Raw genomic sequence first — 230,686 nt, 5'->3', positions numbered from 1 at the left:
AGCGGCTACAACAGCGCCACGCGCGTGGTGGCGGGCAATCCCAACCCGAAATTCGTGGGCGGTATCACCAACACATTTTCCTATAAGGGCATCGACCTGAGCGTGTTCTTCAACGGCGTTTCGGGCAACAAGATCAATTTCTACGGCGTGGGCCAGTATTCTTCGGCAAACGGTATTTATGAAGACAACCAGACGGCGGACCAGCTCAATGCCTGGACGCCCGAAAACCCCGATACCGACGTTCCGGAAGCACGTTTCTACCGTGGTAATGGTAATCAGGCGTCGTCACGCTACATTTTCGACGGCTCCTACCTGCGCCTGCGCTCGCTTTCGCTCGGTTACACGCTGCCTTCGGAACTGGTGCGCCGGATGAAAATGGACCGGATACGCCTCTACGTGTCGGCGCTGAACCTGGCCACATTCACCAATTACAAAGGCTGGGACCCGGAGGTGAATACCGACGATATGAGCGACAAAGACCTGAAATTCGCCTTGGGTAACGACTTCTATACCGCCCCTCAGCCGCGCACATTGCTGGTAGGCATCAACATTGGATTTTAATTTTTGGAAAAATCATGAAAAAGAACAGATATACATTACCGGCAACGCTCCTGGCCGCTATGCTGGCCGTCACCGGCTGCAACAGCAAGCTGGACGTGGCGCCGACCCAGAGTATCGACGAAAATGTGGCGCTGGGTACTTCCCGCGACGTGGAGGTGACGCTTATCGGATGCTATGACGGCTTGCAGGACATCGACGTGTACGGCGGCGCATTCCAGTATGCCTCCGAGCTCCTGGGCAACAGCGACGAGCTCGGTTTCGGCGGGACCTTCCAGAACCTGCTCGAAATGTACAACCACGAAATGACCACCAACAATGCGACCGCCACCACCACCTGGCGCGATTCGTATGTGGCGATCAACCGGTGCAACAATGTGCTTTCTGCACTGGCGATCGTCGACGAGGACAAGCGCGCACGGATCGAAGGGGAAGCCCGGTTTATCCGCGGATCGATCTATTTTGATCTGGTGAGGTTATATGCCAAAACCTGGGGCGACGGCGACAATGGCGCGAACCCCGGCGTGCCGCTCGTGCTGAAACCGACGAGGGGCGTGACGGAGGCCGATAAAATCGCGAGAAATTCCGTTGCGGAAGTGTATGCGCAGGTTTTGGAGGACCTTACCACAGCGAAATCGCTGCTGCCGGAGAGCAACACTTTCTACGCGACGAAATATGCGGCTTCGGCCCAGCTTTCGCGGGTGTATTTAATGCAGGGTAACTATGCGGCAGCTCGCGACGAGGCCAATGAAGTGATCACTTCCGGCGACTTTTCGCTTAACACGGCGTTTGAATCGCTGTTTTTCACATTCCTCGACAATGGCGGCGCCAACCCGGACGAGTACATTTTTTCGATGATCGTGACGCAGCAGGACGGCGTGAACGATATGAATACCTTCTTCGGCACGACCATTTCGTCGATTCCCGGCACGGCCGGCCGGGGTGATATCCGCGTGCTGGCGAAGCACAGAAGCCTTTACGAGGCGGGCGACAAGCGCGGGGCATTTTTTGTGAGCACCAACAACACGTTTACCCAGAAACACCTCGACAAATTTGGTAATGTGCTGCAATTCCGCCTGGCCGAAATGTACCTCACGCGCGCGGAGGCGAACCTACGCCTGAACACGCAGACAGGCGCCGCGCCCCTGGCCGACCTGAATGCCATCCGCACCCGCGCCGGCCTGAAAGCGGCTGCTACGGCGACCATCGAGTCGGTATTGAAAGAGCGGCACCTGGAACTGGCATTTGAAGGGCATACGCTCCACGATGCCAAGCGCACGCGCCAGAATGTGGGCGCACTACCTTACAATTCGCCGAAACTCATCATGCCGATCCCGCAACGCGAAATGGATGTCAACAAGCAGCTCGTCCAGAATGCAGGTTATAATTAAGATTTGTATTAAAACACAAAAAAGCACTCCTGGGCGGGAGTGCTTTTTTGTTGAACGGCTATTTGGAATGCCTTCTATTCCCAGGTAATCCACGATTTCGCATCCTTGGCACTTACCATGTCGTAGGTGGTTTCGGATGTCTGGATCAGGTAAAAACCGGCCGGATCATAAAGCAGCTTCGCAGATTCTGCCGCTGCTCCCGTTGCCGGAATGGTGCCATAGGTGCCCGCCGAGGTGAATACCGCTCTTCCGTCGGAAGTAAATGTCGGCGGCGCCGGTGCGTGGCCGTAATCAAGAAATATGTTTTCGCCGTCGAAGAAAATCGGCGCAAACAGGTCGTTTCGGGAGCTTACGCCGGGCTGATAAACATAAAATGCGAATATCGATTCGTCGGATTTCAAATCGGCTACTTTGAATGCATCGTCGACGCCATTCACGTGGAAGCCGGTCGAGGAGCGCCAGTCGCCACCCGACTCGATGGGCGTCTGCCACCATCTTTTCGAAGCGGCCAGGTCCGTCGACAAAGGCTTGATCGCACTCACGACGGTCCCGTTGGCACCGCCGCCTGTGAGTCCGAGCTGCGTCGTGTTGGCATTCCAGGTAATGTTGCCAAAGCCCGTGATCGTTTGCGAGCCGTTCACGAGCGGCGATACGAACACCACACCCAACTGGTTAAAGTAGTAGCTGGTGGTAAATGTCCTCGGCGAGCTGCCATTGAGCCACGTCATTTTGATTGTCCGGGTTGCCTGGTTGACAACGAGCTCGTACGTATTGGCGCCCAATGTAATGCGCTTGAAATAGGGCTGGTACTTGGCAATGTTATTGAACAAAAGTCCTTTTGCGAGATCCCCATTGGTGTAGGCGGTCGCCTGAGCCTGCGTGGCCTTGGTGAGCACGAGGCGGCTCTGGTTTTTACGGCCTACAAGCGTAATCACGTCGGTTTTCACCGAATCGGGGAAAATGCTGAATTCAAAATCGGATTTCAACCCTTCGCCGCGCGTGCCGTTGTTGACGCTCTCGTCGGGATCGGCCAGCACGTGCAGGTAGGAGTAGGTATCGAAAATGAGGGAAGGCGTTTGCATTGCTTTCAGGCGGTAGCTGCTTTCCTTGGACTTTGCCGCCGAAGCATCCGCAAAGTCGGAATACATCGTCACCCGGTTTTTATCGTCGAATTTGAAATAGAAACCATAACTGCCTCCGCCACCGGGGTAAATGACCGCATTCCAGCCGTAGGGAGCCTCCACGAGCTGCTTTTCGTAAGATGCCAATGCCGCATTCAAACGCACATCCGCCGATTCCTCAAACACCGTGTCGTCGCTGTTTTCGCAGGAGAAGAAAACAGTGGTCAGAAAGAGCAGGTATAATAATGATCTATTCATCTGGCATTAAAAAAGTTTATTCATCGAAGTCCGCACCCGTTTTTGCAGACTGTAAAAATCAATTTTCCAGGTATTCTTGTAATAAGCCACAATAATAGCCTCTTTTTGCCGCAATGCTGCCTGCGCCTGTGCCTTTGTTACACCGTGCGGGCTGGTACCTTCTGGAATGGAATTCACCAGTTTTTCGAACCCAACCTTGCCTTCCGTAAGCATCATCGCGATCATTTCCACAAAATCCTCGTCAAATGCCGACGAACTGTAAGCTGTGATAAAGCCATCGCGGCGTGCATCCGCATCACTCCAGTTGATCCAGTTTCCGCCCTGGTAATAGGCTTTGGAAATGTTTTTGTACTCCACCGGGTAGAGCACGGTCTGATGCAGGATATGCCCGAATTCGTGGTGGATCGTGTGCAGGAACCAGTCTTTCACAAACGACGAATCCTTGCCCGGATCGTAACCCGCCATTCCTTTGATTTTAAATAAATTCACCCCATACAAAATCACCTTCCGGCCGCCTTCCGCCGTTCCGAGCGTTACCGAGCCTTCGGAATTGTATTCGTTACTACCCGAGAGAATGAAGAATTTGGGCGAATATTTATTATAAAACACCTTTCCGGCCTCTTCCACGTACGGGTTCGTCCATGCTTTGCGGATCGTGCTCAGCAACGGCACCACCTGCGCTTCGTCGGGCGGGACGAGGTTCTTGGTCAGGTTACCGAACTCGAACTGGTCCCATTTGTACTTGGCCGAAATATTATAAGGCGCCACGAGGCTGTCCTCGATCCATTTATCGATCGGCCCTTTCGCGTACTGGTCCCCTCCCAGGCCTGGGATATCGTCCACATTCCCGATGTCTTCTTCTTTACAAGAGGTTAACGTCGTGCTGAAAAGCAGCGCGGCTACCATGCAGGAAGTGATATGTTTAAATAGCATTTTCATAATTCAATGGCTTCTTATCTTGGATTCTGTTGAATACCTGAAATGGCGGCAGTCTGTGGGATCTGCAAAACGCGGCGGGGATCTCCGGCCGGCACGGAAATCACCGAGCCCGCGCGGGTGGTATGCGTCACCGCACGTTTGTAACGCTGGATATCGAACCAGCGCATACCTTCCTGCACAAACTCCACGCGCTTGAATGCGAGCACCGCCTCGATGATGTTGTTGCGGGCGTTTCCCGTCCTGAAATAACTGTTCAGACTGGTAGCGGTAACCCTGTGCGTGGCCGCGTCGTAATTGGACACGCGCTTGCTCACATAGGTGTTGAGGTCGGCCAGAGATGCGGTGGTATTATTCAGGTACGCATTCGCCTCGATGCGGTTGAAGAGCACTTCCTCCACGGTAAATGCCGGCAGCATCACATAAGGAAGACCGATCTCCGCATTCACCGACTCGCGAACGAAATATTCGGTTAGTTTGGGGATAAAATAGTTGTTATCTCCCCGGTAATACAGCGGAAATGCCCAGCTTGCATTACCGGCAATTGCCTGCTCGCTGGCCGAAATCTCCTGCCATTTGGCGTAAGTCATGCCGTAACGGTAGCTGGCCACGTAACGTCCGTAAGTCGAAGAGGTTTCAACGAGCAGCAGATTGGCATTCTCCGTTGCACGGGAATAAATGTTGAACAATTCTGCCGGCGACATGCTGGAATAAGTGGTATTCCAGGGGCGCATGTTTTCGGCAAAACTCCCCGGAATGGCCGCATTGGCGTATTGCAATACTTTTTGGTAATCCTTTTTAACCAGGTAAAAACGGCTGGCAAAAGCATTGGCCGCCGCCAGGTTGAAATGGTACTTCGGTACCGTGTAAGTACCGTCGCTGATGAGCGGAAGCCCTTCGAGCAAATCCGCTTCGATGGCCTGGTACACGCCTGCTACCGTGCCGCGCTCGTATTGTTTGATCACCACATCCTCGGGCACCGTCACGTACGGAATGCCGGGGCTGTCGTTGGTTGCCTGCGGGTCGAAAAACTGGCAGTAGTAGTTTACAAGCATAAAATGCGCATAGGCACGGGCCAGCAGCGCCTCGCCTTTCTGGGCATTGTACTCGGCCGGGTTCGGCATTTTGCTGATAATGTCCAGGGCTTCGTTCGCCACGGAAATGGCGCGGTAGCATTCGGCCCAGTACTGGTCGGGCGAATCCTGCTCGTCTACCGTGGCCTCCACTATTTCAAAAAGGAAAGATCCGCGGTTGGTTTTGTCGTCCTGCCCCTGGCCTTTGTCGGCTACATTATCACTCATCCCTTCCGAAAACACAATGTACCCGGCCTGTGGATAAGCGGTAGTGAGTAGTTGCGACACCTGCTTCGGCGTGTTGATGATCGCCCGCGTGCTATCCGGCTCTTTGGAAAGGAAATCCTCGCATCCGGCCAGCGCCAGCAGCGGGAGGATCAGTATCAGTTTTTTATATCTTTTGATGGCTTTCATATCTGAAAAATGTATCATCCTCACCATTACCCTGTTACAACGTCAGTTTCAATGCAACCGTAAACTGCTTCTGGATCGGCTGCGCCACACCACCGGAGTTAAAAAACTCTGGGTCCTGCCCTTTCAGCTTCTTGTCCGAATAGATCAGCCAGGGGTTGATCGACGACACCTGAATGCTTGCCGCTTTGAAACCATACTTTGAAATCACCTGCAAAGGCAGCTTATACGCCAGCGACACCGACTTCAACCGCACAAAATCGCCCTTCGCCACGCGCTCCGTGGAGTAGTTATAAATGTTGTAGGGATAAGTGCCTTGCAAATAAAGCAGCTCCAACTGGTCCGAAATGGACGGCTTGGCCGGTACCTGCTCGTCGCCGGACATTACCCAGCGGTCGAGAAACTCTTTCGGCATTGCATCCAAATCGCTGAACGAGCCGCGGAACAATGGATTAAGGCGGATCTTGTTGCCGGCCTGGTAGGTAAAGAATACGTTCATTGTGAGCCCTTTGTAGGTCAGTGTATTGTTAAAACCACCTGTAAACGGCGGGTCTACCGGCCCTTCATATTTGAGATACTGCACGTTCTGGTCCTGCAAGTACACATCCGAGCTCACTTCGCCATTCTCGTTCAGGAATATCGGCACACCGGTTTTGGGGTTCAGAGCACGGTAATCGATCGAGAAAAGGCTGCGTACCGGCTTGCCCTGCACATTGGCGCCTTCCGCCTTCACGAGGTCGAAAATACCGGGGCTGTTGTCCACGCTGGTAATGAGCGTGTGCGAGTAGCCGAATGTAATGCGCGAGCGAAAATCCCAGTCGCGGTTTTTGAAAAGCACCCCATCCACCGAAAAGTCGGCGCCGTACGATTCCATATCGGCATAGTTGGCCACTTTGTAGATCTGCCCGCCTATACCCGACGTTTTGATCTGGTCGATCAGGTCGAAGCTGTTGCGGACGTACGCGTCCAGTGTGAAATTGATGCGGTTGGCAAACAAACCCACATCGAGGCCGACGTTACCGCTGTATAATTTCTCCCAGGTAAGCTCGGTATTCTGCAGCGAAGCCAGCTGAATGGCCGATTCCTTCTCGTCGGCATAAGGCCGACGCGTGATAATGCTTTGCAGCAACACCGCTGCGTTGGTAGCAGGGCCTGTATCCGCCGAAAGCCCGTAGCTGAGGCGCAGACGGCCCATGCTCAGCCATTTCAGGTTTTTGAAAAAATTCTCGCGATCGAAGTTCCAGGAACCGGCAACGGTGTAGGTAGGCAGCCAGCGCGCAATGGCGGATTTACCGAAGCGGTTGGAACCATCGTAACGGACATAGCCGGTAAGGTTATACTTGTCGTCCAGCGTGTAACCCAGGCTGCCGTAAAATGCCGCGAACCGCTCGTAATCCATTTGCATTCCATAATACTGGAAGTTGGTTTCGATGGTTTGTTTCAAAATGCGGTAATCTACGAAGGGTGTTCCTCCCTGATCGTACTGGAAGCCGTAACCGGTATTATTGGAATTCTGGCGGTTGGTAAATTTCACTTCCTGCCCCACGAGCGCATTTACCTCGTGCCGCTCCCGGAATTTCTGGTTAAAACGCAGGTTGTTCCGTACATTATAGAACAGCATCTGGTCCTCGTTCCGGTTGTAAAAACCGCCGCTCGGCAGCACCACCACGGGGTTTGCATTGGGCACGTCGGGGTCGGTATAGAGGTATTTGTTTGCTAATGCGATGGTGGAATTGTCCGCCGCACGGTAGGCATTGGCCATGTTGCTATGCTCGGTGATCATGTGTTCGCGGCCGGTTTGAATGTACCGCAATGCGCCGAGGAAGTCGTAGCTGAAATGGTCCGTTATTTTGTAGGACAAATTGCCCTGCAGCTTGATATCGGCCAGCGTGAGGTTGATCCTGTTGTTCGCGAGCTCGGAAATAATGTTGAATGGGGCGAAGTTGCGGCGGAAATATTCGAGGTTGCCGTTCTGGTCGTAAGCGGTGAGCGTACGGCTCGTGTTCAGCGCGTAGCTGAATGGGTTAATGTCGAAATCGCGGTCGTACTTGCCTTCCACCGGGTTGCTCCGGCGGCTCAGCGAGCCCGGTGCCTGCTGCCGACGAACTGATGCAAGTGTCGTCAGCCCGATGCTCAGGCGGTCGGAAAGCTGGTAATTGTTGTTAAAATTAAGGGTGTACCGCTTCACCTTGTCGGCGATCGTCCAGCCATTATCGTCGAGGTAACTCACCGACGCATACGAGCTGGATTTCTCGGTACCGAACGAAACGCTGAGCGAGTGTTCGTGAATGAAATTTTGTTTAAAAAGGACATCAAACCAATCGGTGTTGGACTTGGCGTAACCGAGCAGGAAATCGCGGCGTGCCTCCGGCAGGTTTTTCAGGTCGAAATTGCCTTGATCGTCGCCGACCTGGATCAGGTTATACATTTTACCATACACGCCATAATCCGGTTTGGACAAAATATCGGTATTCAGGTAGCCATTGCGTTCGAGGTTACCCAGCACGGACATTTGCTGGGCTGAGTTCATGATGTTGAAATTGCGGTAAGAAGGCACCAGCTGCGTACTGAAATTACCCGAATAAGTAATGACCGGCTTGCCGCTCTTCCCCTTTTTCGTCGTGATCACGATTACCCCGTTCATGGCCCGTGCGCCGTACAATGCAGCCGCGGCGGCGTCTTTCAGGATATCGAAAGTTTCAATATCGTTCGGGTTAAGGCCTGCTACGGCCGAGCCCAGCAAGGTTGTTGGGTCGCCGCTCGAAAGCTGGTCGTTTGAAATATTCACAATATCCTCCTGCACCACGCCGTCGATCACCCACAATGGCTTGTTGGCCCCGTTCAGTGACGTGGCGCCGCGGATACGGATTTTGGGAGCTGCCCCGAATGTACCCGACACGTTCTGGATCGACACACCGGCGGCGCGGCCTTCGAGCATCCGGCTGACGTCCGGTAAGCCGTCGATCTTCACGTCGTCGGTTTTGAGCGTAACGGCCGAGCCTGTGAACTTATCTTTATTAATCTGCTGGAAACCCGTGACTACGACATCCTGCAAGCCGACGGCGTCTTCCACGAGCTCGATGGACATGCTCCGGGCGGCTTTCACCTCTTTGGGCAAAAAGCCGATCATCGTGATCACGAGCGTGGCATTGTCGCTCACGTCCTGTAACACGAACTCGCCTTTTTCATTGGTGACCGTACCCTTTTGCAAACCCTTCACGCGCACGGTGGACCCGATCAGCGGCTCGCCGGTGCTGCTTTTCACCACGCCCCGGATGTCGATATCGGCGGCAAATGCAAAGGAGGAAAACGGAGAAGTGCAAACGGACAGAAAGAAAACACCCAGGAGCAACACAATAAGCCGACTCTGGCCACTGATCCGATAGAAAAGATTCATATAAATAAGTATAAGTCTAACCCCAAATAACTGTCCGTCCGCCTGAGGCGGTTTTAAAATTTAATCAATTCAATAATACGTATTATCGCCCGAAAAGCGAAAACATTCTACCACCACCGGTGACAAATTTAAGCGGCATTGGTTGTATAAAAACAAAAGAATATACTTAATACGTGCAAAATACCGAAACCGTGGAGCGGCACTTCACCATTTTAGCAAATTATCTTCCTAAAAACACCCTAAAATCCTTTTTTATTGTTCAAAAAAGCGATTTAAGCGGCGTCAGGGAGCATCTTTTTTCTTTCCTGTCAAAACGGCGGTAATGCGGTTCAGCTCGTCGACCTTGGATGCGAAATCACCTTTCAGCATTTCGCGCACCGCTTTGAGCTGTTCCATGGCTTGATCCAGGTTATCGGGGAGCGCTTCGCCGAGGACTTCTTTGAGGCGTTTAGCGAACGTCGGCGACATGCCGTTGGTAGAAATAGCCACTTTCAGGTTCCCTTTACGGACCACCGAAGAGAGGTAAAAATCGCAGATATCAGGCGTATCGGCCACATTGGCGAGCATATGGCGGGCGCGGGCCGTTTCCCAGATCCGCCGGTTTTCTTCCTTATCATTCGTCGCGACGATCACCAGGTCCTTTTCGGCGAGATCGCTGTCTTCAAACTTACGCGCAATTAGATTTATTCGGGAATTGGCTGCGGCAATGTCGCGGATTTCATCCCGGATTTCGGGTGCTACAAGCGTCACGCGGGCAAGCGGCGCATTGTCCAGCACTGCGGTTATTTTTTCCAAACCTACATAGCCGCCGCCCACAATGAGCGTGTGCAGGTTTTCGAGTTTCAGGAATATCGGGAAGAGATTGTTCATTGTATCAAATTTACATAAATAACCCATTAGTAGCCACGTTGCGGATCTCTTTATAACTATTCCAACATGCCGCTTTTTCTATCTCCTTCTTTCCCCGTACCTTTGCACCATGATCGCGATTACGAACCTCAGCTATTTCCTGGGCGACCGTGCATTGTATGACGGCGCTTCTCTGCATATTAAACCCAAACAAAAGATCGGGCTTATCGGACTGAACGGTACCGGGAAGTCGACCCTGCTGCGCATGATCAACGGAGAGTTCCAGCCCGACGCCGGTTCGATCTCCAAGGCAGGTGACTGCACGATCGGCTTCCTCAACCAGGATTTGCTTTCGTACCAGACCGAAGATTCCATTCTTTCGGTGGCGATGCAGGCATTTGAAAGACAAAACCTGCTCCAAGTGCAAATGGACAAGATTTTGCACGATATGGAGCACAACTATACCGATGACCTCGTGGACAAGCTTGCCCGCGTGCAGGACGAGTTCGAAGCACTGGATGGCTATTCGGTACAATCCAAGGCCGAAGCCATCCTGGAAGGCCTGGGCTTTTCCACCACCGATCTGAACCTGCCGTTGCGCCAGTTTTCGGGGGGATGGCGGATGCGCGTAATGCTCGCGAAGCTGCTCTTGCAAAAACCGTCGCTGCTCATGCTCGATGAGCCGACCAACCACCTGGACCTTCCGTCGATCCAGTGGGTGGAAAAATACACGCAGAACTACGAAGGCGCTGTGATCGTCGTTTCCCATGACCGCCAGTTCCTGGACAATACCATTGATACTACTGTGGAAGTTTCGGGCGGGAAGCTCAATTATTATGCCGGCAACTACTCTTACTACCTGGAAGAGAAGGCATTGCGCAACGATATTCAGCGTGGCGCCTATGAAAACCAGCAGGCTAAGATCCGTCAGACCGAGCGATTCATCGAGCGGTTCAAGGCTAAGGCCACGAAGTCGCGCCAGGTGCAGAGCCGCGTGAAGGCGTTGGACAGGATGGACATTGTGGACGAGGTAATGGACGAGAATGCGAAAGTGCATTTCCGCTTCCAGTTCACGACGCAGCCGGGACGCCATGTATTCCAGCTTGAAGACGCTTCGAAGGCGTATGGCGACAAAGTGATCCTCGACGCGACGAATATCAGCATGGAACGCGGCGACAAGATTGCGCTGATCGGGGCGAATGGCCGCGGCAAGTCGACTGTACTGCGCATTGTGGCCGGTACGGAGCCTATTGATGGTAAAAGACGGTTGGGGCACAACGTATCGTTCACATTTTACGCGCAGCACCAGCTGGAATCGCTCAACGTGGCGCACAATCTGATCGAGGAATTGAAGTACGCCAACCCGACCAAGACGGAAACCGAATTACGGACGGTATTGGGCTGTTTCCTCTTCACGGGGGATGATGTTTTCAAGAAGATCAAGGTGCTTTCCGGGGGCGAGAAATCTCGCGTCGCATTGGCGAAAGTGTTGCTTTCACAGGCGAACTTCCTGCTGCTCGATGAGCCAACGAACCACCTGGATATGCAATCGGTGAACATTCTGATCCAGGCGTTGCAGCAATACGAAGGCAGCTACATCGTCGTTTCCCACGACCGGTATTTTGTGGAGAACATTGCGAACAAGATCTGGTACATCGAGGATCATCAGATTAAGGAATATCCGGGCACATACGAGGAGTACGAAATTTGGGTGGAAGAGCGCGGGTTGCAATCCGCTGTCAGTGAAAAAGTACAGGTAAGCAGCGCACCGCCGCAAAAGGCGCAGCCGGCACCTCAAAACAAAAACAATGGCAAACCGCAGTCCAACGAAGATGCTCAGAAGCTGAAAAAGGCCCGGAAGCAGATCGAGGAATTGGAAGAGACGATCAACAACCTGGAAGTCAGAAAAACGGAGACCGAAGCCAAGCTATCCGATCCGAAGATTTACAATGATTCGGTAGCATTGGGCGAAATGAACCGGTTTTATGCGGATATCAAGCAAAAGCTGGAACAGAGCACGGAGGATTGGGAAAATCTGATGCTGGAAGTGGAAGAGCTTTCGGGGAAATAGAGGAAATGCAAAAGGGAGCGAGGGCTCCCTTTTTTGTTACTTCAAATCTTCGACATATTCATAAATATCTGCCATTTTCAGTGTGAGGCTAATGTGACCGATTTCAATGCTCCCATCTTTCTCGTAGGCTTCAGAAGATAAATACCAAATATCATCGCTTCCCTTACGATACACCCGCGCACCAACCTCCTGAGAATTGATCAAAACGTATTCTACCAGGGATTTCAAACTCTGATAAAGGTAAAATTTTTTCCCTTGATCATATCCTTCCCTGCTGGGAGAAAGGATTTCCACAATGACGGAAGGATTGAGCAAAGTATCGTTTCTTCCTTCGAGAAGTTCGGCTTTGCCGCACACAATCAAATAGTCGGGGTAGGTGTATAGCGTATTTTCAGGGATATGAACACGTATATCCCCGGATAAACCTCTGCACGGTTTGCCTTTAAGAAATGTACCTACGCCTACCGACAGGTTTTCCTTAATTTGCGTGTGATTGAGACTCGCTCCGGCCATCGCAAATATCTCCCCACGGTAGTACTCACTCTTGTACTCCGCGGTGCGTTCCAGTTCGAGATATTCCTCCTGTGTGTACATTTTGATAGCTACTGCTGTCATGGTTTCTAATCAAAAATAGTTAATAATGTTCAAATCACCTTTTCCAAACTATATGTACCTTACACTTAAAAGTTACGTTACCCATTTAAAAAAACGGAAATGCGTTTAGTATTGCTGACATGCCTTTTGCTCATTTACACACACATTTACGCGCAGCCTCAGGGGTTGCGCCTGGAAGACTATATTTACCAGGACAAGATCAAAACGGTACTCTTGTATCCCGCCCTGGATGATCCCGAAACGCCGACACGCCTGCTCACGCCACCCATTACACCCCTGAACAACCCCGCCCCGCTCGTGTTGGAATTTGACGACATGACCGGCCAGCCGGAGGGCTTCCGCGCCAAGATTGTCCACTGCAATGCCGACTGGACCAAATCCAACCTGAACGATATCGAGTTCACCTACGAGTTCAACGAATACCCGATCAATGCATACGACCAGTCGTTCAGCACCAAAGTGCCTTACGTGCATTACAGGTTCGAGCTGCCAAAATTGAAGTTGCCGGGGAATTACGTAATCTATGTTTTTTCAGACAGGGATCGTAAACTAATGTGCAGCCGGCGATTTATGCATTATCAAACGCGCGTGAACATCAATGCGCAGGCCCGCTTTTCACAGGGTATCCAGCAGCAATTCTCGGATCAGCAGATCGATTTTTCGGTGGATTACAAAGGCTATCAGCTCGTAGCGCCGCAAACGGACCTGAAAGTGGTGATGCGCAAGAACTTTCGCTGGGACCAGGCTAAAACAGGTTTCAAACCGAGCAACGTGCGGCCGTTCGACCAGCAATTGGAATACACTTTTTTTGACCTTGAAAACACCTTCCAGGGCGGCAACGAATTCCGGTATTTCGACAGCCGCTCGCTGACCGGCCGCGGATACGGGGTGAACGAGATCGAGCGGACGGATGATTACACTAAGTTGTTCCTTTTCCCGGACAAGCCTCGTGCGCATGTGCCTTATGTACAGATCGACGATTTCAACGGGCAATACATTGTAGACCAGCGCGAATCCGGACGGGGAAGTGTGGAGGCCGACTACACGCCGGTTGTATTCACATTGAAAATGGCCGAAGAGCCGGATGCGACATTCTATGTAAACGGCGCATTCACTATGTGGCAGCTTACCGACCAAAACAAAATGACCTATGACGCAACCGCGCAAGCCTACCAGGTCGAAATGATGGTGAAACAGGGCGTTATCAACTACGATTATACCGTGGTAAGGGGCAATCAGAAACCGGACGAATCTGTCATTGAAGGCAATTTCTCCCCTACCGAGAACGACTACGACATATTGATCTACCACCGCCCGCCAGCCAGCCGCGCCGATTTGCTGATCGGTTACCGCACTGTGGAGTGGAACCGGCGGCGTTAAACACCTGACGTTATGAAATCATCAGCGAACACCGTCTACCTCACGTCGAACCTCTCGATTACCAACGACGAGAATTACATTGTCGACTGCCTGGTGGACCACGATGAAATGCCGGCGAATTTCGAGGCAAGCCACGTTATCAGTTTCTACGCCCAAACGGACCTCTGCCTCGTCCTGTATTTCCCGCAACACGACGATCGCGGGTTTCAGATGTACGTTGTCGAAGATTTCACGCAGAACACCGACGACCTCGTTTTCCTGCGCGAGATGTTCATGCAGCTCATCAATGAAGGACATAACCCCGAATTAATGAAAAAAGCGCATTACAAGGTCGATTCGATATTGCATATGGCGAAGACGCTGCGGGCGGTCATCCACAAGGACGCTCCGGACTATTACGAGGACTGATATAAAGCAAAAAGAGCGGCGCAAATGGCCGCTCTTCGCATATTCCGGTATTTTCAGCAACTACACATTGAAACGGAAGTGCATTATGTCGCCGTCTGCCACGACATATTCTTTGCCTTCCACCGCCATTTTACCGGCTTCCTTCACGGCAGGTTCCGTTTTATATTGCTCGTAATCGGCGATTTTGATCACCTCGGCGCGGATAAAGCCCTTTTCGAAGTCGCTGTGGATTACGCCGGCTGCCTGAGGCGCTTTCCAGCCTTTTACGATCGTCCAGGCGCGCACCTCTTTTACACCCGCGGTGAAATAGGTAATAAGGTTCAAAAGCGCATAAGATGCTTTGATCAGTTTGCTTAGGCCGGATTCCGCCAAACCGTATTCGCTCAGGAACATTTCATGTTCTTCCGGATCTTCGATTTCCGAAATCTGCGATTCGATGGCCGCGCAAAGAACGATCACATCGGCGCCTTCATGTTTTACGGCTTCGCGCAGCTTTTCAGAATACTCGTTGCCTGTCAGCATCGAACCTTCATCCACATTGGCTACGTAAAGCACCGGCTTCGCCGTCAGCAATTGCAGGTCGCCGATAACCGATTCCTTCGTTTCCGCATCGATTTCAACGGCCCTGGCATTTTTGCCTTCTTCGAGTGTTGTTTTATATTTTTTCAACCATTCGAGCTCCGCTTTGGCTTTGGCATCGCCGGCGCGGGCGCCCTTTTCGGTTTTCTGGATTTTCTTCTCGATCGATTCGAGGTCTTTGAGCTGCAATTCGGCATCGATGATCTCTTTATCAAAAACCGGGTCGACACGCCCTTCCACGTGCACGACATTGTCGTCGGCGAAGCAGCGCACTACGTGTACGATGGCATCTACCTCACGGATATTGGCCAAAAATTTATTTCCCAAACCCGCTCCCTGGCTCGCGCCTTTCACGAGGCCGGCAATGTCGACAAACTCGATGATGGTAGGAATGACTTTCTGGGGGCTGACAAGCTTGGTAAGCGTGTCCAGACGTTCGTCCGGCACCGTCACAACGCCCACATTAGGCTCTATGGTACAGAAAGGATAATTGGCAGCTTCGGCTTTGCCGGTAGAAATGGCATTAAAAAGGGTGGATTTCCCAACGTTCGGCAATCCGACAATCCCGCATTGAAGACTCATATATTGATGGTAAGCAGTGAACGGCGGCCGCATGCCTGACTGGTGATGCAAAGCATGCCCGCCTGCTGAATAATAATTTTCGCAAAATTACTATTTAGCAGGTACAAAAACCAAAAGCCTTCGTAATCAATTGCGAAGGCTTCCTTACATTATCTTAATTTCTTAATCCCACTTAAGGTCAGACTCTCCTACTACGTCTACCTCGTCTCCTTTGGATTCAAATTGTGAGAAGTCAACCTCTGGCATCAATTCTGTCTTCACGTGATCCACCGCTTCTTTCAATGCCTCCACGAACTTGTCAAAGTCCTCCTTGTACAAAAACATCTTGTGCTTTTCGTACGTAAATCCGTCTCCCTGTGGGTGGCGACGGCTCTCTGTGATGGTAAGATAGTAATCGTTAGATCGCGTAGAGCGAACATCGAAGAAGTAAGTCCGTTTTCCCGCCCTGACCCTTTTGGAGTAGATTTGCTCTCTGTCTTCCACTATGTTTAGTTTTAAATAGGTTTCCAAACGCTAAAATATAAAGTTTATTGCTGCTTCCAAAAAAACCGGAACATATTAGCGATTTGTTGGTTACGGGTTACAACTCTGGCGTTGACGTCGTTTCAAATTAACCGCAATTTTTACTGGTTTGTTAAAATCTTTTTGCTAGTTTTGAAATTCGTGGGTTTTAAAATTGATCTGCAATACCAAAGAAAGATATGAAATAAGGGACATTTACCTTATTATGTTTCACCTAAATCCAGAAAAATGACTTATCGTCGGATTCTGATTCTCACCATGTTAGCGTTGGCCGCGCTGCTTCCTGATGCATTTGCACAAGTGAAGCTCGGCAAAACGGAAACCGGAAGCGCCTCCTACTACTCGGCGCGGTTCCACGGCCGGAAAACCTCATTCGGGGAAGTACACAAAAGCAGTGAGCTGCTGGCCGCCCATCCGAGCTATCCGCTCAATACCATGCTTGAAGTGACGAATCTGGATAATGACGAGAAAGTGATTGTGAGAGTCAACGACAGAGGTCCTTTTTCGCGGCACCGCGTGATTGACCTCAGCAAAGAAGCAGCCCGCCTGTTGGGCATTCTGGCAAAAGGCGTTGCCAATGTCTCCGTAAGGGTTGTGGGAATGGAAGGAATGGTGCTCTTATCACCCAACGAACAAATTGACCCCAAATCGGGCAAAGTCATTTCCATGAGAAAGTAAGCCTTGATGCCAATATGAGTGTCCGCCAACTGGATCTGGCCAAAGTCAGAGAATTCGGAAACCTGGAATTTCTTGCAAAACAGTTGGTAGAAGGTTTCATCACCGGTCTTCATAAATCTCCTTTTCACGGCTTTTCGGTCGAATTTGCCGAACATCAGCTGTACAATACCGGCGAATCCACCCGCAACATCGATTGGAAGGTGTTCGCCAAAACTGATCGTCTGTACGTCAAGCGCTACGAAGAGGAAACCAACCTCCGCTGCCACATCCTGCTCGATACTTCCTCTTCCATGTATTATCCCGAAGAAAATTTCGGGAAAATGACGTTCAGCGTGATGGCGGCGGCCAGCCTTACCTATTTGCTGCAGCGCCAGAAAGACGCTGTAAGCCTCTGCACATTTTCGGAGCAGATCGAAGTGCAAACGGCCGTGAAATCTACGCCTTCGCATGTGCACAAGATCATGCTAGAACTGGAACAGCAGCTGCAAACGAAGCGTCCGTTAATGAAAACTTCGGTAGCGGATGTGCTGCATCAGATCGCCGAAAAGATCCATAAGCGTTCACTGGTGGTTATTTTCAGCGATATGTTCGATAACCTGGAAGAGGCCGACAAGATCTTCTCTGCATTACAGCATTTGCGTCATAACCTGCATGAAGTGCTGCTGTTTCACGTCACCGACCGGAAAACGGAAGAGGCTTTTGCATTCGAAAACCGTCCCTACGAGTTTATCGACTTAGAAACCGGCGAACGCATTAAAGTGCAGCCCGAGCAGGTACGTGAATCCTACCAGCAGTTTGTAGGAGAATTTTATCAAAAACTCAAATTGAAATGCGGGCAATACAAGATCGACTTCATTGAAGCGGATATTGCCAAAGGTTTCGACCCTGTACTGCTCGCCTACCTGGTGAAGCATTCCAAAATGCGTTGATTTCTAACGCATTTATACATTAGTAGTAAATTATTGATTCAGGAAGAGCGACATAAACAGCTCGTCCAGATGCGCTACGGGGATCACTTCAATTTTCGCACGCTTCAAATCGAGCCCTTTGCTATTATATTTCGAAATGTAAATCTTCTTGAAACCCAGTTTCTCAGACTCGGAAATTCGGTTTTCGATCCGGTTAACGGCCCGCACCTCGCCTCCCAAACCCACTTCTGCCGCAAAACATACGGACGCGGGGATAAATTTATCCTCATAAGACGACACGAGCGACGCCACCACCGCCAAATCAATGGCCGGATCTTCTACTTTCAAACCACCCGCAACATTCAGAAACACATCCTGCACGCCAAGCCGGAACCCGCCGCGCTTTTCCAGAACGGCCAGCAGCATTTGCAAACGCTTCGCGTCGAAGCCCGTGCTGCTGCGCTGGGGCGTGCCGTAAGTGGCCACGCTCACAAGCGACTGGATTTCAACCAACAGAGGCCGGTTCCCTTCCATCATCGAACCGATCGCGATGCCGCTCACAGGCTCGTCGCGCTGCGAAATGAGTATCTCCGACGGGTTACTCACCTGCCGTAGGCCTGTCCCCTGCATTTCGTAAATACCCAGCTCGGAAGTACTTCCGAAACGGTTTTTCATCGTCCGGAGAATGCGGTAGGTGTTGTGCCGGTCGCCCTCGAACTGCAACACGGTGTCCACCATGTGTTCCAGCACTTTCGGTCCGGCAAGCGAGCCATCCTTGGTAATATGCCCGATCAGGAACACCGGAACGCCCATTTCCTTGGCATACTTCATGAACTCGGCCGTGCATTCACGTACCTGCGACACACTTCCCGCACCCGACTCGATGTAGGTCGATTGCATGGTCTGAATGGAGTCTACAACGAGTATTTCGGGTTGAAAATCTTCGATCTGCCTGAATATGTTTTGCGTCTGGGTGTCGGTCAGGATATAGCATTTGTCGCTTTTCGCGGCCATTCGCTCGGCCCGCATCTTGATCTGTGCCTCCGATTCCTCACCGGAGACGTACAGAACCTTCTTATTGGAAAGCGTCAATGCGATTTGCAGCATTAATGTCGATTTACCGATACCCGGTTCACCGCCGATGAGTACCAGCGAGCCCGGCACGATACCGCCTCCCAGCACGCGGTTCAGCTCCTCGTCGAAAGTGCGTATGCGTGGCTCATTTTCGTAGATAATCTCCGCAATGGCCCGCGGCTTGTTCGCCAGGTTCACCGACTTCCACGACACCGCTGTTTTCTTGTCGTCCTTTTCAATGACTTCCTGTACGAAAGTATTCCACTCGCCGCAGGACGGACACCTGCCGACCCATTTTGGCGAATTATACCCACATTCCTGACAAAAATATGCCGTCTTGGCTTTGGCCATAATAGAATAGTCTAATTTATAGTGTCCTGGTGACTAACGTATTTCCAGTGATATTAATCCAATATTTAGATGTTTTGGCCATAAAATCAAAAAAAATGTAGGATAGGTATAGTTTTTTGCAATTTGGCGTTATTAACCGGTTTTACTTAAAAAATTATATTCCATGAAACTCCTGACAAAAGTAGCCTGTGCCTGTCTGCTGTGCGTTTTTGCATTCTCGAATGTGCAGGCTCAGAAAAAAGGATTTGCGTTCGGTATCAAGGGAGGGGTAAACTTGTCGCGGCTTACCATGGGCGATGTGTTCACGACGCGTTACGATGAAAATGGCAATCCATACCTGGGATATGACGGCAAAGAAGTACGCGATAATCTGAAAGAAAGCTTCAATACGAGAACCGGGGCGGTCGGCGGGATCTGGATGCGTTTCGGAAGGACGCTTTTCGTTCAGCCGGAGGTTTTGGTCTCCACGAAAGGCGGCTCATTTAAAATCATCGAGCACGACCAGGAAACGCCGATAGAAAAAACGATCAACATCAAATACAGTAATATCGATGTGCCCTTCCTGATCGGTTTGAAAGGCGGGCCATTCCGCATTCTGGCCGGGCCGGTTGCGTCCTTCCGCATTGGCGACAATCAGCGTCTGCGCGATGCATTCAAATATTATACTTCCGATCTGAACAATGCGATGTCGGAAGCGACATTCGGGTACCAATTGGGAGCAGGTCTGGATTTGGGCAATTTCAGTCTCGATGTCCGGAAAGAAGGATCATTCACCAACCTGGCTTCCTTCCAGGTGAATGGCCAGCAGTCGGCGGGCGGCTCTGTGAAGCAAAAGGTGAGTTCCTGGCAGGTGACGCTGGGGTTGAAGTTGTTTTAATGGACGGCCGACGGCCGACCGCTGACTGCAGTTTGACGGCCGACGGCCGACCGCTGGCCGCTGGCCGCCGATTGTAGTTTTAACCGCCGGGAATTGACCGCTAACCACCGAATGTATAAATAGTATTCGACGTACAAACTAATCGGCGGTCAGCCGTCGGCGGTCAGCCGGTCAGCGGTCAGCGGTCAATCAGCATCGCCCAAAAACAAAACGAGCAGCCTTCGATCGTAGCGATGGCTGCTGTTTTTATGAATAACCCACTAATTTAATTCACCAAATATCTCTTATGCGCTGATGCGGAGAAGATTGCTGTGATCGAGCAAGCCCGATACTTCTTTGATTTTTCTGCGTGATACAACCACTTCTTTACCGCATGACAGTTTCAGCATGCGATCGTCTTCGAGGCGCTCAACCACGTAGTCGGAATTCACGAGATAAGATTTGTGAACTCTGAGAAACTTCCCGTTCAGCTGCTCGGCGAGCGATTTCAATGTTTTCGAAACCAGGTATTTCTTCCCGGTGTTGGTATATATGAATGTGTAGTTTCCTTCACCTTCGAGGAAGGTGATTACATCGGGAGTCAAAAAGATCGTTCTGCCCATGGACTGAACTGAAATATAAGAGCGGCTGTCATTATATGATCTCTCTGACAGGTTGGGGCGAGTAAAGCTTGGAAAATTTTTCATGGTAACTACGCTAATATTGTTGTGATTTCTTGTTCCAAAATTAGCACATAGCGTAACGACCAGAAAATACGTAAAAGTACGTACAGCCATCCAACTAACTGATTTTAAATACTTTAACAAATAGGTAATACATCAAATGACGTAACGAAACTTAGTAAAATGCGTAATTTTACGTAGTCTCAAAAACATGGATTATTTCAATAAACAGCCTCATTAGACGTTTCCTTGCCGTTTCGCTTCCTCCTGCGCGCTAACTTTCGCTATCTTTGCAGGAATTTCGGCCCCTTGAAAACAGGCTTGCAGCCGCAGCAAGGCCGTGTAAGTCACCAATAACTACAAGCTTTTTATGATTACCGACCGGGTAAAGGAGTTAGTTTCTGAAATCGAACAGGCGACAGTTACCAACAAAGAGCAGCTGGAAGCTTTCAGATTGAAATACATCAGTAAGAAAGGCGCGGTTACCGAGCTTTTCGACAACCTTAAAAATATCCCCCAGGAAGATCGCCGGGCAGTCGGCCAGGAACTGAATACACTTAAAAACCTGGCACAAACCCGCTTTCAGGATTTCCAAGCCGCATTGGAGAATGCCGCCGACAGCAACCCTGAAATGCTGATCGACCTTACTTTACCGGTTACGCCCAACTTGCAGGGAAGCTTACACCCGCTAACCATCGTGCGCCGGAGGATCATCGAAATTTTCGAACGCATGGGTTTCAATGTGTCGTACGGTCCGGAAATCGAGAAGGACTGGTACAATTTCAGCGCGTTGAACTTTGCGGACAACCACCCTGCACGTGAAATGCAGGACACTTTCTTTATTTCCAAAAGTACCGGCGAGGTAAAAGACGACGTGCTCCTGCGTACGCACACGTCTAACGTACAGGTGCGCCTGATGGAGCGCCAGAAGCCGCCTATCCGCAGCATTATGCCCGGCCGCGTGTTCCGTAACGAAGCTATCTCAGCCCGCGCACATTGCGTTTTCCACCAGGTAGAAGGCCTGTATGTGGATAAAAATGTCAGTTTCAAAGACCTGAAAGATACTTTATACCATTTCGCGAAGGAAATGTTCGGCAAGGATTCGAAGATCCGTCTGCGGCCGTCGTACTTCCCGTTCACGGAGCCCAGCGCGGAGATAGACGTTTCTTGCTTTATCTGCGGCGGTGTAGGATGCAATGTATGCAAGCACACGGGCTGGGTGGAAATAGCCGGTTCCGGAATGGTTGACCCGAACGTGCTCGAAAACTGCGGCATCGACAGCGAGGAATACACCGGTTTCGCATTCGGGATGGGTATCGAACGGATCACGATGCTGCGTTATGGCATTAATGACCTGCGTTTATTCACCGAAAACGATGTAAGGTTCCTGCGCCAGTTCGAAGGAGCGTGATGGGGAATACTTAAAAAGCAGAAGCCCTGGCATCATCACATGCCAGGGCTTCTGCTTTTGGTATCTATTATCGTGTTGTTAAAAACGTGTTTCCAGGTAATAGGGAAGCATTTTTTTCCAGGACCACCATTCGTGGGGAATATCGCTACCCCAGATATCCAGCTCGTGCGGGACGTTTTTAGAAGCCAGGATCGATGAAATGTGCCTCGAATAATCCGGCACCTCGTACGCGCCCGAGCCTGTGATGAAATGGATGTGACGGCTGTCGCGATACATGGATAAGTGCCATTCCGCTTTCAGATTCGGCAGGTAGTGCACCGGCGAATTGAAATAGACGTTGTCGTCGTAATAGCCATTGGTATACACGCTCAGGTCATAGCACCCGCTCATCGCGATCACGCCATTAATGTAGTCGGGATGCTTGAAAAACAGGTTGGCCGCGTGCAATGCCCCGAACGACGCACCGCCTGCGATGATCTCGTTGTTCGCGCTGGTATCTTCCTTGATAAACGGCACGACCTCCTTGATCACATAATCATTGAACGCCTGATGCCGCACCGCCTTATCATAACCGTGCATATGCGGGTTCAGCCAGCTCTCTGCATTGATACTGTTAATACAATATACTTTTACCTTTCCCGAATAAATATAAGGTTCGATGCTCTCGATCAATCCGTGCCTTTCGTATTCCAGGTAATCGGAAGCCGCGGTCGGAATGAGCAGGAGCGCAATTCCATAATGCCCGTAAACGGCAATCTCCATCTCCTTGTTAAGCGCCGGACTGAACCATCCGGTTATATGGCGTTGCATTGTTACATCATTTAAGTTACTGACTATTCATACTCTATTTCAGGCAGTTCAAACAAGGTTTATCAAAAGAAATCATAAACCGTTATCATGAACAGCCTGCCAGTAACTGTTAATGATAACTTAATACAATACCCACGTATCTTTTCCGCCACCACCCTGCGACGAGTTCACCACAAGCGAGCCCTTACGCAGCGCCACGCGCGTAAGCCCGCCCGGAATTACGCTGATGTCGTCGCCATACAAAATGTATGGTCGCAGGTCGACGTGGCGACCTTCTGCATGCCCTTCTACCATACAAGGCACTCTTGATAGTGAAATCGTAGGTTGAGCAATATAATTCCTCGGATTGGCCTTTATTTTTTCGCGAAAAAGTTCGTGTTCTTCCTCGGTCGCTTTTGGCCCGATGAGCATTCCGTAGCCGCCGGCTTCATTGGCTTCTTTTACAACCAATTGTGAAATATTCTCAAGAACGTAGTTCATATCATCCTCCTCGCCGCAGATGTACGTCTGCACGTTCGGGATAATGGCTTCTTCGCCGAGATAATACTTGATAATGCGCGGCACATAAGCATATACCACCTTATCGTCGGCCACGCCGGTTCCGGGCGCATTGGCCAATGCCACACGACCCTTTTTATACACTTCAAAAATGCCGGGAATACCGATGAGCGAATCCTCGCGGAATGATTCCGGGTCCATGAAGGTATCGTCGATACGCCGATAGATCACGTCCACGATCTGCAAGCCGTTGGTTGTCCGCATTTTCACATAACCATCCGAGACCACGAGGTCACGCGCATCCACCAGCTCCACACCCATTTGCTGCGCGAGGTACGAATGCTCGAAATAGGCGGAATTGTAGATTCCGGGTGTCAGCACCGCCACCGTCGGGTTAGGACGGTCGGCTAGATGTTGCAGCATTTGCAGCAGGCGTGTCGGATAGTCGGACACCGGCCTGACGCCCGTACGCGCAAGCACGTCCGGGAATATCTGCTTCGACAACTCTCTGTTTTCCAACATATAAGAAACTCCCGACGGGCAACGCAGGTTATCTTCCAGCACCATAAATGTGCCGTCGTCGCCCTTGATCAGATCGGTACCTGTAATGTGGCACCAGATGCCTTTCGGCGGTTTCAGACCGATGCATGGTTTAAGAAAGCACTTACTCGACTCGATGAGCTCGCGTGGGACGACGCCGTCATTCAATATGTTCTGCTCATTGTAAACATCGTCGATAAACATGTTCAACGCCTTGATCCGCTGTTTCAGACCTTTTTCCAGCCATTCCCATTCCGCGTTGGAAAGCACGCGCGGAATAATGTCAATCGGCATAATGCGCTCGGTACCCTCGCCTTCCGAATACACATTGAAAGTGATCCCCATCGACAGCAATGCCCGCTCCGTGGCCGACTGCCGGTTGGTGAGGTCTTCGTGTGTCAGGTTTTCAAATTTATTCTTCAAATGCTCGTAACCCGGACGGATTTCGCCCGTCGGAGTAAACATCTCATCGAAGAAATTTTCTATTTGGTAATTTGAAAATGAAAAATTCATACAATTCAAAATTTGAATAAGTCAATACCGATAGTTCACAGAACAATATATGGTCAATGTATGAATTACCAAAACAATTACCAAGTTACGCACAACCCTGCCACATCTTTCAGCAGTCACACCGGGCCAGTACCTAATGCTAACTATTTGACCGTGATGCTTTCCGGGGCCGCAACCTTTATCGCATATCGTCCGTATTAAAATCGTGCCGCTATTCGTTATGGAATATTCTTTACCCAATCAGTAAACCAGTCTTGGAAGTCAGTCCCGTACGCATTTTCTTTGTAAACTGATCTCAATGTCGGCACCCTACCGAATTACGTTCCTTATGCAAAAAAGCTGGTTATCCATATTAGGACTGGTCTGCGGAATAACCATCGATGCATTATCCCAGCATTTGCCAGGCACCGCCATGAGCAACTTCGCCGGAACGAACGCGCTATATCACAATCCCGCGTTTGTGGCCGACAGCCGTTACAGCGTATATGTGAACCTGGTCGGCACGCAGTTTTATACTGCCAACAACCACGTCAAATACGAAGCGCCTTACTCGTTCCTCAGCCTGATCACCAACACGGTGCCCGCCAAATACCACAATGAACGCGGTATGCTGCTGTTCCCCCGCTCTTACCTGGGCGAGAAACTGAATGGCAACAAAAAGTATATGAATGCAGGTGGCGACACCCGCCTGCCGTCTATCATGTTCAATATGTTCAAAGGACGTATCGGCGTGGGCATTTCCTCCCGGGCGCGCTACATTCTGAACATGACCCAGGTAACCGAACCTATGGCGCGGCTGATCAGCAAAACGACGCAGTTCAAGGATATTCAAGGGCAGGTTTATAACAACCAGTCGGGCCAGCTGCATGTGAATGGCCTGGGGGAAATTGCGCTCACGCTGGGCGGGACCGTGTTTGATAATGAGACGGACTATCTCAAAGTCGGCTTTACGGTCAAAAGGCTCATCGGCCTTTACAATGCCCACGCCATTATCGAAAATTCTTCCTACGACATTCAGCCCGACCCGACGTGGGAGAACAAGCGGCAGTATATTAATGTCAACGAAATCAACGTGCGCTATGCACTCACGCGCGACGAAGGATTCCAGAACGTCAAACCATCGCCAGCCTGGCTGCTCGGCAACGCACCTCCGGGAAGCGGCTGGGGTTTCGACATCGGCGCGGTGTACGAGTACCGCCCCGACGTGAACAAAGCCACCTACCGCGAACGCGGGGTCCGCAAGCGTGATGCGTCCAAAAACAAATACCTCTACCGCGTAGCCGTGTCGCTCACCGACATAGGGCGTGTGCATTTCAACAATCCGGCCTACATTCTCCAGCAGGAGACGCATACGACCAATAAGGAATTCCGTTACGACACATTCCAGAAGCTGAAAGGCTCCGAAGGCATTTTCAACGCTATTAACTCGTCGCTGGACGGCGGGCAGCCCATTGCGCCGAATTTTAAATCGGTATTGCCGACGGCATTCCAGGCAAGTGTGGATTACAATGTAAAACCCAATGTGTATGTCAATGGCCTTTGGGTACAAAACCTCATCCCGCAGGGTGCATTCGGCATGAAAGCGGAGTCGTACGTGGGCATTACCCCGCGCTACGAGCACAGATGGTACGAAATATCGGTGCCGCTCTCGCTCATGAACCGTTACCGTTCACCGGCTATCGGGCTGGCGGGACGTATCGGCCCGCTCTGGCTGGGTACCGATCACCTCACCGGCTTGCTCAACATCGGCAACCCGAGGTCTTTCAACCTCTACTTCGGGATCTCCGGCGGATTGTTCCGGCGGCCGCCCGAATCCCAGAACCAATGCTGGCCGCCCCAGGATTCGTGGATACGCCGCATTTTTTCCAAACGATAATTTACGCTTCAACGTTATCAGAGGATATGGTACGAATTTTTCCTGCCATTCCTAAAAAACAAACCCATGAGAGAAGTCCAGAAAACCAAGGAAGAATGGCAGCAGGAGCTCACCGACCAGCAGTGCTTCGTGCTGTTTGAAAAAGGTACAGAACGCCCTTTTTCACATCCTTATAACGACAATAAAGAAGAAGGCACCTACGTGTGCGCCGCCTGTGGAACGCCGCTTTTCAGTTCCGAAGCAAAATACGATTCAGGATCAGGCTGGCCGAGCTTTTTCACACCGATAGCCAAGGACAATGTAGAAGAAATTGTCGACCGCAGCCACGGTATGACCCGCACGGAAGTCGTTTGCAGAACCTGCGGAGGGCATTTAGGACACGTTTTTAACGACGGGCCCAAGCCCACTGGCCTCCGTTACTGTATGAACGGAGCTGCCCTCAAATTTCACAAAGCTGAATAGAAACCATTTCAGAAAAAGCCGGATTGAGTCATATCTATCCGGCTTTTCTTATCTTTGACCCATTACGAACCAAAACGTTTGATGGAAGTTCTCCGATCGTTTTTTACTAAAATCAGGATGCTGTTCCGGGCTTTCCGGTCGCGGCTCGCCACACTCATCAACAGGATTGCATATAGAATTACCTCGCTTGTGACGGGCAAGTCCAAGGCCGACGAGTTGTTCCATTCGTACCGGCAGAACAAGAGGTCGCTGCGTGGCTGGTGGGAAGATAAGGTGGATGTCAATGCACGGTATTACCGCACGATTGTAACGGTCTGGAAAACTTTGGTTTACGGCTTCGTGCTCTTCGCGGTGTACATATTCTCTGTGGAAACCAACTTCCTCTGGCTCATGGGCAGCATGCCGAGCGTGGAAGACCTCCAGAACCCGAAAGTGGCCCAATCTTCGGAAATCTACACGGCCGACGGCGTGATGATCGGCAAGTTCTACACCGAAAACCGGACGCCCGTTCCCTACAAGCAGATTTCACCTAACCTCGTCAAAGCATTGATCGCCACCGAGGATGCCCGTTTTTACCGGCATTCGGGTATTGACTACAAGGCGATGGCCAGCGTGGCCTGGGGGATCGTCACCGGCGCTACCGACCGCGGGGGTGGTAGCACCATTACCCAGCAGCTCGCCAAAAAGCTATTCAAAACCCGTAAATCCGGCGCAAGAGGGCTGCTAGGTTATGTTCCGGGCCTCAGCACGTTGATTTACAAAACCAAGGAATGGCTTACGGCCATCAAGCTGGAAAGGAATTTTACCAAGGAGGAAATCCTGACGATGTATTTCAATACCGTCGATTACGGTAACAATACTTATGGTATCAACACGGCGGCGAAGTCGTATTTCAGTAAATCGCCCGACAGCCTCAACGTGCAGGAATCGGCCGTGCTGGTAGGTTTGCAAAAGGCCACCACGACGTACAACCCGATCCGGAACATGAAGCGCTCGCTCGAACGCCGCAATGTGGTGATCGATCAGATGCGCAAATATGGTTACCTGAATGCCAAACAGGCCGATTCCATCAGCGCACTGCCCATCGAGCTGAAAACCAAATTCGAAACTCCGTATGATGGCAATGCCAATTATTTCAAAAATGCGGTGGTGGATTTTGTCAAAAAATGGGGCGACGAGAATGGTTACGACCTTTATACCGATGGCTTGAAAATCTACACCACCATCGACTCGCGGATGCAGGAGGACGCGGAAGAAGCCATGACGCAGAAAATGAAACAGCTGCAGCGCGTTTTCGAAGACCACTGGCGTAACCAGAACCCGTGGCGCGACGAGCAGGGCAATGAGATCACCGACTTCCTTCCGACCGTCGTGAAGCGCACTACCAAATACCGCGCATTAGCCGCCAAATTCCCGAACAGTCCCGACAGCGTGGCCTTTTATCTCAACAAAAAAGACACGATGACCGTCTACGACTGGAAAAACAGTGGCGAAATGACGAAATACTGGAGCTCGATGGACTCGCTCGACTATTACAAGCGCATTCTCCGTGCGGGCCTGATGGCGATGAACCCGCAGACGGGCCAAATCCGCGCCTGGGTGGGTGGTTTGGATTATAATTATTTCAAATACGACGCGGTAAAGCAAGGTAAGCGCCAGCCGGGATCTACCTTCAAGCCGTTCGTGTACACCGCCGCGATCGACGACTCGACATACAATATGAACCCCTGCAACGAGATCGTCGACAAGCCTTTTGAAAAAACCTACGAAGAAGACGGCGAGGAGAAAGTCTGGAAACCGCGCAATGCAACCGGTTCTTACACTTACGCCCCGATGACGCTTCGCCGCGCACTGGCGCAGTCGATCAACTCCGTTACCGCCGAGCTCACCGACCAGATTGGTGCCGCCAATGTGGTGCGTTATGCCAAGAAAATGGGCATCACCACGCCGCTGAAAGCCGTTCCGTCCATTGGTCTCGGGCCATTCGACGTGTCGCTGTATGATATGGTGGCGGCCTACGGCGTTTTCGCGAACAATGGCACCTACACGCAGCCTATTCTCGTGACGAAAATCGAGGATAGCAATGGCAAGGTGATCGAAGAATTCCAGCCGGAGCACCGCCAGGCGATTAGTGAAGAATCGGCATTCCTGATGCTGCAAATGCTGCGCGCGGGCGTGGAAGAGGCGGGTGGAACGTCCGGAAGCATTCGCTGGCGGTTCAACACGACGCTGAACGGCAATGAAATGGGCGGCAAAACGGGAACCACTTCCAACAACTCCGACGGCTGGTTCATGTGCGTCACGCGCGACCTCGTGGTAGGCGCCTGGGTAGGCGGCGACGATCGGAGCATCCACTTCCGGACCACGAACCTCGGCGAAGGCGCTAAAACGGCCCTGCCGATCGTAGGCGCATTCCTGGAAAAGATTTACAAGGACAAATCCGTAGAACCCGGTCCATTCCCGAAACCGAGTTTCAAAGTATCGAAAACCTACAATTGCCCTACGCAATGGGCGCCTGCCGAGAGCGATTCGCTGGGTATTGAAGGTGACAGTACACCTTCCAAGCGCAGCGACGAAGACGACTTCCTGATCGGGCCACCGCCTATTCCTTTGGATACAGGGCGGAGGAATTGAATTTAGGCTGTAAGCTGTAAGCATTAGGCCATAAGCTTAAGGCCTAATGCTTACAGCCCAAAAACTACAAAGTCCCAATCTTATGCACCTCTTTGTACTGCATCCGGTACAAATTTGCGTAAGCGCCATCCTTTTCGAGTAATTGCTCGTGATTACCTTCCTCCACGATCCGGCCTTTATCGACGACAATAATCTTATCCGCCTCCTGAATGGTCGATAGCCGGTGCGCGATCACGATTGCCGTACGGCCGTGCATGAGGTTTTCGATCGCGTGCTGGATGAGTTCTTCCGTTTCGCTGTCCACGGACGAGGTAGCTTCGTCGAGGACGATGATCTTCGGCTCGTGCACCATCGCGCGAACGAACGAAATGAGCTGCCGCTGCCCTACGGACAATGTCGCGCCGCGTTCCATGACATTATAGGTGTAGCCGCCGGGCAAGCGTTCGATGAAGTCGTGTACACCCACCAGTTTGGCCGCTTCGACGATTTTCTCCTGGGTAATGCTTTCGTCGCCAAGACGGATATTGTTTTCAATGGTATCCGAGAAAAGGAACACGTCCTGCAACACCACGCCGATATGCCGGCGCAACGCATTCAGCTCGTAGTCATGCACTTCCACGCCATCGACATAGATATTTCCTTTATTAATGTCGTAAAAACGCGTGAGCAGGTTAATGATCGAAGATTTTCCCGCCCCGGTAGCGCCGACGAAAGCAATGGTTTCCCCTTCTTTTACCTTGAAATTGATATCCCTCAGAACATATTCCTCGTCATTGTAAGCAAACCATACGTTTTTAAACTCTACATTTCCCTGAATGGATTCCGGCGCAAAAGTGCCGTCGTTGGAGGTGTATTCGTCACTATCCAGGAGTTTCAGGATGCGGTCGGTGCTCACGATCCCCATTTGCAGGGTATTGAAACGGTCGGCGAGCTGGCGGATCGGGCGGAAAAAGAGGTTAATAAACATCACGAAGGCCGTCACCGTACCGAACGTCACTTCCGAGTCCAGGATCTGTTTTGACCCATACCAGACGACGAGCCCCGTACCTGCCGCCGCAATCACGTCGGCCACCGGGTAATACACCGAATAGTAGAGAATGGACCGGATGTTCGCGTTACGGTGCACCTTGTTAATCTCCCTGAATTTCTTGTATTCGATATCTTCGCTGCTGAAAATCTGCACGATGCCCATTCCGGTAATATGCTCCTGCACAAATGCATTCAGATTGGAAACCGCCGCACGCACCTCGTTGAAGGAATCCTTGATCTTTTCCTTGAAAACATAGGTGCAGAAAAGCATCAGCGGGATCATCGAAAGACTGATGACCGACAGCTTCCAGTCGGTGTAGAACATGACGGCGATGATCAGTACCAGTTGCAGGATATCTCCCGCAATAGCTGCCATACCGTCGCTGAATACGTTGGAAAGCGTTTCCACGTCCGAAATGGTCCGCGTAACTAGCCGCCCGATGGGTGTGTTATCGAAGAATTTAAGCCGCAACCCGACGATCTTCTCATACAGCTGCACGCGGATATCGCGGATAATATACTGCCCGAGCCAGCCCGACATATAGGTATTCCAGAACTGCGCAATGCCCTGGAAAATGGTCACGACAATCATAATAACCAGCATGACCGTCAGCTGCGCGTAATCGCCGTTCGAAATGGGCGTATCGATGGTGTATTTGATCAGCAGGGGTGTAAGCGGCGCGAGGATCGCATTGAGCAATATAATGGCAACAAGCAGGTAAAACCGCTTCTGGTAAGGTCGAACGAATGTGTATAGACGCCTTAGGGTGGGAAGATCGAATATCTGGCCGCTTTTGGTTTCCTGGTTCACCGGGTAGCTTTTAAAATACAGTGGTTGTGAAGAATCAACACCGCAAAGGTATAAAATGTCACAAAGGGTATAAAAAATCTGGCAAACGGCCCCTATCTTTTGGTAGTTTTGCCGCCCTGCCGGCTTTTGAAACGATTAGCGAACTTGAAAAAGTCTGAATGCATGGTTTTCGTGTCTGATGCAATCCCGGTACATTCCCTTCCCAAAACCCCCAGCCAGGTACCTGCTTTAAAGATTTTCCGGTTCAAGAACAGCCTCAGCGCCAATCATGAGGGGGTTATCCAGCCCGGGCCCGTCGCATTGCCCATTACCCCGCTTCCTACTGATACGCCGCACCGGCACACGTACTACGAGATCCTGTTCATCGAAGAAGGCCAGGGATTCCACGAGATCGATTTCCATTCGTACAATATTCAGGGTGCAGGACTGCATTTCCTTACGCCGGGACAGGTGCATTTGCTTACTTTTTCGACCTCCTTCCAGGGCTATATCGTCGCATTTTCGGAAGATTACTATACCTTCTACAACCCGGTGAACCCGCCGCTTTCACAGCTGCCATTCTTCCAGCCAGCGCGCCGGCAGCCCATCATTACCCTCTCCGAAAGCGACAAACATTATTTCCACAATATCCTGGAAAACATGGTAACCGACCACCTTAATGCCGAGACCGACCAGACGCTCATTGGCCGGTACCTGGGTTTGCTGGTGCAAAAATGCGCTTTCCTGACCCAGCACGGCCGCCAGGCCGCGGAAACTCCGCCGTTGGGCGTGCCAGAACTCGCGGGGCGTTTTCAGGAATTGGTGGAAAAGAATTTCAGGCAAATGCACGAGGTGCAGCAATATGCCAATCAGCTGGCGGTGACGCCCGACTATCTGAGTAAAATCATCAAAAAATCTCTCGGCATTTCCTGCCAGGAATACATCCTCGACAAGCTCCTGCTAGAAGCCAAACGGCTGCTCGTTTTTACCAACCTGAGCAGTAAGGAAATCGCTTACCACATCCATATGGACGACCCGTCCTATTTCAGCCGTATCTTCAAAAAGAAAACCGGACTAACCCCGAACGAGTACCGCGAGCATGTTCGGAAAAGTACCATTTAATAGCAGATTTGTACCTTGCTATCGCTTTTTGCCGCAAATATCTTTGTATTATCCAAAATTAAAATGGCTAAATAATACTATTGATATAAGTTATGCAGATAAAAAACGAACTGACCGCGGCTTCACTCCAAACCAAACTCGACCGGTTTTGGGAAGTTTCAGGTGAGAAAATCAAGCTTATCAACAAAGAGTACGACAACTCCAAAGGAACGCCGGTTTTTACCGTGAATGGCAAATACACCCTTCGCGGCTGGACCGAGTGGACGCAGGGCTTCCAATACGGTGCCGAAGTATTGCAGTTTGACGCGACAGGCGACGAAAGTTATCTCGCCAGCGCCCGTAGGAACACCGTGCAATCGATGGCCTCGCATGTAGGCCATTTCGGCGTGCACGATCATGGGTTCAACAATGTGAGCACGTACGGTAACCTGCTCCGCCTGATGAACGAAGGCGTGCTGCCCGAAAACGAGTGGGAGCGCAACTTCTACGAGATCGCATTGAAAATCTCCGGGGCCGTGCAGGCGCGGCGCTGGACGCCCATCAGGAACGGACAGGGGTATATCCACTCGTTCAACGGGCCGCATTCGTTGTTTGTGGATACGATACGCTCGGTGCGTGCGCTGATGGTTTCGCATTTGCTGGGGCACAGTTATATGGGTGAAAATGACTTGAAAACCAGCCTTCTGGAACGCGGCACGCTGCATTCCATCGCTACGGCCAATTACTCGGTATACTACGGCGAAGGCCGCGACAGCTACGACCTTTGGGGCCGTACCGCCCACGAAAGCGTTTTCAATACCAACGACGGCAACTACCGCTGCCCCAACTCGCAGCAAGGTTTCTCCGGCTTCACCACCTGGACGCGCGGCCTCGCATGGGCGATGGTCGGCTTTGCGGAACAGCTCGAATCGCTTCCACGATTTACTGACGAGGAGCTGGCACCGTTGGGCGGCCGGGCCGAAATCGAGCGCATTTACCTCAAAGCGGCACAGGCTACCTGCGATTTTTACATAGCCAACACCGCTGCCGACGGCATTCCTTACTGGGACACAGGCGCGCCGCAACTCTACCAGCTGGGCGACTACACTACCCGAAAATCAGATCCCTACAATGCATTTGAACCGATCGACAGCTCGGCTGCCGCCATTGGCGCACAAGGTCTGCTGCGATTGGGTAAATACCTGAATGACAAAGGCCAGAGCGAATCCGGCAACCGCTACTGGCAGGCTGGGCTGACAGCCGTGGATACGCTTTTCGAAGAACCCTACCTGTCTACCGACCCAACGCACCAGGGATTGATCCTGCACTCGATCTACCATCGCCCGAATGGCTGGGACAATGTGCCGGCAGGCCAGAAAATCCCGTGCGGCGAATCGAGCATGTGGGGCGATTACCATGCGAGGGAAGTGGCGCTTTACCTGCACCGGATCAATAAGGGGTTGCCTTATTACTCGTATTTGGGCGCAGTGAAATAACGCTATTGTCAGCCTGGTGCTAGCGTTGTTTCATCCTGAGCGGAGTCGAAGGATAATTGCGACGTCGCCAAAACCCTTCGACTGCGCTCCGGGTGACATGTATAAATCGAACCAAGTCTATTTAAAACAAATTACCGCATTGGAAAACATAACACTCGACCGGTGCTGCATCCACACCATTACCACCAAGCCCTGGGGACTCTCGGAGGCAGTGGAAAACTACGCTGCCGCCGGGGTGAAAGGCATCAGCGTCTGGCAGAATGCGACGGAGGGAATCGGACCGCATCGTTCGGGCGAGATCATCCGCGCTGCCGGGCTGGAAATCGTTTCTTACGTCCGTGGCGGTTTTTTCCCCCATACCAGCAGCGCGGGTCGCGCGCAGGCGATCGACCATAACCGCAAGCTCCTCGAAGAAGCCGCAGCTTTGGGGGCACCCATGATCGTGCTCGTATGCGGGGCGTCTCCCGACCAGCCGCTGGAAACTTCCCGTGAGCAGATCAAGGAAGGTATCGCGGCCATACTACCCTTGGCCGAAAAGCTGGGCGTCAAGCTCGCGATCGAGCCGCTGCACCCGATGTATGCCGCCGACCGCTCGGCCATTAACACGCTCGGGCAGGCCAATGACATGGCCGAATATTTCAAATCGCCTTTCGTGGGCGTGGCGGTGGACGTGTACCATTTGTGGTGGGATAGCGATCTGGAAAAAGAGATCGCCCGGTGCGGTGCCCATGGCAATCTGCTCGCCTACCACGTCTGCGACTGGAAAGTGAACACGATCGACCTGCTCAACGACCGCGGGTTAATGGGCGAAGGCTGCATTGACCTGAAAAAGATCAGAGGCTGGGTGGAAGCGACGGGCTTTAACGGCTTTTGCGAGGTGGAGATCTTTTCGAATATCCATTGGGCGAAAGACCAGCATTTGTTTTTGAATGAAATAACTGAGGCTTTTCTTAAAACTGTATAAAAACAATGACAACACATACCATTGGCATTATCATGAACGGCGTTACGGGCCGTATGGGTACCAACCAGCATTTGCTCCGCTCGATCAAGGCGATCATCGAGCAAGGCGGCGTAAAAATCTCTTCCGACGAGGTGATTATGCCCGACCCGATCCTGGTAGGACGCAATGAAGCCAAGCTGCAAGCGCTGTGCAAGCAGTCGGGCGTTCAGAAATATACGACCGACCTCGACGCTGTAATGTCCGATCCCCATTACCAGATCTACTTCGATGCCCAGGTTACCGGCCGCCGTGCTGCGGCGGTGAAGAAGGCGATCCAGGCTGGAAAACATATTTATTGTGAAAAACCGACTGGTACGACGACGGAGGAGGCATTGGAACTCTATGAACTGGCTACGAAAGCAGGTTTGAAAAACGGCGTGGTACAGGACAAGCTGTGGCTGCCGGGTTTGGTGAAATTGAAAAGACTGATGGAAGCAGGCTTCTTCGGAAAAATCCTCTCGGTACGCGGCGAGTTCGGGTATTGGGTGTTTGAAGGAACCAGCATTCCGGCACAGCGGCCTTCATGGAACTACCGCAAGGAAGACGACGGCGGCATTATCGTGGATATGCTCTGCCACTGGCGCTACGTGCTCGATAATTTGTTTGGAAAGGTAAAGGCCGTTTCCTGCCTGGGCGCCACGCACATTCCCGAGCGCGTGGACGAAAATGGTAACACCTATCAATGTACCGCCGACGATGCCTGCTACGCCACATTCGAATTGGAAGGCGACGTCGTCGCGCACTTCAACTCATCGTGGACGGTTCGCGTACGCCGCGACGACCTGCTGACGCTGCAAGTGGACGGAACGCACGGCTCGGCCGTTGCCGGTTTGCGCGACTGCTACGTTCAGCATTACGGCAACACGCCGAAACCTGTCTGGAACCCGGATATCCCCCAGCCGATCCCGTTCTTTGATGGCTGGTCGAAAGTACCCGAGCAGGAGATTTACGACAATGCATTCAAGGCGCAATGGGAGCTTTTCCTGAAACATATTGTGAAAGACGAGTCTTTCCCGTGGGATCTGAAAGCGGGAGCCCGCGGGGTGCAGCTCGCCGAAAAAGGCCTCGAAAGCTGGGAAAAACGCCAATGGGTTGACGTACACGAGCTATGAAAAAAACCGCACTGATCACCGGCGGCAGTCGCGGCATCGGCTTCGGTATTGCCAAAGCCCTTGCCAAAGAAGGCTATAACCTGGCCATCAACGGCGTCCGCGACGAATCGGGGGCGGCCGAAGCATTGAACGAGCTCCGCGAGCTCGGCGCCGAAGTGGTGTATTGCCAGGGAAGCATTGCCGATGCCGCAGACCGCGAGGCGGTTATCGAGAAGGCCTATTCCGTATTCGGGCAAATCAATCTGCTCGTCAATAATGCCGGAATAGCCCCGCGCACCCGCCTGGACCTGCTCGAAACGACGGTCGAGAATTACCAGGAAGTCATGACGACCAATCTCGAGGGCCCGTTCTTTTTTACCCAGGCGATCGGCAAACGTATGGCCCACGCGAAACAGAACAACCACGCGTTCGAAGCGGCGATCATTTTCGTGACGTCCATTTCAGCGACGGTCGCGTCCATTAACCGGGGCGAATACTGCATTTCAAAGGCCGGCCTGGCGATGACCAACCTGCTCTTTGCCGTGCGAATGGCCGAATACAATATTCCGGTTTACGAAATCAGGCCGGGTATTATCGCCACCGACATGACTTCCAAAGTACAGGAGAAATACGATAACCTTTTCCAAAGCGGTATTGCATTGCAGCCGCGCTGGGGCACGCCCGAAGATGTAGGAAAAGCAGTAGCCTCGCTCACCCGCGGCGACTTCCCCTACTCCACCGGTCAGGTGATCGGCGTGGACGGCGGAATGCTGATCGACAGATTATAAAACATCCTAACCCTATGTCAACAACCAACCATACCAATCCTTCCCTGCTCTCGCAGCTTTTGCAAGTCCCCGTGATCGTGGCGGCATTGGGCTACCTGGTCGATATGTACGACCTGTTCCTGTTCAGCGTGGTGCGGGTTCCGAGCCTGAAAGCGTTGAATGTGCCCGACGACCAGCTACTGACCGAGGGTATTAGTTTATTGAATTATCAGATGGCAGGGATGCTGATCGGCGGTGTGTTGTGGGGGATAATTGCGGATAAAAAGGGGCGTCTCTCCGTACTTTTCGGTTCAATTATCATGTATTCGCTGGCTAATATCGGCAACGGATTTGTGAACACGCTTGATCAGTACGCGCTTCTTCGCTTTATTGCGGGCGTAGGGCTGGCGGGCGAGCTCGGAGCGGGCATTACGCTCGTGACGGAGGTACTACCGAAAGAAATCCGCGGCTATGGTACCACTTTGGTAGCGACGTTGGGGGTTTTGGGCGCAATTTTGGCTTATTTCGTAGCCGATTTGTTCGCATGGCGTGTTTCCTACTTCGTGGGAGGCGGCATGGGGCTGCTGCTGCTGGTGCTCCGGTTCAATGTTTTTGAGTCGGGTATGTTCAAGCATGCCAGGGAGCGTTCGGTGGATCGTGGTAACATTATGATGATCCTGTTGAACGGCAAGCGCCTCAGCAAATACCTGATGGCCATACTGGTAGGATTACCGATCTGGTTTGTGGTGGGCATTCTCATCACATTTTCGCCCGAATTCGGCGCCGCAAAGGGCATTGAAGGCATTAATGCGGGCAAAGCTGTGATGCTGGCCTTTTCAGGGCAGGTGGGCGGAGACATCGTCAGTGGGTTACTGAGTCAGTACATGCGGAGTAGAAAAAAGGTGATCCGGCTCTTTATTGTGCTATCGCTTGCGATGGTGATCGGATATCTGCTGATTCCGATGCAGGATTTGTTCTCGTTCTATCTGCTTTGTACCTTGCTCGGGTTCTGCAATGGTTACTGGACGTTATTCATTACCATTGCCGCGGAACTGTTCGGTACCAATCTGCGGGCCACCGTAGCGACGACCGTCCCCAATTTCGTCAGGGGAGCGACGATCCCGCTGGCGGCATTATTTGTGCATTTCAAATCCGACCTGGGCGTGATCCAGAGCGGACTGATGATAGGAGTAGCCACGGCCGTAGTGGCATTGCTGGCCTTGTATTTCCTCGAAGAGACATTTACAAAGGATATGGACTTTGTAGAAAAAGAATAGTTTCGGTTTTAGTTTTAGTTAAAAACGGCCCCCACAGATGGAGGGCCGTTTTTTTTAACAGTTATTAACACTTTTCCAAGCAACGCGCTCCCGCCCGCTTCCGTCTCTTGGTTAAATTTTTAAAAATAGCCATGAGATACCGTTTAATTGCTTATGCTGGGAATCAACCACTTGTCCCACCCGAAAATCCGCTCGTGTACTTTGCCCGCCAGGGTACCCGAGCCTGATCTTACCTTTGTCCTGTTCTTAAAATAGAACAAAATATATAGCCATAAAAATAAAATAGTCATGAAAACATCAGTTAAAACCTTCATTTGCGCATTTGCGCTTGCAGCCGCTTCTTTCACCGCCAACGCGGCAGACAAAGAAGCCAAAAAAGCTTCCACATTCGGGACCGGCATTTACGCCACCAAAACCGGCAAAATCAACGTCCTCGTCGACAAAGCCAACACGGATTCCAAGACAACTTTGTTGCTCAGAGACGCCGAAGGCACGATCGTATACCGCGAAACGATTTCAAAAGAGAACAAGAAATTCGGACGCACCTTGAACCTGGACGCGATGGACGCCGGCAAATACAAGCTGGACATCATCAGCGGAAACGAAATCCAGACCAAGACCTTCGAACTCGCCGACCAGAAAGTAGAACGTGTTCTGACAGTTAATTAAGGTTCAAATACAAAGTTTCCAGGCGGCACCTTCCCCATGCGGGAGGTGCCGCTTTTTGTTTATCAAATAGACCGTTAAAATGCTAGAAACAATCTCCGAATCATTGGAAATTGGAATAATTGGCCGCTTTCATTAAATTGTACGTACAATCACAACAACATCATACGTATCAATGGACTCGAAGCTCACATTGAAACTTGACAGCGACGTCATCGAAAAGGCCAAATCCTACGCCAAGGACCGGAACGTGAGTTTGTCCGAATTAGTGGAACGATACCTCGACTTCCTGACAACACCGCCGAAGGACGATTTCCAGGTTACCCCATTGGTCAAAAGCCTTTCCGGCATAATTGTACTTCCCGAATCTTATAATCCCAAAACGGAATACCGCCAGCATTTAAACAAAAAATACGCGAACGAAGGCTAAAATGGAGCGGATATTCGTAGACACTGACGTTTGCCTGGACTTGCTTTCCGGCCGAAAACCGTTCAGTTTGTTTGCCGAGCGGCTTTTCACACTCTCAGACCTGAACCTTTTGGAAATCTGCGTCTCTTCCCTTTCGTTCTCCAACATCGCCTACGTGCTGCAATCGACCTACCGCCAGGGCAACAGCCGCAAACCGCTGGCGGCATTCAAACAAATTGTGACGACGCTGTCGGTTGACAGCCGGATCATTGACCTGGCCCTCACTTCGGATATTGCCGATTTCGAGGATGCCATTCAATACTATACGGCTACTGAAAATCAGATCGGCATTTTGGTAACGAGAAACGTCAAGGATTACAAAAATGCACAAATACAAGTAGTTACTCCGGAAACATATTTGAGTTAACGGACAATCTTGCCATTGACCGAACTAACACTTTCAAATAAATGAGTTACAAAATTCCAAGGAGATCAGCAGCCTGGGTCACTTTTTGGCTTTTGAATATTCAACTGAAAATCACTCATTCGTATGGATACCCGTCGAGATTTCCTGCAAAAAATATCATTAGGCATCGGTGCCACGGCGCTGACCGACCTTCCTGCATCGGCGCGCGAGCTGTACGCGGGGCCTAAGGCCGACAAACAGCTGCGTGTGGCGTTAATGGGGCTCGGCGGCTACGCAGGCCGGGTGGCCGATGCAATGAAAGATTGCAAAATGGCTACGCTCGTGGGCGCCGTGTCGGGTACCCCGGCGAAGCTCGAAACCTGGAAACAGAAGTACAATATCCCTGAAAAAAACACCTATAACTACGAGACGGTCAGCAAGATCAAGGACAATCCCGACATCGATATTGTGTACGTCACTACACCTAATTCCCTGCACCACAAGCACGTGCTGCAAATCGCAGCGGCGGGAAAACACGTAATTTGTGAAAAACCCGTGGCCGACAATGCACAGCAGACCCGCGAGATGATCGCGGCGTGTAAAAAAGCTGGCGTGAAGTTCTACATCGGATACCGGATGCATTTCGAGCCGCACACGCGCGAGCTCATACGCATGCGGGAGGCGGGCGAGCTCGGCAAAATCATGCATGTGAACAACTACATGGGCTTCAAATCCGGCGACCCTAACCAATGGCGGCTCAAAAAAGCACTCGCGGGCGGTGGTGCCATGATGGACGTCGGCATTTACGCATTGAACGGCGCACGCTACGCAACGGGCGAAGAACCAGTCTGGGTCACGGCACAGGAAACCAAAACCGACCCCGTCAAATTCAAGGAGGTCGACGAAACCATCATGTTCCAGTTGGGCTTCCCGAGCGGCATCGTGGCCAGCTGCGGCACCACCTATGCATTCAACAACTACGAACGGCTCTACGTAATTGGTGAAAAAGGATTTGTAGAGATCAGCCCCGCATTCGGTTACGGCCCCATTAAAGGCCGCTCACACCTCGGCCCTATGAACCAACCCGTGGTTACCCACCAGACGCTTCAAATGGATGGCATTGCCGACATTATCCTCAACAACAAACCCGACCCGAACGTGACCGGCGAGGAAGGATTGAAGGATATGATCGTCGTGGATGCCGTGTACGAGTCGATCCGCAAGGGCGGGGCCAAGATTATGCTGGCCGGAAAATAGTTAACACAAACCGCAAATACATTCAGGCGTCTCATTCGGGACGCTTTTTTTATAAAAATTTCCTCGCCCTATTGCGCAACCGATTAATTGCACATATATTTGCAACCGATCGATTGCGCAACTAATCAGAGTAAAATGAGAAGAGATGTTTTTCAGGCCATTGCAGACCCGACGCGACGGGATATCATTGGCCTGATCGCGAAAAACCCGATGACGCCCAATGCTGTGGCCGATGCCTTCGATGTAAGCCGCCAGGCCATTTCGAAACACATGCAGATCCTGCTCGAATGCGGGCTGCTTGCCATTAATCCGCAGGGCCGCGAACGCTATTATACGGTGCAGCCGAAAAAGCTGGCAGAGGTGGCCGACTGGATCGAGCCATTCCGCAAAATGTGGGAAGACCGGTTTGACAAACTGGACAACATTATCAACACTTTAAAAAACGAAAATCATGGCAACCAAAAATGAAACCAAAATCATAGTCGAACAAGGAAAACAGGAGCTCTTCATCATCCGCGAATTCGACGCACCACGCGAAATCGTGTTCCGCGCATTCAGCGAAGAGGAGTTGCTTACGCAATGGGCCTCCGGACCCAACGAAATGACCGTCCGATACGAAAAATTCCAGCCCTATGCGGGTGGCTCCTACCGGTTTATCAATACCATTCCGGGCAACAATATGGAGTTCGCATTTCACGGCGTATGCCACGAGCACACGGCGCCGGAACGGATCATCCAGACTTTCGAATTTGAGGGCCTCCCCGAAAAAGGCCACGTCATACTAGAAACTTCCCGCTTCGAAGACCTCCCCGGCGGCCGCACGCGCCTCACCGTCCAATCCGTTTTCCAGTCAGTCGCCGATCGCGATGGCATGGTGCAATCGGGAATGGAACGTGGCGTGGTAGATTCTTACGCGCGGCTGGACGCGCTTTTGGAGAAGGAGGTGGTTTAGCGGAGAAAGCAGTAAAGCAAGGCTGATCAAAGACTTTTATGAGTATATTCCGGTCCTTAACCATTATCTGGCCGGCTTTTTTATATGCAAAAATCAATCTTGTTCAGAACAGCAATGGTCGGCCTTGCCGCACTGTTTTCTCCTGTTCTACTATCCGCACAAATTATGGATTCGAAATCAATCGTGGCGCCGGGCGCGCAGGTCGAGAAGCTGGGCGATGGCTATAAGTTTACCGAAGGCCCCGTTGCCGACAAGGACGGCAACGTGTTTTTTACCGACCAGCCTAATAACAAAATCATCCGCTGGGATGCCGGGACCGGCGCTTTCAGCACATTTTCCGATAAGGCAGGGCGTGCTAACGGCATGTATTTCGACAAGAAAGGCAACCTCGTAGCCTGTTCCGACGAAGAAAACCAGGTCTGGTCTTTTGATAAAAAAGGTAACCCGACCGTGCTAGTTAAGGACTACGACGGTAAGCTCCTGAACGGCCCTAATGACCTCTGGATCGATGCGAATGGCGGCATTTACCTCACCGATCCGCTCTACAAACGCGACTATTGGAAACGTGATCCCGAAATGCAACAGGACGGCCAGCATGTATACTACCTCAGTCCCGATCACAAAAAACTCACGCGCGTGGACGATAAGCTGAAAAAACCGAACGGCATTATCGGCAGCGCGGATGGCAAAAGATTGTTCGTAGCCGACATCGGCGACAACAAAACCTACGTGTACGATATTCAAAAAGACGGCTCTCTGGCTAACCGGCAGCTATTCGTTCCCAAAGGCTCCGACGGCATGATCCTCGACGAAGAAGGCAATCTCTACATTACCGGCGACGGCGTAACGGTTTTTGATAAAACGGGCGCCCAAATAGCGCATTTCCCCGTACACAAAGGCTGGACGGCCAATGTATGCTTCGGCGGCAAAAACCGCGACCTGCTCTTCATCACGGCGGAAACCGCAGTTTATGGACTAAAAATGAAGGTCAAAGGCATCAAATAGCTTTGCTTCCGATTATAATGGCGGGGTTTCCTGAATTGCCGGGAAATTCCGCCATTTCTTTTGTCCATGCTGCAACGGAACGTGGCGATATATCGTCTTGGTGAAATATCCATTTCCATACTAGATCACCCACAGGCACGTTACTGAAACTAACCCACACGTCCGTCTATGCGTCTCATTTTTACGGCTTTTCTTTTCCTCTGCCCTATCCTTTTATTCGCCCAGGACCGTGTTACGATCAGTGGTTTTGTGCGGGAAAAAGGCAGCCAGGAGCAGCTTCCGGGTGTGAATGTCTACATCGGTAACACGCCCTACGGCGCGGTCACCAATACCTACGGATTTTATTCGCTCACCGTGCCCCTGTCGGATTCCGCGACGGTTTCCTTCTCATTTGTGGGTTACGAAAAACAGGAGCTGCGGGTAACGCTCCGCACCAACACCGAACTGAATATTTTCCTACCCACCATTACCCAGCTCGAAGAAGTGACTGTATCGGCGCGGAAACAGGAGGATTATGTGAGCCGGACGGTGCAGATGAGTAAGGTGGAAATTCCGATACAGCAGTTGAAAAAAGTCCCTGCATTCTTCGGTGAAAAGGATGTGCTGCGCATACTCCAACTCATGCCCGGCGTACAAAAGGGCACCGAAGGCCAGACAGGCCTCTACGTGCGCGGCGGCGGGCCCGACCAGAACCTGATCATCCTCGACGACGCCGTCGTGTATAATGCCAACCACCTCTTCGGCTTCTTCTCCATTTTCAATTCGGATGCGCTCCGCAGCGTGGAGCTTACCAAGGGCGGCTTTCCGGCACGCTACGGCGGCCGGCTTTCGTCGGTGCTGGAAATGAATATGAAGGAAGGCAGTAAGGAAAAATTGCACGGCGAAGGCGGTATCGGGCTTATTTCATCGCGGCTGACGCTTGAAGGGCCTATTTCGAAAGGAAAATCGTCGTTCCTCATTTCGGGGAGGCGTACCTACATCGATTTCCTGGCGGCGCCGCTCATCGCCCGCCAGCAACGGGGCGAAGACAGCCAGGTGAAGCCCGGTTACTATTTTTACGATCTCAATGCAAAGATGAACTACGATCTGGGCAGCAAGGACAAGCTGTACGTAAGCGGCTATTTCGGCCGCGACAAGTTCCACGCCAACGAGGAGAGCAGTACCACCGAGACCCGCGCCGGCCTCGACTGGGGCAATGCCACGGCCACGATGCGCTGGAATCACGTCCTCAACCAGAAACTGTTCGTCAATACCTCTTTCATTTTCAGCAATTTCAAATTCGGGGTATCGAGTTATTCCAAAGAACTTAACCCGGATGGTACGCTGGACGACGAGTTCAGCCTCGAATACGACTCCCGCATCCGCGATCTCGGTGTCAAAACGGATTTTGACTTTTACCCTTCTTCCAGGCATTCCGTGCGCTTCGGGGCGCAAGCGACATTCCACAAGTTTGTACCTTCCGCTCTGGCCATTGCAGGCACATTTACCGACAATCCCATCGAAAGATCGGTGCGGCCCGTGCATTCGCTCGAAACCGGGGTTTACATCGAAGATACCTGGCAGGCGCTGGACGCCTTGAAGGTGAATGCCGGCATACGCCTCAGCACCTTTCAGACGGAGGTAAAAACCTACGTTCGCCCCGAACCCCGGCTTTCCGCCGCATTGCGCCTGGCGGAAAATCTCTCCTTCAAAGCCTCCTATGCACGCATGAACCAGTACGTGCACTTGCTCTCCAACACAGGCCTCGGCCTGCCGACCGACCTGTGGGTGCCCACCACCTCACGCGTGGCGCCGCAGCAATCCGAACAGGTGGCGGCGGGCTTTGCCAAAGACCTCGAACGCCCGGCACTCACCATTACATTGGAAGGGTATTATAAAAAAATGCGCAACATCCTCAACTACAAGGAAGGCTCGTCGTTCCTGAGCATTAATGGCGAAAATGCGAACGAACTCAGCTGGGAGGATAATGTAACGGCGGGCAAGGGCTGGTCGTACGGCGGGGAATTTCTCATCCAAAAGAAAACCGGCCGCTTTTCGGGGTGGATCGGCTATACATTGTCCTGGACCTACTGGAAATTCCCGGAACTCAATTTCGGAAAGACGTTCTTTCCCCGCTACGATCGCCGGCACGACCTCTCGGTGGTGGGCATTTACGAGCTCGGCAAAAGGGTAACCCTGTCGGCGACGTGGGTGTACGGCACCGGTAACGCGCTCACGCTCCCCGTATCGAACTACCGCGCGGCTACCGATAATTTCGTAACGCGCGTGACTTCGGACGGTAAGCCGGCCATCAACTGGTTCGGGCCGACGGTGAGCGAATACGGGGAGAAAAACAGCTATCGGGCCGAGCCGTTCCACCGGATGGATATTGCCGTGCAGTTCCGCAAGCAGAAAAAGCGGCACGAACGCACCTGGGAATTCGGCGTGTACAATGCCTACAACCGCCGCAATCCGTTTTTCTATAACATCCAGGAAGACGTTGTCATCATGCCGAACGTGACGCCCGCAACGCCGGTCACCAAATACTCGCTGAAACGCTATTCGCTGTTCCCGGTACTGCCCTATTTCAGTTATAATTTTAAATTCTAAATGCAGCTTCCCATGCTTTCGAGAAAGCTCATAGTACTCTTGCTCACCGCGGCGCTGGCAGCATGCGAGTCGCTGGTTACCGATATCGACCAGTCGAAGCTGCCGCAGGTCGATTCGAAACTGGTGGTGCAATGCTTCATTTCACCCCAGGCAGCGCGTACCAATGTGGTCGTGACCGAATCGATACCGCTTTTCGCCGAGCCCGATTACCTCAAAGGCGGCGTCATCCGCAATGCGGTCGTCAGGCTATCGGACGGGACGAAGGAGGTGGTATTGCCATTTGACACCACCAGCCAGCTGTTCTCCATCGATAAGTCACTTTTTATTATTTCCCCGGGCAAAACCTATTTCCTTTCCGTAACCGACGGTGCGCGCTCGGTAAATGCAAGCTGTAAAGTCCCGGCGAATGAAGTTAAACCCGCGACATACGACATCGACTCATCATTTTCAGGTTCGGGTGCAGGCAGAGATACCTCATTGACATTGAAAATGACCTGGAACGACATTGCGCAGGAAACGAATTACTACCGCGTGCGCGCCTCGCTCGACCTGGAATACAGCGTGGCCGACCGGCTTCCCGATAATACCGGCCAAATGACGGAAAAGAGGATCAGAAACCGCTTCAACTTCAATTGGGATGACACCATTGGCCGGAACGACTTCCGCAGCGACCAAAACCTGGACGGTACCGTGTTCAACTCGCCCATTGGCCGCGTGAACCTGCCCGATCCGCTGAGTTACGGCTTCAATGGCGTGGATTACATTGTGTATCCCAAAAGCAAAATCGTTTCGGTGACTATGGAAGTCTATAATACCGATGAAAATTACTTCAAGTACCACCGCTCGGTGCAGACACGCGGCGACTCCGATAACCCGTTCGTGGAGCCGTCATTGATCTACACCAACATCAACGGCGGCCTGGGATGCTTCGGGGCATACAACTCGGGACAAGTCGTCTATCGTCCAAAATAATCTGATTTTTATCCAGACTACTTTCTACAAAATCTGGCAAATTGAGGTCAAAGTACCTCAACATGTACATCCGCGGAAACCATTTCACCGCGTAACACGGCGAGGCTTCAAGGCATGCTTTTTTGTTCTGACCAGGGAAACCATTATCAGTCGTTCATTCATTCAGATCATCAATCTTAACAATAAATGCTATGGACTTGCAAGGAACAGGCGAGGATAAGGTTAAGAAACCGACTCCTGCCAACAAAAACATGAGTGAGCCCGATACGCTCATCGAGACGCTTGAAGATTTACAGGAGCAAGGCTATACCTACGACTTCAACCTGACGGCCCATGCCCTGGAAGTACATAAGGACGACGGCATTTGCCTGACATTGTCGCCCGAAGATTTCGACATTGTGCAGGTATACCGTTTCGAAGGCATGACCGACCCGTCGGATATGTCAATTTTGTATGCGATTGAATCCCGCGACGGACTGAAAGGAACGCTCGTGAGCAGCTACGGCGTGTATGCCGACGCGATGTCCAACGAGATGATCAGAAAACTCGATACGCGCAGTTCGCTGATCGTCCACCATCCCGAAGACGACGATATGGCACATTGATTCGCCTGACATTAACCTGTGAACCGTGTTGTCTTGCCCGCCGGCAGGGCAACATTTTTTTTTACCGGGCCGGATTGATAAATTACACAGAAACCGCCTTACAAGGCTGGCACGGGTATTTTAAGGCATTTTTATACGGACTATTAAAGTGAAATGACCATGGAAATGATCGAACTGACCGACGAACTCATTCATTCTGCCGAGCAACGGTCTGCCGGCCAGCCCTATCCGCATTTTGTCAAAAACCTGAAAGCGATCGGTGTCGACAATTATGAGGTGAAGGTAAAAAACCATAAACGTACCTATACGTCCGTTAACGGCGACAAACTAATCATACCCGGCGACCTGCCCGAATTCGAATGCGCCGAGGCATTCAAGCTCGACGAAGTGAAGGCGGCTATCAAACGCACGCAAGACGGCCTGACCGACTACCCGACCTTTCTTCGCGAAATCGGGGAAGCTGGCATTCACACATACGTCGCCGACCTGACCGGCATGAAAGTGATTTACCAGGGACCTAATTCGGAATATGAGTACGAAGAGGCGATTCCCGAGGTCTGATTACTTTTAATCGGGTATATTGCGGGCAAATTCAAGGCAAATGGAGTTCGAAGAATATCTGAAAGCAAAAAAAATAGACGCCGGGGCATTCCGGAAAGGAGATGTAATGCGGTACGAGGAATGGGACGGGCTTTTTCAAACCATGCATCCCGAAAGTTTCACGGCCCACAAAAAATTCCTGATCAACGAAATCCGCCGGCGCTACCTGCTTAAAGAAGAAGCGGGTGCTTAACCCCTCATTTCTTCCATCAGTTTCATGAGGATGCCTACCGTTTTCTCGGTTTGCTCCTTGCTAGGTGTGGTATCCCAATTGCCGACAATGCCGTTGCTACCGATATAAATGCCGTCTTTTCGTGCAATGAAATTTGCGCCCTGCGTATAAAGTTTGTAATTGATATCGCCCTGCGGAATGAGGCAGGAAAGCTGCCCTGAGATCGGCGTCAACTCCTCGTCATTGAATACCGGCTTCGCGCCTAAGCCCATGCAGTTCACGACCACCTTTTCGGGCAATGCGTCGATATCTTCCAGCTTTTTGATTTCCTGAATCTTCACTTTTCCGCCAAACATCGTGAAATCCTGCAACTGGTGCCGCAGGTAAGTCGGGATGTTGAACATGATATTGGTACGGCGGGTAACGTAATCCGCTTTGAACGGGTGCTCCTTTTTCGTCAGCCGCACACGCTCCGGCAAAAGCCCTTCTATTTCAAATTCCTCGCCTCCCCCACCGGGAACATACACGGGCTCCTGCTTGAAAACGCTGTATTCTTCCGCCCAGGTGGCAATGTCGTTCATACCGAGCAGGAACTGAAACCGGCGGAACGAAAAGCGCGTCGCGTCCTCCCAAATGGCCTGAAACTCCGGTTTGGCGATCTTCTTGTCGCACACCCGTGACGCCGGCGACCAGGTACCGGTCGCGAGATTGCTCGTAATATTAGGCGGAACGTCCTTCGTGTAAATGGTCACTTCGCAGCCGCTTTCCTGCAACAGCCGCGACGTGGCTATCCCCACCGTGCCGCAGCCCAGCACCGCCACTTTCTTCTCCCCCGTCGCCAGCACATTCTTCCGCGCGATGTTGCCCGTTCCCCACGACAGCGACCAGCCGCTTCCGCCGTGGCCGTAATTGTGCACGATGGTTTTGTTACCGAGCTTCTCCACATCCAGGCGCGGGCCCGATGCGCGGAACGGCCGCAAACCCACCGTTTCCTTCACGATGCGGTCCATCGAGAGGCGCAGTTTGGGGATCTGGTGATAACCTTTGCTGATGTGGTAATGCTTGTCGGGATACCTGAGCTCGCCTTTGGGCGCACAGGAAGAAGCCACTGCGCCTAATGCGAAGCTGGCCGGGACGGCTTTTTCAAAAAAGTCTCTGCGGTTCATTGGGTTGGAGTGAAAAGTAATGGAATTCTGGAATTTATAAACCAACCGCCATGAATGCAAATTTATCTGGAGAGCGAAAAAGGCAGATCCGCCGCCTGCGTACCCCATTGCTTGTTGGGCTTATCCCCCATTTGCAGCACCAGCGTGCCGCCTTTCAGCAACTCTCCGTGGGTAATATAGGTACGTGTAAACGGCTTCCCGTTCAAAGTCGCCGACTGAATGTACCGGGCGGTGTCGGAAACGCCGCGGGCCGCGACGGTAAATTTCTTGTTCTTGCCCGTTACTACCGACATTTCGCTGAATACCGGGCTGCCAAGCACATATTGGTCTGTTCCCGGTGCTACCGGGTAGAATCCCATCATGCTGAATGCCAGCCAGGCCGACATCTGGCCGCCGTCCTCGTTGCCGCTCAGCCCGCCGACGCTGGTATCGTACTCGCTGCGGATAATGGTGCGTGTCCACTGCTGCGTTTTCCACGGCTGGCCAGCAAATGCATAAAGATAGGCAATCTGGTGGTTCGGCTCGTTGCCATGCCAGTAATGCCCCTGGTTAAAAAGCGTATCGAGTTTATTGATAAACTGCTTCTCACCGCCCATGACCTTTTGCAGGCCCGCGATATCCTGCGGCACAAACCAAGTGTACTGCGCCGGGGAGCCTTCGGTAATGAAGCTGACGCGCTTCGCAAACGGGTCGAAATTGGCGATCCAACGGCCGTCGGCGTGGCGTCCGCGCGCGTAGCCGGTCGCCGGGTCGATAACGTTCCGGTAGTTGAGTGCGCGGTTGCGCAGCTGGTCGGCGTCCTCCTTTTTACCCAGGCTCGCAGCCAGGGTCGAGAGACAAAAATCGTCGTACGCATATTCGAGCGTGCGCGACACCTGCTCGCGCTTGTGAAATGCCTGCCAAACGCTGTCTTCGAGCGGCACATAACCATATTGCAAATAGGATTTCAATGCACGGCGGCCCTGGCCGGCTTCGTAGCTTTTCCAGTTGGTATTTACCTCAAATGCATTCTTGCGGAGCGAGGTGTATGCACTGTTTACATCAAAATTCCGGACATTCTTCGCATAGGCATCTGCGATCACGGACAGCGCGTGGTCGCCCACCATCGCCGCGGTGTAATGGTTCCAGCACGGGAAAATGGGCATCCAGCCACCTTGTTCGGCCTTTTTCACGAGCGATTGCACCATATCCCCTGCCCGCTTCGGTTCCAGCAGGATTTCCAGCGGCATCGCCGCCCTGAATGTATCCCACATGCTGAAATCGCAATAGTAGTCGAAGCCTTCCGCCTTTTGAACCGGCGTACCGCCAGCAAAGGAAGGGTAACTGCCGTCTACGTCCGAAAACAGCCTGGGTGAGAGCTTGGTACGGTATAATGCACTGTAAAAAAGCGCCTTGTCGTCCTCGCTGCCATTTACTTCTACCTTTCCCAATGCCTCGTTCCACGCTTCCTGCGACAGTTTACGCACGGCCTCGATCGTCCTGGTACCCAATTCTTTTTCAAGGTTGGCCCGGGCGCCCTCGATACTGGTAAATGATGTCCCGATGCGCACGGTAACGGTCTGTTTTTCATCCCCGAAACCTACATAAGCCCCCAGCCGCTCACGCTTTCCCTTGCCCGTCAGCACGCGGCCCATCGGCGTGATCGTATCGCCGAGCCAGGTGCCCGACTGCATGAATTTCTGGTCGAATTTGATGACAAAATACCCGCTGATACCCGCCGGCTGCCCCGCACCCTGGTAAATACGGTGCACGGGGTTATAGCCCACGATCTCGCCCCGCTCGCGCAGCACTTCCACGAAACCTTCCCCCTCGTCGCTATTGGGCTCAATGACCAGGAAAGATTCCTCTCCGCTTTCGAACTTGAACCGCATCATGGCCGTCCGCGCCAATGCGGCTACTTCGGCATTCACCTGGTGATCCTGCAACCATACGCCGTAATGGTCGGGCGTGCTTTGTTCCTTATCGCGGCTGAATGTGCTCGCGCGCAGTTCGGGATCGGTCACCAGCTCGCCGGAGAGCGGCATGATCGTGAGCGAGCCGTAATCCTGCACGCAGGAGCCATTGAGCCAGTGCGTACCGCGGAAGCCCTGGAATTTGTTGTCGTTATAATAAAACGGCGCAATGCATTTGGTTTCCGTCGCGCGCGTCTGGGGCGTCCATTGCGTCATGCCATTGGGTACACCTACCGCCGGGATCGTCTGCCCTTTCAGTTCGCTGCCCGCCTCGCTGTGCGCTTTGGCGCTTTCCGTCGCGGAAGGGGCGGTACCGATCATGGTAGCGACATAGTCGACGGGATTTTTCTGGGCATAGGACTGATTATCAATCAAAAGCATTGACAAACACAGCAAACTGGCTGAGAGGGAAGGTACGCGCATGGTAAGGCTTGTTAGTAATTCAGGTCGGAAGATCGAAAAAATAATGGTATGTTAGGTCGATGGAATGTTGATATTCCTTTGAACAAGACGATTTAAATCCTAAAAACCCTATGAAAATCCATATCATCGACACCGGCTTTTTTAAACTCGATGGGGGCGCGATGTTCGGCGTGGTGCCCAAAGTGCTTTGGAATAAACAGAACCCGGCCGATGACAAAAACCTCTGTACCTGGGCCATGCGTTGCCTGCTGATCGAAGACGGCAGCAAGCTGATACTCGTGGATACGGGCATGGGCAACAAGCAGGACGACAAGTTTTTCGGTCATTACGACCTTCACGGCGACGCCACCTTGCTTTCGTCCATCGAAGAAAAGGGTTTCAGCCCCGCAGACATTACCGACGTGTTCCTTAGCCACCTGCATTTCGACCACGTAGGCGGCGCCGTGCAGTTCAGCCGCGACGGCTCCCGCCTCGACCCCACTTTCCCGAATGCCACTTATTGGTCAAACGAAGCACACTGGCAATGGGCCACACATCCCAATCCGCGCGAAAAAGCCTCATTTTTGAAGGAAAATATCCTTCCATTGCAGGAATCGGGGCAATTGCGGTTTGTGGAAAACGGGCAATCGCCTTTCGCAGGCATTACCCTGGTAAACGTGGACGGCCATACCGAGCAAATGATGCTGCCCGTGATCGAATACAAAAACCGCAGGATCATTTACTGCGCGGACCTTATTCCGTCGTCTTACCATGTGCCCATCCCCTGGCTCATGGGCTACGACATGCGGCCGTTGCAAACGATGGAAGAAAAGCAGCGCATCCTCGACCAGGCCGTTTCCGAAGAATGTATCCTCCTTTTCGAGCACGATCCGGTGTATGAGGCTGCAATAGTAGAAAATACGGAAAAGGGCATTCGGGTAAAAGAGCGCGGGGCGTTGAAGGATTTCCTGGTTGAGTAAATGCCGATATTTCGTTACATTTGAATATGCACGCTCAAAAAGACATCCAATTCGACCAACTGATAAACCTCGTCAGAGGCTTGTCGGAAGTCCAGCGCAGGCAACTGAAAGCTGAGCTGGATCGGCTTGAACGAGCGTCTACCGGCAGCTCGCTCGAAGAATTCCTGCTGTCAGCCCCAACGTTCTCTGAAAATCAAATCAAAACGATTGAAGAAACCAGAAAGGCAATTGACCAATGGCGAAAGAACTAGTCCTAGCTGACACCTCCATTCTCATCGATTTTTTCCGCAAGTCCGATAAGACTAATTCCCGGCTGATCAAACTGGTCAGGGAAGATTTGAGATATTGCATTTCGGCGATCACCGAATTCGAAATCTACACGGGCACTACGCCGGAGCAGGTACCCTATTGGGAAGACTTCTTATTCCGGACACAGGTCCTGGCATTCGATAAGGAAACTGCTCGTACAGCTGTTGACATTAGTATGGCGCTCAAAAAGCAAAATAAGCTAATCGGCATGGCAGATATCTTCATCGCCGCCACAGCATTGCAATATGCGCTGCCGCTTGCAACATTGAATACCAGGCATTTCGAACGGATCGAAGAACTTCAAATTCTGTTATGAAAACAGCCCTCATCCTTTCCGGCGGTGGTGCGCGTGGGATTGCGCATTTGGGTGTGGTGCAGGCGCTGCGGGAGCGGGGCGTGCGGGTAGATGTGATGAGCGCGACGAGTTCGGGGGCATTTGTAGGTGCATTGCTCGCGTACGGGTACGAGCCGCGGGATGTTTTGAGGATTATTCGTGAAACGAGTTTTTACTCCTATTTACGGTTCGGTATCGGGGCGAGCGGGCTGCTGCACATGCGCAAAATGGAGGATGCATTCCGCAAGTTTATCCCGGAAAACAGTTTCGAGTCGCTGAAAATGCCTTTCGTAGTAACAGCTACTGATATCGTTTCGGGGGAAGAGGTACATTTCCGCAGCGGAGAGCTTGCATTGCCGGTACTGGCTTCGTGCTGCATTCCCGGCCTGTTCAGCCCGATGCATTACGATGGACACGAGCTCGTGGACGGCGGCGTACTGAACAACCTGCCTGTGGAGCCGGTTCTCGGAGACGCCGATTATTTCATCGGCAGCCATTGCAACCCCTTCAATCTCGACAAACCGCTGAAACGCACGACCGAAATCGTGTACCGGGCCCTGATCCTTGCGATGCACACCAAAACCAGGGCCCGTTTCGCGAAATGCAATTTGCTGATCGAACCACCCGCATTGAGCCGGTTCAGTATCTTCGATTTCAGAAAGGCCGACCAGCTTTTTGAAACGGGTTACACTTTTACCAAAGCACTCCTGAACGGGCAGGGCGTATTACTTCCCTGACGCCGCCACGGCTTTGTTGCCAAGCTTACTGATCACCCATTCGCCCACCTGCTGACCTTGCTTCTGGCCGTTTTCGATGGCGTCCATGAAGTGAATACCGCCATAAAACCGCGACATGCCCGATTCTTCCGATGCAGCGATGAAGGATTTGAACGGGCGTGCTTTGAGGTTAAAACGCTCTTCCACAGTATCGATATAAGAAAAATTGTCGCCGAAGTAATGCGTGAGGATCACCGCAGCGGCCGTGGAAATGACCGAGTGCCCGCTCAAATATTCGGGAAATGGCGGGGTCTGGAGAAATGGCTTCCAGGTCGGGTCGATGTACTTGCGGATAGCCGTTTCCGGGCGGATGCGGTTACTGCGGTATTTCTCGTCCCAGCAGGCCATGAAACCGTCCATCAGCCCGATCGCCACCGAGGTGTTGATGAGCAGTGTTTTACCAAAATCGGTCTTCGCTTTCAGGCACGCAATGTCGGTAATGCCCATCCAGTGTGCTCCCGGCGAGATTTTCTTCATTCCTACCAGTAAATGCCCCTTGTTTTCGAGCGCGAACGGGTTGCAGTCCCAGAATGCGGCGATCACGCGGTGCTCCTGCTCCTTGGTATCGTCGTAGTTGCGTTTCATTAATTTAAAAAACTCCGAATCCTTCGACTCCGAGAATGCGATCGGCGGCGCGGGCTTGAATTGCCCGGACGAATCCAGCGTAAATGGCCGTACCGTTTTGAAATACGGTTCCACCGGTGGGAAATAGCCCGGAGGTGTCGGATACCAGGTACCCGGACCGCCGTGCGGCTCGTAGCGTGGAAAGTTGCTGATCTTGTTGTAACGGTCGGCTTTGGCATATTTCAAAATCTGCTTGCTGATCGCTAATGCGTATTCCTGCGAACCGGCGATCACAGCCTCGTCGAAACCGATCTTTTTACAAGAGTCGATCAGGCTTTGCTGGTAGGTTTTGAGCAGCACGCCGCCGGAAGGCTGCATTTTCTTCGCCGTTTCGAGCATAGCCAATGCCGCTGCCAGCTGGTAGGAATATTCCTCGATTTTAGGCTTTTCTATTTCCGGAAAATCATTCAGCACGCCGTGCATGCCGGCATATTGCTTGTCGTTCAATGCCACCACTTCATAGCCGGCCAGGCAGGCATAGGCGTAGAAACGTGCCCCCAAAGGCGGGTTCGTGACGTCGTGGACCATGACATCGGTCATTTGCATCGTGATCTGCCCGATTACCGAAGGGCTGATCTCCTTTTTCGATTCATTTTTCTTGCAGGCCACGAAACTCACGGCCATCAGCATTCCCAGCAGAAGGTTACTGAACTTTACCAATTTGATATGCTTTTATTTCCTGTTGATTAATCCCGAATAATACTTTGTTACCCAGCGGCAGTACGCTCCGCACATCGCCCTTCAAGCCCAGTCCCGACTGATCCTGCTGCACATACTGAAACTGCCCGCGGCCGTCGCCTTTCAGCAAAATGCCGTAATTGGCATCATATTTCCCGAACCGGAGCCGCGCCTTGCTTACGTTCCCGCAAAGCAGCAGATCCTTTTTGCCGTCGCCATTATAATCCAGCGACGTAATCGTGTAAACGGGCGAAATCTGCACTTGCAGCGGCAATGCCTTTTCGGAGAATTTCGCCGTGCCATTCCTTTCAAAATAGGCCGTTTGCAGGTAATTCGCTCTCAGTTCCCGGGCGCCTTCGAGTTCTTCTTTGGTAAAGACTTCCTTCACGGTCGCGTCCGCGTAGCTTTTGTAATCCTGGAAACGGGTCCGCATGATGCTCATCTGGTCCAGCAGCTCGTCGCGCGTAACGTACGGGTAGCTCTTGCCCTGAATATAAAAACTCATGATCGGGTCCACATTTCCGTTGTCGTCGAAATCCTTGTAAACCATTTCCACGGGCTCGGCGTCGCTGGCCTTGCATTGGGTGTTGGTGCCCATATTACCGATCACCAGATCTGCCTTACCGTCACCATTCAGGTCTTCGACGAGGATTTTGTTCCACCAGCCATTGTAAGGCTTGTCGAAATATTCGGTCGTTCTGTTTTCAAGTTTTCCATTGTTATTGATGAAAACCGTCACCGGCATCCATTCGCCCACGAGGATCAGGTCGGGCTTTTTGTCGTCGTTTAAGTCCGTCCAGGCCGCGTCGGTTACAAGACCGATTCGTTCCAGTTCTTTTGCGAGGCTCGCCGTTTGATCGGTGAACTTACCCTTACCATCATTGATCAATATATAACTGCGTGGTGCCTCGGGGTACCGGCCGGGGACCACGCGGCCGCCTACGAAAAGGTCGGGCTTGCCGTCGCCGTTGATGTCGGCCGTACGCACGCAGCTGGTGCTGGTGAGCATTGCGGGCAATGCGCCTGCGCTTTTAGTCAAATTCCCTTTGCCGTCGTTCAGGTAGAGGCGGCTTTGGAGCAACGGATCTTCGGGCAGGAAGCTGCCATACCCGCCGCTTGCTACGAAAATATCCTGCGCACCGTCGCCGTTCGCATCGAAAAACAGGGCGTCGGTATCCTCACTGCGCTTGTCGGCCTCGAATCCGGGAACGGCTTTGGCTGTGAATGCGCCGCTTTTTCGCTGGATGTACAATTTCGCCGCCTCGCCGGAGGTACCGCCAATGAACACATCGTCCAGCCCGTCGCCGTTCACATCACCCTTGCGCATGCACGGGTTCGAGAAGGAGATCGGGTTAATGAGCAATGGCTGGCGTTTGAAATCATTCATTTTCACCGCCGGGCTTCTAAATGCGATCGGCGAAGCCACCGGCGCGAATACAGGCGCTGCGGGCCTTTCCAGCTTCTGGTAGCCCTTCGCATTTGCCTGCGAAAGCGCCAGTGTCGTGTTGGCTTTGGGATTAATCACCTTTTCCACCTTCCCATCCAGCCAGGTGACCACCAGCGAATCCACGCCGCCATCCTTACCGAGCCCGAAATGCAGCACCGGCGACACGCTCGACTGGTAGCCGCGCGTCGGCATTTGTTCCAGGTATTGCTGCTGGCCTTTCTGGTAAATGGCCACCTTCGCGCCGAGGCCCTGGGTATTCTGCCCGCTTCCGGTAAGTTTTACTTTTAAATAATTGTTTTTCAAATACTTATCACCATCGTTCTGGTAAATGAACGCCGGCTTGTTGATATTGTTCACGACCAGGTCCAGGTCGCCGTCGTTATCGAGGTCGGCATAGGCGGCACCGCCGGAATTGGAGATTTCACCCAGGCCCCAGGCGTCGGCTACATTACTGAACGTCAGGTCTTTTTTGTTGTGAAAAAGGTAATTTTTCATGTTCGAAGACGGCATCTGGTACACGAGTTGCAGCACGTCCTCGCGTTTTACCTGCCCTTCAATGCGCTTCAAATGGTCGCCCATGAACTTCACGAAATCCATATTCGTAAAGTCACGCAGGTTTCCGTTGGTGATGAAAAGGTCCTTCCAGCCGTCGTTGTCATAGTCTGCAAACAGGGAGGCCCAGCTCCAATCGGTGTTGGACACCCCCGAAAGCTGCCCTATTTCCGAGAATACCGGTTTTTTCGTTCCCTTGCCCAGCCCTTCGTTCAGTTGCAGCATATTGCGCATATACTGGTGGTGAAAGCCCATTTTGACATTGAAATCGAACAATTCGTAGTTATCCAGCCCCGTGAGCAGCTTCTGCCGGCGGTTATCCTCCGGCAGCATGTCGAGCGTGAAGATGTCGGGGAGGCCGTCGTTGTTGAAATCGGCAATGTCGTTACCCATCGACGAGTGCGACGTATGCCCGATGGCCGCGTCGAGCACGTCGGTGAATGTGCCGTTGCCGTTGTTAATGTACAGAAAATCCGGCACGGAATAGTCGTTGGAAATGTACATATCCTGCCAGCCGTCCTGGTTAATGTCGGCAATGCCGATGCCCAGGCCGTAGGTCAGCTGGGAGCTGTGAATGCCCGCTTTGGTGGTAATATCGGAGAAATGCGGTATGCCGTTTTGCGGGTCGTTGCGGAAAAGCCTGACGCCGGTAACGGGGTCTTCTTTTTTAAGAATGTCGGCCGTGCTGGCTTCGTCGAGGATCGGAAGCGCCTTGGGATTATGGTTGAGCAGGAACATATCGAGGTCCCCGTCTTTATCAAAATCGAAAAATGCGGCCTGTGTGCTGTTGCTCGGCGTACCGAGGCCATATTGCTCCGCTACTTCTTCAAACTGTGGAATGCCCTGTGCATTGTTGCCTTTGTTGATGAAAAGCTGGTCTTTGAGGCTTTCGGGCGACACGGCGCCGGAGTAGCACACGTAAATATCCAGTTTGCCATCTCCATTCACATCCGCCATCGTCACGCCGGTTTTCCACGGCCGCTCGCGACCGCCCACCTGCGCGATGGCCGTAATGTCTTCGAACACCATTTTACCCTTGTTCAGGTACAGCTTGTTGGGCACCATGTTGCCGGTGAAGTAAATGTCTTCCAGCCCGTCGCCATTCAGGTCGCCTACCGCCACGCCGCCGCCATTGTAAAAATATTCGTACATGAGCACATTCGTGTTCAGGCCTTCGGTCAATGTATTGGCGAAATCGATTTTGGTTTGTCCGGGGTCCAGGAGCGTGAAGAGCGGCGGTCCGTCGGAAGGCTTTTTATTTTCTTGGGAATCGGAGGATTTGTCACAACCGGAAAGAACCAGTCCAGCGATCAGGATCATGCTGCCTGCTTTCCAGGGCGATAATTGCTTCATAACAGGAATGAAGAGTTTTTGAAGGAATAAAAAAAGAAACTATGCCTTGTAAGCCAAGGCATAGTTTCTGTAAAATTAGTCAATAAAATATAACTATTTATCGTAACCGGGGTTTTGGACCAGTTTTGCGTTACGGTTCATTTCGTCGCGGCTGAACGGACGGAAATACATCTTGTCCACCCAGGTGCGGTTTTCGTGGGATTTCTCCTCTACCGGGGTGTAGGTGTAATCATAAACCGTTGGATCATAGTGATATGGTTCCTTCATCGACTTTCCAGCTTTGAACTTACCGATCACGTTGATGTACTGCAGCGAGCGGCCCAATGTAGCAGGCGCAACCATCCAGCGGCGTGCATCATGGTAACGTTGTTCTTCGTATGCCATTTCAATGCGTTTTTCATGACGGAAAGCTTCTTTCAAAGCGGCTCCCGACACTTTCAGCGCGGGCATACCGGCACGGAAGCGGATCTTGTTCAGCCATTCCAATGCAACTGCTTCTTCGCCTAGTTCGATGCTCGCCTCGATGTAGTTGAACACGTTTTCAGTCACCCGGATGAATGGCCACGGGATGTTCTGACGGTCGGTGTTGTCGTACAGAGAAGGGTTCGGATCGATGAACTTACGCATGTAGTAACCGGTACGGCTACCGTTCCAGTCTTCGATAGAGCTGCTGCGGGTATCCAATCCTTTACGGTTGAACAGCACACCTTTATCGTCGAGCAGGTCGTAAGCACCCGTCTGAACCTGGTTGGCAGGGTCTTTCGCATCGGAAGGACGTGGTTTCCAGTTAGCGCCGTCGTACATGACAGTTGCGTAGAAACGTGGGTCGCGGTTTACGTAAGGGCTTGCCTTGTGCGTCGGGTTAGTCCACGAGAATGGCGTGCCATCCATCATTTCGTAATCATCTACCAGCGTTCCGATCGGCGTGTTACCAGCCCAGTTGTGGTAGCCGTTAGGACCGTTGTTCAAACCGGTCTGACGTGCACCTTCGTTCTGGCTTGGGGTAAAGTAGCGTCCGAAAACGATATCGTTGGCCGAAGCATCCAGCGATTTGTCCGCGCTGGCGCCGGCCATTGCCAGTGAGATGTAATTGAGGCGGCCTTGTTCCGGGGTTACGGGAGCCGTCAGGTTCAATTTGTAACCATTACCGCTGGCATCCAGGGCAGCCTTCGCTGCGGCTTGCGCAGCGGTCCACCGCGCCTTACGGTCGCCGGAGGTATAACCGAGGAATTCCGGGTTCGTGAAAGCGGCAAGGGCCGCCGATTTCGCCTTCATTGTAGGAACATCGTGCAAATCACTCGCAGCGTAAAGCAACACACGTGCTTTCAGTGCCAGGGCGGCGGCTTTGCTAGCGCGACCTTTCGCCAGGTTTTTACCATCCAGCAACAATGCTGCGCTATCTGCGTCGCTCACGATCTGCTTCACGCATTCGTCCCAGGTATTGCGGGGAACGGAGTAGTCTTCGTTCAGCGCGTACACTTTTTTGATGATTGGCACCGCTCCGTAATAGCGAATCAGCTGCTGGTAATAGTAGGCACGCAGGAAGTAGGCTTCGCCTTTCAAACGTGCTTTCAGCGTCTCGTCCGAGAATGTAGCTGTTACCAGGTTCGTCAGCGCGATGTTGGTAGCACGAATGCGGGTGTACATCGGGCCCCAGCCGTAGGTATCATCCACCCAACCGAGGTTGGACGGGCTCAAACTCCCTTCGTTTACGGTGTTGATGTTACGGCCCGTGTGGGTAAACACGGCTTCGTCGGTCAGCGACGCGAGCATTTGCTCGCTGAAACCACCCTGCTGAAGACCCGCGTAGATACCGGTCACAAAACCTTCTGCCAAAGCACCGTCTTTCCATGCTTCTTCGCTCGGGATTTCCGTTGGCGGCGTCACATCCAGAAAATCAGTGTCGCACGACGCAAGCCCTCCGCCCAGCAAGGCAATTAGCAATAGACTTTTATATTTCAATTTCATGTTTCTTAATCGTTAAAATGCTACACGTACGCCTGCGCTGAGAACTCTTGCCTGCGGATAGTATTGGCCGCTCGTCGTTGTTGCTTCGGGGTCCCACACTTTGATCTTATCGAAAGTGATGAAGTTCAAACCGTTCACGTAAACCCGGAAATTGCTCAAACCGATTTTCGAACCGATTTCCGATGGCAGGTTATAGCCGATTTCGACGTTTTTCAAACGCAGGTAGTTGTTGCTTTTCAGGAAGTAGTCGTTGATACCACCACCGCTACCGCCGGTGAAACCGTTACCAGAGCCGACGTTGGTATAGTACCTGTTGTTACGGTTAGTCAAACGTGGATACTCGCTTGTTGGATTATCGATGGTCCAGCGGTGGTCATAATCGTATTTCAGATAATTACCAATGTCCCCGGATTCTGTCAAGCCTACAAGTTGCAAGCCACCCATTGCTCCCTGGAACAACATCGCCAGGTCGAACTGTTTGTAGCCCAAGTTGATGGACGCACCACCTGTAAACCAAGGACGTTGCGTTTTGTCGGAACGGACACGGTCATCGCCATTGATTTTACCATCACTGTTAATATCCTGGAATTTCATGTCTCCCGGACGAAGGTTACCTGTGATCGGGCTGTAATCAAGCTTGTTGCCGTCGATTTCCGCCTGATCCTTGAAAACACCGTCGAATTTGTACATGAGGAATGAGTTGTAAGGCATTCCTGTCGTGCGCTGATAGCTCGGAGCACCTGGTGTTTCGTCCCAGAAAGTGATCTTGTTTTTGGCATAACCGCCGTTTACGCTCACAGAGTAAGTGAAATCACCCGCATTGCCGTCGTAGCTCACTTTAAATTCCCATCCTTTGTTCACCAGTTTTCCAAGGTTTTGGGGCGGAAGACGGCCATCGATACCGACTGATGAAGGCGTAGAACCCGCTTTCGGGATCAGTGTTTTTGAACGGTTGTTCACGAAATAGTCAAACTCGAAAGAAAGTTTGTCATTCAGCAAAGTACCCTCGATACCAAAGTTGGTGTTGTTTGCGACCTCCCAGGTAAAGCTTGGGTTAGCAATACGTGTTTCCAGCAAAGTTCTTGCCACCTGATCGTTGATAATGTAGCTTCCGAAGCCCATTGTCGACAGGTATTGGTACTCTGCCAATGTTTCCGTTCCGAGGAAGTAAGGTTCTGCACCCATTTGTCCCCACGAAGCACGTAGTTTTACATTGTTTACGTACCGGGAAATGCTGTTTTTCCAGAAACCTTCTTCCGAAATACGCCATCCGGCCGATACCCCCGGGAAGAAACCGAAACGACCTTCTTTAGGAAATACATAGGAACCATCTACGCGCCACAGGAACTCGGCCAGATATTTTTCTTTGAAGTTGTAACCTGCACGGCCATAGTAGCTCAAACGTGCACGTCTGTACAGATCGCCACGGTTGGTACCTGAGTTATCAATGTTTTGCTCAGCAGTACCACCGGCAAAAAGCTGGTCGACAACCGGTGAAATGTAGTAGCGGCGGAATGCGAAGAAACCGTCAGCATCTACTTTCTCGCGTTGAACACCGGCCATTACATTAAAGTTATGTCCACCGATCGATTTTTCGTAAGACACCTGACCGGTCAGCTGAATAGAAAGTTCTTGCGCAGAAGTTTCTGTCAGACGCGGGTCTTTGAAAGTCGAACGAACGGTCCCCGTCAGCAACGGAGTGGTGCCATCTGCTTCGAAAGTCTTCTTGTCCCAGAAATAAAGCGTCCAGGGCGTTTCGAAGTTTTTCACGCGGCGCAGTTGCTTATCGAGCGCAGCCATCGTATTGATTTTCAATCCTGGTACGCCTGGCACCTGGATTTCAAGACCACCGTTGGTTTGGATATAATCGCGCTTGTCGTTGTTGTAACCCGTTGTGTTGGTAGTAATTACCGCAGGGTTTTGACCGTTTTCGATATCCGGGCCCGGACGTCCGTCCGGCCAGATCGCGATTTCGGTCGGTTTACCGCGCATCAGCATACGGAAGATCGCACCCGCACTGTTACCTCCCGACGGGAAGTGACGGAATTCTTCACGCAATGTAACACCCAGGTTCGCTGTAATGTACTTGTTAATTTTCGTATCCAGGTTGATACGCATATCATACTGCTTGTAACCTGTTGCAGAGTTGATATAGTAACCATCCTGATTGATGTGACCCAATGAAGCGAGGTATTTGATGTTTTCGCTACCACCTGTCAATTGCAGGTTGTGACGTTGCTGAGGCGCCCATTTGCGGAGCACAGATCCGTACCAGTCGGTATCAGGATAAAGCAGCGGAGACGATTGATCTCTGAATTTCTGCATATCCTCCGGTTTGTAAACCGCATTCAGTACGTTCCCGTTATCAGTCCTGGTATACGAGCCGTTTGTATTGAAGCCTTGCAATGCACCTTGCCACTGTCCTACGGGCAGGTTGTCGTAAATCTGCAATTCGTTGCGGATTGTCGCGTATTCGACTGCATTCGACATTTCGGGTGTACGCGTAGGCTGCGAAATACCCAGGTTCATATCGTATGAAATCTGTGGCTTGCCCGTTTTACCGCGTTTGGTGGTGATGAGGATAACCCCGTTACCGGCGCGTGAACCGTAGATCGCCGCCGCCGCATCTTTCAGTACCGAAATACTTTCGATATCGGCCGGGTTGATCCGGTCCAGACCGCCTGAACGGTTGGGGACACCGTCCACTACAATCAGCGCGTTGCTGTTACCCAGTGAGTTGGTACCGCGGATACGGATGGCCGAACCATCGTAACCCGGCTCACCGCTGGATTGTACCGCTGAAATACCCGGCAGACGTCCGCCTAATGTATTGGAAAGGTTGGCAGCAGGCGCTTTTTGGAGCTCGGCACCTTTCACCGCTGTTACCGAACCGGTCAGCGTTGCTTTTTTGGCGGTACCATAACCTACCACGACCACCTCTTCAAGTGCCTTGGTGTCCGCCGCGAGGGTCACGTCAACGATACTTTTACCGCCTACCGCGATTTCTTGTGTAAGGTATCCGATAAACGAGAATACCAGCGTGCCGTTTCTTTCGGCATTCACTGTGTAAAGGCCCTCGTTGTCGGTTACTGTACCTGCGGTGGTCCCCTTCACGACAACGCTTACGCCAGGCAGCGGTTGTCCCTGTTCATCTTTGATCTTACCCTTGATCGTGTTCTGGGCAAATGCGCCCACCACGGTCACCAGCGCGAGACAAAGAGAAAAAACACTTCGTGATACAGCACGAGGCGTCCATCCAGTAGAAAATCTCATAGATTAATAGTTAGATTAAAAAGTTGTAGTAAGAATGCTTGCTTAACCGTATAAGCACGGAACGTAGAGTCAGCCGGTGATTTCTTGTGAAATCCGGTCCGGGCGGCTTAAAAAAAAGAGTGGATTGGAGAATTCTTTACATAGGTACTTGGTAGGCGTTAGGGTGATTACTTCCATCGATCAGAGTTCAGGATCAAACAGTGTACATCATACACAATTGTATTCAGATACTCCATTTGATTGTAGAAGAAGTACCATTAGGTGTGATATACTCGTTTGATTGTACAAAAAGATATTAATTTTTTTACAAAAAAAAGGTTTCCCGGTTAATGAATATGCATTCTTAAAAAATAACAATAAATAATGGCACCCTTCGAACATTTTTTATCATTTGGTGATATATAAGTTACAAACGATCACTCTTTTGTACAGAATTATCACCGAATTCCTATTTCTTGCTATATTCGTAGAGCATTTCAGTTACAAATTCCCATCCATATCGAATGAAGTTCCGTTTACTCTCCCTTTTGTTTCTACCGCTTGTTTTCGGATGTAAAAAAGAGTCATCGCCGGACGAGTACAATGCCAGGGCGGCCGACCCGAAGCTTTTCCATGAAACGGCCACCTACCTGACCGACGTTATCATTCACGATATTTTCAAACCACCGGTGGCCAGCCGCATTTACGGCTATTCGTTTTTGGCTGCCTACGAGGCACTAGCGCCCGGCCATGCCGACTACCAATCACTTGGAGATCAGCTTGTTAAATTCAAATCACCTCCGCGGCCGGACACCTCCCTCGCCTACTGTTTTCCGCTGGCGAGCGTCAAGGCATTTACCGTGGTGGCCCGTACGCTCACTTTCTCCGGCAACATGTGGGACACCTACGAAAAGGACCTTTTTGCCAAATACCAGGACATGGGTATTCCGGAGGACGTATATGAACGCTCCATCGCATACGGCGACACCGTGGCGAAGCATATAATGGCTTATGCGGCCAAAGACCACTATAAAGAGATACGCGGTTATCGCTATACGGTGACCAATAAACCAGGTACCTGGGTGCCTACGCCCCCTGCGTACGCGGACGCCTGCGAACCTATGTGGAATACCGTTAGGACGTTTGCGCTCGACTCGGTGACGCAATTCCGCTGCCCGCCGCCGGCCAAATACGATCTCGCCAAAGACAGCAAGTTCATGGAGCTCGCGATGGAAGTCTATAACACGGGAAAAAACCTGACCGACGACCAGAAAGCCACGGCCTATTTCTGGGACGACAATGCCTTTGTGACGAATGTCGTTGGTCATGCAATGTTTGCCAATAAAAAAATGACACCCGCCGGTCACTGGATGGCGATCGTACGAACGGTATCAACGGACAAAAAACTCGACCTGATGCAGTCGGTAGAAGCCTATACGTTGGGCGCGCTGGCGATTTACGATTCGTTTATTGCCTGCTGGGACGAGAAATACCGCACCGTCCGCATCCGGCCTGAAACAGTGATCAATAATAACTGGGACCCTAACTGGCGCCCATTCCTGGAAACACCCGCATTTCCCGAATATGTAAGCGGGCACAGCTCCATTTCGGCCGCCTGCGGTGTGGTGCTCACGCATCTGATCGGAAGCAATGTAGCGTTCACCGATACCACGGAGAAGAAGTACGGGCACGGCATTAAATCCTTCAAATCGTTTGAAGAAGCATACTGGGACGCGTCCATCAGCCGGGTATACGGCGGTATCCACTACCGCGACGGCGTGGAGGAAGGCACGCATTTGGGCCAGAAAGTGGGTGAAAATGTATGGCGGAAGGCGGTTACCCGCCGAAGCAGGAATGTGCTCGCCCAAAGCCCGAAACCCTGAAATTACACGTGGTCGGCATTGTAATGCAGCCCGATGTTCTCACGTCGGGCCATCGCCATTTTGATGATCAGGTATGAAACCGAGATCATATTGCGCAGCTCGCATATCGCTACCGACACCTTCGATTCGCGGTACAGATCCTCGTGCTCCTGGTGCAGCAGTTCGAGGCGGTCATAGGCGCGTTTCAGACGGCGGTCGGTGCGGACGATGCCCACGTAGTTGGACATGATGCTGTTCAGTTCGCGGGTCATTTCGGTTACGAGTACCTGCTCTTCCGGGTGCGTGGTACCCGAGTCGTCCCATTCGGGGATATTCAGCGGCATTACCGCATTTTCGAAATGCTCGATGGTGCTTTCATAGGCGCGGTGCCCGAACACCACCGCTTCGAGCAGGGAGTTCGAGGCCAGGCGGTTGGAGCCGTGCAAGCCCGTGCAGGAGCATTCCCCTACCGCGTACAGAAATTCGATATTTGTCTTGCCCCATTCATTCACCCTTACGCCCCCGCACATATAATGCTGCGCGGGCACGACGGGGATCATGTCCTTTCGTACATCGATGCCTTGTTGGAGACAGTATTCGGTGATATTGGGGAAATGTTCCAAAAACTTTTCGTAGTCGAGATGCCGGACATCGAGGTACACGTGGTCCACCCCGTTTTTCTTCATTTCGGAGTCGATGGCCCGGGCCACGATATCACGGGGGGCCAGTGACAGGCGCGCGTCGTAATTCTCCATGAAGGTACTCCCGTCCGCTCTTTTTAATATACCCCCAAAACCGCGCACGGCTTCCGAAATCAGGAACGAAGGCTTCTGGCCCGGCTCGTAGAAGCTCGTCGGGTGGAACTGGATAAATTCCATATTATCGCAAATGCCTTTGGCGCGATAGGCCATGGCGATGCCGTCGCCGGTCGCGATGGTCGGGTTGGTGGTGCTTTGGTAGATGTTCCCGATACCGCCGGTGGCGAGCAGTGTGGTTTTGGCTAAAAACTTCTCCACCTCGCCAGTCTGCCGGTTGAGCACATAGGCCCCGAAGCATTTGATATCCTCGCGGTAGCGGTAAACGGTTTCGCCCAAATGGTGCTGCGTGATGAGCTCCACTGCGTAGTAATGCGTGAAAATCTGGATGCTCTTGTGCCGGTTGACCTCTTCAAGCAATGCCCGCTCGATCTCCGCCCCGGTAATGTCCTTGAAATGCAGAATGCGGTGATCGGAATGCCCGCCTTCTTTTGCGAGATCGTATTCCCCGCCCTTTTCCTTATCGAAACGTGTCCCGTAGTCGATCAGCTCCTGGATGCGCTCCGGCGCCTCCCGCACGACGATTTCGACGATATGCCGCTTATTGACCTCGTCCCCCGCGTCCATCGTGTCCTGAATATGCTTTTCAAACGAATCGGATTCGGCCCAGACGACCGCGATGCCGCCCTGGGCATATTTGGTATTGGTTTCATCGGCCTGGACCTTGGTGATCACGGCGATGGACACTTCCTGTTTCAGTTCATCGAAATGGCGGGCTAATTTGGCTGCGTAGCTAAGTCCGGCAATTCCCGAACCGATAATCAGAAAATCAAACTGGGGCATAATTTCAGGAATAGGGTTTTATATCGGGTGTCAGATGCCTTTGCTCAGTTCCAGCATACGTGCCACGGAATCATAAGCTTTCAGGCGGATGTCCTCGGGTACAAAAATCTCCGGCTGCTCGTAATACAGCGCATTATATACCTTTTCGAGCGTATTCATTTTCATATACGGGCATTCGGAGCACGCGCAGGTGTTGTTATCCGATCCCGGCGCGGGGATCAGCTTTTTGTCCGGCACCGATTGTTTCATTTTATGCAAAATACCCGCCTCGGTAGCTACGATAAATTTCTCGTGCGGCGAGTCTTTGACAAATTTCAACAGCCCGGTCGTGGAGCTCACGAAATCGGCCTGTTTCAGAATATCCTCCTTGCATTCCGGGTGGGCGATGAGCAATGCGTCGGGGTGCTCCTCGCGCAATTGTGCCAGTTTTTCCCTTGAAATGTCGATATGCACAATGCAGGCACCATCCCACAGCACCATGTCGCGGCCGGTTTTATGGGCTACGTAACGGCCCAGGTTCGCATCCGGCGCGAAGATGATCTTCTGATCCTTCGGCAGGCTTTCCACAATCTGCAATGCATTCGAAGAAGTACAAACGATGTCGGTCAATGCTTTGATCTCCGCCGAGCAGTTAATATAGCTGATCACGATATGGTCCGGATACTGCGCTTTGAAAGCCGCAAACTTATCGGCCGGGGCCGAGTCCGCCAGCGAGCAGCCTGCATTCAGATCGGGGATCACTACCTTTTTCTGCGGGCTCAGCACCTTGGCGGTCTCGCCCATGAAATGCACGCCGCAGAACACGATCATGTCCGCATCCGTCGCCGCGGCCTGCTGTGAAAGCCCGAGGCTGTCGCCGATATAGTCGGCCAGGTCCTGGATTTCCGCATCCACGTAGTAGTGCGCGAGGATCACCGCGTTCTTTTCTTTTTTCAAGCGGTTGATCTCCGCAACGAGATCGATATCTTCCGCAATTGCTTCCGTCACATATCCGTAGCGGTTTACCTGCGCTTCAATTGTAGTCATTATGGTGAATAATTGGCTTTTAAGTACTATCAAAAATCCATGCCGAATTTACGATATTAAACCAATGCAAAGCAAAGAAAGTGCGGCCCCACCACAAAAACGAAAGCCGCCGGGAACGGTCCCGACGGCTTTTTATCCATGTAAAATAAGGTCTTTTAGAATATCCAGCGGAAGAATGCGTATAGCGTACCCGATAGCAGCATGCTCACCGGGAGGGTCAGTACCCACGCAATCACGATGTTACGGATCGTACCGCCTTGCAGGTTCTTCACACCCTTGCTCGCTACCATCGACCCCGCGATACCCGAGGAAAGTACGTGCGTCGTACTCACCGGAAGTCCCATATAAGAGGACACCCCGATCGTACTCGCCGCTACCAATTCAGCGGAAGCACCTTGTGCGTAAGTCAAATGCTGCTTACCGATCTTCTCGCCGATCGTCACCACGATACGCTTCCAGCCTACCATTGTTCCAAGGCCGAGGGAGAGTGAGATCATAAGGATTACCCAGTCCGGCGCGTAATCGGTGTATCTTCTGATGCCGTGCTCGCTGCCGGATTGTTTTTTCAGGAACGCAAGATCAGTAGCATTCAGGTTAGCCTGGCCATTGTCGAGAATCGTTTTGATATTGCGGCTCACGAGCAAAAGCGAGCGGCGTGCTTCCATTCTTTCTTCTTTTGGAAGACGGTGCTCCGGCATCGGGTGGTTGATCTGCGCCTGCAAATGCGTCAGTTCTGTTTTGACGGTCGACAAATGGCTGCGGTCCGTAATCGAAAGGCGCGTCGTATCGATGCGGCCTACGGCTTGCTCGATGCCGATGAGGTCGGTCTTCATACCGATAGGATCTTTCGAATTATCCAATGCAAAATGCGCAGGGACGATACCGATCAGAATGAGCATTACCAGGCCGACGCCCTTCTGGCCGTCGTTGGAACCGTGGAAAAAGCTCACCAACGTACAAGTGGTGATCAGAATGGCGCGGATCCAGATCGGTGGCGCTTCATTCTTTTTAGGCTCGCTGAAAACCACTTCGCGAAGCGGCTTGGAAAGCGACCTTCTCAATATGAACATGATAATGATCGCCAATGCAAAACCGAAGATTGGCGAGCTGAGCAGCGACATGAAGAGTTCTTCCGCTTTGGACCAGTTCACGCCCGTTCCCTGGGTATTTTCAGGCATTAATGTAAAAGCAAGACCTACGCCGAGGATGGACCCGATGAGCGTATGCGAGCTGGAACTCGGCAAGCCGAAGTACCAGGTACCCAGGTTCCAGATAATGGCGCTGAAAAGCAGCGCAAACACCATCGCCGCACTGTGGTAGACGTTCTGGTCAATGAGCAGCTCCACGGGAAGCAGGTTCACAATCCCCATTGCAACGGCTATCCCTCCGAAGAATACGCCACAAAAGTTCATAAAACCCGACCATATGACCGCCACATTCGGTTTCAGTGAATTGGTGTAAATCACCGTTGCCACCGCATTGGCGGTATCGTGAAAACCGTTGACAAATTCGAATGCGCAGGCCGCTAAAATACTAAACGCGAGGAGGAGGAAAATGTCGGTTTCAAGACCAAACATAAAAGAAGTTGATAGGTTGAATTATTGACGCAAAACTAGTTATAAACGACCGACCCAATGTTAAGAAATTGTTAAGTCGGCCTTATCTCAGTTTGTTTCTTTGTTAGCCAGCTGCCCGCAAGCGGCGTCGATATCCTTGCCCCTGCTCCTTCTCACATGCACCGAAACCCCTCTGTCTTCCAGGAAAGCGGCAAATTTATCCAGCCGGTCGGCCTCGGTATTTTTGAAGTCAGCCTCCGCGATCGGGTTGTATTCAATAATGTTTACACGGGCCGGAACGCGCTTGCAAAATTCCCACAGCTCCCTGGCATCCTGCAAAGTATCATTGAAGTTGTTGAAGACAATGTACTCGAATGTAATGCGGTTGCCGGTTTTCTTATAAAAATAGTTCAATGCTTCGGCCAGGTTATCGAGCGAGTTCGACTCGTTGATCGGCATGATCTGGTTCCGCTTTTCGTCGTTCGCCGCGTGCAGCGACAATGCCAGCCTGAACCGTACTTCATCGTCCGCCAGCTTCTTGATCATCTTCGCAATGCCGGCAGTCGAAACGGTAATGCGTTTGGGCGACATATTGAGCCCTTCCGGCGAGGTGATGTATTCGATCGATTGAAGGACATTGGCATAATTCAGCAGCGGCTCGCCCATGCCCATGTACACGATATTGGTCAATGGGGCATTGAAAGTCGCCTCGGCCTGCCGCGCGATGGCTACTACCTGGTCGTAAATTTCGCCGGCTTCGAGGTTGCGCTTGCGGTCCATGTAGCCCGTCGCGCAGAACTTGCACGTGAGCGAGCACCCAACCTGGCTGCTCACGCAGGCGGTCATGCGGTCGGCGGCGGGTATGAGCACGCCTTCCACGAGGTTACCATCAAAAAGTTTGAATGCGGATTTGATCGTACCGTCGTTGCTATGCTGCTTTTTAGCGACTTCGAGTGAATGGATGACGAAATGCTCGTTCATCAGCTGGCGCGTGGCCAGAGAGAGGTTGGTCATTTCCTCGAAAGAATGGGCCGATTTTTTCCAGATCCATTCATATATCTGTTTTGCCCTGAAAGCCTTCTCCCCGCGTTCGGTCATCCAGGTTTTGATCTGGTCGACGTTGAGTTTACGGATGTCCTGCTTTTGCTGTATCGTGGTCATTTTCTGCTATAATCTGTCAAACACACAGGGCATTCAACTGTAATTTTCTGCAAAGGTACTGAATGTCAATGATGAAAGCTTAACCCGGAGGAAAATTCGAAAGTTCAATCTTCGAGGTAATCGCGTTTCCATTCGCGGATAATGTCGGTGCCTTTGGGCATGAGCGACAGTCCTTTGGTGATCACCGTAGGCGCTACGGGCACCACGAGCGGGTAGAGATAAGTGTCTTCGGTGCGGTGTGCGGGTATTTTCACGCCGATCGCATCGACCAGCCAGAAGAACACGCTGATCCCGAAAACCCAGGTAAAAACGCCCACCATCGCGCCGGCAAAACTGTCGAAAGTACCGAGTATGGAGTACCGCAGCGACCGCCGGATGGTGTAGCCGAATTGGTTCAACAAAAAAATAGTAGGAAAGAAGATCGCCGAAAAACCTACATAAGGCAGGATTTTCCGTGCGACGCCCTCGCTGAAATACGGCGTGAGGACCTCCATCCCCAACCCCAGAAATTTGAAACCCAAAACCATGGCTACCACCATGCCCAGAATCCCGATGATCTCGATCAGCAGGCCTTTGCGGTAACCATGTAATGCGCCCCAAAGCAAGGGAAGGAGGATGAGCACATCCAGTAATTTCATGCGAGCAATGCCTTCACCAATGTGGAAACAACCCTTCCTTCGGCCTGGCCGGCCAGTTCTTTGGTAGCGACGCCCATGACCTTGCCCATATCCGAAGGCCCGGATGCGCCCACGCGGGCGATGATTTCCTGCAATTTGGCTTTTACTTCGTCTTCGGTCAGCTGCTTAGGCAAAAACTGCTCAATCACGGCCAGTTCCGCTTCTTCTTTTTCGAGCAAGTCGGCGCGGCCTTGTGTTTTATAAATATCGGCAGACTCGCGGCGCTGCTTGGCGGCTTTGGTCAGAAGCTTCAACTCGTCCTCGGATGAAAGTTCTCCGCTCGCGCCGCCTTTGGTTTCTTCCAGCAAAATCAATGACTTGATCGCGCGCAATGCACGCAATGTATCCTGGTCCTTAGCACGCATCGCGTCCTTGATGCCGGATTCTACTTGGGTTTTTAGGGACATGTTACTTTAATGTTGAATGATTGAATCGATCAATTTTGAATGACTGAATGAGCGAATTGCATTGATTTTGGTCAAAAATTAGCTTCAAAAGTGTTTTTAAGTACTCAAATGCTAAATTTGTAACAGACCGGCAAAGTTAGTGATTCACTTGAAAAGTCATCTCAAAGAATCAAAACTCACGCTTCGCTCCGGCGACCGGGTCACACAACTATGCCTAATTGACAATACCCGACATTTACTTACAATGCCTGACTAACACCTGACTTTACTACTTACGCACACATTCACCGTTCCACGGCGGCACATTCACCGTTCCACGGCGGCACATTCACTCATTCACTCATTCAACATTAAAGTACCATGACCCGTCTAAGCGTAAACATCAACAAGATCGCCACCCTTCGCAACTCTCGTGGCGGTGACAATCCCAATGTATTGAAAGTTGCGCTTGACTGCGAGCGATTTGGCGCGCAGGGCATTACCGTCCACCCGCGCCCCGACGAGCGGCATATCCGCTACCAGGATGTGTACGACCTGCGCGAGCTCGTCACCACCGAGTTCAATATCGAGGGCAACCCGTCGGAAAAGAAATTTGTGGAACTGGTGCTCGCCAACAAACCCGACCAGGTGACGCTGGTACCCGATGCGCTCGGCGCCATTACTTCCAACGCAGGCTGGGATACCATCACCCACCGGAGTATCCTGACCGACCTTGTCGGCACATTCAAATCGGCCGGGATACGGGTTTCGGTATTCGTCGATCCCGATGAAGACATGGTGGAAGGCGCCAAAATCTGCGGCGCCGACCGTGTGGAGCTTTACACAGAGCCATTTGCGGCGGGCTATTTCGAGAACCGCCAGAAAGCGGTACTGCCGTTTGTCAAAGCCGCCGAAAAAGCGCGCGAAGTAGGCCTCGGACTCAATGCGGGCCACGACCTCAGCCTGGATAACCTGCATTTTTTGAAACAAAGCATCCCCTGGCTCGATGAAGTTTCCATTGGCCACGCATTGATCTGCGATGCATTATATATAGGACTGGAAAATACGATCCAGATGTATTTACGGGAGTTGGAGCTTTAAAAACTCCGGTACTCCCTTTTCACAAACTGGTTCGCTACATCGAAGTTGGTGATTTTCATATTCGCCCCATCCCACATCAGCCGCTGGCGCCCGGGGAAGGTAAAGCCCTTCCCGTCCGCCTTCGCCTCGCGGTGCAAGTACGAGCGCACGGCCAGGTTGCCCATGAGCACAATTTCCGTCAAGGGCCCGGACTGGTCGAAGGAGGAACTCGTATAAGCACCATGCCCCTTTTTACAAGCCTGTACAAACTGCTGCTGATGTCCTTCCCAGCTGCCCTGCACCAATGCGCGCGGCTTCGTGGCGACGCGGACGTTCTCGAATTTCTTCTCAGGCCATAGCCGCGGGTTCTCGCCGAACATGTGCGCGCTGATAATGCCTTTTGTTCCAATGAACATAATTCCGCCGTCCACACTGCCGAAAATACCCTGGTAATCGCAGCTGTCGGGGAGTTGCGGGCGCATGCCGCCGTCGTACCAGTTCAGGTTGACCTCTTTGCCTGGTGTTTTCGAAGGGAATTTTAAATGGATATTGGCCGAAGGCGGTGCCACGTCGTCGAAAAAAGCTTGTTGGAAAAAATCGGCGTACACCGAGCCGACGCTGCATTCCACCGAGGTGGGATAGCCCAGTTTCAATGCACGGAAAGGCACGTCGAGGAAGTGGCAGCCCATATCGCCCAATGCGCCCGTACCGAAATCCCAGTAACCGCGCCAGCGGAACGGCATATAAGCTTCGTGGTAGTCACGTTTCGGGGCGGTACCGAGCCACAGGTCCCAGTCGACGCCCGCCGGTACGGGCTGGGATTCGCCCCTGTCTTTCGGCGATTGCACGCCCTGCGGCCACACGGGCCTGTCGGTCCACACCTCGATCGTATGCACATCCCCGATCACGCCCGATTGAACGAGCGCTTCCGTATTGCGCGTCCCGTCGCTGCTGCTGCCCTGGTTGCCCATTTGGGTTACTACCTTGTATTTTTTGGCGGCTTCGGTCAGTTTCCGCGCCTCCCAGATGTCTTTGGTCAATGGTTTTTCCACATACACGTGCTTGCCGAGTTCCATAGCCGCGATCGCGATCGGGTAATGCATATGGTCGGGCGTGGTCACGAGCACGGCATCGAAGGTTTTGGCCTCCTTCTCGAACATTTTACGGAAGTCCTTATAATAAGGTGCCTTGGAGAATTGCTTGCGGTACTTTTCGGACTGGCGGTCATCGACGTCGCACAGCGCCACGATGTTTTCTGTACCATTATTGTAGGCCTGCCGGATATTCACATCCGCCTTGCCGCCGCAGCCGACGGCGGCGATGTTGAGCTTGTCGCTTGGCGGAATGAACCCGCGGCCGAGTACATGGCGCGGGACGATCATCAGCGTACCGGCAGCCAATGCGCCGGCTTTCATAAAATCCCTTCTGTTAGTGGTGTTTCCGGATGCCTTTTCGTGGTTGTCCATGCCTGTGTGATCGTTTGTTGAAAAACTGATGTATCACAAAAAAGGCATCCGGCACCAAAGCCTACTATCGGCGTCCGAAGGTTTCTGCGATCTTCATCGCCACGCCCATATCGCCATCTATTTTCAGTTTACCGGTCATCAGCGCCATCATCGCGTTCAGGTCCCCGTCGATGAGTTTCAATGCATTTTTCACTGATACTTCAAACGTGCAGTCCGCTTCCGCGTCGGTGTTGGAAACGCTGTTCGGTACCGATTTGCCATCCACGAACAGCACCCCCTCGTCGGTCACAAATTTGGCTGTGGCATCCAGTCCGCTATCGGTTCCCAGAATGTTTTGAATACGATCAGTCAGAATTTGAAGGCTCATAAGTACCGTTTGTTAGAAAGTTTGAGTTTTGATTGGATTAAAAAACGACAAATGTATACCCGTCGGAAGAATATTCAAATGCCTTTGGTGTTTTCACCGAAAACGGCAAATTTTACATCCATCATCAGAAAACCTGCTGATCCTTTACTAACTGAATGAGTGCTGCTGTGAACCGCCCCACGTTCCTTACGATTTTGTGTTTTCTTACCTTCATGAGCTCGGTTTCGGGGCTTTGGACCCAGTCCGAAAGACTTTGGAACCCGGGCATTACCGCCGACAAAACGCGCGAAACGTTCGAAGCCGTCCGCGAAAACCTCGACCGCCAGCAGCAAACCGCCGAAGCCAAAACGATGGACAGGATGTTTGAAGCGGTGATCGGGCAGACGACCGCCGAAAATATCAAGACAGGCGCCATTATCATGCTCATTTTCGAATCGCTCTCGCTGTACGCGGCGTACCTGATGTGGAATCTTCAAAAACGGGGATTTTACCTCTATCTGGGCGGATTAGCCGTCGCATTTGCGGCGCCTTTACTGATGATCGGCGGCTGGATGGGCGTCATCACCGCGATGGCCGGTGTGTTTTTCAGCATATTCATGGCGATCTGCTACGCTTTCAATCTGAAACACATGTATTAAAGCCCTGAAACCTACCTCTTGTACATTCCGGCGCGCCGCGCAACGTCCGGATGTTACCAATAATTGTAAATAGGGATGTAAGGTCTTGCATTCCATGAAGAAAACTTTTTATTTTGCGCACTAATTTGAATCGAGAAAATGGCTTTAATTAACAAGATCAGAGAAAAATCCGGGGTAGCCGTCACGGTTATCGCTATCAGTTTAATTCTTTTTATGGTTGGAGGCGATTTGCTGGGCCCTAATTCCCTTCTGGGCGGCAACAACAACCAGACAGTGGGAGAGATTGCCGGGAAAGAAATTAATATCAAAGATTTTCAAAGCCGGGTTGACGGTTTCCGTCAGAACTACGAGGCGCAATCGGGCCGCAGCCTGAACGAAGGCGAGCTGGCTTCTTTGAGAGACCAGGCCTGGAACCAGTTCGTGGTGGACATTGCCTACAAAAAGCAATACGACAAGCTGGGACTCGAAGTAACCGACGAGGAACTGTACGATATGGTACAGGGTAACCACATCAGCCCATCGATTCTGCAAGCATTTTCAGACCCGACCACCGGCCGTTTCGACAAGAACGCGGTGATCAACTACCTGAAAAACCTCAAAACCCTTCCATTGGAACAACAAAAATCATGGGAGAATTTTGAGAAAAGCCTTCGTGAAGAACGTACCCGTGCGAAATATGAGAACATGCTTCGCCTCTCGACGTACACACCGAAAGCACAGGCTGAAAAAGAGTACGTAGCGCAAAACACCAAAGCCAACCTGCGTTACCTGTACGTACCTTATTTCTCGGTTGTAGACACTACCATTAAAGTAACCGACGCACAGCTCGAAGAATACCTGAGCGCGCACAAAAAAGAATATAAGGGAACCGACACCCGCTCGATCGAGTACGTGACATTCCCCGTACAGCCAGCGAAAGACGACAGCGCGGCATTGTACACCGAAATCAAAGAACTCGCACGCGGCCTTGCCACCGCACAAAGCGACTCGGCTTTCGCAGCGATGAACAGCGATATTCCATTGCCGATCAACCAGTCGTACGCTACCATGAGCGACCAGTTGAAAGAAGCGGTGAAAACATTCGTTCCGGGCGGTGTATATGGCCCTTACCGCGAAGGCAACACTTATTACATCTACAAATACGGCGGTACACGTTCGGACACCGTATCGTCGGCGAAAGCGAGCCACATCCTGATCCGTGCGGAAAACCAGTCGGACTCGGCGAAAGCGGCGGCACGTACCAAAGCGGAAGGCATTCTGGCGCAGATCAAGGCAGGTGCTAACTTCGAAGCATTGGCAGCCACTTCCAGCGCAGATCCCGGTTCTGCGCAACGCGGTGGCGACCTGGGCTACTTCCAGAACAACGGCGCCATGGTGAAGCCATTCGAAGAAGCGGTATTCTCCGCAACGGCTCCGGGCCTGATCCCACGTTTGGTAGAAAGCCAGTTCGGTTTCCACATTATCAAGGTAACCGCTCCGAAATCCAACACCTTGTACCGCATTGCGACCATCGGCAAGACCATCGCACCTAGCCAGGCTACACGCGACGAAGCATACAGAAAAGCCGACGAGTTTGCCAACACGGTGAAAAGCCGCGAGCAATTCGAAGAAGCCGTTAAGAAAAACAAAGGACTGGTACTCGCCAATGCGAACCGCATTCCTGAATCAGCTACCAATATCAACGCCATCCAGAATGCACGCGAAATCGTAAGATGGGCATTCAAGGACGATACCAAAACTTCAAACGTTTCCCCTGTTTTCGAAACGGAAGAACAATATGTAGTGGCGGTACTGACCGGCAAATCGGATGCTAAAGACGTGAAAGTGGACGACTTCCGCGACGAGCTGACGACCAAAGTGCGTAACCAGATCAAAGCGGAACAGATTTCTGCCAAGCTGAAAGGCGCTACCGGCAGCCTCGACGACATCGCGAAGAAATACGGTGCAGGTGCATTGGTGGAATATGCCAACGAAATCTCCCTCGCAACGGGCTTCCTTACCAGCGCAGGTTTCGATCCTATCGCTCTGGGTAAAGCATTCGGCCTGAAAGCCGGTCAGAAATCAGGCGTGTTCACGGGCGAAAACGGTGTGTTCATCATGGAAGTGATCAACAAAACCGAGGCACCTAAGATCGCAGACTTCACCCAGTACAAAACGCAGCTTACCCAATCACTGGAAAGCCGTATGTCTTACCTGGTGAACGAAGCCATTCGTGAAAACGCGAAGATCGAAGACCACCGCGCGAAATTCTTCTGATCAAATACCGTTAAAATCTCGGCAAAAGAGGAGCAGAAATTAAATCTGCTCCTCTTTTTATTTGTACTGCAAAATTTTCCGAAAAAAGTGATAGTATTGCAGTATAAAATGTCAATCCTACACTTATTATCAAAAGTGACATTCTTGGTTGGCCTTCAAAACGATTAACAACATTACAATGAGCATTCTACTCGGAGAACAGGAGTATTTCAAGGGCATCGGCAAAATCGCTTACGAAGGGCCCGAAACCGACAACCCACTGGCTTACCGCTGGTATGATGAAAACCGCGTCATCGCTGGCAAAACGATGAAAGAGCATCTGCGTTTCGCAGTGGCTTACTGGCATACCTTCTGCGGGGCGGGCCTCGATCCGTTCGGCGGACCGACGCTTTTTTATCCCTGGGACCAAAAGGCGGATGCCGTTGACCGTGCCAAAGACAAGGCCGACGCCGCATTCGAATTCATTACAAAGCTGGGGCTCCCCTACTACTGCTTCCACGATGTGGACGTGGTGGACTACGCCGACGACGTTCGTACCAACGAAAAGCGCCTGCAAGCATTGACTGCCTACCTGGGCGAAAAGCAAAAGGCTTCCGGCGTGAAACTCCTTTGGGGAACTGCCAACCTGTTCGGTCACCACCGCTATATGAACGGCGCTTCTACCAACCCCGATTTCGACGTGGTAGCACACGCCGGTGCGCAGATCAAAATGGCACTGGACGCTACGATTGCATTGGGTGGTGAAAACTACGTGTTCTGGGGCGGGCGCGAAGGCTATATGAGCCTGCTCAACACCGACATGAAACGCGAGCAGGAGCACTTTGCACAAATCCTGAAAATCTCCGTGGCATATGCCCGCGCAAATGGTTTCAAAGGTAAATTCTTCATCGAACCAAAACCTTGCGAGCCTACCAAGCACCAGTACGACTATGACGCGGCGACCGTGATCGGCTTCCTCCGCCAGCACGACCTGCTCGGCGATTTCAGCCTGAACCTCGAAGTGAACCACGCCACATTGGCCGGCCACACTTTCGAACATGAATTGCAGGTAGCAGCCGACGCCGGCATCCTCGGCTCGATCGACGCTAACCGTGGTGACTACCAGAATGGCTGGGATACCGACCAGTTCCCGAACGACGTAGCAGAATGGACCCGCGCATTGCTCGTGATCCTGAATGCAGGCGGATTGCAGGGCGGCGGTATCAACTTCGATGCGAAACGCCGTCGTAACTCGACCGACGTCGACGACGTTTTCCACGCGCACATCGGCGGTATCGACACCGTAGCACGTGCATTGGTGATCGCCGACAAGATCATCCAGAACGGCGAGTACGACAAAATCCGCAAGAACCGCTACGCGAGCTTCGACAGCGGCAAAGGCGCCGATTACGAAAAAGGTGCATTGAAACTGGAAGACCTGTTCGACCACGCAGCCACCAAAGGCGAGCCCGCAACGATCTCCGGCAAGCAGGAATACCTCGAAAACCTGATCAACCGTTTCCTCTGAGACGCATTTCGGATATTACCTGAATATTAAATTTGCGAAAGCCATTGATGTATTTCAATGGCTTTTCGCATTCATGCAGGCGAGTACGCCGTACCTTGCGTGAAAATTAACCCAGCGCTTTTTGCCATGCATACCGGCCGCGCCCCCCGATATTCTACCCCTCCCGCATTAACGAGCATTGTCCTGATCATGATCTGGATAGCTTCGGCCATGCACTCATTTGCCCAGAACAGGCTGCAATCCGATACGGAACGCGAAATCCCGGCCAGCCCACAGAACCCGGATTCGCTTCTATTACAACTAAAAGGACACTACAATGCCGCGGTGGCACAGAACAATGAGCAGCAGGCTGCGGGCTATTTGCAGCAGATTGGGCAGTTGTTGTTCATTTCGGGGCATTACCCGCAGTCACTGGATTACCTTTTACAGGCCGAAAAAATTTTCCGCAACCGAAACCGGCAGCATTTACTCGCCGCAAACCTGGATATGCTCGGTGAACTCTATTACCGCACCCGCCGCCCGCAGCTGGCCCGGAAACAGTACGACGAGGCATTGGCCATTTACCAAAACCTGAAACAGGAATCGGGTAAGGCCGAAATTTACGGTCGGATCGGGCACCTGTACGAAAAGCGGGAAATGTACGACAGCGCATTCTACTTCCAGCGCAAAGCCCTCCAATCCTACCAGCTCGACCGCCATACCGACGGCGCCGCGAAGATTTACGAAAACATCGGCAGCATTTACGAGGACCTGGAACAATACGATTCGGCCTATTATTATTTCAACAGGGCCTACGCGCTTAATACGCAGACGCGCAATGTCCGCGCGCAGGTGGAGGTCGTGAACAACCTCGGCGACGTGCTCCGCAAAACCGGCCGGTTCCGCGAGGGGTTATCTTACAGTATTCAAAGTTTAAACCTGGCCCAAACCAACGGCGAGCGGTATCAGGTTTCGAGTGCCTACAATGATATTGCCAAAGCATACAACCTGCTCGCCCGCAACGACAGCGCGTTCCACTATCTCACGTTGAGCCGCACCCTGCTCAACGACATCTACTCCGAAGAGAGCAACAAGCAGCTCGCATTGCTGCAAACGCTGTATGAAATCGAGAAAAAGGACAATGAAATACAACAGCTGACGCAGGCGCGCCGCATTGACACGCTCATATCCATTGCCACGGGCGTGGTGATAATATTAGTTATTCTCGTGGCGGCATTGATTATTAGCCGGCAGCGACTCAAAATCCGGAACGAACAGAAACTCCGCGCGCAGCACAAGCAGGTGTACGAAACGCGCAACCAGTTGATGGAGGTTGAATTGAAGAACAAAAAGCTCGAAGAAGAGCACCTCAAACAACAACTCGAAACCAAAACACAGGAACTGAGCAGCTACACCCTGCACGTAATCCGTAAAAACCAGCTGCTGGAAGACCTTCGCACCCGCCTCGATGAAATGATCAAAGACGACAAGCGCGACCAGCGAAAGCAGATCAGGGCATTGTCCGGGCAGATCAGCGAGGGCTTGCAGGACGACCAGCATTGGGAGGAATTCCGGGGTATATTCGAGCAGGTACACCAGTCGTTTTTCGACCGGCTGCAACAGCAAACCGGCCCGCTTACCGCCAACGACCTCCGCCTCATCGCGCTCATTAAAATGAACCTTACATCCGCCGACATTGCCACGCTCCTGGGCATTTCGCAGGACAGCCTGCGCGTAATCCGCCACCGCCTGCGCAAGAAACTGAACCTCGCCGCGGGCGACAATCTTTCCGCCTACATCCAGTCGATCTAGCTGGTTAACAATTTCTTAACCGTGCCGTAACGCAAACATAATGCCATTAACCGAGGATTTAAATCCCTGGCTAACAAAACGTTACAGCCAAATCGCAACGTCTGTTGCCTTCATGTAACGGCCCGAAACGGCCAGTTGCCCTTTTGTTAACGGGGCCGATTTGGATCACTCGATCGCTTCTGCACACCTTCGCATCGCCAACCGGGAAGGGGCGGGCTGACCGCTGACGGCCGACCGCTGACAGCTGACAGCCGAATCCGGTACTTACCCAGAATTTAAATGTGATGATCCGACGTTTTTTACATACCCTCCTCCTGTTCATCACGGTCACCGGCCTGCATGCGGGGACGCTCAAAGGCAAGCTGCTCGAAGCGGCCACCGGCGAACCTGCATTAGGTGTTGTGATCTCGATCGAAGGGACCAACCTGCACGACATTTCCGGGCTCGACGGCTCGTTCAGCATTCCTAACCTGCAAAAAGGCGCCTACCGACTCACCGTCCGCCACATTTCCTATGCGCCGGTTCAGAGGGAGTTTGCCATTGCGGGGAATGAAGTAATTCAAATGGATCTCGCTTTGGAAGCAGCGGCCGGCCTGAAACTCGAAGAGGTGGCCGTCACCGGCAAGCGCGACGGCGCCAGCGATAACACCGCCCGTCTCATGGAGCGCAATGCGAGCCAGGTCATGAATATCGTATCGGGCAAAACGATCCAGATTTCGCCCGACCTCACCGTCGCGAACGTGATCCAGCGCATTTCAGGCATTTCCATCGAGCGTAACAGCAACGGCGACGGCCAGTATGCCATCCTGCGGGGGATGGATAAGCGGTATAATTACACATTGGTGAACGGCGTAAAAATCCCGAGCCCGGACAACAAGTACCGCTACGTGCCGCTGGATATTTTCCCATCCGACCTGCTCGATCGCCTCGAAGTGTACAAGGCATTGACGCCCGCCATGGAAGGCGACGCCATCGGTGGGGCCGTGAATATGGTGATGAAAGACGCGCCGGAACGGTTTACATTTTCTGCCAATGTCTCAACGGGCTATAACGAGCTCTTCATGGACCGGAAGTTTATGGGTTACGATTTTGGAAAAATCCAGTCGAAATCGCCCTATGAACGTAACGGGAACCAGTATAATGCCGCGCCGGCCGATTTCTCGACGGCGCCGGTTAACTATCAATACAAAACACCAACCCCTAACCTGCTCGGGAGCATCGCCGTAGGCAACCGCTTCCTGCACGACAAGCTGGGCATCCTCCTCGCCGGAAGCTACCAGAACACCCACCGCGGCAGCAACAGCCTATTTTTCGACTCCGAGGCCGTGGATACCTTACGAGGGGAAGCGCTCACCAAAATGAGCGAACGGCAGTATTCCGAACAGCAGATCCGCTACGGCCTGCATGCCAAAATGGATTTCCGCATCAATGACAAACATAAGATCCAGTTTTACAATGCATTCATGAACCTGACGAACGTGCAGGTGCGCGACGTCAAATCCACGCAGCTAACCATCGGCGGTTACGACCCCGGGGCGGGTAACGCGACGCTCGGCTTCACTACCCGCTCGCGGTTAACCAAACAGCAGATTTTCAACAGCACATTACAAGGCAAGCACCAGCTGCTCGATGCACTCGCATTGCAATGGTCGGCCGTGTATTCCAAAGCCACAAACGAGGTTCCCGACAATGTGACCGTGCCGCTCATCGGTGTACGCCAGAATTTCCAGGAAAGGAAAACGACTGTCGGCGATGCCTCACGCCGCTGGGAGCACAACTCCGACCGCGACCTTTCGGCCTATCTGAATTTGAGCTACAACATGACCGTGGGTGCTGCGCAGCTAGCATGGACCGCCGGCGGGCTGTTCCGCGACAAAGCGCGTTCGAATTTTTACAACAATTACCAGCTCCGCCCGGCCGACCCGTTTGCCGAATACGGAAAGGATTTCACCGATTACACCCAGATCCGCTGGACGATCCAGAACCCGCGCGGCTCGGTAGCCAGCGCATTGAACTACGATGCCACCGAACGCATTGCCGCCGGTTTTGTCCAGTTTAAAGCCGAAACCAATACCCTCGAAATCCTCGGCGGCGTGCGTGCGGAAAATACAGACCAGGGCTACTCGATGCTTTTCCCGATCGGCGAGGACCGGCCAAAAGGCAGCCAGCAATACACCGACATGCTGCCCAGCCTGCATTTCAAGTATAAGCCCGAAGCGCACATCAACCTCCGCGCCTCCTATTTCCGCTCGATCAACCGCCCCGGTTTTTTTGAAATAGTCCCCTACCGCATTGTGAATGAAGAGTATCAGGAGCGCGGTAACCCCGACCTGAAACGCGCCATCGCCGACAATATCGATTTGCGCTACGAGCTTTTCCCGCGTGCTTCCGAACAGTTTATGGCAGGTATTTTTTATAAAATGATCAAAAACCCGATCGAATACACCCTCCAACGCGACGCGATCCGTGGCCAGGACATTTACTACTCGCCGGGCAATTTCGGAAATGCGAAGAACTACGGCCTGGAAATCGATTACATCAAATATGTGAAGCAGTTCGGCATTAAGGCCAACTACACGTATACGCATTCGCGCATTACCACGCCCAAGTCGCGGCGCATACGCAACGAGAGCGGTGATCTGGAAACAGTCAATGTGCAGCAGTCGCGGCCGCTTTACGGACAATCCGCCCACGTAGCGAACCTTTCGGTACTTTATAAAAACCAGCAAAACGGCATCGATGCGCAGCTGGCGGGCGGCTACACCGGCGACCGGATCAACACCGTATCCCAGTTCCTCGACAACGACCTGTGGCAAAAGGGCTTCGTTCAAATGGACGCATCCATTGAAAAGACCTTCCGCAATGGCCTGGGCATTTTCCTGAAAGCCAATAACCTCCTGGACACGCCCATGGAAGTGTACATGAAAAATACCCATGCAGGCAATGCCAACATCCCAAACCAGGATTTGAAAGGCAAGACGCTCATCCGCCGCGACCGCTACCAGCGCTCCTACCTGCTCGGCTTACGATACAAGTTTTAATCAGTCATCAAAATTTTAAATCTCATGAACCAATCCAAAATGAAACAGCTATTCATGCTATCGGCCCTGGCCGCATTCCTCATCACCGGTTGCAGCGACGACAAAGACGAACCGACGCCCGTGAACCCGACGCCCACCGAGCAATCGGTAACCGGCGAAGTATCCGGCACCTGGACCAAAGGCAATACTTACAAAGTAACCGGCCACATTCAGATACCGGAAGGCAAATCACTGACCATCGAGGAAGGTGTAACGGTACTTTTCAGCGACTCGGTGATCAAGCCCGAGGTTGTGGTGAAAGGTAATCTGTACAGCCTCGGTACTGCCGCCGCGCCGGTGAAATTCACGGTGCCCGATGCATGGAAAACGGCTAACAACCAGTTTGGCAACCTCTGGGGAGGGCTCATTGCCGGTCCTAATGCAGCGGAATTCGTATTGAGCAACACCATTCTCGAATACGGCGGCGCGGTAACGACGGAAGAGTCGCCTTCGGTAAAGGCAGGCTTGTACAAAGCTGCCGCCGGTGAGCACGTGCCGGTGATTTATTATCCCAATGTGAATGGCAAGCTGATCGTGATGAACAGCATTATCCGCAATTTCAACGAGGACGGTTTCTACATCGAAGGCGGCAAAGTGATCATCGCCAACAATACCTTCAATACCACGGGCGTCTCGGGCGGCGATGCGATCAACATCAAGTCGGGTGTACAGGCGGATGTGGCATTCAACATCGTGTACAGCCCTAATACCAATGCATTGAAGCTTTCCAACTCGGGCGACCGCACGCCGCAGGCCTACATTGTGGGCTACAACAACACGATCATCAATGCCGGTTGGAGAAGGCCTACAACGAAAGGCGGTTCGATCTGGCTGGAAAAAGGCGTCCGTGCGGATCTCTATAACAACCTGCTTGCCAACGACCGCTTCGGTATCAAAAAGGAGAATGTGGATAAATCGGTGGACGACCGCTCGGCGATCAGCAACACCTTGTATTACGGTGCTACCGAAGAAGGCGTGAAGCAATTCCAGCCGTCGGTGGAAATCCTGAAAGGCGCCAACGACCTGATTTCCGCCAAAGTAGGTGATAACGATCCGAAATTCGTCAACTACCCATTGACAACCGATAACAAAAACGCTTCTTTCAATACAGCCTGGGACTTCCATTTGCAAGCCGGATCACCCGCATTGGGCAAGGGCAAAACTACTTTCACACGCCTGTACGCGGAAGGCATCGTCGTGAACGGCGTCACCTACAAATCCCCCGCCCCCGCCGACTACATCGGTGCATTGGGCACGAAGTAATATCATCATCCGCTCCCGGTTCGCATTCGCAGCCGGGAGCTTTTTATTCCAACACCAGTGAAATCATCCATTCTACCGGCCCTGATGGGCCTGGCGGGGGCATTTGTGGCCTGCCAGGTCAACCACAATGCGCCGATCCATTCCGCCCGGGCCGACACCGTCCAGGCCATTGTTCAGCCCGTTTTCATCACCGACACCGTCGCCCACGATACCGACGATCCGGCGATCTGGGTCAACCCGGCCGACCCGGCACAAAGCCTGATTATCGGCACCGACAAAGATCAGGAAGGCGGCTTGTACGTATTCGACCTGCAAGGCAAGTTACTGAAAGACAAAACAGTAAAGGGCTTGAAACGCCCCGACAATGTCGATATCGAGTACGGCCTGAACCTCGGCGGAAGGCCCACCGACATTGCCGTGACCACCGAGCGCTTTACCCATAAGCTCCGCATTTACAGCCTGCCCGACATGAGGCCCATCGATCATGGCGGTATTGAAGTGTTTGTAGGTGAAACGGGTGAAAATGTGCGGGATTTGATGGGCATTGCCCTCTACAAGAACAAATCAGGCAAAATTTACGCCATAGTAGGCCGAAAATCAGGCCCTACCGACGGCACGTACCTGTGGCAATATGCTTTGGAAGACGATGGGAAAGGCCAGGTAAAAGCCTCCCTCGTGCGCAAATTCGGAAAATACAGCGGTTTGAAAGAGATCGAAGCCATCGCCGTGGACGACCAGCTGGGTTATGTGTATTACTCCGATGAAGGAACAGGCGTCCGCAAATATTACGCCGATCCGGAGAAAGGCAACGACGAACTGGCGCTTTTCGGCACGACGGGTTTTACCGAAGACCACGAAGGTATTTCCATCTACCAGCTTACCGACAGCACGGGTTATATCCTCGTCTCGGACCAGGGCGCCAACAGCTTCCAGGTTTTCCCCCGCGAGGGTGAAGGCAAGAATCCCCACAATCACCCGCTGCTCCGGAAAGTGACCGTGAAAGCGAGCCATAGCGACGGTTCCGACGTCGTTTCCGTTCCCCTCAATGCGCAATTCCGTAGCGGACTGTTCGTCGCGATGAGCGATGATAAGACCTTCCATCTCTACCGCTGGGAGGATATTGCCGGAAATCACTTAAAATCAATTAAGTAACCGTTTCTGAGAAATAGTTTCGCTATAAACTATTTCTCAGATTCTTTCGTAATTTTTACAATAATTTTGATCGAACTGTAATATCGAATCAATGTTATTTCCTATTTTTAAGTCAACCTTCTATAACTAACCTAAAATTCTAACTCTATGTACCTCACTGTACTCTTTCCAACCTAGGGACCTCTGCGTTCGACCACCTTCACAGGTCCCTTTCCATGATTCAAACCGATAGTTTTACAAACTGAACCTGCGGTTTGGTCAGCTCTTCTTTAATAACCCGCTTTCCATACGTTAAGAAGTACGTTTATCCGTGACCGTCAGTTTTCCTGCCGGGTGATTGGCTGTGTCCGGGGATTTCCCTTCATTCTTCAACGTTATTCCATTCTTCCAACTTAGCCACGTCGCCATACGGGCGCACAGGCGTGTTTTTACTCAACGATTAACCAGGCCGCATCAGGTTCTGCCGGTATTACAGCGGTGTGCGCAACCGCAGGTATGACCAGCCGAACCCTGTTTTCTTTGCCTTTTCCACCCCGAAAAGAGCCCGGAAGAGGTATGCCCTGACTGTTCTGGAACGTGAACTCAAAACTGCTCTTTTAACTCAATGACTCAATTCTATGAAACGACTCGCTATTTGCATTGCGTTGCAGGCCGCCCTGCTGGCGCTTTGCCAGGTATCCTATGCCCAAAAAATCATCTATGTAAACGATAACTCTACCGCTAACGATAAGTTTACTGGCGCGACCGGGAACGATGCAAATTCGGGAACGGCCGCTTCGCCATATGCTACCCTCGCCAAAGCCATGGACGTGGCCGTATCGGGCGACCGTATTTTGCTGGACGCGGGTACGTACCTCGCCCCTTCCATTACCGTCAAGAGCGGTGTGAAGATCATCGGCACCGCGGGCGACAATTCGGTAGTTACCGTGCAAACCGGGCCGCTTTCACTGCAAGGCAATACCGAACTCTGGAATTTGAAAATCCAGCGGATTATCCCCGGCACCGCGGCCGGACCGCCTACTATTTCTGTGGCACTGGCCGCAGGCGCGAACGACGTTGTGATCGAGAACTGCTTTTTTGTACGCAACCGCACGGCGATTTACCTGGAACCCGGCTCGACGAACGTTACGATCAAACGTAACCGGTTCGACGACAACCGGACAGGCATCATCTTCCCCGGCAGCACGAACCCTACCAGCTTATCGAAGATTTACATCATTGATAACGAGCTGATCAACAACCGCAGTTACGGTTTTATCCTGACCGACAACAGCAACTCGCCCGTGGAAGCCTACCTGCTCGGCAACAACATTACCGGCAACCTCGCCGGTGGTCTGGAAATCGACAATACGCACAGCGGCACGAAAATCGTATTACGCAACAACTGGTTCGGTAGCGCAAACCCGACCATTTTTGCCGGTAATACCAACGGGGGTTTCAACGTACCCGACCACGATAACCCCGCCCCGCCGATCCTGGTGAACAACAACTCGCTTCCGGGCGTGAGTTATCCCAACCAGATTTCAGGGACCAATACGGGTGCGATCGACAATGCAACGCTCGTCTACGCCAATGGGGCCCAGCCCCGCCCTGGAACGGTCAATTTCGTTTCTTCAAACAATACAAACATCGCCGGTCACGGTACATTCGACTACTTCCCGTCCATCGCCGACGCGATTTCCGCTTCGAATACCGATGCAGTGATCACGCTGCCCGACGGTGTTTACAGCGACAATGTGTTCGTGACGAAGAAAGTGACGCTCACCGGTGCTAATCGGGCCAATGCGATCATCCGGGGTACTTATGATATTGGTATCCAGGGCAATGGCGATGCGGTCATCAAAGTAACCGCCGCGGACGCCAGGATCCAGAAGCTGACCGTCACGCGCGACTACGGAACTTCGCTGGCTGTGTGGCAAAAAGGCAACCGCGACGCGGGTATTAGTATCAATGCAGCCAATGTGACGATCGACGACGTGACCGTAAAAGACCAGCGCAGCGGTATTTACGCGCATACCCAGCAGGGCTTCAAGATCACCAACAGTTTGATCGAGCAGAACCGCACCGGTATTTCGCTGGGATCGGATATCAGTAATTCGACGATTACGAACAACGTGATCCGCAACAACTTTACGCACGGTATCATCTTCAACCACGGGTTCGGCACGGGTATCATTGCCAACAATGTCAAAGTACGCTACAACGCATTCAGCGGAAACTGGTTTACAGACATATACGCACACGGTACAGGCGCTACGAGCGTATACGCGACTGCCGACCTGAGCTGTAATACCTATAATACCAATGCCGCGAACACGGTAGCGAGCGGTGCAAGCGAGCCTTCCTATTTGTCGCAGACCCCCGGCCAGTTCGGTGGTAGTTCGCCCGGCTTCGTGGCTTCATTTGCAGGGGATAAAATCGCTGACGTGACCACCGCGCCTTGGCTGATCAACATCCCGGCACCGGGGGGCGGCGCGACGAACTTCGTCCTTACCAATGCCGCACTGAATGTGGACGCTGTTACCGGCTCGTTTACGCCCGCCAATAACAACTACCGCATCCTCGCGAACGCGATCGGCTGCGTGCAGGAAGGCCAGACCATTACTTTGAACGGTAACTTCGACTGGAACGAAACCAATGCTGCGGAAGAATGGGCGAAAGGTACCAATGCCAAAGCAGCGGACGGTATCGGAACGATGACGGGTAGCGGCGACAATTACAGCATTACACCGCCTGCGGCCGTCAATGGCGTGACCATTACCTCGGCATCCGGGGCTACCACCATTCAGACCGGCGGCGACCTCGCTGTTACTTCTCTCGAAACCTTCTTGTTCCTGAACAGCAAGGCCGGAAGCAGCTTCAAAAACTGGACGATCAGCAACCTGATCCTCAAAGGCTTCGACGTATCGATCATCGCCGACCACAATGGCGGCCCTGTCGACGCGCTCGACAATCTGAAAATTGCCGGTAATGAAATCCACATTCCTGCGGATTTGAACGCGACTGCGGCGGCAGCCGACAACTTCCAGAATATCGGTATCCATTATATTTATGGTAAAAATATCGAGATCAGCTCCAACAGGTTCTTCATCGACGGAACCGGTGTGAGCGACGATGCGAACTCGAAATACTCGGCTACGTACGCACTCCAGTCGGCCACGAGCGGTGGCACGGCATATGATGGTTTGAAAATCATCAACAACGAGTTTACCGTTACCGGCACGCCCAATGCAATTCCGTCGGTGATCAAGGGAGTTTGGGAAAACGGTCACAACGAAGGTGCGGAAATCACCGTTAGCGGCAACAAATTCACCAACGACACGCCGGGCAACACCGCCGACAAGAACCGCCAGACGGCATTCTGGGTGACTTCACGCTCGGGAGCAAAGAATGTGGTTTACCAAAATAATGAGGTAACCGGCTATTCCGAAGGTATCGCCTGGCTCGGCGGCCAATATACCGGCAACACCCCGCCCGACTATAATACGGGCGCTACGCCGGTTCAGGTATTGAACAACATTTTCAACGCCACCAATAAAGGGGTAGTCGTACGGAAATCGGCTGGAAGTACGAACACGGGCTCGCCTGCCAAGATCAGCTATAACAGCTTCCTGGGCTCGCTTGCTTTTGACATTGTGAACGAAGGTAGCGGCGCTACCGAGGCTTCCTGTAACTGGTTCGACGGCGGCGAAGTGCTCAGCAGCACTGGAGGCGGCAGCATTGTAGCGACGCCCAAGCTGACCAGCGGGACCGACGACCAGCCCGGAACAGTTGGATTCCAAACCAGCGCACCATGCGAGTTTAATGTGAAAAACAATCGCACGAACGAAACTTTCGCAACCATTCAGGCTGCTGTGGATGACAGCGATACGCAGGATGGCGACGAAATCGCGATTGCGAACGGCACCTACAACGAGCGCGTGACGCTTACGAAGGCCGTTAAGTTGCTGGGGCAGTCGAAAGCCGGGGTGATCCTCGATGGCACGGGGCTGGCGGGCACAGGCTCGGGTATCGTAATTAATACCGGTAAAACCGGCGTGCTCATTCAGGACCTGTCCATTAAAAACTACACCGGCGCGAACGGCAACAGCCATGCAGGCATTTACGCCATCGGCGGCAATAACAACCTCACCGTGCAGCGCGTGGTAAGCTCCAACAACCCGACGGCATCCGGTTTCTACGCCAATGGCCCGATCGACAACGTGCTGATCGACGACCTGACAGCCGAAAACAACGGAGCGAGTGCACGCGGTATCGTGATCTGGAATGGCCTTAAAACGCACATCACGATCAAAAACTCGACCATTAAGAACAACAACTGCTGCGGCATCGAGCTGCAAGACGGTAGTGCTTCGGGTGTATTGATCAAAGACAACGTAATAGAAGGTAACGACAGCTCCATCGGTCTCGTAGGCCTCACCGGCGGTTCGGGAGCGAACGTGATCGAGGGCAACACCATTTCGGTGAAAGGCCGCTTTGGTATTGAAATCAAAAACCCGAACGGAACCGGCAGTACCGATGCGTCACTGGATGGCTCGATCGTCGTCAGGGGCAATACCGTGACATTTACCAGCCTGCCTCCCGGTGAGCAACGCGATTTGGCGGGTATCTCGGTTTACCGCCGCGGCGTCATCGAATCCAATGGTAATGTGGATATCCCAACCGGCGTTGTGGTGACCAACAATACGGTAAGCGGCTTCGCACAGCCTAGCAGCAGCGAAGGTTTCGGTATCGTCGTGGAAGGAACCAACCATAAGGTGCTCAACAACACATTGTCGGGTAACGACGTGGATTTGCAGCGTCAGGCCGGCAATACGCCTTACGTGGCCTACTCGACGACCGACGGGGACCAAAGCGACAAGCCAGACCAGCTGTTCGGTCGCGGTAACGCGCCTTACTCGTGTGGAATCGAGGTGTCAGGCAATACAGGCAACGCCGTTCGTGACATTACTTATGATCCGGTAGCAGGCTTTGTAATCAACACCAACACCGGCGCTACTTTCTGCTCGATCAATGCAGCCGTAGCGAGCACCAAAACGCTCAATACGCACGTGATCAAAGTGGGTGCGGGGACATTCAACGAACAGGTAATCGTGAACAAATCCGTGACGATCCAGAGCGCTACGCCTACCCGTCCGGTTATCAATTTCACGGGAACACCTGCGGGCAAGCTTTCGATTTTCGACGTTTCTGCCGACAAAGTGGTGATCGACAACCTGAATTTCAAAGTCGATCTGGCCAAACTGAAAAGCGCGATCATCGCCAGCAGCGCCACGCTCAATGAGATCACGGTTACCAACAACCTCATCGAAGGCGACGGCGTACCGCTCGCCGGCAACTACGGCGACCGCAATGCGGTGAGCGTCAATTACGGCGGGCCTACCAACTACCGCATTGCGGGTGGATTGAACAAAATCACGTTCACCGGTAACACCGTGAAAGGCGTGGGTAACAACCAGTTCCGCGCGGGTATCGCGGCCGACGAAGCCTCGGGTACATTCAATAACAACGACCTCCAGGCGATCAGCCACGATGTCATCGTCCGTTTCGCGAGCAATGGTGCTGTTACCATCAATAACAACACGTTCAATGGCGGCGGTGTGGAAATCCCTGAAATGAACGGCTCGGCTACCGGCCTGACGATCAATGGCAACACATTCACAGGTGATTTCGCGAATGCTTCCGGCACGGCTACGCTCCGTTTGAAAAACAATTATAACAACAAGCCGATCACCGTAAGCGGTAATACTTTCGGCGGTTATGAATGGGGTATCAGCCTTGAAAACGTGCAGGGCCTGACGTTCGACAACAACACGCTGACGCCAAAATCGGCCTCGACTACATTCCGCCATGTGACAGTGAATACCAAGGAACTGAGCTCGTCGAGCGGCTTCTATGCACCCGTGCTGGGCGCCACTTTCACGAACAACAAGTTCATCGGCTCCGGTGCATCAGGCGGGACCGGCCTTGCATTCTACAACCAGGACAACGACAGCCCGGTATTCGGCACGTTCCAGATCGGTACGGCGGGTAATGAAAACGAGTTTGCCGGTTCATTGGCCAACTTCATTTTTATGGACGGCCAGTCGGGCGCTACCGCTGCCCCTGTGACCAATATTGCCCCTTGGAGCGGTAATGTAGATGCGAGCAACAATAAGTTCGATGTAGGAGCCGGCCTTGAATCCGCTTCCGGCATGACGCTGGAATCGCTTTACAAGGTGGAGGACAAAATCGTGCATAAGATCGACAACGGTACACTGGGTTTTGCATTGGTAAAACCCAGCAATGCCTATGTAACGCCGGCCAGCTTCAACACCCCATTTACTACTGAACCCAAAATCCAGCGGGGTGTGGATGCGGCTCAGAGCGGCTGGAATGTGAATGTAAAAGCAGGCACCTATGCCGAAGACCTGATCGTGAACAAGGCGGTGAAGCTGTACGGAGCAAACAAGGGCGTTAACCCGAACGCTGGCAGCCGTCCTGCGGAAACGATCGTGGTACCGGGCACGAACAACTCGAACGAAGGGATCATCGTGTCGGTAGACGGTGCGTTGACGGGCGTTGAAATCGACGGCTTCACGATCGACGGCGACAATGCGGCCCTTACCGGCGGCGTGGCCATGAACGGCTCCGATGTGAATGCGGCCGAAGGTATCGCGGCAACGGGCGGGGTGACGAATATGTTGGTTAAAAACAATATTGTCAAAAACCTCAACTACGCGGGTGTCGATATCTACAACGAAAACGGCACGGCAACGACCGGCAACGTGGTCAGCGAAAACAGGTTTATGAACCTGCTGCCCAATGTGTACGGTATCGGTGTGTTGCTCTATAATAATGGCTATGCGAACGTGACCAACAACGTGATGACTGCCGTGCGCATCGGTATCCAGACCGGCAACTTCTACCAGGCCGACCCGGGCAACAGCCATACCATCGAGCTGAACACGATCGAAGCGAGACGCAAGGGTATATGGCACAACCTGACCTACGCGGCCGCCTCGAACTTCGCGATCAAGAACAACACGATCACTGCATTGGCCGGCACCATCCTGAACGATGGTATCATGATCAGCTCGACGCAGGGAACCGTGGCACCGTTGGTTGAAAACAATACCATTACCGGTTTGCTGGGTGTTTCAAACGGTTACCACCTCTGGAACAACCCGTCGAATACCGTGACGATCAAAGGCGGAACGGTGTCGGGCGTTGCCAACGGGATATTTGCCAACAACTTCGATGGCTATCCGGACAACACCGGCTCCAATGCCGACCCCAGCGCGTACACGATCGACGGTGTGACGGTCAATAGCCCCGGAACCGGGCTGTTCGTCAAAGACAATAGCCTGAACACCAACAACGCAACGGTGAAAGTAACCCTGGTGAACAATGTCAACATCGATCAGCCGGAAAATTTTGCCGTGTTGGTAGATGGAAAGGACGCACAGGTAACCGTAGGTGCCTCGGTGCTGAAATTTTCGCCGAGCACTACCGCCGGTATTTCACTCGAAGGTACAGCAGGGGCAACGGCTTCCAACCTGATCATCAAAAACAGCTTGCTGATCAACCGCAACGGAAACGCCACCGCTTCGGTGATCAATACAGTACCCGATGCGATTGTAGAACTGGACGGCAACTTCACCATTCCGCCGGGCGGGCCTACATATCCGTTCATCGTCAATGGCAAGCTGCATTTCACGAGCGGCATCCTGAATGCCACCAACGCGCCGATCGCATTCGGAACGACAGCTTCCGACATAATCACCGGTGCAAAAGCGGAAACTGGCACAAGCTACATCCTCGGCCGGGCCATTATGCTCAGCCGGGCGGTGAATGCGGCGGCGATCAACTTCCTGGGCGCTACATTGCCTTCGGGAGGCGACCTCGGCACGCTTACCATCGAGCGCATCACGTCCAACGACCCGATCACGCCAAGCTTCGCCGCGGGCGCCATCAAGGTGCTTTGGAACATCACGCCGGGCAATCCGGGCGCTGTGGGGCGCAATGGCGTCAGACTCAGCTTCCTCGCCAACTTCCTCAATGGCCAGAACTCTGCCACACTGTACGGCTACCGCCACAACGGCACGATCTGGGAAAAGAAAACCGATGCTTTCAGTGCGTCGCTAACGGGCGATCTGTACACAACGTCACCGTTTAACGTAACGCAGTTCTCACCGTGGACATTGAGCAGCGCGTCCAACCCGCTGCCGGTAACCCTCATTTCGTTCAATGGTGTAAAAGAGGAAAACAGCGCATTGCTGACCTGGGCTACCTCCGAGGAAACCAACAGCGACCGTTTCGATATCCAGCACAGCACGGATGGCAAAACGTGGGCCGTGGTAGGCACGCAGGTGTCGGGCGGCGAAAGCATTGTGAAACGCAATTACTCTTTCCGCCACGACGAGCCGGTAGATGGCCAGAACTTCTATCGCCTTAAAATGATCGATAGGGACGAAACATTCGCGTACAGCCGCATTGTAAACCTCCGATTCGGCTCCGAAGTGCTGACGACCCTGTATCCTAACCCGGTGAGCGATCACATGAAGATCACCACCACCAACTGGAACCAGGTGAAACAAGTCCGTATCTACGACATGCTCGGCCGTACCATCTACGACTCCGGCAGCAAACCGACCGCCCTCGTGAGCCTGCGCAATGTACCTGCGGGCATGTACGTGGTCGAGATCAGCCGCCTGGACGGCAAGGTCGAGAACTCGAAGATTATGGTTAACAGGTAATCATCCAAGGATTAGTTAATAGCAAAAACGCCGCCGGAAATTTCCGGCGGCGTTTCTATTACTATCTACTATTAAACTGACTAAGTTTAATGATTAACCTGTTCTGCTAATATCCTTTGTTCTGGTTAAGGTTCGTATTGTTGCGGATTTCCGGAGTAGGGATCGGGAAAAGCAGCTCACGATCGGTCAATGTAGGTCCGTAAGAGAATTTATGTCCTACAAAATTCTCGAACTTTTTGGTAGTCACATTGTAAGCCTTGCGCAAACGTGCCATATCGAACCAGGTGATGTTTTCGAAGCACAGCTCGTGCCAGCGTTCGCTCAACACCGCGTCGCGGAACGTGTCTTTCGTAAGCCCCGCGAGTGCAGGCAACTGTGCCCGTGTGCGGATCGCGTTCACGGCCTCGTAAGCCTTGGCCGACGGCCCTCCTACCTCGTTGGATGCTTCCGCGTACATGAGCAATACATCTGCGTAGCGGATGACCGGCCAGTTAAGGTCGCTGTTAGCGCTGCTTGTCTGGGCTACATTATCAAAATGTTTGTAAATAAAATAGCCTCCCAGGTCCACTTCCTTGTTGCGATCGCTCTCGTTGGTAAATTTGGTAAAGAAGAATTGCTTCTCCTTCGCACGCAGGTCGTTCGCCTCGAATGACTTCACAAAATCGCCCGTAGCGTAAATACCGCCCGTTTCATCGGAATAAGCCGAGATGTTTTTATTGTAGGGAATAATGGACACCTGCCAGTTGGACGGGATCAGCTGGGTTTTGTATTGGATCATGAAGATATTCTCTTCGATGTTTTTCTTCGCCGGGTTATGCAAATCGTCGTAAGAAGTGAAGAGCTTGAATGCCTTCGAATCGATCACTTCCTCCGCTTTCTTCGCAGCCAGGTCATAGTAAGCGGCACCCTTTTGCAATGGATAACCCGCCATTGTCAGATATACCTTCGCCAGCAGCGATTTAACGGCGCCGAGCGTCACCTTGCCGCTGTTTTCCGTCATCGGAAGGCCCGCAGCCTCCGCTGTTTTCAGATCTTCCACAATGAGGTTATAAACTGCTTCGGTCGTTGCCGCCGACGGCCGTAACTGCTCCGATTGCAGGTTCACAGGCTGCGTCACGAGCGGGATATTGCCGAACATCTGCACCAGCTGGAAGTAGTAGAATGCCCGGAGGAAGTAAGCCTCGCCCAGCACCCGTTTCATTTCCGCAGCGTCCATCGTAATGCCCGGAATCCTGGCGATCGACAGGTTCGCGCCGGCAATACCTTTGTAATACTGCGTCCAGTAAGTCTGTCCGTAGCCATTATCGGAAGTATTGCGGAGATCTTTGATAAAATAGCTGTTCACAGCCTGCCCAAGGTCCGTACCGGCCAATCCGGTGCCGAATTCGGGCATCATCCACGCGCCGCCCCCGAAACCGCTGCTCATCGGCTCGCGCAAGGGTGCGTATATGGCATTCACGGAGCTGCGTGCGTGCGCAGGTTGCGTGAAATAGTTCTCTTCGGTGAAGTTACTGGGGTCGGACTCATCCAGGAAGTCGGAGCAGCCTGTCGCCCCAAATAAGCTCAGCAATGCGAGCAAGCCGATTTTCTTTGATATGATAGTCATTGTTAATTCGGGTAAGAGTCAATATTGTTACAAACCGATGTTCAGGCCGAGCATGAATACTCTTGGTTTCGGATAGTCATACAAACCAAATCCCTGGTCGAACGGCGAGCCGGAGTTGGACACTTCCGGATCATAACCTTTGTATTTGGTCGCTACGAAGAAGTTCTGAACCGATGCATAGGCTCTCAGACGATCCAGCTTCATTCTCGAAGCGATGCTCGCCGGGAAAACGTAGGCCAGCAAGAGGTTGCGTCCGCGGATAAACGATGCGTCGGTTACCTTGTGGCTGTCGTTGTTGGTCGTGTAATAGGCGTTGATCGGGCGTACCTGTGCGATCGGTGTATTCTGATTAGTTTCCGTCCACGCGTTCAGCACGGTTTTGTAGCTGTTGGCGATACCCTGGCGATCCTCAGCCGAGTGGATACTTCTGTCGAGCACGTCGTTGCCATACATGTATTGCAAATCCACCGTCAACGACCACTGCTTGTACGTGAATGTGTTCAGGAATGTACCGAAGCCATCGGGAATACCTTTACCGATGATCGTGCGGTCGTTGTCATTGATCGTACCGTCGTTGTTCAGGTCGGCATATTTCACGTCGCCGGGCAGCATATTGTATTTTTTGGCCTGTTCCGCTTCCGCTGTCGACCAGGTGCCCTGGTGTACACGCCCGAACATCGAACCCACCGGCTCGCCCACGCGGATCACCGTAGCGCCCGAGAAAATGTCGCTACCGCCGGACAGCGCCAGTACTTTATTTTTATTTACCGAAATATTGAATGTGGTGCTCCAAGAGAAGTCGCCGGTCTTGATATTGGTCGAATTCACGGCAAATTCGAAGCCTTTGTTCTCCATGCTGCCGATGTTGGTGAAGATGCTGGTGTACCCGCTGCTGAATGGAAGCGGCGCATCGAGCAGCATTTTATTCACTTTCCGGCGGTACAGGTCGAGCTCGAAGCTCACACGGTTCTGGAACAAGCCGAGCTCGATACCCAGATCCACCTGCTGCGTTTTCTCCCATTGCAGGTTCGAGTTCGACATCCGGCCTACACCGATACCAATGTTACGCGTTCCGCCGAAGATCACGTCGGTGCTCGCCAGACCTGCCAGTGCGCGGTAAGCCGGGATTTCAGAGTTACCCGTCGCGCCGTAGCTCGCACGGATTTTCAGGTTGGAGATCGAGTTCGAATTCTTCAAAAACTCTTCCTCGTTCACACGCCACGCCAGGGCTGCCGACGGGAAGAATGCATACCGGTTGGCATCCCCGAATTTCGACGAACCATCGATACGGCCCGTGAATGTCACGAGGTACTTGTTCATCAGGCTGTAATTGATCCGCGCAAAGTAGGAGTTCAGACCGTAGGCCGTAGCTGCCGAGCTCGGTGCGAGTGCCGTAGCGCCTGCGCCCAGGTTATTGTACAGAAAATAGGTGTCTGTAAAGTTCTGGCTGCGGGCTGCATTATCGAAACGGTCCACGTGCTGCCACGACAAACCGAGCATCGCATTGATCGAATGGATTTTACCGAAATCCTTGAAATAGGTCAGGTAGTTTTCAAACTGCCATGAATTGTACCGGCTGCTGCTTACCGATGCATCGCCATTGCTGGAAATGTATTGGAGCCCTGCCGCCGCAAAATAGTCGTTACGCTGGTTGATCACGTTCGCACCCACGGTCGAGCGGAGTTCGAGGCCGTCGGCGAGGCGGATACTCGCATACATATTACCCAGCATCGTCTGTGTTTTCAGGAAATAGAGGCGCTCGGCCACGACGCGGAGCGGGCTGTCGCCGCCTTCCATACCCGGGTAATCGCGGTTACTGGCCCAGCGGCCGTCAGGATATTTCACGGGGATGATCGGCAATGCTTCCAGCACCTGGCGCATGGCCGTGATACCGCCGCCGCCGAGCTGGTCGATCTGCTTCTCGTTCTGGTCGGTGTAGCCCAGCGTACCGCCTACTTTCAGCCAGCTTTTGATTTGTGAATCAAATACAAAACGGCCTGCGAAACGTTTCTGCCACGAATCTTTGATGATACCATCCTCGTTACGGTAGTTCAGAAACGCACCGAAGCTTCCCTTCTCGTTACCGCCGGTCAGGCCCAGCTGGTGGTTTTGGGTAAATGCTTTCTGGAAAGTCTCTTTCTGCCAATCGGTATCGTACAGCGGGTTACCATTGGAATCGAACAGCAGCGGATTGGTGCGCTTCTTTTTGGGATCGGTGTATTTGGTACCGGTCGCCCAGCCTACGGGGTCATATTTGGCCGCATTGGCATAGGCGGTTTCCTCCACCTGCAAAAATTCCCTCGAATTCAGTACCGGCAGTTTCTTGGGAGCCACGCCAATGCTGAAATCGGTATCGTAGGTCACCTTGCCGCCGCCCGACGTACCGCGTTTGGTGGTCACCAGGATGACCCCGTTGGCACCGCGCGCGCCATAAATCGCTGTCGAAGACGCATCTTTCAATACTTCGATCGACGCAATGTCGTTCGGGTTGAGGTAATCGATCGGTGTACTGCCGTTGGCGAGTTCCACCGCATTCAAGATCACCCCGTCGATCACATAAAGAGGGTTGTTGGAAACACTGATAGAGCTGGCTCCACGAATGCGTATGTTGGCGCGACCGCCCGGGCGGCCGGAGTTCGACGACACGTTCACCCCGGTAATGCGGCCCGAAAGCCCCTGGTTGAGCGAGGAAGCAGGACGCTCCTGCAATACTTCGGCCTTGATGGTACCCACGGCACCGGTCAGGTCGGACTTTTTAACAGTACCATATCCCACTACCACCACTTCTTCCAATGCATTCTCATCCGGCGCCAGCGTCACATTCAGCGCCGATTGGTTTCCCACCGTCACCTCCTGCGATTTATACCCCACGAAACTGAAAACCAGCACGGGCTGTCCGCCATCGGGAATATCGAGGCTGAACTCGCCCGACGCCCCCGTGGATGTACCGCGCTGCGTGCCTTTCAGCACGACGCTCACACCCGGAAGGCCGGCGCCGGCTTCGTCGGTCACATTACCTTTGATCGCGCGGTCCACGGCCGCCTGTGCGGCCGTGCCCGGCGTCGTGACGCTTTCCGGGATCATCTGCGTCTCGGGTAATGCCATCGCCTCCTCCTTTCCATCCTTCACGGGCATGGTGTCCTTGGCCTTGCCTTCGGTGATGACGAATGTGTTTTTGCGGGTTTTCTTGTATTTCAGGCCATTCTGGCGCAGCAGCACGTCGAGGTTCTTTTCAATCGGCTGGTTGAAATCGAGATTCCCGGAAGCGACGTTCACGGAGCCCACCAGGCGGTCTTCAAAGATGATTTCCACCCCGTAATGCCGTTGCAGGTCGAGCAGCACATTTTTGAGCTTCATTTCCTGCCCGATAGACGTGTGCTGCTTGGACGGCATCGATGCAAAGGCAATGACCTGGGAATGCACGATCCGGGACGATTGCGTCATCAACACGATCCCGATCGCCACCCATTGCTTGGCTGATAGCGTTAGATTCATAATCAAGTGGTTTGGAATAATTAATTGTTCGTTAAAAGGATGCTTGCGCCGTTTTGCTCGACCCTGAGGTCAAGTACTTCAGAGATCGTTTTCAAAAGTTCTTCTGCATTTTTCGTCTTGAAATTGCCGGTAATGGAACGCTGGGCGATGTTCGAGTCGGAGAGGGTTACCTTTTGCCCGAAATTCTCCTCGATCATGGCGAGTATTTCCTTCACGGGCGTTCCGTTAAACACATAGCGCTGCTCGGTCCAAGGCGCAAAAGTTTTCACGTCCTGTTTGCGTTCCAGCTGGACGGCGCCTTCGTGGTCGAGGAACGCGAGGTCGCCCGGTTCCATCATCACCTCCCGGCGTTGGTTGTTTTGCGAGTAATCGATGCGCACGCTGCCGGATTTCAATGCGACTTTGGTACCCCGCGGCCTGGCGAACACCGAGAAGGTGGTACCAAGCACTTCCACCTGGAACTCCTCCGAAGTTTTCACGACAAAGCGCTTGTGATCAATGGTATGGCTCACCGAAAACTCCGCTTCGCCTTCCAGCTTCACCTCGCGCACATCGCCCCAGAACCCCAGGCGCGGCACTTTCAGTTTCGAATTCGAGTTCAATGCTACCCGGCTTCCGTCTTCGAGGTACACGTCGGTAGTTTGTCCGTAGGCCGTTTGGTAAGATTTGTATTGGAGCGGTTCACGAAACCACCAGCCGCAACCGACCAGCAGGGTTACCGAGGCAGCCGCCATCCAGAACCGGCTGCTCCGCCTCCCAAACCAGGACGGCGAACGCTCCTCATCCCCTTCCTCCTTCCTCCCTTCTTCCACTTCCTCCGCTTCCTCCATCGTCGAATTCAAGCGGAGGAGCAGGTTTTCCAGCGCAGCGTCCTGATCCGGCGCAAACTGCGGGCATTTGGTTTCATATTCCAGGAGCCATTGATGAAATGTTTCGGCATTCTGTTTCCGGACGATCCAGTCCTCCACCAGCTGCCTTTCGAGCGGATTGGCGCGGCCCGCCAAATACTCGAAAAGGGTATATTTCGATATAGTTCTTTCCATTTTTGTTCGGTTTACAATGTTGACGGGCCGCGCCCGCGACAGTCCTTTCCGGACGGCAAAGCCGGGCGGCCTTCCAGCTTGATTTTCAGAGGATACTCAAAATGGTGAGGCACAGCGATATCATCCATTCGCCATGAAGGGCGGAGCGAAGGTGTTTCAGTGCTTTGGAGATATGTACTTCCACGGTCTTTGGCGAGATATGCAGCTCATCCGCGATCTCATGGTACTTTTTGTTCTCGAAGCGGCTCAGCAAGAACACTTTCTGGCACTGCATCGGCAGGCGCGCAATCACCTCGTTTACTTTCAGGAACAGGTTGTTATAATGGATTTCCGCATCCGGCTGCTGGTGATAGGTCGAAATCGGATGCTCCTCGTTCAGTTCGAGGCTGTCGGTTTTCCCGAACTCTCTACGCATATACGTATAGCATTCGTTACGCACTGAGCGGAACAGATAGCTGGTGTACGACGACGTGATGTTTTCGTAAGCTTTCGTGCGGTAAAACTGGAAGAACACTTCGCTCACCAGGTCTTCGGCGATCTGTTTGGAGTACACAAAACGCACGGCGTGGCTGCACAGCGGGTTGTAATACCTTTTAAACAGCAATTCCAGGCCCTTCCCCGGGTTCTGTTCAAAAGTCGCTTTCAGGAACGTCGCAGAATCGATTTCACTCACAGGCGCCTTGCCTTCGTGTACAGGAGACACAAATGGCCCAGGGCGCTTCGTTTCCGGGTTAAGCAAAGGATCGTGCATTGAATGTCTGTTCGTATGTAATAATTAAAAGACTTTGTTGCACTTAAAATCCCTTATCCTTGAATTAAAAAAATTTTAACTTTTTTAAATACCATCCTGACATTTTCGGACCGGAAACTAAAAAGGCTGCCATTCTCGCGAATAGCAGCCTTTTATTACAAGTAGTTAATTTGAGTTACAAATTCTTCGCCTTCATTTGTTTTACGGCATAGTCTACCGCGCGTGCCGATAGCGCCATATACGTCAGCGATGGGTTTTGAGTAGCGGTGGAAGTCATGCAGGCTCCGTCCGTCACGAAAACGTTTTTGCAATGGTGCAGCTGGTTCCATTTGTTGAGCAGCGATGTTTTCGGGTCCTTACCCATGCGTACACCACCCATTTCGTGAATGTCGTTGCCGGGATTGCGGTGATTATCGTGCGTTTTCACATTGGTAAAACCTGCTTTGGTAAACATTTCGCTCACCTGCTCCATATAATCCTTGATCATCTTCTCGTCGTTATCATCGTAACCGACGTTGATCCTCAGCTTCGGCATGCCGAACGGGTCTTTCTCGTTCTTATCGAGCATTACATAATTGCTCTCTTTCGGAATGGTTTCGCCCATCATGTGCGAGCCTACGCTCCAATTGCCGTATTTGGTTTCGTGCAAACCTGCTTTCAGCGATTCACCGAGGCCATTGCGGTCGTTGTAAGTATTGCGGTTGGCACCGAAGCCGGCCGCATATCCTCTCAAAAAGTCGGTTTCCTGCTTGTACACGTTACGGAAACGGGGAATGTAGCCGCTGTTGGGACGCTTTCCGTCGGTGGTCGAATCGAGGAAGCCTTCATATTCGCCTGAAACGGTTGCGCGGTAATTGTGGAATGCCACGTATTTGCCCAGCAGGCCGCTGTCGTTGCCCAGTCCGTTCGGGAAACGGCTCGATGTCGAGTTCAGCAGCACGAGGTTGGAGTTCAATGCGGCAGCATTCAGGAAAATGATGTCGGCATAAAACTCGATCATCTGCTTCGTATTCGAATCGATCACGCGCACGCCGGAAGCCTTTTGCTTCTTGTCGTCATAAATAATGGAATGCACCACCGAATGCGGACGGAGTGTCATATTGCCCGTCTTGGCCGCCCAGGGAATGGTAGAAGCATTGCTACTGAAATACCCTCCGAACGGGCACCCGCGCTCGCACATCACGCGATGCTGGCATTTGGCACGGCCCTGGTCGAGGTGGATCTGCTGCGGGTCGGTAATGTGCGCCGCGCGACCGATGATGATGTGGCGGTCCTTAAATTGCTTCGAAACCTGCTCTTTGAAATATTTCTCCACACAGTTCAGGTCGTGCGGGGGCAGGAACTCGCCGTCGGGCAATGCGTCGATGCCGTCCTTATTGCCGGTAATGCCTGCGAATTTCTCCACGTGGCTGTACCATGGCGCAATGTCGTCATAGCCGATCGGCCATTCCACTGCAAATTGATCACGCGCAGGGCCTTCGAAGTCGTATTTGCTCCAACGCTGCGTCTGGCGTGCCCATAGCAGCGACTTACCGCCTACCTGGTAGCCTCTCAGCCAGTCGAACGGCTTTTCCTGGATGTAGGGATGCTCGTTGTCCTTCGCGAAAAAGTGCATCGACGATTCCTTGAAGTTGTAGCAGCGCGCCGCAATAGGGTTGGCGTCTGCGATTTCCTTGGTGAGTCGTTCGCGGTGTTCGAACTCCCACGGCATCATGTTCGTCGTGGGATAATCCTTAATGTGCTGCACATCCCGGCCACGTTCCAGTACGAGGGTTTTCAATCCTTTTTCGGTCAGTTCCTTCGCCGACCAGCCGCCGCTGATCCCCGAGCCAATCACGATGGCATCGTAGGTGCGGGCTTTTTTACTATCAATATTAAAATTTGCCATAGTTTCGGTGGTAGTCCCTTATCCCTTCTTAACAGGTACGCACCCGTGGTAGCGGGCGGGGATCATTTCATAATGGGTAATGTTGGTCATGACGTATTCCGAGGTCATATAACCCTGGATCGTGAGGTTTTTGACCATGCTGAAAAAGCCTTTCTGCGCGGCATCGCTGCTTTTTTCAATGTCTTGCAGGATTTGCAGGCGCTGCTCCTTGCCGGCATCCGCGAACGACTTGCCGAAACGCTGCACGCTCTGCTCGTCGATATTCGAAATGCCGCTGGCGAGGCTGGCCTGGGCCTTGGCGTCGTAGCAATCCTTCACCATTTTCTGCACGAAGTCGCCTACCCCCAGTTCGCCCGCGCCCGGTGTGTCGGTTTTGGGGATAATGGTTTCGACGATCATCGCCAGGTTTTTGGATTGGTCTGCCGAAAGCAACCCGCTCTTCGCCACCGCATTCTTGTTCCATCCGGATGCCCACGCAGGCAAACCCGCCATGGCGCCCATGGCAACTGCCATGCTTTTCAGCGCTACGCGTCTTTCCATTTTCGTTTCGTTTGACGTGATATTTGTATTGTTATTGTTTGTTCTTTTTGTCATTCATTGTCATTTGTAGGCAGGAAGTTGTCATTCATTGTCAGGGGTTGTCATTTATTGAAACAATAAGAAGTTCTTCTCTCACTTTGTCTCTGACCACGCATGACCATTCTTGACTACACCTGACTATTCCCCGACTACACTCGACCACACCTGACTACTCTTCGAGAAAGTCCAGGTCCCTTCCGTGCGTTTCAGGGATGGTGAGAATGCAGAAGATACCTATCGCGAAACAGATCACCCCTACCAGTGCCCCCGCCTGAATGACGCTGAAAGAACCTTTAAAAATAGCAAATAATGTAGTCATTCCCACTACCGTACCGCGTACCATGTTGGGCACGGTGGTGGCGGCCGTAGCACGGAGATTGGTACCGAACTGCTCCGCGCCGATGGTCACGAACATGGCCCAGTACCCGATCCCGAAGCCCAGCAATGTGGCCACGGTATAGAGCGCAGAAGCCGTTTGAATGCCCGCAAACAGGTAAATAATACTGCAAACGAGCGTGAATATCATGAGATAAAACACGGCCTTCTTCCGCGATTCGAGCCAGTGGCTGATGAACCCGCTGCAAAGGTCGCCGGCAGAAAGGCCCACGTAGCACCACATAATGGAAAGGCCCGGTTTGATAGGCTCCGCAATGCCCAGCGCTTTGCCGAACTCATTGCTGAACGTCGCCAGGATGCCGATCACGAACCATGTAGGCAGGCCGATCCCGATGCACCGGAGGTAACGTCCGAGGCGGTCCTTGTTGGTAAATAATGCAAAGAAGTTACCTTTCTCGACGTGCTCTTTTTCCTTGATATCCTTGAAAATCCCCGACTCGAAAACCCCGATCCGCAGCAAAAGCAGCGAAATCCCCAGTCCGCCGCCGATGAAATAGGCATAGCGCCAATCGAAAAACTCGACCGTGAAATAGGCCACCACGGCCCCCAGCAAGCCGATCCCCGCCACGAGGGAAGTACCGATGGCACGCAAATGCTTCGGAAGGATTTCGGAAACCAGCGTGATACCGGCCCCCAGCTCGCCGGCCAGACCGATCCCGGCAATGAAGCGGAGCAGTTTATAGACCGTCACGTCCTGCACGAAACCACAGGCGATGTTAGCCAGCGAATACGTGATAATGGAGCCGAAAAGCACCGAAAGGCGCCCTTTTTTATCCCCCAAAACACCCCAGAGAATGCCTCCGAGCAAAAGGCCCGTCATCTGCCAGTTGAGAATGCTGGCACCGGTAACGGAAATGTCGGCTTCGGAAAGGCCTAATGCGGCCAGGCTCGGCAGGCGCACGATCCCGAAAAGGAGCAAATCATAAATATCTACGAAGTAACCAAGGGCAGCGACTATGACGGGAGCACTGAATAGGTAAGAAGCGTCTGAGCGCGTTGCTGTGACGGTTGACATTTGGTTTTGTATGGGTTTCATCGGAATAACTTGCAATATTATGCAAATAGCCGGACATAAGCCCGGCTATTCGTTGGTAAATTAATAAAATTTAAAGAGAAAGTTTTGTTTTGCAGGACATTCACTTTCTCTTGCTTCCATTGTCTAACTTTTCTTGAATACGATGGTCATTTTGTATTTGACGCCGTCTTCTTCCTCGGTGGTCGACCATTTCATTTCGGTCGCGCTCGTTTCGAGGTCGAACTCGGTCACGTCGGTACCTTCGGTGAGGATGATCTTCTTGTCCTTCACAGTCCATTTCGAAGCATCGTCCACAATATCGACGTCGTCGATGACGTCGTCGCAGCCGATGGGCACCTTCGCGCCTACCGTGCCGTTGCTTTTAAAAGTAATCTCGGTTTCCGACAGGCATTTTTTTCCGGTAAGCGCTTCGTAGAATGCCAGCACGTCGGTAACGCCGTTCTGCGCCGGGTCTACATTCATCGCTTTGATCTTCCAGGTACCTTCCACGGCATTGCCGGACGGCGTTTCGGGTTTCGGATCGTCGGAATCCTTGCTGCACGCCAGCATAGCGGCTGCAAATACAAACAGCATCAGGCAATTAGCCAGTTTTTTCATGGATGGAGTTTTCATGGTCGTCTCGTTTTTTGTGATAAATAATCACGAAAATAAACGACCGCTTTTCCATCCCGGCATATTACCGAGTGACCGGTAGGCCCAATGAGTGACCGGTAGGTTTCAAAGTTCCAGCTTCTGCTTGTCTTTCAGCAGCTGCTCTTTCAATTTGGCATAATCCACGTCCTGAACGGCCACTTTCGCGTCGATTGCCTGCACGGCTGCCGTGGCGGCGCTCTGCCCGAGGATCATGAACACCGGCTCCATGCGGATGGACCCGTACGCGATGTGCGACGCGGACACGCACACAGGCACGAGCAGGTTTTCGCATTCGGCCTTTTTAGGAACAATGGAACCGTAGGAGATGCCGTAAGGCGTTTTCGGGTGTACGCCAATGTCGCCTTCGTTCTGCACGAAACCGTCTTCCTTCACATAGCGCTGCGCATTGTGCGCGTCGAGCGAGTACGAGCCCATTCCAACCGACTGCGCGACTGCTTTTTTACCTAATGTCTCATTCTCGGTCATCACGCTCAGGCCCAGCATGCGGCGCGCCTCGCGGACGTATATCTGGTGGGGCCAGCCGCCATTGTCCTTAAACTCGTCTTTTGGCAAGCCCCATTCGTTCACTTTCGCGCGCACGTCGGCAGGTACGGCCGGGTCGTTGGCGAGGAAATACATCAGGCCTTTCTGGTATACTTCATGGGCTTTGATGATCTGCTTGCGGCGTTCATAGGTAGCATCGGGGTAGTCGTAATTCTGGCCGATGAAATCCGTGCTGAAAGGGCCGTGGTTGTTGGTATCCGTCTTGCGGTTTGGTATGGGGTCGTACTTATCGAAGGTTTCCGTCCAGCCGGCTTTGTACACGCGGGCGAGCAGCTCGTAATTGGCGGGGTTATAGCCAGCCGGCTTGGCGAACGGGATGCGGTTATCCGGGTGCGACGACAGGCACATGCGGAAGCAATAGGCCTGGATTTTATGGTCGCCGTCCCCGTTTTTACCGATTTTTTCAGCTGTAACATAAGGCAGCAGGCCGCTTTTGGGGTCACCTTCCTTTTTATAAGGGCTTATATTCTTCGCGAAATAATGCCGGTGCTGGAACACCCCGGCCTGAATGCCGTTCCATTCTTCGTTGTACACGCTGTTCGCCTCGCGGCCCACGTGGTATTTCACGCCTGCAGCGGCCATAAGGTCGCCTTCGTAGGTAGCATCGATGAACATTTTACCTTTGAAAGTCTTGCCGCTCAGGGTTTTGAACGACGCAATGCGGCCATTCGCTTTCTGCACACCGGTTTTGCCGCGGTCGAGCCACTCGTCGCGGTAGATTTTGATGTTGTTTTCCTTCACAAAATCTTCGAAAACCTGCTCTGCCACGTGCGGTTCGAAGATCCACATCGTGCGTTCGGCGCCGTCCATGGCCACGGTACCCTGGCCTTTATTGCCGTATTCCTCCTTTTTCTGCCAATGCCAGCCTTCGGGCTTGTCGTAATGCAAGTAAACGCGGTGGTAAAACTCACGCGCCAGCCCGCCGATCACGGATTTGTTGCCGGTATCGGTAAAGCCCAGCCCGCCGGAGGATAACCCGCCCAAATGCTTGTCGGGCGAAACTACCAGCACCGTTTTACCGGATTTGACCACTTGCACGGCCGCCGTAACTGCCGCGCAAGTGCCGCCATAGACGATCACATCGGCTTCAAACGACTGCGCGAACGCCCGCGGCGTGGCCTGGGTTATGAGGAATGCTACTATTAGAAGTAATTTTTTCATGAATGTTTTGAGTTGAGATTTTGAAATGCTGACCGCCGACCGCTGGCCGCTGACCGCGGACCGCGGACCGCTGACCGCCGACCGCCGACCGCCGGTCGCTTAGTTACTATTTCGAGCGGGCACGAACAGCACCGCATCGGCGGCGACTGCGCCCGAGGCCCCTTCCGACGAGATATTCACCGAAGAGGCATTGCCTTTGGGTAAATTGAATTTGCCCGCATTGTACCATTCACCGGAGGTCTGCCCTTCCACGACAATGTCCTTTTCGAGTACCGAAATGGCCTTGACCTCATTCCCGGTTTTTACCGAGAGTTTAATCTCCGAGGCAGGCTTCGCCACTTTTGGGAAATACACATAGATGTGGTAAGCGCCGGGAGCGGCGATCTCAGGCGTGAAAGTGACCGAGCCGCCCGTCTGATCGTTTTCAGAAGATGCAAGGAACGACGGGCCATAGCCGCCCTTTTTGATCGGCTGCCAGTTTCCTTTAATGGAAACATTGCTATCCTCGTTGTCGACGAGAATTTCAGGCGTTTTGCCGTTCACGAGCGGGTCGTTTTTGAGCCTGGCCTGTAATCGGGCGATATCGACCTGCTGCACACTTTTCTTCGAATCGATCGCCATCACCGCCGCCACCGCCGACGACTGCGCCAGTACCATGAACACCGGTTCCATGCGGATAGACCCGTAGGCGATGTGCGTGGCCGAGAGGCAGACCGGCACGAGCAGGTTCGTACATTCCTTTTCCTGCGGCACCAGCGAGCGGTAAGCGATCGGATAAGGCCCGGAAGCGCTTACCTCTACATTACCCTCGTTTTTCGCCATGCCGTTCACGACAATGCGCTGGATATTATGCGAATCCATCTGGTAAGCCGCCATGCCCACGCCGTCCTTCACCACTTCCTTCAACTCGCAATGCGCCTGGGTCATCACGTAGCTTCCGACCATTCTTCTCGCCTCGCGGATGTACAGTTGCGGCGACCAGTTGCCGGTTTCCACGTATTCGTCTTTGGGATACCCCCATTGCAGCATAGCCTCGCGCAGCTCCGCAGGCACACGGGGATCGTGGCCGAAGAAGTAGAGCAGTCCTTTGGTATACGTTTCATGGGCCTTGATGATCTCCGCACGCTGTTTGTAATCGGCGTCAGGATAATCGTGGTTCATACCGATCATGTCTGTGGAGAAGCCGTTGCGGTTGTTGATATCCGTTTTATTATTCGGCATTTTGCTCCATATGAAGTAGTCGTTCAGCGTTTTGCGCTGCGGCTGCTTTGCAATGAGGCGGGCGAGCAGGTCATAGCGAGCGGGATCGTAGCCGGCCGGCTGGGTAATGGGCACCCTGTTGGCCGGATCGGACGTGAGGCAAATGCGGTAATTGTAGGCCTGCACTTTTTTGTCGCCCGTGCCGTTCGGTTCCAGTTTGGCCGGTGAAACGCCCCATAGCAGTCCGCTCTCCGGTTTTCCTTCGGTTTTGTAGGGATCAATACCGTCGGGCAGCTGGTGGCCGTGCATGAGTTGCACGCCGTCGATCGTTTCGTTATACTGGCTGTTGGCCTCCCGCCCTACCGTGTAGGATACACCCGCTTTCGCCATCAGGTCGCCCTCATAGCTGCAATCGATGTACATTCTGGCGGTAATGGTCTGATTGGTTTGGGCATTGGGTTTCTGGCTGTTTTCCAAAACGATGGACTGGATGGCGGCGCCGGACTTTTTGGCGCTGATAATCCTGCTTTGGTAAATAACCTTGATACCCGCTTCGTCGAGGTATTGCTGTAAGGTACTTTTCGCAACGCCCGGCTCGAATGTCCATTGCTCGAACTTGCCGTAGTGCTTTCCGATGCGGCGGTAAAAGTCACGCGAGAGGCCCGTAATGGCATATTTGTTGCCGATATCGGTGTAGCCGAGCCCGCCGGACGTCATCCCGCCCAAATGCCCGCCCGGTTCGATGAGGACGACGGTTTTACCCATTTTTTTGGCCGTGTAGGCTGCGATCACGCCAGCCGCTGTGCCGCCGTACACGCATACATCCGCCTGCTGTGCCTGAATTTGCCCGGAATCCGCACCGGCATTCCGTCGTTCCGCTTGTCGTGGCTCCGACAAACGGAACCCGGACAGCATGAATGCGAGCATGCAGGCGAACTGCGCTAATACTATCTTTTTTCTGAGCATATCAAATACCTCTTAGTTCTGAAATCAATATCCGGGATTCTGGTCCTTGGCGGTGATGGCTTTGTTATACAAAATCTCCGAGTTCGGGATCGGCCAGAGCATGTGCTTTTCGGCCACTACGATATTCTTTACTTCGAGAATGCGCTGCTTGGCTATCCCGAGGCGTTTCAGATCGTTCCAGCGTTTGCCTTCATACATCGTTTCGTACCCCCGCTCCTGTACCACCTTGTCGATGAACGATTGCAGCGTCGCGAAATCAGCCAGTTTGAAATCGACGGTCGATGCGGCTTCGGCCGGTTTGCCGTAAGCACGGCGGTGCACCTTGTTCAGGCTTTCGAGACCGTCGGCGGTGGGTTTTCCATTCGCGCGGGCATCGGCTTCGGCGTGGAAAAGGAGCAGGTCGGCGTAGCGGTACCATGGGTAATCGTTGCCCGCACCACCGGTCGCCAGCGGGTCGCGGTATTTGCGGTATAGCAGCGAAGTCTTGCCCAGGCCGATGTCCACATTATAAAAGATGTGGTTTTTACGCAGATCCTTGAAATCCCAGTTCTTAATGACCGAATTGGAAACGGAGTCGGTGTACTGCGCGTACACGCCGCCGGGGCCGTAATAATTGTACTGCCCGATCTTGCGGTGCGCATAACTCACGAGCCCGAAGCCCTGCTGGCGGTTGTATTTGAAATAGAATATCTCCTCCGGCGTATTCACGACCTCGGGTCCGTAGATCTTCTGAAAATCTTCCGAAACCGTCACCGCTACCAGCGCATACTTTTTCGAATCGATCACTTCCTTCGCTTTCGCACGCGAATCCTCCCATTTTTCGAGATACAAATTCACTTCCGACAGCAGCGTTTTGGCGGCCCATTTGGTAGGCCGGCCTATTTCCGCAGGATTGTCCGGCAGCCCCGCTTCGGCCACCAATGCATCGGCGACGATGAGTTTGTACACGTCATCCACGCTCGATCTCGGTATGTCGGCCACCGTCATGTTCTCCTCCGTGCGCAGGGGCACGCCTGCCCAGTTACGTACGAGCGCGAAGTAGGTCAGCGCCCGCATATATTTGGCCTCGGCGACGAATGCGGTCTTCTCGGCGTCGGTCATGCTCGTTCCTTTCGGCACGTTGGCGATCACGAGGTTGGCATTGCGGATAGATTGGTAAAAATTGTCCCAGATCGTCGCCACGCGGTTGATATTGGTATTATCGAGGCCCTGGTACAAGCTCACGGGCGTTTGCGTTCCGCGTGAATTGCCGTAGTCGGCAAGGCCTTCCAGCTGGGCCGGGTAGTTGGTGGAAAGCGCGGCGTCGGTGCGCATCGGGCCGTAGATCGCATTCACGGCCGCTTTGGCTTCCGCTGCGGTATTGTAAAAATTTTCGGACGCCAGCGACTTGGGTTTTTCTTCCAAAATATCGGAACAGCCCATGCAAACCGCCGCCAAAAACAAACTGGTGAATATCTTTTTCATATCAATCATTTCTTTAAACCGGTTGTAAAATCTGACCTTAAAAACCTATCCTAAGCCCTACCGTAGTGGTTTTGGCCACCGGGTACACATAGTGGTCCACGCCCTGCACGATGGAGTTGCCGCTTCCGTAGGAGTTCACCTCGGGATCGTACCACGAATACTTGGTGAGCGTGATCAGGTTCTGGCCGCTGACGTACAACTGGCCGTATTTCATCCATTTGATATGCAATTTCGCCACCGGCAGGTTGTAGCTCAGCTGGATGTTTTTAAACCGGAGGTAAGAGCCGTCTTCGACGAAGCGGTTCGACATTTGCGCCTGCGAGGAAGTTTTGATGATCGGGTATTTGGCATTGGTATTGGTCGGTGTCCAGTGGTCGAGGTACACTTCGCGCGGCATATTCAGCGCCTGGCCGTAGTCGTAGCCCTGGCCTTGCGCGCTGAGGTTGAAAATATCGTTACCCTGCGAGCCCTGGATGAAGAACGTGAGTTCGAAGTTTTTGAACGACATGTTCGAGTTCAGGCCGTAGGTAAACTTGGGATTGGGATTACCGATAATCTGCTTGTCGCCCGCGTCGCGGCTGCCGTTGCCGTTGAAGTCCTCATAGGCGATCAAACCTTTGTCGTCATATCCTTTTTCCACATAACCATAAAATGAGCCCAGCGGATAACCTTCACGGAGGATATTGACATTATCATTCACCGCCGCGCCGATGGTACCTCCCAGGATGTCGTTGCCGCCGTACAGCTTCACGACTTTGTTGCGGTTGATGGACAGGTTCGTCGACAAGTTCCATTTGAAATCCCCTTCCAGCACGGCTGCATTCACCGCCAGTTCGAAACCTTTGTTCTGGATCTTGCCGATGTTCTGAATGGTATACGTGTATCCGAGCGACGACGGCAGCGATACGTTATTCAACAAATCGCGGGTGTTTTTGATATAATAATCAGCAGAAAGGTTCACGCGGTTGTTCCACAGGCCGAGGTCGATCCCGAAGTCGGTCTGCGCGGTGGTCTCCCAGCGCAGCGAGCCCGCCAGGCGGGTACCCGGCGCATACGACGTCATGAATGCATCTCCGAACACCACCTGGCCCGATGCGAGCTGGTTCAATGTGAAGTAGGGATTAATGGACGTGTTGCCCGTTTCACCATACCCTACCCGCAGTTTCAGGTCGGAAACAAAGGGGATGTTTTTGATAAATTCTTCCTCGGACATCCGCCAGGCCAACGCGCCGGAAGGGAAAAAGCCCCATTTCTGCCCTTCGCTGTACCGCGACGAGCCATCAGCCCTGAAGCTGGCCGTTGCGAGGATTTTGCTATTGAATGTGTAATTGACACGGGCAAGGTAGGAAAGCAGCGACCATTTGGAATAGGAAGTGCTCGGTACGCCCTGCGTGGCGGCGGCGCCAATGTCGTAGGTTTCCTGGTTATCGCTGATAAAACCGCTTCCGGAGGCACTGAGCGAAGTGGTGGTGTAATCCTGGTAAGTAAACCCGGCTACTGCGGACACGCTGTGCTTGCCGAAATCCCTGATGTAGCTCACGGTATTTTCGCTCAAAAGGCTTGTTACCCGCTGCGTACCGACGGTCGCCGATCCTTTGGAATTGACAAATTTCGTCGTCGTGTAAGTGTCCGTGCGGTCGTCGGTGCTTTCGATACCGGCCAGGGTTTTGATCGTCAGTCCTTTAATGGGCTCGTAGGTTATGGCGCCGTTGGTGAGTACCTTGTTGGAGCGGATAACGTCCGAGAACTGGTACAGGAAGTTCAACGGGTTGGTAATCACGTTCGAACCCCACGCATAGGATTCGGCAAGGCGGGAGTAGCTGCCGTCGGGAAGTGTGGCCGCGATGGTCGGGTAGCCCGAAAGCATGGCCGACATGAGCGTACCGCCGCGGTTTCCTTTTTCCGAATTCTTGCGGTCGGAGTCGATGCGGCTGAGCATGGAGCTGAGGTCGAATTTAAATTTCTTGCCGATATCCGAGCTGAGATTAATGCGCAATGCATTCCGCACGTAGTCGCTGCCGATGATAATGCCGTCCTGGCTGAAATTGCTCGCTGCCACGGAGAAACGGGTCTTTTCATTACCTCCGCTCACCGTCAATGCATGGTTCTGGACGGGCGCTTTCTGGAACACGAGGTCCTGCCAGTCGGTACCTTTCCCGAAGCCGGCGATCTGGTCGGCGGTAAAATGCGGGGCGAGGCCGTCGTTGGCCGCCTGTTCGTTGTAGAAATTGGCATATTCGGTCGCATTCATCAGGTCCAGCTTCTTGCGGACGGTTTGCACGCCGTAATAGCCGTCATAATCCACGCTTACCCGGCCTGCTTTCCCTTTTTTAGTACTGATCAAAACCACGCCATTCGCCCCCCGCGAACCGTAAATGGCCGTTGCGGAAGCATCTTTAAGCACTTCAATGGATTCGATATCCGCATTGTTGAGCAAGGTAGGGTTACCGGAATAGGGAAAACCATCGACCACGTAAAGCGGCTCGTTGCTGCCCTGGATGGAGTTGGTACCCCGCACGCGCACGCTGATCGGGCTGCCGGGCGCACCGGTGTTCTGCGATACGTACACACCCGCCGCGCGCCCCGCGAGGGATTGCACGAGGTTGGTGGCCGGGTAGGCATTCAATTCGCTCGATTTAATGGACGACACCGAACCCGTAAGGTCGCTTTTCTTGATCTGACCGTAACCGATCACGACGATCTCCTGCAAGGACTTGTCTTCCAGCACCATGCTTACAGTAAGTTCAGTCTGGCTGCCCAGCACGATTTCCTGCGATTTGTACCCGACAAAACTGAACACCAGCACGGAATTCGGGGCGCTTGTCTCGGGGATTTCGAGCTGGAAACCGCCGTCCGTGTTGGTGGTAGTCCCGGTTTGCGTCCCTTTCAGCACAATGCTCACGCCGGGTAGACCGGTGTTGGATTCGCCGTCGAGCACCTTACCCGATACCGCGCGCTTGGGCGCATTCGCAGGGACGCTTTGCCCCGCCGGCGCATCGGGGGTGGCGGTTTCTATTCTTCTGAGGATGATAATTTTACCTGAAACTTCATAGTCGAGCCCCAGCGGCGTGAGGATATGGTCGAGGGCTTCGTAGAGCGGCTTTTCTTTAATGGAAACGGTTACTTTCCGCGCCGATTTGATCAGTTTGGAACTGAAAACAAACCGTACATCGACCTGCTTTTCCACCTGCCCCAGCACCTTCTTGACTTCGCTGGCATTGGCGGTTACGGAAACCTTCTGGCTCAGAAGCGACTGGGCACTTCCTTCACGCGCATAACCTGTCGCTATGAACACAAGGGCAAACATGAGTTGAGTAGCTGTCATTCGCATGGTCCACAGTAATACCCTACGGTATTTTAAAGGTTTTTTCATAGATTTGATTGTTTTGTAGGATTAAAATTTGGCAAAACGATCCCTGCCTCCCCTCCCGGGAGGATAAATGGCGACCAACCAAAATCAGGGGTATCCGAGCCGGTGATGCGGGAACATTGCCGGCTCTTCTTTTAGGGATTCTTTCTGTTTCTTATATTCTGAATTTTAAAGGGTTACGTGATTATCTGGGATTAATTCCGGCATCCTTTGCTGTGAATGATCACCTGGCCGTCCACGATCTCGTAGCTGGATTCGACGGCCTTACAAATGATATTGAGCTTGTCGTGCAATGTCTGGTTATCGAGCATGGCGGTGAGCGGGCAGTCTTTCAGCAGCGCTTCGTCATACAGAATGTCGATCCCGTAAGCCTTGGCGATGGTATTGAACACGTCGCTGGCGGGTGTGTCTTCAAATTCGAACTGCGGAATTTCCGCTTTGGATACGACCATTTCAGGCTTTTCTACCAGCGTTTTTACCATTTTTTTCACCTCGTCGCGGGCATAGATGATCTTCTGGTTCGGGGTCAGGATCACGCCCTGGAACTGTTTGTCTTCGACTTTTTCTTTCAAATGCGGGTCCGACTGCGCGAATACCGCCACTTTTCCTGTCTTCACTTCCACCGTCACTTCCCGGGAGCCGTCGTAGGCCTTAATGCGGAAACTGGTACCCAATACCTTGGTTACCAATCCATTGGCATACACCAAAAACGGATGCTCGGCATCTTTGGCAATGTCGAAAAACGCCTCCCCTTCCAGAAACACCTCGCGCCGCTCGCCGTAGAACCGCTCGGGGTAACGAATGCGTCCTTTCGGTGCAAGGCTGATGCGGCTGCCGTCGCTCAATGCGAGCTGGATTGTTTCATTGGTAGTATTGATTTTTTCGGTCAATGACGTGTTGAGCGTGCCCATGCTGTCCTGCTGCGCGAGCTGCGGCTTTTCATCACTTTTGATCATCACCGAATATACCGCCCAGCCCATGAGGATGATGAATGCGATGGATGCGGCGAACTGCATCCAGGGAATGGAAAACACGGGAATGCGCCGGCTGGCGGGGCGGAGGACCTGTTCGTCGGTTGCGGTAATGCGCCCGACGGTCTGCTTCACCACCTGGTTGATCTCCGCGTCGCCGATCTCGGGCTCGTGCAGGCGCAGCGAGAGCACAAGGGCCTTGGCCTGCTCCACTTTTTCGAGCATTTCTGGATTGGCGTCGATCCAATCGTCCCAAAGCGCGTCGGTTTCAGGGGTGGGCGAGAGTGTCCACTGACGAAAGAAATCGTCCCAGACAAAATCTTCAACAGCAAAATCGTTGTAGCGGTCCATACCAGTTCATTGTGTCTGAATAGGTATAGACAAAACCTGGTGCCGGATACCAACAATTTTTAAACTTTTTCTTCAAAAAAGAATAAAAACTATGGTAGTGGCTGATAATCCGCTGGTTAGAATAGAAAATGCAGGAGAAAAAATATAAAAGATTCCGCTTTCCAATGCGATTTCAAATGCCGGATCGCGATTTGGAGCAGGTTGGAAACCGTTTGCGGCGATACGGCCATCACCTCGGCGATTTGTTCCCGGCTCAGTTCCTGGAAAAATTTCAGGTATACCACTTCCTTTTGCCGGCGCGGCAATGCATTCAGCAACGTTTCCAGCTGCTGCGACCGTACGGCCGTGGCCTCATGGGCAATGTACTCTTCCTCCACCGAAAATTCGATTTCGAAATAATCGTCTTCCTCCTGCAATGCCTCGTTGCCTACCCACGTGCGTGACGACGCGTGCCGGTGCATGAGCCGCCGCAGTGACGCCATGAGATAGGGTTTCACGGCCGCGTCAGGATTGAGGTTGGCACGTTTTTCCCAGAGTATGAGAAAAAGGTCCTGAATACTGTCCTTTACGAGCTCGCGGTCTTTGGAAAACTTGCTCCCGTACCGGAAAAGCAGCCGGAAATTGTCGGACATCAGCTTTTCGAATGCACGAACCTCTCCCGCCAGGAAATCCTGCCAAAGCACGCGATCTTCCGGAACAGGGGATGTAGATTTCATAACTTGCTGAAAGGGACGACTAAATAAGTCAAACTTAACCGCAAACTCAATTTATTTTACAAGATTAGTTTAATTCATTCCGGCAATCGTCCTACTTGCAGCTACTCGATCATCAATTTCAGCCTATGCAACCGGCCGTCCGGCATTTTCAGCTCGAGCGTATGAATGCCGGAAGCCGGCGGGCACAATGGCAGCACTTTCAAACGGTCCTGTTTTGGGAGGGATGTTTTAACCGGCAATACCCACCCATTCATGTCGATCAGACGAATAGCGGCTGCATTCACCCCTTTTCCAACGACAAAAATGCCATCTCGCCCGGCGGGATTCGGGGCGAGGAAAAAGTCGTCACTGACATGTTTCGGGGTGCCGTCGTCGATGGAAATTTCGTCGATACGGATCTTGCCAACGCCGTTGCGAAAGCGCATTTCGAAGTTGGAGAGCTTGGTTTTGGAATAGGCAGAAGTACCGGGATAGGCCCGGCTGGCTTTGCAGACCGGCACGTCGCCGACCCAGAGATCGTAGGTGCCGGGCCGGGCGGTTTCTTCGGGGCCTGCCGTGGTGATGCGGTAAGGCAACGGTTTTGGCGAGTTATTCAGTACCCAGGTAAGCGTTACCTGCTTTTTTTCCGGGCAAATGGGGCTGGTTTGCTGCGTTTCGAGGTCTTTCACAGTGAACCCCTCGTCTGTGAAGTTCATGGAGCATTTGGCAAACATCAGCCCATTGCCGGGAAAAGAGTTGTTGACAGGATTAAAATCCTCGCCGACGTACAGGTACAAGGCATTTACACCCGCTGACTGAATATCTTCCACACTGAGTTTGATACGTATGACGAGCGTTTCGGGATTCGGTTCAAATGGCGTCGCACGCAGTGTACGTATAATACCCCCCGTTGCCGAATCCTGCCGACTGCGGACGAGCTCCATGTAGCCTTTGTGAAACTGATGGTACGAGAGCGCGGGGGCTGTTAGAATGACGTGGCTGAACTGGCCGGTGTCGGGTTGCGGGTCGATCAGGCCGGTGGTCTGGCTGAAATCCTGGTGAAAGTAAACCGTTTGAGCGCTGCCGACGGCTGCCAGCAGCGCGAATGCGAGGGTAAAGATTGTTTTTTGCATAAACTGGTTGGTCGTTTATGCATTTAGACGTGAGGGGATTACGATGGTAACTTTTTTTAGATCTTTTTTTGCTAGTGACTCCTACCAGCCTCCCGCACTTTTTCCAGCTCGGCGGCCATCGCCTTTACCTTTGCCGGATACTTGTCCGCCACGTTGTTTTTCTCCCCGATATCCTTACTCAAATCATATAGCTGCGGCTTTGGGTTCGCGCCGGTTTCAATATTGGTCAGCTCTGCCACCGCTTTCCCTTCCCGGGGTTCGATGTACTTCCAGTTTCCCTGCGTGATGGACAGCGCGCCGCCTTGTTTAATGAGCCAGCTGCGGCCGATCGTGCTTTTGCCCAGCATGGCATCCAGCACGTTGAAACTATCCACCGCCTCTTCGCTCTCCGTTTTTTGATGAAAGAAGTGCGCAAACGACGCCATCATATCAATCTGGCAGATCAATGCATCCGAGACAATGCCCGGCTTGATACCCTGCGGCCAGCGCGCCAGCCACGGCACCCGCGTGCCGCCTTCGAATGCGCTGTACTTGCCGCCACGCAATGGCCCGGCCGCACTGTGGCCTTTTGCGAGCGCTACGGCGTGGTCGGCATAGCCGTCGTCCAGCACAGGGCCGTTGTCGCTTGAAAAGATGATCAGCGTATGATCAGCGATTTTCAGCTCGTCCAGCTTTTTCAAAATTTCGCCGACCGTCCAGTCCATTTGCAGGATCACATCGCCGCGCAAACCCATTTTGCTTTTGCCTTTAAACTGCGTGCTCGGCATCCGCGGCACGTGAATGTCGTTCAGCGAAAAATAGAGAAAAAACGGGTTCTTGCTGTTTTCTTCGATGAATTGCCCGGCTTTACTGAGAAAAACATGGGCGATTTCCTCGTCGGTCCAGCGCGCTTGCTTGCCGCCCGTCATCCAGCCGATCCGGCCGATGCCGTTCACGATCGTATTGTTGTGACCGTGGTTAGGCGATGCCGGTAGTTTGAGCAAATCCGGGTTTTCGAGGCCGGTGGGTTCATTGCCGATTTTTTTGGAATAATCCACTTCAATGGGGTCGTCCGGGTTGAGGTCCTGGACGTCGTGGTTCTCTACAAAGACCGTCGGGACGCGGTCGGACGTGGCCGGGAAAAAGAATGCATAATCGAAACCGACCTCGTTAGGACCCTTGGTAATAGGTTTGTTCCAGTTGATCTGCCGGTTGTTCTCGCCAAGCCCGAGGTGCCATTTTCCCACCGAGCCGGTCTTGTAGCCCGCATGCTGGAATATCGCCGGCAATGTCAGCTGGTTGGTCGGGATGATGAGCGACGCATCGCCCGGCAGCACGCCGGTACCTTTTTGCCGCCACGGGTATTTGCCCGTCATGAGCGCAAACCGCGAGGGCGTACAGGTAGCAGAGCTCGCATGCGCGTTCGTGAAGCGAATGCCCTCCTTCCCGATACGGTCGATATTGGGCGTGCTGATTTTCGTGGCGCCATAGGCACTGAGGTCGCCATACCCGACATCGTCGGCGTAGATGAAGATCACATTAGGTTTGGACGGGCGTTTCTGGGCGAAAAGCGCGAACGATAAAAGCAGGAAAGCGGCGAGGCACACGCCCGTGAGCGAAAGGTACTTTTGGGTCATAAAGATGGTTTAAGAATCAGTCCGTGAAGATATTGATTCACGCCGACTTTGCCGGTTGAAAATTGAAAGATTACCTATAACAGGGTTTTGGGAAATAGTTTAACCGTGGGATAAATGGATTTGGAGAACAAATCCCTCCACATTTAACTTGACCTTCAGGTTGCAAATTCTTTGTACGGGCCGAAACAAGTTTCACCTAACGCTATCACATTACTATGAAAAGAAAATCCACAAGTCTCGCAGCACTAATCTTCGCGGTTGCCGCACAGCTATTTGTCAATGCCGTACCGTTTATGTGCTCCTGTGAATGGGGCAACCCGCCTGACGGATGCACGAAAAACAAAGTCGGTTATTACGTAAATGACCAAATGCCGGGGTGCTGCTATCAGAACAAGCTTCCAAGTCCATACACGGTGACCAAGCTCGTTAAATTGTGCGGTTCGAATAACTGGACGCAGGCTCTGTACATGGATCAGATGATGATCGACACCTATTGCAACATGGATTGTACCGCAAGAAAATCCGCAAATTAAAACCTGCAACCACCCATGAACACTACACACATTACTTTACTGCTATCCATTGCCGTCTCCGCGTGCAGCGTCGAGAAACAGGGTGGCACCGTACCCGATAAAGAGGCGAAAGTGCTCGAATACTTGCAGAATGGCTTCAACGAAGGGAATTTAACCACTATACCGTTTGACCTGAATTTTCATAACCTGAAACCGGCACCGGATTATGACATTGTTTTCTATCAAACGATGTTTCAAGACCGGCTTTTCCTGCCGGCGGACGACAAGCTGACGGAAATAGAAGCAGGAAAGCCCGTTGTGCCCGACTGGCAAACCGAAGCCGGCAAAGTGGACCGTTTTTTAAAAAAAATGGAGGCCGGCCCATACCTGTCGCTCTACAAACAGGAATGCGCGAGAGGAATGATTACGAAAACCAACCTGCTTGCCGACACATCCAGCCTGGCGGCAAACGAGCTCGGTAAGTATGTGGATATATTAATTCAGGAGAAGGCTTACGCGCCGGGGCTGGTGGCTTACGGGTTAAGTCGCCTGCAGAAATTCTGGCCTGGACAGAAAATCGCTGACGCCGTCCATTCCACATTGCATTACCGCAGTGAAGTGGTCGAAAATTACGATCACAAAATTGCCTTGCTGGAAAAAGGCGCGGCAAGTGACGCGAACACTGAAATTTTGGTAGAGTTCAGGGAGATCCGGCGGCAGAACGAGTTGTACTTTTCCCGGCTATCCGGCATGCTCAACTAAGGAATGGTTTTGATACAGCAAGCAGAACTGGAAAAGGTAATTCCAGAACTTAACCTCGCGGTTCTTTTGCAGCGCATTCGGGAATAAAAAACGCTCTGCTTGACGTCAAACAGAGCGTTTCTAATTGCGGTTCAAGCAATACGCCTATTTCGCCGCAGTCAGCTTCTTAATCAAATCCACCTCAGCCTGCTTGTACGGCGTGCCGTCTTTTCTGAAAATGTCGTGGAACCAGAGGTCTGGCTCTTTCGTATAGGTCTTCTTCCAGCTGTCCCACGGGTAAATCGTCTGCGACTTGCCGTCCACAAGGCCCCAGTTGATCGCCCCTACGTTGTATTTCTTCGCCACGGGCAGAGAGGTTTCGAAGAAGCTGCCGTTTCCGCGTGACATGTATTCGGTACAGATCAATGGACGACCGTAAGGTTCCAGCCATTTAATGCGTTTCTCAAACTCCTGCGCATTTTCGTAATTGTGGAAAGTGATCACGTCGGACTGGTCGATCTGCGCTTTTTCGATCGGTTTCAGTTTTTCCGGTGAAGACCAGTCGCCTGCCCATACGCCCGATGACAGCGGCTGCGACGGATTTACGGAACGTGCCCACTCGAAGGATTTCACCATCAATGGAAGCACATAATCCACTTTGTTAGGCAGTTCCACTTTGCCGTAAGAGCTGTTGTTGGTGTTGTCCGGCTCGTTCCAGATGTCCCACATCAGCACGCGGTCGTCGTTCGCGAATGCGGCCACCGTGCCTTTCACGTACCTTTCCAGGCGCGGATATTGCGTGCTGTCCTTCAATGCATCGAAGCCCGGATTTTGCACCCAGCCCGAGTTATGCACGCCGGGTTTCGGATCGCGCTGCTTACCCAGTTTCGGGAATGGGTCCCAGCAAGAATCGAATAGCACGAGTACCGGTTTGATATTGTGCTTTTTCGTAATATCCAGGAATGTATCAAGGCGCTTGATAAATCCTGCGGAATCTTGCTGGTAGAGCAAATCATGCAGGTACACGCGCATCGTGTTCATGCCGATATTCTGCGCCCAGCCAAGCTCCTTATCGATCGTCGCCGTGTCGAACGACTCGGCCTGGAACATTTCGAGCTGGTTAATGGCCGTGCTTGGGAGGAAGTCGGCGCCTACGAGCCAGCCCTGCTTGGCATACCATTCCCTGGCCTGCTCTTTGGTCCAGATTTCACGACCGGCGGATTGTTCGGTCGCTGCCGCCTCGTCTTTCTTTTCTTCTTCTGCTTTTTTGGCGCAGTTCTGCAACATCAGACAGGCCGCAAGGGCCCAGATCGTCGTTTTTAAGAATTTCATCAGGTGTTAGAATTGGTTTTGATTATTTAAAAAGCGGTGCCGGCCGGTTTTCTAAGCTTGGCTCGGCATTGGAAATTTCAGGCCAGCCGTTTTTCCAGACCAGTTTATCGAGCATCAGCACGCGGCGGTTGGCGCCCGTGGATACGCGCGGCTCGGCTTTTATAATGGCGTGGTAGAGCAGCCAGTCGTCCCCGGCGTCGTCGGCAATCCACCTCGCATTGTGCCCCGGACCGGCATAAATATCGTTTCCATGAAGCAGCATCGTACCCGCGCCGCGTTCTTTCAAATCCCTGCCTTCCTGGTCGAGAAACGGACCGAAAATCGATTTGGAGCGCCCCATACGAAGGTGATATTTGCTCTTCTCAAAATCGCAGCAGCTTTCTTTGGAACCGAGAAAATAATAGTACTCGCCCTTTTTCTGGATCATCACTGCCTCGAAATCGCCTGCGGCCACTTTGAATTTTTTGGACAAATCGGGTACGGACCTGCCGTCGGCGGAGAGCTCCACGCCATATGTACCCTGCGTCGGTTTGTCGCTGAAACTACCCCAGAAAACATATTTTTTGCCGTCGGCTTCGAGGTAAAACGGGTCAATCGAATTCGGCACTTCCATGTCCTGGCTGTTGAACAGCTTGCCGTGGTCCACGAATGGCCCCGCAGGCGAATCGGCAATGGCCAGCCCTACCCCCGGATTGACGTCGCCCCAGGTGGAATAGGCGTAGTACATATGGTATTTACCATTCACTTTCACGACGTCCGGCGCCCAAATGCCGCCTTTTTCCTTCCATGCGGGTTTGGTAGTGAACGCTTCTTTCACATAATCCCAATGCACGAGGTCCTTAGAGCGCACGATCGGGATCAGGCGCGAGCCTTTGCCATCGCCCCAGTCGTCCTGTGTCCCGTAAGCGTAAAAAAAGCCGTCATCGGCCTTCACGACCGTCGGATCGGCGAGGATGGGTTCAAAAACCGGGTTTTTATACTCCTTGTCTGCCCGACTGGACAGTTCGGGACTATCCAGTCCGGGACCAAAGCCACTGATGAGCAATGGAAACAGCAGCGACAGGATGGGTCTGATCATTTCAAATGCATTTAAAATTCGTTATTCGAGCCAGATAATCTGCGTGAATGCACCATTGGCTGCCACGTCCCAAAGTTCCAGGCGCAGCCATTTCCGGCCTTTCATATTTTGGGTAAACTTAAAATTTTTCTGGCCGAAAGCGTGTGTATCGCTCAGATTAATCACATCGTGGAAAACTTCCTTACCGTCGCCGGAGATCACCTCCGCACGGTTAAGCGGGAATGTCCATCTGGCATCGAGTGTGATCTCCACATTCCCTTTCGCGTCGGGCTTCGCGGTTTCGCCCGCCACCATGTTATTCACTTTAAATGACGGGATCAGCACTTCACCGGTTGTCACGAAAAACTTCCCCTTCCGCATCGCGTCCAGTACGGGCTGCCAGCCTTCTTCGAACTTCGGAAGCTGGTCCAGTTGCAGGTAATTGACGTTTAAATGCCCGTACAACTCGTAATTCGGCTCAATCCGGAACAGGTCGGCTTCGGCGAGCACATTCTTTTTATAGCCCCAATTGGCCATATCGTCCATCAGGTCCAGCACGCGTTTTCCCAGTTTGGGCTGCGACAGATCCGCCGGCATGGCCTTCCACGCGGCGCCAAGGAACTGATCCGATTTGTAAAATGCCTCGTCCTTATGCTTGTCGGGGAAGCCGGTTGAGCCTTTCGTACGGGCGTGCGCCGTCCACGCGAGGCCGTTCTCCATTTCGAGCAGTTTCTGCATTTCCTCTTTGTTGCCGATGCGGTAAATACGGCCGTATTCCGGATGGTCTTCCACAAAAGGCTGGTCCTTTTCCCGCGACATGACCCAGTAAACGGGTTTGGGAAAAATATTCATCCAGTGCCCGCCAAAGAAGTTGTTCGGCTCCTCGCCGGGCAATAGCAGAAAGTTACCGCCCGATAACCGCTTGCACTCCTCAAACATCATTTTCAGCTCCGGCCAGCGCTTAGCCTCCGGCCCCCGCGGGCTACCCGGACCGTGGAATTCGGCCAAATGCACAATGTTCACGCCCGTATTGCGGAATGCCTTCACAAACCCCGGCATTTCCGGCAGCGGCTTGCGCGTCAGCACGTCGTCCACATGCTCCTGATGGAAGTGGCTCGACATCGTGTAGTAACCCGGAATCGGCTCGTACTTGTCGGAATGTGTGAATGCCTTCACATTTTCGAGCACTTTACCATCTTTTTCGCGGCTCAGCAGGCAGAAGAAATTGTACCGCTGCTGCGTTCCCGGCGGCGCATTGAACCAGGGTACCCAGCGGCGGTCGCCCAGCAGGTCATGCCGGATACCGATTCCGAAACCCGGAAGCAAATTGCGGTAATTCTCTCCGTACCAGATGTGTTCGAGGTTATAGCAATTATCCAGCGGATAAAAATACTGGTGCGGAGCCGGGAAAACGGCCAGGTTACCTTCTTTCCCCTGCCCGATGATCGTGCGGTATTTCACGGCCATCATTTCTACCGTATCCATCTTCGTTACGGCCACATTCCGCATAAAATCTTCGGTATCTGCCCAGAAAAGCCTTTCCCAGGGCTCATTGCGCGAGGTGAGCCCGGCGTCGTAGATCACGGCAAGCGAGTCGACGTTCGTCGTCATCACGGCGGCCACGTTCAGCAGCGGGCTTCCGTTGTATAAGGTCAGTTGGACCGCACCCGTAAATGGTCCGGCTTTGGCGCCGTTCACGGTAATTTCGGTCCGGGTGCCGTTTGTCGCGACTTTCACGTCGCTTTTTTCCAGTTTCACCGCATAGCTCTGGTATTTCTGGTAAGCGGTTTTATCAAAGAAAATATTCCAGCCGTTCTGCGACACGAGGTCGCGCTTGCCTACGGTGAGGATAATGGCCGGGTCGAGGTCGCGGGCGATGGTGTATTGTTTTTCCTTAGTCCCAATGCCCAGGCTGCCGATCAGCGCGTTTGTTTTGTTCAGGTCAATGGAAACTTTCGCGGTTTCGGCATTACCGGCGGGCCATTCGATGTTCAGCCTCGACTCGCTGACGGTCGCCTGGACGCCGCTTTTCTTGTCAAAACCTTTTAAATCGACGGGGATTTGTGCGTGTAATGCCGCGGAAACGATCGACAAGAAAACAAACAGGAGACTACGCATTGATGACGGAATGAGTTGGAACAAACAATTTCTTGTAAAAAGCGAGCCCTTCTTCGGCCAGCTCGTCGGCGCTGTTCGCCAATGGCCGCCAGATGCAGGCCGCGCGCGCCAGTTCTTTGGAGGGTTGCCCGAAGGTCTCGATCACCACGGCGCCGTCGTAACCGATTTCCGAAAGCGCTTCCTGAATGCCTTCCCATTCGAGGTGGCCGGTACCGGGCGTGCCGCGGTCGCTTTCGTTGCCTTGTACATGACAAAGCAGATCTTTCCCGATTTTCCTGATCGAAGCGGGAATATCTTTTTCCTCGATATTGGAATGAAAGGTATCGAGCACGATTTTCAGATGCGGGCTCCCTACCTCGTCCAAAATCGACAATGCCTGGTCCACGGTGTTCACCATGTCCGTTTCGAAGCGGTTCAGCGGTTCTAACCCGAGCGTCACCCCGCAATCACCGGCGATTTGGCTTACTTCTTTCAAAATATCCACACACCACGCGCGTTCCTGCATTTTCTGCTCTTCGGAAACAATGCGCGTCTTGCCGACAGCCGAATACACCGGCCCGCCGAACACCGGGCTGTCCATTTGTCCGGCGATGCGGATGCAGTCGATGATGTATTGCTTACCGATCTCGCGGAATGCGGGGTCGGTACTGGAAATGTCGCGCTCCGGCCCGAATGCGCCGCTGATCGTGATTTTGAGATCCAGGTCGCGGGCGGTGTCCCGAATGAGTTTCCAGTCGATAATGCGGGTGTCCTCCACGGCTATTTCAATGATGTCGTAGCCCATGTTTTTGACCTTCGTGAGCAGGGCTATATGGTCCGTCGAGAACGGGGATACCCAGATAAATGTACTGGCGCCGAATAGCATAAGGGTTCAGGTTTTAGCAGCAAGCCAGGTTTTTGAGGCCTGGCTTGTTTATATTGGGAAAAACTATTCTTCAAAACTCGGGACATCCACACGAATGCCGCCCTTCATAGCCGACTCGTGCGCGCAAATGCCCGCGCAGGTGTAGTTCGCCGCCAAGGCCGCGTCCACCGCCGAATCGCGGCCTTCGACAATCGCCGCCACAAACTCCTGCACCAAATGCGGGTGCGAACCGCCGTGCCCCGCGCCTTGGAGGAACGACACGTGGTTCGGGTCGTCGATCTTCTCCCGTTTCGTGAAATGCTTGATCGGCTCAATCAGCAACTCGTCCGTATCCGGTACATTGATGCGCGTCGCATTCTCGCCGCCATCGAATATCACGTGTTCCTCGTCTTGCAACTGCTCCCATTCGAACGACATTTTGGTGCCGTACACATCGTAGCTCTCGCGATACTGGCGTACCACATCGAACAGCGAGCGGGTCGCTTCGGCCACCACGTCGGTGCCTTTCAATGTGAATGTAGCCGTCTCCACAGCGAAAGGCGATCCGTAGCGGCTGGCTAGGTCGTCGCTCAGCCGGCCCGAGCCGTGGCATACCACGGTTTCGGCAATGGTATTGTTGATTTTCAAAAGCGGGGAAATAGCATGGGTGCCATTAAGCATCGGCGGGTAACCTTTCCAGTATTCGCCCCAGCCTTCCATACTCATGTCCTGGATATGCGAGCCGCGTACAAACTGAATGCGGCCCAGCTGGCCGGTTTGCGCGAGGTTCAGGCCGTAGAGGAATTCGCGGGTGTACAGCGCGGTTTCCATCATCATATATACTTTTCCGGAGCGGCGTTTGGCTTCTACAATGGCCTTGCAATCCTCGACGGTCATCGCCATCGGAATGGTGCAGGCGGTATGCTTGTTGGCATTGAGCGATGCCAGGGTCATGCGGGCGTGGTCGGGCACGGGGGTTACCACGTGTATCGCGTCCACGTCGTCGCGCTTGGGAACGTCTTCGAAATGCTCGAAAACGAGGTTAGGATCGAGGTTGAACTTGGCAGTCAGCTCGTCGCGGGTTTGCTTGCTGCGGGTACAAATTCCCACCGCCTTGATGTTCGGATGGCTTTGATAGATAGGGATAAACTCTTTCCCGAAACCCATACCCACGATAACTACTGTGATTTGCTTGTCGCTCATTGTTACTTTGTTTAGCCCCCGGGTTAAAACCCCGGGTTAAGAAATGGATTGATTTGCTTTTGTTTTGTCGAGCCTCCGGCCCCGGCATTTGCAGTCTGGAAGCGTAGAGCCAGCGGCTCGATCATTTTTGGCCCGGGTTTCAACCCCGAGGAAAAAGGGCTTAGTTGGATGCCCATTTTACTGCATTGCGCAGCAGGGTTTGATAAGGCTCGATGGTATGTGACTTGGCATCATGCCCTAATGCGATGCCCACTATCCTCCCCTTCGGATATTTGACAATGAAAATGCTGGGGAAAACCTTATCGGAAGTCTCCGCCTTGGCGGTGGCGAGCACTTCGATCGGCGTGCCTGCCGCATCCGGTTTGAAGTAATATAGCTCGTCATCCAGCTTGAAACTCGCCGGGACGCCTTTGGTCACTGCATGCTTCGCAGTAATGGTTACCTCAAACGGTCCGTATTTATCATGACCTTTCGAGCCGCCTCCTACGAGCTTCTGGTTGTATTCCGGCCAGTCGGCCCAGTTGTACCAGAGAGCGGGATGTGCCAGTACCAGGCCTTTTCCCGCGTCCACAAACGCGAAAATGGCGTCTCGCGTCGCCTTATCGGCAATGGGCTGGTTGTTGGACAGGTACAGCACATCGATGTCTTTCAGCTTCGGTAGAATGGTGGCGGGGTCACTCGTGTATTCCACCGTGGCCAAACCGCCTTTTTGAAGCGTTTGAACATCTTCCTGCTTGTACCACCGGTCGAAATCGTGCGAGGAACCGCCGCCTACGAGCAGCACACGGATCGCCGTTTTCTTTCCGGGCCGGGATTCCGCCGTTGCATTATTGGCAATCATGGCTAACAGAAGCAATAATGAGGCAATGATTTTCATTTTTGAGTTCAAAGTTTTAGAGTTTATAGTTTATGAGTTTATAGTTTATGAGTACTCACTTCGTCACCCGCAGGATTCCGTTCATACCGCGCCAGTGGCCGGGGAAAGTGCACACATACGGATAATCACCGGGCTCGCTGGGTACGGTGAATTCCAATGTTACCGTTTCTCCCGAATTAACTAGTCTCGTCGAAACCAACACTTCCGGAATCTTGGGAACATATTGCATTTCAGCAGCTTTCGGATTAGTAAGAAGCTCATCCGCGGCCTTCCCAACTTTCTGCAATGTGCCCGGTTTGATGATCAGCAGGTTGTGTTGCATACCGTCCGGGTTTTCGAGATTGATCACCACTTTCTGGCCGGCTTTCACGGTGATCAGCTTTTTATCGTACTGCATGATCTCCTTTTCCACTTTCAGCTCGATTACCGTCGCGTTGGAAGCGGCAGGTTTGGCGGCCGGTTTTTCCGCAACTCCGGCATTGTTTCCGCCTTCGTTGGGACGGTTGAGCTCCACGGATGCTTTTTGGAAATTGCCTGCGAAACCAAATCGCCCTTCGTAGTTACCGATCCGGTCGTCGCCTTCCATATCCTCCCCGGAGCGCAGCGAATTGCTCAGCGGCGCGTTAAAGAGCATATGCGCCTTGCCCGTGGCGGCTTCTTTGCCATCGATTTCAATACGGATGTTGCCGCCCTGCGTGAGGCTCGCCACGACGTCGAACTTGTCGGGTAAGGTACCGCTGGTAGCCGCCTGGCTGAGCATACCGTGCTGTTTCACGGCCATGATCATCTTTCCGTCCTGGATGTACAGCGCATAACCGCCATCCTTACCGCCCTGGCCGGCAATGAAGCCTTGCAATGCGCGGTCGCGGCCTTTGATGACCGTTGCACGGATCGTGATTTCCTTGCCCGAAACATCCGGCGGGAATTGCAGCGTGTTTCTCCTGCCTAGCGGATACACTTCCCGGCCTAATGCCTCCGTCAGCTGGGCGGTGAATGCCGATGGCTGCGATTGCTTGCCGGCGGCGGCCAGGAAGCCCTTCTCATGCTTGATGGCGGCTGCCAGCAGCGCTCGCGACAACCACGCGTCTTTGGCATTTTGCTCGTCGAGGGAAGCCTGGTACACCGCTGCGCCCGCTTTGTCAGAAGCCGGCAGCTCGGCCAGCGCCACGAATACGCTCAGACGGGTATTCAGGTTGGCATCTTTCATGCCTTTTTCCAGTATTTCAAAACTTTGCTCCTGCTTCGGCAGCACGCTCGCCGCGGCCTTACGTACGCCTGCTGCCGGGTGCGTCAATGCTTTGCCTACGACCTGCAATGCCTCCGCATTAGAGCCGTCGAGCACACCCAGGCCGTGTAACGTCCATAATGCATGTACCGCGGGACTATTCAAACCAATTTCATCGACTTTGGGATTATTAATGATTTTGTACAAATCCGGCACGACCGACAGCTTTTTCGACTCCACGAGCAAACGCTGCGCCGTCATGCGCCAGAACATATTGTCGTTTTCCAATGCGGCCACAAGCCCCGGCAGGTCGTCTTTCGAGAGTTTCAATGCTGGTGTTTTTTTTGCATTTTTATAGACAATCCTGTAAACGCGGCCGTGGTTCAGGTCGCGCATCGGGCTGCTGAATGCATTACCCGGACCGTGCGGCTGCTCTTCAAACGGCAGGATGAATTTGGAAGGCGATTGCGCCGGCACGAACACATTGTGCTGGATAATGAAGTTATACCAATCCGCGATCCATACCGCGCCGTCGGGACCTACTTCGGCTTGCACCGGCCCGAACCATTCGTCGGAGCTGGCCATGAAGTTCCAGCCGTCTTTTTCTTTAAAACCTGCACCATCCGGTTCCAGCATCGCTTTGTGTACCAAACGGACCGTCGGTTCGGTCACGAATGCGACGCGGTTCCAGTACTCTTTCGGAAAATTGCGGGCTGTGTAAAAATGGTGACCGGCAGCGGAAGTAAACCCTCCTACTACATCGACCTGCCGCAAATTGGGCGTCATCGCATGCGCATCGTAGTGGCCGTCGATCTTCTGAATGGCTTGTACGGATGGCTGCTCTTCACCCAAAGTGCGTTGCATGAGTCGCCCCGGCATGGAAAAAAATGCGCTGTGCGTGTTATTGGCCGTCGACAGGAAAACGTTGTTATCCTCCGTAAAGCCAAGGCCCCAGGTATTGTTACTGCTGCTTCCGAGATATTCGAACTCTTTCCCGTCCGGTTTGAAATGGTAGAGCCCCTGCGAGAAGCTCATTTTCTTGCCATTGATAGTCCCGTTGAATGCCGAGAAGCCCAGTACGCCCCAGATTTTATTATCAAACCCATATTGCAGATTCGATGGCCCGGCGTGGGTGTCGTTTTTACCCCAGCCTGTCATGATCACCTCGCGTACATCGGCCACATCGTCGCCGTTGGTGTCTTTCAGGAACACGAAATCCGGCGCCATGGACACGATAATGCCGCCATTGGAAAACACCATGCTGGTAGGGATATTCAACTTATCGGCGAAGACGGTGAATTTGTCGGCCTTGCCGTCGCCATTGGTATCCTCACAAATTTTAATGCGGTCGTTGGCCGCGCCGTCGGTTTCCTTGAATGTGTTCGGATAATCCACGGATTCTACCACCCAAAGGCGGCCACGCTCGTCCCAGGACATTGCAATAGGGTTCGTAATGTCTGGCTCCGAAGCAAAAAGCTGTATTTCAAAATCCGGCGGGATCTGCGTGAGCTTGTTCGATTCAGCCGGTGAAAGCGACTCCTGCATTTTCGGCACCACGTGGCGTTTGGTATAATGCGAAATCGTGTCGGAGTTGTAAATGTCCACGTCGGGCAGGTTCAATGCGGCGATCTGCGATTGCACATCTTCGCCGACAGCCCATAACACGCCGTTTCTTACCAGGTCGAGGAAGCCTTTGTTGGTCCAGGTACTGTCCTCGTGGCCGTAAGCGGTGTAGAAAACGCGGCCTTTGCCCTCGTTGCGCACCCATGTGTAAGGCTCGTGCATATCGCCCTCCACCCGCTCGCCCAGGACGATCTTGTCCGGGTTCAGGTTTTTGTGCACGTAAGTTTCATCCCAGGTCCGAAAGGCGGTAATGCCTTTCATGACCTGGTGTTCCGGTTTTAGAATAGTGTTTTCAAATGTGCCCGTTTTGTGTGAAGCAAACTGGCCGCCGATGGTTTTGATATACCATGAGGAATTCCTGAAACAGCCCGACGCCGAATGGACCGGTATCAGGCCTTTTCCGCCCTCTACAAATGCCTTCATGGCGCTCTCCTGCGAGGGCGACAGCGAATCGTGGTTAGCGTAGATGATCAACCCGTCGTACCTGCGCAGGTTTTCCGGATTAAGGTCTTTGGGATCGGTGGTATACGACATGTTGATACCGCTTTTGAACAGCTTCACCGCCAGCCAGGGCGCATATTTGCCCGAATCGTGGTGCTTGCTGTTGTGACCCAGAAACAATACCTCGGCGCGCCGGCCTTTGGAGGCACCGGCTTTTGTCGACGGCGCTCCGGCGGTTGGCCGCTCGGGCCTGCTCTTTGCACATGCCAGCGCGATGAGCCCGACAAGCAGAAGTGCAATGGAATTCCTCATTCAAATGGTTTTTTAAAGAAAAGTTTCGGTTTTAATGCGGGACTGAACCCATTATAGATCGACTTTCTGGACCGGCGAGAATACCATGTCCTCCACATCCTTGATTTTGACGCCTACCCTGGCAAAAACATACTTCTGCACGGGCGAAAGCGTCGGCACGGTGGCTGAGAGGTTGATCGCATTCAGGTCTTTCACGTCGGCACCGGGCATGTCCGCCACAGCCACATTGGTAGCGCGCGACACGAAATCGGTTCGGTTCACATACAGAGAGACCCTTTCGATGTCCTTACCCTCGGTGCCGGCCAGGATTCTTTCGAGTTTTAATGAAACATTTACCTTATTCTCTCCCCCGCTGAACTGTGGCGTGCGGATCATGTAATACGGCGTGACCTCCACATCCAGCTTCTGATTACCGGCCAGGCTCACGTAAAGCGTGTCTTTGGACGCTGCATCCTTCGAGATGGTCTTGAACGGTCCGCGGTTTTTGGGAAAAACCAATTTGTAATTACCGTCAAACAGCACTGCAGAGTAAGTACCGCTCTGTGAAATAGGCGCGTCGATGGCGGCCAGCTTGCCGAAACCGGGTTGCCAGAGTTGGAGGCGCACCTGCCCCTCCTCCACCCCGATGGGCTCGCCCTTGTACACGACCTGCCCCGAAAGCGTCGATTTAGGTTCGGTATAGTTGTCTTTTTCACAAGCCGAAAGGAGCGCTACCAAGGCCACAAGCGGCATTATATGAAATCTGATTTTCATGATATCGTATCGTTTGAATGTGATGGCCTATTGGTTCGGGTTTCTGACGAGCTTGGGGTTGTTGCTGATAATGGCGTCGTCGATGTACGAGTAGTAATTTCCAAGCTGGAAGCGGTCGGCGCCGGTAATGCGGCTTAGCTTAACGGGCTTGAAGATCCACTTGCCATTGTTGGGCGAACCCGGATCGTAAATTTTGTAAGGCCACAATCCCCAGGGCTGCGTATTGCGCTTGGTGGCTTTGCCGAGGTCTTTCGACACTTCCGCCGCCGTAATCGCATTACCGTCCATGATCTGGTGGGCAATGCGCCATCTTTTCATGTCGTACAACAAATGCCCTTCGAATGCGAGCTCCACGCGGCGCTCGTGCACGAGACGATCGAAATTGATTTCCGACGCTTTCAATGGTGTTACCAAACCAGCACGGGCACGTACCTGGTTCATATAACCTGCCGCTTCCGCTGCCTGGCCCAGTTCAAATGCGGCCTCTGCTGCATTCAAAAGCACTTCGGCGTAACGATAGCGAACGAGCCACACTTCGCTGTTGACCCCGCGCTGACCGGAGCCTACTACCGGGTCGAGGTATTTGCGGAGGTAGAAACCGGTTTGAGCGGTGAATTCGAAACCGTCGATCGGGCCATCGAAGCCTACTACCTGCTCGGGGACGGATTTGCCGGGGAGCGTTTTCTGCGCGCCGCGGTCGTCGCCGCTGATGATCGTGCCGTTGCCGAGCTGGTAACCGGCCCAGATGTCCACTTTACGGCCTTTGAATGTCGTCCCCGGCAGCATTACCGTTCCTGCGAGACGGGCGTCGCGACCGGCAAAAATATCGGTCTGCTCGGTGTAATAGATCGGCGCGCCGTTCGCATTCGTCGCGGGGATAGGCGCGAAGGTGTTGTCGAGTTTTTCAAATGCTTCTACGAAGTTCAGCGACGGGTTAATGCGCCCGCCTTCTTCCTCTTCGGCGCCGTACCGTGGCTGGTTCCAGCCCGTGAAGTAATGCACCTTGCCGCTTTGCAGCTTGAAATCTTCTACAAAAATGACTTCCGGGTTATTGGCTTTATCATAGAAAACGCTGGCAAAATTTTCCGAGAGATCGGGCTTTTTGGTATACAATGCATAAGCGCCCGCCTTTCCTCCGATAATCTCCTTCGCTGCCGCCAGTGCTTTGGTATAGTAACCATTTGCAGCACTTGCAGGAATACCTACCTCACCCCCTGGCAAAGTCACGCTCGGCGTATTCACCCCGTATTTGGCAATGGAACCCGCGTAAAGCGCCGCTCTCACTTCCATCGCGAGGGCCGCGGCTTTGGTAGCCCGCGATTTTTCGCCCGGTGTCGCCGGCAGCTTGTCTTTGATTTCTTCGGCCTCCTTGATCACGAAATCGTAAATCTCCGATTCCTTGGCCCGCGGATGTTGCAGGTAGGTAGGGTCGCCGCTGAAATCGTACACCATCGGTTCGAGGATCAGGGGCACGCCGCCCATTCTTTTGACCAACTCAAAATAGTAGGAAGCACGCAGGAACCGAGCTTCCGCCAGGTAACGCTCGCGCACGGCCGGTGCCAGCTTGTCGGCTGCCGTACATTTCTGGATAAACAGGTTCATCTCGCGGATGTACCCGTAATCCCACGCCGCCCAGCTCCCGAAGCCCCAGCCGCTGTTCTGAAATGCGCTGTAACGCCCGGCTTCCGACCAGAATGCCTCGTTGAAGTCGCCGACGGTGAGCCAGCCCGGATAATCGTTAATCGTTTTGAATGTCGAAAGATCGACATAGCGGTTGTAAAGATCGCCCAGTACGGACAGCACCTGGCCTTCGTCGCCCCAGATCTGTTCTTCGGAAAGTTGCCCGGTCGGCGGGCGGTTCAGGAACTCGTCGTCGTTACAGCTCCAACCCAGCGTCAATACAGCAATCGAGAGTATTTGAAATATCTTTTTCATGTTGAATTCCAATCGGTTTAAATAGACAGGTTGATACCTATGTTCACGAACTTGTTCTGCGGATACTGCAACCCGTTGTCATCCTGGATCTCCGGATCGACACCGAACTTTTTCAGGTTGTCGATCGAGAACAGGTTGTACCCGTTGATGTAGAACCTTGCACGTGACATTCTCAGCTTTTCCAGCACCGATTTAGGCAGCGAGTAGCTGAGCTCGATGGTCCGGGCGCGGATGTATTTCACATTATGCAGCCAGAAGGTCGAATTCCTGTTGTTGCTATGGTCTCTGTCGTTGAAGCGCAATGCGGGATATTTGCCTGGAATCCACTGGCTGTTCACATCGAACGGATCCGTGCGGTGCCATCTGTCGAGGAAAATGCTGTTCAATGCACCTTCGTTCTGGTACGCCCAGCGCTGTTCGTAGTTCTGGTTCCATGAGTACATGCCGCCGCCCGAGAAGTCGGCCACGAAGCCGATGCCTTTCCAGCTGACGGAGAAGTTCAATCCGAAGTTGACATTGGGCTGGCCGGTGGCATTGTAGCCGATCGGTCTTTCATCAAGACCGTTGATGATGTTATCGCCATTGATGTCTTTGTAAATCAAATCACCCGGCAGCAATGTGCGGTTACCTTGCCCGTCGATATTGACAGGATATTCGGCAATCTGCTGCTGCGATTCGAACTGGCCGATCGTCTCAAGACCCCAGAAGATGCCTGTATAACGGCCCTCGCCCGATGCACGGTAGCGGTCCCACGAGTTATTGAAAATCGGCTTGTACGACGACACGAATTTGCTTCGGCTGAACGACACGTTTCCGCCGATCGAATAATTGATGTTGCCTGCCTTGCCATTGTAGGTCAATGCACCTTCCCATCCCTGCTGCGAATCGCTGTTCACGTTTTCGTCGGGCAATGAATAACCCAACTCGCTTGGGACCAGAATATCGTATTTACGGCCCAGCAAGCCGGTGCGCAGGCGATAGAAGTAATCGACGGTACCCGTGATTTTAGTGCCCAGGAGAGATAAGTCGGCGCCGATATCGGTGATTTTACTTTTGAACCACGAGATATTGTTGATGATCTGGCCTTTGTCACGGCTCGTAACGACTGCATTACCGCTCAGGATCACATTGCCTTTGTTGTAATCATAACCCGGCAGGTAGGCGTAAGGGCTCAATGGTCTGCCCGGATCGTTGTTGAAGAGAATGTTGTCATCCCCGAGAATACCATAAGATGCCCTGAATTTCAGGTCGTCCAGGATACTGCGCTCGCCGATCAGCTTTTTGAAAAATCCTTCCTCCGAAATTCTCCAACCGACGGAAGCCGACGGGAAATAACCCACGCGACGGTCCGGCGCGAACTTCCACGAAGCATCACGGCGGGCTGAAAGTTCGAGGTAATACTTGCCGGCATAGTCGTAATTCACTCTACCGATATACCCTATACGCGCAAGTTCCGTATCACTGTCATTGTACGTATCCACGGTCGGGAAGTAGATCAATGGAAGGACATTCGTCTTGGGAACGGCGTGTACCCATTGGTCCTGCACGCGCTCGTCCTGCCATTCTGAAACGAATGTCGCACCGACGGTGTGCTTGCCGAACGTGTTGTTGTAGGCAAGCTGTCCCTGGTACACATTGCGCATGACCTTGCGGGTACCACGCTCACGCCACGGATTGGTGCTGCCGCCGGTTACGGTGTAGGTATCGTCGGTCGGGTTGTATGTGTAGGCTTTGTAGGTGTACTCGTGCCCGTTCATCACGCGGTCGGCGATGTAGTAGGAGTACATTCCTCTGGCACTGAGCCCTTTCACGCCCGGAATCTGATATTCTGCCGAGAAATTGGTTTGGAGTACGCGCCAGTATTCGGTCCAGTAACCGCCCAATTTCTTGTTGTTGTAGGCCCAGTTGGTTTCGTTGTGCTTGATATCGTTCAGATATTCAGGGTTATCGTTCGCGTACGGTCGCTCGAACGGGCGGTTACGCAGGATGGCGAAACGCGGGAGCCAGTAATCATCGCCGCCGGGGATACCAGGCTGGTCGCGCTTCTCGATACGGCCGTTGATCTGCACACCGAGTTTGAGGCGGTCGGTGATTTTCGCATCGACATTGCTCTGGATATTGGTACGGTCAAACGTAAACTCGCGGCCGAGCACAGAGTTCTGGTGTAGTCTTGTTGCTGAAATGTAATAGTTGATTTTGTCCGAACCGCCCGTCATGTTGAGGTTAATGGAGTTCAGCGGCGAGTTCTTTTTAATAATGAAGTCTTTCCAGTTGAATGTCTTGTAACCCATTTCCGTGCCTGCGCGGTACTTTTCGAGTTCCGCCTGCGTAATCGACGTTTTACCGTACTGGTTCATTTCCGCTTCGGCTTTGCCGTGCATCCATTGGTAGGAATCGTTCACCACATTCGGGAACCGCGACCAGTTTTGCCAGCCCGTGTAGGCGTCGAGGCTCACGGTATTTTTAGCACCCATTTTACCCCGCTTGGTCGTCACTACTACCACACCATTCGCGGCACGAACGCCGTAAATAGCTGCGGAAGCGTCTTTTAACACCGAAATGCTTTCAATATCGTTGGGAGAAATGTTGTTGAACTGGCCCGCATCCTGCTGGATACCGTCGATGACGAACAGCGGGTTACCCATGTTGCGGATCTGGATGTTCGCGCTCGCACCCGGACGGCCATCCGGCATCCGGAAAGTTACACCGGGGATTTTACCGGCCAGGCCGGAACTGACCGTCGCGCCGCCGTGTACGCGTTCTATGTCTTTGCTGGTTATGGTCGAAATGGAACCGGTCAGCGACTCTTTTCTTTGCGTACCGTAACCTACTACAACCACCTCTTCCAGGGCCTTATCATCTACTTTCATCGTAATATCCAATGCGCTCTGGCCTGCCGGAACGGCTATTTCCTGCGAAAGGAAGCCCACAAACGAGAATATCAATACCTGGTCGCCATCAGGAAGGGTAATGTTGAAGCGCCCCTTTTCGTCCGTCGACGTACCGGTTTGTGTTCCTTTTAACACCACACTCACCCCCGGTAACCCTGCGCCGGCTTCGTCTTTTACGACACCGGAAAGCGATTTATCCACCACTTCCGGGCTGATTTCCACCACGGGAATTTCCTCCGAAACGGTTTCTCCGGCCTGCGCTGCGTGGTCGGGTTTGATCACGATCAGGTCGTCTTTGATCTTATAATGCAAATCCAGCGGTTTCAGCAAGGCGTCGAGCACGGCCGATAGTGAGCCATTTTTTACCTTTATCGAAGCGCGGCGGTCGGATTGGATCAATTTCGAGCTGAAAATAAACTTTGCATTAGTTTGCTTTTCCAGCTGCGCGAAGATCGTTTTGATCTCCTCGTTCCGGATATCAACGGTAACCTTCTGGCTCAATGCGGATTGAGCCCTCCCGTCGTGCGCCCACGTGATGCCCGCGAACAGGCCTGCCAGGATACATTGCATTAATGTGATTCGCATGAGCTTGATGAGAAAGTCTTCAGGTCGTCGAACTTTTTTCATATTTTTGAATGAATTTGTTGTTTAAGGAGATTATTCAACGAAATCTTCCCCGGCTCATCCATCGTCCAAATGGATGTGCAGTAATGTCCGTTACTGTTGGGGAACCCGGATCAGTCATGCTGGAACATGGCTGGTCTTTTTTATTTTTTAGGCAATAGGGTAACGTTACGTCATAGGCGGCGTTCAGGGTAAAATGTGATATGTGGTGTCAAAAACTACTTACATCCTTTTCCCAGGATCGTTATCTGGTTATCGGCTACTTCGTACTGCGCGTCCAGCGCATTGCAGATCACTTCGAGCTTTTCCTTTAACGGCTGCCCGACCAACGTTGCATTCAGCGGGCAACTGCCCAACTTTTCCCGGTCGTACGCGATCCGGACATTGTAGGCGCTTTCCAGTATCCGGAAAACCTCCGAAACCGGCGTTTCATCAAATACGAACTGCTGTTTGGAAACATCTTTCTCCGAGGCCACGGCGATCGGCGCCGTTATCTGCACGATTTTTCCGCTTTCTTTCGAAAATGCGATCCGCTGGTCATGGTTCAGCGTGACGCCTTCCAGCTCCGGCTTATCGAGCACGGCGTCCTTCCGGCTGTTATCGAGGTTACTGATCGAAAAAACCGAGACCGTGCCCGTCCGCACTTCTACTTTAATATCCTGGCTCTCCGACGAGGCGTCGATCATGAAACTGGTACCGAGCACCTTCGTGGCCAGGCCGTAGCTGTACACGAGGAACGGCTTCTGCTTGTTTTTGACTATTTCAAAAAAGGCTTTGCCGGTCAGTGTAACCTCCCGGCGTTTCCGGTTGGTCCCTTCCGAGTAGCTCAGCCTGCCGCCGGGTTGCAGTACTACCGAACTTCCGTCCTGCAGCAATACCGTCATGGGTTTGTCGGTATCATTGTATTTCTGGATTGTGTTGGGTGTAACGGCCTCGTCACGCGCCGCTACTGCCTGCAAGGGGCTTTCGGCTTTCTTGTAATAGAACCAGTAGCTCACCGAACCGATGCTCAGGATCAATGCAGCCGAGGCCGCAACGCGCATCCAGCGCCACCCGTGTCCGCGGGTAACTTGGAACACCGGCGCATTCACCTCTTCCTGCGCCTTGGGTGCCTCGTCGTGCATATGGCTTTCGACGACGCTCCACATCCGGTCGCTTTGCTTCTGGGTCGGCTGATGCCTTCCGGTATCTTTCGCCAGCAGAATGACATACTCCCTGGCCGATTCAACGGTTTTGCGTTTGCCCGGATGCTTGTCCAGGAACGCCCGCCACTTGCGGTCGCTGAGTTCGTCAGGATGCATTACCCAGGCGATAAACTCTTCATTTCTGATCAGTTCGGTCAGAGAATAAGGATCATGCTTCATGTTTCGCGGGATGCAGTTATCGTCGTTCAGTTATACAGAGCGACGAAACGCGGATTTGACCTCTTCAAAATGAAATTTTTTGAAGAAAAATTTTAAAAAAACAGTAACAACCAGAAAATCAGGGAAGAAATGAGCAGTATTTCCCGGCTCTGACGCAGGGAGGTAAGTGCTTTGTAAATAAAGTTGCGCACCGATTTTTCATTGACGCTCATGATCCCGGCGATTTCCTCGATGCTGAAATCGTCGAAATACCGGAGTGTAAGCGCTTCGACCTGCCGCTCGGGCAACTGGGCAAGTAATTCCTGAATGCGCTGGGCACGCATGGACGAGGATTCGATTTCGATCAGGATTGCTTCGGAATGGGTGTGATTTGCCGGCGTATCTTCATCGTCGAGCTCGCTGATCTCTTCCATGGATGGAAACTTGTCGAGCGCCAGGTGAATGCGCCGCCGCAGTGCGCGGTAGAGGTAAAACTTGACGGAAGTGACATGCTCGGTGAGGTTGGCTCGCAGCCGCCATATATCGATAAACACATCCTGCACGGCGTCTTCTACCAGCGATGAATTGGTCGAAAGCTTGCTGCCGTAGTTGTAAAGTGTGCGGTGGTACCTTTCGAAGATCGCTGTAAAGGCCTGCTCATCGCCCGTGCGAATCCTTTGCCACAGATCATGATCTTTGGTTTCCCCCGTTGAGGTAGCAATTTGCATCACCGCTTCTGAATGTTTTCGTAAGAAAGCATAAAGCTAAAAATTTATCCTTAAAATACCATTGCGCCGGCAACTATCGTAAGAAGGATTTGGGAGGTGATGTATTTTGGCTGTTAAGCCTTTTGCTTGATTTCTTGCACAAATTCGATGGGAACATCAGCCAGCTGTGCAATCCTCTCATCGGTAAACTGCGTTTCACGAAGAAGATTCTGAACAAAAGTTGTGTTGCGTTCGAGATGGCCCTGTTCGACTCCTCGTTCCAAACCTTTTTCTATGCCATACTCTTTGGCTTCTTCTTTTACAATATGCAAAATAGCTTCTTCGAATGTCATAGATATATACGATTGATTGGCAACACTGTCGATTTCCAGATCTAACTGTTCATCCATTTCCTCATTTCCCAACCTTATATAAAATTTCAAAAATTCCATCAGCTTTCCAATCTTCCACTTCGGAATCTCATGACTTAACAGCCTTTTAGCCAGATCAATTTTCAAACGGTAGAGTTCGTCCACCGTAACCTTCTTTTCCATGAGGGCAATTTTGGCCGTCAGCACAACCTGCGCAAAAGGATTATCGCTCGCCTCCAAATCCTCCCCGGATTGATCCAGTACCTTAAAAATGTTAAACCGAAAACACAAGCTGGTACCCAGACACGCCTGCTCGAACTGCGCTGGCTGAAAATGACTGTAATTGTCCGTCAGTATGGCGAAGGCAGTGATAGGTTTGCGATACCTATCCCAAATACGGTAGTAATAGGTGAACATCCGGTCGGGGAAAGTTTCATCGCGGTAGCCTTGGACTTCGATGTGGACCAGCAGCCAGGCCTCGGCGCCGGTGCGGCAATGTACTTTTACCAACTTATCCACATCACGTATGGCGAAGGAGTCGCCCTCCGGTGGAAAAAGCTGCTCCAATTCTTTATCCAGGTATTCAAAGCCTTTGTCCAGATCGAAAAGTGTTTCCGCATTGGCAAAAAAGAATTTCAGGAAGTCGTCAAAAACTTCTTCCAGTATCGATTTCCATAGTATGTCGTTACGCTTCATGGCAAAAAAGAAAAGGGTGACTGAACATTTAGACGTTCAGTCACCCTTTTGGTCACGTTTTCGCAGCGCTTATTTTTTAGAGCTTACCGAGTTCGTGGAGCATCGTTTCCGTTTGTTGCAGCGAAGTGGCGGGAAAATTAGCGATGCGGAGCTGCGTAGCCTTGCCGGCACCATAACCGCTGCCGATGACGATGCCTTTTGCCTTCATATTTTTGATAATATCCGCCGAGGGAACCTCTACGTCCGCAACGATCACCGTCTGCGACTGGAACGCCTTTTCCTTCACGAATGCCGAGAAACCTGCTGTTTTTTCAATAAAATCATAAATCAAACCGGCCTTATGCTCGGTTTCTTTACGAACATTCTGCACGCCGATGCGGTTGAAATCCTCCGCGATCTTGCCGAGCAGGTAAATGCCCATTACATTCGGTGTCGCCGGCGTTTCGTTGCTCTGTGCATTTTTCCACAGTGTCGGCAGGTCGTTGTGCGCACCAATGGAATAGGTATTCCGAATGCTTTTCGATTTTTCCAGCGCACGCTCATTCACGATCCAGACGCCGAGGCCGGCAGGCAGTCCGAATGCCTTTTGCACGGAGAAAAACGCCGTGTCGATGATGCTGTAATCCAGCGCCGGGTAAGGCGCCGAGGAAACCATATCTACCGCGATAAACTTCGACGGGTTCTTTTGCTTTAACTTATGAATCTCTGCCACCGGCATCTGCACACCCGAACTGGTCTCGTTATGCGTGGTAGCGATGAGCTCCGCGTACTCCGGGACCGCTATTTCGTCCGCCGTGAAGCCTTCGCCCATTGGTTTTTCAAACAGGTGGGCGTACTTATTCAATGCATTCGAATAATCGTAAAACTTCTTCGAAAACGAGCCGTTCACCAAATGGAAGCTTTCCAGCTCCACCGTGCTGAACAGAATGCGCTCCCAGGCTTCCGAAGCCGACCCGAGAAAGAGGATCGCGTGCGTGTCGGGCACATTCAGCAGCGTTCGAAGCTGGTCTACGGTGAATTTATGCAAGTCCCGGTACTGCTGGCTCCGGTGCGAAATCGAGCCGAGCTGATTTTCGACAAATGTCTTCAAATGCTGCTCGAATGTCGGATACAAATGAGCAGGTCCGGGAGTGAAAAAAGTGAGTGACATGGGTAAATGGTATGGGTGAATAGGCTGCGGCAAAACAAAATAAGGCCGCCGGTATCCCGACGGCCACTGAATCACTTTTAGTATAGCATCCGGAAACGGATCGTTCCTTCCACCTCTTTCACTTCCTGGATAAATTCTTCCGTATAATCCTTGGCAATATCCACGATCACGTAACCGATATGCTCGTTCGTTTTCAGGTACTGGCCAGTGATATTGATATTGTTTTTCGCAAAAATCTGGTTCAGCTTCGCCAGCACACCCGGCACGTTCGCGTGGATGTGCAGCAGGCGGTGCGAATCCTTTAATTTCGGTAATTGAACCTCAGGGAAGTTCACGCTGCCGTATGAGCTACCGTTGTTCATGAATTCCAGCAATTTGGAAGGCACGAAATGGCCGATATTCTCCTGCGCTTCTTCGGTGCTGCCACCGATATGCGGGGTCAGGATCACGTTCGGCAGGCCGAGCAGCTCGCTTTCGAACATTTCATCGTTGGTTTTTGGCTCTTTCGGGAACACGTCCACACCCGCGCCGGCTACTTTTCCGCTCTTCACGGCATCGGCCAATGCTTTGATATCGACCACGTGCCCGCGTGAGAGGTTCAGGAAGATCACACCGTCTTTCATCAGGTCAAACTCGCGCTTGCCGATCATGTTGGTATTTTCCTTGCGGCCGTCCACGTGCAAGCTCAGCACGTCGGAGATCGAAAGCAATTCTTCCAGCGTATTCACCTTCTTCGCATTTCCGATCGACAGTTTTTCGACCGTATCGTAGAAATACACTTCCATACCTAATGCCTCGGCTACAACCGACAATTGGGTGCCGATGCTTCCGTAACCCACCATACCCAGCTTTTTGCCACGTACTTCGAAGCTGCCGTTCGCCGATTTGTCCCAAATGCCTTTATGCAGCTGGTTGCTTTTGCCCACAATATTACGAATCAGCAGAATCATCTCGCCCACAGCCAGTTCCACTACCGAACGGGTGTTACTGTAAGGCGCATTGAATACCGCAATGCCTTTTTTCGCAGCCTCGTCGAGGTCGATCTGGTTAGTACCGATACAGAATGCGCCGATCGCCATCAGGCGGTTCGCATGTTCGAGCACACGCTTGGTAATGGTCGTTTTGGAACGGATACCGATAATGGACACGTCCTTGATACGTTCGCAAAGCTCGTCCTCGTCGAGAGCGCCTTTCACGAACTCTACATTAAAACCTTCGTCCTCGAATGCCTTGCGGGCAACCGGGTGAACGTTTTCCAGCAGCAACACCTTGATCCGGCTCTTAGGATAAGACTGGCTTCTGCTGAATTTATTATCATAAAGAAAATCATCGAACGAAGTAGCAATGTGGTCCGCTACCGCCGTCACTTTCGGACGCTCGACATTTTCCGTAAATGCATAGAAACGATTGGCCAGGCCGGACGCCTTCAATTCATAGTCCGTATAGCCATCACCGATCGCATAAACGTCGCCCGACAGGTTCAGCGCAGAGAGGATCTTGATCTTCCCGCCGTCCATCGACAATACGTTTTCCTCATCAATCCCTACAATGCTTCCTTCCTCGTCGAACAAGAACTCATTGGCATACACATGATCGGCCAGGATGCCCAGTTCGGTGGCGACAGGTACGATAAACTCCTTAAATCCACTGGAAACGATAAAAATCTGCTCCGCATTTTCCGTCAAAAACTGCGTATTGCGCTTAAACGAATCCGACACCTTCGTACGCAGGAACGAAACCAGTTCCTCGATGTGCGAACGGTTGGCTTTCAGTAAGGCGATTCGCTGGCGCAGACCATCCGCAAACGACATTTCGCCATTCATACCCTTGTTGGTCAGGTCAGAAATCTTCTGAACAATCTGATCACGCTCCGGATGGCCTTTGAGGGCGATCGCGGCCAATTCGTCAAGCCCTTCCACTTTCGTGAACGTGCTGTCGAAATCAATGATAATGTACGGTGGTGGATTGAGAGTTAATGTGGACATGAAGCAGGAAATAACTGAAAAATGATCGAGTTAACGTAATTTTTATCTGTAAGGGCCCGACCTGTCTGAAACAGGCCACAAAATTACCAAATCTGTCGGTATATGACACTAACAAAATAATGTTTGGAACAGTTTTATTCTCAGCGCAGCGTCGTCAGAAATTCGAGCGCACGCCTTTCCGACCAGTAAAACTCGTCTGTCATGCGCGCAGGCCGGAAACCGCAATGCCCGCCGTCGTTCGTCGCCAGTAACGAAACCTCGGGATGTGCCCGCAGGATACCGATCGGAAGGCTGTCGAAAGGTACGATCGGATCGTTTTTGGCGTTCACGATCATCGTCGGGATCGCAATCGGCTCGATGAAATGCATAGAGCTGCATTGCGCATAATAATGGTCCGCCCCGTCGAAGCCGTGGAGGGGCGCCGTATAAATGTGGTCGAAATCATACAGCGTCTTCACCAGCCGGTGGTCTTTCAGGCTGATATGGGGAAATGCATCCGCTTTTTCTACCACTTTCGGTTTCAAAGATTTCAGAAAACGGTGCATATAAACCTGATTTCGTGGTTCGATGATCGCCAGGCTGCACGCTTTCAGGTCCATCGGCACGCTGAAAACGATGGCACTTTGAATGCGCCGGTCGATGGTCACGCCCGATTCGCCGAGGTATTTCAGCGTCAGGTTACCGCCCAGACTGAAACCTACCAGCCGCACATCCGCGTAGCCTTTTCCGAATGCATAGCGGATCACCGCGTCGAGGTCTTCGGTAGCACCGCTGTGGTAAAACCGGGCGGTTTTGTTCATCTCGCCGCCGCAGCTACGGAAGTTCCACGCGAGGCAATCGAAGCCGTGCTTGTTCAAAAGTTTAACCATCCCCGTTATGTACTGCCGCGTGGAGTTTCCTTCGAGCCCGTGCGAGAGAATCACCAGCGGTTTCGGCCCCTCTCCCGCCGCGTAAGACCAGTCCAGGTTCAGGAAGTCATCATCGGGAGTTACAATTTTTTCACGAAAATATTTTATACCACCCACCTGCCGGAACAGTGCCGGATAGATGCTTTGAAAATGCCCATTTGGAAGCCAGAATGGAGATATTTTTGTTTCAAATCGGGTTAAAGGCATGGTATAAAACGTGTTCTCGTATTTTGGAATTAATCTAAGCGAACCAACTTTTAATATTGCAAATTTGCTTTTTATATCTAAATTTGGTTTTTACAAAATATAAGATCAATACTAATGGCAGAAGGTACAGTTAAGTTTTTCAATGAGTCTAAGGGATACGGATTCATTTCTCCATCGAATGGAGAGAAAGACATTTTCGTTCACGTTTCAGGTCTTCAGGACGACATTCGCGAGAACGACAAAGTGTCCTACGAAGTGGAAAATGGAAGAAAAGGCCTGAATGCAGTTAACGTTCGCGTTCTCTAATTTCAGTCATAATAAGGACATTTCGAAAGCACGCCCTACGGGACGTGCTTTTTTATTTTAATGCACGCTGCGTTTCCTGATCAACCGGTTCGGCACGCATCAACGAACGGCGCTTTTCGACATCCTTGATCCAGCGGTAAATCCACGAAAAACCCGCATTGCCATGATAGTAAATCGGCAGCCCGTATGCCGGATCGGCCAGCGCCTCGGCCAGGCTGGTAAACTGGTATTTTTGTTCCTTTAATTTATTCACTAAAACCGGCAGATAATCGGCATTGAGGCGGTTATCGTGGCAGAGGTAAATGTGTTTTACTTTTCGATTCAATGCAGTCCATGCAACCTGATCGAAATATGCAAACAGGGCCAGGCTTTGCTTTACATACCGCTCGCCAATTTTACGCGCTTCTTCCGGTTTCCCTTCTTTCAATGCCTTTTCGTAGAGTTGCGTGTAAAGCCAGTCTTCGCTTTCGACGGTATACGGTGTTGAAACATAATGATGCTCCGCCAGGAATTGCGCCATCCGGGCCTGCTCCAAGCTGTCCTTTCCAGTTCCATTAAACGGAAACCGAAAATATTCCAGCTTTTTGCCCGCATCCGCCGCCATTTTGCGCGACAGTTCTTCCCCTTGTAAAACCTCCCCCTTGAATGCCTCGAAACCGATTTCGCCGTAATTCGGATGCGAATAGCTATGGTTTCCTGCCGTTATGTAAGGCCTTGAAATCCAGGTTTGCAGCAGTTTTTTGTTGGGTTCAAAAGCCGTATTCTGCTTCAAATTAGCCTCATTAATAAAAACGGCAACCGGTAAGTTGAGTGAATCCAATTTTTTTAAAAGCAAAGACGAATTACCGTCCGCCGCATATAAATGAACGTTCGGAACGTCGTCGATCGTAATGGCGACGCTCCCCTGTGCACGGGCGTATATTGCGAATACGCATGCGAGCGCCGCAAGACAGTATTTCCTCATGGCTTGCCCGGAATGCGTTCGCGTGCCTGCCGTTCGATCATCCATTGTGGATATTCGGGTTTCAATGCGCTGATTTTGTTCAGTTGATCGAGCTCGTCGGCCGTCAGCATCACGCTGGTGGCGGCAATATTGTCCGACAGCTGTTCCGGCTTTTTCGCGCCGATGATCACGCTCGTAACGCTTTGCCGGTGCAGCAGCCACGCCAGCGCGACCTGCGCCACGGATACGCCATGGGCCCGCGCGATCGGCTGGATCACGTCGATAATGTCGTAGGCTTTCTCCTTATCCACCGGCGGAAAATCGAAGTTGTCGCGGCGATTATCGCCGGTCGACTCGCTGTTGCGGGTGTATTTGCCCGACAGAAAACCTCCCGCGAGCGGGCTCCACGGCATTAATGCCAGGTTCTGGTCTTGCATCATCGGGATCAGCTCCCTTTCCAGGTCGCGGCCGGCGATCGTGTAGTAATGCTGGCAGGCGACAAACTTCGTCCAGCCATTTTTCTCCGCGATGCCATTGGCCTTCATAATCTGCCAGGCGGCATGGTTGCTCACGCCCAGGTAACGCACCTTGCCCGACCGCACAATGTCTTCCAGGCCGCGCATCGTCTCTTCGGGCGAGGTCTCCGCGTCCACGCCGTGAATGTAGAAAAGGTCGATATGGTCGGAGCCGAGGCGGGTAAGGCTCTCATTCACGGAATCCATGATATGCAGCCGCGACAGCCCTACCTGATTGGCACCCGGTGCCATCCGGCCCCGCGCTTTGGTCGCGATAAACACGTCGCTGCGCTTCACGCCCAGCGTCCTGAACGACTGCCCGAGTATTTCTTCGGATTTACCATAAGAATACACATTGGCTGTATCGAAAAAGTTGATCCCTGCATCCAGGGCCGTTTTCACCAATGCATTCGCGTCATCCTGCTGCACTTTTCCAATTACTTCAAAATAACCATCGCCACCGAAAGTCATCGTCCCGAAACAAAGTTCCGACACGAGCACGCCGGTGTTGCCCAAAAATTTGTACTTCATGCGTCAAGGGGTTAGTGTTACGATATTATCAAGTGTGGTCAGGTATTGTCATTTATTGTCAAGGGTAGTCAGGAATGTCATTCATTGTCAAGTATTGTAAATAATGGAATTCTCTCGCTGACAGCAACTGACTACTCCTGACAATACCTGGCCACGCCCAACTATTCAAACAAATCCTCCGAACGTTCCAGCATCAGTATCGAAGACTGCGGAACGATCACGTATTTCTGGCCGTCGTATTCGAGGTCGATGGCGTTGCGTTGCAGGTAAATGGCCAAATCGCCTTCCTTGGATTGCAAGGGCATATATTTTACTTTTTCTTCGGTTTCCTTCCAGGGCTCGTCCTCCGCAGCCACGGGAATGGGATAGCCCGGCCCTACCTTGATCACATAGCCGGTTTGCACCTGCTCTTTTTCAGTCACGGTCGGCGGCAGGTAAAGGCCGCTGTTGGTGCGGTCGCTGGGGCTTTTCGGGCGGATCAGAACGCGGTCGCCTACTACGATCAGGCTTTTGAGCCTGTTGTCGGATGTTACTTCGTACATTTTAATTGATACTTAAATCGGTAATAAGAACGTCGGGTTGTCCTTCAAAAATGAGGTAACAAATAATTAAGAGCAAATGTTTGCCACTTTCTCCTTCCTTTTAAAACTGGAAGTAGATGAACTGATTTTCCGAAACGACGCCGAGAAAGTAGTTCGCCAGCAGGATCAGCGGGAAGAGGATGAAGAAAAACGTCGTATTCCGGGTGGGGATTTTCAGGTAAAAATGCTCCTTAATGAGCAGGAACACGATCAGGAACACGCAAAGTCCCATTTCTACCTGGTTCAAAGGCGTTTGTAACGGATCGGAGAAGGAAAAGCCGGCCATTTTTTCCAAAATCAGGAACGAGCGGCCCACCGGTGCTTTGTGATTGCGGAAGAACACCCAGGTAAGGGTGACGAGCACAAACGTCAAAATCATATTCAGGACATCCATAAAGGCGTTTTTCGGCACTTCGATGCCCGCCTTTTTCAACCATTTGTCCCGCAGCGACGCCGCCACCTGGTACGAACCGTGCAATGCGCCCCAGATAACGTAATTCCAGCTCGCGCCATGCCAGAGCCCGCTCACGAGGAATACGATAAACTGATTGCGGTATTTGACCCATTCGCCCTTCCGGTTGCCGCCTAGCGGAATGTAGAGGTAATCTTTAAACCACGACGAAAGCGAAATGTGCCACCGCCCCCAGAACTCCGAAATGGATTTGGAAATGTAGGGCGTTTTAAAGTTGTCCATCAATGTAAAACCCATTACGCGGGCTGCACCAATGGCTATGTCGGAGTAACCCGAGAAGTCACAATAGATCTGGAATGCGAAGAAAACGGTGGCTACGATGAGCGTAAGGCCATTGTGTTCAGCGGGGTTGTTATAAGCCTGATCGACAAGCATCACCAGCCGGTCGGCGATCACCATTTTCTTGAAAAAACCGAAAGCCATTTGCATCAGCCCTTCCTTTACCTGCTCGAAATCGTATTTGAAAAACGAGTGGTACTGGAAAAGCATGTTCTGCGGCCGCTCGATCGGGCCAGCCACAAGCTGCGGATAAAACATCACATACAATGCATAAATCCCGAAATGCTTCTCGGCTTTCTGGTTACCGCGGTATACCTCGATGGTATAGCTCATCGCCTGGAACGTGTGGAACGACAACCCGATGGGTAACAGCAGCTTCCCACTGCCGGTGGTCATCCATTCGGCGATCGGGCCGGGAATGAGGCGCGTGAACGAGGGGAACATCGGCCGCAGATGCAGGTTGGTGAGAATGGTATTCACCGAATCCTGCACGAAATCGTAATATTTAAAGAATGCGAGAATGCCGATGTTGGAGATCAGACTGATGACCAGCAACAGCTTTTTCTGCTTCTGTTCCTGCGATTTCTCGATCCATATGCCGGCATAGTAGTCGATAATGATGGTGCCAAACAGGATCAGGATGAAAACCGGTTTGAAAACCATGTAAAAATAACAGCTCGTCAGGAGCAGGAGCACCCAACGGCCGGTCCACGACAGGCTGAAATACGCCAGCGTGACTACTATGAAAAAAATCGCAAATTGAATCGAATGAAAATCCATCAGGTCAAATGTACTCCCGGTTGACTATTTCCTCTTTAATAATGTACAGGGGACGGTTTTTGGATTGAAAAAAAATCCGGAGCACATATTCTCCAATAATGCCCAGGGCCAACAGTTGCACGCCGCTGAACAGGATAATCACAAAAAGCAGGGCTGCAAAACCCTCGATCACGTGGGCAAAAAACAGCTTTTTAAGCACCACGGTAGCAAAATAGATCAAAGAAATGACAATGGCGGTCATGCCCACCCGACTCATAAACTTGATCGGGAACTCACTGAAATTGAAAATACCATTGTAGGCAAGCCGGAAAAGCTGTTTGAACGAATATTTCGACTCGCCCGCCGCCCGCGCATCACGCTCGTACTCGTAGCCGGTTTGCTTGAAACCGATCCACGAGCGCATGCCGCGCAGGTAACGGCTTTCTTCCGGCATTTTATTTAGTACATCCACTACCCGCCGGCTGATCAATGCGAAATCGCCGCTATCGAGCGGGATGTCCACATAAGATATCGAACGGAGGATACGGTAAAACCAATGGTAACCCATTCGCTTGATAAAACCCTCTTTCCGCTTCTTCCGAACGGCATATACCACGTCGTTGCCTTCCTGCAACAATTTGTAAAATTCCGGTAATAGCTCCGGCGGGTCCTGCAAATCGCCATCGATCACGAACAGCGCCTCGGTACCGCGGGCGGCTGAAATGCCGGCCGTCAAGGCCAGCTGGTGGCCGTGGTTCCGTGAGAGAAAAACGCCGTGATAGCGCTCGTCCATCAATGCTACCTGCCTGATTTTAAGCGCTGTATCATCCCTACTTCCATCATCGATCAGCACCACTTCAATCGACAGCGGACTGGCGTCCATCAATGCGTTGATACGTTGTACCAGCAGCGGAAACGTCTCCGATTCATTATACAGCGGCGCGACAATGGAAATTTGAGGAGTTTTCAATTTGCTAAGTTTTTCAATGACCAATAGCGGCAAAAATACACCTTTCGATGCATTATCGAAATATTCAGTTATTTAAGGTATTGTCACTTTTCCAAGAATGCCACCTTTCAGCGCTGTACCTTCCACATTCACAACACCCAGGTCGTAAGTGCCTGGCAGCAGGGAGGCATGTGGTATTTCAATGTCAAAACCCTTGTCGTACTGCTTAAAAAAATTGCGTCCCGCATACTTGTGCGGCTCCATTTTGAAGAAATACAAGCGCTGCGCATTGCGCACGAACGCATATTCGCCGTTCGAGCGCAGGGGTGAAATGGTGCCTTCCGGGTCGTTGATGTAAATGCCTTTATCGCGGTGCGTGACAGTTACCTGGCGTTCCACCGGGAAGGCCGTCGTGAGCGCATGCACCTGGCGGCCGAGCTCGTTACCTTCTTTCGGGTAGCTGTATACACCCATCGAAACAAGTTCTTTCATGAGGCTATCCACATATTTCGCGCCTTCCGAATACGGTACGTGGCCCAGACCGAAGCCGTTATGCTCCTGGTTATAGCCATTTACGGAATAGTATTTGCGCCGCTCTGCGATGACCGGCAATGTAGCGTAAATGGATATTCCCCAAATGGCCAAACCAACGAATGCGGCCACTTGCAATGCCCGTTTCCGCAGGTTTTCACTTTTGGCAGAAACAATAAAAGTAAGGTAAACGACCGTCAGGAACAGCGCCGGGTAGATTTTGTAATTACTTACAATCATGACAAAAAAGCCAAACCGCGGCCGCAGCAGCCCGATTACCAGCGCTTCTACCAATAGAAAACTCAGAATCCCCAGCAGAAAAGCGTCCAGGTTAGTCATACCGCCCGTATTCGTCGGCGTGAGTTGCTTTCTGAATGCACCGAATGTCCGTGCCTGCCACGGACCGAGCTGCCGCCAAAGCCAGATTACCACCCAGATCATCGCGGTGAACGCCATGATCACCGGCAATGCCGAGCGTACGACAATGGTTTTTTCAGGAAAAAAGTCGAACAGACCGCCCAGGAATGCGAAGAAGCCCAGCACAGACAGGTGCGGATATTGGGCAAAAAACGCGAAGCTGGACTCGTTACCCTGCGCCGACATACCGTAGAAATACAGCCCTACCGCCACCGCGCCTACCAATATCCAGGCCGCCAGCTGTTTGTATTGTGAACGCAATAAAAGCACCGCCACGCCCGCAGGCCACACAAATATGCCGCTGCTCATCGCGTACGTAGCGCACACGCCCGCGAGCAACGCGCCCGCAAAGCGGTTTCCCGAGAGCAAAAACATGGTGAGTACCACGAAGAAAACGACCGGCTCATGCTGCCAGCCGCATATGGCCCAGAGGAAAATGAGGTGATACTGCAATTGGAACAGCAAAAACGGTACCGGCAGAAAATACCAGCCACTGAGATTCGAGCGCCTGAATGCACGCCAGAAAACTGCCAGCGTACCCAATGTGAACAGCGCTGCGCCAATGTGCAGAAACGTGAAGTTGAGGTGCCCGGTAACCCAGTAATACGTGAGCGTAGCCAGCTTGCCGACCACCATCCGATGTTCATTATTGGGCTGGAAAAGCAGTTTTATACGATCGGATAATGCATCGCTCGTGATCCATTTGTGCAGAAAGTCGGGAAACGGGTCGAAATCGTCGTACCAGGGCAGGTTTACCGAATAATACAGGATCACGATCACCCATACCACGACGGGCAGGGACATTACCAGGAAGAGAAGCGGCTTTTTATTGCTGTTGTTCACCTTCGGTATCTTTCATGTAAATGGCCTCCTTGCCAAAATAACCCGCCGTGCATTTGTTCCACCAGTGGTTGCGGTCGGTTTTGATATCGTCGTCGAGGAAGATCGTCATCGGTTTCGAGCGGATCGGCGGCAGGTACAGGATGTCCTCCTGCGCGTTCTTGATCAATGCATAGCGTTGGTACATTTCCTTGTCGAATGCCGCCGCTTTGCCTTTCAGCAGGTCGGAGTACATCATTTTTACATTGCTGCTGCGAACGAACGACATTGCTACGGACACGACCAGTACCGCGCAGACGATGCCATACCGCACGGTGGTGAAATTCAATGCGGTAAACTTTCGCTGTTTGATATAATGAAATACCACGCCTATCATGTAAAACCAGCCGATGAGGAAGAAGAAATACACGCAGTTGATCACGCGGGGCGTGGGCTCGATGCCTACGCCGTAATAGGAAGGGAACAGCTGCGCCGACAGTACGCCGATAAACAGCAGCACGGCGTACCATATGGGGATCGAGAAGTAGTTGCGGGCGCCGTCGGACAGTCGCGAAAGCACGAAAATCCACGCCAGCGAGAAGAATATCAGTGGCGTACGGAAAACCCAGTCGTACCCGAGGTAAGCCAATTTCTTAAATGAAGAAACTACCGAGAACGGGATGTTGCCGCCCAGCGGGTTGCCACCGATGCGCGCCGCATTGCCCGGAGACGCGAAGTAAAAGTAGCACGAAAGGCCCGTCACCACCGCCATCGCAACCATGAATGCATCCACTTTGCGGTGGAAAAGCACCCGGTAAGCCAGCCACGCGCCCACAAGGAGCACCATAATAAGCAGGTTGGTTTCGCTGCTGCCGATCACGGCGAATATCAGGAACCCCGACAATGCGCCCACCAGCAGCTTGGCCGGCTGCGTATCCTGCCGGTACCAGCGCAGCACGAGCACGATCCAGAGCAAGGTGAGGATATTCGGCACGGTATAGGTCACGAAGGCCGCCATCCAGTAGAACGCCTCCGAAATGCTCATCATTTTAAGGATGTACAAAAAGAACACGACGCCTGCGAAGCCCAGATGCGCCAGCCTCGATAATGTGGGGGTTAAATGCCGGAAGAGGCTGTACAATGCGAATACCATTCCCGTAAGCAGGATGACAGGCAGCACTTTGAAGCCGATGATCGAATGGAATAGCAGCGGACTGGTATGGTTGAGGAAAATACCAAAATAGCGGCCGGTCCATTCGGTATAATACAGCTTCATGGCCTCGAACCAGCCGATTTTGAATACCGTGAAAATGTAGCAGAAGTCGTCCGCCGGGGACGGATGATTGAAATACGAAAGCGCCAGCAGCGGCACCAGCACGGTCAGCATCAGGAGAATATTGATCCAGTTACCTACAACCCGGTATTTTCTATAAAATCTATTCATTGACAATTTTTTCTATGATATAGCGTGGACGGCCTTTTACTTCTTCATAAATCTTACCGATATATTCACCGATCAGGCCAAGGGCCATCATGTTGAAACCACTGAAAAATGTGAGCGGCAGCATCGTCGACGTCCAGCCGGGCACGGTATGGCCGATCAGGAACGAAAAAAGAATGTACACGACGATCAGCATGGCGATCAGGAAATTCGCAAATCCGAAATACAGCACGAGCCGCATCGGGAATGTGGAAAACGAAGTAATGCCGTTCCAGGCGAAAAGCAGCATTTTGGAAAGCGGGTATTTCGTTTCGCCGGCCTCCCGTTCCAGGCGGCTGTAAAATACCTTCTCATTTTTAAATCCGATCAGCGGAACAATGCCGCGGAGGAACATATTGATTTCCCGGAAGTTTCCGAGCTCTTTGAGTACGCGGCGATCCATCAAACGGAAATCTGCATGGTTGAACACCACCGGTACGCCCATTTTTTGCATTAGTACATAAAAACCTTCGGCGGTGGAGCGCTTGAACCATGAATCGGATCTGCGGTCGGAGCGCACACCGTACACGATCATGGCGCCTTCGCGGTGCTTTTCGATCATGGCGGTTATCGCGTTGATATCGTCCTGCAAGTCGGCGTCGATGGTGATAAAGGCGTCGAAATCGTCGACGTGCTGTTCCAGACCGGCCATAATGGCGCTCTGGTGACCAAAATTGCGCGAAAGCCCTACCCCTATCACATTCGGGTCCTGGCTGCACAGGTCCTCGATGATCGTCCAGGTTTTGTCCCGGCTGCCATCGTTCACAAAACAGATGCGACTGTCCTCCGCAATGAGGCCCTGCTCCTTGATGCCGTTGTAGTACGTGTTTAATTTAGCATACGTCCGGTACAAGATCGCTTCCTCATTGTAGCATGGTATGACTAAAAGTAAACGAGCTGGATTCATAAGTCACCCTGTTGGTTGAATCGACAAAAATAGCAGTAATAAGTTAATATGCTCCTTCTCATCCCGCCCGGCGGTGCATTAACACCTATTTACCGGCCTCAATTATCTTTCGGTTACGTTTCCTCAAAATAGCCGTGGTCAACAAAGGGTACAGCAGCACGGCCAGCAAAATCAGCAGCGTGCCCATGTAAAATCCCTGCGTCATCCGCTCTTTTTCCCCGAATATAAAAAACGCCAGTGCAATGCCGTACACAGGTTCGAGGTTGATGGTGAGGTTGATAAGGTAAGCCGAGAACTGCTTCATCAGCTGCGTCGCCATCGTGCTCGCGTACACGGTGCATACGAATGCGAGGAACAAAATCCAGACCCAGTCGCCTGCCGCGGGGACGAATGGCGCGCCGCCATTCCAGTTTTTGTTTTCAGAAATACCTAAAAACAGTAGGGAAAACAATGTGGCACCTACCATTTCATAAAATGTGATCACCCACGCATCGATCCGCTGCACGAGGCGGCTGTTGGCCACCGTGAATGTCGCCGCCAGCATGGCGGAGGCCAATGCCAGGCCCAGGCCCAGCGCGTGGTCGAATTCAAATTTAAATACCACATACAACCCCGCAAACGCCAGAATCCCCAGCCCTACTTCCAGCGGCCGCACTTTTCGTTTGTTTACCAAAGGTTCCAGCAGGCTCGTCCAGAGCGAAGTGGTGGCCATTCCAGCCAGGCAAACCGACGCTGTCGAAACGCGGGCGGAGGAAAAAAACAGCATCCAGTGCGCCGAGAGCACAAAACCGACGGAAAGCATTTTGACCAGATCGCGCCCGGCAGCGGAAAACGGTTTTTTGAAAAACAATATCACCAACCCGAGCCCGACCGCCGCGAAAAGCGTCCGGTAGAGCACCAGTGCCACCGGCGAAATGCTCACCATCAGCCCCACAATGGCCGTGAAGCCCCAGATCATCACCAGGAAGTGCAAATGCAGGTAAGCGCGGACGGACGTAGACGACAGCATGATTTACCTCGGTAATGTTTTATAAAGCAGCACCCCGATGCCCGAAAAAACGATATTCGGCAGCCATACCGCGAACAGCGTATTAATGGTCCCGGCCTCCGCAACACCTTTCGAGAGCAAAAAGAAAAGAATGTAAATGAATGCGAGCATAAAACCGAGCGCGATCTGCCAGCCCACCCCGCGACGGCTCTTCCGCGCCGACACGATCACGCCGATGGCCGTCAGGATCAGGATCGCGAACGGCTGGGTGAAACGGGTGTATTTTTCAATGAGGTACACTTCCAGCCCATCGGCGCCGCGGCTTTTAAGCAGGTCGATGTAGGCATTCAGCTCGGGTAACGTAAATGTTTCGAAGAGGTTATAATCGCTTTCGAAATCTTTGGGCGAGAGGTTGATGGTCGTATCGATGGCCGTTCCGCGGCTCAGGCGCTCGCCGAGGCTGTCGAGCGTACGTACCTGGTAGTTTTGAAGCGTCCATTTCCTCTTTTTCGGCTGCCAGACGATCTTTTCGGCGTAAAACTTTTGGAGCAGGTTCGTGCCTTTGATCGTCTCCATCGTGAATTTGTTACCCGTTTGCGTCGTGGTATTGTAGCTTTCCAAATATGCATACACATCGGGCGCGATGGTGATATGCACGTTATGCCCGCTGAAATAGAATTCGTTTTTCACATAAGTTTTCTCAAAACCATTGCGGATCTTGTTGGCCTTGGGCAAAATCCAGCCTACCTGGATGAACGTCAGAATCCCCAGTACCACTGCACCGGCCATGTAGGGCATGAGCATCCGTGTAAAACTGATCCCGCTGCTCAGCATGGCGATGATCTCCGTCCGCGCGGCAATGCGGGAGGTGAAAAACACCGTCGCGATGAACACCATCAGCGGACTGATGTAGTTGATCCAGTAAGGGATCAGGTTGAGGTAGTAGTCGATGATGATCTCTTTGAGCGGCGCTTTTTTGTCGAGAAAGTCATCCACCTTTTCCGTGTAGTCGATCATACAGATGATCAGTACGATGACGAACGCCACGAACACGTAGGTAATCAGGAAGTTTTTGATCAGGTACCGATCGAGGATTTTGAAGTTCATGGCTGGTTATGGTCTCATCGGCGCTGTACCAGCAGGTTTTTGGACACTTCGAGACTGATAAACAACGTCTGTCCGCCGTTAATCCGTACGGATGCCGACTTGTCGTATTCATTAATTTCCTGCACCTCTATCACCGCCCCGAGCGTAATCCCCGACCGATCAAGGTGTTGCAGGAAAGAAGGCGCATGGTCGAGTACCCCCATCATTAACACTTTTTCACCAACCTGCACGTCGGTCATGATCAGGTAATCGGGTTCTGTAAGGTTTCCTTTGGCGTCGGGGATGGGGTCGCCGTGCGGATCGAACTTCGGATGCCCCAGGAATGCGTCGAGCTTTTCCACCAGCACTTCGGACGGAATATGTTCCAGCTCTTCGGCAATATCATGCACTTCGTCCCAGCCAAAACCCAGTTTTTCGACCAAAAATACCTCCCAGAGCCTGTGTTTGCGGATTACCTTGATCGCCACTTTCTCCCCGCTTTCCGTGAGCGTAACGCCCTGGTATTTTTTATAATGGATCAATCCCTTGTCGGCCAGCTTCCGCAGCATGTCCGTCACCGACGCCGCGCGCGTAGACGTACTCTCTGCGAGCGCATTGGTACTCACCTCCGCGCCGTCGCGGCCGGAGAGTGCGTGGATGATCTTTAAGTAATTTTCTTCTGTGAAGGAGTTCTGCATGCCCAATATGCCCCGGTTACCAAATCTTGACTATCCGGCAAAAGTACGATTTCCAATCTGTAAATTAAAAAATTTAGGCTAACCTAAAAATATATTAAGAATTTCCTTATCTTTGATTTCAGAGAACTTAATTGTTTATTTCGGAGAGTACGGAAATGATTGACGATTTAAAAGTAAATTCATCATTGCAAGATAAAACGCCGGATCACAGCGACCAGCTCCGATCGCTGTCGGAAGTGCACTCTTCCATTTCGGTGCCGGAGGGCGCCGGTTTCTGGAAAAAAATGGCGGCATTCGCCGGGCCAGGGCTCATGGTGGCCGTAGGCTACATCGATCCGGGCAACTGGGCTACCGATATTGAAGGCGGCTCGCGGTTTGGCTACACGTTGCTTTCGGTGATCCTGATCTCGAACCTCTTTGCCATGCTTTTGCAGCATTTGTCGCTGAAACTCGGCATCGCATCCGGCCGAGACCTTGCCCAGGCCTGCCGTGATTATTATTCCCGTCCCGTATCGTTTGTGCTGTGGCTGCTCTCCGAAATCGCCATCGCCGCCACCGACCTCGCCGAGGTGATCGGCTCGGCCATTGCGTTGAACCTGCTTTTCGGACTTCCTCTGCCCATTGGTGTGTTGTTCACCGCATTCGACGTGCTGATTGTTTTATATTTTCAGCAAAAAGGATTTCGCATTATCGAAAGCATCGTGGCAGGGCTGATGAGCATTATCCTGCTGAGCTTCGTGTATGAAATGATCGTCTCGCAACCCTCGTTAGCGGGCATTATGGGCGGGCTTTTGCCGAAAAAAGAGATCGTGACGGACTCCGGCATGCTTTATATCGCTATCGGCATACTGGGTGCTACCGTGATGCCCCACAACCTGTATTTACATTCCAGCATCGTTCAAACCCGTAATTTCAAAAAGGATGAGGAGGGCAAACGTACCGCGATCCGCTTCGCGACCCTCGACTCCACCGTTTCGCTGGCGCTGGCGTTCTTCATCAACGGCTCTATCCTGATCCTCGCCGCATCGGCATTCCACGCCAACGGCCACTACACGATCGCCGACATTACCGACGCCTACCACCTGCTCGATCCCGTGCTGGGCGTAAGCTTCGCGGGGATATTCTTCGCGCTGGCATTGCTTGCGTCGGGCCAGAGCTCTACGCTCACGGGCACACTCGCGGGGCAGATCGTCATGGAAGGATTCCTTAATATTCGCCTGAAACCCTGGGTACGCCGGCTGCTTACCCGCGGTATCGCCATCATTCCGGCACTGATCGTTTCCTATTTGTACGGCGAGCGCGGCACGGCCGAGTTGCTGGTACTGAGCCAGGTAATACTTTCCCTGCAACTCAGCTTTGCGGTGGTACCTCTCGTATTTTTCACTTCCAACAGCAAAATCATGGGCCGTTTTGCCAATTCGCGGTCACTGGCGGCTATCAGCTGGGTAATAGCGCTCATTATTATCGGGTTGAACGGTTACCTGCTTTTCAACACTTTTACCGCATAGTGTCGCATTGACAAATTAAATTGCATGCTGTAATACCTTCTTTGCAAGCGGTTTCCTAACTTTCGCCGTTTTTACGAACAGGTGGATGGAATCAAAACACAAAGTTGACAAGGTAACGGCCGCCGGATTGCTGGTGGCGTTCGGCATTATATATGGCGACATCGGGACGTCGCCGCTCTATGTAATGCAGGCCATCATCATGAATGAGCCCATTACCGAAGAAATCATCTACGGGGCCATTTCCTGCATTTTCTGGACGCTCACGCTCCAAACCACCATCAAATATGTGATCCTCATTCTCCGGGCCGACAACCGCGGCGAGGGCGGGATTTTCGCACTTTACGCGCTCGTTCGCAAGCATGCGAAGTGGCTCACCGTTCCGGCGGTGATAGGCGGGAGTACGCTGCTCGCCGACGGGGTCATTACGCCGCCCATCTCGGTGTCTTCCGCAGTCGAAGGTTTGCAGCTGCTTTATCCTAATATTCAGACAGTTCCGATCGTCATCGCCATTCTCACGATGATTTTCGTTATCCAGGCGTTCGGTACCAAAGTGGTGGGGCGCGCATTCGGGCCGCTGATGGTGACGTGGTTCGTCATGCTCGGCGTGCTGGGCCTGAACCAGATCAAAAACCATCCCGAAATCCTCAAAGCGCTCAATCCCATTTACGGGTACGACCTGCTCACGAAACATCCCGGCGGTTTCTGGATGCTGGGCGCGGTTTTCCTCTGTACCACCGGTGCCGAGGCCTTGTATTCCGACCTCGGCCATTGCGGACGCGAAAACATCCGCATCAGCTGGATTTTCGTTAAAATTTGTTTGATACTCAATTATTTCGGTCAGGGGGCCTGGCTGTTGACCGAAATGGGCAACCTGCTCGATGCCCGCAAGCCATTCTACGAAATTATGCCCGAATGGTGGCTGCTGCCAGGTGTTGTCATCGCGACATTGGCTGCCATTATCGCCAGCCAGGCCGTCATTACAGGGTCATTCACATTGATTTCCGAAGCGATCCGCCTTAATTTCTGGCCCAAAGTACGCCTCATTTACCCCAGCGACCAGAAAGGCCAGCTGTACGTGCCGAGCATTAACTGGCTTCTTTGGCTGGGCTGCTGCGGTGTGGTGCTGTTTTTCCAAAAATCATCGAACATGGAAGCGGCATACGGCCTCGCCATTACGCTCACGATGATCATGACCACCATCCTGTTCTCCTATTATTTGTATATCAAACGGGTGAACCTCTGGATAGTGATCGTTTTCATGCTGCTCTACCTGTTTATCGAGGGCATGTTCCTGGGCGCAAACCTGCTGAAATTCACCCACGGAGGCTGGTTTACGATCATGGTCGGCACGCTGGTAGCCGGGCTGATGGCCGTCTGGCTCAAAGCATTTTACATCAAACTCAGGCTCACCGAATATACCAAGCTGGAAAAGTACCTGCCCGCATTGCACGAGCTGAGCCGGGATATCAGCATTCCGAAATACACGACGCACCTCGTTTTCATGACCAACGCCTCCCGCGCGACGGAGATCGAAACGAAGGTCATCTACTCCATTTTCCAGAAACGCCCCAAACGCGCGGATGTATACTGGTTTATCCACGTAGACATTACCGATGATCCTTACACGATGGAATACAAGGTGTTGTCCGACGAAGACAACCACGATAACGTCATCAAAATCAACTTCCGCCTTGGCTTCCGCGTCGATCAGCGGATCAATATGTTCTTCCGTAAGGTGGTGGAGGACATGGTTTTAAACAAAGAAGTAGACATTACCAGCCGGTACGAATCGCTGAGCAAGCAGAACATTACGGGAGATTTCCGGTTTGTCGTGCTCGAAAGGTTCCTGTCGTTCGAAAACGACCTGCCATTCTTCGAGCAGCTGGTCATGAAAACCTATTTCTTCGTAAAGGATTTCACGACACCGGAAGACAAATGGTTCGGGCTGGACAGCAGTTCGGTGAAAATCGAGAAGGTACCGCTCATTATCCGGCCGGTAGAGAATGTGAAATTGCGCCGGGTATTCACCTGATCGCGCCTCTCATACATTGGAAAGGATCAATCTTGCGCAGTATCATTGCAAGCGTTGGTCCTTTTTTATTTCCTAACCTTTATATTTTGTATTTCAATGAATCTTCTCCGGCGCATTGCCATCCCCCTGTTGCTGCTGCTCCTGCACGCGATCGACTCAAAGGCCCAGAACAAGGTTACCATTCCCATCGAAACTGCCCGGAACGCACTGGTACTTCAAACCGATCAGGACAAGCATTTATCGATCATTTATTTTGGTAAAAAACTATCCCAAACGGCGGAATACGATCTTGTAGCATCCCAGAGCCGCCAGCGCGACGGCAATGCCGGCATTTACAACTCCGCCTACACGCCCGCCGGCTCATGGAGCGTTTCGGAGCCAGCCTTGCAGATTACCCACGCCGACGGCAACAAATCGACCGATCTGGTTTACCAAAATCACCATACCACGCGCGAGAACGATAATGTGTCGGTTACCAGCATTCAGCTCAAAGATCCGGTGTATGCAGTCGAGGTGACGTTGTTTTACAAAACCTACTCCCGCGAGAATGTAATGGAACAGTGGAGTGTGATCAAAAGCGCGGAGAAGGGCGAGATCACGTTGAACAAATATGCCTCCGCGAACCTCTACTTCCCCGGCAAGGACTTCTACCTCACGCATTACAACGGCACCTGGGCCCGCGAGATGAACCCGGAAGAAGAGCTGCTCACGGCCGGTATCCGCGTACTGGATTCCAAACTCGGCACCCGCGCGAACCTGTTCCAGCCGCCAAGCTTCCAACTTTCGTTCGACAAGCCGGCTACCGAAACCGAAGGCAAAGTATTGCTCGGCACATTGGCGTGGTCGGGTAACTTCCGCATGGATTTCGAGGTCGATTCGTACCATAACCTGCGCCTGATCGCGGGCATCAACAACTATGCGTCCGAATACCCGGTCGCATCGGGCAGGGACTTCAAAACACCGTCATTTATCTATACATTCTCCGAAAATGGCAAAGGCGAAGCCAGCCGCAACCTGCACAACTGGGCCCGCAAATACCGCATCCTGGACGGCGAAGGCTCGCGCCTGACCCTGCTTAACAACTGGGAAGCCACTTATTTCGATTTTAATGAAGAAAAACTGGCCGGGCTTTTCAAGGACGGCAAGAAGTTGGGCGTAGATATGTTTCTGCTCGACGACGGCTGGTTCGCCAACAAATATCCCCGGAACGACGACCGCGCCGGCCTCGGCGACTGGCAGGAAAACGTGAAAAAACTGCCGCACGGCATTGGTTACCTCGTGAAAGAAGCCCAAAATGCCGGTATCAAATTCGGGATATGGGTAGAGCCGGAAATGGTCAACCCCAAAAGCGAACTCTATGAAAAACACCCCGACTGGGTGATCCGCCAGCCGCAGCGGCCGGAGCATTACATGCGCAACCAGCTCCCGCTCGATTTGTCTAATCCTGAGGTACAAAACTTCGTCTACGGCATCCTGGATAAACTTTTTACCGAAAATCCGGACATCGCCTACATTAAATGGGATTGTAATGCAATTACTTTCAATGCGCATTCGGCGTACCTTGAAAAGAGCAAGCAGAAGCAGTCGCAGCTATACGTCGATTATGTAAAAGGCTTGTATAAAGTGCTGGAAAAACTACGCGCGAAATACCCGAAGGTACCGATGATGCTCTGCTCGGGCGGCGGCGGGCGTGTCGATTACGAAGCGCTGAAATACTTCACGGAGTTCTGGCCGAGCGACAACACCGACCCACTCGAACGCATTTTCATGCAATGGGAATACTCCTATTTCTTCCCCGCCATCGCGCAAAGCGCACACGTGACCGACTGGGGCAAGCAGCCGCTCAAATTTCGCACCGACGTGGCCATGATGGGCAAGCTGGGCTACGACATCGTAGTGAGCCATTTGAATGAAAAAGACCTGCAATTCAGCCAGCAATCAGTCGCAACGTACAATGCGATCAAGGATGTGGTATGGCACGGCGACCTATACCGCCTTGTCGATCCCAAGAAAAACGACTTCGCCTCGCTCCTTTTCGGCTCCAAAGCCAAAGACCGGGCGATCGTATTCTCCTACCTCGTCAGCAACCGCAATGGCGCCGGCTCGGACATAGCCATTCGTTTGCAGGGATTGGATGCGGGGAAAAAATATAAAGTGCGAGAGCTCAACCTCTACCCCGACACGAAATCATCAATCAAGGAAGACCAGGTGTATTCGGGAGATTTCCTGATGACGGCGGGCTTCAACCCGGTAGTCAATGCGCGGCGGACCAGTGTGATTTTGGAGGTTTTGGAGGTGAGATAGATGGTGCCACGAAGGCACGAAGAGGCACGAAAGTATATTCGTGTAACTTCGTGCCTTCGTGGCTATATTATTTCAAATAAACCCCTTCTTCCTCCGCACGGCTCAGGACCACTTCTACATGCTCGGTCAGCGTCGTACTCAGTGAATACCCGACGTAGTCCGCGTGGACGGGGAATTTGTGGTGGCTGCGGTCGACGATCACGGCTACCTGTACCTTTTTCATCGATACTTTCAGGAACGGCTCCAATGCGAATGCCAGCGTGCGGCCGGTGTTGAGCACATCGTCGGCAACGATCACGACCTGGTTTTCAACATTCAGGTCCCGGTCGAAGAGGATGGGGCTTTGCTGGTGGATATTTTTGTCGAAACGAAGTTCGATCAGCTGCACGTCGAGCGGGGAAATTTGCGTAAGCTCGGTCGCGAGCCTTCTGGCGAAAGCATACCCTTCACCGGCAATACCGGCGATGATGATGCTCTTTTCTTCAAAATTCTGCTCGTATATTTCAAAAGCGATCCGGCGTATTTTCTGTCCCGTCTGATGGGCACTTAAAATCTGACGCCGCGACACCGTACTGTTTTCACTCATTGCGGGGATTGGTAAGTTGAAATCTTAGTAGCGGTAAAAATAGCAAACCGGATGGCTACTTCATAGCGCAGCGAAGTTCTTTAACCAATTCGCAAAAGTCAATTCATGCAGCGGCAATTCCAGGCTGACGATCCCCATTTCCACCTTCGCGGCGCCGATACGTTCCGTGCGGATCTCCATTAATGCCTTTTCGTACGGTTTCGAAAACTCCGGATGCGCCTGGATGCCCACCATATGCGTGCCTGCGCGGAACATGCCGACCGGGCAATCCTGCGTCTCGGCCAATATGGTACTGTCGGGCGGCAGCTCCATCACCTGGTCCTGGCACATCATCAGCAAATTAAATGATGGCCGCGGCGGCGACATCCAGTCTTCCTGGCTCAATACCTGAAAGTTATGCACGCCCACACACCAGCCTACCATCGCCTTCTGCACCTTCCCGCCCAATGCTTCCGCCAGCATCTGATGCCCGAAACATATGCCGATATACTTCTTCCCGGCAGCATGAATTTCCCGCACAAACTCCTTCAAATGCCCGATCCACGGCTCATCGTCGTACACCGAAAACTTCGAACCGGTGCACAAATACACCTCGCATTCGTCCACCGAAGCCGGGAAATGACCATTACAAACATCATAAAACGTAAACTCCCAGTCCGGTGCCACCTGCGCGAACAGGGCCGGAAACATCTCCCGGTAATCCCCCGCAATCGGCAACAGCTCCTCGCGCACGTGGTCACATTCCAGTAATCCTACTTTTGTCATTATTAATTACTTTTTATCGAAAAGCTGGTTTAAATCGATAGTAAAGTCAGGTAATGTAATTGAAGTAAGCGCCTGCCCTATGGTGTACGGCTTCAATCCTATAAATTTTCCTTCTCCAATTAACACATACACAAAAACCACTTCATCATTCGGCTCTACCAACCAATATTCTTTTACACCCGATTCCTCGTATACATCAAACTTATTATTCATTTCCTTCCTGGTATTGCCCGGGGAAAGTATCTCAATAATCCAGTCGGGCGCACCTATACAGCCTTTTTTATCGACCTTCATTGGATCACAAACCACCGAAATATCAGGCTGGACAACCGTGAGAATTTCCGTATCAGACTGAACATCAAATTTTGGAAGTCTCACATCAAACGGAGCTATAAAAACCTGACAATCTCTGTATTTAAGCAATTGCCATATTTCAGCAAAAAGCATCCCGGCAATTTTCTGATGCCGGGTAGGAGGCGCAGGCGACATTTTAAAGATTTTCCCTTTAATCAGTTCCAAACGCTCTTCAAACTCCCATTTCAAATAGTCGGCATAGCTATACGTACCGTTCAGATCCAGTGTGTCGATACTTTTCATATTGCTGTTGTCTGGTTTACATTAAATATAAACCGGGAAACCAACTTACCCTGTTTTCAAATGAAAAGACTTAGGCCGCGTCAATGCCTCGTACCCCACTACCGACAGCGTACAGCCCCGCCCCGAATTCTTGACACCCGTCCAGGCTAGTGCCGGGTCGAGGTAATCGCAGCGGTTCATGAACCAGGTACCGGTTTCGACCTGCTCGCCGATTTGCAGCGCAGCGTCGACGTCCGACGTCCAGATGGATGCGGTGAGGCCGTATTGGCTGTCGTTCATTAGGCGAACGGCCTCTTCATCGCTGGCGACGGGCATAATGCCTACCACCGGGGCGAAGGTTTCTTCCGTCATGATCGCCATCGAATGGCTCACATTTACGAGTACTTGTGGTGCCAGGTAAGGCGTACCGGCCTGGTGCGCGGGAAACAATGCGGGGTCTATCAATGCAGTAGCTCCGGCGGCAACAGCATCGTCAATCTGTTTCTGGGCAAAATCGGCGGCGGACGTCCTTACCATTGGCCCTAATGTCGTGTCCGCGTCGCGCGGGTCACCCAGAACGTAGGTTTTAGTCAGCTCTTCAAAACCTTTGATAAATGCATCATACACATCCTGGTGTACATAAATGCGCTCGATACCGCAGCACGACTGGCCGGAGTTGAAAAAAGAACCGTCTACGAGATTTTCAACCGCATCGGCCAGGTTCGCGTCCGGGCGTACGTAGGCGGGATCTTTGCCTCCCAGCTCCAAGCCACCGATGATAAAACGCTCGTTGATAGCCTTCTGCACCGCGTGACCACCTTCGACCGAGCCTGTAAACGCCACATAGTCGATCCGCGTGTCGCCGATCACCTGCGCGACCTGTTCGTGGCTCAAATGCAAATATTGAAACACACCTTCCGGCAAGCCGGCATACTCGAACGCGGCGGCGTAACGCTCGGCACAGAGCGGCGTTTGCTGCGCATGCTTCAAAATCACCGCATTCCCCGACATAATCGCGGGAATGACCGAGTTCACGGACGTCAGATAGGGATAATTCCACGGCGCCACGACGAAAACGACGCCCAGCGGGTCGCGTCTGACAAACCGTTTGAAGCCCGGAATCTCATCGACTTCCACATCGGCCAATGCTTTTCCGGCCACCGAAATCATATAATTGGCCCTTTCCTGGAAACCGCGGCGGATTTCGTTGGCGGTGTAGCGGACAGGCCGGCCCATTTGCCAGGTCAGTTCCAGACCGATTTCATCGGCATGGTCAAGAAAATATTCCACTGCCTTGCGGCATACCGCCTCGCGCTCGGCCAGCGTCGTCTTTTTCCATTTCTTTTGTGCAGCTACGGCCTTTTCCAAAGCGGACTCCACAGCCTGCGCATTCGCCAGTTCGCGCTCCACATACACAGAGCCATCGATCGGGCTTATAGTTTTTTGAGTCATGTTTTTGAAAGGAGAAAAGGGAAGAAGGGGAGGATGGAAGAAAGGGAACTGGGATAGAGCCTCCTCCATCCTCCCCTTCCTCCATCCTCCCTTTCCTCCTAATTATAACGGAGTTACATAAGCCGAAGTAATACCGCCGTCGACCAGGAAGTCGGTGCCGGTTACGAACGATGATTCGTCCGATGCGAGGAATAATGCGGCATATGCCATTTCCTTCGCTTCGCCGAAACGGCCCATCGGGATGTGTACCAGGCGGCGCTGTTTCTTTTCTTCCGTGTTCAAAAACTTCATCAGCAGCTCCGTGCGCAGCGGGCCCGGGCATAATGCGTTCACGCGGATGTTCTCGCGTGCGTGGATGACCGCGAGCTCACGCGTCAGCGCGAGGACGGCGCCTTTACTGGCCGTGTAAGCCACCTGCGGCGTAGCAGCACCCAGAATCGCTACAAATGAGGCCGTATTGATGATCGAACCTCCGCCGGCGCGTTTCAATGCCGGTATACCGTATTTGCAACCCAGGAAAACGCCTTTGGCATTGATATTCATCGTCAGGTCCCAGATCGCCTCTTCCGTAGTTACGGCATTGTCGTCGTCGCTGTGCATAATGCCCGCGTTGTTGAAAAGGATATTCAGCTTCCCGAATTTCTCTTCCGTAAATGCCACCGCCGCCTCGTTATCGGCTGCTTTGGACACGTCCGAGTGGAGGAAATAGGCCTCACCGCCGTTTTTGACGATCTCGTCGACCGTCTCCTGACCGGCCGCGTCGTTCACGTCGGTCACAACGATTTTAGCTCCTTCTTTGGCAAACAAAATAGCGGTTTCCCGGCCAATACCGCCGCTACCACCTGTAATAAGCGCGACTTTGTTCTCTAAGCGCATGGGTTGATTGGTTATGTTTTTTGATAGTAATTGAGTGTCTTAAATCTGTTCAAAATACCGCTTGCGCTCCCAGTCCGTCACGGACGTATCGTAGGCCCGCTGCTCGGTTTTGAAGAAATGCGTGTAATGCTGCACGACTTCCTCTCCGAACGCCTCTTTCGCAAACGGACTGTTTTCGAACAATGTAATCGATTCAGCCAGCGTGTAAGGCACGCGCGGCAAATGGGCGGCTGCGTAAATGTCCCCGATGAAGCATTCGGGCGGCTCGATGCGGTTTCGGATACCGTCGAGGCCCGAAGCAAGCGATGCGGCAAATGCGAGGTAAGGATTGCAATCGGCGCCCGGAATGCGGCATTCGATGCGCAGGCTCGGGCCGCTGCCTACCACCCGGAAACCTGCCGTGCGGTTGTCGTAACTCCAAGCGAGGCGCGTCGGCGCCCAGGAACCGTCGACGAAGCGTTTGTAGGAATTAACCGTCGGGGCGTAGAACGGCATCACATCCGGCACATGCCTGATCCACCCGCCGAGAAACCAGCGAAAAATATCCGAGCCCTTTACCGGCCCGAGCTGCTCGTCGCCGTCGAAGATATTTTTCCCATCTTTCCACAAACTCATGTGAATATGACTGCTCGAACCCGCCTGGTCCGTCGCGAACTTGGCCATGAACGTCACCGAAAGGCCCATCAGATCGGCCGTTTCTTTCAGGCATTGCTTGTACACGACGTGGTTATCGGCCATCGAGAGTACATCGGCGTATTTCACATTCAGCTCGTGCTGCCCCAGGCCCCATTCGCCTTTCGATGTTTCAATGGGAATACCCGAGTTTTTCAAGTGCCGGCGAACGGTCGACGTGAACTTCTCGTTCCGTGTGCCTTGCATGATGTGGTAATCTTCCAGGTAGTATCCCGCAGGACTGAGGTTCTGGTAATTTTGCTGAAATGCCTGTTTGTAGCTGTTTTCAAGCAAGTAGTATTCCAGTTCCGATGCGGCGAAGCATTCCAGACCGTCGGTAGCAAGCTGTGAAAGCTGCTTTTTCAGTACCGACCTGGGCGCGATGGATTCCAGCTCGTGCGATTTGTCGTTATGAACATCGCAGATCACCAGGGCTGTTTTTTCCAGCCAATCGGCCACGCGCAACGTAGACAGGTCGGGTACCATGTGGAAGTCGCCGTAGCCGAGTTCCCAGTTGGCGTACTGATAGCCCGGCACCGGGTCCATCGCCATGTCGGTCGTGAGCAGGTAGTTGCAGCCGTGCGTGCCCGATTGGGACACCGAATCGATAAAATAATCCGCGTCGACGCGCTTGCCCATCAGGCGGCCGTAATGGTCCGTGAATGCTACTACAATTGTGTCGATCTCTCCTCCCCCAATCTTGCCCGAAAGTTCATCCAGCGTCAAAAATCCTTTTTTACTCATCAGAAAGGGTTGGTTTAGCGCATTGAGGTCATCGCAGCTTTTCAATTCTGGCATTCATCGGAAACTTGATCACCACCTTCTTACCGGACGCTTTTTCCAGCATGGGTGTCAGTATTTTCCGGGCATTTTCCTTCGTCTGGTCGAGGATACCCATATCGAGGGCCGACTGTTGGATTTGCTTTTCGGCCTGTTTGTAGGCTTCCTGCACCAGTTTGGCCTCGTCGGCAAATGCGTACTCCGTATTATAAACCTTTGATTTACTATGATCTATCTTAAAAACACAAAGCTCGGGCTCAGGCATGTTGATCACCAGCGTCTGGTCGTCGGAAGTAATGTCCTCCATCGATATTTTAGCCAGGTCCACACAGCCTATCGCCTCGCCCTGTACGATCAGGATCGCTTTCGCATTGGGCAGCCACATTTTCACAATCTCCTGCTCCACCACGTCCTTGAAATTGTATTTCACCACTTCCAGCTTACCCATCGACGTGATTTCCTGCAACACCAATGTATGCATGGTTTCGGTTTTATCCTCGCCGCTCAGCCATTCGGGCAGCCAGCTGCCGGTTTTGAACCCCGACCACAGCGCATTGATCCCCGCCAACAACAAAATCAGCACTACCAGCCGCACCAGCCACGATATAATCCGCATACCTTATTTTTTAAGTACAAAATCCGCTTCCCGCGCCATCCGCTGGGCGATAATGCTCGCCGCAATGAGCTGCAATGCGTGGTAAAGCATAATGGGCAAGAGCATTAGCCCCGCTTCCGGCCCGGCAAACAGCACTTTCGACATCACCGCACCCTGTACCAGCGACTTTTTGGAACCGCAAAAAACGGCGGTCACCTTGTCCTCCCGGTTGAAATGCAGCAAACCGCAGATGAACGTCAGCAGGAAATAGATCCCGAAAAACAGCGCGAGCATTCCTATCCCTAAAAATACAATTTCTTTTATTCCAAGCGAATCGAAGAGATGCTCCCCGAACGATTCGCTGAAAGAAGTGTAGACGATCAGCAGTATCGACGACTGATCGAAGTAGCGGATGTACTTTTTATAGCGCTCCGCGAAATGCCCCCAGCGACTATTGAGCGCGATTCCGGCGAATACCGGCAGTAATACTTGCAATGCCAGCTTTCCGACTACCGAAAGCAAATCAAAATGTCCCGGACTGGATGGTCCCGGACTGGAATCCAGCACGAGGCCCATCCACAACGGCGTGATGAAAACGCCGATCAGGCTGGAAATGCTCGCATTGAATATCGCCGCCGGAATGTTGCCGCGCGCGATGGACACCATCACCACCGACGAAGAGACTGTGGACGGCAAAACGGTAAGAAAGAAAATGGCAAGCCACATCGTTTGTCCTTCCCCGCTGTGAAAAAACGGCTTGAATGCCAGCGCCAATACCGGGAAAAGTACAAATGTCGACAAATGCACCATCATGTGAAGCCGCCAGTTGACTAGCCCGGCTTGCAGCTTTTCGGGGCTCAGGCGCAGGCCGTAAAAGAAGAATATCACCGACACGGCGTAGGTAGAAACCGTGGAAAGGTGGAGCGGGCTATCCTGCATGCCCGGCGCAGGCCAGAGCCACGCGAGGACGATCATACTCAGCAATGCGAGCATGAATCCGTCGAGGCCCGCTTTTTTAGCTGTATCAATCAGTTTGTTCATATCAAAAAAAATCGTCGCCCGGCATGACGGCGGCGGCGTACTGTACTTTACAAAAGAATTAAAAACTGTCAGAAATAAAACCCCGGCAAACGATTAATAGTGTCAAATCTTTCCAATTTGCTGTTTTTGGGTAAATGACCGGCCGATACCACTTTCCCAGATAATATCAGCAACAACACATGCCCCCCCCTGACCACAAGTGACTACACCTGACAACTCCTGACTAAAAATGACAACCGCCGAAAAACTGCTGCTCACAATCCTGATGACGCTGACCACATTGGCACCTTCCACAGCGCAATACAAGCTAATCTGGGCCGACGAGTTCGACTACGACGGTGCGCCCGACCCGAATGTGTGGCAGCCCGAAAAAGGTTTTACCCGAAACCACGAAGACCAATGGTACCAGGGTGAAAATGCGTACTGTAAAGGCGGTTACCTGATCATCGAAGCCAAAAAAGAAAGGGTAAAGAATCCCAGATATGTGGCTGGCAGCAGCAACTGGAAGGAAAGCCGGGAATATGCCGAATACACTTCGGCCAGCATTATTACCCGCGGCAAAAAGAGCTTTCAGTACGGCCGTTTCGAAATGCGTGCGAAAATCGATACGCGATCGGGCTTGTGGCCGGCATTCTGGACCTTGGGCGAAAAGGGCGAATGGCCCGACAACGGCGAGATCGACATCATGGAGTTTTACAGGGGAATGTTGCTGGCTAACCTGGCCTGGGGCTCCACTGAGCGTTATAAACCCATTTGGAATAGCAATAAGAAGCAGATTAATACCTTCCAGGACGCGGACTGGTCTTCGAAATTTCACGTCTGGCGGATGGATTGGGACGAAAATTCCGTCAAAATATATGTGGACGACGAGCTGCTGGCTTCGCAGGACCAGGCTAAGGCTGTGAACGCCAAAAACAAAGACATTACGCCATTTAAGCAGCCGCATTACATTCTGCTGGGGCTCGCATTGGGCGGCGACAATGGCGGCGATTTATCCAAAACAGATTTCCCCGCCCGCTTCGAGGTGGATTATGTCAGGATTTATCAGAAACAATAATGTATTTCCGGAAGCAGCTTAAACCGCCGTTTTCATGACGGGGTCGCCCATACCGGAACGCTCTTCCGCACTTTCTTCGGTGCTTTCTTTCTCCGGCCCCACCAGATTACAAACCCGGTGACGGGCAGGGTTGCGCAGATCAAACTGGCGAAAAACATGAGCATTTTACCCGGCAGGCCGAGGATCGCGCCGGTGTGGATGTCGTAGTTCATCCGGCGTAGCTTTTTGGCAAAATTGGCCTCGCTGTACTTGCCGGTATAAGGCCCTTCCGCATTGATTTTCTTTGCGGAATATTGGTCGAAATAGGTGTAATCGACATTGTAATAGGTGCCTTCCCGGAAGTTAACGTAGGAGAAAATCGACTCGGCTTTTTCGGTCGGGAAAGAAATATTGAGCGTTTTGTAGACCGGATATTCCTTTTGCAGCTGGAACCACGCTTTGTCCACTGCCTGCATCGGGCCCGTAACCTGCGCGGTGGAAACGGTGTCGGAAGCCGGGTTGTAGTACACATCCGAACCCTTCCCGCCGGTAACGGTATAAAGTCCCTGCGAAAACCACTGAAAGCCCCAAACGAGCCCGGTAACGGCCAGTACCACGCCTATTGACATCATATAAAAACCAAGCACATTGTGCAGATCGTAGTTTTTACGCCGCCAGGCCGCATTCCATTTGATCGAAAATCGCTGTTTGGCAGCGGATTTGTTTTTGGGCCACCAAAGCACCATCCCGCTGATCATCATAAAAAAGAACACCAGCGTCGCCGATGCCACTACCGGTTGACCGATTTTCTCGGGCAACCATAAGTAATAATGCCCGTGCAGGATGAAATGGAAGAAATCGTCGTCCTCGTTCCAGATATGTTCCACCTTTCCGGTGTATTGGTTGAGGTAAACGACGTAATAGTATTCGGGATCGAGATTGTAAAAACCGACTTGCGCATTGCGGTTGGGCGTATCGTAGAGTACTCCTTTCGCCACTTTGCCCGGAAGCGCCTTTCTGGCAATGTCCGCAAGTTGCGAGGGAGGCAGCACCTTCCCGCCCGTCGGGCCATTGACAAACATATATGGCTGTGTAACGCTCTTGATTTCCTGCTCAAACGCCAGGATGCACCCTGTGATGGAAATGATAAGCACCATTATGCCAGAGACCAGCCCGAGGTACAGGTGCAGTTTTCCAATCAGCTTTTTCATCGATTCGTCGCAGTATCTTATTTAGACTCATTTAAGACTACGAATATAGGGCGAACGATGTGAACTACCAAAAGGGAGGAAAGGAGAAAGGGGGGCCTCCCTTCTCCTTTCCTCACACAGCAATCCCCGCACTAAACAATCAAAACGTTATCAGAAGTCATATCGATAAATCCCCTCGACTTTCGTGCTCGGCGGCATGTGGGCGAGGGTTTTCAGCTGGCCATCGTGCAGGCTGAATACCCAGCCATGCAAATGCACTTCCTGACCCTGGTTCCAGGCGCCTTGTACGATGCTCGTCTGCGCAAGGTTATGTACCTGCTGTATCACGTTAAGTTCCACAAGGCGGTCGAAGCGCGTTTTTTCGTCTTCGATACCGTCGAGCTCGGTCGCGTGCTTATCGTACACATCCTTGATATTATGCAGCCAGCGGTTGATAAGCCCCAGGTCCTTATGCATCATCGATGCCTTCACGCCTCCGCACTGGTAATGTCCTACCACGAGTATATGCCTCACTTTCAGCACCTCCACGGCATATTGCAACACGCTGAGCATATTCATATCCGTATGCACCACAAGGTTCGCCACGTTGCGGTGCACAAACATCTCTCCCGGCTGCGAGCCCGTCAGGTCTTCGGCAGGCACACGGCTGTCGGAGCATCCGATCCAGAGAAAATCCGGTTTCTGGTCTTTGGCCAGGTTATCAAAATACGTTTCGTCAACTTCGAGCTGCCTGGCTGCCCAGGATTTGTTGGCGGTCAATAGGCGGTTAATGAGTTCCATTTTGTGATTGATGGTTGAAGTACCAAAATAATACAATCTCTCTCAGATTCATTCAAAAGCGCACATCCTTTTAGCGGAAAAAAATCCGTAATTTTGCACTCTTAAAATCCGAAGCGGGTTATAAATAGTGCTATTTACATTGATCGGCCGCGGCAAAAGCCGTTGCCAACTACGCATATGAAATACAACGAATATAAAAATCTGAGTTACCCTCAAATCGGGGACGAAGTACTGAAATTCTGGAAAGACAAAAAGATCTTTGAAGCGTCGGTAGAGACCCGCGAGGGCGCGCCCACATTTACATTTTTCGAAGGCCCGCCGTCGGCAAACGGCACACCGGGCATCCACCACGTAATGGCCCGTGCGATCAAGGACATTTTCTGCCGGTATAAAACCCTGCAAGGCTTCCAGGTAAAGCGCAAAGGCGGCTGGGACACGCACGGATTGCCGGTGGAGCTGCAAGTGGAGAAAGAACTCGGCATTATCAAGGACGATATCGGAAAGAAGATCTCGGTTGCAGATTATAATGAAAAATGCCGTCAGACGGTGATGAAATTCACCGATCAATGGAATGACCTGACCGAGAAGATGGGCTACTGGGTCGATCTCGACGATCCGTATATTACTTACAAAAGCGAATACATCGAAAGCCTCTGGAACCTGCTTAAAAAGCTGTATGACAAAGGCTTGCTATATAAAGGCTACACGATCCAGCCCTATTCTCCGGCTGCGGGAACGGGCCTGTCGTCGCACGAGCTGAACATGCCCGGCACGTACAAGGATGTGAAGGATACGACCATCGTGGCGATGTTTAAGGTAAAAGAGGCCGCGAAATGGCCGGTACTGGCCGGTTCGGCAGACCTCGACATCCGCATCCTTGCCTGGACGACGACACCGTGGACGCTTCCTGCGAACTCGGCGTTGACCGTCGGCGGCAATATCGATTATGTATTGGTTAAAACTTTCAATCCTTACACGCACGAGCCCGTGGCGGTGGTGCTGGCGAAGGACCTGACAGGCAAATATTTCTCCGAAAAAGGCCGCGACGGCGATTTCGAAGGCTATGCGGCCAGCGACAAGAAGCTGCTCCCGTGGACCGTTTTGAAAGAATTTAAAGGCAAGGACCTCGAAGGAATCGAATACGAGCAGCTATTGCCGTATATCCAGCCTGAGACGCCAGCATTCCGCGTGATCCTCGGCGATTTCGTAACCACCGAAGACGGTACAGGCGTCGTGCACACCTCTCCTACTTTTGGTGCGGACGACTTCCGGGTAGCGCAGGCAAACGGCATCCCCGCCATTATGGTGAAGGACGAAAATGGCAAAGAAGTGCCTATCGTCGACCGCCAGGGCCGTTTTGTAAAAGAGATATCGGATTACGCGGGTCGTTTTGTCAAACCTGAATATTACTCACAGGCAGAGCAGGACGATCCCGAGTTCCGCCCGACCGACGTGCTGATCGCCATCAAACTGAAAGAAGAAGGCAAGGCATTTAAAGTCGAGAAATACGAACACCCGTACCCGCACTGCTGGCGTACGGACAAGCCGGTGCTTTACTACCCGCTCGATAGCTGGTTTATCCGCACGACGGCGGTGAAGGACCGCTTGGTGGAACTGAACAAAACCATTAACTGGAAACCCGAAAGCACCGGTACCGGTCGCTTCGGCAACTGGCTCGAAAACCTCGTCGACTGGAACCTCTCTCGCTCGCGCTACTGGGGCACGCCGCTGCCGATCTGGCGGAACGACTACGGCGACGAAGTCTGCGTTGGATCGATCGAAGAGTTGAAAGATTTGCTGGAAGAAGCCATTATCTCAGGTCACCTCACCCGCGAGCAGGCATTGCACAATTCTGAATATTTGCAAAAACTGGAACACGGCGATTACGACCTGCACCGTCCATACGTGGATGATGTGGTGCTGGTAGGTAAAACCGGCCACATTATGCACCGCGAACCGGACCTGATCGACGTTTGGTTCGACTCGGGTGCGATGCCGTATGCGCAGTGGCATTATCCGTTTGAGAACCAGGAAATATTTAACCAGGCTTACCCGGCCGACTTTATTTCGGAAGGGGTAGACCAAACCCGCGGCTGGTTCTTCACATTGCACGCCATTGCGGGCATGCTGTTCGATTCTGTTGCATTCAAAAATGTCGTTTCTACCGGTTTGGTACTCGACAAGAACGGCAACAAAATGTCCAAACGCCTCGGCAATGCCGTGGACCCGTTTGCGACACTGGCACAATACGGCCCGGATGCGACACGCTGGTATATGATCACCAATGCCGAGCCCTGGGATAACCTGAAATTCAACATCGACGGTATCGGCGAAGTGCAGCGCAAGTTCTTCGGAACGCTGGTGAACACGTATAATTTCTTTGCATTGTACGCGAATCTGGATGGTTACGAGTTCCACGAGGCCAATTCGGTGCCTATCGAAAAGCGCACCGAGCTCGACCGCTGGATTTTGTCGAAACTGAATACATTGATCAAAGAGGTAGGCGAACAATTCGACGACTACAACCCGACCAAAGCGGGCCGTCTCGTGCAGGATTTCGTCACCGACCAGCTTTCGAACTGGTACATCCGCTTGAACCGTCGCCGTTTCTGGAACCCCTCTGCCGAGCAGGGAGCCGGTTTGACGGACGACAAGGCGGCGGCTTATGAAACATTACACCACTGTCTGGTAACAGTTTCACAATTAATGTCGCCGATCGCCCCATTCTTTGGCGAATGGCTGTATAAAAATCTGACAGACAGCGACCGGGAAGCTTCGATCGCCCACAATGCGCCGTTCAAATACGATTCGGTACACTTGACTTTCTGGCCAAAAATCGAGGCGGAAGTGGTGGATACCGACCTGGAAGAAGCAATGGACCTCGCGCAGCGCATCAGTTCGCTCGTACACTCGATCCGCAAGGGACACAAGCTGAAAGTACGTCAGCCATTGTCCAAAATCCTGATCCCGGTTCTGAGCGAGAAAACGAAGCGGCAGATCGAGCAGGTGGCATACATTATCCTTTCGGAGGTGAATGTGAAGCACATCGAGTTCGTCCACGATGACAGCGGCATTTTGAAAAAGAAAATCAAACCGAATTTCAAAGCCCTCGGCCCGAAATTCGGCCCGAAAATGAAGGAAGTAGCTGCGGCGATTTCAGCCATGGACGAAACGCAGATCCGCGAGATCGAAGCCAACAGCACCATCGCGTTGACGGCAGCGAGCGGCCCGATCGACATTGCATTAACCGATGTGGAAATCATCGCCGAAGACGTGCCGGGATGGCTCGTAGCCAGCGAAGGCGGCCTCACCGTAGCACTCGATATTACCGTTACCGAAGACCTGCGCCTGGAAGGTATCGCCCGCGATTTCGTAAACCGCGTGCAGAACCTGCGCAAGGACAGCGGCTTCGAAGTAACCGATAAAATCCGCATTACCTTGCAAAACAACGACGGCTTGCTCGCCAGCGCAGTAACCGCCAACAAAGACTACATCTGCCAGGAAGTACAAGCCCTGGACCTCAACCTAGTTGGCGACCTGAACGGGGAAGCGACGGAGATCGAAATGGATGAGTTTTTGCTGAAGGTGAAGATTGAGGTGGTGTAAATGAGGCAATATCAGGAATATCCGGTAACATTCAACGTTGAAAACACCCGCTTTTCCAAAGTATCGGGAAGCGGGGCGTTTTCGATAAAGTAGTTGAATTCATCCAAGTCGCGCCGGATATCCATCATTTGGGTCTACTCGATCACGACCCTCTCACCCAAAAATTCAGCGACATTTCTGTGACGGACAATGGCGATATGCCCGAGGTTTTTTAGTGAAGAAAAAGTTTTAATTTTATAGAAATTGCCTTTCTGGAAAATGAAAATTTTAGATAGAAAAACAATTAAGCCCGGAAAATTCACCTCCGATCCCGGCCTCGACAATCTCCCGACTCTAAAAGTCGCGTTGGAGAAGGCAGAACGGGCACGAAAATTCTTCGAGGAACATCCGCTTCCAGAACGGTTGCAGCGGAAATAACCACCTTATGCAACTATCTACCTCCACTGCCCTCATCACCGGCGGCGCTTCCGGCCTTGGAGAAGCGACTGCACGACTGTTCGTCAGTCATGGAGCCAATGTGGCTGTTCTTGACCTGAACGAGGCAGCCGGACAAGCATTGGAGAACGAATTCCCCGATCGGCTTAAATTCATCAAAACCGACGTTACAAGCGAAGACGAAGTCCAAAATGCTTTGGATGTTGCCTTGCAAGCATTCGGCAGCATTCAGATCGTCGTCAACTGTGCGGGAATAGCACCGGCGCGCAAGATCGTGGGCAAGGCCGATGGTATCTACGGGCCGCATTCTTTTGAGCTTTTTGAAAAAACCATTCGCATTAACCTCATCGGGACATTCAATGTCATGCGGCTGGCTGCGTTTGCGATGGAGAAAAACGAGCCTGATGTGGAAGGCGAGCGTGGATTGATCATTAATACTGCCTCCGTTGCCGCATATGATGGGCAAATGGGCCAGGTAGCCTATGCTGCAAGTAAAGGCGGGATCGTGAGTATGACTTTGCCTGTGGCACGTGACCTGGCTAAATCCGGCATCCGGGTGATGGCCATTGCGCCGGGGCTTTTTGAAACACCGCTGCTTATGGGCCTGCCGGAAGAAGCGCGCATTTCGCTGGGGCAGCAAGTGCCATTTCCTTCCCGACTTGGAAAACCGTCGGAATATGCGCAGCTTGCCCAATCGATTGTCGAAAATCCGATGCTGAATGGCGAGGTAATCCGCCTCGACGGCGCGATCAGGATGGCTCCAAAATAGTTAATCACTACGATCATGAGGGGACATTATCTTTTAAAATGGCTATTTCTGACGGTACTGTCCGTCAGTGTCCTGCATTTTCGCGACGCCAGCCAAACCGGCCACTACCGGATTGAGCAGACCGTCAGTCGGCATCATCTCAGCACCCGCAATGTCCTCCATTTTAGGCATTCCAAACCTAATACTAATCTATCCGCGCATTCTGCACATTTCAAACATGCACAATCTGTGCTCATTTCCTGCCTTTCGGCTAACCTGAGCAATGTAGTCGCCGATAATGCGGCATTGAATTGCTACCCCACACGTAACCAGGTTCAGGTCCAAAACCAGCATTTCCGAAGCCGGACGCTTTCATCCGACGATCCTTCCATTTCACAGTCGTAATCCTGCATGAAACACGCATTGCCTGAATGCGCCGGAAAACGCATCCAGGCAATGCCATGCGCTTATTATTTACGATTCAATAAAAACGGAAAATGGGAATCAGACGGACAGTTTACTTTCTGCGGAAATGGCTTCTGCGGATCGCAATTTCGTTTATGCTCGGGTTTTCGAATGCCATCAATCAGGAGTCGAAGAGCATCGACGATACTTCTTTCAAGATTGAAGAAACTACCAAAAAATAAGGAACCTGGGAGTCAGACCATACTGATTCCCAGCCCCCTGTAAATGTCAAACTCCTCGATATCAGCTTGTTTATCCGTAATAATCGTCGACAACCGTTCGGTAGGACAAACGTAATACGCCTCAGCAGTGCCCAGTTTTTCGGTCGTTGCCAATGCGATCACTTCCTTGGAGCATTCGATCATCGTCCTTTTCACCTCACCTTCCTCAAAATCAGGTCCGGTAACGCCGAGGTTCGTATGAATGCTGCAAATTCCGAGCAGGCAAATATCTGCCCTGAACTTCTTGAAAAACTGAATGGCGTCGTTGCCGATCGTGACGAACGAATCTTTCAGCAACCGGCCGCCGGCGAAAAGTACGTCCACGTGCTCATGCTCTTCCAGAATGGATGCGATCGGGAAGCTGTTGGTGATCACAGTCAATTTGAGGTCTTTCGGCAGCATTTGTGCGATCAGCAACGCGGATGTACCGCCATCGAAAATCACTACCTGACCATCTTTAAGAAACTGTAATGCCTTTTTTGCAATAATTTGCTTTTGCTCGTTGTCATACGTCATGCGGTCGCGGAAATGATGCGGCCCAGGCGCATGAGGTACCGCCCCGCCCCTTACCGATTTCAGCAGTCCCTGATCGGCCAGCTCCTTGATATCCCTCCTGACGGTATCCTCCGACACATTCAGCAACGTGCTCAAATGTCCCAGATATACCTTTTGCTCGTGCCCCAGCTGGTCCAGTATGATCTGGAAACGTTCTTCTTTTAACATAGTGACTTCGGTTATGCTTGCAAATTTAACAAACATTTTAAATTTAATATTGCAAAATATTGCATATATGGCTTATATTTGTCGCAAATAATTGCAAATACTAATTTTACTACATCATGAAAAAAACAATTGCGGTGGATATGGACAATGTCATCGTGGACATAGAAGCGAACTGGATCAACCATTACGCCGACGCATTCGGGGTGCGGGTTACCAAAGAGGATATGCACGGTATCCCGGAAGATCAGGCCTTTCCCGATCCGCTTGCCGCGCGCACCCTGCTTTACAAACCCGGATTTTTCCGCTACGCACCGCTCATTCCCGGCGCGCAGGAGGCCATTATCAAATTACAGGAAAACTACGAAGTCTACATCGTATCGGCCGCAATGGAATTCCCCAACTCCCTCCCCGAAAAATACGACTGGCTCGCCGAGCATTTCCCATCCATTCATTGGAGAAACATCATTTTCTGCGGCGACAAAAGCGTCATCAACACCGATTACCTCATCGACGACCATTTAAAAAACCTCGATTTCCATAAAGGCAAACCCATTCTGTTCACCGCCGGGCATAACCTGGGCATCAACAAGCACACGCGGGTAAATAATTGGGAAGAAGTGCTGGAATTGCTGGCATCGGAGCTTGAAATTTCCCACCCAACTCACTGAATAACCCGCAAAATCGTCTGGACAACTTCTTTCATCGTTTTCGCTCTGACGAAACCGGCCTTGCGGATAACAATATTTTTGTCAGCAGTAAAAAGGCGAATGGGCCGGATGAAGCTATTCACGGGCAATGAGCCGCTTAGAAAATCAGTGACCAGCAATGGGACGGCATAAATATCCCTGGAACTTTGTGATGTGATCTGGCATAATAACAGGTCGTCGCCGGGCAAATCGGCAACGACCAATGCAGGTCTTCTTTTGGAGCCCGACAGGTCGGAGAATGGGAAAGGAATTACTACTACTTCACCTTTTACAAATTTTGCCATGCTTTGTCTTCTTCTTCCGTCAGCCAGTCTTTTTCGAGTGATTTCTGGCTGGCATAGTGTGTGAGTGTGTAATCTTGTTCGCCACTTTCCTTCACCGATTCATTAATTGTAAACGCAATGATCTCTACCTGCTTTCCGACAAAAGAAGCAGGCAGTTCCAGCGAAATACTGGTATTCTCCGGCGTAATTAATGTTTTGATCATAAGATAGTTGACAAACGCTTGATAAATTTAAACATTTATCTGCATCTCACAATCGTCACCCCTGCTCCTGCACCCGCGCTTTCAGTTGCAGCAACTCGTCACGCAGCCTCGCGGCTTCCAAAAAGTCGAGGTCCTTCGCGGCGGATTCCATTTTGCGTTGGGTTTCGGCGATGAGCTTCTGGAGGTCGGTTTTGCCCATGTACTGTACCACCGGATCGGCGGCGATTTTGACTTCCTCCGGCTCCACGTACACTTTACGGACTTTGGAATCGGCTACGGAAGTCTGTTCCATAATGGCCTCCTTGGATTTCCGCACCGTTCTCGGTACAACGCCGTTCTCGATATTGTATTCCATTTGAATGCTGCGGCGGCGGTTCGTTTCGTCGATCGCCAATTGCATCGAGCCCGTAATGGTATCGGCGTACATAATCACCTTTCCGCGGTCGTTACGTGCGGCGCGGCCGATGGTCTGGATCATCGAGCGGGTGTCGCGCAGGAAACCTTCCTTGTCGGCATCCATAATGGCCACGAGCGATACTTCGGGCAAATCTAGTCCTTCACGCAGTAGGTTGACGCCCACGAGCACATCGAAAACACCCAGGCGAAGTTCACGCAAAATCTCCACGCGGTCCAGCGCCTTCACTTCGGAGTGAATGTAGCGGCATTTGATACCGACACGATCGAGGTATTTACTGAGCTCTTCGGCCATTCTTTTGGTTAAAGTCGTCACCAGGACGCGGTCGCCGAGTTCAATGCGTTTGGTGATTTCTTCCAGAAGATCGTCAATCTGGTTCAGGCTCGGCCTTACCTCGATTTCAGGGTCAAGCAGGCCAGTAGGACGAATAATTTGCTCAACCACAACACCTTCCGATTTGCGCAATTCATAATCCGCCGGCGTAGCACTCACGAAAATCGTCTGCGGCGTCATATCCTCGAACTCCTGGAATGTCAATGGCCTGTTATCCAGCGCCGACGGCAACCGGAAGCCGTATTCCACCAATGCCTCCTTCCGCGAGCGGTCGCCGCCCCACATCGCGCGGATCTGCGGCATCGTCACATGGCTTTCGTCCACCACCATCAGGAAATCCTCGGGGAAATAATCGAGCAGGCAGAATGGCCGTTGCCCCGGCATCCGGCGGTCAAAATACCTTGAATAGTTTTCAATACCAGAGCAATAGCCCAGCTCGCGCATCATTTCCATATCAAACTCGGTGCGCTCTTTCACGCGCTCCGCCTCCGCGAGCCTGCCTTCCGCAATAAAGTATTTGACCTGCGTTTGTAAATCATCCTGAATTTCCTTGATCGATTGCATCAGTACATCGCGGCCGGTCACGAACAAGTTGGCAGGGAAAATAGCAATCGCCTTTTCGGAGGATATTTTCTTGCCCGTCTCCGGTTCAATGCGCTGAATATCCTCGATTTCATCCCCAAAAAAGATAAACCGGTAAGCGAAATCCGCATAGCCCGGGAATACGTCGACCGTATCGCCTTTAACCCGGAATGTACCGCGGTTGAACTCCACTTCCGTCCGGCTGTAAAGGATTTCCACCAGCCTGAACAAGAACTGGTTGCGAGGAACGATATCGCCGAGTTTGGCGCTGACAATGCTCTTTTTGTATTCCAAAGGGTTACCCGCACCATAAATGCAGGAAACCGACGCCACCACCACCACATCGCGCCGCCCGCTCATGAGCGACGAAACCGTGTGCAGACGCAGCTTTTCGATCTCCTGATTGATCATCAGGTCCTTTTCAATGTAGGTGTTGGTAGTGGAAATGAATGCCTCCGGTTGGTAATAATCGTAGTAGCTGATGAAGTACTCGACAGCATTATTGGGGAAAAATTGCTTGAATTCGCCGTAAAGTTGCGCCGCAAGCGTTTTGTTGTGGCTCAAAACTAACGTCGGCTTGTTCACCTGGGCCACTACGTTGGCCACCGTAAACGTCTTTCCCGAACCTGTCACCCCGAGCAGCGTCTGGGCCGGTTCTCCATTTTCAATTCCCTGTATTAACTGGTTGATTGCCTCCGGCTGATCGCCCGTCGGCTGGTATTCTGAAGTGAGTTCGAAGTTCATAGCAAGTCGTGAGGCAATACAAGAGAAACGCATTTCAAAGATAGATTAGTTTCTTTGAAATGCGTTTCAAACAACCGATCGCCGGTTCACTTAACCTGAACTTCCTCAGGCTTGCTTTTGAAGCAGGTCCTGTGCATTCTCGACCGCCTTTTTCTCTTTCCAGTGCTGCCAGTCAAGGCCCAGCAGCTTGGTCATGCTTTTGTCGACAAACGTGTGGCGTACCAGGTTCATACCGCCGCGCACGGCCGTAAAAATGGAATTGTTCGCGCGTAATGCGAGACTGAAACCGCCGTCGACATACCGGATATAATGCCACCAAAGCGATGGTATAAAGATCGTCTCGCCGTGTTGAAGGATCGTTTCGTAGCCGGTAGCACCTTCCAGTGCAGGGAATTTCTTATAATCCGGGTCGAGCGGGTTCACCTTGCTCATCACCGTAAATGGGTGGTGATAAAGCCGGCGGCTTTCCTCGGGAGAGAACAGGATAACCTGCTTGCGGGTCTGGAATTGCGTCAGGAATACGTTAGAGCAATCCATGTCGTAATGCAGGTTGGTGATAGAGCCCTCGCCGCCGAAAAATACAAATTTGTATGATTTCAGAAATCCGTCCATGATCGTCGGGAAACGGATGTCGTCGGCCAGCTCGGGGATCTTTTTGAAAATGTCGAAAAGGAAAATGCGGAGGTCGGTCGGACCTTTTTCGATCAGGCTCAGGTAATCGCCGAATTTCATGGTTTTGGCAATTTGGAAATACTTGTCCGCATCGTGAATGTGGTTGTCCACCAAAGGCACATCCAGGTTTCCGTGGTTCTCGCGTAACCAGTCGAACGTCCATTTCTGAACCGCAGGCCAGTCCTTCGCCAGGTCGGTAAATACGACAGGGCGACTTGGTTTTAGATAATTTTCGATGAATTCTTCGCGCGTGAGTCCGGTGCGCTTCTCTATGGGCACTAATTTCATAGCAAGAAATTGAGTAGGTAATCGACTAATTAAAGTATTGCGGGAAAATTTTCTTCCGGCTGCATAAAACCATCTCTTTCAAGTGATCAAAATGCTGTTCAAATGTATTAAAGAGATTTCAAAAATGTAAATTTCATAGAATAATGTAAAAGTATGAAATATTTCACCATACCACCGCCCGCCGACCTGGCCAGATACGTCCGCTTTTTCTGGGTACTGGAACACGACCTGCCCGGCGACGAGCCCTATTTTCACCGGACAATGGCCGACGGCTGCGCGGAAATGGTGTTTCATTTCAAAGGCCGGTTCGATGAAATTTTAAAGACCGGTTTACAGGAAGCCTCTTTCCATGCAGGTATTCACGGCCAGTCGCGGTCGTTCCGGCGGTTTGTGATCGGCCAGGATTTCGGAATATTCGGGGTATATCTCTATCCATATGCCGTTCCGGCGCTGTTTGGCGTGCCTGCCGCGGAGCTCAGCAACCAGATGCCCGACCTGGCTACATTTTTCGGTCCGGCCGGTACCGACCTGGAAGAACGTGTCATGCTTGCTCCCGATCACACCGCACGCGCCGGCATTATTTCCGAATTTCTGAGGAAATGCATCCGCAAACGCGAGATCAGCGAGCCGGCGGTTTTCTCCGTGATCGGCAGTGTTATCCGCTCCAACGGCCTCGCCCGCATTCCTGACCTCGCGGCACAGAGTTTTTTGTCGACCAGGCAGTTCGAGCGGAAGTTCCTGGCATTTTCGGGCTTCAGTCCCAAGCTTTTCAGCCGGATCATCCGCTTTCAGGCTGCGCTCAGTCAATATGGAAACACCGGCAAGTCCCTCACCGAAATCGCCTATGAATGCGGCTATTACGACCAGTCGCATTTCATCCACGACTTCAAAGCATTCTCGGGCGATCATCCCAAAACCTTCTTTTCGGGAAATGCCGAAGGGTCGGAGTACCGCGATGCATAATGTCGTTTTTTTCCAATTTCCCGGGTAGCTGCCAGTCTACTTTTGTTTAAACCAAAAACAAAAATCATGAGCAATGTAAGAGTCCCGAACGGCCACCAGACCATCATGCCATACCTGATGCTCGACGGCGCTTCGAAATTCAAAGATTTCACCACCGCCGTTTTCGGCGGAACGATCAGTTCCACGCACTACCAGGAAGACGATCCGCAACAGATCAAGCATTCGGAAGTGACGATCGGCAGCAGCACCATTATGTTCTGCGACAGCCGCCCCGAATGGCCCGCACAGCCGGCTAACCTGTTCGTGTACGTCGATAATGCCGACGACAGTTACCAAAAGGCGCTCGACAGCGGCGGAACGAGCGTGATGCCGCCCGCCGACCAGGATTACGGGCGAAGCTGCGGCGTCACCGATCCCTGCGGAAATACGTGGTGGATCACGTCGGTCCTTTGATCGAAATGCCGTCTTAATGCCTATATTTAGCGCATTAAGACGGCATTTTCCCTATGATCGATTATAACAACAAAGTATTCGTCCCATTGTCCAATTCCGAAAACGGTGAGGTGGACCTCAGCATGCAGTTTGTGTATCAGCAAACCGGCAACATCGTCACTTCCACGTATTCGGGCGGGCGCATACGTGCGGGGCACCTCATTGCGCTCGTAGACGACCACGGGAATCTGGACATGCGCTACCACCAGGTGAACGACAAAGGCGAAATTACAACCGGCATTTGCCGCTCGACGCCCGAGCAACTACCGAACGGAAAAATCCGTATGCACGAGAAATGGCAATGGACTTCCGGCGATTGCTCGGCAGGAGAATCCTTGCTGGAAGAACTCTGACATTCATCCAAACTGAAAAACCATGCGGCACATTCTCGCATTATCCATGCTACTGGCGGCATTCGCAGGCCAGGTATCGGCGCAAACTTCCAAAATCGTTTCTGGCTCCACGAAATTCAGCGTCAAATTCATCCTCGGCACCTGTAACGGCACATTCGACGCACCGCGCGGTGAGGCTGTTTTTAATGAAAAGAATCCTGAAAATGCTTCTTTCAACGTCAGAATCGCTGCGAATACATTTAAAACCAACAACAACTCGCGCGACAAGGACATGAAGAGCGACAAGTATTTCTGGGTCGAGAAATATCCCGATATTCATTTCAAATCTTCCAAAGTCGAGAAGAAAGACGGCAAGTACCAGGTTACCGGCACCCTTACCATGCGGGATGTGTCCAAGACCGTTACCCTTCCCTTCGAAGCCAAAAAGAGTGGCGACGGCAGCTATGCTATTACGAGCACCTTCGATGTAAATCGCCTCGACTACAAGATCGGCGAAAAGGACTGGAAGCTCAAAGACATCGTCACCGTCAACCTTCAAGCGACCATCAAATAGCACTTCTCTTTCATTTAGAAGCTGACAATCAGCCAGTCACAAAAAATATTTTCCTGTAATTGTAATTAGTCTAAATAATCTATTCCTTTGTGAATGTAATTAGTCTAAATTAAATTCTCTGTGAGAAATACTTTTATCTTCTCATTCATACTACTCGGTATCAATGCCGTAATGGCGCAGGAAGGCAGCGGCATTTTCGCACCAAAGGCCGATAATCCTCGGCGCGCGGATACGACGCTCACACTGAACGAGGTGGTCATCACCGGTCAATCGGAGCCGCAATCGCTGCGTAATTCGGTGTATCAGGTGCGCACGATCGACAGCGAACGCATTCGTCTGCGCGGCGCGACAAACCTGCAAACGATCCTCAATACCGAACTCGGAATCCGCTTTTCAAACGACCTTACGCTGGGTACCAGCGACATACAGCTCATGGGCATGTCGGGCCAGGGCGTCAAGATCCTGCTGGACGGCATCCCGATGGTGGACCGCGGCAGTACGCGTGAGAGCCTCGCACAGATCGACATCAATACAATCGAAAAAATCGAGATCGTGGAGGGACCGATGTCCGTCATGTACGGGACCGACGCATTGGCCGGGGTAATCAACATTATCACGAAAAAAGGCCAGAGCGGCTCTTCCCAGAGCGGCTCTTCACTGACCGTGAACGCGCGTGTGCAGGAAGAAACGGCCGGCGATGAGTACGATGCGCTCACCAAAAAGGGCACGCATAACCAGGGAGTGGGTGTGGTATGGCAGAACGAACGCCTGCAAATGTCGGGAAATGTGACCCGGAATAATTTCGGCGGCTGGCAGGGCGCTTCCACGGGCCGCGCCAAGGACTGGATGCCGAAGGAACAAATGCTCTACACGGCCGGAACGCGCCTTTCGGGCAAGCAATGGAACATTTGGTACCGGTTCAACGGCACCGATGAAAAGATACAATACCTCGGCAACCGCAACCCGGTATCTGGCATAGCAGCCGATAAGGATTACATGACCAAGCGCTGGTTCCACCAGGTGCAATCGGAAATCAGGCTGAATGACAAACTGAATATCACTGCGGTAGGCTCCTATACCGATTATTCGCGCCGGACACTCAGTACCAACGAAGATTCACTCGGCCGCCGCACGTTATCGCTCGATCCGGGCTCGCAGGATAAGTCCGTTTTCACGACGGCATTCTTTCGCGGAACAGCCTTTTTCAAAGCCAGCGACCATTTTTCACTACTAGCAGGCGTTGATTTTTCCAACAACAATGCCTCCGGCGCACGCATTCTCGGCGCACCTGCGATCAATGAATACGCACTATTTGTGGCACCTGAAATCCGTTTCGGGAAGTTTTTCAAACTGACGCCCGGCCTGCGTTTCCTCGGCAATTCGGTGTACGACGCGCCGCCGGTGATCCCTTCCCTGAACGGCAAGCTCACATTGACCAAATCGCTCGACTTCCGCTTCGGCTACGCACGCGGGTTCCGCTCGCCGGCCTTGCGCGAGCTTTACTTCGATTTTCATGACGCTTCCCACTCCATTAACGGCAACGTGAACCTGAAAGCGGAGTATTCCAACAGCTTCAACTCCTTCCTCGTATGGCAGGCCGTCAGCCGCGATGGGTTGCACATGAACTCCACGCTCGGCGGGTTTTACAACGTTTTCCACGACCTGATCGACACCGGCATCGACCCGAACGACCGCACGCAAACAACCTACCTGAATATCCATTTGTTTAAAACCACCGGTTTCTCGCTGGACAACAAGTTTTTCTGGAAAAACCTGCAAGCGACTGTTGGTGCGACTTACATTGGCCGGTACAACGAATTTTCCGAAGCGCCGGAAGCTTTCGGGGCATTGCCGGAGTTTGTCTGGTCAACCGAAATCAATGCCAACCTGCTTTACAACTTCAAAAAGGCCGGGGCAAGCATTAACCTTTTTTATAAATACTCGGGCAAGCGCCCTGTTTACGAAACCACCGATCAGGTCAACGTCCACCTGGCCGAGACGGAGGGCTTCCACATGGCCGACCTCACGCTCAGCAAGACGCTCGGCAAGCAGCTCAATCTGCTGGGCGGCATTAAAAACCTGTTCGACGTCACCAGTCTGCAAAACAGCTCTACTGACACGGGCGGGGCGCACAGCACCGGCGGCGCAGTACCGATGTCGTTCGGACGGTCTTACTTCCTCGGCCTGAGCTTTCAATTCACAAAAAACTAATCATCAATACCCTTTCATTATAACTCCAATTAATCATGAAGAAAATAGTCCGGTCACTACTACTGGTTGCTTTCCTGGGAACATTCAATGCATGTAGCGACGACGAACCACCACTACCGGATAACCTGGCGGCTTTCGAGAGCACCGAAAAGGGTTTTGAAGGTGAAGAAACCGAAATCAGGATCGCGCTTTCGAGGGCGGCGGATGCGGCGACAGCCATTTCCGTATCGCTGACCCCTACCCAACTGACCTACGGAACTGAATTCACTACTACACCGGCTGCGGCAAACAATACCATCGCTTTGTCGGTACCGGCCGGGCAGTCGTCCGTTTCATTCAAAGTTGCCAAAAAGGCGGGCGTACTGCTGGATGGCGACGAGAGCATTGCTTTCAAAATCGCTTCGGTAGCGAGCCCTGTCCTGGTAGGGACCAATTCGGGCCTGAAACTGAGCTTCAAAGCGATCATTTCCGACGGTACCAGCATCCAGCTGAACGGCATTGCCGGCAGCGAGGCGGGAAGCAGCGCGGGCAATTCGGTATTTCTCGACCTGAGCAGCAATGTGCAGACGCCCGTTTTGCGTGACAGCTGGGATCTTGGATTCTACAACGGCGCCGATTTCCGCGTGACGATCAACGGTACCAATGGCGCTTCTGCATTGGCAATCAATAAGACGGATCTCAACGCCGTTTCCGACAAGGACTTCAAAGCCGACTCACTCGCGGTAGGCCAGGGCGCTGGTAAACTGGCCCTCGTGGACGATGCGGCGGGCGATATTACCAAAACGGTGATCGCGGCCGTTTCAGCTACCGATGCCGACAACAAAGTGTACATCCTGAACCGTAAGGGTGGAAGCGGCGCGGTACTGGCAGCCACCGATTTGTACAAAATCCGCGTGCTCCGCAAAGGCGCCGGCTACACGCTGCAATATGCAAAAGTGAACGATACGACATTCAAAACGCTCGACATTACCAAAGATGCAGCTTACAACTTCGAATTCGTTTCGCTGGAAAAAGGTGCTAACGTGGATGTGGAACCCGCGAAAGATCGTTGGGACCTGAAATGGGGTTACAGCATGTACTTCACCGCGGCAGGCCCCGGCGTAGTGCTTCCCTACGGCTTCTCCGACCTCGTATTCACCAACAGCCTTGCCGGCGTAGAAGCAGCCGAAGTACTCACTACCACAGCTACTTACGACGCATTTGCTGAAACTAACCTCACCGGCGTCACATTCAGCAAAGCAGCCGACGCGATCGGTTCGAAATGGCGGGTAACTTCGGGCGGAACCGTGGGTGTTAAAACCGACCGGTACTACCTCATCAAAGACCCGGCCGGTAACATTTACAAGCTGCGTTTCATCAGCTTCCACCCAAGCGACGGCGGCGAGCGCGGCAAACCGAAACTGGAATACAAGCTCGTCAGGAAGGGCGCATAATAGTAGAACATCCATTCAAATCAGCTGCCGGCCGATGCCATGTTCCCGGCGGCTGTTTGAGTTAAATACGCTGAAATATGTTATTGAAATCAATCATGATCTCGGCATTTGCCCTCGCGATGCCTGAAATGACCCGCCAACCGGCCAACATTACATCCGTTATGGAAACTGCGAGGCCGGAGATCACGGTCATCAAAGACCTGAATGCGAATACCAAATCTTACATTTATTTCAGCCTCGCCACGGGGAAGGAAGTACCGGAGGCAGACGCCAAAACGAAGAACTGGGACATTGCATTCAGCAAAACCACTATTGCTACCAACAATGGCACGAGCGGCCCGGGTGAAGGCGGCGCCATCGTTTTGGAAAAACCATTCGACCAGGTCAGCGACGCTCCGAAAGACGGCTTCAAAACCGACGGCGACGCAGGCTTTGCGATTCCCGGCGGAAGCGGCAATTCGTGGTACAAGTACGACATGAGCGTACATGCGATCCTGCCTATCCCCGGACGGACGTTACTCGTCAAGACAGCGAACGGCAAAGTGGCTAAACTGGAAATTATCAGCTACTACAAAGGCGCGCCGGAAGATGTGCCGACGGAAGAATCGAGCTACTACACTTTCAGATACACGATTGCGGGAGCGGATGGGAAGTTTTAAACTTTCCATTCGAGCCTGAAAAGCAAAAATCCCGGATCGATCCGGGATTTTTTTATGGCTTTCAACCGCTAAACTCCGGCGATAATGCCGGCGTGTTTCTCCTGGTGGAGGAAAAGATAGTTCGTCGGGAGCGTCGTTTCGGTCACTTCGGTTATTTCAATGAGCTTGCCATTGTCGGAATAGAAACACAGGTAACCGAGGTCCTTGAAGAGCTTGATGATATCGTTCGGGTGGTAATCGAATTTGGCCGCCCATTTGCGCAGCATTTCCGTGAAAACGATCGGTTTCAGGTCCGCCAGCGTTTTCAGCCCGCCTTTATACACGAAATATTCCGCCCCCTCGACGTCGCATTTGATAAAATCGAGCTTTGTCACATTGTTTTCCTGCACATATTGATCGAGCGTGATCGCCTGACATTCCATTTCGATCATTTCCGCCGAGCCGGTGATGTTGCGCGCCGATGCCGCCGCCGAATATTGTGGGGAGAAAAAGAATTTCAAAACCTGCGGCGTTTCCGACAATGCTACATTATTGATGGAAACATTCTCAAAACCGTTCAGCGCAAGGTTCTGGCTTAGCTGTGCGAATGTGGCAGGGATCGGCTCGAAAGAGTGAATGTGCCCGTTACCGACCTTTTTAGCCAAATGGATCGAGTACCAGCCGATGTTCGCGCCGATATCGAAAACGACATCCCCCTCCTTCACCATTTTGAAGATGATCTCTGAGTCGTTCGGTTCGAGTACGTTGAAATCGAAAGACATCAGCGGAATGGTGTTCTTGTCGTGCTGGTCCACCAAAAGCCGGATACCGCCGTCGTGGAAGTTGGTTTCCTTCGTCACGAAATGCACTTTACCGTCCGTGATTTCAATTTTGTCGTATTCGGTATCCTTCAATACCTGTGAGTAGTCGAACAGTATGGAATGGAATTTCGCGTACAGCTCGTCGATCAGCTGGTGCTTGGTGATTTCCCCGTTTTTATACTTGTCCTTATACGATTGAATGCTCATCTTGATTAATGTGTATTAAAACTGTTGATAGTTCTCAAAAACCCTTCCGGAACGGTCGTTGCCGGGTCCCATCCTATTCCGTTGATCTTGGAAATATCGGGCGTTCCTCTCGAAACCACGCTTTTCACGTAATTGATATTCGGCTGCTCGGGGATGTTGACCGTCACTTTCAGTCCCAACTCCGGTTTCAGCGCCACAATGGTCCTGGCCAGTTCCAGAATGCTGTATTCCTCCCGCGCATTGGCCACATTATAAGCCTCCGCGTTCTCCCCATTCAATAAAACCGTGAGAAAGCCGGTGGCGGCATCGGCCAGGTAGCAGAAATTCCTCCGGCTCGACCCGTCGCTGTTCAGCACGATGTCGTTCTTACTGACAACATTATTGACAAAATCGGCAAACACGCGGCCGTCGTTGAGCTGCATGCCAGGTCCGTACGTGTGAAAAGGCCGTACGATTTTGGCCTTCACGCCGTACTGGTGCGCGTAGCTCACGCAAAGGTTCTCGCCCATGCGCTTGCTCTCGCCATAGCACGCCCGCACGCTCGCGGGGTTCAGGTAACCGAAAGTCAGCTCGTTGATCGGCAGCCTTTCTTCCTCCACCTGCCCGTACACTTCGCTCGAACTGAAATACAGAAACGACTCGCATTCCTTTTCACGCGCCAGATTGAGCAAATTGATCGTCCCCAGCACATTGGCATTCAATGTACCTACCGGGTCGACCCCGTAATACTTGGGACTGGCCTGGCTGGCTGCGTGGATGATAAAATCGACGGGACCGGCCACCGTCAGCGGGTCACTGACGTCCTGTTCGATCAATTGGAAATGGGGATTTGAAAAGAGATGCCCGAGCCTGGCAGCGGCCCGTTCGCGGTTCCTGACGAGGCCGATCACTTTGGTATTGTGGCCTTCGAAGACTTCGTTGAGATGAACCAGCACATCGACAAGGTAGGCTGGCAAAAAACCGTTTGCACCGGATATCAGAATGACTTTGTTTTTGAAGCGGCCCCAGAACTGGCTGTTTTCGATGATTTTCTCAATGTCTTCTCTGATGATTGGATTCATAGATTGCGTTTAGTGTGTAACAAAACAAAATTGCGCTTTTCGGGAAAGATTAGGAAGCGCAAATTATTAAAAAGCCCGTTGGGAGCTACCCAAAGGTAAACAAATTGTCTTTTTTGAGCGGGTATATCTGCTATTTAATACCTTAACCCTTCATATACTTCCAGTTTCGCGGCTTTCCTTCCGCCATCCATTCCAGCGCCTGGTTGACCCTTTTCTCCCGCGTCGCTGCCGTTTTGGCTTCTTCAAACCATTCGACATATTCTTTTTTATTGGAATAACTGAAATCGTCGAAAACCTGTTTTGCCGCCGTATTTCCCGCCAGAGCTTCGGTTACGTAGGCCGGGATCGTCAGTTCTTTAACTTCTTTGGGTTTGTCTTCCTTCTTCATTTTCACGCCGCTGTCGATCAGGCGCATGGCTTCGAGGATAAAGCCTTTCAAATACGCTTCGGCAGGAAGGTCCTCCATACTGCTTATTTTACCCAGGCTGCCCATTCCTACCCGATCTCCGTTCACGGCCAGCAACTGGTGCGGGTCGCTCAACCGCGATTCTAGCCAGAAGCCGAATGCACAATGCTGCTTGAACGACGCCATGCTGCACAATATGCTGCCTTTGTATTCGAAATTCGGGAAACCCCACTTGATCGTTTCCTTCGCTTCCGGGCATGTCCCGTGCACGAGCGCGCGCAGGTATTCGAGTATGGGAATGGCAAATGAGGCGGATTTGACAATGTACGCGTCAACCCGTGGGTCGGTATGGTTCATGGGTAATATAGTTGGGCATTCCGGGAGGTGCCGCCCGGAATGCCGGTCATGCGTTATTTTTCGAGATTGGTCTTCAAATTAGCCAGTCCTTCCTGAAAATCCTTACCGATCGCCTCGTTCATATCCATAAAAACAAGCATCAGGTTCATTGGAATAGGCATTTTGCCGTTGAAGCCCCAGCGCACCCGCGTCGAGGTGGAGTCGATCGCCTCGGTAGTCATGTAGGCATCGCTCGTACTTTCGATCGGTTTGAGGAAACGCAGCTGGGTATCCACGCGCTTGCCTTCCTCGATTTTCGTAATCTCCTGCTCACCGGAACCTACTTCGTCGTTTCCTTCCCATTTGGACACGAAGCCGACCGTGCCGTCCGTGCCCGAGAAACTCTTCTTCATATTCGGGTCACGCCGGCCCCATACGCTCCATTCGTTCTGCTTTTCGAGGGATTTGATGTAGTTAAAAACTTCCGCGTTCGGCTTGTTGACAACGATCTCTCGCTCGACGGCGTATTCTTTGGGCAACAGGAATGCTGCAATAAGGACGACGGCAATCAGTCCAAGGATAATGTAGAGCACTTTTTTCATACGGGAATTGCTTTTGGGTGAATAATTAAACCTGTACTTGACTTCATCAAGATCCTCAATACGCTCGGTATTGATCATACCGGCTTTTTCCAGCACCCGAATGGACGCCGCGTTATTAACATTCACAAATGCGATAACATCCCTTGCCCTGAGCACCTCCCTGGAAAAACGGATCAGCCCGCTTGCGATTTCAGTCGCAACCCCTTTGCCCCAGAACTCCTCCATCACCCGGTAACCGATTTCGATTGCCTTACCCACTTTGTCGAGCTTCGCAGCACCGATCAGCTCCCCCGAATGCCGGTCTTCGATCAGGTACCTGCCCAGGTAGGTATCCATCCCGTACTCTTCCAGGAACCCGGCCAGCATCCTGTCGGACTCCTCGCGTGTGAGCGAGTAGCCGGTCACATATTTCATCACCTTATCATTGTTGCTCAGCCTGTAATACTTGTCACCATCGGCGGCCGTCATCTTTGTCAGCACAAAATGTTCGGTATAAATGGGTGTAATCGGCATGGCGGCGGGTATTCATGTCCGGAAAGAGACAACAGGCTAAATATACACGTTTACTGACAAAGCTTTGGCACTTTTCCGCATCAAGTTCCGAACTGGACGGCCGGATGTATTATCGGAGAAATACAGAAGACGATAGGCCTGATTATTGATACAACCGGTACAATGGTTATTCAAAACCAACGATATACCGTGCGTTAACCTTCATTAACATTCATTAAAATTTGCAATCTACATTTGAAACGTTATATTTGAACTATTGCCTTATTGTATCACAATTCCGTTCCAATAGTTCCAATCATTCTTGAATTCATTATAAAAGTATGAATTTTTCAATGAACTGATCTGAATCAGCATCATGACAAAACGAACTTTTGTATTGTTTTTCTGGCTTGCACAATTTGCCGTTTCGCTGCTTATCGGGCAGCGGAGGGCCGTTGCGTGCAAGATCGATGTCGGAACTGAGGCTTTCTCTCCCTACGAAATCGAGGAAAAAGCGGGGACGGGTGCAATTGTGTTAATCGACGATACGATCTGCAAAAACGAGACGGTCGTCCGTGCCGATGAGTCCGAATGGAAAGAAGCTATTTCCGACCTGCTCAGCCACCGGCATTCCACTTACCGTTTCCTGACGCTGGTCTCCCAGGCCGCGCCGCAATACGAAATCACCCGGATACCCAAAGTTATCAGGGAGTCCGTACAACTGTTGCCCGTTAGCAATGGAGAAGTCACGCTGCCCGACTATTACAGCTTTCTCCATCGCCTTTGCCCCTTTTGACATCGCCGCAAGCGTTCTTTCACCAGGCTTTTCCCGACTGACGGACTGATTCGTCGTGCCCTCAAGCGCACCGGCGGGCCATTTCCGGCTTCCCGTTATTTCCTTATCGCTGCCGCATTGCCGCGCAGCCATAAGGTTATGTTCCTATACTCTTGCATCACCGCCAACCAATTTATACAAACGCATCATCATGAAAAATTTGAAATGGCCACTCCTTTTGCTCGTCAGCGTGTTCGCTTATGGCTGTGCCACAAAAAGCGAAACGCTTTCCGACGCCAAAGACAGCGTCCTGACCATCCCCGTCACGGAACTCCGGCCCCAGAAAACCGAATTGCACCGCGAATACGTAGGCGATATCCACGCCGTACGTAACGTTGAAATATATGCCCGCGTAAAAGGCTACCTCGAAGAAGTATACGTCGACGAGGGTAAGGAAGTGAAGAAAGGCCAGACCCTTTTTCGCATTAACAATGAAGAATATGAAGCGCAGCTGGCCAAGGCAAAAGCCACTTTGCAAAGCGCCATCGCCGATGCGAAAGGCGCCGAGCTGGAAGTGAAACGCGTGAAGCTGCTGGTTGATAAAAACGTCGTTTCCAAAACCGAGCTCGAAGTGGCGAACGCGAAACTCGCCGCTTCCAATGCCAAAATCGAAGAAGCCAAATCCGAGAAATCCAATGCGAGCATTCAGCTGGCGCATACAGTGATCAAAGCGCCCTTCGATGGCGTGGTGGACCGCCTCCCGCACAAAATGGGCAGCCTGATCGATGAAGGCACCTTGCTCACGACGCTCTCCGACACCAAAACCGTGTATGCGTATTTTAATGTATCCGAAAACGAATACCTCGAATACGTGAAAGCACGCGGCAATGCCGCTACCAAAAGCGCGGTAGTAGAGCTGGAACTGGCCGACGGCTCGTTTTTCAAACACAAAGGCACAATAGAAACAATGGAGGGCGCATTCGACGAAGGCACTGGCTCCATTGCCTTCCGCGCGAAATTTTCGAACCCCGAGAAGCTGCTCAAACACGGCTCGACCGGTACGATCCGCCTTACCAATACCGTGGATAATGCGATCCTGATCCCGCAAAAGGCCGCATTCGAGATCCAGGACAAGAATTTTGTATACGTATTGGGAAAAGATAATAAGATCAAGACCCGCAGTTTTGTACCGCATTCGCGGCTCTCTACTTTTTATGTCGTCAAATCAGGCCTGGAACCCGGAGAAACGATTGTTTACGAAGGTATTCAGTCATTGCGCGATGGTGCGACCATCAATCCAAAGACTGTTTCCATCGACACGACCGACGTGTCGACCGAAAAAATCGAGCTTACCGCACGGTAACATTTCCTTCCACCTGATTGACTTATTATGTTTCAAAAATTCATTGAGCGACCGGTGCTCTCGCTGGTCATCTCTATCTTCATAACCTTGCTCGGGGTGCTGGCTGTGCTGGAATTGCCCGTTTCCCAGTTCCCCGACATCGTACCGCCGTCCGTTGTCGTAACCGCCACCTACACGGGCGCCAATGCCGAAGTATGCGTGGACGCCGTGGCCGTGCCGCTCGAAAAGGCGATCAACGGCGTACCCGGCATGACCTACATGACGAGCGTGTCCGGTAACGACGGTGTTACGACGATCAGCATTTCCTTCAACGTCGGCGTAGACCCCGATCTCGCGGCCGTTAACGTCCAGAACCGCGTGCAAACGGTGATCGACGAGTTACCCGAGGAGGTAATCAAAGCCGGTGTGACCACTGAAAAAGAAGTGAACAGTATGCTCATGTACCTCGATATTATGAGCTCCGACACCACTGTGGGCGAGGACTTTGTATACAACTTCGCCGATATCAATATCCTCAAAGAACTCAAACGGATCGACGGCGTAGGCCGCGCGCAGATCATGGGCAGCAAGGATTACTCCATGCGCGTGTGGCTGCAACCCGACCGGATGAACAGCTACAACGTTTCCGCCGACGAGGTGATCCAGGCCATCCGCGACCAAAACGTGGTAGCGGCACCGGGTAAGACGGGCGTTAGCTCCGGCCGCGAGAAGAACGTGTTGCAATATGTTTTAAAATACACGGGAAAACTTTTTGAACCGGCCCAATATGAGAACATTGTACTGCGCTCCAACCCGGACGGCTCAGTACTCAAACTGAAAGACGTCGCCACCGTCGAATTCGGAACGCTGGAATACGATATGGCGTCCAAGTCCAACGGCAGGCCGTCGGCTTCGATCATGATCAAGCAGCGCCCGGGCTCGAATGCACAGGAGGTGATCCAGAATATCAAAGACAAAGTAGCGGAACTAAAAGGCACTACTTTCCCACCCGGCATGGACTATTTTGTTTCCTACGACGTCTCCCGCTTCCTCGACGCCTCCATTCATGAGGTAATCCGCACGCTCATCGAGGCATTCATCCTCGTGATCCTGATCGTCTATTTGTTTTTGCAGGACTTCCGCTCTACGCTCATCCCGGCCCTGGCGGTGCCGGTGGCACTGGTGGGTACGTTCGCATTCATGCAGCTATTCGGCTTCTCGATCAACCTGCTGACGCTCTTCGCATTGGTTTTGGCGATCGGTATTGTCGTCGATAATGCCATTGTCGTCGTGGAGGCCGTCCACGCCAAAATGGCCGAGAAGCATTTGGACGCTTATGAGGCGACGATCGAATCAATGAAAGAGATGAGCGGCGCGATCATCGCGATTACGCTCGTCATGTCGGCGGTATTCGTGCCGGTAGCATTTATGTCGGGGCCAGTCGGGATTTTCTACCGGCAGTTCTCCATTACCCTGGCGATATCCATTGTGATTTCGGGTATCAATGCGCTTACGCTCACGCCTGCACTATGCGCATTAATGCTGAAAAACACGCACGGCCAGCCGGCAAAGCAAAATCTGCTCACCCGGTTTTTCGGTGGGTTCAACAAAGGCTACGACGGTGTGCAGAGCGGGTACCGTAAGCTGCTCGGCTCGATCGTAGGCCGCAGGATGATCACCATCGGATTGCTCATCGGTTTCTGCGTCGCTACTTTCGGTATTAACAGCATTCTGCCAAGCGGCTTTATCCCGACGGAAGACCAGGGCGTGATCAACGTGAACGTGACGACTCCGGTAGCGGCGACTGTGGAAAGAACGGAGGCTGTTTTGGACGAAATTCAGAAAGTTGCCGAAAGCCTCGAACCCGTAGAATCGGTTTCCTCCCTCTCCGGTTACAGCCTGCTGACCGAATCCGCCGGTTCATCGTATGGTATGGCAATGATCAACCTGAAACCCTGGGATCAGCGCAAGGCCTCGGTGCAGGATATTATCAAGGAAATGGAGGCCAAAACGAAGCATATTACCGATGCTGAAATCCAGTTTTTCCCACCTCCTACCGTACCCGGTTTTGGTAACTCCTCCGGTTTCGAGCTCCGCGTGCAGGACCGGTCGGGTAATGAGGATTTGCAGAAAACGGCCGAGGTTACCAACCAATTCGTGAAGGACCTCGCCGCCACGCCCGAGATTGCCGCCGCATTCAGCAGCTTCGACGCGAGTTTCCCGCAATACATGATCCACGTGGATTCCGACATTGCCGCCAAAAAAGGCGTCTCGGTCGACATTGCCATGAGCACGCTGCAAACGATGATCGGTAGCTATTACGCCTCCAACTTCATCCGTTTCGGGCAGATGTACAAGGTGATGGTGCAGGCCGATGCGAGCTTCCGTAAAAACCCCGAGGACATCCTGAAATTGTATGTCAAAAACAACCGGGGCGAAATGGTACCATTCTCGACATTCATCCGTTTGGAAAGGGTGTACGGCCCCGAATTGCTGACACGCTACAATATGTACACCTCCGCGATGATCAACGGCGACGCCGCACCGGGTTACAGCAGCGGCGATGCGATCAAAGCCGTTGAGCGGGTGGCCGCTACGAGTTTGCCAAAGGGCTACACGTACGACTGGTCAGGTATGACGCGCGAGGAAATCCTTTCAGGGAACCAGGCCATTTTCATCTTCGCGATCTGCCTCGTATTCGTGTATCTGCTGCTCGCCGCACAGTATGAGAGCTTCCTGCTGCCGCTTCCGGTAATCCTTTCGCTGCCTACCGGGGTATTCGGTGCATTTCTTGCATTGAAACTGATGGGGCTGGAAAACAATATCTACGCGCAGGTTTCGCTCGTCATGCTCATTGGTTTGCTGGGTAAAAATGCCATCCTGATCGTGGAATATGCCATTATCCGCCAGAAAGAGGGCCGGACGGTCATCGAGGCGGTGCTGGAAGGTGCCACCGAGCGTCTCCGACCGATCCTGATGACATCTTTTGCATTCGTGGCGGGTCTCATTCCGCTGGTAATGGCCTCCGGCGCGGGCGCGATCGGTAACAGGTCTATCGGCGCGGCGGCGGCGGGCGGTATGCTCATCGGTACCATTTTCGGGGTGATCATCATCCCGGGATTGTATGTCGTTTTTGCGAGTATGGCCAAACCTAAAAAAGCCCGGCGCGTCGTGCAGCAGGAAGAAGCCGTGCTGCACTAATACCCTCTGGAATCTCAGTCAAGGCCGCGGCACTGTCCGCGGCCATTCATATCAGCATTTATTTGAATGAAAAACAATAAAAAGCTATCCTATGCGCTGCTGGCCACATTGCTTGTATCCGTTACAGGCTGTAAGCTCACGCAGCCCGTGGAGCAGCATACCCGCATTAAGTCACCCGAAATGTTCGCCCGGCAATCCGATTCGACCGGGATCGCCGCCATTCAATGGAAAACGTTCTTCGCCGACCAGCACCTGGTGGCGCTGATCGACACGGCCCTTCAAAACAATCTGGACCTGAAAATGGCCGTACAGCGTATCGAAATGGCCCGCGCAGGCATTCTGGCCGCGCGCGGCGCGATGCTGCCCGTCGTAGGCGCCGACGTTTCCGGCGGCGGGCGTAAATTTGGCGACTACACCATGGACGGCGTCGGTAATTACGATACCAACTTCTCCGAAAACATCGACGAAGACCGTCGCCTGCCCGCCCCATTCATGCCCGACTATTTCGTGGGCCTGCGCAGCTCATGGGAAATCGATATTTGGGGTAAACTCAAAAACCAGAAGAAAGCAGCCTACAATCGCCTGCTGGCCAGCGAAAAAGGCCGCCAGGCTATTGTAACGGGCCTGATTGCCGAAATAGCCAGGTCATACTATGAACTGCTGGCGCTCGACACCGAGCTCGACATCATCCGCAAGAACATCGCATTGCAGGAATCGGCCGTGGAAACGATCAAAATCCAGAAAGAGGCCGGTCGCGCCAACGAACTCGGCGTGCGGCAACTCACTGCCCAATTGCTCAATACCCGAAGCCTTGAATATGAGGTGCAGCAGAAGATCATCGAAATCGAGAACAATGTAAACCTGCTCACAGGCCGCTTCCCGCGGGCTATCACGCGCAGCAGCACATTGGCGGAATCAGTACCCGCGACCGTCAGCGCAGGCGTACCCGCGCAAATGCTCCGCCGGCGCCCGGATATCCAGCAAGCCCAGCTCGAATTGCAAGCCAACTACAATGAACAGCAGGCCGCGCAGCTCGCATTCCTGCCCTCGCTGAATATCACGGCATTCCTCGGCTTCAATGCATTCAAAAGCAACTTGCTTTTCTCTTCCGGTTCCATTGCATACAGTGCGCTGGGCGGATTAACCGCTCCGTTATTCAACCGCAAGGCATTGAAAGCCGGGCAAAAGCGTGCGGAAGCCGCGAGTCTGGAAGCATTGTATGCCTACAACAAATCGGTCCTGAATGGCTTCCGTGAAGTGAGCACCAGCCTCAAAAAGCTGGAAAACACGAAACAGATCGGCGAGCTGAAACGGCAGGAAGTGGACGTATTGCAACAGGCTGTGGTCACATCCAAAGACCTTTTCCTGACTGGCTATGCCTCCTACCTCGAAGTGATCACCGCGCAGCGCAGCGTTTTGCAGGAAGAATTGAACCTGACGAATGTGCGGAAAGAGCAGTTCCTGGCGTTGGTTGAATTGTACCGCGCACTGGGCGGCGGCTGGGAATAAGCACCAATATACTGCATACAAAAAGAGCACGGACCTCACGATCCGTGCTCTTTTTTATTACTAATACTTTAAACTATTGCTTCTTTTTCGCACCCGCCAGGCTTGGCTCTTTCGAAATAACGATCAGGTCTGCGAGCATTCTGCCGGTTTCGGTCAGGTAAATGTCTTTTTTCTTCTTCACGTCCTTCGGTGCTTCCGCAGTTTTAGTGTCGGTTTCTTCTTCTTCGTCACCGTCCACATTGTCTTCGCCGAGTTGCTTCATAGCCGCGCGTTTCTTCTCGGCCTCGTCGCGTTCCGCTTTCCGTTTCGATTCCTGCAATGACACGATCTTATTCTCACGTGCCTGTTTGAAATCTTCCAGCGTTTTCACGAGCGTTTTCAGCTCTTCGTCGCTTTTGAGACGGTGCTTATACTTGTCGCGGAGCTGCTCGACGATTTTTGGATTGATATTGCTGGTAACCTCATAGCGAGACGACGCGATCTGATCCCACGGCAATGCGCTTGGCTGGGAACCTTCACCATATTCATTTACCTTGAATGCGGTCGGCAATTCCAGATCCGGCGTCACCCCTTTCAGCTGCGTGCTGCTGCCGTTGATCCGGTAGAATTTCGCAACGGTCAGTTTCACCTGGCCAAGCTGGTCTTGCTCTTTCGGCACCCATTGGTTCAGGTCGATCAGCGTTTGAACGGTTCCTTTACCATAGGTCTGCTCTCCTACGATGAGGCCGCGTTTGTAATCCTGGATCGCCGCCGCGAAGATTTCGGAAGCCGAAGCGCTGAAACGGTTCACCATTACAGCCAATGGACCGTCGTAGGCAATGCTGGGATCATTATCCGATTGTACTTCTATTTCGCCCTGGCTTTCTTTCACCTGAACCACCGGCCCGCGGTTAATGAACAAGCCGGTCAGCGAAACCGCTTCTGTCAGCGAACCGCCGCCATTGTTACGAAGGTCGATCACGATGCCGTCCACATTCGATGCCTGCAAATCGGTGATCAGCTTCTGAACGTCGCGGGTAGTGCTTGAAAACTCCTTTTCCCGGTGCTGCGCGCCTTCGAAGTCGCGGTAGAACAATGGGATGTCGATCACCCCGATTTTGAAATCCTTATTACCATTATTGATCGATACGATCTCGCTCTTCGCGCGCTGCTCTTCCAGCTTGATCTTTTCACGCACGAGACGGTATTCCTTCGGAGGCGTTCCCGGCAATGCATCGGCAGAGATTACCTGCAAACGCACGACGGTCGATTTCGGGCCTTTGATCAGCTTCACGGCATCGTCCACGAACCAGCCCACGATATCGACAAACTTGCCTTCGTCGCCTTGTGCAACGGCTACAATCTTGTCTTCTTTTTTAAGCTGCTTTCCTTTAAATGCCGGTCCGCCGGGGATTACCTCCACGATTTTGATATAATTATCTTCCTCCCGGAGCAATGCCCCGATTCCTTCCAGCGACTGGCTCATTTCCTGCTTGAAACGGTCGGCCGAGGTAGGCGCCATGTAGCTCGTATGCGGGTCGAGCGACTCGGCATAAGCATTCATAAACATCTGGAACACCTGTTCGGTACGGATACGGCCCAATGCACGGTCGCGCGTTTTGTAGCGGTCGCGCAGGGTCGATACCACGGCAGTGTCCGCCTTGCCCGACAGTTTGAGGTCTAATGCCTCGCTTTTAAGATATTTCCGCCAGGTATCATTCAGCTCGTCGGTGTTTTTAGCCCACGCCGCTTTATCGCGGTCGGTATTCATCGATTCGTCCTGCGTGAAATCAAAAGGTTTCGGGTCTTTCAGCAGGGTCTGGATGTATTCGCTTCTTTCTTTATAGCGCTTTCTGAAAACGTTATAGATCTGGAAAGGAACGTCGAGCTCCCTTTTCTGCAAATAGTCATCGAAAGAGTTCTTATACTGCTCGAATTCCGCAATGTCGGTAGCCAGGTAATAGAGTTTTCCGTGGTCGATCGCGTCGAGGTACTTATCAAACATGGCTACCGAAAGGGAGTCATTCAGCTTGGTTTTGCGATAATGATAGCTGGATAAGATCCTGGTAGTCAGCTCCTCCGCTTTGTATTGCGCTGGAATCGGCTTGATATCTTCATCCATGGAAGCGGCCGCTGGTGCCATTGCTCCCACTCGTTCCTGAACAGGGCCCCGCTGCCAACCCAGCAACACAACCGGAATAAGAGTGATAAGATACTTTTTCATTTGCACGTTTGCTATTTTACGATTTCCAATAATTCAACCTCAAACACGAGGGCCGAATAAGCCGGTATCTGAGGTCCTGCCGCACGCTCACCGTAAGCCAGCTGATATGGAATAAAAAGCTTCCATTTCGATCCGACAGGCATTAACTGAAGCGCTTCGGTCCATCCTTTGATCACTCCATTGACAGGGAACTCAACCGGCTCACCTCTGTCGACCGAGCTGTCAAAAACCGTTCCATTCGTCAATGTACCGTGGTAGTGTGTCTTTACTTTATCGGTTGCAGCCGGTTTCGGGCCTTCGCCGGTTTTAATGATCTGGTATTGCAGGCCGCTCTCGGTGGTCACTACGCCTTGCTTCTTCTTGTTTTCTTCCAAAAATTGCTCGCCTTCCTTGCGCACTACGGCCCCTTTTGCCTCCATCATCTTGGTGAAATACCCCTGGATGAACATATTGGCCTCATCGGTCGTAAATGCGGTTTTTTCACCTTTCAACGCCGCTTTCACCGTTTGTGTGAGCAGGTCGCTGTTGATATCGCTGATACCTTGTGAAGATAACGAGTTTGCGAAGCTCACCCCGATCGCTGCCGATAAAGAGTCGGCACTGGTTTTCAATGTTGCAGGGGCGGCTGATGTTTTCGCAGGTGTTGCCGCTGATTTCTTTACAGTTGCGGCGGGTTTGGTTGTTTTTTTGATAGTCTGTGCATTGCCTTCCCCGATTGCCAATACTCCGAATGCCAGGGCAGCTAAAATGGTTTTTTCTAATTTGTACATTATACTGAAAGACGGTCGAAAAGATTAAAATTTAATTTGTAAGTGTTATTAACGATCTCAATTACAACAAAAACACAATCAGTACCTAAAAAAGTTTTAAAAATGTTATTAGGAACTGATAAACGGTTAATTTGCGCCCCGCGAAGCCCTTCCGCCCATATCCTTGGAAAAATCTAATTTTATATCACAGGTTTTAGTCAAATCATTCTGTTTTTACCAAAATAAAACTCTACCTTTGCGGCAGTTTTCAGAAAACTTACTACTATACTCTAAATAAGTCAATTATACTATGGTATCTGTTAGACCGGATGAAGTTTCGGCCATCCTGCGCGAACAACTTGCAGGCGCTAGATCAGAAGCAGAACTCGAAGAAGTAGGAACAGTCCTTCAAGTTGGTGACGGTGTTGCCCGCATTTATGGTCTTTCCCAGGTACAGGCAGGTGAGCTGCTTGTTTTCGAGAATGGCCTTAAAGCCCTCGCTCTGAACCTCGAAGAGGACAATGTGGGTGCCGTATTGCTGGGGGATTTCAGTGACATCAAAGAGGGTGCTACTGTAAAACGTACCAAAGAAATCGCTTCCGTGAAAGTTGGTGACGGAATTATCGGCCGTGTAGTAAACACGCTGGCTGAGCCGATCGACGGAAACGGACCTATTACCGGTGAGCTTTTCGAGATGCCTATCGAGCGTAAAGCGCCGGGGGTAATCTACCGCCAGCCGGTAACCGAGCCGCTCCAAACCGGTATCAAAGCGATCGACGCGATGATCCCCATCGGACGCGGACAGCGCGAGCTGATCATCGGTGACCGCCAGACAGGTAAAACTGCGGTGGCGATCGATACAATCATTAACCAGAAGGAGTTTTACGAAAAAGGTGAGCCCGTATTCTGTATCTACGTAGCCTGCGGACAGAAAGCTTCGACTATCAAGTCGATCGAAGCGACCCTTCGCAAATATGGAGCGATGGATTACACGGTGATCGTGGCTGCCGGCGCGTCAGATCCTTCGCCCATGCAATTCTACGCACCGTTTACAGGCGCTGCGATCGGTGAATACTTCCGTGACACCGGCCGTCCTGCACTCGTAATCTACGATGACCTTTCGAAACAAGCGGTGTCTTACCGCGAGGTGTCCCTGCTCCTGCGTCGTCCTCCGGGCCGCGAAGCTTACCCAGGTGACGTATTTTACCTCCACAGCCGTTTGTTGGAACGTGCTGCGAAAGTAATCGCCGATGATACCATCGCTGCGAATATGAACGACCTTCCGCCTTCATTGAAAGGCAAAGTAAAAGGTGGTGGTTCACTCACAGCCCTTCCGATTATCGAAACACAGGCTGGTGACGTTTCGGCTTACATTCCTACGAACGTAATCTCGATCACCGACGGCCAGATCTTCCTCGAATCAAACCTGTTCAACTCGGGTATCCGTCCCGCGATCAACGTAGGTATTTCGGTATCCCGTGTGGGTGGTAACGCACAGATCAAATCGATGAAGAAAGTTTCGGGTACCCTGAAACTGGATCAGGCTCAGTTCCGCGAGCTCGAAGCATTTGCGAAATTCGGTTCCGACCTCGATGCCGCTACCAAGCTGGCGATCGACCGGGGACGCCGCAACCAGGAAGTTTTGAAACAAGCTCAATACGCGCCGGTTCCTGTTGAATTACAGGTAGCGACCGTGTACGCATCCACCAAAGGTTTGCTGGATACTGTAGACGTAGCACGTGTGAAAGAATTCGAAAAAGATTTCACGACCGTATTGGCCAGCCAGAATAAGGAAACACTCGCTGCTTTGCGCGCCGGAAAACTGGACAACAGCGTAACAGACGTTATCGAGAAAGTAGCTAGAGAAGTTGCTGTAAAATATCGTTAACCGGTAAAAATGCCGGAGCGGCATACGCCCCGGCATTTTCCTAGTACATATATAATAGGATCACCGGATCGCTTAAAACACCCAGAAAATGGCAAGCTTAAAAGAAGTACGTAACCGTATCGTTTCGGTTAATTCCACACAGCAAATCACCAAAGCCATGAAAATGGTGGCGGCCGCCAAGCTGCGTCGTGCACAGGACAGCATTCTGCAAATGCGCCCCTATGCACAGAAGCTTGGAGAAATGCTTCTGACAGTTTCGTCAGCATCGGAAAGCGCAGCCGACAGCCCGTTGAAAGCCGTTCGCGCGGTGGAAAAGGTGCTGATCATCGTCGTAACCTCCGATCGTGGATTGTGCGGAGCATTCAATACCAACGTTATCAAGGCTACAATCCAGCTGATCGAGTCGAAATATGCGGCTCAGGCGGCTAAGGGAAATGTAGAGATTTTTGCCATCGGTAAAAAAGGCGCTGAGTCGCTCGTACGCCGCGGCTTTACCGTGAACACGGCTTACACCGACCTGTTCGGACGTTTGAGCTTTGTAAACGTGAAAAGCGCAGCCGAAGAAATCATGAAGGATTTCTCGGAAGGCCGTTACGACGCCGTGGATATCGTGTACAACGAATTTAAAAACGTGGCTACACAAATCATCCACACCGATCCTTACCTGCCGATCGTAGCTGAAAACAAATCGACCAAGGCTAAGAAGACCGAGGTTAACTATATTTTTGAACCGACAGAGGAAGAAATCCTGGCGGAATTGATCCCGAAATCGCTGAAAATCCAGCTGTACCGTGCCGTTCTCGAATCCAATGCATCGGAGCAGGGAGCGCGGATGACCGCAATGGACAAAGCGACGGAAAACGCCCAGGAACTTTTGAAAGAACTGCGCCTCGTGTATAACCGTACGCGCCAGGCAGCGATCACGAAAGAGATCCTCGAAATCGTAGGTGGTGCCGAAGCATTGAAAAACTAAGGCTACCTCCAAACCATATACCAAACGGCCGGATTGCAACAATCCGGCCGTTTTTTTGTTTATTTACTAATAGGTGATCTGTCATTTAAACAATAGTTATGGCTGATTCTTTACACCAATTCCCCTCATTGGAAAATGCACACATAGACGCTAGCCTAAACTTTTGACAATATCTTACTAATATTGACCACAACTGACAAACATTACCAACCACACCATTATGCAACATTCCAAAAGCCTTTTGAGACTACTCACACTCCTGATGATCACCTGCCTGGGCCATGCTGTGCTTGCCCAAAATGTCGACGATATTGTGGCCAAGCATATCAAAGCCATGGGCGGCGATAAGCTGGGGCAACTGCAAAGCATGAAGATTACCGCCGAAATGGACATTATGAATATGAAGGTGCCCATCACGACGACGATCGTGCAAAACAAAGGCTTCCGGAGCGAAACCACCGTACAGGGAATGACCGTCGTGCAGGCGGTGAGCGGGAATACCGGGTGGACGATCAACCCGATGGCCGGCAATACCAAGGCCGTTGCCCTACCCGAAGATGCCGTGAAATCCCTGGCCAACGAAACCGACCTGACCGGTCTGTATCGCTATAAGGAAAAAGGCTACAAGGTAACCCTCGACGGCGAGGAAGAGCTGGCCGGCGCGAAAGTGTATAAGGTTACCATGATCCTGCCCAGCGGCGTCCGCCGGATCAACTATATTTCCAAAGACACATTCTACATTTTGAAGATCGTGGCGCAGACGAAAGTGAATGGCCAGGATATCATGTCCGAAAACACCCAGTCGGATTTTCGGGCGGTGGACGGCGTTTACTACCCTTTCGCTTCGGAGGTAACTACTTCGGCCATGCCCGGCACGAAGATGGGACTTAAAATCACCGCATTGGAGATTAACCCGAAAATCGATCCTAAAATTTTCGAGATGCCTCAATAACGGCATCTGTTGTATATAAGCGCATCCCGGAAACATTTTTTTCCGGGATTTTTTTATGTGTTTGAAACTATTTTTTATATTTACATGTATATACATTAAATGTTGATACAACGAAAACATAAATAGACATGGCTACTACTAAATGGGTAATTGACCCAACACATTCAGAAATCCAGTTCAAAGTGAAACACCTTGTGATCTCCACCGTAACCGGCGCATTCAAAAGCTTCGAGGGCGGTGTTGAAACCGAAACCGAAGATTTCGACGGTGCTACCGTTCACTTCTCGGCCGATGTGGACAGCATCGACACCAACCAGGCACAACGCGACCAGCATTTGAAATCAGCTGATTTCTTCGACGCCGACAATCACCCTAAACTGTCTTTCACAGGTAAACTGAGCAAAAAAGGTGACGACTCATATAAACTGCACGGCGAGCTTTCTGTCAAAAGCGTAACCAAACCAGTGGATTTCGCGGTAGAGTACGGCGGTAATATGACCGACTTCTACGGCAACAATAAATCAGGTTTTGAAATCAGCGGTAAAATCAACCGCAAGGAATTCGGCCTGGAATGGAGCGCGGTTACCGAAGCAGGCGGCGTGGTCGTAGGCGACGACGTGAAGCTGATCGCGAACGTTCAGGTTGTGAAGCAATAACATAACAGACCTCCTCTTGACAAAAGCGTGGATATTTTTATCCCGCTTTTTTTGTTTCCAGCCCGTTCATTCATAGATTTCAAGCCGCATTGGGTAAAAAATTGAAATACCTGCTTATAAGGGCAAAATGGTATTTTATCGTCCAAACAGGTATTACATCCGGTTAAACACGCATTTACATTGATCATTGAAACACGCGCCTATGCCCGTGCGGGGCTTCTGGGCAATCCTTCTGATGGCTTTTTCGGTAAAACGATTTCCATATCTGTAAGAAATTTCGGCGCATCCATCTCGCTGTACGAGTCGCCCGAGCTGCATATCGAGCCGCAGCCGCAGGACCTGAACACTTTCCGCAGCATTTTCCACCTCCGCGATTCGGTGAATATGCTGGGCTATAATGGCGGCATTCCGCTCATCAAGGCGGGTATCAAGAAATTCGGCGACTATTGCGAAGAGCAGGGTATTCGTTTACCCAACAAAAACTTCACCGTCCGATACCGCTCGTCCATTCCGCGCCAGGTAGGCATGTCGGGTTCGAGCGCGATCATTGTCGCATTGTTCCGGGCGCTGATGCAGTTTTACAAAGTTGAAATACCGATTGAAATATTGCCGCAGCTCGTGATGGTAACCGAAACCGAGGAGCTGGGCATTACCGCCGGCTTGCAGGACCGCGTGATCCAGTGCTACGAGGGCTGCGTGTATATGGATTTTGATAAAACCATGATCGAAACCCAGGGCCACGGCCGCTACGAACGCATTAACCCCGAGTTGCTGCCGAAATTGTACGTCGCATACAATACCAATCTCAGTAAAGTGTCGGGTAAGGTGCACAACGACGTGCGTACACGCTACGACCGCGGCGAACAGGACGTGATCGACGTCCTCGGCCAGATCGCCCAGAAAGCCGAAGACGGCCGTACCGCGCTGCTCGAAGGTCACCCGGACGAGCTGCACCAGCTTATGAACGAAAATTTCGACCTGCGCTGCAAAATTTACAACGTGCCCGAATCCAACAAGAAGCTGATCAACGCAGCACGTGCCTGCGGCGCATCCGCCAAATTCGCGGGCTCCGGCGGTACGATCATCGGCATTTATAAGGACGACGATATGCTGAACCAGCTTTTTGTGCAACTGAAAAAATTCAATGCGCGGGTGATCAGGCCGTTTGTTGTTTGATGCTCTAAGCTCTAAGCGACAGGCATTTCTATGTCTCTGACTATTATACCAGTTTTTTGATAAATTAAAAAAGGCCCCACGCATACAGCCTAATGCTTATCGCTTAAAGCCTTCACCAAAACTATGATTCGCAAAGCCGTTATACCTGCCGCCGGATTGGGTACCCGATTCCTGCCGGCCACCAAATCGATGCCCAAGGAAATGCTGCCGATTATCGACATTCCGACCATTCAATACGTGGTGCAGGAAGCCGTAGATTCGGGTATTGAAGATATTCTAATCATTTCCGGGAAAGGGAAGCGGGCCATCGAAGACCATTTCGACCGGAATGTGGAACTCGAAAGCCGTTTGGAAGAGAAAGAAGATCTACTTTGGTTCAATGAAATGCGCCGTTTGGCAGATATGGCTAATGTGCATTTTGTACGTCAGAAGGAAGCCAACGGATTGGGCGATGCCATTTACTATGCCCGCCACCATGTAGGGAACGAGCCATTTGCCGTGCTATTGGGCGATACCATCATGGATTCCGTCATCCCGGTGACGCAGCAATTGATGGACACATACGAGCAGTATGGCGGTTCGGTGATCGCGGTGGAGGAAGTACCTGCCAATAAAGTGAACCGTTACGGCATCGTAGGCGGTAACTCGCTGAGCGATTCCATTATGGAGCTGAGCACCCTGGTAGAAAAGCCGGCGATCGACAAAGCACCGTCGAACCTGGCCATTGCCGGACGGTATGTTCTGACGCCAGAGATCTTCAACACCATCGAGCAGACCCCCAAAGGCAAAAACAACGAAATCCAGCTCACCGACTCGCTGCTGCTCCTTTTGAAACGCGAAAATATCTTTGCACACCACATCGAAGGCAAGCGCCACGACATCGGCGACAAGCTCGATTACCTCAAAACGACGGTGGAGTTTGCCTTAAAAAGAAAGGAATTCGCTGAACCATTCCGCAAATTCCTCGTTGATATTCTAAACAAATAAGCATTTAAAAGCCATAACCATGCCCAAACAAGTGATCGTCAGCGGAGCCACCGGAAACCTTGGTAAAGATGTTGTCAAGAAGCTTACAGCGCTTGGTTATGGCTTGCATATCAATGTCCGCGAAGGCAAAACCGACGCCTATGCGGGCAATGCGAATGTATCCAACTACCTCGCCGACCTCGCCAACGCCGAACAGGCCGAACTATTCGTGGCAGAAGCCATTGCCGCATCAGGCGGCATCGAAGCGGGTATTCTGCTGGCTGGCGGTTTCGCAATGGCCAAACTGACGGATACCACCGACGCCGATATCGAGCAAATGCTGACGATGAATTTCAAAACGGCATTTCATATTGTAAAGCCGCTGATAAAGCATTTCGAAGCAAAGGGCGGCGGCCAGTTCATCTTCATAGGCGCACGCCCCGCGCTCGTGCCCGAGGCTGGAACGGGAAGCTTTGCCTATACACTCGCCAAAACGCTGATTTTCCAAATGGCCGATCTGATCAACGCCGAAGGAAAATCGAAGAACATCACGGCAACTGTGATTGTCCCCAGCATCATCGACACCCCCGACAACCGCGCCGCCATGCCTGGCTCCGATTTCAGCAAATGGATCCCTGCCCCCGACATGGCCGAAGGGATCGCGTTTGTATTAAGTGATACAGGAAAAAAGCTGCGGCAGACGGTTTTGAAGCTTTATAACGAGGCTTGATGATTGACTGACTGACGGCAGACGGCTGACCACCGACCGCCGATATGCCTCCGAGAGATCGGCGGTCGGCGGTAGGCCGCCAACCTCATTACCCTACCAACACCGCAATCTTCACGAGCGTGATCGTACTCCGCTGTTTTTTCAGCACGGTGAATTCATAATGCTTGGTTTTAAGCTTTTCGCCAACCGCCGGGATGCGGCCGAATTTCCAGATAAGGTAACCGGCCAGTGTTTCGTAATCCGGGCGCTTGGTGATGTCGTGCGGCAACTTATCGTTCACATCCGCGATAGGCGCCGAACCCTGTACGGTATAGGTATTGTCCGATTCGTTTTTCACGACCGGCGATTCGTTGTCGTACTCGTCCTGAATCTCTCCTACCAATTCTTCGAGAATATCTTCCATCGTAACAATGCCGTCGACGCCGCCATATTCGTCGATAATCACGGCCATTTGCTGGCGGCTTAGCTGGAATTCCCGGAGCAATGCACCGATCGGCTTCGAACCGTGCACTGTGGCAATGGGCCTGATCAGCTCGCGCAGCACGATATCCTTGCCCTGCCGCATTTTCAAAAGCAGGTCCTTCAAATGCAGCACGCCCACTACCTGATCAAGCGTGTCCTCGTAAACCGGCATCCTCGAATAGCCTTCCTCGATCACTTTTTCCAGTTTGATCTCCGAAAAATCATTCACATCGATACCGACTACCTGTGGCCGCGGGATCATAATCTGGCGCGCCACGCGTTCCGAAAAATCGAATGCATTCTTGATCAGGTCGTAGTCCGCCGCTTCGATCAGCCCGCTATCCTTCTGTTGGAGGACCAGATAGCGCAATTCATCGCTGCTATGAACTTCACTTCCATGCGACGGCGTAATGCCCACGCCTTTGAGAATTACATTGGCTATCCCGTTCAGAAGCCATACGACCGGCCGGAATACGAGAAAAAAGCCGTGCAATGGATAGGATAATGCCAGCGTCGTCGATTCAGGCCGCTGGATAGCGATCGATTTTGGCGCCAGTTCCCCAAAAACAATATGCAAAACGGTAATAATGGCAAATGCGGTGGGCAATGCGATATGATGCGCTAATTCCGGGTCGATCGACAGGCCCAGCAGGTCCATTGCGCCGATGATCATTTTCGATACGACGGGTTCCCCTATCCAACCTAACCCAAGGCTCGCCAGCGTAATCCCGAACTGCGTTGCCGCCAGGTAACCATCCAGGTTCGACACGATCTGTTTGGAAAGAATAGCCATCCGGTTGCCTTCCTGGGCTTTTTGTTCGAGCTGCGAAGCACGGATTTTGACAATCGCGAATTCGGCGGCGACGAAGAAACCATTCAGAAGGACGAGAACAAGGGTAATAAGAACCTGTAAAACCATGGAGGCCGGTGGATCAGTTGGGAGATAGTATGGGTTTTAAAGCTGCATGTTAACAAAAAATCGTACCATTGGGAAACGCAGGAGCTCATTAATGCATGAACGGTTACCCCTAGTTACCCCGAATTTGCGTAAATTGAATACATGATGAAAAGTGGTCACGCCGATTTACCCCTGCATTACGGGAAAGTGCCTATCTGGCTCGCGCAACGCATGAGCGCACTCGGCGGCGCCATCGTGGAAGCGATCGTGATGGAATACGGCCGCGATGCATTGCTCCAAAAGATGAGCGATCCGTTCTGGTTCCAGTCGCTCGGCTGTGTGCTGGGAATGGATTGGCATTCGTCGGGCATTACGACGTCGGTCATGGGCGCATTGAAGCAATCCGTCAACCGGCGATCTTCCGAACTGGGCATTTACATTTGCGGCGGCCGGGGCAAGTATTCGAGACAAACACCTGCCGAACTGCTCGCCATCGCCGACAAAACCGGTCTGGACGGCAATCTGCTCGTGCACCACAGCAAGCTGTCGGCCAAGGTCGATAACACGGCCATTCAGGACGGCTTTCAGCTTTACCTGCACTCATTTGTCCTGTCCAAAGAAGGCCACTGGGCCGTCATTCAGCAAGGCATGAACACCGGCGACCGGCTGGCGCGCCGCTATCACTGGCATTCTCCAAGCATCCGATCGTTCATCGAGGAGCCCCATACATTCATTTATGGTCAAAACCGGGGCAGCATATTGAACCTCACCGCCAAAGACGCCGCTCCCACCCGCACGGGCATCCTCGACCTGACGAAGGAAAACCCCGACAAGATCATGCGGGAAGTTTCGAGACTCGTTATGCCCGACCACCACGACGTCCGCGCCGAAGATGTAAATCTCAAACGGCTGGGCGCGGTACTCGCCTTGGCACATGATCATCCGGTCGATAATATGGAATCGCTGCTCCTGCTCGAAGGAGTAGGCCCGCGCACGATCCAGTCGCTCACCCTCGTGAGCGAGATTATTCACGGCACACCGTCGCGTTTCAGCGATCCGGCCCGGTTCTCATTCGCACACGGCGGCAAGGATGGCCACCCGTTTCCGGTCCCCGTCACCGTGTACGACGAGTCCATCCTCACCCTCGACCGTGCCATTCAGCTCGCCAAAATGGGCGAAAAAGACAAATCGGACGCATTGAAAAACCTCTCCAAAGTCTCTGCCCAGCTCGAAAAAGACTTCCAGCCCAACAACCGTTTCAACGACATCGTGCAGCAAGAGCGGGACAACTCCTGGAAATACGAAGGCCGCACCGTGAAACGTAAAGTACCGAAGCCGAAAGGACGGAATGGGCAGTTGGAGCTGTTTTGACGGGAGTATTTGATTTACTAATTTTAACAACAGCCTTTACCGGCTAAATCCGGTATAATTACCGATACCTGAACAATGATGATACTCCGTTCCCCATCTTCGGTTTTGCCACGCTCGCTGGATGAATTCATTCAATGGGAGCCCGTCGATGGATTCAAATATGAATGGAACGACGGTAAAATCATCAGATTCGGCAAATTGAAGAAAAAGCATCTCTTCATCATCAGAAAGTTACAGCAGCTATTTTTCCGCACGGCAGCGTTTTCCGGTGGCGGCGCGCTGATCATGGAGCAGGATGTCATGCTCAGTGGCATCCAAATGCGCCGCCCCGACCTCGCATTCTTCAATGGCGCACAAATCGACGCATCGGCCTCCACAAACGAAGAGCCCATCCCGGAATTCGTCATCGAAATCGTTTCCCCCACCGACGACGCCGAGAAAGTCGAAGAAAAACTCGCCGAGTATTTCAATACCTCCGTAAAAGTCGTCTGGCACATTTACCCCGACAATGAGGTGGTGTATGTATATTCTTCCAGAAAGAATGTCAAAATCTGCACAGAACTGGACGTTTGTTCGGCATATCCGGTCATGGAAGATTTCGAAATTTCGGTGCGGGAATTGTTCTCGGCTTGAATGCCCAAATAATCATCTTTCCAAGTTATATCTGCATTCTTTACAGAAGGTAAAAGCAGATTTTAGCGCTATTTTTAATTCCTTTGTACCTGGTTCATTACTGAATCTGAATAATCTGCATTAAGCAACGTCCTCAATGATCTCCAAAAATCTCAAAACACCTTTAACCCTGATGGCGGCTACTGCGGTGGTGGTAGCTTCCTGTATGAAGATGGCGCCGACGGCGTCCGGGCCGGTCCTGAAAACGAATAGCACGAAAGTGGTCGTGAAGGAAGATGCCGCAACCGGGAAGGCCCACGCCAAAGAAATCCGTGAAAAGACCGTCGTGAAGCTGGCCGATGGCCTGAAACTCGACCTCTGGGCATCCGATTCCCTCGCGCCCGACCCCGTGGCGATCGCAATGGACGACGCCGGACGTGTGTACCTGAACAGGACCAACCGCCAGAAAAACTCCGAATTCGATATCCGCGGGCACCGCAACTGGATCACCGAATCGATCGCATTGCAGACGGTAGAAGACCGCCGCAAGTTTTTGCATAAAACATTTGCGCCTGAAAAAAGTAAGGAAAACAACTGGCTCAAAGACCTCAACGGCGACGGCTCGCACGACTGGAAGGACCTCGCCGTGGAAAAAGACGAAGTATGGCGCATCGAAGATACCGATAACGACGGCATCGCGGACGTTTCCATGCGCGTTCTGGACGACTTTTTCGATGAAGTTTCCGACGTAGCGGGCGGGTTGCTCGTCCGTGCGAAAGATATGTTCGTCACGATCGCTCCGGACGTCTGGCGGCTGAGAGATACCAATGGGGACGGCGTTTACGACCAGAAGACGTCCATCAGTCACGGCTATGGCGTGCACATCGGGTTCAGCGGGCACGGCATGTCCAACCCGATCGAAGGGCCGGACGGCAAGATTTACTGGAACATCGGCGACATTGGCGCCAACATTACGACGGCCGAAGGCGTGAAGCACGAGCACCCTAACTCGGGTATCATCGCCCGCTCCAACCCGGACGGCAGCGATTTCGAGATTTACGCGCATGGCTTGCGCAATACGCACGAGTTTGTGTTCGACGAATATGGTAACCTCATCAGCTCCGACAACGACGGCGACCACCCCGGAGAAAGCGAACGCCTCGTGCACGTGGTGGAAGGTTCCGATGCCGGCTGGCGCTCCAACTGGCAGTACGGCAAATACACCGATCCGAAAAACAATGCATACAAAGTGTGGATGGACGAAAAATTATTCAAACCACGCTGGGACGGCCAGGCTGCCTACATTATTCCCCCCATTCAAAACTACCACAACGGCCCGACCGGGATGCAATACAACCCCGGCACCGCATTGGGTAAGGAGTGGAAAAACAAATTTTTCCTCGTGGAATTCGTCGGTAACCCGGCACGGTCGCCGATCTGGTCGTTTGGTCTGAAACCAAAAGGCGCATCGTTCGTGCTGGATGGCGAGAAAAATATCCTTACAGGTATCCTCCCGACCGGTATCCGCTTCGGTCCTGATGGCGCATTGTATGTGGCCGACTGGATCAATGGCTGGGATACCAAAAACTACGGCCGCGTGTGGAAACTCGACGTGACCGAGGATAAAAACGACCTGAAAGCGATCCGTACTGAAACGAAACGGTTAATGCAATTGGATTATACCAAACAATCCGACGACGCATTGCTTCCGTTGCTTTCCTATGAAGATATGCGTATCCGCCAGAAAGCGCAGTTCGAGCTTGCTTCGAGAGGTGCCAAAGGTGCGGCGGTGTTGAGCAAAGCGATTGAACAAAAAGGCAACCAGTTCGGCCGCATTCACGGTATTTGGGGAATGGGACAACTGGCGCGTCAGGATAAGGCCTATGCCAATGTGCTGATGACTTTGCTGAAAGATTCCGACGAGGAAATCGCGGTGCAGGCCGCCAAAGTACTGGGCGACGCTAAAATCGCCGAGGCCGGCCCGATGCTGATCCCGATGCTGAGCAGCAAAAACCCGCGGGCGCAGTTCTTCGCCGCACAGGCACTTGGCCGGATGAAGGACAAGAATGCCGTACAGCCATTGATCGACATGGTGAAGGCCAACAAAGACGAGGACGTTTACCTCCGTCATGCAGGCGTGCTGGCGCTCTCGCGCATAGGTGAGGTAGCGCCGATCGTGGCATTGGCCAACAGTCCTGAAAAGTCGCTGCGCATTGCCGCCGTGCTCGTGCTGCGCCGCATGCGTAACGAGCAGATCAGCGTATTCCTGAAAGACAAAGACGAATATATCGTCGCCGAAGCCGCCCGCGGTATCAACGACGACCTCTCGATCCCGGCCGCATTGCCGGCATTGGCAGCTGTGCTGAACGAGAAAGGCTTCACTTCAGAGCCATTGCTGCGCCGGGCGATCAACGCCGCGTTGCGAGTGGGCGGTGAAACGCAGCTGAACGACCTTATCGCATTTGCGAAGCGTAAAGACGTGAACAAGGAAATGCGTGCAGAAGCATTGGCGACGCTCGGCACCTGGGCCAGCCCATCGGTAACCGACCGCGTGGACGGCCGTTACCGTGGCCCGATGGAACGTGACCCGGCCGGTGTGAAAGCGAAAATCAAGCCGATGGTAGCTGAACTGTTGCAGGAAAACGAACCCGCGATCCTCATCGCCACCGCGCAGATGCTGACCAACCTCAATGTGAGCGACAACAATGCCGCATTGGCGAAAATCCTGAACGAAAGCAACGACGCCAAGGTACGCGCAGCAATGCTCGTGGCTTTGAACGACCTGAAATATACGGATATGGAAACCGTGATGAAAAAAGGCATGAGCGACTCCGACGCCGATGTCCGCACGGCGGCATTGGGCATGGTAGGAAGCGTAAATATGTCGAAAGAAGCATTGGCAGACATTTCCAATACCATTTTCGAGAAAGGCAGCGTGCGCGAGCAGCAGCAGATCCTGAAAGTACTGGGTAGCCTGCCGGTAGCCAGGACAGAGCCTATTTTCAACGGACTGATCGGTAAAATGGCGGATAACAAGCTGCCGCAAAACCTGCTCCTCGACCTCGGAGAAGCCGTAGATTCGACCAAATCCAGCGCATTGATCGCCAAAATAGCGCCATTGCGCAAGCAGGGCAATACGGCAGCCGATTACCAGGACGCACTGTTCGGCGGTAATGCACAGGCGGGCCGTCGTTATTTCATGACGAGCTCGGCAGCCGAATGCGTTCGTTGCCACTCGATCGGCGGGCAGGGCGGCGAAGTAGGTCCAAACCTTTCGAACATCGGTAATATCCTTTCGCGTGAGCAAATCCTGCAAGCGCTCATCGAGCCAAGCGCGCGCTTGTCGCCCGGCTTTGGTATGGTCATGCTGACATTGAAAGACGGCACGTCCGCGGCCGGTATCCTCGCGCAGGAAAACGAACACGAGCTCATATTGAAAACCTCGGAAGCTGAACCATTGAAAATCGCCGTTTCCCGTATTGCTAAACGCGAAAACGTGCCTTCCAGCATGCCGCCAATGGGTAATATCATGTCGAAAAGAGAGATCCGCGACGTGGTTGAATTCCTTTCCGGCTTGAAGAAGTAACCGCCAAATACAATACCATTCAAAACCCCGGGATTTTATGATTCCGGGGTTTCATTTTTACCGGCGGATTGCACATCTTGCACAGGCACGGTTTTATCATTCATCAACAGCAAAATATTTGAATGGAATTTGACAAAAAGGAGGCCGAGATTGTTAACCGGGCTATTCAGGGCTGGGAAGATGAGTCGCGCATTTCGAAGGAACTGGCGGCGGAGCTGCGGGGCAGTTACAGCGTTCGCAACGCGAATGTGGACGCCATTGCCATCTATGCGTTGATTTCGGCAGTTTCGTGCGGGTTGCTGGCATTTGGAGCGCTGGTACTGGACGAAAAATGGATCGAGCTGCTGCGTAAGCGGTGGGGCTTTTCGGAAAATATCGTGGGCATTTTGTTCACTGCGGTGGCCGGGCTTTTCGTATACCTGGCCAAACGCCGGCTCAGCAAAACGAAAGGGGCCAAAATCAGTCATGAAGTTTACAATATAGCCATCATACTCACCGTCGCGATTGCGATTACGTACTGGACCCGAGGATTACTCGACGGCCCCGGTAACTATGCACTCCCGCTCCTTTTCGCCGCGCTCGCTTATGGCGGCATTGCCATTTTCCTGCGCTCGACACTGCTTTGGGTTGCGGCGGTGATCGCATTGGCAGGATGGTGGGGAGCGCAAACGCATTACTGGTCGGGTGGCGGCTTCCGGTTTATGGGAATGAACTATCCCTTACGCATGACGGTATTCGGGCTGGCCGTGTGGGCGAGTTCTTTGATCATAGGAAAAATTCCGTCGATGGCGTTCATGAGAGACGTCACTTATACTGTGGGGCTTATCCTATTCCTGATCGCCGGCTGGACGCTGTCGATATTCGGCAACTACGCCGACTACGAGGCCTGGAAGCTTCTTAAACAGAGCGATTTCTGGTTCTGGGCTCTGGGTTTCACGCTCATTTTGGCGGGAATGCTTTATTATGCATTTCAATACAAACAGGAGACCTTGCGCGACCTCTGCCTCGTGTTCTTCCTGCTGAATATTTATACCCGTTATTTCGAATATTTCTGGGACCGTACCAATGCGGGGATTTTCTTTGCGTTGCTGGCGTTGTCCTTCTGGTTTGTGGCTAAAAAAGCCGAGCAATGGCGCGGCAAAACGGCCGGATGACCCATTTAATTACCCATTGAAAAAATTCCATGAGCAATATCAGACCCATCCGCGGCGAAGAACTCGACCTCATCCATTACCTCCTCGAAAAACTGAACCTCGACCCCATCGACTTCCCGGTGAGCGAAATGGTGGATGAATATGAAGGCGGTAAAATGGGCAGTATCAGCCTTGGAGGCGACGTGAATGGCTATGCCGGCGACCTCATCCAGGCCGAATACGTCGATATCGACGACACGCCGGTTGTGATCACATTGACCCAGGACACCAACGGCCAGCTGCTCGACCTTGATTTCTGGAAGGTCGATTTTACCAAGTTACTGGAATACCCTACGCCCGATAAGCTCATTTTTGGCAAGACGCCCGAAGAATGAGCCACCGACCTGCCCGGATGCCGGTAAACTTTCCGCGTCTCGATTACTGCTCTTCGTAGTCCAGCTCCTTGCCGTAAGTCTCTTCCATCCGCCAAAGCGACAATAATGCGAGCGAGAAACAAATAGCAGCGACGATGCCGCCGGAATGCAGCACACCAGCGTCTTTTTTCAGGAACTGGAACAGCGGCAGGGTGAGCAACACGGTAGCACGCACATTGTTGGCGACCGAGGTAGTGACCGTCGCGCGGAGATTGGTACCGAACTGTTCGGCCGTGGTGGTGAGGAACATGGCAATGTAGCCGATGGAAAAGCCAAGCCACATGTAGCAGATGTAAAGCGCCGTGGCCGTGTTAATGCCTCCCGAAAGCAGCCATCCCACGCCTGCGAGCGTCATCAGCATCATCAACAATATCGCTTTTCTCCGCGAATGCAGCCACTGGCTCAGTATCCCGCTGAAAAAGTCGCCCGTGACCACGCCAATGTACGTGTATAGCACACACGTGCCCGCCTGAACTTCCTCCGCGATACCCAACGCTTTGGCAAACTCGTTCCCGAATGTGGAATAAATGCCGATGACCATGTACGTCGGCAGGCCGATGCCCATGCAGCGTATATAGCGTACAAACCGCGACCAGCTCGTGAAGATCGTCCACCAGGGCACGGGTTTGGAGCCGCGTTTTTCCAGACTTTTATTAAAAACAATGGATTCCAGCACGTTCACGCGGAGGATCAGCAATATCAGGCCCATTCCGCCGCCGATGAAGTAGGCCATGCGCCAGTCGGTGAGCTTGACGGCGAAAAATGCGGCGATGGCGCCTGCCAACCCCACGCTCGCAACCACCGATGCGCCGTACCCGCGCAATTCTTTCGGCAATATCTCGGCAATGAGCGTGATGCCCGCGCCTAGCTCGCCTGCCAGCCCGAATCCGGCGATAAACCGCAGAATCGAGTAGATTTCGACATTTTGTGTAAAACCACAGGCAATGTTGGCCAGCGAATAGGTCAATATCGAGCCGAAAAGCACCGAACGGCGGCCCAGCTTGTCGCCCAGTATCCCCCACATAAACCCGCCGATAAGCAACCCGGCCTGCTGCCAGTTGTAAATATTCGCCCCGATCTGCGAGATTTCTTCTTCGGAAAGCCCAAGGTCTTTCAGGCTCGGTACCCGCACGATATTGAAGAGCAGCAGATCGTAAACATCGACAAAGTAGCCGAGCGAGGCCACGATGACGGGCAATGTAAATACGGCGCTGAGTTTGGGCTGAACAGGCGTGACGGCGGTCATAGGGGTATTTTCGTTTATTCGTCAAAAGGCTTGCGGCGCATCGACTTAATGGCGGAGTTGCGCTGTTTCACCTTCAATCTTTCGAGTTTGGAGGCCAGTGTAGGCCGGGTTGCCTTGCGGTCCTTTTCAACGGTAAGCGCCTGGCGGATAAGCCGGTCGAATTTCTCGACCACCTTCTCCTTATTGGCCAGCTGCGAGCGTTCGGTCTGGTGGTATAATACCAGCACTTTACCGTTCGTTAATCGGTTGGATAATTTATCGGTCAGCTTTTGCTTGTCCTCGCCGGTCAGGAATTGCGAATTCGGGATATCAAAACGCAGCTCTACCTTTGTTTCGACTTTATTCACATTTTGTCCTCCCTTACCACCGCTCCGGGCTGTCTGAAACACCAGTTCGGGATGCAGGATTTCAGGATCGATCATGTTTTTTACAGTTTTGTTAACACGTGTTAATGTCCGGCGGAAACATTAAACCACGATCTAAAAGTAACGTCCAAGAACCGATTTTTAACAACAGGAAAACAATTAAAACATAAAGCCATGGACACCATGCGTACACTCAGAATACTCGGCTTGTTCATTTTAATGCTGGGAGGTGTTTCGGTTACTCAAAAAACCCAGGCACAGCCCGGTTTCAGGATCACTTTTGAGACTTTTTACGATGAGCTGGCCCCCTACGGCCGGTGGGTGCGCAACCCGCATTACGGCTCGGTTTGGATTCCCGACGTGCCCCGCGGCTTTCAGCCCTATTCTACCGCCGGTTACTGGGAACAGACCGAATATGGTAACACCTGGGTTTCGGAATATGACTGGGGATGGGCGCCGTTCCACTACGGCCGCTGGTCTTTCGACGATTATTACGGCTGGTTTTGGGTGCCCGATTACGAATGGGGACCTGCGTGGGTAAACTGGCGCTCCGGTGGCGGCTATTACGGCTGGGCACCGCTGGGACCGGGTATCAATATCAATGTGTCGGTCAACATTCCGTCGTTCTGGTGGGTGTTCGTGCCGCAACGATATGTCCTGAGCCCCGGATGGCGTTCGTACTGCGCCCCTGCACGACGTGTTTCGCATTACTATAACAACACGGTGGTGATCAACAATTACTACCGCAGCAATAACCGCACCTATGTATACGGCCCGCGCCGCGACGAGATCGAACGTGTTACACGCCGCAGCGTGCCGGTGCGCACCATCGACGCCAGTCCGAGAGGACGGGGACGTGTGATCATCGCCGACCGTGGAAATGGCAACTACGACTACGGCAACCGGGGCGGCCGCTCCGACAATGGCCCGCGCACCGATCGCAGCAACCGCAACGACGATAACCGCATTGAGCCGGGCGATAATTCGAGACGCGGCTCGCGTAACCCGTTCGATGAACGCAGCAGCAACGGCCGTAACCGTGAATCGAATGATAGCCGTGGCGGCCGCTACGAAACCCCGAATCCGGGCCGTAATGACCGTTACGAGTCGCCGAGTGCAGGCCGGAACGAACGCAGCGAAACACCTAACCCAGGTCGCAACGATCGGTATGAAGCACCAAACCGTTCGGAACGTAACCGCGACTACGGCAATCCGGGCAACAGCCCCGAGCGCAACGGCGGCTTCGGTAACCGTTCGGAAAGCATCGAGCGCCCGAACATCGAGCGCCCCGAAAGACAGGAACGCGGCAACCGCTCCTACGAACCCGCGCCGCGTGTGGAACGTCAGGAGAGAAGCGCCCCCGAACCGCGCAGCAACGACCGCGGTAACCGCGGAGGCGACAATGGTGGCGGCAACCGCGGTGGCGGCGACAATGGCAACCGCGGTGGCGGTTCCAGCGAACGAAGCGGCCGGGGACCGAGATAATTGCAGCCTATTCACATAAAAAAACAACCCGCCGGAGTAGTAACTATGCACCGGCGGGTTGTTTTTTATGTTAAAAACGCTATTTTTAGCTTAATCCCAAACCCACGGTATTGAATGGAAATACAATTTGACATTGAGTTCAAGGAGAGTGCACCCAAGTACATGCAGATTATTAAATCGCTGTTACAGGCGATTAGTAAAGGGAAGCTGAAACGAGGCGATAAAATACCTTCTATTAACCAGTTGAGTGAAGAATACCTGCTTTCCCGCGATACCGTAGAAAAGGCTTACAAGCACCTCATCAAGGACGGTGTACTGATTTCCGTACGCGGTAAAGGTTATTTTATCAACCGTGTGGACATTGAAACTTCGCTACGTATTTTGCTGGTTTTCAATAAAATAAGCAACTATAAGAAGCAGGTTTACAATGCATTTGTCGAGAATATCGGGCGTAATGTGAACGTGGACCTGCATATTCATCATTCCAATACCAACATTTTCAAAAACCTCATTAAAAACAGCCTCGGCGAATACGATTACTATGTGATCATGCCGCATTTCTACGAAAAGATGGAAGAGGCGATCGAGACGCTGAAAATGATCCCGCCCGAAAAGCTGATTTTGCTCGACAAGGATATCGAATTCAATACCAAAAAGCATTCATCGGTTTTCCAGAACTTCGAGAAGGACATCGTACACGCGCTGAACGAGGCGGTGGATTTGCTGAAAGTGTACAAAAAACTCGTACTCATCTTCCCGACCATTATCCGCTATCCGAAAGAGATTATCAAGGGCTTCCGGATTTTCTGCATCCAGCACGAATTTGAGCATGAGATCATGTACGACTTTCATGAAAACAGCGCGGCGGTGAAGGACACGGCTTATGTGGTGATCGAGGAAAACGACCTGGTTAACCTCATCAAGAAATGCAAGGAGCAGCAACTGACGGTGGGGAAAGACATCGGCATTATCTCCTACAATGAAACGCCGCTCAAAGAAATCCTGCTCGATGGCATTACTACCATTTCGACAGATCACGAACAAATGGGTAAAACGGCAGCAGAGATTATCCGGGAAGGAAAAAGGGCGCTGGTTAAAAACCCGTTTACGCTGATCAGGCGGAAATCGCTTTGAAAATATTTTGTATCTTGCGCTCTCTCAATGTTCCTCGTTTGATGAAATGTTTAATTACAAACTTTTACAACATGGAGCAATACATGGAATCGCTGGTAGTAAACACATTCGTAAAAGATATTGTCAGAACAATTGACTTTTACAAGAATCTTGGTTTCACAGTTACAATGACAGTACCCGATAAGGGAGAACCACCTGTGTGGGGCATGATCTCAAATGGCGGTGTCACAATTATGATTCAATCTTTTGCCAGTATGGGCAATGAGCTACCGGAAATCAGCCGTGAAAAATCGGGGGGCACGTTAATCTTTTACATAAAAGTGAAAAATATCAAAAGCTTTTACGAAGATATCAAAACCAAGGTGGACATCTTCAAAGGCCTTGAAAAGACTTTCTATGGTGCGACAGAATTCACGATTCGAGACATTGACGGATTCTATCTTACTTTTGCAGAACACGGACATTAATTCCCAATGCGTTTTTTGAAAAGACTCTCAAAATCTGGCATGAGAGTCTTTTCACAAAGCCTTACAGACCCGTCGCGACCGTCAACTTGCCGCGTTCATTCAGCAACTCATTGCGCACACCCAGGTGGCGGTACAGCGCGATCGGGTCGAGAGAGCCGCCGCTCAGGCGCATGGCCTCGCGCACGAGCGGGCGTACATCCGTGCGGAATGCATTTTGCAGGATTTGCTGGGCCAGTACCACGTCGTTTTCGTTGCGGGCCTGTTCGAGTTTCTTCCGGTCTACGAGCAATGCCTGGGCTTGCGCGATCAAAATCGCCTCTACCGATTGCAGCAAGTCTTCCAATGGATCTTTCACGTTATGGCTTGCGTCGATCATCCAGGCATACGTGTCGCTGGCGCGGTTGGCGCGTTTCATGCCTTCCACCAGTTCCACGAAGATCAAAAACAGCTGGTAAGGGCGAATAGCGCCTACCGTTAAATCATCGTCGCCGTACTTGGAATCATTGAAATGGAAACCAGCCAGGCGTCCTTCCATCATCAGCGTCGCTACGATCTGCTCGATGTTTGCATTGGGCAAATGGTGGCCCAGGTCGACGAGTACATCGGCTTTCGGGCCGAGTTTCTGGCAGAATAGCAGCGAGCTGCCCCAGTCCTGGATCACCGTCGAATAGAAATTCGGCTCGTAGGCTTTGTATTCCACGTAAACCTTCCAGTCGTCGGGCAATGCGGCGTAAATTTCCTGCAATGATTCGAGTGTATTCTGGAATGCCTTGACAAAATTCGATTGGCCAGGGAAGCAAGAGCCGTCCGACAGCCAGATCGACAATGCTTTGGAACCGAGATTTTCACCATGTTTGATCACTTCGATATTATGTTCCACCGCCTGCTTACGCACCTTCGCGTCCACGTGCGAGAGCGAGCCGAATTTGTACGATAGCTCCTGGTCCTTCTGGTCCTGGAATGTATTGGAGTTAACGGCGTCAAATTTCAAATCCAGCGAGGCGGCGAGGTCGATGATCGGCTGCGCTGCACCGGGAATGTCCCACGGAATATGCAGCGAAATGGAGCCGCTGGAACGGTTCAATGCATGGAGCAGGCCTACATCCTCAATTTTTTCTTCCAAAGAACGCGGCTCGCCTACGCCCGAGAAGCGGCCGAAACGCGTGCCTCCCGTTCCCAGTGCCCAGCTCGGGATCGCTACCTGGAATGCTTCCAGCGATTTTACAATGTCCTTCGCATGGATACCCTGCTCGCCCAGCTGTTCTTGCAGGAAGATAAACTGGTTGTTATGCCGCGAAAACAGGCTGTCGTTATGCTGATCGATCTGATATTGTTCAATTTTCATCTGGATAGAATTAAAAAGACTTGGCAAGTTGGTACAACCCGCCAAGTCTGATTTAACATATTTTGAATATTAGCGAAGGAATGCCGCAGGTACACCGCCGTCGACGTTGATCACGTTGCCGGTGCTCTTGTTGAGCAGGCCGCTCACGAAAATGTATACGCCGTTGGCAATGTCGTCCGTATGGATTTCTGCATTCAATACCGTTCTTTTCGCGTAATATGCGGGGAGTTCTTCCACTTTAATGCCGTATGCTTTGGCGCGTCCGGCTGCCCAGCCGCTTTCCCAGATCTTGCTGCCGGCGATTACCGCGTCGGGGTTCACCACGTTTACACGGATCTTGTCCGGACCGAGTTCCGCAGCCAACAGGCGCGACATATGCTGCTGAGCCGCCTTAGCCGTTCCATAAGCCACGTTGTTAGGGCCAGAAACAATACCATTCTTGCTCGCAATGTTGATAATATCGCCGCCCAGGCCTTGCTGGCGCATAATCGCTACCGACTCCTGCGACACGAGGAACTGGCCTTTCACCAATACATCCTGCAAAATATCCCAGTCTTTAATGGTCGTATCTGCCAATGGCTTCGAGATTGACAAACCTGCGCAGTTAATGACGATGTCCAAACCGCCGTATTTCAACTTCGTCGCATGCAATGCGGCTTTGATCGCCTGGTCGTCGAGGACGTTGGCTACGGTCGTATCCGAAAAGTCCTTTCCGAATTTCGCATCGAATTCCGCTTTGGTTTCTGCCAATGCTTTTTCATCGATATCCGAAATTACGACGCAGGCGCCTTCCTGCAACAGTTTCTGGGCAATAGCCTTGCCGATACCGCCCGAGCCACCGGTTACGAACGCGACTTTACGCGATACCGATTTTTCCTTCGGCATACGCTGCAATTTCGCTTCTTCGAGCAACCAGTACTCGATGTCGAATGCTTCCTGTTCAGGCAATGAAACGTAAGAAGAGATCGCCTCGGCGCCTTTCATAACATTGATTGCATTGATATAAAATTCGGCTGCTACGCGGGCAGTCTGCTTGTCTTTTGCGAATGAGAACATCCCTACGCCTGGCAAAAGGATGATCACCGGGTTCGGGTCACGCACGGCCGGGCTGTTGGAATGCTTGCAGCGCTCGTAGTAAGCGATGTAGTCTTCGCGGTATGCTTCGAACTGCGGGCGGATATGATCGAGGATTTCCGCATCGGCGGCGTCCAGTTTTTCAAACGGCAGGTCGAGCACCAGCGGACGGATCTTCGTACGCAGGAAGTGGTCGGGGCAGCTGGTACCAAGCGGCGCCAGCTTGTCCAGGTCATGACTTGCGATGAATTCCAATACACGCTCGTCATCGGTAAAATGACCGATCATCGCCTGTTTCTCGGAAGCCAAACCGCGCAAATAAGGTGCCAGTTTGCCCGCTATGGCAGCGCGACGTTCTTTCGGCTCGCTTTCCAGGCGTGCACCACCGAAAACGGGACGCTTTTTGCCATAGTTTTCAGCCAGGTATTCCGACGCTCTTTCGATCGTATCTAGCGTATTGATGTAAGATTCGTAAGCGGTATCACCCCAGGTAAACAATCCGTGACCGCCTAACACGATACCACGAATGCCGGGGTTATCATTCAATGCCTGTTCCAGTTGCAGACCGAGGTCGAAACCGGGACGCTGCCAGGGTACCCACGCCAGCTCGCCATTGAACAGTTCTTTCGTAATAGCTTCGCCTTCTTTCGACGCGGCGATGGCGATCAATGCATCAGGGTGCAGGTGATCGATGTGCTTGAAAGGCAGCAGGCCGTGCAGCGGCGTGTCGATAGAAGGTGCCTTCGATTTCAGATCATAAATGCAATGGTTGAACAGCTCCACCATTTCATCTTCGAATTCCAGTCCTCGGTAGATGTTTTTCAGGCTGTGCAGGCGGTCGACGTACAGACCGGCCAGTCCGCTTCTTGTTAAAGTACCAATATCACCGCCAGATCCCTTGATCCACATAACCTCTACGGGGTTGCCTGTGAGGGGATCTTTTTCGATGGTCTTACAGCTCGTGTTTCCACCAGCATAGTTGGTCAGGCGAAGATCGGCACCCAACAGATTTGAACGGTATAGAAGAAGCGCTACCTGATCATCACCCAGAGAAGCGGCTTTCTCTTCATCCCATAAATAGCTTACATACCTGTACTGGCTTACTTTAGAACTGCTCATATTTGTTTCCTGATTATTGATCGATTTTGAGGTAAGAAATCTTCTTTGCTGAAAGTATTTTAACAGATTAATACTACTCTGAACGTATGTGCAAGATTAGGAAACTTACCTATCCACACCGTCCTGTTGTATCCTGCATGTTGAAATAATTTGAGAATTAATGTGAGAATTGAAAGTTTTGGCATAAATAAAAAGGTCTGAACCGGATTTCTACCAGTTCAGACTCCTAAAATTGAAAATAACCTTACTCGTCGCCAAAGGCAGTGGCAACGAGGATGCCGTGTTTGTACCTTTTATATGTGTTATCGGCGCTGATCCTCCGGCAAAATACACGTCTGGCTACGCGGTAAGCAATAGAATTGCACACCGGCCACAAAAATTTCCCGACGCTTAACAAGGCCGGATCGCCCGGGGATTATTTCCACGTGAGGCCCATGTTCCGGAACAGGAATGCATAGATGTCCGCCTGGGTTTCAAGGGCTTTTTTGGTATTGCTGGCGCCGTGCCCGGAGTTCGTATCGATGCGGATCAGCAGCGGGTTGGCGGATGTTGCGCCCGCTTTGGACTGCAATTCGGCGGCATATTTGAATGAATGCGCAGGCACCACGCGGTCGTCGTGATCGGCCGTGGTGACCATCGTGGCCGGATAATGGCCACCTGCCCGGATATTGTGCAGGGGTGAATAGCCGTATAGCACTTTAAATTCCTCCGCATTGTCGCTGCTGCCGTAGTCGGCGATCCAGTTCCAGCCGATGGTAAATTTGTGAAAACGCAGCATATCCATCACGCCCACCGCCGGGAATGCCACTTTGAAGAGCTCGGGCCGCTGGTTCATCACCGCGCCTACGAGCAAGCCGCCATTGGAACCGCCCTGAATGGCAAGGCGCTCAGGGGAAGTATACTTTTCCCTGATCAGGTATTCGGCGGCTGCGATGAAGTCGTCGAACACATTCTGTTTTTTGAGCTTCATGCCCTGCTCGTGCCATTTTTCTCCGTATTCGCTTCCGCCGCGCAGGTTGGCCTGCACGTACACACCGCCCTGATCGAAAAACGGGATACGGGTAGGGCTAAACGCAGGCGGCAGGCTTACATTGAAACCGCCGTAGCCGTACAGGATCGTCGGGTTGGTACCGTCCAGTTTCAGGCCTTTTTTATAGGTAATGAATGCCGGAACGCGCGTTCCGTCCTTACTTGTGTAAAATACCTGCTTCGTTTCGTAATCCGACGGTTTGAAAGACACCTCAGGCTCACGGAACACGCTGCTTTTGCCGCTGGCAATGTCATAGCGGAAAATGGTCGACGGGTAATTGAATGAAGTAAATGTGTAAAACACGAACGTATCCTTGCTTTCGCCTCCGAAACCAGCCGCCGAGCCCAGGCCAGGCAATGCGATTTCGCTCTCCTGCACGCCGCGCGGGCTGTACACGTACGTACGCGTGGTGACGTCTTTCAAATAGGACGCAAAGAGTTTTCCACCGGCTAGCTCCGCGTTTTCCAACGGCTCCGGCTTTTCCGGCAGCACCGCTTCCCAGGTACGGGAGGAAGTTTTGAATAAAACCACTTT

The 230,686-nt window shown here is 52.2% G+C and carries 178 protein-coding genes (2 of these 178 running past the window's edge); 81 read left to right on the top strand and 97 right to left on the bottom strand.

The genetic code is table 11. The features are described from left to right. Positions 1-561: the end of a SusC/RagA family TonB-linked outer membrane protein gene (locus tag H144_RS0111300; RefSeq protein ID WP_019942173.1), read on the top strand. 2,544 nt of this gene lie to the left of the window's left edge; only the last 561 of its 3,105 coding nucleotides appear in the window; its start codon lies off the left edge, out of view; the stop codon is at positions 559-561. A 14-nt stretch (positions 562-575) separates the two neighbouring features. Then, complete coding sequence (locus H144_RS0111295; protein WP_019942172.1) at positions 576-1,949, top strand: RagB/SusD family nutrient uptake outer membrane protein; 1,374 nt, start codon at positions 576-578, stop codon at positions 1,947-1,949. 74 nt (positions 1,950-2,023) lie between these two features. Here the strand turns inward: H144_RS0111295 and H144_RS0111290 are convergent, their stop codons facing one another. The 5 genes from H144_RS0111290 to H144_RS0111270 all read right to left on the bottom strand — a co-directional run bounded on the left by H144_RS0111290 (position 2,024) and on the right by H144_RS0111270 (position 10,015). Continuing rightward, positions 2,024-3,328 carry a DUF4302 domain-containing protein gene (locus H144_RS0111290; protein WP_019942171.1) on the bottom strand — a complete coding sequence of 435 codons (1,305 nt, stop codon included), beginning with the start codon at positions 3,326-3,328 and terminating at the stop codon, positions 2,024-2,026. Positions 3,329-3,334: 6 nt separating this feature from the next. Beyond that, positions 3,335-4,267 (bottom strand): zinc-binding metallopeptidase, encoded by a 933-nt coding sequence (locus H144_RS0111285; protein ID WP_019942170.1) that lies wholly within the window; start codon positions 4,265-4,267, stop codon positions 3,335-3,337. A 14-nt stretch (positions 4,268-4,281) separates the two neighbouring features. Next, positions 4,282-5,751, bottom strand: coding sequence for a RagB/SusD family nutrient uptake outer membrane protein (locus H144_RS0111280; RefSeq protein WP_019942169.1), 1,470 nt, complete (start codon positions 5,749-5,751; stop codon positions 4,282-4,284). Positions 5,752-5,785: 34 nt separating this feature from the next. Then, entirely contained in the window at positions 5,786-9,145 is a 3,360-nt protein-coding gene (locus tag H144_RS0111275; protein ID WP_051100084.1) for a SusC/RagA family TonB-linked outer membrane protein, read from the bottom strand. Between the two features lie 282 nt (positions 9,146-9,427). Next, positions 9,428-10,015 (bottom strand): precorrin-2 dehydrogenase/sirohydrochlorin ferrochelatase family protein, encoded by a 588-nt coding sequence (locus H144_RS0111270; protein ID WP_019942167.1) that lies wholly within the window; start codon positions 10,013-10,015, stop codon positions 9,428-9,430. Positions 10,016-10,124: 109 nt separating this feature from the next. Here H144_RS0111270 and H144_RS0111265 point away from each other — a divergent pair, with 109 nt between their 5' ends. Then, complete coding sequence (locus H144_RS0111265) at positions 10,125-12,065, top strand: ABC-F family ATP-binding cassette domain-containing protein (protein WP_019942166.1); 1,941 nt, start codon at positions 10,125-10,127, stop codon at positions 12,063-12,065. 36 nt (positions 12,066-12,101) lie between these two features. Here the strand turns inward: H144_RS0111265 and H144_RS0111260 are convergent, their stop codons facing one another. Beyond that, positions 12,102-12,680: a Uma2 family endonuclease gene (locus H144_RS0111260; RefSeq protein WP_019942165.1), complete on the bottom strand. Its 579-nt coding sequence runs from the start codon at positions 12,678-12,680 to the stop codon at positions 12,102-12,104. A 99-nt stretch (positions 12,681-12,779) separates the two neighbouring features. Here H144_RS0111260 and H144_RS0111255 point away from each other — a divergent pair, with 99 nt between their 5' ends. Continuing rightward, a complete protein-coding gene (locus tag H144_RS0111255) occupies positions 12,780-14,060 on the top strand; it encodes a type IX secretion system plug protein (RefSeq protein ID WP_019942164.1) in 1,281 nt (426 codons plus the stop codon). 12 nt (positions 14,061-14,072) lie between these two features. Further along, positions 14,073-14,468 carry a hypothetical protein gene (locus H144_RS0111250; protein ID WP_019942163.1) on the top strand — a complete coding sequence of 132 codons (396 nt, stop codon included), beginning with the start codon at positions 14,073-14,075 and terminating at the stop codon, positions 14,466-14,468. 60 nt (positions 14,469-14,528) lie between these two features. On the opposite strand, the gene ychF is transcribed toward H144_RS0111250, so the two are convergent. Together ychF and H144_RS0111240 are read right to left on the bottom strand one after the other, a co-directional pair. Continuing rightward, positions 14,529-15,629 carry a redox-regulated ATPase YchF gene (gene ychF / locus H144_RS0111245; RefSeq protein WP_026350608.1) on the bottom strand — a complete coding sequence of 367 codons (1,101 nt, stop codon included), beginning with the start codon at positions 15,627-15,629 and terminating at the stop codon, positions 14,529-14,531. Between the two features lie 162 nt (positions 15,630-15,791). Further along, complete coding sequence (locus H144_RS0111240; protein ID WP_019942161.1) at positions 15,792-16,139, bottom strand: DUF3276 family protein; 348 nt, start codon at positions 16,137-16,139, stop codon at positions 15,792-15,794. Between the two features lie 240 nt (positions 16,140-16,379). Between H144_RS0111240 and H144_RS0111235 the strand changes: the two genes are divergently transcribed. Both H144_RS0111235 and H144_RS0111230 read left to right on the top strand, forming a co-directional pair. Beyond that, entirely contained in the window at positions 16,380-16,829 is a 450-nt protein-coding gene (locus H144_RS0111235; RefSeq protein WP_019942160.1) for a septal ring lytic transglycosylase RlpA family protein, read from the top strand. Between the two features lie 14 nt (positions 16,830-16,843). Then, on the top strand, positions 16,844-17,758 hold the full coding sequence (locus H144_RS0111230; protein ID WP_019942159.1) for a DUF58 domain-containing protein: 915 nt from the start codon (positions 16,844-16,846) through the stop codon (positions 17,756-17,758). Positions 17,759-17,788: 30 nt separating this feature from the next. Here H144_RS0111230 and radA read toward each other — a convergent pair whose 3' ends face one another. Then, positions 17,789-19,162: a DNA repair protein RadA gene (gene radA / locus H144_RS0111225; RefSeq protein ID WP_019942158.1), complete on the bottom strand. Its 1,374-nt coding sequence runs from the start codon at positions 19,160-19,162 to the stop codon at positions 17,789-17,791. 163 nt (positions 19,163-19,325) lie between these two features. Between radA and H144_RS0111220 the strand changes: the two genes are divergently transcribed. Next, entirely contained in the window at positions 19,326-20,039 is a 714-nt protein-coding gene (locus tag H144_RS0111220) for a porin family protein (protein WP_019942157.1), read from the top strand. Positions 20,040-20,323: 284 nt separating this feature from the next. Here H144_RS0111220 and H144_RS31710 read toward each other — a convergent pair whose 3' ends face one another. Beyond that, positions 20,324-20,641 carry a LytR/AlgR family response regulator transcription factor gene (locus tag H144_RS31710; RefSeq protein ID WP_019942156.1) on the bottom strand — a complete coding sequence of 106 codons (318 nt, stop codon included), beginning with the start codon at positions 20,639-20,641 and terminating at the stop codon, positions 20,324-20,326. 430 nt (positions 20,642-21,071) lie between these two features. On the opposite strand from H144_RS31710, the gene pheS reads away from it, so the two are divergent. Beyond that, complete coding sequence (gene pheS / locus H144_RS0111210; RefSeq protein WP_019942155.1) at positions 21,072-22,112, top strand: phenylalanine--tRNA ligase subunit alpha; 1,041 nt, start codon at positions 21,072-21,074, stop codon at positions 22,110-22,112. Positions 22,113-22,190: 78 nt separating this feature from the next. On the opposite strand, the gene H144_RS0111205 is transcribed toward pheS, so the two are convergent. Both H144_RS0111205 and H144_RS0111200 read right to left on the bottom strand, forming a co-directional pair. Continuing rightward, positions 22,191-22,922 (bottom strand): esterase family protein, encoded by a 732-nt coding sequence (locus H144_RS0111205; protein ID WP_026350606.1) that lies wholly within the window; start codon positions 22,920-22,922, stop codon positions 22,191-22,193. A 120-nt stretch (positions 22,923-23,042) separates the two neighbouring features. Further along, on the bottom strand, positions 23,043-24,473 hold the full coding sequence (locus H144_RS0111200; protein WP_019942153.1) for a circularly permuted type 2 ATP-grasp protein: 1,431 nt from the start codon (positions 24,471-24,473) through the stop codon (positions 23,043-23,045). Positions 24,474-24,801: 328 nt separating this feature from the next. On the opposite strand from H144_RS0111200, the gene H144_RS0111195 reads away from it, so the two are divergent. The 3 genes from H144_RS0111195 (at position 24,802) to H144_RS0111185 (ending at position 29,445) form a co-directional block, all read left to right on the top strand. After that, positions 24,802-26,349: a DUF5723 family protein gene (locus H144_RS0111195; RefSeq protein ID WP_157504621.1), complete on the top strand. Its 1,548-nt coding sequence runs from the start codon at positions 24,802-24,804 to the stop codon at positions 26,347-26,349. A gap of 66 nt (positions 26,350-26,415) precedes the next feature. Next, a complete protein-coding gene (gene msrB, locus H144_RS0111190; RefSeq protein ID WP_019942151.1) occupies positions 26,416-26,811 on the top strand; it encodes a peptide-methionine (R)-S-oxide reductase MsrB in 396 nt (131 codons plus the stop codon). A gap of 81 nt (positions 26,812-26,892) precedes the next feature. Continuing rightward, positions 26,893-29,445: a penicillin-binding protein 1A gene (locus H144_RS0111185; protein WP_019942150.1), complete on the top strand. Its 2,553-nt coding sequence runs from the start codon at positions 26,893-26,895 to the stop codon at positions 29,443-29,445. Between the two features lie 64 nt (positions 29,446-29,509). Here the strand turns inward: H144_RS0111185 and H144_RS0111180 are convergent, their stop codons facing one another. Continuing rightward, positions 29,510-31,285, bottom strand: a complete 1,776-nt coding sequence (locus tag H144_RS0111180; RefSeq protein ID WP_019942149.1) for an ABC transporter ATP-binding protein — start codon at positions 31,283-31,285, stop codon at positions 29,510-29,512. Positions 31,286-31,447: 162 nt separating this feature from the next. Between H144_RS0111180 and H144_RS0111175 the strand changes: the two genes are divergently transcribed. The 18 genes from H144_RS0111175 to H144_RS0111090 all read left to right on the top strand — a co-directional run bounded on the left by H144_RS0111175 (position 31,448) and on the right by H144_RS0111090 (position 47,653). Then, complete coding sequence (locus H144_RS0111175) at positions 31,448-32,386, top strand: helix-turn-helix domain-containing protein (protein WP_019942148.1); 939 nt, start codon at positions 31,448-31,450, stop codon at positions 32,384-32,386. A 92-nt stretch (positions 32,387-32,478) separates the two neighbouring features. Continuing rightward, positions 32,479-33,861 carry a glycoside hydrolase family 88 protein gene (locus H144_RS0111170; protein ID WP_019942147.1) on the top strand — a complete coding sequence of 461 codons (1,383 nt, stop codon included), beginning with the start codon at positions 32,479-32,481 and terminating at the stop codon, positions 33,859-33,861. A 139-nt stretch (positions 33,862-34,000) separates the two neighbouring features. Further along, positions 34,001-34,825: a sugar phosphate isomerase/epimerase family protein gene (locus tag H144_RS0111165; RefSeq protein WP_033402583.1), complete on the top strand. Its 825-nt coding sequence runs from the start codon at positions 34,001-34,003 to the stop codon at positions 34,823-34,825. A gap of 5 nt (positions 34,826-34,830) precedes the next feature. Next, positions 34,831-35,976, top strand: a complete 1,146-nt coding sequence (locus H144_RS0111160; RefSeq protein ID WP_019942145.1) for a Gfo/Idh/MocA family protein — start codon at positions 34,831-34,833, stop codon at positions 35,974-35,976. Continuing rightward, complete coding sequence (locus H144_RS0111155; protein ID WP_019942144.1) at positions 35,973-36,743, top strand: 3-ketoacyl-ACP reductase; 771 nt, start codon at positions 35,973-35,975, stop codon at positions 36,741-36,743. The genes H144_RS0111160 and H144_RS0111155 overlap by 4 nt, the downstream gene beginning before the upstream one ends. A gap of 14 nt (positions 36,744-36,757) precedes the next feature. Next, positions 36,758-37,999, top strand: coding sequence for an MFS transporter (locus H144_RS0111150; RefSeq protein WP_019942143.1), 1,242 nt, complete (start codon positions 36,758-36,760; stop codon positions 37,997-37,999). A gap of 288 nt (positions 38,000-38,287) precedes the next feature. Further along, the gene (locus H144_RS0111145) at positions 38,288-38,668 is read left to right on the top strand and encodes a T9SS type A sorting domain-containing protein (protein ID WP_019942142.1); all 381 of its coding nucleotides are present in this window, start codon (positions 38,288-38,290) and stop codon (positions 38,666-38,668) included. 172 nt (positions 38,669-38,840) lie between these two features. After that, complete coding sequence (locus H144_RS0111140) at positions 38,841-39,095, top strand: DUF6364 family protein (RefSeq protein ID WP_019942141.1); 255 nt, start codon at positions 38,841-38,843, stop codon at positions 39,093-39,095. Between the two features lies 1 nt (position 39,096). Beyond that, on the top strand, positions 39,097-39,501 hold the full coding sequence (locus H144_RS0111135) for a type II toxin-antitoxin system VapC family toxin (RefSeq protein WP_019942140.1): 405 nt from the start codon (positions 39,097-39,099) through the stop codon (positions 39,499-39,501). Positions 39,502-39,624: 123 nt separating this feature from the next. Beyond that, positions 39,625-40,737, top strand: coding sequence for a Gfo/Idh/MocA family protein (locus H144_RS0111130; RefSeq protein WP_019942139.1), 1,113 nt, complete (start codon positions 39,625-39,627; stop codon positions 40,735-40,737). 135 nt (positions 40,738-40,872) lie between these two features. Next, positions 40,873-41,205, top strand: coding sequence for an ArsR/SmtB family transcription factor (locus tag H144_RS0111125; RefSeq protein ID WP_019942138.1), 333 nt, complete (start codon positions 40,873-40,875; stop codon positions 41,203-41,205). Then, on the top strand, positions 41,189-41,689 hold the full coding sequence (locus H144_RS0111120; protein ID WP_019942137.1) for an SRPBCC family protein: 501 nt from the start codon (positions 41,189-41,191) through the stop codon (positions 41,687-41,689). Before H144_RS0111125 ends, H144_RS0111120 begins: the two co-directional genes overlap by 17 nt. Before the next feature lie 165 nt (positions 41,690-41,854). Then, positions 41,855-42,694: an SMP-30/gluconolactonase/LRE family protein gene (locus tag H144_RS0111115; RefSeq protein WP_019942136.1), complete on the top strand. Its 840-nt coding sequence runs from the start codon at positions 41,855-41,857 to the stop codon at positions 42,692-42,694. A gap of 168 nt (positions 42,695-42,862) precedes the next feature. Continuing rightward, entirely contained in the window at positions 42,863-45,283 is a 2,421-nt protein-coding gene (locus tag H144_RS0111110) for a TonB-dependent receptor (protein ID WP_019942135.1), read from the top strand. 12 nt (positions 45,284-45,295) lie between these two features. Continuing rightward, positions 45,296-46,255: a DUF4249 domain-containing protein gene (locus H144_RS0111105; RefSeq protein ID WP_157504619.1), complete on the top strand. Its 960-nt coding sequence runs from the start codon at positions 45,296-45,298 to the stop codon at positions 46,253-46,255. Between the two features lie 191 nt (positions 46,256-46,446). After that, on the top strand, positions 46,447-46,860 hold the full coding sequence (locus H144_RS0111100; protein WP_019942133.1) for a hypothetical protein: 414 nt from the start codon (positions 46,447-46,449) through the stop codon (positions 46,858-46,860). A gap of 159 nt (positions 46,861-47,019) precedes the next feature. After that, the gene (locus tag H144_RS0111095) at positions 47,020-47,421 is read left to right on the top strand and encodes a DUF1398 domain-containing protein (protein ID WP_157504617.1); all 402 of its coding nucleotides are present in this window, start codon (positions 47,020-47,022) and stop codon (positions 47,419-47,421) included. Positions 47,422-47,461: 40 nt separating this feature from the next. Beyond that, positions 47,462-47,653 (top strand): hypothetical protein, encoded by a 192-nt coding sequence (locus H144_RS0111090; protein WP_019942131.1) that lies wholly within the window; start codon positions 47,462-47,464, stop codon positions 47,651-47,653. Here H144_RS0111090 and H144_RS0111085 read toward each other — a convergent pair. Together H144_RS0111085 and H144_RS0111080 are read right to left on the bottom strand one after the other, a co-directional pair. Then, complete coding sequence (locus tag H144_RS0111085) at positions 47,650-48,798, bottom strand: FAD-dependent oxidoreductase (protein WP_019942130.1); 1,149 nt, start codon at positions 48,796-48,798, stop codon at positions 47,650-47,652. The genes H144_RS0111090 and H144_RS0111085 overlap by 4 nt on opposite strands. Before the next feature lie 62 nt (positions 48,799-48,860). Continuing rightward, positions 48,861-51,173, bottom strand: coding sequence for a GH92 family glycosyl hydrolase (locus tag H144_RS0111080; RefSeq protein WP_026350603.1), 2,313 nt, complete (start codon positions 51,171-51,173; stop codon positions 48,861-48,863). Positions 51,174-51,283: 110 nt separating this feature from the next. Here H144_RS0111080 and H144_RS0111075 point away from each other — a divergent pair, with 110 nt between their 5' ends. The 3 genes from H144_RS0111075 (at position 51,284) to H144_RS0111060 (ending at position 53,512) form a co-directional block, all read left to right on the top strand. Next, positions 51,284-52,132, top strand: coding sequence for an MBL fold metallo-hydrolase (locus tag H144_RS0111075; protein ID WP_019942128.1), 849 nt, complete (start codon positions 51,284-51,286; stop codon positions 52,130-52,132). Between the two features lie 235 nt (positions 52,133-52,367). Continuing rightward, a complete protein-coding gene (locus tag H144_RS0111065; protein ID WP_019942126.1) occupies positions 52,368-52,757 on the top strand; it encodes a type II toxin-antitoxin system VapC family toxin in 390 nt (129 codons plus the stop codon). Beyond that, positions 52,754-53,512, top strand: coding sequence for a patatin-like phospholipase family protein (locus tag H144_RS0111060; protein WP_019942125.1), 759 nt, complete (start codon positions 52,754-52,756; stop codon positions 53,510-53,512). The genes H144_RS0111065 and H144_RS0111060 overlap by 4 nt, the downstream gene beginning before the upstream one ends. Here H144_RS0111060 and H144_RS0111055 read toward each other — a convergent pair. From H144_RS0111055 to H144_RS0111040, 4 genes are all read right to left on the bottom strand, one after another. Then, complete coding sequence (locus H144_RS0111055; protein WP_019942124.1) at positions 53,501-54,805, bottom strand: vanadium-dependent haloperoxidase; 1,305 nt, start codon at positions 54,803-54,805, stop codon at positions 53,501-53,503. The genes H144_RS0111060 and H144_RS0111055 overlap by 12 nt on opposite strands. Positions 54,806-54,818: 13 nt before the next feature. Beyond that, positions 54,819-58,205 carry a VCBS repeat-containing protein gene (locus H144_RS0111050; protein WP_019942123.1) on the bottom strand — a complete coding sequence of 1,129 codons (3,387 nt, stop codon included), beginning with the start codon at positions 58,203-58,205 and terminating at the stop codon, positions 54,819-54,821. Between the two features lie 93 nt (positions 58,206-58,298). Beyond that, complete coding sequence (locus tag H144_RS0111045) at positions 58,299-60,173, bottom strand: RagB/SusD family nutrient uptake outer membrane protein (RefSeq protein ID WP_019942122.1); 1,875 nt, start codon at positions 60,171-60,173, stop codon at positions 58,299-58,301. A 12-nt stretch (positions 60,174-60,185) separates the two neighbouring features. Next, positions 60,186-63,446, bottom strand: coding sequence for a SusC/RagA family TonB-linked outer membrane protein (locus tag H144_RS0111040; protein ID WP_084599940.1), 3,261 nt, complete (start codon positions 63,444-63,446; stop codon positions 60,186-60,188). Positions 63,447-63,949: 503 nt separating this feature from the next. On the opposite strand from H144_RS0111040, the gene H144_RS0111035 reads away from it, so the two are divergent. After that, the gene (locus H144_RS0111035; protein ID WP_019942120.1) at positions 63,950-65,308 is read left to right on the top strand and encodes a vanadium-dependent haloperoxidase; all 1,359 of its coding nucleotides are present in this window, start codon (positions 63,950-63,952) and stop codon (positions 65,306-65,308) included. A 2-nt stretch (positions 65,309-65,310) separates the two neighbouring features. On the opposite strand, the gene nadB is transcribed toward H144_RS0111035, so the two are convergent. From nadB to H144_RS0111005, 6 genes are all read right to left on the bottom strand, one after another. Then, positions 65,311-66,885: an L-aspartate oxidase gene (gene nadB / locus H144_RS0111030; protein ID WP_019942119.1), complete on the bottom strand. Its 1,575-nt coding sequence runs from the start codon at positions 66,883-66,885 to the stop codon at positions 65,311-65,313. 30 nt (positions 66,886-66,915) lie between these two features. Beyond that, positions 66,916-67,911, bottom strand: coding sequence for a quinolinate synthase NadA (gene nadA / locus H144_RS0111025; protein WP_019942118.1), 996 nt, complete (start codon positions 67,909-67,911; stop codon positions 66,916-66,918). 155 nt (positions 67,912-68,066) lie between these two features. Next, complete coding sequence (locus tag H144_RS0111020) at positions 68,067-69,488, bottom strand: inorganic phosphate transporter (RefSeq protein ID WP_019942117.1); 1,422 nt, start codon at positions 69,486-69,488, stop codon at positions 68,067-68,069. 87 nt (positions 69,489-69,575) lie between these two features. Continuing rightward, on the bottom strand, positions 69,576-70,628 hold the full coding sequence (gene rlmN / locus H144_RS0111015) for a dual-specificity RNA methyltransferase RlmN (protein WP_019942116.1): 1,053 nt from the start codon (positions 70,626-70,628) through the stop codon (positions 69,576-69,578). A 104-nt stretch (positions 70,629-70,732) separates the two neighbouring features. After that, positions 70,733-71,266 carry a CvpA family protein gene (locus H144_RS0111010; RefSeq protein ID WP_019942115.1) on the bottom strand — a complete coding sequence of 178 codons (534 nt, stop codon included), beginning with the start codon at positions 71,264-71,266 and terminating at the stop codon, positions 70,733-70,735. After that, positions 71,263-71,712, bottom strand: a complete 450-nt coding sequence (locus H144_RS0111005) for a GatB/YqeY domain-containing protein (protein ID WP_019942114.1) — start codon at positions 71,710-71,712, stop codon at positions 71,263-71,265. The genes H144_RS0111010 and H144_RS0111005 overlap by 4 nt, the downstream gene beginning before the upstream one ends. 360 nt (positions 71,713-72,072) lie before the next feature. Here H144_RS0111005 and H144_RS0111000 point away from each other — a divergent pair, with 360 nt between their 5' ends. Beyond that, complete coding sequence (locus H144_RS0111000) at positions 72,073-72,792, top strand: pyridoxine 5'-phosphate synthase (RefSeq protein ID WP_019942113.1); 720 nt, start codon at positions 72,073-72,075, stop codon at positions 72,790-72,792. Here H144_RS0111000 and H144_RS0110995 read toward each other — a convergent pair. Both H144_RS0110995 and H144_RS0110990 read right to left on the bottom strand, forming a co-directional pair. Continuing rightward, on the bottom strand, positions 72,789-74,237 hold the full coding sequence (locus tag H144_RS0110995) for a Gfo/Idh/MocA family protein (protein ID WP_019942112.1): 1,449 nt from the start codon (positions 74,235-74,237) through the stop codon (positions 72,789-72,791). The genes H144_RS0111000 and H144_RS0110995 overlap by 4 nt on opposite strands. A gap of 64 nt (positions 74,238-74,301) precedes the next feature. Then, positions 74,302-74,604: an SCP2 sterol-binding domain-containing protein gene (locus tag H144_RS0110990; protein WP_019942111.1), complete on the bottom strand. Its 303-nt coding sequence runs from the start codon at positions 74,602-74,604 to the stop codon at positions 74,302-74,304. Positions 74,605-74,759: 155 nt separating this feature from the next. On the opposite strand from H144_RS0110990, the gene H144_RS0110985 reads away from it, so the two are divergent. From H144_RS0110985 to H144_RS31705, 8 genes are all read left to right on the top strand, one after another. Further along, positions 74,760-75,242 (top strand): hypothetical protein, encoded by a 483-nt coding sequence (locus H144_RS0110985; RefSeq protein WP_229207882.1) that lies wholly within the window; start codon positions 74,760-74,762, stop codon positions 75,240-75,242. A 138-nt stretch (positions 75,243-75,380) separates the two neighbouring features. Further along, positions 75,381-77,498, top strand: a complete 2,118-nt coding sequence (locus H144_RS0110980) for a peptidylprolyl isomerase (RefSeq protein ID WP_019942109.1) — start codon at positions 75,381-75,383, stop codon at positions 77,496-77,498. A 178-nt stretch (positions 77,499-77,676) separates the two neighbouring features. Next, a complete protein-coding gene (gene xylA, locus H144_RS0110975; RefSeq protein ID WP_026350601.1) occupies positions 77,677-79,005 on the top strand; it encodes a xylose isomerase in 1,329 nt (442 codons plus the stop codon). A 57-nt stretch (positions 79,006-79,062) separates the two neighbouring features. Beyond that, positions 79,063-80,796, top strand: a complete 1,734-nt coding sequence (locus H144_RS0110970; RefSeq protein WP_019942107.1) for a tetratricopeptide repeat protein — start codon at positions 79,063-79,065, stop codon at positions 80,794-80,796. 284 nt (positions 80,797-81,080) lie between these two features. After that, the gene (locus tag H144_RS0110965) at positions 81,081-83,837 is read left to right on the top strand and encodes a TonB-dependent receptor (protein WP_019942106.1); all 2,757 of its coding nucleotides are present in this window, start codon (positions 81,081-81,083) and stop codon (positions 83,835-83,837) included. Positions 83,838-83,861: 24 nt separating this feature from the next. Next, complete coding sequence (locus tag H144_RS0110960; protein ID WP_019942105.1) at positions 83,862-85,139, top strand: hypothetical protein; 1,278 nt, start codon at positions 83,862-83,864, stop codon at positions 85,137-85,139. 84 nt (positions 85,140-85,223) lie between these two features. Beyond that, positions 85,224-86,291 carry a phytase gene (locus H144_RS0110955; protein ID WP_019942104.1) on the top strand — a complete coding sequence of 356 codons (1,068 nt, stop codon included), beginning with the start codon at positions 85,224-85,226 and terminating at the stop codon, positions 86,289-86,291. 617 nt (positions 86,292-86,908) lie between these two features. Continuing rightward, positions 86,909-95,029, top strand: a complete 8,121-nt coding sequence (locus tag H144_RS31705; RefSeq protein ID WP_019942103.1) for a right-handed parallel beta-helix repeat-containing protein — start codon at positions 86,909-86,911, stop codon at positions 95,027-95,029. Positions 95,030-95,135: 106 nt separating this feature from the next. On the opposite strand, the gene H144_RS0110945 is transcribed toward H144_RS31705, so the two are convergent. From H144_RS0110945 to H144_RS0110870, 16 genes are all read right to left on the bottom strand, one after another. Next, positions 95,136-96,635, bottom strand: a complete 1,500-nt coding sequence (locus H144_RS0110945) for a RagB/SusD family nutrient uptake outer membrane protein (protein WP_019942102.1) — start codon at positions 96,633-96,635, stop codon at positions 95,136-95,138. Between the two features lie 27 nt (positions 96,636-96,662). Further along, on the bottom strand, positions 96,663-100,130 hold the full coding sequence (locus H144_RS0110940; protein WP_019942101.1) for a SusC/RagA family TonB-linked outer membrane protein: 3,468 nt from the start codon (positions 100,128-100,130) through the stop codon (positions 96,663-96,665). Positions 100,131-100,150: 20 nt separating this feature from the next. Continuing rightward, positions 100,151-101,173 (bottom strand): FecR family protein, encoded by a 1,023-nt coding sequence (locus tag H144_RS0110935; RefSeq protein ID WP_019942100.1) that lies wholly within the window; start codon positions 101,171-101,173, stop codon positions 100,151-100,153. 85 nt (positions 101,174-101,258) lie between these two features. Beyond that, entirely contained in the window at positions 101,259-101,924 is a 666-nt protein-coding gene (locus H144_RS0110930) for an RNA polymerase sigma-70 factor (RefSeq protein WP_019942099.1), read from the bottom strand. A gap of 175 nt (positions 101,925-102,099) precedes the next feature. Next, on the bottom strand, positions 102,100-103,812 hold the full coding sequence (locus H144_RS0110925; RefSeq protein ID WP_019942098.1) for a GMC oxidoreductase: 1,713 nt from the start codon (positions 103,810-103,812) through the stop codon (positions 102,100-102,102). Between the two features lie 18 nt (positions 103,813-103,830). Then, positions 103,831-104,352: a gluconate 2-dehydrogenase subunit 3 family protein gene (locus H144_RS0110920; protein WP_308425675.1), complete on the bottom strand. Its 522-nt coding sequence runs from the start codon at positions 104,350-104,352 to the stop codon at positions 103,831-103,833. A 208-nt stretch (positions 104,353-104,560) separates the two neighbouring features. Next, positions 104,561-105,802 carry an MFS transporter gene (locus H144_RS0110915; RefSeq protein ID WP_026350598.1) on the bottom strand — a complete coding sequence of 414 codons (1,242 nt, stop codon included), beginning with the start codon at positions 105,800-105,802 and terminating at the stop codon, positions 104,561-104,563. A gap of 144 nt (positions 105,803-105,946) precedes the next feature. Beyond that, positions 105,947-106,435 carry a lipocalin-like domain-containing protein gene (locus tag H144_RS0110910; protein WP_019942095.1) on the bottom strand — a complete coding sequence of 163 codons (489 nt, stop codon included), beginning with the start codon at positions 106,433-106,435 and terminating at the stop codon, positions 105,947-105,949. 105 nt (positions 106,436-106,540) lie between these two features. Then, positions 106,541-108,181: an FAD-dependent oxidoreductase gene (locus H144_RS0110905; protein WP_019942094.1), complete on the bottom strand. Its 1,641-nt coding sequence runs from the start codon at positions 108,179-108,181 to the stop codon at positions 106,541-106,543. A 99-nt stretch (positions 108,182-108,280) separates the two neighbouring features. After that, complete coding sequence (locus H144_RS0110900; RefSeq protein WP_019942093.1) at positions 108,281-110,347, bottom strand: FAD-dependent oxidoreductase; 2,067 nt, start codon at positions 110,345-110,347, stop codon at positions 108,281-108,283. A 24-nt stretch (positions 110,348-110,371) separates the two neighbouring features. Next, the gene (locus tag H144_RS0110895) at positions 110,372-111,811 is read right to left on the bottom strand and encodes a RagB/SusD family nutrient uptake outer membrane protein (protein ID WP_026350597.1); all 1,440 of its coding nucleotides are present in this window, start codon (positions 111,809-111,811) and stop codon (positions 110,372-110,374) included. A gap of 37 nt (positions 111,812-111,848) precedes the next feature. Then, a complete protein-coding gene (locus tag H144_RS0110890) occupies positions 111,849-115,136 on the bottom strand; it encodes a TonB-dependent receptor (RefSeq protein WP_229207880.1) in 3,288 nt (1,095 codons plus the stop codon). A 239-nt stretch (positions 115,137-115,375) separates the two neighbouring features. After that, positions 115,376-116,503 carry a FecR family protein gene (locus H144_RS0110885; RefSeq protein WP_019942090.1) on the bottom strand — a complete coding sequence of 376 codons (1,128 nt, stop codon included), beginning with the start codon at positions 116,501-116,503 and terminating at the stop codon, positions 115,376-115,378. Between the two features lie 116 nt (positions 116,504-116,619). Next, on the bottom strand, positions 116,620-117,219 hold the full coding sequence (locus H144_RS0110880; protein ID WP_019942089.1) for an RNA polymerase sigma factor: 600 nt from the start codon (positions 117,217-117,219) through the stop codon (positions 116,620-116,622). Positions 117,220-117,320: 101 nt separating this feature from the next. Beyond that, a complete protein-coding gene (locus H144_RS0110875) occupies positions 117,321-118,331 on the bottom strand; it encodes a T9SS type A sorting domain-containing protein (RefSeq protein ID WP_019942088.1) in 1,011 nt (336 codons plus the stop codon). A 71-nt stretch (positions 118,332-118,402) separates the two neighbouring features. After that, entirely contained in the window at positions 118,403-119,947 is a 1,545-nt protein-coding gene (locus tag H144_RS0110870) for a sulfatase family protein (RefSeq protein ID WP_019942087.1), read from the bottom strand. A 548-nt stretch (positions 119,948-120,495) separates the two neighbouring features. On the opposite strand from H144_RS0110870, the gene H144_RS0110860 reads away from it, so the two are divergent. Further along, positions 120,496-121,221 carry a hypothetical protein gene (locus H144_RS0110860; RefSeq protein WP_019942085.1) on the top strand — a complete coding sequence of 242 codons (726 nt, stop codon included), beginning with the start codon at positions 120,496-120,498 and terminating at the stop codon, positions 121,219-121,221. A gap of 144 nt (positions 121,222-121,365) precedes the next feature. Here the strand turns inward: H144_RS0110860 and H144_RS0110850 are convergent, their stop codons facing one another. The 16 genes from H144_RS0110850 to H144_RS0110765 form a co-directional block, all read right to left on the bottom strand. Further along, positions 121,366-122,532 (bottom strand): cellulase family glycosylhydrolase, encoded by a 1,167-nt coding sequence (locus H144_RS0110850; RefSeq protein WP_019942084.1) that lies wholly within the window; start codon positions 122,530-122,532, stop codon positions 121,366-121,368. 22 nt (positions 122,533-122,554) lie between these two features. Continuing rightward, positions 122,555-123,610 (bottom strand): family 43 glycosylhydrolase, encoded by a 1,056-nt coding sequence (locus H144_RS0110845; RefSeq protein WP_019942083.1) that lies wholly within the window; start codon positions 123,608-123,610, stop codon positions 122,555-122,557. A 21-nt stretch (positions 123,611-123,631) separates the two neighbouring features. Beyond that, positions 123,632-125,707, bottom strand: coding sequence for a CehA/McbA family metallohydrolase domain-containing protein (locus H144_RS0110840; protein WP_019942082.1), 2,076 nt, complete (start codon positions 125,705-125,707; stop codon positions 123,632-123,634). Continuing rightward, a complete protein-coding gene (locus H144_RS0110835) occupies positions 125,700-126,572 on the bottom strand; it encodes a sugar phosphate isomerase/epimerase family protein (protein ID WP_019942081.1) in 873 nt (290 codons plus the stop codon). The genes H144_RS0110840 and H144_RS0110835 overlap by 8 nt, the downstream gene beginning before the upstream one ends. Positions 126,573-126,635: 63 nt before the next feature. Then, on the bottom strand, positions 126,636-127,754 hold the full coding sequence (locus H144_RS0110830; RefSeq protein WP_019942080.1) for a Gfo/Idh/MocA family protein: 1,119 nt from the start codon (positions 127,752-127,754) through the stop codon (positions 126,636-126,638). A gap of 160 nt (positions 127,755-127,914) precedes the next feature. Next, the gene (locus tag H144_RS0110820) at positions 127,915-128,631 is read right to left on the bottom strand and encodes a ThuA domain-containing protein (RefSeq protein ID WP_019942078.1); all 717 of its coding nucleotides are present in this window, start codon (positions 128,629-128,631) and stop codon (positions 127,915-127,917) included. Positions 128,632-128,686: 55 nt separating this feature from the next. After that, positions 128,687-132,232 (bottom strand): PVC-type heme-binding CxxCH protein, encoded by a 3,546-nt coding sequence (locus tag H144_RS0110815; protein ID WP_019942077.1) that lies wholly within the window; start codon positions 132,230-132,232, stop codon positions 128,687-128,689. A gap of 51 nt (positions 132,233-132,283) precedes the next feature. Further along, positions 132,284-132,985 carry a DUF3823 domain-containing protein gene (locus H144_RS0110810; protein ID WP_026350595.1) on the bottom strand — a complete coding sequence of 234 codons (702 nt, stop codon included), beginning with the start codon at positions 132,983-132,985 and terminating at the stop codon, positions 132,284-132,286. A gap of 27 nt (positions 132,986-133,012) precedes the next feature. Beyond that, positions 133,013-134,920: a RagB/SusD family nutrient uptake outer membrane protein gene (locus tag H144_RS0110805; protein WP_026350594.1), complete on the bottom strand. Its 1,908-nt coding sequence runs from the start codon at positions 134,918-134,920 to the stop codon at positions 133,013-133,015. Between the two features lie 17 nt (positions 134,921-134,937). Beyond that, entirely contained in the window at positions 134,938-138,396 is a 3,459-nt protein-coding gene (locus tag H144_RS0110800; protein ID WP_229207879.1) for a TonB-dependent receptor, read from the bottom strand. A gap of 257 nt (positions 138,397-138,653) precedes the next feature. Next, positions 138,654-139,799, bottom strand: a complete 1,146-nt coding sequence (locus H144_RS0110795) for a FecR family protein (RefSeq protein ID WP_019942073.1) — start codon at positions 139,797-139,799, stop codon at positions 138,654-138,656. A gap of 92 nt (positions 139,800-139,891) precedes the next feature. After that, positions 139,892-140,506 carry an RNA polymerase sigma factor gene (locus tag H144_RS0110785; RefSeq protein ID WP_019942071.1) on the bottom strand — a complete coding sequence of 205 codons (615 nt, stop codon included), beginning with the start codon at positions 140,504-140,506 and terminating at the stop codon, positions 139,892-139,894. A gap of 113 nt (positions 140,507-140,619) precedes the next feature. Continuing rightward, entirely contained in the window at positions 140,620-141,552 is a 933-nt protein-coding gene (locus H144_RS0110780) for an RpnC/YadD family protein (RefSeq protein ID WP_019942070.1), read from the bottom strand. A 76-nt stretch (positions 141,553-141,628) separates the two neighbouring features. Continuing rightward, complete coding sequence (locus H144_RS0110775; RefSeq protein WP_026350593.1) at positions 141,629-142,702, bottom strand: aminotransferase class V-fold PLP-dependent enzyme; 1,074 nt, start codon at positions 142,700-142,702, stop codon at positions 141,629-141,631. 77 nt (positions 142,703-142,779) lie between these two features. Beyond that, a complete protein-coding gene (serA, locus tag H144_RS0110770) occupies positions 142,780-144,687 on the bottom strand; it encodes a phosphoglycerate dehydrogenase (protein ID WP_019942068.1) in 1,908 nt (635 codons plus the stop codon). A 140-nt stretch (positions 144,688-144,827) separates the two neighbouring features. Continuing rightward, complete coding sequence (locus tag H144_RS0110765) at positions 144,828-145,802, bottom strand: YheT family hydrolase (protein ID WP_026350592.1); 975 nt, start codon at positions 145,800-145,802, stop codon at positions 144,828-144,830. 114 nt (positions 145,803-145,916) lie between these two features. Here H144_RS0110765 and H144_RS0110760 point away from each other — a divergent pair, with 114 nt between their 5' ends. After that, positions 145,917-146,108 carry a cold-shock protein gene (locus tag H144_RS0110760; protein WP_019942066.1) on the top strand — a complete coding sequence of 64 codons (192 nt, stop codon included), beginning with the start codon at positions 145,917-145,919 and terminating at the stop codon, positions 146,106-146,108. A 52-nt stretch (positions 146,109-146,160) separates the two neighbouring features. On the opposite strand, the gene H144_RS0110755 is transcribed toward H144_RS0110760, so the two are convergent. The 11 genes from H144_RS0110755 to H144_RS0110705 all read right to left on the bottom strand — a co-directional run bounded on the left by H144_RS0110755 (position 146,161) and on the right by H144_RS0110705 (position 158,063). Beyond that, the gene (locus H144_RS0110755) at positions 146,161-147,072 is read right to left on the bottom strand and encodes a polysaccharide deacetylase family protein (RefSeq protein WP_019942065.1); all 912 of its coding nucleotides are present in this window, start codon (positions 147,070-147,072) and stop codon (positions 146,161-146,163) included. Beyond that, positions 147,069-148,097, bottom strand: a complete 1,029-nt coding sequence (locus tag H144_RS0110750) for an aldo/keto reductase (RefSeq protein WP_019942064.1) — start codon at positions 148,095-148,097, stop codon at positions 147,069-147,071. The genes H144_RS0110755 and H144_RS0110750 overlap by 4 nt, the downstream gene beginning before the upstream one ends. 161 nt (positions 148,098-148,258) lie before the next feature. Next, entirely contained in the window at positions 148,259-148,639 is a 381-nt protein-coding gene (locus H144_RS0110745) for a co-chaperone GroES (RefSeq protein WP_019942063.1), read from the bottom strand. A 100-nt stretch (positions 148,640-148,739) separates the two neighbouring features. Continuing rightward, the gene (locus H144_RS0110740; protein ID WP_019942062.1) at positions 148,740-150,209 is read right to left on the bottom strand and encodes an MBOAT family O-acyltransferase; all 1,470 of its coding nucleotides are present in this window, start codon (positions 150,207-150,209) and stop codon (positions 148,740-148,742) included. Between the two features lie 4 nt (positions 150,210-150,213). Next, positions 150,214-151,158, bottom strand: coding sequence for a glycosyltransferase family 2 protein (locus H144_RS0110735; protein WP_026350591.1), 945 nt, complete (start codon positions 151,156-151,158; stop codon positions 150,214-150,216). Between the two features lie 72 nt (positions 151,159-151,230). Next, on the bottom strand, positions 151,231-152,928 hold the full coding sequence (locus H144_RS0110730; protein ID WP_019942060.1) for a hypothetical protein: 1,698 nt from the start codon (positions 152,926-152,928) through the stop codon (positions 151,231-151,233). After that, positions 152,912-154,348 (bottom strand): DUF6056 family protein, encoded by a 1,437-nt coding sequence (locus tag H144_RS0110725; RefSeq protein WP_019942059.1) that lies wholly within the window; start codon positions 154,346-154,348, stop codon positions 152,912-152,914. The genes H144_RS0110730 and H144_RS0110725 overlap by 17 nt, the downstream gene beginning before the upstream one ends. Next, a complete protein-coding gene (locus tag H144_RS0110720; protein ID WP_026350590.1) occupies positions 154,341-155,291 on the bottom strand; it encodes a glycosyltransferase family 2 protein in 951 nt (316 codons plus the stop codon). Before H144_RS0110720 ends, H144_RS0110725 begins: the two co-directional genes overlap by 8 nt. Positions 155,292-155,376: 85 nt before the next feature. Next, the gene (locus H144_RS0110715; protein WP_019942057.1) at positions 155,377-156,300 is read right to left on the bottom strand and encodes a DMT family transporter; all 924 of its coding nucleotides are present in this window, start codon (positions 156,298-156,300) and stop codon (positions 155,377-155,379) included. A gap of 3 nt (positions 156,301-156,303) precedes the next feature. Beyond that, positions 156,304-157,386, bottom strand: a complete 1,083-nt coding sequence (locus H144_RS0110710) for an LptF/LptG family permease (RefSeq protein WP_019942056.1) — start codon at positions 157,384-157,386, stop codon at positions 156,304-156,306. Between the two features lie 14 nt (positions 157,387-157,400). Continuing rightward, positions 157,401-158,063 carry a metal-dependent transcriptional regulator gene (locus H144_RS0110705; RefSeq protein ID WP_033402494.1) on the bottom strand — a complete coding sequence of 221 codons (663 nt, stop codon included), beginning with the start codon at positions 158,061-158,063 and terminating at the stop codon, positions 157,401-157,403. A gap of 155 nt (positions 158,064-158,218) precedes the next feature. Between H144_RS0110705 and H144_RS0110700 the strand changes: the two genes are divergently transcribed. From H144_RS0110700 to H144_RS0110690, 3 genes are all read left to right on the top strand, one after another. Further along, on the top strand, positions 158,219-159,571 hold the full coding sequence (locus tag H144_RS0110700) for an Nramp family divalent metal transporter (protein WP_033402579.1): 1,353 nt from the start codon (positions 158,219-158,221) through the stop codon (positions 159,569-159,571). Positions 159,572-159,656: 85 nt separating this feature from the next. After that, positions 159,657-161,603 (top strand): KUP/HAK/KT family potassium transporter, encoded by a 1,947-nt coding sequence (locus H144_RS0110695; RefSeq protein ID WP_019942053.1) that lies wholly within the window; start codon positions 159,657-159,659, stop codon positions 161,601-161,603. Between the two features lie 96 nt (positions 161,604-161,699). Then, positions 161,700-163,907, top strand: a complete 2,208-nt coding sequence (locus H144_RS0110690; RefSeq protein ID WP_019942052.1) for an alpha-galactosidase — start codon at positions 161,700-161,702, stop codon at positions 163,905-163,907. Between the two features lie 67 nt (positions 163,908-163,974). On the opposite strand, the gene H144_RS0110685 is transcribed toward H144_RS0110690, so the two are convergent. The 8 genes from H144_RS0110685 to H144_RS0110650 form a co-directional block, all read right to left on the bottom strand. Further along, positions 163,975-164,493, bottom strand: coding sequence for a phosphoribosyltransferase family protein (locus H144_RS0110685; RefSeq protein WP_019942051.1), 519 nt, complete (start codon positions 164,491-164,493; stop codon positions 163,975-163,977). Between the two features lie 60 nt (positions 164,494-164,553). After that, positions 164,554-165,258, bottom strand: a complete 705-nt coding sequence (locus tag H144_RS0110680; protein WP_019942050.1) for a glutamine amidotransferase-related protein — start codon at positions 165,256-165,258, stop codon at positions 164,554-164,556. Positions 165,259-165,264: 6 nt separating this feature from the next. Further along, on the bottom strand, positions 165,265-165,855 hold the full coding sequence (locus tag H144_RS0110675; protein WP_019942049.1) for a Uma2 family endonuclease: 591 nt from the start codon (positions 165,853-165,855) through the stop codon (positions 165,265-165,267). A 45-nt stretch (positions 165,856-165,900) separates the two neighbouring features. Then, positions 165,901-167,286 carry an aldehyde dehydrogenase family protein gene (locus H144_RS0110670; RefSeq protein WP_019942048.1) on the bottom strand — a complete coding sequence of 462 codons (1,386 nt, stop codon included), beginning with the start codon at positions 167,284-167,286 and terminating at the stop codon, positions 165,901-165,903. A 102-nt stretch (positions 167,287-167,388) separates the two neighbouring features. Next, positions 167,389-168,162 (bottom strand): glucose 1-dehydrogenase, encoded by a 774-nt coding sequence (locus H144_RS0110665; RefSeq protein WP_019942047.1) that lies wholly within the window; start codon positions 168,160-168,162, stop codon positions 167,389-167,391. A 39-nt stretch (positions 168,163-168,201) separates the two neighbouring features. Continuing rightward, a complete protein-coding gene (locus H144_RS0110660) occupies positions 168,202-169,578 on the bottom strand; it encodes a glutamine synthetase family protein (RefSeq protein ID WP_026350589.1) in 1,377 nt (458 codons plus the stop codon). Positions 169,579-169,606: 28 nt separating this feature from the next. Next, a complete protein-coding gene (locus H144_RS0110655) occupies positions 169,607-170,230 on the bottom strand; it encodes a DUF4230 domain-containing protein (protein ID WP_019942045.1) in 624 nt (207 codons plus the stop codon). A gap of 3 nt (positions 170,231-170,233) precedes the next feature. Beyond that, complete coding sequence (locus H144_RS0110650; RefSeq protein WP_019942044.1) at positions 170,234-171,250, bottom strand: bile acid:sodium symporter family protein; 1,017 nt, start codon at positions 171,248-171,250, stop codon at positions 170,234-170,236. Positions 171,251-171,479: 229 nt separating this feature from the next. Between H144_RS0110650 and H144_RS0110645 the strand changes: the two genes are divergently transcribed. Then, positions 171,480-172,307: a glycoside hydrolase family 16 protein gene (locus H144_RS0110645; RefSeq protein WP_019942043.1), complete on the top strand. Its 828-nt coding sequence runs from the start codon at positions 171,480-171,482 to the stop codon at positions 172,305-172,307. Positions 172,308-172,339: 32 nt separating this feature from the next. Here the strand turns inward: H144_RS0110645 and H144_RS0110640 are convergent, their stop codons facing one another. Both H144_RS0110640 and can read right to left on the bottom strand, forming a co-directional pair. Then, positions 172,340-173,497, bottom strand: a complete 1,158-nt coding sequence (locus H144_RS0110640; RefSeq protein WP_019942042.1) for a PepSY-associated TM helix domain-containing protein — start codon at positions 173,495-173,497, stop codon at positions 172,340-172,342. A gap of 150 nt (positions 173,498-173,647) precedes the next feature. Beyond that, positions 173,648-174,277, bottom strand: a complete 630-nt coding sequence (gene can / locus H144_RS0110635; RefSeq protein ID WP_019942041.1) for a carbonate dehydratase — start codon at positions 174,275-174,277, stop codon at positions 173,648-173,650. A gap of 177 nt (positions 174,278-174,454) precedes the next feature. Between can and ileS the strand changes: the two genes are divergently transcribed. The 5 genes from ileS (at position 174,455) to H144_RS34580 (ending at position 179,713) form a co-directional block, all read left to right on the top strand. Further along, a complete protein-coding gene (gene ileS, locus H144_RS0110630; RefSeq protein ID WP_019942040.1) occupies positions 174,455-177,883 on the top strand; it encodes an isoleucine--tRNA ligase in 3,429 nt (1,142 codons plus the stop codon). 62 nt (positions 177,884-177,945) lie between these two features. After that, on the top strand, positions 177,946-178,098 hold the full coding sequence (locus H144_RS35090) for a DUF6934 family protein (protein ID WP_374754587.1): 153 nt from the start codon (positions 177,946-177,948) through the stop codon (positions 178,096-178,098). A 209-nt stretch (positions 178,099-178,307) separates the two neighbouring features. Continuing rightward, on the top strand, positions 178,308-179,087 hold the full coding sequence (locus H144_RS0110615) for a 3-hydroxyacyl-CoA dehydrogenase (RefSeq protein ID WP_026350588.1): 780 nt from the start codon (positions 178,308-178,310) through the stop codon (positions 179,085-179,087). 15 nt (positions 179,088-179,102) lie between these two features. Then, a complete protein-coding gene (locus tag H144_RS34275) occupies positions 179,103-179,471 on the top strand; it encodes a hypothetical protein (RefSeq protein ID WP_157504609.1) in 369 nt (122 codons plus the stop codon). A gap of 92 nt (positions 179,472-179,563) precedes the next feature. Next, on the top strand, positions 179,564-179,713 hold the full coding sequence (locus H144_RS34580) for a hypothetical protein (RefSeq protein ID WP_019942034.1): 150 nt from the start codon (positions 179,564-179,566) through the stop codon (positions 179,711-179,713). A gap of 12 nt (positions 179,714-179,725) precedes the next feature. Here the strand turns inward: H144_RS34580 and H144_RS0110595 are convergent, their stop codons facing one another. Beyond that, positions 179,726-180,475 (bottom strand): DeoR/GlpR family DNA-binding transcription regulator, encoded by a 750-nt coding sequence (locus tag H144_RS0110595; protein WP_026350587.1) that lies wholly within the window; start codon positions 180,473-180,475, stop codon positions 179,726-179,728. A 116-nt stretch (positions 180,476-180,591) separates the two neighbouring features. Here H144_RS0110595 and H144_RS0110590 point away from each other — a divergent pair, with 116 nt between their 5' ends. Next, positions 180,592-181,143 (top strand): 5' nucleotidase, NT5C type, encoded by a 552-nt coding sequence (locus tag H144_RS0110590; RefSeq protein WP_019942032.1) that lies wholly within the window; start codon positions 180,592-180,594, stop codon positions 181,141-181,143. Here the strand turns inward: H144_RS0110590 and H144_RS0110585 are convergent. The 4 genes from H144_RS0110585 to H144_RS0110565 all read right to left on the bottom strand — a co-directional run bounded on the left by H144_RS0110585 (position 181,137) and on the right by H144_RS0110565 (position 184,703). Further along, positions 181,137-181,466 carry a type II toxin-antitoxin system PemK/MazF family toxin gene (locus H144_RS0110585; protein WP_026350586.1) on the bottom strand — a complete coding sequence of 110 codons (330 nt, stop codon included), beginning with the start codon at positions 181,464-181,466 and terminating at the stop codon, positions 181,137-181,139. The two genes, H144_RS0110590 and H144_RS0110585, sit on opposite strands and share 7 nt — an antisense overlap. Beyond that, positions 181,451-181,669 (bottom strand): hypothetical protein, encoded by a 219-nt coding sequence (locus H144_RS31700; RefSeq protein WP_019942030.1) that lies wholly within the window; start codon positions 181,667-181,669, stop codon positions 181,451-181,453. The genes H144_RS0110585 and H144_RS31700 overlap by 16 nt, the downstream gene beginning before the upstream one ends. Before the next feature lie 55 nt (positions 181,670-181,724). Then, positions 181,725-183,743, bottom strand: coding sequence for an excinuclease ABC subunit UvrB (uvrB, locus tag H144_RS0110570; protein ID WP_019942029.1), 2,019 nt, complete (start codon positions 183,741-183,743; stop codon positions 181,725-181,727). Between the two features lie 105 nt (positions 183,744-183,848). Continuing rightward, on the bottom strand, positions 183,849-184,703 hold the full coding sequence (locus H144_RS0110565) for a cupin-like domain-containing protein (RefSeq protein ID WP_019942028.1): 855 nt from the start codon (positions 184,701-184,703) through the stop codon (positions 183,849-183,851). Positions 184,704-184,856: 153 nt separating this feature from the next. Between H144_RS0110565 and H144_RS0110560 the strand changes: the two genes are divergently transcribed. From H144_RS0110560 to H144_RS0110530, 7 genes are all read left to right on the top strand, one after another. Further along, the gene (locus tag H144_RS0110560) at positions 184,857-185,666 is read left to right on the top strand and encodes a helix-turn-helix domain-containing protein (protein WP_019942027.1); all 810 of its coding nucleotides are present in this window, start codon (positions 184,857-184,859) and stop codon (positions 185,664-185,666) included. A 66-nt stretch (positions 185,667-185,732) separates the two neighbouring features. Continuing rightward, positions 185,733-186,119, top strand: a complete 387-nt coding sequence (locus tag H144_RS0110555) for a VOC family protein (RefSeq protein ID WP_019942026.1) — start codon at positions 185,733-185,735, stop codon at positions 186,117-186,119. A 53-nt stretch (positions 186,120-186,172) separates the two neighbouring features. Then, complete coding sequence (locus tag H144_RS0110550) at positions 186,173-186,511, top strand: avidin-fold protein (protein WP_019942025.1); 339 nt, start codon at positions 186,173-186,175, stop codon at positions 186,509-186,511. A gap of 22 nt (positions 186,512-186,533) precedes the next feature. Next, entirely contained in the window at positions 186,534-187,064 is a 531-nt protein-coding gene (locus H144_RS0110545; protein WP_019942024.1) for a YceI family protein, read from the top strand. Between the two features lie 120 nt (positions 187,065-187,184). Next, the gene (locus tag H144_RS0110540; RefSeq protein WP_229207878.1) at positions 187,185-189,275 is read left to right on the top strand and encodes a TonB-dependent receptor plug domain-containing protein; all 2,091 of its coding nucleotides are present in this window, start codon (positions 187,185-187,187) and stop codon (positions 189,273-189,275) included. A 35-nt stretch (positions 189,276-189,310) separates the two neighbouring features. Beyond that, positions 189,311-190,708, top strand: a complete 1,398-nt coding sequence (locus H144_RS0110535; RefSeq protein ID WP_019942022.1) for an HmuY family protein — start codon at positions 189,311-189,313, stop codon at positions 190,706-190,708. A gap of 77 nt (positions 190,709-190,785) precedes the next feature. Further along, a complete protein-coding gene (locus H144_RS0110530) occupies positions 190,786-191,367 on the top strand; it encodes an HmuY family protein (RefSeq protein WP_026350584.1) in 582 nt (193 codons plus the stop codon). Between the two features lie 68 nt (positions 191,368-191,435). Here H144_RS0110530 and H144_RS31695 read toward each other — a convergent pair whose 3' ends face one another. The 4 genes from H144_RS31695 to H144_RS33845 form a co-directional block, all read right to left on the bottom strand. Beyond that, on the bottom strand, positions 191,436-192,374 hold the full coding sequence (locus tag H144_RS31695) for an FkbM family methyltransferase (RefSeq protein WP_019942020.1): 939 nt from the start codon (positions 192,372-192,374) through the stop codon (positions 191,436-191,438). 5 nt (positions 192,375-192,379) lie between these two features. Continuing rightward, positions 192,380-193,435, bottom strand: coding sequence for an NAD-dependent epimerase/dehydratase family protein (locus H144_RS0110520; protein WP_019942019.1), 1,056 nt, complete (start codon positions 193,433-193,435; stop codon positions 192,380-192,382). Positions 193,436-193,577: 142 nt separating this feature from the next. After that, the gene (locus tag H144_RS0110515) at positions 193,578-194,198 is read right to left on the bottom strand and encodes a YdeI/OmpD-associated family protein (RefSeq protein ID WP_019942018.1); all 621 of its coding nucleotides are present in this window, start codon (positions 194,196-194,198) and stop codon (positions 193,578-193,580) included. Between the two features lie 53 nt (positions 194,199-194,251). Beyond that, positions 194,252-195,292: a GNAT family N-acetyltransferase gene (locus H144_RS33845; protein WP_019942017.1), complete on the bottom strand. Its 1,041-nt coding sequence runs from the start codon at positions 195,290-195,292 to the stop codon at positions 194,252-194,254. A gap of 355 nt (positions 195,293-195,647) precedes the next feature. Between H144_RS33845 and H144_RS0110500 the strand changes: the two genes are divergently transcribed. The 4 genes from H144_RS0110500 to H144_RS0110485 all read left to right on the top strand — a co-directional run bounded on the left by H144_RS0110500 (position 195,648) and on the right by H144_RS0110485 (position 202,098). Then, positions 195,648-196,067, top strand: a complete 420-nt coding sequence (locus H144_RS0110500; RefSeq protein WP_019942015.1) for a hypothetical protein — start codon at positions 195,648-195,650, stop codon at positions 196,065-196,067. A 190-nt stretch (positions 196,068-196,257) separates the two neighbouring features. Then, positions 196,258-197,409 carry an efflux RND transporter periplasmic adaptor subunit gene (locus H144_RS0110495; protein WP_019942014.1) on the top strand — a complete coding sequence of 384 codons (1,152 nt, stop codon included), beginning with the start codon at positions 196,258-196,260 and terminating at the stop codon, positions 197,407-197,409. A gap of 27 nt (positions 197,410-197,436) precedes the next feature. After that, on the top strand, positions 197,437-200,589 hold the full coding sequence (locus H144_RS0110490; protein WP_019942013.1) for an efflux RND transporter permease subunit: 3,153 nt from the start codon (positions 197,437-197,439) through the stop codon (positions 200,587-200,589). A 66-nt stretch (positions 200,590-200,655) separates the two neighbouring features. Then, positions 200,656-202,098 carry an efflux transporter outer membrane subunit gene (locus tag H144_RS0110485; RefSeq protein ID WP_019942012.1) on the top strand — a complete coding sequence of 481 codons (1,443 nt, stop codon included), beginning with the start codon at positions 200,656-200,658 and terminating at the stop codon, positions 202,096-202,098. Between the two features lie 73 nt (positions 202,099-202,171). Here the strand turns inward: H144_RS0110485 and H144_RS0110480 are convergent, their stop codons facing one another. Together H144_RS0110480 and bamJ are read right to left on the bottom strand one after the other, a co-directional pair. Further along, positions 202,172-204,301, bottom strand: coding sequence for a carboxy terminal-processing peptidase (locus tag H144_RS0110480; RefSeq protein WP_026350582.1), 2,130 nt, complete (start codon positions 204,299-204,301; stop codon positions 202,172-202,174). An 11-nt stretch (positions 204,302-204,312) separates the two neighbouring features. Beyond that, positions 204,313-205,071, bottom strand: coding sequence for a BamJ family beta-barrel-assembly machinery protein (gene bamJ, locus H144_RS0110475; RefSeq protein WP_019942010.1), 759 nt, complete (start codon positions 205,069-205,071; stop codon positions 204,313-204,315). A 289-nt stretch (positions 205,072-205,360) separates the two neighbouring features. On the opposite strand from bamJ, the gene atpA reads away from it, so the two are divergent. The 7 genes from atpA (at position 205,361) to H144_RS0110440 (ending at position 212,391) form a co-directional block, all read left to right on the top strand. Next, positions 205,361-206,938 (top strand): F0F1 ATP synthase subunit alpha, encoded by a 1,578-nt coding sequence (atpA, locus tag H144_RS0110470; protein WP_019942009.1) that lies wholly within the window; start codon positions 205,361-205,363, stop codon positions 206,936-206,938. Between the two features lie 88 nt (positions 206,939-207,026). Then, on the top strand, positions 207,027-207,911 hold the full coding sequence (gene atpG / locus H144_RS0110465; RefSeq protein ID WP_019942008.1) for an ATP synthase F1 subunit gamma: 885 nt from the start codon (positions 207,027-207,029) through the stop codon (positions 207,909-207,911). A gap of 220 nt (positions 207,912-208,131) precedes the next feature. Continuing rightward, positions 208,132-208,863 (top strand): outer membrane lipoprotein-sorting protein, encoded by a 732-nt coding sequence (locus tag H144_RS0110460; RefSeq protein WP_033402493.1) that lies wholly within the window; start codon positions 208,132-208,134, stop codon positions 208,861-208,863. A 128-nt stretch (positions 208,864-208,991) separates the two neighbouring features. Then, entirely contained in the window at positions 208,992-209,519 is a 528-nt protein-coding gene (locus H144_RS0110455; protein ID WP_019942006.1) for a YceI family protein, read from the top strand. A gap of 180 nt (positions 209,520-209,699) precedes the next feature. Further along, positions 209,700-210,695, top strand: coding sequence for a mevalonate kinase family protein (locus H144_RS0110450; RefSeq protein WP_019942005.1), 996 nt, complete (start codon positions 209,700-209,702; stop codon positions 210,693-210,695). A 123-nt stretch (positions 210,696-210,818) separates the two neighbouring features. Next, a complete protein-coding gene (galU, locus tag H144_RS0110445) occupies positions 210,819-211,682 on the top strand; it encodes a UTP--glucose-1-phosphate uridylyltransferase GalU (RefSeq protein WP_019942004.1) in 864 nt (287 codons plus the stop codon). A 19-nt stretch (positions 211,683-211,701) separates the two neighbouring features. Next, the gene (locus H144_RS0110440; RefSeq protein WP_019942003.1) at positions 211,702-212,391 is read left to right on the top strand and encodes an SDR family NAD(P)-dependent oxidoreductase; all 690 of its coding nucleotides are present in this window, start codon (positions 211,702-211,704) and stop codon (positions 212,389-212,391) included. Between the two features lie 88 nt (positions 212,392-212,479). Here H144_RS0110440 and H144_RS0110435 read toward each other — a convergent pair whose 3' ends face one another. Further along, positions 212,480-213,772: a hemolysin family protein gene (locus tag H144_RS0110435; RefSeq protein WP_019942002.1), complete on the bottom strand. Its 1,293-nt coding sequence runs from the start codon at positions 213,770-213,772 to the stop codon at positions 212,480-212,482. Positions 213,773-213,913: 141 nt separating this feature from the next. Here H144_RS0110435 and H144_RS0110430 point away from each other — a divergent pair, with 141 nt between their 5' ends. The 5 genes from H144_RS0110430 (at position 213,914) to H144_RS0110410 (ending at position 220,848) form a co-directional block, all read left to right on the top strand. Next, entirely contained in the window at positions 213,914-215,122 is a 1,209-nt protein-coding gene (locus tag H144_RS0110430) for a DUF763 domain-containing protein (protein WP_019942001.1), read from the top strand. 75 nt (positions 215,123-215,197) lie between these two features. After that, positions 215,198-215,755: a Uma2 family endonuclease gene (locus tag H144_RS0110425; RefSeq protein WP_019942000.1), complete on the top strand. Its 558-nt coding sequence runs from the start codon at positions 215,198-215,200 to the stop codon at positions 215,753-215,755. Positions 215,756-215,891: 136 nt separating this feature from the next. After that, positions 215,892-219,320, top strand: a complete 3,429-nt coding sequence (locus tag H144_RS0110420) for a DUF7133 domain-containing protein (RefSeq protein WP_019941999.1) — start codon at positions 215,892-215,894, stop codon at positions 219,318-219,320. A gap of 122 nt (positions 219,321-219,442) precedes the next feature. Next, entirely contained in the window at positions 219,443-220,474 is a 1,032-nt protein-coding gene (locus H144_RS0110415; RefSeq protein WP_019941998.1) for a hypothetical protein, read from the top strand. A gap of 29 nt (positions 220,475-220,503) precedes the next feature. Beyond that, entirely contained in the window at positions 220,504-220,848 is a 345-nt protein-coding gene (locus tag H144_RS0110410) for a DUF6984 family protein (protein ID WP_019941997.1), read from the top strand. A 43-nt stretch (positions 220,849-220,891) separates the two neighbouring features. Here the strand turns inward: H144_RS0110410 and H144_RS0110405 are convergent, their stop codons facing one another. Both H144_RS0110405 and arfB read right to left on the bottom strand, forming a co-directional pair. Further along, positions 220,892-222,133: an MFS transporter gene (locus H144_RS0110405; protein WP_019941996.1), complete on the bottom strand. Its 1,242-nt coding sequence runs from the start codon at positions 222,131-222,133 to the stop codon at positions 220,892-220,894. A 14-nt stretch (positions 222,134-222,147) separates the two neighbouring features. Then, positions 222,148-222,555, bottom strand: a complete 408-nt coding sequence (gene arfB, locus H144_RS0110400) for an alternative ribosome rescue aminoacyl-tRNA hydrolase ArfB (RefSeq protein ID WP_019941995.1) — start codon at positions 222,553-222,555, stop codon at positions 222,148-222,150. Between the two features lie 126 nt (positions 222,556-222,681). On the opposite strand from arfB, the gene H144_RS0110395 reads away from it, so the two are divergent. The 3 genes from H144_RS0110395 (at position 222,682) to H144_RS0110385 (ending at position 225,584) form a co-directional block, all read left to right on the top strand. Then, positions 222,682-223,983 (top strand): DUF6600 domain-containing protein, encoded by a 1,302-nt coding sequence (locus H144_RS0110395; RefSeq protein WP_229207877.1) that lies wholly within the window; start codon positions 222,682-222,684, stop codon positions 223,981-223,983. A 114-nt stretch (positions 223,984-224,097) separates the two neighbouring features. Further along, positions 224,098-225,117 carry a GntR family transcriptional regulator gene (locus tag H144_RS0110390; RefSeq protein ID WP_019941993.1) on the top strand — a complete coding sequence of 340 codons (1,020 nt, stop codon included), beginning with the start codon at positions 224,098-224,100 and terminating at the stop codon, positions 225,115-225,117. A gap of 71 nt (positions 225,118-225,188) precedes the next feature. After that, the gene (locus H144_RS0110385) at positions 225,189-225,584 is read left to right on the top strand and encodes a VOC family protein (protein WP_229207876.1); all 396 of its coding nucleotides are present in this window, start codon (positions 225,189-225,191) and stop codon (positions 225,582-225,584) included. A gap of 61 nt (positions 225,585-225,645) precedes the next feature. Here the strand turns inward: H144_RS0110385 and H144_RS0110380 are convergent, their stop codons facing one another. From H144_RS0110380 to H144_RS0110370, 3 genes are all read right to left on the bottom strand, one after another. Then, positions 225,646-226,929, bottom strand: a complete 1,284-nt coding sequence (locus tag H144_RS0110380; RefSeq protein ID WP_019941991.1) for a sugar isomerase — start codon at positions 226,927-226,929, stop codon at positions 225,646-225,648. 69 nt (positions 226,930-226,998) lie between these two features. Beyond that, positions 226,999-229,122, bottom strand: coding sequence for a bifunctional rhamnulose-1-phosphate aldolase/short-chain dehydrogenase (locus H144_RS0110375; protein ID WP_026350580.1), 2,124 nt, complete (start codon positions 229,120-229,122; stop codon positions 226,999-227,001). A gap of 415 nt (positions 229,123-229,537) precedes the next feature. Next, a protein-coding gene (locus tag H144_RS0110370) for a prolyl oligopeptidase family serine peptidase (RefSeq protein ID WP_019941989.1) crosses the window boundary here: on the bottom strand, positions 229,538-230,686 show its 3' portion. It continues 942 nt past the right edge of the window; the window shows 1,149 of its 2,091 coding nt (coding positions 943-2,091); the start codon falls outside the window, past its right edge; it ends in the stop codon at positions 229,538-229,540.

The organism is Dyadobacter beijingensis DSM 21582 (assembly GCF_000382205.1).
Taxonomy (GTDB): domain Bacteria; phylum Bacteroidota; class Bacteroidia; order Cytophagales; family Spirosomataceae; genus Dyadobacter; species Dyadobacter beijingensis.
Note: the sequence above shows the minus strand (reverse complement) of the source record. Positions and strands in the feature narration are given on the sequence as shown.

Coding starts and splice junctions, on each gene's coding strand:
- H144_RS0110650 (WP_019942044.1), bottom strand. CDS start 171,250: ATGAACAAACTGATTGATACAGCTAAAAAAGCGGGCCTCGACGGATTC.
- H144_RS0110535 (WP_019942022.1), top strand. CDS start 189,311: ATGAAGAAAATAGTCCGGTCACTACTACTGGTTGCTTTCCTGGGAACA.
- H144_RS0111005 (WP_019942114.1), bottom strand. CDS start 71,712: ATGTCCCTAAAAACCCAAGTAGAATCCGGCATCAAGGACGCGATGCGT.
- H144_RS0111105 (WP_157504619.1), top strand. CDS start 45,296: ATGCTTTCGAGAAAGCTCATAGTACTCTTGCTCACCGCGGCGCTGGCA.
- serA (WP_019942068.1), bottom strand. CDS start 144,687: ATGTCCACATTAACTCTCAATCCACCACCGTACATTATCATTGATTTC.
- H144_RS0110480 (WP_026350582.1), bottom strand. CDS start 204,301: ATGAAAAAGTATCTTATCACTCTTATTCCGGTTGTGTTGCTGGGTTGG.
- H144_RS0110405 (WP_019941996.1), bottom strand. CDS start 222,133: ATGACCGCCGTCACGCCTGTTCAGCCCAAACTCAGCGCCGTATTTACA.
- H144_RS0110800 (WP_229207879.1), bottom strand. CDS start 138,396: ATGCGAATCACATTAATGCAATGTATCCTGGCAGGCCTGTTCGCGGGC.
- H144_RS0111150 (WP_019942143.1), top strand. CDS start 36,758: ATGTCAACAACCAACCATACCAATCCTTCCCTGCTCTCGCAGCTTTTG.
- H144_RS31705 (WP_019942103.1), top strand. CDS start 86,909: ATGAAACGACTCGCTATTTGCATTGCGTTGCAGGCCGCCCTGCTGGCG.
- H144_RS0110380 (WP_019941991.1), bottom strand. CDS start 226,929: ATGAAAATTGAACAATATCAGATCGATCAGCATAACGACAGCCTGTTT.
- H144_RS0110935 (WP_019942100.1), bottom strand. CDS start 101,173: ATGGAAAGAACTATATCGAAATATACCCTTTTCGAGTATTTGGCGGGC.
- H144_RS0110835 (WP_019942081.1), bottom strand. CDS start 126,572: ATGCTATTCGGCGCCAGTACATTTATCTGGGTATCCCCGTTCTCGACG.
- H144_RS0111290 (WP_019942171.1), bottom strand. CDS start 3,328: ATGAATAGATCATTATTATACCTGCTCTTTCTGACCACTGTTTTCTTC.
- H144_RS0110645 (WP_019942043.1), top strand. CDS start 171,480: ATGACAACCGCCGAAAAACTGCTGCTCACAATCCTGATGACGCTGACC.
- atpA (WP_019942009.1), top strand. CDS start 205,361: ATGGTATCTGTTAGACCGGATGAAGTTTCGGCCATCCTGCGCGAACAA.
- H144_RS0110870 (WP_019942087.1), bottom strand. CDS start 119,947: ATGACCCAAAAGTACCTTTCGCTCACGGGCGTGTGCCTCGCCGCTTTC.
- H144_RS0110785 (WP_019942071.1), bottom strand. CDS start 140,506: ATGCAAATTGCTACCTCAACGGGGGAAACCAAAGATCATGATCTGTGG.
- H144_RS0110595 (WP_026350587.1), bottom strand. CDS start 180,475: ATGTTAAAAGAAGAACGTTTCCAGATCATACTGGACCAGCTGGGGCAC.
- H144_RS0111230 (WP_019942159.1), top strand. CDS start 16,844: ATGAGTGTCCGCCAACTGGATCTGGCCAAAGTCAGAGAATTCGGAAAC.
- H144_RS0111185 (WP_019942150.1), top strand. CDS start 26,893: ATGGAAGTTCTCCGATCGTTTTTTACTAAAATCAGGATGCTGTTCCGG.
- H144_RS31695 (WP_019942020.1), bottom strand. CDS start 192,374: ATGAGCATTCAATCGTATAAGGACAAGTATAAAAACGGGGAAATCACC.
- H144_RS0110920 (WP_308425675.1), bottom strand. CDS start 104,352: ATGGAAAGACGCGTAGCGCTGAAAAGCATGGCAGTTGCCATGGGCGCC.
- H144_RS0110490 (WP_019942013.1), top strand. CDS start 197,437: ATGTTTCAAAAATTCATTGAGCGACCGGTGCTCTCGCTGGTCATCTCT.
- rlmN (WP_019942116.1), bottom strand. CDS start 70,628: ATGACCACGATACAGCAAAAGCAGGACATCCGTAAACTCAACGTCGAC.
- H144_RS0111000 (WP_019942113.1), top strand. CDS start 72,073: ATGACCCGTCTAAGCGTAAACATCAACAAGATCGCCACCCTTCGCAAC.
- H144_RS0110460 (WP_033402493.1), top strand. CDS start 208,132: ATGCAACATTCCAAAAGCCTTTTGAGACTACTCACACTCCTGATGATC.
- H144_RS0110990 (WP_019942111.1), bottom strand. CDS start 74,604: ATGAGCCTTCAAATTCTGACTGATCGTATTCAAAACATTCTGGGAACC.
- H144_RS0110720 (WP_026350590.1), bottom strand. CDS start 155,291: ATGAATCCAGCTCGTTTACTTTTAGTCATACCATGCTACAATGAGGAA.
- H144_RS0111175 (WP_019942148.1), top strand. CDS start 31,448: ATGGTTTTCGTGTCTGATGCAATCCCGGTACATTCCCTTCCCAAAACC.
- H144_RS0110750 (WP_019942064.1), bottom strand. CDS start 148,097: ATGAAGTACAAATTTTTGGGCAACACCGGCGTGCTCGTGTCGGAACTT.
- H144_RS0111145 (WP_019942142.1), top strand. CDS start 38,288: ATGAAAACATCAGTTAAAACCTTCATTTGCGCATTTGCGCTTGCAGCC.
- H144_RS0110715 (WP_019942057.1), bottom strand. CDS start 156,300: ATGCTGTCGTCTACGTCCGTCCGCGCTTACCTGCATTTGCACTTCCTG.
- H144_RS31710 (WP_019942156.1), bottom strand. CDS start 20,641: ATGGGCAGAACGATCTTTTTGACTCCCGATGTAATCACCTTCCTCGAA.
- H144_RS0111100 (WP_019942133.1), top strand. CDS start 46,447: ATGGACTTGCAAGGAACAGGCGAGGATAAGGTTAAGAAACCGACTCCT.
- H144_RS0110740 (WP_019942062.1), bottom strand. CDS start 150,209: ATGGATTTTCATTCGATTCAATTTGCGATTTTTTTCATAGTAGTCACG.
- H144_RS0111280 (WP_019942169.1), bottom strand. CDS start 5,751: ATGAAAGCCATCAAAAGATATAAAAAACTGATACTGATCCTCCCGCTG.
- H144_RS0110890 (WP_229207880.1), bottom strand. CDS start 115,136: ATGACAGCTACTCAACTCATGTTTGCCCTTGTGTTCATAGCGACAGGT.
- H144_RS0111040 (WP_084599940.1), bottom strand. CDS start 63,446: ATGAGATTTTCTACTGGATGGACGCCTCGTGCTGTATCACGAAGTGTT.
- H144_RS0110945 (WP_019942102.1), bottom strand. CDS start 96,635: ATGACTATCATATCAAAGAAAATCGGCTTGCTCGCATTGCTGAGCTTA.
- H144_RS0110845 (WP_019942083.1), bottom strand. CDS start 123,610: ATGATCAGACCCATCCTGTCGCTGCTGTTTCCATTGCTCATCAGTGGC.
- H144_RS0111050 (WP_019942123.1), bottom strand. CDS start 58,205: ATGAAGCAATTATCGCCCTGGAAAGCAGGCAGCATGATCCTGATCGCT.
- H144_RS0111065 (WP_019942126.1), top strand. CDS start 52,368: ATGGCGAAAGAACTAGTCCTAGCTGACACCTCCATTCTCATCGATTTT.
- H144_RS0111200 (WP_019942153.1), bottom strand. CDS start 24,473: ATGAATTTTTCATTTTCAAATTACCAAATAGAAAATTTCTTCGATGAG.
- H144_RS0110395 (WP_229207877.1), top strand. CDS start 222,682: ATGCGTACACTCAGAATACTCGGCTTGTTCATTTTAATGCTGGGAGGT.
- H144_RS0110910 (WP_019942095.1), bottom strand. CDS start 106,435: ATGAAAACTCCATCCATGAAAAAACTGGCTAATTGCCTGATGCTGTTT.
- H144_RS0111255 (WP_019942164.1), top strand. CDS start 12,780: ATGCGTTTAGTATTGCTGACATGCCTTTTGCTCATTTACACACACATT.
- H144_RS0110850 (WP_019942084.1), bottom strand. CDS start 122,532: ATGAAATTCTTAAAAACGACGATCTGGGCCCTTGCGGCCTGTCTGATG.
- radA (WP_019942158.1), bottom strand. CDS start 19,162: ATGGCCAAAGCCAAGACGGCATATTTTTGTCAGGAATGTGGGTATAAT.
- H144_RS0111140 (WP_019942141.1), top strand. CDS start 38,841: ATGGACTCGAAGCTCACATTGAAACTTGACAGCGACGTCATCGAAAAG.
- H144_RS0111080 (WP_026350603.1), bottom strand. CDS start 51,173: ATGCGCGTACCTTCCCTCTCAGCCAGTTTGCTGTGTTTGTCAATGCTT.
- H144_RS0110795 (WP_019942073.1), bottom strand. CDS start 139,799: ATGAAGCATGATCCTTATTCTCTGACCGAACTGATCAGAAATGAAGAG.
- H144_RS0111195 (WP_157504621.1), top strand. CDS start 24,802: ATGCAAAAAAGCTGGTTATCCATATTAGGACTGGTCTGCGGAATAACC.
- H144_RS0110820 (WP_019942078.1), bottom strand. CDS start 128,631: ATGAAAATCATTGCCTCATTATTGCTTCTGTTAGCCATGATTGCCAAT.
- H144_RS0110455 (WP_019942006.1), top strand. CDS start 208,992: ATGGCTACTACTAAATGGGTAATTGACCCAACACATTCAGAAATCCAG.
- H144_RS0111085 (WP_019942130.1), bottom strand. CDS start 48,798: ATGAACCGCAGAGACTTTTTTGAAAAAGCCGTCCCGGCCAGCTTCGCA.
- ileS (WP_019942040.1), top strand. CDS start 174,455: ATGAAATACAACGAATATAAAAATCTGAGTTACCCTCAAATCGGGGAC.
- H144_RS0111250 (WP_019942163.1), top strand. CDS start 14,073: ATGAAATCATCAGCGAACACCGTCTACCTCACGTCGAACCTCTCGATT.
- H144_RS0110560 (WP_019942027.1), top strand. CDS start 184,857: ATGAAATATTTCACCATACCACCGCCCGCCGACCTGGCCAGATACGTC.
- H144_RS0110745 (WP_019942063.1), bottom strand. CDS start 148,639: ATGTACGAAGTAACATCCGACAACAGGCTCAAAAGCCTGATCGTAGTA.
- H144_RS0110670 (WP_019942048.1), bottom strand. CDS start 167,286: ATGACTCAAAAAACTATAAGCCCGATCGATGGCTCTGTGTATGTGGAG.
- H144_RS0110915 (WP_026350598.1), bottom strand. CDS start 105,802: ATGTCAACCGTCACAGCAACGCGCTCAGACGCTTCTTACCTATTCAGT.
- H144_RS0110665 (WP_019942047.1), bottom strand. CDS start 168,162: ATGCGCTTAGAGAACAAAGTCGCGCTTATTACAGGTGGTAGCGGCGGT.
- H144_RS0111205 (WP_026350606.1), bottom strand. CDS start 22,922: ATGCAACGCCATATAACCGGATGGTTCAGTCCGGCGCTTAACAAGGAG.
- H144_RS0110440 (WP_019942003.1), top strand. CDS start 211,702: ATGCCCAAACAAGTGATCGTCAGCGGAGCCACCGGAAACCTTGGTAAA.
- H144_RS0111170 (WP_019942147.1), top strand. CDS start 32,479: ATGCAGATAAAAAACGAACTGACCGCGGCTTCACTCCAAACCAAACTC.
- H144_RS0110520 (WP_019942019.1), bottom strand. CDS start 193,435: ATGAATCCAATCATCAGAGAAGACATTGAGAAAATCATCGAAAACAGC.
- H144_RS0110905 (WP_019942094.1), bottom strand. CDS start 108,181: ATGAAAAAATTACTTCTAATAGTAGCATTCCTCATAACCCAGGCCACG.
- H144_RS33845 (WP_019942017.1), bottom strand. CDS start 195,292: ATGCCGATTACACCCATTTATACCGAACATTTTGTGCTGACAAAGATG.
- H144_RS0110710 (WP_019942056.1), bottom strand. CDS start 157,386: ATGAACTTCAAAATCCTCGATCGGTACCTGATCAAAAACTTCCTGATT.
- H144_RS0110565 (WP_019942028.1), bottom strand. CDS start 184,703: ATGAAATTAGTGCCCATAGAGAAGCGCACCGGACTCACGCGCGAAGAA.
- H144_RS0111090 (WP_019942131.1), top strand. CDS start 47,462: ATGGAGTTCGAAGAATATCTGAAAGCAAAAAAAATAGACGCCGGGGCA.
- H144_RS0111020 (WP_019942117.1), bottom strand. CDS start 69,488: ATGTTTGGTCTTGAAACCGACATTTTCCTCCTCCTCGCGTTTAGTATT.
- H144_RS0110495 (WP_019942014.1), top strand. CDS start 196,258: ATGAAAAATTTGAAATGGCCACTCCTTTTGCTCGTCAGCGTGTTCGCT.
- H144_RS0111120 (WP_019942137.1), top strand. CDS start 41,189: ATGGCAACCAAAAATGAAACCAAAATCATAGTCGAACAAGGAAAACAG.
- H144_RS0110985 (WP_229207882.1), top strand. CDS start 74,760: ATGAGTGCTGCTGTGAACCGCCCCACGTTCCTTACGATTTTGTGTTTT.
- H144_RS0110930 (WP_019942099.1), bottom strand. CDS start 101,924: ATGCACGATCCTTTGCTTAACCCGGAAACGAAGCGCCCTGGGCCATTT.
- H144_RS0110900 (WP_019942093.1), bottom strand. CDS start 110,347: ATGCTCAGAAAAAAGATAGTATTAGCGCAGTTCGCCTGCATGCTCGCA.
- H144_RS0111075 (WP_019942128.1), top strand. CDS start 51,284: ATGAAAATCCATATCATCGACACCGGCTTTTTTAAACTCGATGGGGGC.
- bamJ (WP_019942010.1), bottom strand. CDS start 205,071: ATGTACAAATTAGAAAAAACCATTTTAGCTGCCCTGGCATTCGGAGTA.
- H144_RS0110585 (WP_026350586.1), bottom strand. CDS start 181,466: ATGGCAAAATTTGTAAAAGGTGAAGTAGTAGTAATTCCTTTCCCATTC.
- can (WP_019942041.1), bottom strand. CDS start 174,277: ATGGAACTCATTAACCGCCTATTGACCGCCAACAAATCCTGGGCAGCC.
- H144_RS0110805 (WP_026350594.1), bottom strand. CDS start 134,920: ATGAAAAAGATATTTCAAATACTCTCGATTGCTGTATTGACGCTGGGT.
- H144_RS0111235 (WP_019942160.1), top strand. CDS start 16,380: ATGACTTATCGTCGGATTCTGATTCTCACCATGTTAGCGTTGGCCGCG.
- H144_RS0110815 (WP_019942077.1), bottom strand. CDS start 132,232: ATGAGGAATTCCATTGCACTTCTGCTTGTCGGGCTCATCGCGCTGGCA.
- H144_RS0110705 (WP_033402494.1), bottom strand. CDS start 158,063: ATGCAGAACTCCTTCACAGAAGAAAATTACTTAAAGATCATCCACGCA.
- H144_RS0111260 (WP_019942165.1), bottom strand. CDS start 12,680: ATGACAGCAGTAGCTATCAAAATGTACACACAGGAGGAATATCTCGAA.
- H144_RS0110660 (WP_026350589.1), bottom strand. CDS start 169,578: ATGAGTAAAAAAGGATTTTTGACGCTGGATGAACTTTCGGGCAAGATT.
- H144_RS0111125 (WP_019942138.1), top strand. CDS start 40,873: ATGAGAAGAGATGTTTTTCAGGCCATTGCAGACCCGACGCGACGGGAT.
- atpG (WP_019942008.1), top strand. CDS start 207,027: ATGGCAAGCTTAAAAGAAGTACGTAACCGTATCGTTTCGGTTAATTCC.
- H144_RS0110960 (WP_019942105.1), top strand. CDS start 83,862: ATGAACCAATCCAAAATGAAACAGCTATTCATGCTATCGGCCCTGGCC.
- uvrB (WP_019942029.1), bottom strand. CDS start 183,743: ATGAACTTCGAACTCACTTCAGAATACCAGCCGACGGGCGATCAGCCG.
- H144_RS0110515 (WP_019942018.1), bottom strand. CDS start 194,198: ATGAACCATACCGACCCACGGGTTGACGCGTACATTGTCAAATCCGCC.
- H144_RS0110655 (WP_019942045.1), bottom strand. CDS start 170,230: ATGCGGATTATATCGTGGCTGGTGCGGCTGGTAGTGCTGATTTTGTTG.
- H144_RS0110725 (WP_019942059.1), bottom strand. CDS start 154,348: ATGAATAGATTTTATAGAAAATACCGGGTTGTAGGTAACTGGATCAAT.
- pheS (WP_019942155.1), top strand. CDS start 21,072: ATGATTACCGACCGGGTAAAGGAGTTAGTTTCTGAAATCGAACAGGCG.
- H144_RS0110430 (WP_019942001.1), top strand. CDS start 213,914: ATGATGAAAAGTGGTCACGCCGATTTACCCCTGCATTACGGGAAAGTG.
- H144_RS0110840 (WP_019942082.1), bottom strand. CDS start 125,707: ATGCGTAGTCTCCTGTTTGTTTTCTTGTCGATCGTTTCCGCGGCATTA.
- H144_RS0111285 (WP_019942170.1), bottom strand. CDS start 4,267: ATGAAAATGCTATTTAAACATATCACTTCCTGCATGGTAGCCGCGCTG.
- H144_RS0110615 (WP_026350588.1), top strand. CDS start 178,308: ATGCAACTATCTACCTCCACTGCCCTCATCACCGGCGGCGCTTCCGGC.
- H144_RS0110700 (WP_033402579.1), top strand. CDS start 158,219: ATGATTGACGATTTAAAAGTAAATTCATCATTGCAAGATAAAACGCCG.
- H144_RS0111275 (WP_051100084.1), bottom strand. CDS start 9,145: ATGAATCTTTTCTATCGGATCAGTGGCCAGAGTCGGCTTATTGTGTTG.
- H144_RS0110925 (WP_019942098.1), bottom strand. CDS start 103,812: ATGGCAAATTTTAATATTGATAGTAAAAAAGCCCGCACCTACGATGCC.
- H144_RS0110500 (WP_019942015.1), top strand. CDS start 195,648: ATGACAAAACGAACTTTTGTATTGTTTTTCTGGCTTGCACAATTTGCC.
- H144_RS0110830 (WP_019942080.1), bottom strand. CDS start 127,754: ATGAGCGACAAGCAAATCACAGTAGTTATCGTGGGTATGGGTTTCGGG.
- H144_RS0111295 (WP_019942172.1), top strand. CDS start 576: ATGAAAAAGAACAGATATACATTACCGGCAACGCTCCTGGCCGCTATG.
- H144_RS0111045 (WP_019942122.1), bottom strand. CDS start 60,173: ATGAAATTGAAATATAAAAGTCTATTGCTAATTGCCTTGCTGGGCGGA.
- H144_RS34580 (WP_019942034.1), top strand. CDS start 179,564: ATGGGAATCAGACGGACAGTTTACTTTCTGCGGAAATGGCTTCTGCGG.
- H144_RS0110435 (WP_019942002.1), bottom strand. CDS start 213,772: ATGGTTTTACAGGTTCTTATTACCCTTGTTCTCGTCCTTCTGAATGGT.
- H144_RS0110415 (WP_019941998.1), top strand. CDS start 219,443: ATGGAATTTGACAAAAAGGAGGCCGAGATTGTTAACCGGGCTATTCAG.
- H144_RS0110675 (WP_019942049.1), bottom strand. CDS start 165,855: ATGAAAAGTATCGACACACTGGATCTGAACGGTACGTATAGCTATGCC.
- H144_RS0110410 (WP_019941997.1), top strand. CDS start 220,504: ATGAGCAATATCAGACCCATCCGCGGCGAAGAACTCGACCTCATCCAT.
- H144_RS0110375 (WP_026350580.1), bottom strand. CDS start 229,122: ATGAGCAGTTCTAAAGTAAGCCAGTACAGGTATGTAAGCTATTTATGG.
- H144_RS31700 (WP_019942030.1), bottom strand. CDS start 181,669: ATGATCAAAACATTAATTACGCCGGAGAATACCAGTATTTCGCTGGAA.
- H144_RS0111115 (WP_019942136.1), top strand. CDS start 41,855: ATGGATTCGAAATCAATCGTGGCGCCGGGCGCGCAGGTCGAGAAGCTG.
- H144_RS0110895 (WP_026350597.1), bottom strand. CDS start 111,811: ATGAAAAAGATATTCACCAGTTTGTTTTTGGCGGCGGTTTGCATGGGC.
- H144_RS0111270 (WP_019942167.1), bottom strand. CDS start 10,015: ATGAACAATCTCTTCCCGATATTCCTGAAACTCGAAAACCTGCACACG.
- H144_RS0110555 (WP_019942026.1), top strand. CDS start 185,733: ATGAGCAATGTAAGAGTCCCGAACGGCCACCAGACCATCATGCCATAC.
- H144_RS0111220 (WP_019942157.1), top strand. CDS start 19,326: ATGAAACTCCTGACAAAAGTAGCCTGTGCCTGTCTGCTGTGCGTTTTT.
- H144_RS34275 (WP_157504609.1), top strand. CDS start 179,103: ATGAGGGGACATTATCTTTTAAAATGGCTATTTCTGACGGTACTGTCC.
- H144_RS0110940 (WP_019942101.1), bottom strand. CDS start 100,130: ATGAATCTAACGCTATCAGCCAAGCAATGGGTGGCGATCGGGATCGTG.
- H144_RS0110885 (WP_019942090.1), bottom strand. CDS start 116,503: ATGGACCGCTACAACGATTTTGCTGTTGAAGATTTTGTCTGGGACGAT.
- H144_RS0111035 (WP_019942120.1), top strand. CDS start 63,950: ATGAAGTTCCGTTTACTCTCCCTTTTGTTTCTACCGCTTGTTTTCGGA.
- H144_RS0111155 (WP_019942144.1), top strand. CDS start 35,973: ATGAAAAAAACCGCACTGATCACCGGCGGCAGTCGCGGCATCGGCTTC.
- H144_RS0110420 (WP_019941999.1), top strand. CDS start 215,892: ATGATCTCCAAAAATCTCAAAACACCTTTAACCCTGATGGCGGCTACT.
- H144_RS0110970 (WP_019942107.1), top strand. CDS start 79,063: ATGGCTTTTCGCATTCATGCAGGCGAGTACGCCGTACCTTGCGTGAAA.
- H144_RS0111055 (WP_019942124.1), bottom strand. CDS start 54,805: ATGCTGATGGCCGTGAGTTTCGTGGCCTGCAAGAAAAATGAATCGAAA.
- H144_RS0110755 (WP_019942065.1), bottom strand. CDS start 147,072: ATGAGGAAATACTGTCTTGCGGCGCTCGCATGCGTATTCGCAATATAC.
- H144_RS0110685 (WP_019942051.1), bottom strand. CDS start 164,493: ATGAGTGAAAACAGTACGGTGTCGCGGCGTCAGATTTTAAGTGCCCAT.
- H144_RS0110385 (WP_229207876.1), top strand. CDS start 225,189: ATGGAGCAATACATGGAATCGCTGGTAGTAAACACATTCGTAAAAGAT.
- H144_RS0111135 (WP_019942140.1), top strand. CDS start 39,097: ATGGAGCGGATATTCGTAGACACTGACGTTTGCCTGGACTTGCTTTCC.
- H144_RS0110545 (WP_019942024.1), top strand. CDS start 186,534: ATGCGGCACATTCTCGCATTATCCATGCTACTGGCGGCATTCGCAGGC.
- H144_RS0111160 (WP_019942145.1), top strand. CDS start 34,831: ATGACAACACATACCATTGGCATTATCATGAACGGCGTTACGGGCCGT.
- msrB (WP_019942151.1), top strand. CDS start 26,416: ATGAGAGAAGTCCAGAAAACCAAGGAAGAATGGCAGCAGGAGCTCACC.
- H144_RS0110880 (WP_019942089.1), bottom strand. CDS start 117,219: ATGAAATCTACATCCCCTGTTCCGGAAGATCGCGTGCTTTGGCAGGAT.
- H144_RS0110530 (WP_026350584.1), top strand. CDS start 190,786: ATGTTATTGAAATCAATCATGATCTCGGCATTTGCCCTCGCGATGCCT.
- H144_RS0110955 (WP_019942104.1), top strand. CDS start 85,224: ATGGGCCTGGCGGGGGCATTTGTGGCCTGCCAGGTCAACCACAATGCG.
- H144_RS0110765 (WP_026350592.1), bottom strand. CDS start 145,802: ATGCCTTTAACCCGATTTGAAACAAAAATATCTCCATTCTGGCTTCCA.
- H144_RS0110780 (WP_019942070.1), bottom strand. CDS start 141,552: ATGAAGCGTAACGACATACTATGGAAATCGATACTGGAAGAAGTTTTT.
- H144_RS0111265 (WP_019942166.1), top strand. CDS start 10,125: ATGATCGCGATTACGAACCTCAGCTATTTCCTGGGCGACCGTGCATTG.
- H144_RS0110485 (WP_019942012.1), top strand. CDS start 200,656: ATGAAAAACAATAAAAAGCTATCCTATGCGCTGCTGGCCACATTGCTT.
- H144_RS0110690 (WP_019942052.1), top strand. CDS start 161,700: ATGAATCTTCTCCGGCGCATTGCCATCCCCCTGTTGCTGCTGCTCCTG.
- H144_RS0111130 (WP_019942139.1), top strand. CDS start 39,625: ATGGATACCCGTCGAGATTTCCTGCAAAAAATATCATTAGGCATCGGT.
- H144_RS0111060 (WP_019942125.1), top strand. CDS start 52,754: ATGAAAACAGCCCTCATCCTTTCCGGCGGTGGTGCGCGTGGGATTGCG.
- galU (WP_019942004.1), top strand. CDS start 210,819: ATGATTCGCAAAGCCGTTATACCTGCCGCCGGATTGGGTACCCGATTC.
- H144_RS0110550 (WP_019942025.1), top strand. CDS start 186,173: ATGATCGATTATAACAACAAAGTATTCGTCCCATTGTCCAATTCCGAA.
- H144_RS0110775 (WP_026350593.1), bottom strand. CDS start 142,702: ATGTCACTCACTTTTTTCACTCCCGGACCTGCTCATTTGTATCCGACA.
- H144_RS0110695 (WP_019942053.1), top strand. CDS start 159,657: ATGGAATCAAAACACAAAGTTGACAAGGTAACGGCCGCCGGATTGCTG.
- H144_RS0110760 (WP_019942066.1), top strand. CDS start 145,917: ATGGCAGAAGGTACAGTTAAGTTTTTCAATGAGTCTAAGGGATACGGA.
- H144_RS0110390 (WP_019941993.1), top strand. CDS start 224,098: ATGGAAATACAATTTGACATTGAGTTCAAGGAGAGTGCACCCAAGTAC.
- H144_RS0111110 (WP_019942135.1), top strand. CDS start 42,863: ATGCGTCTCATTTTTACGGCTTTTCTTTTCCTCTGCCCTATCCTTTTA.
- H144_RS0110810 (WP_026350595.1), bottom strand. CDS start 132,985: ATGAAAATCAGATTTCATATAATGCCGCTTGTGGCCTTGGTAGCGCTC.
- xylA (WP_026350601.1), top strand. CDS start 77,677: ATGAGCATTCTACTCGGAGAACAGGAGTATTTCAAGGGCATCGGCAAA.
- H144_RS0111095 (WP_157504617.1), top strand. CDS start 47,020: ATGGAAATGATCGAACTGACCGACGAACTCATTCATTCTGCCGAGCAA.
- H144_RS0110425 (WP_019942000.1), top strand. CDS start 215,198: ATGATGATACTCCGTTCCCCATCTTCGGTTTTGCCACGCTCGCTGGAT.
- H144_RS0110965 (WP_019942106.1), top strand. CDS start 81,081: ATGATCCGACGTTTTTTACATACCCTCCTCCTGTTCATCACGGTCACC.
- H144_RS0110875 (WP_019942088.1), bottom strand. CDS start 118,331: ATGCAAAAAACAATCTTTACCCTCGCATTCGCGCTGCTGGCAGCCGTC.
- ychF (WP_026350608.1), bottom strand. CDS start 15,629: ATGAGTCTTCAATGCGGGATTGTCGGATTGCCGAACGTTGGGAAATCC.
- arfB (WP_019941995.1), bottom strand. CDS start 222,555: ATGATCGATCCTGAAATCCTGCATCCCGAACTGGTGTTTCAGACAGCC.
- H144_RS0110980 (WP_019942109.1), top strand. CDS start 75,381: ATGGCTTTAATTAACAAGATCAGAGAAAAATCCGGGGTAGCCGTCACG.
- nadB (WP_019942119.1), bottom strand. CDS start 66,885: ATGCCCCAGTTTGATTTTCTGATTATCGGTTCGGGAATTGCCGGACTT.
- H144_RS0110640 (WP_019942042.1), bottom strand. CDS start 173,497: ATGAAAAAGCTGATTGGAAAACTGCACCTGTACCTCGGGCTGGTCTCT.
- H144_RS0110680 (WP_019942050.1), bottom strand. CDS start 165,258: ATGACAAAAGTAGGATTACTGGAATGTGACCACGTGCGCGAGGAGCTG.
- H144_RS0110590 (WP_019942032.1), top strand. CDS start 180,592: ATGAAAAAAACAATTGCGGTGGATATGGACAATGTCATCGTGGACATA.
- H144_RS0110995 (WP_019942112.1), bottom strand. CDS start 74,237: ATGGACAACCACGAAAAGGCATCCGGAAACACCACTAACAGAAGGGAT.
- H144_RS0110860 (WP_019942085.1), top strand. CDS start 120,496: ATGAACACTACACACATTACTTTACTGCTATCCATTGCCGTCTCCGCG.
- nadA (WP_019942118.1), bottom strand. CDS start 67,911: ATGACTACAATTGAAGCGCAGGTAAACCGCTACGGATATGTGACGGAA.
- H144_RS0111010 (WP_019942115.1), bottom strand. CDS start 71,266: ATGAAATTACTGGATGTGCTCATCCTCCTTCCCTTGCTTTGGGGCGCA.